Source organism: Salinicola acroporae (assembly GCF_003206615.1).
Classification (GTDB): domain Bacteria; phylum Pseudomonadota; class Gammaproteobacteria; order Pseudomonadales; family Halomonadaceae; genus Salinicola; species Salinicola acroporae.
This window is the reverse complement of the sequence record NZ_PZJW01000005.1, coordinates 57,672-286,810: the sequence shown is the minus strand read 5'-3', so window position 1 is coordinate 286,810 and position 229,139 is coordinate 57,672. Positions and strand designations below refer to the sequence as shown.

At 64.6% G+C, this 229,139-nt stretch carries 201 protein-coding genes, 8 tRNA genes and 2 pseudogenes (2 of these 211 cut by a window edge); 122 read left to right on the top strand and 89 right to left on the bottom strand.

What is annotated here, in order from left to right:
- From DOM54_RS09400 to DOM54_RS09375, 6 genes are all read left to right on the top strand, one after another.
- Nucleotides 1–1,024, top strand: partial view of a branched-chain amino acid ABC transporter substrate-binding protein gene (locus DOM54_RS09400; protein WP_110716070.1) — the 3' portion only. The gene continues 98 nt to the left of window position 1, outside the view; the window shows 1,024 of its 1,122 coding nt (coding positions 99–1,122); its start codon lies off the left edge, out of view; the stop codon is at nt 1,022–1,024.
- 121 nt (nt 1,025–1,145) lie between these two features.
- Nucleotides 1,146–2,060 (top strand): branched-chain amino acid ABC transporter permease, encoded by a 915-nt coding sequence (locus DOM54_RS09395; RefSeq protein ID WP_110716069.1) that lies wholly within the window; start codon nt 1,146–1,148, stop codon nt 2,058–2,060.
- Between the two features lies 1 nt (nt 2,061).
- Entirely contained in the window at nt 2,062–3,075 is a 1,014-nt protein-coding gene (locus DOM54_RS09390) for a branched-chain amino acid ABC transporter permease (RefSeq protein ID WP_240613838.1), read from the top strand.
- A gap of 9 nt (nt 3,076–3,084) precedes the next feature.
- Nucleotides 3,085–3,861, top strand: coding sequence for an ABC transporter ATP-binding protein (locus DOM54_RS09385; protein WP_110716068.1), 777 nt, complete (start codon nt 3,085–3,087; stop codon nt 3,859–3,861).
- Nucleotides 3,858–4,628: an ABC transporter ATP-binding protein gene (locus tag DOM54_RS09380; protein WP_281430327.1), complete on the top strand. Its 771-nt coding sequence runs from the start codon at nt 3,858–3,860 to the stop codon at nt 4,626–4,628. Before DOM54_RS09385 ends, DOM54_RS09380 begins: the two co-directional genes overlap by 4 nt.
- Nucleotides 4,629–4,647: 19 nt before the next feature.
- Nucleotides 4,648–5,685 (top strand): trans-3-hydroxy-L-proline dehydratase, encoded by a 1,038-nt coding sequence (locus DOM54_RS09375; protein ID WP_110716067.1) that lies wholly within the window; start codon nt 4,648–4,650, stop codon nt 5,683–5,685.
- A gap of 22 nt (nt 5,686–5,707) precedes the next feature.
- On the opposite strand, the gene DOM54_RS09370 is transcribed toward DOM54_RS09375, so the two are convergent.
- The 7 genes from DOM54_RS09370 to DOM54_RS09340 all read right to left on the bottom strand — a co-directional run bounded on the left by DOM54_RS09370 (nt 5,708) and on the right by DOM54_RS09340 (nt 12,684).
- On the bottom strand, nt 5,708–7,771 hold the full coding sequence (locus DOM54_RS09370) for an FUSC family protein (protein ID WP_110716066.1): 2,064 nt from the start codon (nt 7,769–7,771) through the stop codon (nt 5,708–5,710).
- A 5-nt stretch (nt 7,772–7,776) separates the two neighbouring features.
- Nucleotides 7,777–8,775 (bottom strand): efflux RND transporter periplasmic adaptor subunit, encoded by a 999-nt coding sequence (locus tag DOM54_RS09365; RefSeq protein WP_110716065.1) that lies wholly within the window; start codon nt 8,773–8,775, stop codon nt 7,777–7,779.
- Nucleotides 8,775–8,993 carry a DUF1656 domain-containing protein gene (locus DOM54_RS09360; RefSeq protein WP_110716064.1) on the bottom strand — a complete coding sequence of 73 codons (219 nt, stop codon included), beginning with the start codon at nt 8,991–8,993 and terminating at the stop codon, nt 8,775–8,777. The genes DOM54_RS09365 and DOM54_RS09360 overlap by 1 nt, the downstream gene beginning before the upstream one ends.
- Before the next feature lie 196 nt (nt 8,994–9,189).
- Nucleotides 9,190–10,737, bottom strand: a complete 1,548-nt coding sequence (locus DOM54_RS09355; RefSeq protein ID WP_162619814.1) for a GGDEF domain-containing protein — start codon at nt 10,735–10,737, stop codon at nt 9,190–9,192.
- 47 nt (nt 10,738–10,784) lie between these two features.
- Nucleotides 10,785–11,279, bottom strand: coding sequence for a putative pterin-binding protein (locus DOM54_RS20005; RefSeq protein WP_162619813.1), 495 nt, complete (start codon nt 11,277–11,279; stop codon nt 10,785–10,787).
- An 80-nt stretch (nt 11,280–11,359) separates the two neighbouring features.
- A complete protein-coding gene (locus DOM54_RS09345; RefSeq protein ID WP_206019063.1) occupies nt 11,360–11,818 on the bottom strand; it encodes a GNAT family N-acetyltransferase in 459 nt (152 codons plus the stop codon).
- Complete coding sequence (locus tag DOM54_RS09340; RefSeq protein WP_110716061.1) at nt 11,815–12,684, bottom strand: DMT family transporter; 870 nt, start codon at nt 12,682–12,684, stop codon at nt 11,815–11,817. Before DOM54_RS09340 ends, DOM54_RS09345 begins: the two co-directional genes overlap by 4 nt.
- Before the next feature lie 215 nt (nt 12,685–12,899).
- Here DOM54_RS09340 and DOM54_RS20000 point away from each other — a divergent pair, with 215 nt between their 5' ends.
- The 8 genes from DOM54_RS20000 to DOM54_RS09305 all read left to right on the top strand — a co-directional run bounded on the left by DOM54_RS20000 (nt 12,900) and on the right by DOM54_RS09305 (nt 22,174).
- Nucleotides 12,900–13,064 carry a hypothetical protein gene (locus DOM54_RS20000; RefSeq protein WP_162619812.1) on the top strand — a complete coding sequence of 55 codons (165 nt, stop codon included), beginning with the start codon at nt 12,900–12,902 and terminating at the stop codon, nt 13,062–13,064.
- A gap of 31 nt (nt 13,065–13,095) precedes the next feature.
- Nucleotides 13,096–13,578 carry a DUF192 domain-containing protein gene (locus DOM54_RS09335; RefSeq protein WP_240613837.1) on the top strand — a complete coding sequence of 161 codons (483 nt, stop codon included), beginning with the start codon at nt 13,096–13,098 and terminating at the stop codon, nt 13,576–13,578.
- 337 nt (nt 13,579–13,915) lie between these two features.
- Entirely contained in the window at nt 13,916–14,890 is a 975-nt protein-coding gene (locus DOM54_RS09330) for a TAXI family TRAP transporter solute-binding subunit (protein WP_110709814.1), read from the top strand.
- Between the two features lie 348 nt (nt 14,891–15,238).
- Nucleotides 15,239–17,830, top strand: a complete 2,592-nt coding sequence (locus tag DOM54_RS09325; protein WP_110716060.1) for a TRAP transporter permease — start codon at nt 15,239–15,241, stop codon at nt 17,828–17,830.
- Between the two features lie 81 nt (nt 17,831–17,911).
- Nucleotides 17,912–18,400 (top strand): DUF4385 family protein, encoded by a 489-nt coding sequence (locus DOM54_RS09320; RefSeq protein ID WP_240613836.1) that lies wholly within the window; start codon nt 17,912–17,914, stop codon nt 18,398–18,400.
- A gap of 53 nt (nt 18,401–18,453) precedes the next feature.
- Nucleotides 18,454–19,254 (top strand): MOSC domain-containing protein, encoded by an 801-nt coding sequence (locus DOM54_RS09315; protein ID WP_110716059.1) that lies wholly within the window; start codon nt 18,454–18,456, stop codon nt 19,252–19,254.
- A 612-nt stretch (nt 19,255–19,866) separates the two neighbouring features.
- Nucleotides 19,867–20,526 (top strand): carbonic anhydrase, encoded by a 660-nt coding sequence (locus tag DOM54_RS09310; RefSeq protein ID WP_162619811.1) that lies wholly within the window; start codon nt 19,867–19,869, stop codon nt 20,524–20,526.
- Between the two features lie 43 nt (nt 20,527–20,569).
- A complete protein-coding gene (locus DOM54_RS09305) occupies nt 20,570–22,174 on the top strand; it encodes a SulP family inorganic anion transporter (RefSeq protein WP_110716057.1) in 1,605 nt (534 codons plus the stop codon).
- 146 nt (nt 22,175–22,320) lie between these two features.
- Here DOM54_RS09305 and DOM54_RS09300 read toward each other — a convergent pair whose 3' ends face one another.
- The 3 genes from DOM54_RS09300 to cra form a co-directional block, all read right to left on the bottom strand.
- Nucleotides 22,321–22,791 carry a GNAT family N-acetyltransferase gene (locus DOM54_RS09300; protein WP_206019062.1) on the bottom strand — a complete coding sequence of 157 codons (471 nt, stop codon included), beginning with the start codon at nt 22,789–22,791 and terminating at the stop codon, nt 22,321–22,323.
- A complete protein-coding gene (locus DOM54_RS09295; protein ID WP_240613835.1) occupies nt 22,788–24,692 on the bottom strand; it encodes a metallophosphoesterase family protein in 1,905 nt (634 codons plus the stop codon). Before DOM54_RS09295 ends, DOM54_RS09300 begins: the two co-directional genes overlap by 4 nt.
- 88 nt (nt 24,693–24,780) lie before the next feature.
- Nucleotides 24,781–25,764, bottom strand: a complete 984-nt coding sequence (cra, locus tag DOM54_RS09290) for a catabolite repressor/activator (RefSeq protein WP_110716056.1) — start codon at nt 25,762–25,764, stop codon at nt 24,781–24,783.
- A 281-nt stretch (nt 25,765–26,045) separates the two neighbouring features.
- Here cra and ptsP point away from each other — a divergent pair, with 281 nt between their 5' ends.
- The 4 genes from ptsP to DOM54_RS09270 all read left to right on the top strand — a co-directional run bounded on the left by ptsP (nt 26,046) and on the right by DOM54_RS09270 (nt 32,432).
- Entirely contained in the window at nt 26,046–28,943 is a 2,898-nt protein-coding gene (ptsP, locus tag DOM54_RS09285) for a phosphoenolpyruvate--protein phosphotransferase (RefSeq protein WP_110716055.1), read from the top strand.
- On the top strand, nt 28,943–29,905 hold the full coding sequence (gene pfkB, locus DOM54_RS09280) for a 1-phosphofructokinase (RefSeq protein ID WP_110716054.1): 963 nt from the start codon (nt 28,943–28,945) through the stop codon (nt 29,903–29,905). Before ptsP ends, pfkB begins: the two co-directional genes overlap by 1 nt.
- 11 nt (nt 29,906–29,916) lie before the next feature.
- On the top strand, nt 29,917–31,707 hold the full coding sequence (locus tag DOM54_RS09275) for a PTS fructose-like transporter subunit IIB (protein ID WP_110716091.1): 1,791 nt from the start codon (nt 29,917–29,919) through the stop codon (nt 31,705–31,707).
- Nucleotides 31,708–31,865: 158 nt separating this feature from the next.
- Nucleotides 31,866–32,432, top strand: a complete 567-nt coding sequence (locus DOM54_RS09270; protein ID WP_110716053.1) for an O-acetyl-ADP-ribose deacetylase — start codon at nt 31,866–31,868, stop codon at nt 32,430–32,432.
- A gap of 304 nt (nt 32,433–32,736) precedes the next feature.
- Here the strand turns inward: DOM54_RS09270 and DOM54_RS09265 are convergent, their stop codons facing one another.
- From DOM54_RS09265 to folB, 4 genes are all read right to left on the bottom strand, one after another.
- Nucleotides 32,737–33,429 carry a response regulator gene (locus tag DOM54_RS09265; RefSeq protein ID WP_110716052.1) on the bottom strand — a complete coding sequence of 231 codons (693 nt, stop codon included), beginning with the start codon at nt 33,427–33,429 and terminating at the stop codon, nt 32,737–32,739.
- A 12-nt stretch (nt 33,430–33,441) separates the two neighbouring features.
- Complete coding sequence (locus tag DOM54_RS09260; RefSeq protein ID WP_110716051.1) at nt 33,442–34,962, bottom strand: ATP-binding protein; 1,521 nt, start codon at nt 34,960–34,962, stop codon at nt 33,442–33,444.
- 185 nt (nt 34,963–35,147) lie between these two features.
- Nucleotides 35,148–35,678 (bottom strand): 2-amino-4-hydroxy-6-hydroxymethyldihydropteridine diphosphokinase, encoded by a 531-nt coding sequence (folK, locus tag DOM54_RS09255; protein WP_110716050.1) that lies wholly within the window; start codon nt 35,676–35,678, stop codon nt 35,148–35,150.
- Nucleotides 35,678–36,031 carry a dihydroneopterin aldolase gene (folB, locus tag DOM54_RS09250; protein WP_110716049.1) on the bottom strand — a complete coding sequence of 118 codons (354 nt, stop codon included), beginning with the start codon at nt 36,029–36,031 and terminating at the stop codon, nt 35,678–35,680. The genes folK and folB overlap by 1 nt, the downstream gene beginning before the upstream one ends.
- Before the next feature lie 189 nt (nt 36,032–36,220).
- Here folB and DOM54_RS09245 point away from each other — a divergent pair, with 189 nt between their 5' ends.
- On the top strand, nt 36,221–36,847 hold the full coding sequence (locus DOM54_RS09245; RefSeq protein ID WP_110709817.1) for a glycerol-3-phosphate acyltransferase: 627 nt from the start codon (nt 36,221–36,223) through the stop codon (nt 36,845–36,847).
- On the opposite strand, the gene tsaD is transcribed toward DOM54_RS09245, so the two are convergent.
- Nucleotides 36,844–37,872: a tRNA (adenosine(37)-N6)-threonylcarbamoyltransferase complex transferase subunit TsaD gene (tsaD, locus tag DOM54_RS09240; RefSeq protein WP_110716048.1), complete on the bottom strand. Its 1,029-nt coding sequence runs from the start codon at nt 37,870–37,872 to the stop codon at nt 36,844–36,846. The genes DOM54_RS09245 and tsaD overlap by 4 nt on opposite strands.
- Before the next feature lie 275 nt (nt 37,873–38,147).
- Between tsaD and rpsU the strand changes: the two genes are divergently transcribed.
- The 3 genes from rpsU (at nt 38,148) to rpoD (ending at nt 42,611) form a co-directional block, all read left to right on the top strand.
- Nucleotides 38,148–38,363: a 30S ribosomal protein S21 gene (gene rpsU, locus DOM54_RS09235; protein ID WP_075560838.1), complete on the top strand. Its 216-nt coding sequence runs from the start codon at nt 38,148–38,150 to the stop codon at nt 38,361–38,363.
- Between the two features lie 194 nt (nt 38,364–38,557).
- Entirely contained in the window at nt 38,558–40,465 is a 1,908-nt protein-coding gene (gene dnaG / locus DOM54_RS09230) for a DNA primase (RefSeq protein ID WP_110716047.1), read from the top strand.
- Nucleotides 40,466–40,763: 298 nt separating this feature from the next.
- Nucleotides 40,764–42,611, top strand: coding sequence for an RNA polymerase sigma factor RpoD (gene rpoD, locus DOM54_RS09225; protein WP_110716046.1), 1,848 nt, complete (start codon nt 40,764–40,766; stop codon nt 42,609–42,611).
- A gap of 455 nt (nt 42,612–43,066) precedes the next feature.
- Here the strand turns inward: rpoD and DOM54_RS09220 are convergent, their stop codons facing one another.
- The 4 genes from DOM54_RS09220 to DOM54_RS09205 form a co-directional block, all read right to left on the bottom strand.
- Nucleotides 43,067–47,032, bottom strand: a complete 3,966-nt coding sequence (locus tag DOM54_RS09220; protein WP_110716045.1) for a hybrid sensor histidine kinase/response regulator — start codon at nt 47,030–47,032, stop codon at nt 43,067–43,069.
- Between the two features lie 96 nt (nt 47,033–47,128).
- Nucleotides 47,129–47,644 carry a hypothetical protein gene (locus DOM54_RS09215; RefSeq protein WP_110716044.1) on the bottom strand — a complete coding sequence of 172 codons (516 nt, stop codon included), beginning with the start codon at nt 47,642–47,644 and terminating at the stop codon, nt 47,129–47,131.
- Nucleotides 47,645–47,736: 92 nt separating this feature from the next.
- Nucleotides 47,737–49,518, bottom strand: a complete 1,782-nt coding sequence (locus tag DOM54_RS09210) for a sodium:solute symporter family protein (protein WP_110716043.1) — start codon at nt 49,516–49,518, stop codon at nt 47,737–47,739.
- A 6-nt stretch (nt 49,519–49,524) separates the two neighbouring features.
- Entirely contained in the window at nt 49,525–49,785 is a 261-nt protein-coding gene (locus DOM54_RS09205) for a DUF4212 domain-containing protein (RefSeq protein ID WP_110716042.1), read from the bottom strand.
- 786 nt (nt 49,786–50,571) lie between these two features.
- On the opposite strand from DOM54_RS09205, the gene DOM54_RS09200 reads away from it, so the two are divergent.
- From DOM54_RS09200 to ttcA, 3 genes are all read left to right on the top strand, one after another.
- Nucleotides 50,572–52,389: a putative nucleotidyltransferase substrate binding domain-containing protein gene (locus DOM54_RS09200; protein WP_110716041.1), complete on the top strand. Its 1,818-nt coding sequence runs from the start codon at nt 50,572–50,574 to the stop codon at nt 52,387–52,389.
- A gap of 12 nt (nt 52,390–52,401) precedes the next feature.
- Nucleotides 52,402–53,019, top strand: a complete 618-nt coding sequence (locus DOM54_RS09195) for a 3'-5' exonuclease (protein ID WP_110716040.1) — start codon at nt 52,402–52,404, stop codon at nt 53,017–53,019.
- Between the two features lie 85 nt (nt 53,020–53,104).
- Complete coding sequence (gene ttcA, locus DOM54_RS09190; RefSeq protein WP_110716039.1) at nt 53,105–53,959, top strand: tRNA 2-thiocytidine(32) synthetase TtcA; 855 nt, start codon at nt 53,105–53,107, stop codon at nt 53,957–53,959.
- Nucleotides 53,960–54,063: 104 nt separating this feature from the next.
- On the opposite strand, the gene hpxO is transcribed toward ttcA, so the two are convergent.
- Nucleotides 54,064–55,236 carry an FAD-dependent urate hydroxylase HpxO gene (gene hpxO / locus DOM54_RS09185; protein ID WP_110716038.1) on the bottom strand — a complete coding sequence of 391 codons (1,173 nt, stop codon included), beginning with the start codon at nt 55,234–55,236 and terminating at the stop codon, nt 54,064–54,066.
- 179 nt (nt 55,237–55,415) lie between these two features.
- Between hpxO and DOM54_RS09180 the strand changes: the two genes are divergently transcribed.
- From DOM54_RS09180 to DOM54_RS09130, 11 genes are all read left to right on the top strand, one after another.
- Nucleotides 55,416–56,120, top strand: coding sequence for an alpha/beta family hydrolase (locus DOM54_RS09180; protein ID WP_110716037.1), 705 nt, complete (start codon nt 55,416–55,418; stop codon nt 56,118–56,120).
- Nucleotides 56,121–56,197: 77 nt separating this feature from the next.
- A tRNA-Val gene (locus DOM54_RS09175) sits at nt 56,198–56,273 on the top strand.
- Between the two features lie 54 nt (nt 56,274–56,327).
- Nucleotides 56,328–56,404, top strand: a tRNA-Asp gene (locus tag DOM54_RS09170).
- Between the two features lie 104 nt (nt 56,405–56,508).
- Nucleotides 56,509–56,585: transfer RNA gene (locus DOM54_RS09165), tRNA-Asp, on the top strand.
- Nucleotides 56,586–56,613: 28 nt separating this feature from the next.
- Nucleotides 56,614–56,690, top strand: a tRNA-Val gene (locus tag DOM54_RS09160).
- A 4-nt stretch (nt 56,691–56,694) separates the two neighbouring features.
- Nucleotides 56,695–56,771, top strand: a tRNA-Asp gene (locus DOM54_RS09155).
- Between the two features lie 265 nt (nt 56,772–57,036).
- On the top strand, nt 57,037–59,049 hold the full coding sequence (locus DOM54_RS09150; RefSeq protein WP_110716036.1) for an NADPH-dependent 2,4-dienoyl-CoA reductase: 2,013 nt from the start codon (nt 57,037–57,039) through the stop codon (nt 59,047–59,049).
- Nucleotides 59,050–59,314: 265 nt separating this feature from the next.
- A complete protein-coding gene (locus tag DOM54_RS09145; RefSeq protein WP_110716035.1) occupies nt 59,315–60,364 on the top strand; it encodes a threonine aldolase family protein in 1,050 nt (349 codons plus the stop codon).
- A gap of 319 nt (nt 60,365–60,683) precedes the next feature.
- A complete protein-coding gene (locus DOM54_RS09140) occupies nt 60,684–62,606 on the top strand; it encodes a PrkA family serine protein kinase (RefSeq protein WP_110716034.1) in 1,923 nt (640 codons plus the stop codon).
- A gap of 109 nt (nt 62,607–62,715) precedes the next feature.
- The gene (locus DOM54_RS09135) at nt 62,716–63,996 is read left to right on the top strand and encodes a YeaH/YhbH family protein (RefSeq protein WP_110716033.1); all 1,281 of its coding nucleotides are present in this window, start codon (nt 62,716–62,718) and stop codon (nt 63,994–63,996) included.
- 44 nt (nt 63,997–64,040) lie between these two features.
- Entirely contained in the window at nt 64,041–65,597 is a 1,557-nt protein-coding gene (locus DOM54_RS09130; RefSeq protein ID WP_110716032.1) for a SpoVR family protein, read from the top strand.
- A gap of 27 nt (nt 65,598–65,624) precedes the next feature.
- Here the strand turns inward: DOM54_RS09130 and DOM54_RS09125 are convergent, their stop codons facing one another.
- A complete protein-coding gene (locus tag DOM54_RS09125; protein WP_110716031.1) occupies nt 65,625–65,981 on the bottom strand; it encodes a high-potential iron-sulfur protein in 357 nt (118 codons plus the stop codon).
- 146 nt (nt 65,982–66,127) lie between these two features.
- Between DOM54_RS09125 and DOM54_RS09120 the strand changes: the two genes are divergently transcribed.
- The 3 genes from DOM54_RS09120 (at nt 66,128) to DOM54_RS09110 (ending at nt 67,807) form a co-directional block, all read left to right on the top strand.
- Nucleotides 66,128–66,604, top strand: a complete 477-nt coding sequence (locus tag DOM54_RS09120) for a methylated-DNA--[protein]-cysteine S-methyltransferase (protein WP_110716030.1) — start codon at nt 66,128–66,130, stop codon at nt 66,602–66,604.
- A 66-nt stretch (nt 66,605–66,670) separates the two neighbouring features.
- On the top strand, nt 66,671–66,946 hold the full coding sequence (locus DOM54_RS09115) for an Lrp/AsnC family transcriptional regulator (protein WP_110602523.1): 276 nt from the start codon (nt 66,671–66,673) through the stop codon (nt 66,944–66,946).
- 6 nt (nt 66,947–66,952) lie between these two features.
- A complete protein-coding gene (locus DOM54_RS09110; protein ID WP_240613834.1) occupies nt 66,953–67,807 on the top strand; it encodes a DNA/RNA non-specific endonuclease in 855 nt (284 codons plus the stop codon).
- Nucleotides 67,808–67,913: 106 nt separating this feature from the next.
- Here DOM54_RS09110 and DOM54_RS09105 read toward each other — a convergent pair.
- From DOM54_RS09105 to DOM54_RS09095, 3 genes are all read right to left on the bottom strand, one after another.
- Nucleotides 67,914–68,000, bottom strand: a tRNA-Leu gene (locus DOM54_RS09105).
- A gap of 47 nt (nt 68,001–68,047) precedes the next feature.
- Nucleotides 68,048–68,134 (bottom strand) — tRNA-Leu (locus DOM54_RS09100).
- A 43-nt stretch (nt 68,135–68,177) separates the two neighbouring features.
- Nucleotides 68,178–68,264, bottom strand: a tRNA-Leu gene (locus tag DOM54_RS09095).
- 269 nt (nt 68,265–68,533) lie between these two features.
- Between DOM54_RS09095 and rnr the strand changes: the two genes are divergently transcribed.
- The 10 genes from rnr to DOM54_RS09045 all read left to right on the top strand — a co-directional run bounded on the left by rnr (nt 68,534) and on the right by DOM54_RS09045 (nt 78,334).
- Complete coding sequence (gene rnr, locus DOM54_RS09090) at nt 68,534–70,969, top strand: ribonuclease R (protein ID WP_110716029.1); 2,436 nt, start codon at nt 68,534–68,536, stop codon at nt 70,967–70,969.
- A gap of 40 nt (nt 70,970–71,009) precedes the next feature.
- Complete coding sequence (gene rlmB, locus DOM54_RS09085) at nt 71,010–71,822, top strand: 23S rRNA (guanosine(2251)-2'-O)-methyltransferase RlmB (protein ID WP_110716089.1); 813 nt, start codon at nt 71,010–71,012, stop codon at nt 71,820–71,822.
- A gap of 232 nt (nt 71,823–72,054) precedes the next feature.
- Nucleotides 72,055–72,474: a 30S ribosomal protein S6 gene (gene rpsF / locus DOM54_RS09080; protein WP_110602534.1), complete on the top strand. Its 420-nt coding sequence runs from the start codon at nt 72,055–72,057 to the stop codon at nt 72,472–72,474.
- Between the two features lie 26 nt (nt 72,475–72,500).
- On the top strand, nt 72,501–72,728 hold the full coding sequence (rpsR, locus tag DOM54_RS09075; RefSeq protein ID WP_035472385.1) for a 30S ribosomal protein S18: 228 nt from the start codon (nt 72,501–72,503) through the stop codon (nt 72,726–72,728).
- Between the two features lie 45 nt (nt 72,729–72,773).
- The gene (locus DOM54_RS09070) at nt 72,774–73,625 is read left to right on the top strand and encodes a hypothetical protein (protein ID WP_110716028.1); all 852 of its coding nucleotides are present in this window, start codon (nt 72,774–72,776) and stop codon (nt 73,623–73,625) included.
- Nucleotides 73,626–73,641: 16 nt separating this feature from the next.
- A complete protein-coding gene (rplI, locus tag DOM54_RS09065; protein WP_071231349.1) occupies nt 73,642–74,088 on the top strand; it encodes a 50S ribosomal protein L9 in 447 nt (148 codons plus the stop codon).
- 169 nt (nt 74,089–74,257) lie between these two features.
- The gene (gene dnaB, locus DOM54_RS09060) at nt 74,258–75,643 is read left to right on the top strand and encodes a replicative DNA helicase (RefSeq protein WP_110716027.1); all 1,386 of its coding nucleotides are present in this window, start codon (nt 74,258–74,260) and stop codon (nt 75,641–75,643) included.
- Between the two features lie 63 nt (nt 75,644–75,706).
- Nucleotides 75,707–76,000: a hypothetical protein gene (locus DOM54_RS09055; protein WP_110602539.1), complete on the top strand. Its 294-nt coding sequence runs from the start codon at nt 75,707–75,709 to the stop codon at nt 75,998–76,000.
- A gap of 66 nt (nt 76,001–76,066) precedes the next feature.
- Nucleotides 76,067–77,848, top strand: coding sequence for a bifunctional diguanylate cyclase/phosphodiesterase (locus DOM54_RS09050; RefSeq protein WP_110716026.1), 1,782 nt, complete (start codon nt 76,067–76,069; stop codon nt 77,846–77,848).
- Nucleotides 77,849–78,031: 183 nt separating this feature from the next.
- Entirely contained in the window at nt 78,032–78,334 is a 303-nt protein-coding gene (locus DOM54_RS09045; protein ID WP_110716025.1) for a DUF6482 family protein, read from the top strand.
- Nucleotides 78,335–78,516: 182 nt separating this feature from the next.
- Here DOM54_RS09045 and DOM54_RS09040 read toward each other — a convergent pair whose 3' ends face one another.
- Entirely contained in the window at nt 78,517–80,079 is a 1,563-nt protein-coding gene (locus DOM54_RS09040) for a cryptochrome/photolyase family protein (RefSeq protein WP_110716024.1), read from the bottom strand.
- Nucleotides 80,080–80,189: 110 nt separating this feature from the next.
- Between DOM54_RS09040 and hemH the strand changes: the two genes are divergently transcribed.
- On the top strand, nt 80,190–81,173 hold the full coding sequence (gene hemH, locus DOM54_RS09035; RefSeq protein WP_110716023.1) for a ferrochelatase: 984 nt from the start codon (nt 80,190–80,192) through the stop codon (nt 81,171–81,173).
- Nucleotides 81,174–81,192: 19 nt separating this feature from the next.
- Here hemH and DOM54_RS09030 read toward each other — a convergent pair whose 3' ends face one another.
- Genes DOM54_RS09030 through DOM54_RS09005 form a run of 6 tightly spaced genes read right to left on the bottom strand, consistent with a single transcriptional unit; the run spans nt 81,193 to nt 87,025 of the window.
- Nucleotides 81,193–81,585, bottom strand: coding sequence for a Na+/H+ antiporter subunit G (locus DOM54_RS09030; RefSeq protein ID WP_206019061.1), 393 nt, complete (start codon nt 81,583–81,585; stop codon nt 81,193–81,195).
- A gap of 11 nt (nt 81,586–81,596) precedes the next feature.
- The gene (locus DOM54_RS09025; RefSeq protein WP_110602547.1) at nt 81,597–81,866 is read right to left on the bottom strand and encodes a K+/H+ antiporter subunit F; all 270 of its coding nucleotides are present in this window, start codon (nt 81,864–81,866) and stop codon (nt 81,597–81,599) included.
- Nucleotides 81,863–82,360 carry a Na+/H+ antiporter subunit E gene (locus tag DOM54_RS09020; protein WP_110716022.1) on the bottom strand — a complete coding sequence of 166 codons (498 nt, stop codon included), beginning with the start codon at nt 82,358–82,360 and terminating at the stop codon, nt 81,863–81,865. The genes DOM54_RS09025 and DOM54_RS09020 overlap by 4 nt, the downstream gene beginning before the upstream one ends.
- Nucleotides 82,357–83,874 carry a monovalent cation/H+ antiporter subunit D gene (locus DOM54_RS09015; RefSeq protein ID WP_110716021.1) on the bottom strand — a complete coding sequence of 506 codons (1,518 nt, stop codon included), beginning with the start codon at nt 83,872–83,874 and terminating at the stop codon, nt 82,357–82,359. The genes DOM54_RS09020 and DOM54_RS09015 overlap by 4 nt, the downstream gene beginning before the upstream one ends.
- The gene (locus tag DOM54_RS09010; protein WP_110716020.1) at nt 83,871–84,221 is read right to left on the bottom strand and encodes a Na+/H+ antiporter subunit C; all 351 of its coding nucleotides are present in this window, start codon (nt 84,219–84,221) and stop codon (nt 83,871–83,873) included. The genes DOM54_RS09015 and DOM54_RS09010 overlap by 4 nt, the downstream gene beginning before the upstream one ends.
- Nucleotides 84,221–87,025, bottom strand: coding sequence for a monovalent cation/H+ antiporter subunit A (locus DOM54_RS09005; RefSeq protein WP_110716019.1), 2,805 nt, complete (start codon nt 87,023–87,025; stop codon nt 84,221–84,223). The genes DOM54_RS09010 and DOM54_RS09005 overlap by 1 nt, the downstream gene beginning before the upstream one ends.
- Before the next feature lie 850 nt (nt 87,026–87,875).
- Here DOM54_RS09005 and DOM54_RS09000 point away from each other — a divergent pair.
- From DOM54_RS09000 to DOM54_RS08990, 3 genes are all read left to right on the top strand, one after another.
- Complete coding sequence (locus tag DOM54_RS09000; protein WP_240613833.1) at nt 87,876–89,234, top strand: lytic murein transglycosylase; 1,359 nt, start codon at nt 87,876–87,878, stop codon at nt 89,232–89,234.
- A 232-nt stretch (nt 89,235–89,466) separates the two neighbouring features.
- Nucleotides 89,467–91,731: a flagellar biosynthesis GTPase FlhF gene (gene flhF / locus DOM54_RS08995; protein WP_110716018.1), complete on the top strand. Its 2,265-nt coding sequence runs from the start codon at nt 89,467–89,469 to the stop codon at nt 91,729–91,731.
- Nucleotides 91,728–92,180 carry a hypothetical protein gene (locus DOM54_RS08990; protein ID WP_110716017.1) on the top strand — a complete coding sequence of 151 codons (453 nt, stop codon included), beginning with the start codon at nt 91,728–91,730 and terminating at the stop codon, nt 92,178–92,180. The genes flhF and DOM54_RS08990 overlap by 4 nt, the downstream gene beginning before the upstream one ends.
- Before the next feature lie 99 nt (nt 92,181–92,279).
- Here the strand turns inward: DOM54_RS08990 and DOM54_RS08985 are convergent, their stop codons facing one another.
- Nucleotides 92,280–92,990 carry a 16S rRNA (uracil(1498)-N(3))-methyltransferase gene (locus tag DOM54_RS08985; RefSeq protein ID WP_110716016.1) on the bottom strand — a complete coding sequence of 237 codons (711 nt, stop codon included), beginning with the start codon at nt 92,988–92,990 and terminating at the stop codon, nt 92,280–92,282.
- 149 nt (nt 92,991–93,139) lie between these two features.
- Here DOM54_RS08985 and purD point away from each other — a divergent pair, with 149 nt between their 5' ends.
- From purD to coq7, 4 genes are all read left to right on the top strand, one after another.
- Nucleotides 93,140–94,435 carry a phosphoribosylamine--glycine ligase gene (gene purD / locus DOM54_RS08980; RefSeq protein ID WP_110716015.1) on the top strand — a complete coding sequence of 432 codons (1,296 nt, stop codon included), beginning with the start codon at nt 93,140–93,142 and terminating at the stop codon, nt 94,433–94,435.
- A 153-nt stretch (nt 94,436–94,588) separates the two neighbouring features.
- Nucleotides 94,589–95,461 (top strand): phosphoribulokinase, encoded by an 873-nt coding sequence (locus DOM54_RS08975; RefSeq protein WP_110602564.1) that lies wholly within the window; start codon nt 94,589–94,591, stop codon nt 95,459–95,461.
- A 44-nt stretch (nt 95,462–95,505) separates the two neighbouring features.
- Nucleotides 95,506–95,850 carry a histidine triad nucleotide-binding protein gene (locus DOM54_RS08970; protein ID WP_110716014.1) on the top strand — a complete coding sequence of 115 codons (345 nt, stop codon included), beginning with the start codon at nt 95,506–95,508 and terminating at the stop codon, nt 95,848–95,850.
- A 43-nt stretch (nt 95,851–95,893) separates the two neighbouring features.
- Nucleotides 95,894–96,535 carry a 2-polyprenyl-3-methyl-6-methoxy-1,4-benzoquinone monooxygenase gene (coq7, locus tag DOM54_RS08965; protein WP_110716013.1) on the top strand — a complete coding sequence of 214 codons (642 nt, stop codon included), beginning with the start codon at nt 95,894–95,896 and terminating at the stop codon, nt 96,533–96,535.
- An 87-nt stretch (nt 96,536–96,622) separates the two neighbouring features.
- On the opposite strand, the gene DOM54_RS08960 is transcribed toward coq7, so the two are convergent.
- From DOM54_RS08960 to DOM54_RS08950, 3 genes are all read right to left on the bottom strand, one after another.
- Complete coding sequence (locus DOM54_RS08960; RefSeq protein ID WP_110602569.1) at nt 96,623–97,042, bottom strand: OsmC family protein; 420 nt, start codon at nt 97,040–97,042, stop codon at nt 96,623–96,625.
- A 96-nt stretch (nt 97,043–97,138) separates the two neighbouring features.
- On the bottom strand, nt 97,139–97,807 hold the full coding sequence (gene murU / locus DOM54_RS08955; protein ID WP_110716012.1) for an N-acetylmuramate alpha-1-phosphate uridylyltransferase MurU: 669 nt from the start codon (nt 97,805–97,807) through the stop codon (nt 97,139–97,141).
- Nucleotides 97,804–98,835 (bottom strand): aminoglycoside phosphotransferase family protein, encoded by a 1,032-nt coding sequence (locus DOM54_RS08950; protein WP_110716011.1) that lies wholly within the window; start codon nt 98,833–98,835, stop codon nt 97,804–97,806. The genes murU and DOM54_RS08950 overlap by 4 nt, the downstream gene beginning before the upstream one ends.
- 339 nt (nt 98,836–99,174) lie before the next feature.
- Here DOM54_RS08950 and DOM54_RS08945 point away from each other — a divergent pair, with 339 nt between their 5' ends.
- The 8 genes from DOM54_RS08945 to DOM54_RS08910 all read left to right on the top strand — a co-directional run bounded on the left by DOM54_RS08945 (nt 99,175) and on the right by DOM54_RS08910 (nt 107,380).
- Nucleotides 99,175–101,640: an LPS-assembly protein LptD gene (locus DOM54_RS08945; protein WP_110716010.1), complete on the top strand. Its 2,466-nt coding sequence runs from the start codon at nt 99,175–99,177 to the stop codon at nt 101,638–101,640.
- Between the two features lie 78 nt (nt 101,641–101,718).
- Nucleotides 101,719–102,678: a peptidylprolyl isomerase gene (locus DOM54_RS08940; RefSeq protein WP_110716009.1), complete on the top strand. Its 960-nt coding sequence runs from the start codon at nt 101,719–101,721 to the stop codon at nt 102,676–102,678.
- Nucleotides 102,678–103,685, top strand: coding sequence for a 4-hydroxythreonine-4-phosphate dehydrogenase PdxA (gene pdxA / locus DOM54_RS08935; RefSeq protein ID WP_110716008.1), 1,008 nt, complete (start codon nt 102,678–102,680; stop codon nt 103,683–103,685). The genes DOM54_RS08940 and pdxA overlap by 1 nt, the downstream gene beginning before the upstream one ends.
- A 15-nt stretch (nt 103,686–103,700) precedes the next feature.
- Entirely contained in the window at nt 103,701–104,549 is an 849-nt protein-coding gene (gene rsmA, locus DOM54_RS08930) for a 16S rRNA (adenine(1518)-N(6)/adenine(1519)-N(6))-dimethyltransferase RsmA (protein WP_110716007.1), read from the top strand.
- Nucleotides 104,546–104,929: a Co2+/Mg2+ efflux protein ApaG gene (gene apaG / locus DOM54_RS08925; protein WP_110716006.1), complete on the top strand. Its 384-nt coding sequence runs from the start codon at nt 104,546–104,548 to the stop codon at nt 104,927–104,929. Before rsmA ends, apaG begins: the two co-directional genes overlap by 4 nt.
- Nucleotides 104,930–105,012: 83 nt before the next feature.
- A complete protein-coding gene (locus DOM54_RS08920; protein ID WP_110716005.1) occupies nt 105,013–105,834 on the top strand; it encodes a symmetrical bis(5'-nucleosyl)-tetraphosphatase in 822 nt (273 codons plus the stop codon).
- 49 nt (nt 105,835–105,883) lie between these two features.
- Nucleotides 105,884–106,210: a thiosulfate sulfurtransferase GlpE gene (glpE, locus tag DOM54_RS08915; RefSeq protein WP_110716004.1), complete on the top strand. Its 327-nt coding sequence runs from the start codon at nt 105,884–105,886 to the stop codon at nt 106,208–106,210.
- Between the two features lie 12 nt (nt 106,211–106,222).
- Complete coding sequence (locus DOM54_RS08910; RefSeq protein ID WP_110716003.1) at nt 106,223–107,380, top strand: tRNA nucleotidyltransferase/poly(A) polymerase-related protein; 1,158 nt, start codon at nt 106,223–106,225, stop codon at nt 107,378–107,380.
- 82 nt (nt 107,381–107,462) lie between these two features.
- On the opposite strand, the gene DOM54_RS08905 is transcribed toward DOM54_RS08910, so the two are convergent.
- Nucleotides 107,463–108,809: a GntT/GntP/DsdX family permease gene (locus DOM54_RS08905; RefSeq protein WP_110716002.1), complete on the bottom strand. Its 1,347-nt coding sequence runs from the start codon at nt 108,807–108,809 to the stop codon at nt 107,463–107,465.
- A 300-nt stretch (nt 108,810–109,109) separates the two neighbouring features.
- On the opposite strand from DOM54_RS08905, the gene DOM54_RS08900 reads away from it, so the two are divergent.
- Nucleotides 109,110–109,631 (top strand): gluconokinase, encoded by a 522-nt coding sequence (locus tag DOM54_RS08900; protein ID WP_240613832.1) that lies wholly within the window; start codon nt 109,110–109,112, stop codon nt 109,629–109,631.
- 48 nt (nt 109,632–109,679) lie between these two features.
- On the opposite strand, the gene DOM54_RS08895 is transcribed toward DOM54_RS08900, so the two are convergent.
- The 6 genes from DOM54_RS08895 to ehuR all read right to left on the bottom strand — a co-directional run bounded on the left by DOM54_RS08895 (nt 109,680) and on the right by ehuR (nt 116,283).
- Nucleotides 109,680–110,687, bottom strand: a complete 1,008-nt coding sequence (locus DOM54_RS08895; protein ID WP_110716000.1) for a LacI family DNA-binding transcriptional regulator — start codon at nt 110,685–110,687, stop codon at nt 109,680–109,682.
- Between the two features lie 130 nt (nt 110,688–110,817).
- Nucleotides 110,818–111,747 carry a LysO family transporter gene (locus DOM54_RS08890; protein ID WP_110715999.1) on the bottom strand — a complete coding sequence of 310 codons (930 nt, stop codon included), beginning with the start codon at nt 111,745–111,747 and terminating at the stop codon, nt 110,818–110,820.
- Nucleotides 111,748–111,882: 135 nt separating this feature from the next.
- The gene (locus DOM54_RS08885; protein ID WP_162619810.1) at nt 111,883–112,602 is read right to left on the bottom strand and encodes a hypothetical protein; all 720 of its coding nucleotides are present in this window, start codon (nt 112,600–112,602) and stop codon (nt 111,883–111,885) included.
- Between the two features lie 80 nt (nt 112,603–112,682).
- On the bottom strand, nt 112,683–113,801 hold the full coding sequence (locus DOM54_RS08880) for a PDDEXK family nuclease (RefSeq protein ID WP_110715997.1): 1,119 nt from the start codon (nt 113,799–113,801) through the stop codon (nt 112,683–112,685).
- Nucleotides 113,802–114,743: a 2-hydroxyacid dehydrogenase gene (locus DOM54_RS08875; RefSeq protein WP_110715996.1), complete on the bottom strand. Its 942-nt coding sequence runs from the start codon at nt 114,741–114,743 to the stop codon at nt 113,802–113,804.
- Nucleotides 114,744–114,876: 133 nt separating this feature from the next.
- Nucleotides 114,877–116,283 (bottom strand): MocR-like ectoine utilization transcription factor EhuR, encoded by a 1,407-nt coding sequence (gene ehuR / locus DOM54_RS08870; protein WP_110715995.1) that lies wholly within the window; start codon nt 116,281–116,283, stop codon nt 114,877–114,879.
- Nucleotides 116,284–116,479: 196 nt separating this feature from the next.
- Between ehuR and doeA the strand changes: the two genes are divergently transcribed.
- From doeA to DOM54_RS08855, 3 genes are all read left to right on the top strand, one after another.
- A complete protein-coding gene (doeA, locus tag DOM54_RS08865) occupies nt 116,480–117,679 on the top strand; it encodes an ectoine hydrolase DoeA (protein ID WP_110715994.1) in 1,200 nt (399 codons plus the stop codon).
- 102 nt (nt 117,680–117,781) lie between these two features.
- Nucleotides 117,782–118,819, top strand: a complete 1,038-nt coding sequence (doeB, locus tag DOM54_RS08860) for a N(2)-acetyl-L-2,4-diaminobutanoate deacetylase DoeB (RefSeq protein ID WP_110715993.1) — start codon at nt 117,782–117,784, stop codon at nt 118,817–118,819.
- Between the two features lie 135 nt (nt 118,820–118,954).
- Nucleotides 118,955–119,428 carry an Lrp/AsnC family transcriptional regulator gene (locus tag DOM54_RS08855; RefSeq protein WP_110715992.1) on the top strand — a complete coding sequence of 158 codons (474 nt, stop codon included), beginning with the start codon at nt 118,955–118,957 and terminating at the stop codon, nt 119,426–119,428.
- Nucleotides 119,429–119,755: 327 nt separating this feature from the next.
- Here the strand turns inward: DOM54_RS08855 and DOM54_RS08850 are convergent, their stop codons facing one another.
- Entirely contained in the window at nt 119,756–120,715 is a 960-nt protein-coding gene (locus tag DOM54_RS08850) for a LysR family transcriptional regulator (protein WP_110715991.1), read from the bottom strand.
- 105 nt (nt 120,716–120,820) lie between these two features.
- On the opposite strand from DOM54_RS08850, the gene DOM54_RS08845 reads away from it, so the two are divergent.
- The 9 genes from DOM54_RS08845 to DOM54_RS08805 all read left to right on the top strand — a co-directional run bounded on the left by DOM54_RS08845 (nt 120,821) and on the right by DOM54_RS08805 (nt 131,219).
- The gene (locus tag DOM54_RS08845) at nt 120,821–121,933 is read left to right on the top strand and encodes an ABC transporter ATP-binding protein (RefSeq protein WP_110715990.1); all 1,113 of its coding nucleotides are present in this window, start codon (nt 120,821–120,823) and stop codon (nt 121,931–121,933) included.
- Between the two features lie 63 nt (nt 121,934–121,996).
- Nucleotides 121,997–122,695 carry an HAD family hydrolase gene (locus DOM54_RS08840; RefSeq protein ID WP_110715989.1) on the top strand — a complete coding sequence of 233 codons (699 nt, stop codon included), beginning with the start codon at nt 121,997–121,999 and terminating at the stop codon, nt 122,693–122,695.
- A complete protein-coding gene (locus DOM54_RS08835; protein ID WP_338067018.1) occupies nt 122,676–124,001 on the top strand; it encodes an NAD(P)/FAD-dependent oxidoreductase in 1,326 nt (441 codons plus the stop codon). Before DOM54_RS08840 ends, DOM54_RS08835 begins: the two co-directional genes overlap by 20 nt.
- Nucleotides 123,926–125,116 (top strand): ABC transporter substrate-binding protein, encoded by a 1,191-nt coding sequence (locus tag DOM54_RS08830; RefSeq protein ID WP_240613831.1) that lies wholly within the window; start codon nt 123,926–123,928, stop codon nt 125,114–125,116. The genes DOM54_RS08835 and DOM54_RS08830 overlap by 76 nt, the downstream gene beginning before the upstream one ends.
- A 67-nt stretch (nt 125,117–125,183) precedes the next feature.
- Nucleotides 125,184–126,086: an ABC transporter permease gene (locus DOM54_RS08825; RefSeq protein WP_240613830.1), complete on the top strand. Its 903-nt coding sequence runs from the start codon at nt 125,184–125,186 to the stop codon at nt 126,084–126,086.
- Entirely contained in the window at nt 126,083–126,871 is a 789-nt protein-coding gene (locus DOM54_RS08820) for an ABC transporter permease (protein WP_110715986.1), read from the top strand. Before DOM54_RS08825 ends, DOM54_RS08820 begins: the two co-directional genes overlap by 4 nt.
- A gap of 61 nt (nt 126,872–126,932) precedes the next feature.
- Nucleotides 126,933–127,865 carry a 2-hydroxyacid dehydrogenase gene (locus DOM54_RS08815; protein WP_110715985.1) on the top strand — a complete coding sequence of 311 codons (933 nt, stop codon included), beginning with the start codon at nt 126,933–126,935 and terminating at the stop codon, nt 127,863–127,865.
- A gap of 174 nt (nt 127,866–128,039) precedes the next feature.
- A complete protein-coding gene (locus DOM54_RS08810; protein WP_110715984.1) occupies nt 128,040–129,503 on the top strand; it encodes an NAD-dependent succinate-semialdehyde dehydrogenase in 1,464 nt (487 codons plus the stop codon).
- 321 nt (nt 129,504–129,824) lie between these two features.
- Nucleotides 129,825–131,219, top strand: coding sequence for an aminotransferase (locus DOM54_RS08805; protein ID WP_110715983.1), 1,395 nt, complete (start codon nt 129,825–129,827; stop codon nt 131,217–131,219).
- Nucleotides 131,220–131,913: 694 nt separating this feature from the next.
- On the opposite strand, the gene DOM54_RS19995 is transcribed toward DOM54_RS08805, so the two are convergent.
- A complete protein-coding gene (locus DOM54_RS19995; protein WP_162619809.1) occupies nt 131,914–132,324 on the bottom strand; it encodes an MFS transporter in 411 nt (136 codons plus the stop codon).
- A 59-nt stretch (nt 132,325–132,383) separates the two neighbouring features.
- On the opposite strand from DOM54_RS19995, the gene eutB reads away from it, so the two are divergent.
- The 3 genes from eutB (at nt 132,384) to DOM54_RS08785 (ending at nt 135,032) form a co-directional block, all read left to right on the top strand.
- Complete coding sequence (gene eutB, locus DOM54_RS08795) at nt 132,384–133,370, top strand: hydroxyectoine utilization dehydratase EutB (protein WP_110715981.1); 987 nt, start codon at nt 132,384–132,386, stop codon at nt 133,368–133,370.
- 133 nt (nt 133,371–133,503) lie between these two features.
- The gene (locus DOM54_RS08790; protein ID WP_110715980.1) at nt 133,504–134,451 is read left to right on the top strand and encodes a cyclodeaminase; all 948 of its coding nucleotides are present in this window, start codon (nt 133,504–133,506) and stop codon (nt 134,449–134,451) included.
- A gap of 2 nt (nt 134,452–134,453) precedes the next feature.
- A complete protein-coding gene (locus tag DOM54_RS08785; protein ID WP_162619808.1) occupies nt 134,454–135,032 on the top strand; it encodes a GNAT family N-acetyltransferase in 579 nt (192 codons plus the stop codon).
- Nucleotides 135,033–135,041: 9 nt separating this feature from the next.
- Here the strand turns inward: DOM54_RS08785 and zwf (DOM54_RS08780) are convergent, their stop codons facing one another.
- Complete coding sequence (gene zwf, locus DOM54_RS08780; protein WP_240613829.1) at nt 135,042–136,634, bottom strand: glucose-6-phosphate dehydrogenase; 1,593 nt, start codon at nt 136,632–136,634, stop codon at nt 135,042–135,044.
- Between the two features lie 188 nt (nt 136,635–136,822).
- On the opposite strand from zwf (DOM54_RS08780), the gene DOM54_RS08775 reads away from it, so the two are divergent.
- The 4 genes from DOM54_RS08775 to DOM54_RS08760 all read left to right on the top strand — a co-directional run bounded on the left by DOM54_RS08775 (nt 136,823) and on the right by DOM54_RS08760 (nt 141,616).
- Entirely contained in the window at nt 136,823–137,182 is a 360-nt protein-coding gene (locus DOM54_RS08775; protein WP_110715978.1) for a YrhK family protein, read from the top strand.
- 113 nt (nt 137,183–137,295) lie between these two features.
- A complete protein-coding gene (locus tag DOM54_RS08770; RefSeq protein WP_276309673.1) occupies nt 137,296–138,723 on the top strand; it encodes an amidase in 1,428 nt (475 codons plus the stop codon).
- A 171-nt stretch (nt 138,724–138,894) separates the two neighbouring features.
- Nucleotides 138,895–140,604 (top strand): thiamine pyrophosphate-dependent enzyme, encoded by a 1,710-nt coding sequence (locus DOM54_RS08765; RefSeq protein ID WP_110715976.1) that lies wholly within the window; start codon nt 138,895–138,897, stop codon nt 140,602–140,604.
- Nucleotides 140,605–140,686: 82 nt separating this feature from the next.
- Nucleotides 140,687–141,616, top strand: a complete 930-nt coding sequence (locus DOM54_RS08760) for a DNA/RNA non-specific endonuclease (protein ID WP_110715975.1) — start codon at nt 140,687–140,689, stop codon at nt 141,614–141,616.
- Between the two features lie 63 nt (nt 141,617–141,679).
- Here the strand turns inward: DOM54_RS08760 and DOM54_RS08755 are convergent, their stop codons facing one another.
- Entirely contained in the window at nt 141,680–142,594 is a 915-nt protein-coding gene (locus DOM54_RS08755) for a LysR substrate-binding domain-containing protein (RefSeq protein WP_110715974.1), read from the bottom strand.
- A 94-nt stretch (nt 142,595–142,688) separates the two neighbouring features.
- Here DOM54_RS08755 and DOM54_RS08750 point away from each other — a divergent pair, with 94 nt between their 5' ends.
- The 3 genes from DOM54_RS08750 to DOM54_RS08740 all read left to right on the top strand — a co-directional run bounded on the left by DOM54_RS08750 (nt 142,689) and on the right by DOM54_RS08740 (nt 145,456).
- Nucleotides 142,689–143,624 (top strand): DMT family transporter, encoded by a 936-nt coding sequence (locus DOM54_RS08750; RefSeq protein ID WP_110715973.1) that lies wholly within the window; start codon nt 142,689–142,691, stop codon nt 143,622–143,624.
- A gap of 57 nt (nt 143,625–143,681) precedes the next feature.
- A complete protein-coding gene (locus tag DOM54_RS08745) occupies nt 143,682–144,515 on the top strand; it encodes an MBL fold metallo-hydrolase (protein WP_110715972.1) in 834 nt (277 codons plus the stop codon).
- A gap of 74 nt (nt 144,516–144,589) precedes the next feature.
- Nucleotides 144,590–145,456: an AraC family transcriptional regulator gene (locus DOM54_RS08740; protein WP_110715971.1), complete on the top strand. Its 867-nt coding sequence runs from the start codon at nt 144,590–144,592 to the stop codon at nt 145,454–145,456.
- Here DOM54_RS08740 and DOM54_RS08735 read toward each other — a convergent pair.
- The 4 genes from DOM54_RS08735 to fucP all read right to left on the bottom strand — a co-directional run bounded on the left by DOM54_RS08735 (nt 145,395) and on the right by fucP (nt 150,548).
- The gene (locus DOM54_RS08735; RefSeq protein WP_110715970.1) at nt 145,395–146,015 is read right to left on the bottom strand and encodes a LysE family translocator; all 621 of its coding nucleotides are present in this window, start codon (nt 146,013–146,015) and stop codon (nt 145,395–145,397) included. The genes DOM54_RS08740 and DOM54_RS08735 overlap by 62 nt on opposite strands.
- A gap of 72 nt (nt 146,016–146,087) precedes the next feature.
- Nucleotides 146,088–147,233, bottom strand: a complete 1,146-nt coding sequence (locus DOM54_RS08730; protein WP_110715969.1) for an HlyD family secretion protein — start codon at nt 147,231–147,233, stop codon at nt 146,088–146,090.
- 37 nt (nt 147,234–147,270) lie between these two features.
- Complete coding sequence (locus DOM54_RS08725) at nt 147,271–148,824, bottom strand: DHA2 family efflux MFS transporter permease subunit (RefSeq protein WP_110715968.1); 1,554 nt, start codon at nt 148,822–148,824, stop codon at nt 147,271–147,273.
- 425 nt (nt 148,825–149,249) lie between these two features.
- On the bottom strand, nt 149,250–150,548 hold the full coding sequence (gene fucP, locus DOM54_RS08720) for an L-fucose:H+ symporter permease (protein ID WP_206019060.1): 1,299 nt from the start codon (nt 150,546–150,548) through the stop codon (nt 149,250–149,252).
- A 471-nt stretch (nt 150,549–151,019) separates the two neighbouring features.
- Between fucP and DOM54_RS08715 the strand changes: the two genes are divergently transcribed.
- The gene (locus DOM54_RS08715; RefSeq protein ID WP_110715967.1) at nt 151,020–151,715 is read left to right on the top strand and encodes a DUF4396 domain-containing protein; all 696 of its coding nucleotides are present in this window, start codon (nt 151,020–151,022) and stop codon (nt 151,713–151,715) included.
- 283 nt (nt 151,716–151,998) lie between these two features.
- Here DOM54_RS08715 and DOM54_RS08710 read toward each other — a convergent pair whose 3' ends face one another.
- Both DOM54_RS08710 and gcvA read right to left on the bottom strand, forming a co-directional pair.
- Nucleotides 151,999–152,865, bottom strand: a complete 867-nt coding sequence (locus DOM54_RS08710) for an NAD(P)-dependent oxidoreductase (protein ID WP_110715966.1) — start codon at nt 152,863–152,865, stop codon at nt 151,999–152,001.
- Nucleotides 152,866–152,965: 100 nt separating this feature from the next.
- Nucleotides 152,966–153,895, bottom strand: a complete 930-nt coding sequence (gcvA, locus tag DOM54_RS08705) for a transcriptional regulator GcvA (RefSeq protein ID WP_162619807.1) — start codon at nt 153,893–153,895, stop codon at nt 152,966–152,968.
- Nucleotides 153,896–154,103: 208 nt separating this feature from the next.
- On the opposite strand from gcvA, the gene DOM54_RS08700 reads away from it, so the two are divergent.
- From DOM54_RS08700 to DOM54_RS08690, 3 genes are all read left to right on the top strand, one after another.
- Nucleotides 154,104–155,345, top strand: a complete 1,242-nt coding sequence (locus DOM54_RS08700; RefSeq protein WP_162619806.1) for an MFS transporter — start codon at nt 154,104–154,106, stop codon at nt 155,343–155,345.
- Between the two features lie 35 nt (nt 155,346–155,380).
- Nucleotides 155,381–155,887 (top strand): cupin domain-containing protein, encoded by a 507-nt coding sequence (locus DOM54_RS08695; RefSeq protein WP_110715964.1) that lies wholly within the window; start codon nt 155,381–155,383, stop codon nt 155,885–155,887.
- A gap of 75 nt (nt 155,888–155,962) precedes the next feature.
- Nucleotides 155,963–156,850, top strand: coding sequence for an NAD(P)-dependent oxidoreductase (locus DOM54_RS08690; RefSeq protein WP_110715963.1), 888 nt, complete (start codon nt 155,963–155,965; stop codon nt 156,848–156,850).
- A 54-nt stretch (nt 156,851–156,904) separates the two neighbouring features.
- On the opposite strand, the gene argC is transcribed toward DOM54_RS08690, so the two are convergent.
- The 5 genes from argC to tmpA form a co-directional block, all read right to left on the bottom strand.
- Entirely contained in the window at nt 156,905–157,876 is a 972-nt protein-coding gene (argC, locus tag DOM54_RS08685; protein WP_110715962.1) for an N-acetyl-gamma-glutamyl-phosphate reductase, read from the bottom strand.
- A gap of 62 nt (nt 157,877–157,938) precedes the next feature.
- Nucleotides 157,939–159,189, bottom strand: coding sequence for a pyridoxal phosphate-dependent aminotransferase (locus DOM54_RS08680; protein WP_110715961.1), 1,251 nt, complete (start codon nt 159,187–159,189; stop codon nt 157,939–157,941).
- 160 nt (nt 159,190–159,349) lie between these two features.
- Nucleotides 159,350–160,306: an ABC transporter substrate-binding protein gene (locus DOM54_RS08675; protein WP_240613828.1), complete on the bottom strand. Its 957-nt coding sequence runs from the start codon at nt 160,304–160,306 to the stop codon at nt 159,350–159,352.
- 56 nt (nt 160,307–160,362) lie between these two features.
- Entirely contained in the window at nt 160,363–160,941 is a 579-nt protein-coding gene (locus DOM54_RS08670; protein WP_110715960.1) for an HD domain-containing protein, read from the bottom strand.
- On the bottom strand, nt 160,938–162,068 hold the full coding sequence (tmpA, locus tag DOM54_RS08665; protein ID WP_110715959.1) for a 2-trimethylaminoethylphosphonate dioxygenase: 1,131 nt from the start codon (nt 162,066–162,068) through the stop codon (nt 160,938–160,940). Before tmpA ends, DOM54_RS08670 begins: the two co-directional genes overlap by 4 nt.
- Nucleotides 162,069–162,163: 95 nt before the next feature.
- On the opposite strand from tmpA, the gene DOM54_RS08660 reads away from it, so the two are divergent.
- From DOM54_RS08660 to DOM54_RS08645, 4 genes are all read left to right on the top strand, one after another.
- A complete protein-coding gene (locus DOM54_RS08660; RefSeq protein ID WP_110715958.1) occupies nt 162,164–163,183 on the top strand; it encodes a GlxA family transcriptional regulator in 1,020 nt (339 codons plus the stop codon).
- 142 nt (nt 163,184–163,325) lie between these two features.
- On the top strand, nt 163,326–164,207 hold the full coding sequence (locus DOM54_RS08655) for a beta-keto acid cleavage family enzyme (protein WP_110715957.1): 882 nt from the start codon (nt 163,326–163,328) through the stop codon (nt 164,205–164,207).
- Between the two features lie 99 nt (nt 164,208–164,306).
- Complete coding sequence (locus tag DOM54_RS08650; RefSeq protein WP_110715956.1) at nt 164,307–165,278, top strand: L-carnitine dehydrogenase; 972 nt, start codon at nt 164,307–164,309, stop codon at nt 165,276–165,278.
- Nucleotides 165,278–165,748 carry a thioesterase family protein gene (locus DOM54_RS08645; RefSeq protein WP_110715955.1) on the top strand — a complete coding sequence of 157 codons (471 nt, stop codon included), beginning with the start codon at nt 165,278–165,280 and terminating at the stop codon, nt 165,746–165,748. The genes DOM54_RS08650 and DOM54_RS08645 overlap by 1 nt, the downstream gene beginning before the upstream one ends.
- Before the next feature lie 17 nt (nt 165,749–165,765).
- Here DOM54_RS08645 and DOM54_RS08640 read toward each other — a convergent pair whose 3' ends face one another.
- Both DOM54_RS08640 and DOM54_RS08635 read right to left on the bottom strand, forming a co-directional pair.
- Nucleotides 165,766–167,025 (bottom strand): TauD/TfdA family dioxygenase, encoded by a 1,260-nt coding sequence (locus tag DOM54_RS08640; protein ID WP_110715954.1) that lies wholly within the window; start codon nt 167,023–167,025, stop codon nt 165,766–165,768.
- Between the two features lie 90 nt (nt 167,026–167,115).
- Nucleotides 167,116–168,114 (bottom strand): GlxA family transcriptional regulator, encoded by a 999-nt coding sequence (locus DOM54_RS08635; RefSeq protein WP_110715953.1) that lies wholly within the window; start codon nt 168,112–168,114, stop codon nt 167,116–167,118.
- Between the two features lie 117 nt (nt 168,115–168,231).
- Here DOM54_RS08635 and DOM54_RS08630 point away from each other — a divergent pair, with 117 nt between their 5' ends.
- From DOM54_RS08630 to DOM54_RS08590, 9 genes are all read left to right on the top strand, one after another.
- Nucleotides 168,232–168,936, top strand: coding sequence for a haloacid dehalogenase type II (locus tag DOM54_RS08630; RefSeq protein ID WP_110715952.1), 705 nt, complete (start codon nt 168,232–168,234; stop codon nt 168,934–168,936).
- A gap of 55 nt (nt 168,937–168,991) precedes the next feature.
- On the top strand, nt 168,992–170,362 hold the full coding sequence (locus tag DOM54_RS08625) for an NfeD family protein (protein ID WP_110715951.1): 1,371 nt from the start codon (nt 168,992–168,994) through the stop codon (nt 170,360–170,362).
- Nucleotides 170,363–170,425: 63 nt separating this feature from the next.
- Entirely contained in the window at nt 170,426–171,205 is a 780-nt protein-coding gene (locus DOM54_RS08620; protein ID WP_110715950.1) for a slipin family protein, read from the top strand.
- Between the two features lie 80 nt (nt 171,206–171,285).
- Nucleotides 171,286–171,990 (top strand): HAD family hydrolase, encoded by a 705-nt coding sequence (locus tag DOM54_RS08615; protein ID WP_162619805.1) that lies wholly within the window; start codon nt 171,286–171,288, stop codon nt 171,988–171,990.
- A 168-nt stretch (nt 171,991–172,158) separates the two neighbouring features.
- Nucleotides 172,159–173,436, top strand: coding sequence for an Nramp family divalent metal transporter (locus DOM54_RS08610; protein ID WP_240613827.1), 1,278 nt, complete (start codon nt 172,159–172,161; stop codon nt 173,434–173,436).
- A 74-nt stretch (nt 173,437–173,510) separates the two neighbouring features.
- The gene (gene mntR / locus DOM54_RS08605; RefSeq protein ID WP_110715948.1) at nt 173,511–173,933 is read left to right on the top strand and encodes a manganese-binding transcriptional regulator MntR; all 423 of its coding nucleotides are present in this window, start codon (nt 173,511–173,513) and stop codon (nt 173,931–173,933) included.
- A 432-nt stretch (nt 173,934–174,365) separates the two neighbouring features.
- A complete protein-coding gene (locus DOM54_RS08600; RefSeq protein ID WP_110715947.1) occupies nt 174,366–175,853 on the top strand; it encodes a SulP family inorganic anion transporter in 1,488 nt (495 codons plus the stop codon).
- Nucleotides 175,854–175,984: 131 nt separating this feature from the next.
- Nucleotides 175,985–176,845 carry a universal stress protein gene (locus DOM54_RS08595; protein ID WP_110715946.1) on the top strand — a complete coding sequence of 287 codons (861 nt, stop codon included), beginning with the start codon at nt 175,985–175,987 and terminating at the stop codon, nt 176,843–176,845.
- Between the two features lie 80 nt (nt 176,846–176,925).
- Nucleotides 176,926–177,282, top strand: coding sequence for a RidA family protein (locus tag DOM54_RS08590; RefSeq protein WP_110715945.1), 357 nt, complete (start codon nt 176,926–176,928; stop codon nt 177,280–177,282).
- An 8-nt stretch (nt 177,283–177,290) separates the two neighbouring features.
- Here the strand turns inward: DOM54_RS08590 and DOM54_RS08585 are convergent, their stop codons facing one another.
- The 14 genes from DOM54_RS08585 to DOM54_RS08520 all read right to left on the bottom strand — a co-directional run bounded on the left by DOM54_RS08585 (nt 177,291) and on the right by DOM54_RS08520 (nt 190,434).
- Nucleotides 177,291–177,896, bottom strand: coding sequence for a hypothetical protein (locus DOM54_RS08585; protein ID WP_162619804.1), 606 nt, complete (start codon nt 177,894–177,896; stop codon nt 177,291–177,293).
- A gap of 99 nt (nt 177,897–177,995) precedes the next feature.
- Nucleotides 177,996–178,733, bottom strand: coding sequence for a 3-oxoacyl-ACP reductase FabG (gene fabG, locus DOM54_RS08580; RefSeq protein WP_110715943.1), 738 nt, complete (start codon nt 178,731–178,733; stop codon nt 177,996–177,998).
- 41 nt (nt 178,734–178,774) lie between these two features.
- A complete protein-coding gene (locus DOM54_RS08575) occupies nt 178,775–179,248 on the bottom strand; it encodes a hotdog family protein (RefSeq protein ID WP_162619803.1) in 474 nt (157 codons plus the stop codon).
- A gap of 31 nt (nt 179,249–179,279) precedes the next feature.
- Nucleotides 179,280–180,467, bottom strand: coding sequence for a beta-ketoacyl-ACP synthase (locus DOM54_RS08570; protein WP_110715941.1), 1,188 nt, complete (start codon nt 180,465–180,467; stop codon nt 179,280–179,282).
- On the bottom strand, nt 180,464–181,027 hold the full coding sequence (locus DOM54_RS08565; RefSeq protein WP_110715940.1) for a DUF3261 domain-containing protein: 564 nt from the start codon (nt 181,025–181,027) through the stop codon (nt 180,464–180,466). Before DOM54_RS08565 ends, DOM54_RS08570 begins: the two co-directional genes overlap by 4 nt.
- Entirely contained in the window at nt 181,024–182,334 is a 1,311-nt protein-coding gene (locus DOM54_RS08560; protein WP_110715939.1) for an NAD(P)/FAD-dependent oxidoreductase, read from the bottom strand. Before DOM54_RS08560 ends, DOM54_RS08565 begins: the two co-directional genes overlap by 4 nt.
- Nucleotides 182,327–184,648, bottom strand: coding sequence for an MMPL family transporter (locus tag DOM54_RS08555; protein WP_110715938.1), 2,322 nt, complete (start codon nt 184,646–184,648; stop codon nt 182,327–182,329). Before DOM54_RS08555 ends, DOM54_RS08560 begins: the two co-directional genes overlap by 8 nt.
- On the bottom strand, nt 184,645–185,196 hold the full coding sequence (locus tag DOM54_RS08550) for a LolA family protein (RefSeq protein WP_162619802.1): 552 nt from the start codon (nt 185,194–185,196) through the stop codon (nt 184,645–184,647). Before DOM54_RS08550 ends, DOM54_RS08555 begins: the two co-directional genes overlap by 4 nt.
- A 40-nt stretch (nt 185,197–185,236) precedes the next feature.
- Nucleotides 185,237–186,229, bottom strand: coding sequence for an LpxL/LpxP family acyltransferase (locus DOM54_RS08545; protein ID WP_110715936.1), 993 nt, complete (start codon nt 186,227–186,229; stop codon nt 185,237–185,239).
- Nucleotides 186,226–186,981 carry a glycosyltransferase family 2 protein gene (locus DOM54_RS08540; RefSeq protein ID WP_110715935.1) on the bottom strand — a complete coding sequence of 252 codons (756 nt, stop codon included), beginning with the start codon at nt 186,979–186,981 and terminating at the stop codon, nt 186,226–186,228. Before DOM54_RS08540 ends, DOM54_RS08545 begins: the two co-directional genes overlap by 4 nt.
- Before the next feature lie 3 nt (nt 186,982–186,984).
- Nucleotides 186,985–188,733: an ApeI family dehydratase gene (locus tag DOM54_RS08535; RefSeq protein ID WP_110715934.1), complete on the bottom strand. Its 1,749-nt coding sequence runs from the start codon at nt 188,731–188,733 to the stop codon at nt 186,985–186,987.
- Nucleotides 188,720–189,325 carry a COG4648 family protein gene (locus DOM54_RS08530; RefSeq protein ID WP_240613826.1) on the bottom strand — a complete coding sequence of 202 codons (606 nt, stop codon included), beginning with the start codon at nt 189,323–189,325 and terminating at the stop codon, nt 188,720–188,722. Before DOM54_RS08530 ends, DOM54_RS08535 begins: the two co-directional genes overlap by 14 nt.
- Before the next feature lie 16 nt (nt 189,326–189,341).
- Nucleotides 189,342–189,608 (bottom strand): phosphopantetheine-binding protein, encoded by a 267-nt coding sequence (locus DOM54_RS08525; RefSeq protein ID WP_110707676.1) that lies wholly within the window; start codon nt 189,606–189,608, stop codon nt 189,342–189,344.
- A gap of 136 nt (nt 189,609–189,744) precedes the next feature.
- Nucleotides 189,745–190,434: a beta-ketoacyl synthase chain length factor gene (locus tag DOM54_RS08520; RefSeq protein WP_110715933.1), complete on the bottom strand. Its 690-nt coding sequence runs from the start codon at nt 190,432–190,434 to the stop codon at nt 189,745–189,747.
- Nucleotides 190,435–191,044: 610 nt separating this feature from the next.
- Here DOM54_RS08520 and DOM54_RS20605 point away from each other — a divergent pair.
- Both DOM54_RS20605 and DOM54_RS08510 read left to right on the top strand, forming a co-directional pair.
- Nucleotides 191,045–191,200: pseudogene (locus DOM54_RS20605) on the top strand (hypervirulence associated TUDOR domain-containing protein); the annotation flags it as partial.
- Between the two features lie 229 nt (nt 191,201–191,429).
- A complete protein-coding gene (locus DOM54_RS08510) occupies nt 191,430–192,191 on the top strand; it encodes a methyltransferase domain-containing protein (RefSeq protein WP_206019059.1) in 762 nt (253 codons plus the stop codon).
- A gap of 11 nt (nt 192,192–192,202) precedes the next feature.
- Here the strand turns inward: DOM54_RS08510 and DOM54_RS08505 are convergent, their stop codons facing one another.
- From DOM54_RS08505 to hexR, 4 genes are all read right to left on the bottom strand, one after another.
- Nucleotides 192,203–193,699, bottom strand: coding sequence for a PhnE/PtxC family ABC transporter permease (locus DOM54_RS08505; RefSeq protein ID WP_110715932.1), 1,497 nt, complete (start codon nt 193,697–193,699; stop codon nt 192,203–192,205).
- Complete coding sequence (locus tag DOM54_RS08500; protein ID WP_110715931.1) at nt 193,696–194,394, bottom strand: ATP-binding cassette domain-containing protein; 699 nt, start codon at nt 194,392–194,394, stop codon at nt 193,696–193,698. Before DOM54_RS08500 ends, DOM54_RS08505 begins: the two co-directional genes overlap by 4 nt.
- Nucleotides 194,395–194,399: 5 nt before the next feature.
- Nucleotides 194,400–195,254, bottom strand: coding sequence for a putative selenate ABC transporter substrate-binding protein (locus DOM54_RS08495; protein WP_110715930.1), 855 nt, complete (start codon nt 195,252–195,254; stop codon nt 194,400–194,402).
- A gap of 118 nt (nt 195,255–195,372) precedes the next feature.
- A complete protein-coding gene (hexR, locus tag DOM54_RS08490) occupies nt 195,373–196,233 on the bottom strand; it encodes a transcriptional regulator HexR (protein WP_110707670.1) in 861 nt (286 codons plus the stop codon).
- A gap of 235 nt (nt 196,234–196,468) precedes the next feature.
- Here hexR and zwf (DOM54_RS08485) point away from each other — a divergent pair, with 235 nt between their 5' ends.
- From zwf (DOM54_RS08485) to DOM54_RS08470, 4 genes are all read left to right on the top strand, one after another.
- Nucleotides 196,469–197,953, top strand: coding sequence for a glucose-6-phosphate dehydrogenase (zwf, locus tag DOM54_RS08485; protein WP_110715929.1), 1,485 nt, complete (start codon nt 196,469–196,471; stop codon nt 197,951–197,953).
- Nucleotides 197,940–198,614, top strand: coding sequence for a 6-phosphogluconolactonase (gene pgl, locus DOM54_RS08480; protein ID WP_110715928.1), 675 nt, complete (start codon nt 197,940–197,942; stop codon nt 198,612–198,614). Before zwf (DOM54_RS08485) ends, pgl begins: the two co-directional genes overlap by 14 nt.
- A gap of 65 nt (nt 198,615–198,679) precedes the next feature.
- On the top strand, nt 198,680–199,342 hold the full coding sequence (locus DOM54_RS08475) for a bifunctional 4-hydroxy-2-oxoglutarate aldolase/2-dehydro-3-deoxy-phosphogluconate aldolase (RefSeq protein WP_110715927.1): 663 nt from the start codon (nt 198,680–198,682) through the stop codon (nt 199,340–199,342).
- A gap of 497 nt (nt 199,343–199,839) precedes the next feature.
- Nucleotides 199,840–200,601 (top strand): 3-hydroxybutyrate dehydrogenase, encoded by a 762-nt coding sequence (locus tag DOM54_RS08470; RefSeq protein WP_110715926.1) that lies wholly within the window; start codon nt 199,840–199,842, stop codon nt 200,599–200,601.
- A 62-nt stretch (nt 200,602–200,663) separates the two neighbouring features.
- Here the strand turns inward: DOM54_RS08470 and DOM54_RS08465 are convergent, their stop codons facing one another.
- Genes DOM54_RS08465 through DOM54_RS08455 form a run of 3 tightly spaced genes read right to left on the bottom strand, consistent with a single transcriptional unit; the run spans nt 200,664 to nt 203,251 of the window.
- Nucleotides 200,664–201,839 (bottom strand): acetyl-CoA C-acetyltransferase, encoded by a 1,176-nt coding sequence (locus DOM54_RS08465; RefSeq protein ID WP_110716078.1) that lies wholly within the window; start codon nt 201,837–201,839, stop codon nt 200,664–200,666.
- A gap of 16 nt (nt 201,840–201,855) precedes the next feature.
- Nucleotides 201,856–202,503, bottom strand: coding sequence for a CoA transferase subunit B (locus DOM54_RS08460; RefSeq protein ID WP_110715925.1), 648 nt, complete (start codon nt 202,501–202,503; stop codon nt 201,856–201,858).
- 1 nt (nt 202,504) lies between these two features.
- A complete protein-coding gene (locus DOM54_RS08455) occupies nt 202,505–203,251 on the bottom strand; it encodes a CoA transferase subunit A (RefSeq protein ID WP_110715924.1) in 747 nt (248 codons plus the stop codon).
- A gap of 110 nt (nt 203,252–203,361) precedes the next feature.
- On the opposite strand from DOM54_RS08455, the gene DOM54_RS08450 reads away from it, so the two are divergent.
- Nucleotides 203,362–204,258 (top strand): LysR family transcriptional regulator, encoded by an 897-nt coding sequence (locus DOM54_RS08450; protein ID WP_110715923.1) that lies wholly within the window; start codon nt 203,362–203,364, stop codon nt 204,256–204,258.
- Here DOM54_RS08450 and DOM54_RS08445 read toward each other — a convergent pair.
- The 5 genes from DOM54_RS08445 to edd all read right to left on the bottom strand — a co-directional run bounded on the left by DOM54_RS08445 (nt 204,232) and on the right by edd (nt 209,847).
- Nucleotides 204,232–205,200: a carbohydrate kinase family protein gene (locus DOM54_RS08445; RefSeq protein ID WP_110715922.1), complete on the bottom strand. Its 969-nt coding sequence runs from the start codon at nt 205,198–205,200 to the stop codon at nt 204,232–204,234. The two genes, DOM54_RS08450 and DOM54_RS08445, sit on opposite strands and share 27 nt — an antisense overlap.
- Nucleotides 205,201–205,263: 63 nt before the next feature.
- On the bottom strand, nt 205,264–206,139 hold the full coding sequence (locus tag DOM54_RS08440; RefSeq protein WP_240613825.1) for an aldo/keto reductase: 876 nt from the start codon (nt 206,137–206,139) through the stop codon (nt 205,264–205,266).
- On the bottom strand, nt 206,136–207,044 hold the full coding sequence (locus DOM54_RS08435; protein WP_110715921.1) for a D-hexose-6-phosphate mutarotase: 909 nt from the start codon (nt 207,042–207,044) through the stop codon (nt 206,136–206,138). The genes DOM54_RS08440 and DOM54_RS08435 overlap by 4 nt, the downstream gene beginning before the upstream one ends.
- Nucleotides 207,041–208,000: a glucokinase gene (glk, locus tag DOM54_RS08430; RefSeq protein WP_110715920.1), complete on the bottom strand. Its 960-nt coding sequence runs from the start codon at nt 207,998–208,000 to the stop codon at nt 207,041–207,043. Before glk ends, DOM54_RS08435 begins: the two co-directional genes overlap by 4 nt.
- Nucleotides 207,997–209,847: a phosphogluconate dehydratase gene (gene edd / locus DOM54_RS08425; RefSeq protein ID WP_110715919.1), complete on the bottom strand. Its 1,851-nt coding sequence runs from the start codon at nt 209,845–209,847 to the stop codon at nt 207,997–207,999. The genes glk and edd overlap by 4 nt, the downstream gene beginning before the upstream one ends.
- A gap of 280 nt (nt 209,848–210,127) precedes the next feature.
- Here edd and gap point away from each other — a divergent pair, with 280 nt between their 5' ends.
- The 3 genes from gap to DOM54_RS08405 all read left to right on the top strand — a co-directional run bounded on the left by gap (nt 210,128) and on the right by DOM54_RS08405 (nt 214,021).
- Nucleotides 210,128–211,129 carry a type I glyceraldehyde-3-phosphate dehydrogenase gene (gene gap, locus DOM54_RS08420; protein ID WP_110715918.1) on the top strand — a complete coding sequence of 334 codons (1,002 nt, stop codon included), beginning with the start codon at nt 210,128–210,130 and terminating at the stop codon, nt 211,127–211,129.
- A 733-nt stretch (nt 211,130–211,862) separates the two neighbouring features.
- On the top strand, nt 211,863–213,167 hold the full coding sequence (locus tag DOM54_RS08410) for a sensor domain-containing diguanylate cyclase (protein WP_162619800.1): 1,305 nt from the start codon (nt 211,863–211,865) through the stop codon (nt 213,165–213,167).
- A 50-nt stretch (nt 213,168–213,217) separates the two neighbouring features.
- A complete protein-coding gene (locus tag DOM54_RS08405; RefSeq protein WP_110715915.1) occupies nt 213,218–214,021 on the top strand; it encodes a dienelactone hydrolase family protein in 804 nt (267 codons plus the stop codon).
- Nucleotides 214,022–214,154: 133 nt separating this feature from the next.
- On the opposite strand, the gene pncB is transcribed toward DOM54_RS08405, so the two are convergent.
- A complete protein-coding gene (gene pncB, locus DOM54_RS08400) occupies nt 214,155–215,327 on the bottom strand; it encodes a nicotinate phosphoribosyltransferase (RefSeq protein ID WP_110715914.1) in 1,173 nt (390 codons plus the stop codon).
- Nucleotides 215,328–215,399: 72 nt separating this feature from the next.
- A complete protein-coding gene (locus DOM54_RS08395) occupies nt 215,400–215,699 on the bottom strand; it encodes a DUF4190 domain-containing protein (protein ID WP_240613824.1) in 300 nt (99 codons plus the stop codon).
- A 100-nt stretch (nt 215,700–215,799) separates the two neighbouring features.
- On the opposite strand from DOM54_RS08395, the gene DOM54_RS08390 reads away from it, so the two are divergent.
- The 3 genes from DOM54_RS08390 to DOM54_RS08380 all read left to right on the top strand — a co-directional run bounded on the left by DOM54_RS08390 (nt 215,800) and on the right by DOM54_RS08380 (nt 219,741).
- Nucleotides 215,800–216,963, top strand: a complete 1,164-nt coding sequence (locus DOM54_RS08390) for a GNAT family N-acetyltransferase (RefSeq protein WP_240613823.1) — start codon at nt 215,800–215,802, stop codon at nt 216,961–216,963.
- Nucleotides 216,964–217,061: 98 nt separating this feature from the next.
- The gene (locus DOM54_RS08385; protein WP_110715911.1) at nt 217,062–218,945 is read left to right on the top strand and encodes a monovalent cation:proton antiporter-2 (CPA2) family protein; all 1,884 of its coding nucleotides are present in this window, start codon (nt 217,062–217,064) and stop codon (nt 218,943–218,945) included.
- Entirely contained in the window at nt 218,896–219,741 is an 846-nt protein-coding gene (locus DOM54_RS08380; protein ID WP_110715910.1) for a fructosamine kinase family protein, read from the top strand. The genes DOM54_RS08385 and DOM54_RS08380 overlap by 50 nt, the downstream gene beginning before the upstream one ends.
- A 13-nt stretch (nt 219,742–219,754) precedes the next feature.
- On the opposite strand, the pseudogene DOM54_RS20405 reads toward DOM54_RS08380, so the two are convergent.
- Both DOM54_RS20405 and DOM54_RS08370 read right to left on the bottom strand, forming a co-directional pair.
- Nucleotides 219,755–220,711 (bottom strand): annotated as a pseudogene (locus tag DOM54_RS20405) (SMP-30/gluconolactonase/LRE family protein).
- Between the two features lie 130 nt (nt 220,712–220,841).
- The gene (locus DOM54_RS08370; protein WP_110715909.1) at nt 220,842–221,492 is read right to left on the bottom strand and encodes a TetR family transcriptional regulator; all 651 of its coding nucleotides are present in this window, start codon (nt 221,490–221,492) and stop codon (nt 220,842–220,844) included.
- Between the two features lie 168 nt (nt 221,493–221,660).
- Between DOM54_RS08370 and DOM54_RS08365 the strand changes: the two genes are divergently transcribed.
- The 4 genes from DOM54_RS08365 to DOM54_RS08350 form a co-directional block, all read left to right on the top strand.
- Entirely contained in the window at nt 221,661–222,950 is a 1,290-nt protein-coding gene (locus tag DOM54_RS08365; RefSeq protein ID WP_240613822.1) for an efflux RND transporter periplasmic adaptor subunit, read from the top strand.
- Entirely contained in the window at nt 222,950–226,138 is a 3,189-nt protein-coding gene (locus DOM54_RS08360; RefSeq protein ID WP_110715907.1) for an efflux RND transporter permease subunit, read from the top strand. The genes DOM54_RS08365 and DOM54_RS08360 overlap by 1 nt, the downstream gene beginning before the upstream one ends.
- A 461-nt stretch (nt 226,139–226,599) precedes the next feature.
- Nucleotides 226,600–228,090: a glycogen synthase GlgA gene (gene glgA / locus DOM54_RS08355; RefSeq protein ID WP_240613821.1), complete on the top strand. Its 1,491-nt coding sequence runs from the start codon at nt 226,600–226,602 to the stop codon at nt 228,088–228,090.
- 185 nt (nt 228,091–228,275) lie between these two features.
- Nucleotides 228,276–229,139, top strand: partial view of an alpha amylase C-terminal domain-containing protein gene (locus DOM54_RS08350; RefSeq protein ID WP_162619799.1) — the 5' portion only. 297 nt of this gene lie beyond the right edge of the window; only the first 864 of its 1,161 coding nucleotides appear in the window; the start codon lies at nt 228,276–228,278; the stop codon falls past the right edge of the window.

Below are 229,139 nucleotides of genomic sequence, written 5' to 3'. Positions count from 1 at the left end.
GCAGGCGCCGACGACCGGTTCCGAGGCGACCTACGGCAAGGACATGTTCAATGCCATATCGCTGGCCGCGGACGAGATCAATGCCGATGGCGGGCTGCTGGACGGTCGCCAGATCGAGCTGATCTCCGGGGACACCGCCTGCGACCCCCAGCAGTCGGTGAACGCAGCCAGTCGACTGGCGTCTCAGGAGGTGGTGGGTGTCGTGGGCGGTTACTGCTCCGGCGCTACCCAGCCGACGCTCAAGACCTACGGCGATGCCAATATTCCGTTCGTGATCGTGGCGGCCAACTCGACGCAATTGATCCCGGCCAACCCTGGCAACGCGGTGATGATCAACTCCACCGGTGACGACCAGGCCAAGACCGCGCTCGATTTCTTCGAGGGCAAGGGCATCGAGAAATTGGCCATCGTCAACCAGGGTGATGCCTATTCGCAGGATCTGGCCAACCTGACTCGCGATGCCTGGACCGGCGCGGGCCATACCGTCTCCGCCTTCGAATATGTCAACAAGGGGGAGCAGGACTTTTCCGCCCTGGTGAACAAGATCCGGGGCTCCGGCGCCGAGGCGGTATTCTGGACGGCCTACTATGCCGATGGCGGCCTGCTGATTCGCCAGCTACGTCAGCGCGGTTTCCAGGGCACCATCGCGGTGGGTGACGGCTCCAACTCGCCGGAGCTGTTCAATATCGCCGGCAAGGCCGCCGAGGGCGTGTTTGCCTTCTCCAACCCGACAGCCGACTTCCTGCCGGCTGCCAAGCAATTCGCCAGTGACTATCAGTCGAAATTCGGCAATGCGCCGGGACCCTACGCGCCGCTCGCCTACGATGGCATGCAACTGATGGCCTGGGCCATCGACAAGGCCGGCTCCACCGATGGCGATGCCATCATCAAGGCGCTCAACAGTGCCGATGGCCAGGAATGGCTGGCCGGTCCGATCTCCTTCACGCCACAACACACTCTGGCGCGAAGCAATTTCGTGGTGCTCGAGGGGCAGGGCGGCAAGTGGACCCGCTACGAAAAATGACGGCTGCATCACCGGTTCGGGCTTCCGCTCGAGCCGGTGGTGTTGGAACGCCTCGTAGAGTGTGACCTCCACGTCGCGTTCGTCTTCCTCATCCGCTGTTCGCTGGCCAGAGACAAACGCCATGACCTGGTACGATTCTTTTTTGCAGCAGCTCGTCGATGGGCTGGTGCTGGGCTCTTTCTATGCCCTGGTGGCGCTCGGTTACACCATGGTGTTCGGCGTCATCAAGCTGCTCAACTTCGCCCATGGCGATCTCTACATGACCGGTGCCTTCGCCGGGTTCGGCGGGTTGTCACTGGTATCCGGCTTTCTCGGGGCCGGCTGGCTCGGCATCTTCGTGGCCATGCTACTGGCGATGCTTGCCGTCGGCTGCCTCGGGGTGGTGATCGAGCGGGTGGCATATCACCCGATGCTTGGCGCGCCGCGGCTGTCGATATTGATTACCGCACTGGCGGTGTCGTTGGTGCTGCAGAACGCGGCGCTGGCGCTGACCGGCGGCCAGTACACGGCCTTCAGTACCGATCTCGGCTTCGGCGGCATCAGTCTCGGCAATCTTTTCCTCTCCTACAACCAGATCGTGCTGGTGGCGGCCGCTGCCGTGCTGATGATCGCGCTCGAACTGTTCGTCTCCAAAACGCTTTACGGACGGGCGATGCGCGCGGTCTCCATCGACAAGGACATGTGCCGGATGATGGGGATCAACGTCTCCGCCGTCATTGCGGTAACCTTCTTCATCGGCTCGGGATTGGCCGCCGCCGCGGGGACGATGGCTGGCGCCTATTACGGCAGTATCTGGTACTTCATGGGGTTCCTGATCGGACTCAAGGCGTTCACCGCCGCAGTGATCGGCGGTATCGGCAGCATCACCGGTGCGATGCTGGGTGGCCTGATCCTGGGGTTGCTGGAGTCGTTCGGTACCCATATTCCGTTCATCGGCAGCGAGTGGAAGGATGTCTTCACCTTCTCGATCCTGATTCTGGTACTGGTGTTCAAACCCACCGGCCTGCTGGGCAAATCCGAAGTGGAGAGGATGTGACATGGACAAGCATTCGCCACCGACGCCCACCGATGTCGACGAGCACGACGCCGGCAGGGCGAAACCGCGCCATCCGCTTCAGAAACTCTATGCTGCCTTCGAATCGCCGGGGCGGCGGCGGGCGCTTCATCTCACGATTCTGGCGATCCTGATCGTCACCCCGTGGATCTCGAGCCAGTACACCACCGTCATCCTGACCAACGCCCTGCTCTATGTCGTGCTGTGTCTTGGACTGAATGTCGTGGTTGGCTACGCCGGGCTGCTCGATCTCGGCTATGCCGCCTTCTTCGCAGTCGGTGCCTACACCGTCGGTATCCTGACCCAGCAGTTCGGCGTCAATTTCTGGGCCGCGATCCCCTTTGCCCTGATGGCAGCGGCGCTCGCTGGCGTCATCATCGGCGGGCCGACCTTGCGCTTGCGCAGCGACTACCTCGCCATCGTGACCCTGGGGTTCGGCGAGATCGTGCGTTTTACCGCGCGCAACCTGGAGATCACCGGCGGCGCCAGCGGGCTGTCGCATATCCCGGAGCCGTCGCTGTTCGGCTGGCACATCGATAGCTCGATCGACTTCTATTACGTGTTCGTGGTACTGGCGGTGCTTGCCTATATCGCCAGCCAGCGGCTGTTCGACTCCCGTCTGGGCCGGGCATGGCTCTACGTGCGCCACGACGAGGATGCCGCCGAGGCGATGGGGATCAACCGGGTGGCGACCAAATTGGCGGCCTATGTGACCGGCGCCATCTTCGGGGCGATCGGGGGAATCTTCTTCTCGGTCAATCTGGGCGCCATCTCGCCGGAGAGCTTCAGCTTCCAGCAATCCGTACTGATTCTGCTGGCGGTGGTATTGGGCGGCATGGGCAAGATACCCGGCGTCATCCTGGGCGCGTTCATCGTCGTACTCGGGCCCGAACTGCTGCGCGATTTCGGCACCCTGCGACTGCTGATCTTCGCGGTCTTGCTGCTGCTGATCATGCTGTTCCGGCCGAGCGGTATCTGGCCCGAGAAACGTTCATAGGGGAACGCGATGCTGCTGCAACTGAAACAGGTGTCGCTGAGCTTCGCCGGCAACACCGTACTGCACGAGGTCGACTTCGGTGTCGCCGCGGGGCGTATCCATAGCCTGATCGGCCCCAATGGCGCCGGCAAGACGTCGATGTTCAACGTCATCACCGGCTTCTATCGACCCCAGCAGGGCGACATCACGCTGGATGGCGAGCGGATCGTCAAGTGCAAGCCTCATGCCGTCACCCGCCTGGGGATCGCCCGGACCTTCCAGAACGTGCGGCTGTTCCGTGAGATGTCGGTGCTCGAGAACGTCATGGCGGGTCAGCACTGTCGCAGCAAAGCCGGTGCCTTGGCGGCCATTCTGCGGCTGCCGAGTCAGCGCGCCGAGGAGCGGCGGATTCTCGAGACCAGCCTCGAGTGCCTCGATTTCGTCGGTCTGATGGGGCACCAGGACCGGCTGGCGACCAATCTTGCCTATGGCCACCAGCGCCGCGTCGAAATCGCCCGCGCCCTGGCCACCGAGCCCAAGCTCCTGTTGCTTGACGAGCCGGCGGCGGGCCTCAACAGCGGCGAGAAGCAGGCACTGATCGAACTGATTCGGCGTATTCGGGACGAGCGCGGCGTCGCCGTGCTGCTGATCGAGCACGACATGAGCCTGGTGATGAATGTCTCCGAGCGTATCAGCGTGCTCGATCACGGCAGCCTGATCACCGAGGGCGACCCCCACTCGGTGCAGAACGATCCCAAGGTGATCGAGGCCTATCTCGGCCAGGACGACGAGGAGCTGGCACTTTGATACAGACCATTGACCAGACCGACGCGCCGGCAGTCGGTTCGCGCCCGGGCAAGGTGCGTCTCGGCATCCGCGATGTCGAAGCCTTCTACGGTCAGATCCAGGCGCTGCGGGGCGTCTCGCTGGACGTCCACGAGGGCGAGATCGTGACCCTGCTGGGCAGCAACGGGGCCGGCAAGTCGACCACGCTCAAGACCATTTCCGGGCTGGTCCGGGTGCAGCGGGGCGAGGTCCAACTGGAGGGCGAGTCGATCGCCAGGCTGGCCGCTCACGAGATCGCCCGGCGTGGCGTGGTTCACGTGCCGGAGGGGAGACGCATTCTGCGTGGGCTGACGGTCAAGGAGAACCTGGAATTAGGCGCGTTTACGGTCAAGGACAGCGGGTTGCGCCGGCAACGACTGGACGAAGTCTACGCACTCTTTCCGATCCTTCACGAGCGTCGCCACCAGGATGGGTCGCTGCTTTCCGGCGGGCAGCAGCAGATGCTAGCGATGGGGCGCGCGTTGATGCATGGCCCCAGCGTGATGCTGCTCGACGAGCCCTCGATGGGGCTGGCGCCCAAGCTCGTGACCGACATCATGCGGATCATCAAGCGGCTCAACGAGGCCGGCACCACGATCCTGCTGGTCGAACAGAACGCGCGGCTGGGATTGCGGCTGGCGCATTACGCCTATGTGATCGAGAACGGCGAGATTCGGATGCAGGGCGCGGCTGCCGAACTTCGTCAGGATGAATCGATCGTGAAGGCCTACCTGGGGGTGGGCGAGTAGCGCAACGCAGGAGGGGGCCATGCAGACGAGCCGCGTGATCCACGTCGTCGGCTGTCACGCCGAGGGCGAGGTGGGGGATGTCATCGTGGGCGGCGTGGCGCCGCCGCCTGGAGAGACACTATGGGCGCAGTCGCGCTGGATTGCCCGCGACCGGACCCTGCGTGACTTCATGCTCAACGAACCGCGCGGTGGTGTCTTCCGCCACGTCAACCTGCTGGTGCCGGCCAAGGATCCCCGCGCGCAGATGGGCTGGATCATCATGGAGCCGGAAGACACGCCGCCGATGTCCGGTTCCAACAGTCTGTGCGTGGTGACTGTGCTGCTCGAGACCGGCATTCTTCCCATGCGGGAGCCGGAGACTCATCTCGTGCTCGAGGCTCCCGGTGGCGTGATAGAAGCCGTGGCCCGCTGCGGGAATGGCCGCGTCCTCGACGTCACCGTGCGCAACCTGCCTGCCTTCGTCGATCAGCGGGATCTGCAACTGGAGGTTCCGGGGCTGGGCACGCTGCGCGTCGACACGGCTTTCGGCGGCGACAGCTTCGTGATCGTCGACGCCGAGGATCTCGGCTTCCGGCTGGTGCCGGACGAGGCGCGGGAACTGGTCGAGGCCGGCATTCGGATCACCAATGCGGTCAACGAGCAGTTCGGATTTCGCCATCCCGCCAATCCCGATTGGCGGCACGTCTCGTTCTGCCAGATCGCTGCACCGCTGATACGGGAGGGTGACGCCTGGCTGGGACGCAATACGGTGGCGATTCAACCCGGCAAGCTCGATCGTTCGCCCACCGGTACCGGCTGTTCGGCGCGCATGGCGTTGCTGCACGCCCAGGGCAAACTCGGCTTGAATGAAACCTTCATCGGTGAATCGATCATCGATTCCCGTTTTGTCTGCCGACTCGACGGGACGACTCGCGTCGGCGACGTCGCGGCGGTAATGCCGCTGATCCGCGGTCGCGCTTTCATCACCGGCACCCACCAGTACACTCTCGATCCGCAGGATCCATGGCCTGGTGGCTACCGGCTTGCCGACACCTGGCCACGAATCGGAGTACGGTGAAACGCCGGTTCGCCGTTCGAGGTCAGGATGTCGCGGGCTCGGCCTGGCGGTCGGGCTTGATACGTGGCCGCTCGGCCATGATGCGTCCCAGCCGTTCCAGCGCCAGTTCGAGACGCTCGATCAGCCCCTCCAGTAGCACCCGCCGATCGGCGGCGACGTCGCCATGCTCGGCAATGGCCTCGTCCAGGCGCTTGCCGGCCTCGCGAATGCCCTGCGGCTGGCGACCATTGGCGCTCTCCTCGAAGCCGCTGGCCAACGCCCGCAGCAGCTGGCGATGGGCACGCCGGATCACGGGATGAGGGGCGTCATCGAGCCGATCCCGCAGCCGCAGTGTCGCCGTTCCCAGGTCCAGCCCCGTCAGGCCGAGGATGAACAGGTGGCGCTGGTCTTCTGGCAGCATGTCGTCGTGCTGCGCCAACTGCAGTATGCGATCGGCCATGTGGCCACTGAAGCGGGTTTCGGCATCGCGTATGGAACGTCGCCGCAGGTGGTGTATATCCCGGGAGATGGCATTGATCAGACGGCGCCGGCGCAGCCGCGTGCCCAGTCCGGGCAGCAGCCGGAAACCCATCACGACGCAGGTCAGGCCGATGATTACCGCCACCGCCCGGTTGGCGAAGCTGTCGAAGGAGAAATCCATGTTGTTGCCCGGCATGGTCAGCAGAATATTGAAAATCGTGAAGGCCAGGCAGTAGCCCATCGTGGCCGGGTTGGTCGCGCCCAGGAGCCCCAGGAACAGCGGCGTGCCGAACAGCATCGCCAACATCGGGAAACCGTTGGCCTGCGACAGCAGCACGTGGCCGAACAGGAACGCACTGGGAATGGCGGCGAGCATGCCCTTGTAGAACATCATGGTGATCGCTACCGGATTGTCGCGGCTGGCGAAGAACGACGAGAACAGTGTCCCCAGCAACATGGCGACCATGGCACTGTTCCAGGCGGTGAGAATCCAGAAAATGGCCAGCGTGCCGAAGACCAGGCCGGAGCGCAGCGCGTTGATGCCAGCGGCGAGATGATCGCGATGCCAGGCCAGAGACGTCGAACGCAGCTTGTGCGTGCCGGGTGACGCAATCGCCTCGCGGGCATCCAGCATCACCATGGCGTGACCGATCGATTCCCGAAGCCCCAGCCGGGCGCGGCGGTCCAGGGGTGCCATGCCCGCTTCGTCGCTCTCATGCACGAGGTGGCGAAGTTCCTGCAATTCCTGCCGCGCCTTGGGAACGCCCTTGACGTGCTCCGCCTCGCGAAAGCCCTGGGCGACCTGCCGAGCGATCTCGATGCTGCGGGGGTCCAGCTTGTCGGCATGATCGTGCAGCATCTGGTGCAGCGCCTGAAGGTTGGCCAGGAAGCGCAGCGTTCGTCGGGTCAACACGTGGGTAGCGCGGATGCGTCCCGGCCCCTCCGGCCCTTCGAAGCGAGCCGCCTGGCTGTCTGTCTCCAGCACCGTCAACGGGCCGAGGCTACCCCGCAATGCCTTCTGCATGGCAGGAATGTCGCCGCTCGCCTCCAGGCGCAGGGCGGCATTCTCGAACGCTTCGTTGATGACGGAGTCGGCCTGCGACGCGAGGTGCTTGCCGACCCGCGACGGCCACAGCAGCGAACTGACCAGGGTGGCGCAGATGGCGCCCAGGCCCAGCTCCGATAGTCGCGCCACCGCGATGTCGAAGATGCCGCCGGGCGTGCTGCCATTGGAGATCACCACGATCAGCATGGCGGTGACGGCCGCCATCAGGCAGCCGTAGGTGTAGTTGTTGCGCCACAGCGAGCCGACGTAGGTGCACAGCATGATCCATAGCGTCAGGGTGATCAGCGCCGGCACCCTGGCCTGGGCGAAAAGCGCCATGATAGCGATGCCCGTCACGGCGCCGATGAAGGTACCGCTGATCTGACAGAACCCCTTTTCGATCACCATGCCGCTCATCGGCCGGATCTGCAGAAAAGCCGCCGAAATCAACGCCCAGTAGGGACGATCGAGATTGAACCAGAGCGCCAGGTAGAGCGCGATCATCATCGCCACCGTGGTCTTGATGGCGAACTTGACTGCCGAGGCGTCGGGCATCAGGTATGTCTTGACGAGCGGTGGCATGGTACTCACTGCGGCGCTTCGGTTGCGTTCCCTGCCGGTGTCTCGGCGGTCGACTGCGACTGCGCCGTCGGCCGGCGATCGGCAGGCAGGCTGCGCGGCGTGGCGGTGCTGGCGGGTTCACCGGCGGGTTCGGACGGATGATCGCCGTCCGTGTGCTGAACTTTGACCGTCGCGGTCATCCCGGCGCTGAGCAAAGTGTCGTCCGGGATATCGTCCAGCGCGATCCGAACCGGAATGCGTTGAGCCAGCCTCACCCAGTTGAAGGTCGGCTGGACCTGCGGCAACAGTTGATTGTTGAGCGTGGTGTTGGTGTCGGCGATGCCGCGGCCGATACCGGCCACATGGCCACGCAGATGGGTGTCGCCGTTCATCAGGATGACTTCCGCCGGATCGCCGACGTCGATGGAGGACATCTTGGTCTCCTCGAAATAGCCCATGACGTAGTAGGAGTTCGACTGCACCAGCGCCATCACCGGGGTTCCACGAGTCACGTAGTTGCCGGCGGCCAGTTGCAGGTTGAGCACGTGGCCGCTGATCGGTGCCACGACGCGGGTGCGCTCGAGGTCGAGCTTGGCACTGGCGAGGTCGGCCTGGGCCTGCTTGAGATTGGCGGCGGCGACGCGGCTGTTGATCTGGGCGATCTGGCGATCTTCCGCGCTGATCGAGCGGCTGCTCAGCTGGTTGCGACGCTGGGCTTCCGTCTGGCGCAATTGGAGGGTGGCCTCGCGGTTCTCGACCGTGGCCTGGGCTTGTTCCAGAGCCGCCTGGTAGCGCGCGGGGTCGATCTCGAACAGGGTGTCGCCCTGAGCGACGAACCCGGTGTCGTTGACATTCAGCGTGCGGACCCAGCCGGAAACGTCGGGGGCGATGGTGACCACCTCCGCGCGCACGCGGGCATCACGCGTCCATGGCGTGAAGAGGTAGTAGTTCCACAGCCAGATGCCGGCGGCCACGGCGATCGCGACGACGACGAGGGTCATGAGGATACGTAGCGAATTGCGCATCAAGTACTCTCGAGCAGGAAGGAGAACAGAAAAGTGATACCGGCAGTGAACAGCACGAACAGCGAGACATCGAACCAGGCTTCGTACCATAGCGCGCGCTGCCCGACCACCCAGTGCAACAACGAGCGAAGGACGATGGTCGCGATGAAGCCGAACAGGGCATAGATCAGCAGAGGACTGATGAAGATCCCGCCGACGGCGATTTCCTGTAAACCCATATTTTCCCTGTGGCGGTGGCGTGACGAACGGACAATATTAGCACGCTATTGAAATCGTTGTCAGAGACATGAGCGTCGCGTCTACCGAGCAGTCTAGCCGGAAACCGAGGACCCGAGCACCAACCGGCGATGTTCGACACCGTTCGGTCGCCCGGGGCGTCGAGCGATACTCGGTGAAGCGATCGTGGCCGGCCTTTCAAGCCTCGTCGAGCGCCGGGGGCGCCAGTTCCACCGCAGGCAGATGGCAACATCGATTGCGACCTTCGGCCTTGGCCTGGTAGAGCGCACGGTCGGCCCGCATCATCAGGCTCTTGAGGCTATCGCTCTCGTGACGCTGGGTCAGGCCGATACTCAGCGTCATCGACAGCGTGACGGCGTCGTTCACCACCAACGGGGTATCGGCGACGGCGGCGCGCAAGCGTTCGGCCACCAGCGCGACGGCTTCGGGGGACATGCCGGATAGCACGACAGCGAACTCCTCGCCACCGATGCGCCCGAGCAGGGCATCGTCCTGCATCAGCTCGTCGAGCTGGCGGGCCAGCGCGCATAGCGCCTGATCTCCCACCGGATGACCATATTCGTCGTTGATCCGCTTGAAGTGGTCGATGTCGATCAGCAGCACGCTCAGCGGGGCGTTCCGGTCCCGGCGCAACTGCTTCACCGCGGCACGCCACAGTGCACGCCGGTTGTGGAGGCCGGTCAGGGCATCGGTGGAGGCCAGTTGCTGCAACTTGTGCTCCATCGCCTTGCGCCGGGTAATGTCGAGGCTCCAGATCATCCACGCGGATTGCGCGTGGATGTGCAGTGGCCTCGCGCTTAGCAGGGCCCAGTAAGGCGCGCGAGGAGCGAGCCTCACCTCCATCTGATGCAAGGTCTCCCCGCGGCTCAGTCGCGCGATGAGTTGTCGATAGTCATCACCATTCTCGAACAGGGTCTCGAGATGAAAGTCCTCGGCTCGCCGGGTATCCGTCTGGGTCAGCAAGTCCTCACTGACGTAGAATACCCGGCGCTGGTCGGCGCTGATCAGGGTGACGTCGCTCGGCGTCGAGTCAAGAATCGTACGCAGTAGCGCCTCGCGTTCGTGCAGCAGGCGCGTGCGGCTCCGGACGCGCCGCTCCAGCGAACTGTTGAGCGCCTGCAGCTCGCCGGCGAGATGACGAGAGCGCCGCTGCGAACTCAGGATGCGCAATGCCAGCACGAGGCAGCCGCAGGCCAGCAGCACCAGCGTGACGGTGAGCCAGTGGAACGTTCGCTGCAGCGATTGGCGTTCCCAGTCGAGTTGCGCCGCGACCGCGATATTGGAGACGACGATCAGGTCGTGCGCCGGACGCAATTGCCCCGGCAACTCGGCCAGCATTTCGGCGGCCACGCCCCTTGCGACGGCCTGGTCGTGCCAGTCCAACCGCTGCATCCAGCCTGCGCTGAGCGAGTCGAGATGGGTGATCGTCCGGTGTACTTCGGGCCTGGGTTGGGGCAGGTAGTCGAAGATACGGGTGTGACAAAAAGGGTCGAGGGTGTTGCGCATGACCCCCAGGCGCAGGATCAATGCGGCGGCACCTGCCTGGCCCTCCTCGACGGCATGGGCGGTGTCGAGCAGGCGCTGGATCTCCGAGCGCAACTGATAGCTCTGCCACACCTCGGTGTGCAGGCCGGGCGAGGCGTAGTCATCGCCTTTCTCCGAGATCAGCTTGAGTCCCGCCAGCGCGGCGACGATCATCGCCCCGGCCAGCGCGATCAGCAACATGACCGGCCAGCGCCGGCTCCTGCCGGCTCTGGTGACGTCTGGTCCGGTCACCGGAGCTGCAGTTCGCTCAGTTGCCATACGGTGCGGCTGTAGTAGGTGCGTTCGTGGAGTTCGGGATAGTCGCTATAGGGGTACATGACAACCAGCGGTCCATAACGGTCGACGGCGAGATAGTGGCCGTTGCGGCGGTAGGCGACGACGGGGTCGTAGTGCTCCAGGTCCGAACGGGGAATGATATCGCTATAGTCGTCGAGGCCCACGGCGAGCATCCTGTCGGGCGCGGCGATCGACTGGCTCTCCAGCAGGACGTTCATCGACACCCCCGACCAGCGAGCTTCGGGATCGCTGGTGTCCGGGATCGAGCCCGTGACTTCGCGGCTGGGCAGCGCCTCCAGGCTCGCCAGCGTGAACGACGCCAGCACATCGCCGTGGGAATCGACGAGCGTCAGCAGCGGCATATCCCTGGGATAGGGCGGCTCGTCCGCTTTCGCCGCCAATGACGATATCGCGATCAGTATGCCGACGATGAGTGGTCGTAACATGAGGGGTCTTCCCGGTTTTTCTTGTGTTATCGGCGTGGCGACGGTTTTCTGGACTGCTCTCGTGCCTTCGCCACCCTGCCTCAGGCGTTGGTGTCTGCGACCAGCACGCGAGAGAACTTGACGATCTCGTCGCGGCGATCGTCCCATCCTAGATGATGCCAGAAGCGGTGGGCCTGGTGATTGTCCGCCAGGGTGTCGAGATGCACCTTCTCGATACCCACCGCCAGCAGTGCCGCCAGACAGCGGTCGACCATCGCTCGCGCCAGTCCCAGGTGGCGATAGTCCGGGTCGACCATGACATGCTGCAGGTAGCCGCGGCGACCGTCGTGTCCCGCCATGGCGCAGCCCACGATGCCGTCCCCGACGGCCGGTCGCGCAACGAAACTCAGGCCGGGGTTGCGCGCAAGATAGCGCTGCGTCGCCGCATAGCCATCGGCGCTTCTGAGCACCACCCCGGGGGTGCGCGACATCATGGCGGCGAAGTCCGGGTGGTCGTCGATGGTCATGGGCAGAATGTCGGGCATGGGGCTGGAGTTCATGGCGTGGGCCTCGGTCTACGGTGGCGGCTGAAGCGAATATTGATGACCGCCAGCCCGGCGACGACCATGGCGCCGCCGGCCATCTTGTTGATACCCAGCGGGTCGTCGAGCAGCCATACGCCGAGGATGACGGCGAACACCGGCATCAGCAGGGTCAGCGGCACGACGCGGCTGACGGGATGCTTTTGCAGGAGCCGATACCAGAGTCCGTAGGCGGCGATCGATGACATAACGGCGGTGTACACGACCGTACCCCAGCCGGCCAGGCCGGCATTCTGCAAGGCGTGCCACTGATCGTCCTCGAATAGCCAACTGCCTGCAGCGACCAATGGTATCGCGAACAGCGAGATCCAGCCGGTCATGGTCAATGGGGCGATCGGCGGGGCAAGCTTGATGATCATGGTCGAGACGGCCCAGAACAGGGCGCTGGCAAGCAGCAGGGCGGTCGAGACCGGCGGCGGCAGTGATGGTCCCCCGGCCAGGACGACGACACCCCCGAAGGCGAGAATCAGGCCGAAGATTCGCCGCGGGCCAAGCTTCTCCTTGAGGAAGATCGCGGCCAGCAGCGTGGCGAAGGGCGTCCCCATCTGCACCAGCAGCGCGCCGGTCCCCGCCTCCGAGTGCTGGAGGCCGAGGAACAGCAGCGGAAAATGCAGGCCGCCGAAGGTGACGGCCAGCATCAGGAGCCAGCCGAGCTGCTGGCGCGAGATTCGAGTGAACGGCACGATCAGTACGGCGACCAGCATGAAGCGGAGTACCGTCACCAGTAGTGGCGGCAGCTCCTCGATACCAAGCTTGATCACGATGATATTGAAAGCCCAGATGGCAATGATACCCAGGCCGATCAGCAAGTCCTTCAGGGGCACGTGTAGCACTCGTCAATGGAAGGCGTCGTCGAAAGTGGCGCCGGACTGCCCATTGTCTCAGCGACTCCCGCGAGAGCAAGATTATTTTGAAGTGTCGTCTTGCCGGGGCTTTGGCGCAATCTGCGTTTCTTCACTCGGGGAATGCGCTACTCTACTTACAGCCGACCGATACTTCGCCGCCACGTCGGGGATCTTTGCACTCGAGAGTCCAATCCATGATCAAGGGAATCATCTTCTGCGTCTGCTTTCTCTTCGCCCAGTTGTTCGTGCTGTCCTATATCGATCACCGCCACGGAAGCGGTGAATCCGCGACGCGCCAGGCGACCACAGCGCAGAATAGCCAGCGTCAGCGCGAGGACGACGAGGAGGAGCAGGCTTGACGGGCGGCCTCGCGATCCGGGAGGGAAGGGCGTGCAGTCCCGAGCGTTGATTCTCGCCGCGTGGCTCGCGTCGGCGCTGGTCACGATGCCGGCCTGGGCGGGAGCGCCGCCTCGCCACGCCCTGGTCCTCGACGATGGCGAGCGCACGCACACGCTTCAGGTCGAGGTCGCCGAGACCCCGCAGCAGCGTTCAAGAGGTCTGATGGAGCGCGACTCGCTTCCTGTCGATGCCGGAATGCTGTTCCTTTACGGCACCGAACAGCCGGCGACGAGCGCCTACTGGATGTATCGGACACGAATTCCTCTGGATATCGCCTTCATCGACGAAGGGGGCGTAATACGCTCGCTGAAGACCATGTCTCCCTGCCATGCCGAATCATCGAGTCGATGCCCCGTCTACCCGGCGGGGGCGCGCTTTCGCGCTGCGTTGGAAACCAATGCCGGCTACTTCGCCGAACGCCGGATCGAGGTCGGCGATCGTGTCGAGCTTGCGCCATGGATTGCGTCACCGTGAAACGCATTCGCTTCCGGCATGAGGCATGCCGATAATGGTGACGACGAGGTGGCCCATCGGCTTGGGGACACGGGAAAAGCGCATGGTGGCGGTGTCCATGGCTTGACCGATAGGTCAAGTTCGCCCCGTATGGGACGGGCTTCCCGCGCCCCGCCGGTTTTGCCGGCCAAAAACTCGCTATATGATGGCGCGCCGTCGGGGATAAGTTATGTTGCAATGGGTAAGTCACGGGCACGGTGCGATCTGAATGACACCCCGACGCACGCCGGCCGGCCTGTTGTCTTCGCGATCGGAACGCCGATCAACACAATAAACGGGAAAAATTCGAGGTATGCGCATGAAACGCCACGCATTAACCGCAGCCGTTCTCTCCTCCGCCCTGATGGGCGCCCTGTCGATCTCCACGCCAGCCATGGCGCAGGATCAGCAATACATCACCATCGGCACCGGCGGTCAAACCGGGGTCTACTACGTCGTCGGTCAGTCCGTCTGCAGGATGGTCAATCGCAGCGCCGAGGAGAGCGGCATTCGGTGTAACGCGCCGTCCACCGGGGGTTCCGTTGCCAATATCAACGGCATCAAGTCCGGCGAACTGAACATGGGGGTGGCGCAGTCGGACGTGCAGTACAACGCCTACAACGGCAAGGCGCAGTTTGATCAGCCGATGGAGAACCTGCGCTCGGTCTTCTCGCTCCACGGCGAGCCGTTGACCATCCTGGCGCGCAAGGATGCCAACATCCAGTCGGTGCAGGATCTGAAGGGCAAGCGGGTCAACATCGGCAACCCGGGTTCCGGTCAGCGTGCCACCATGGAAGTGCTGATGGACGCCGAGGGGTGGGACACCAGCGTCTTCTCGCTCTCTTCCGAGCTCGGTGCCGCCGAGATGGCCTCCGCGCTGGCCGACAACAACATCGATGCCATGGCCTACGTGGTCGGTCACCCCAATGGCGCCATCCAGGAAGCGACCACTACCGTCGCCTCCAACCTGGTCCCGTTGAACGACGATGCCGTCAAAGGGCTGGTCGACGAGTTCCCCTACTACAGCATGTCCACCATTCCGGGCGGCATGTACGAGGGTAACCCGGACGACGTCGAGACCTTCGGCGTCCGCGCGACCTTCGTGACCTCCGCCGACGTCGACGACGAGGTCGTCTACCAGACGGTCAAGGCCGTGTTCGACAACTTCGATCGCTTCAAGCGCCTGCATCCCGCGTTCGCCAACCTGACGCCGGAAGACATGATCAGCCAGGGCCTTTCCGCCCCGCTGCATGAAGGAGCCAAGCGCTACTACAAGGAGCAGGGCTGGCTGTAATGGCTCGACGTCATTCTCGATAGAAGGCGTTGACACTCTGGCGCGGCGGTTGCCTGCAACCGCCGCGCCGTTGGATCGAATCCCCGCGACGGTGATCGTCGCATCGAATCAGGCGTGAACCGATGTCGTGTCGACGTCGGTCCACTCACCGGCCGCCAAGGGCGCCGGGCCCTTTCTCGAGTGAGAGAGTTGGGGGCACTGTTTTGCACAACAGCGAACGGAACACCGAAGGCGAGATATCAGCACGCGGCGGACAAGCCTTGCCGGTCTGGTGCTCCGGGTTTTCGTTGCGCAACGATTCGCTCGCGCAGGCAACGATTCCGTGTTTCCTCATGTCAGGATCTGCTCATGACCGATAACAAGACTTCCGGCCCCGATCAGGCCAAGCTGGAAGAACTGGCCGCGACCGATACCGGTGGTCGCAAGTTGACCGGAGCGCCAAACCGCATCCTGCTCGGAGTGGCGGCGCTGTGGTCGCTGTTCCAGCTCTGGATCGCTTCGCCGCTCCCCTTCATCGTCGGGTTTGGCGTCTTCAGTGCCACCGAGGCACGCTCCATTCACTTGGCTTTTGCCGTTTTCCTGGCCTTCATGGCCTACCCGGCGTTCAAGCGCTCGCCGCGAGAGCGCATGCCGATCCTCGATTGGGTGATGGCCTTGGTCGGGGCGTTCTGCGCGTCCTACCTCTATTTCTTCTACGCCCAGCTATCGCAGCGCCCCGGCGCGCCGATTCTGCAGGATGTGATCGTCGGTGTGGTGGGTATCGTGCTGCTGCTCGAGGCGACACGCCGGGCGCTTGGTCCGCCGCTGATGATCATCGCGCTGGTCTTTCTGGTCTATTTGCTGGCAGGCCCCTACATGCCGGGAATCCTGGCCCATCGTGGCGTCAGCTTCTCCGGGCTGGTCAACCACCAGTGGCTGACCACGCAAGGGGTGTTCGGCATCGCGCTGGGGGTCTCCACCAGCTTCGTGTTCCTGTTCGTGCTGTTTGGTGCGCTGCTCGACAAGGCGGGTGCCGGCAACTACTTCATCAAGGTCGCGTTCTCGCTGCTGGGACACTACCGCGGTGGCCCGGCCAAGGCCGCCGTGGTCTCCTCCGGTCTCACCGGCCTGATTTCCGGTTCCTCCATCGCCAATACCGTGACCACCGGTACCTTTACCATCCCGATGATGAAACGCGTCGGCTTCAGTGCCACCAAGGCGGGTGCCGTGGAGGTCTCCTCGTCCGTCAACGGCCAGATCATGCCGCCGGTGATGGGCGCTGCCGCGTTCCTGATGGTCGAATATGTCGGGATTCCGTATATCGAGGTGATCAAGCACGCCTTCGTACCCGCCGTGATCTCCTATATCGCGCTGCTGTACATCGTCCATCTCGAGGCGCTCAAGGCGGGCATGCAGGGGCTGCCCAGCGGCAACCCGCAGCGGCCCTGGCTCAACAAGATCCTCGGCTTCCTGACCGGGCTGGTCGGCATCATGGCGCTGGCATTCGCCGTCTACTACGGCATCGGCTGGCTCAAGCCGGCGCTGGGCGATTCGGCTTCCTGGGTCATCGCCCTGGGCGTCGGCGCCATCTATATCGCACTGCTGAAGATCGGCTCCCATTACCCGGAGCTGGAAGTGGATGATCCTTCGCAGGAGATCACCCAACTGCCGCGCACCAAACCCACCGTGATGGTGGGGCTTCATTACATCCTGCCGGTGATCGTGCTGGTGTGGTGCCTAATGGTGGAGCGCCTGTCCCCGGGCCTGTCGGCGTTCTGGGCCACCGCCTTCATGATCTTCATCATCCTGACGCAGCGACCGGTCGACGCTTTCTTCCGTGGCAAGAGCGAACTGGCCAGCGACATCAAGCGCGGTGGTATGGATCTGTGGGACGGGCTGATCGATGGCGCCCGCAACATGATCGGCATCGGCATTGCCACCGCGACCGCGGGGATCATCGTCGGCGCCGTCGCGCAGACCGGGGTCGGCCTGGTGCTGGCGGATCTGGTCGAAACGCTGTCGATGGGCAACCTGCTGCTCATGCTGCTGCTCACCGCGGTGCTCAGCCTGATTCTGGGCATGGGCCTGCCGACCACTGCCAACTATATCGTGGTTTCCGCGCTGCTGGCGCCGGTGATCGTGCAATTGGGCGAGCAGAACGGGCTGATCGTGCCGCTGATCGCGGTCCACCTGTTCGTGTTCTACTTCGGCATCATGGCCGACGTCACGCCGCCGGTGGGATTGGCCTCGTTCGCGGCGGCGGCAATTTCCGGCGCGGACCCGATACGAACGGGCTTCCAGGCGTTCTATTACAGCTTGCGGACCGCGGCGCTGCCCTTCCTGTTCATCTTCAACACCGATCTGCTGCTGATCAATGTCGACTGGTTCCACGGGATCGTGATTTTCATCGTGGCGACGGCCGCCATGCTGATCTTCGCGGCGGCGACGCAGGGGTTCATGCTGGTCAGGAGCCGCTGGTACGAAAGCCTGCTGCTGCTGCTGGTCGCCTTTTCCCTGTTCCGCCCCGGTTTCTGGATGGATATGGTCGATGCGCCTTACGAAGAGGTGCCACCGGCACAATTCGAGCAGGCGCTGGGGGAGATCGGCCCTGACGACCATCTGATGACCCGGATCGAGGGGCTCGATGCCTATGGCGCGCCGACCAGCTTCGTGATTCAAGTGCCGGCGACGGAGGGCGAGACCGGGACCGAGCGGCTGCAGAGCCTGGGGCTGCATCTGATGCAAGAAGACGGCAAGGTGCTGGTAGACATGACCGATTTCGGCAGCCAGGCGGAAAAGCTGGGCTTCGACTTCGATCAGCAGATCGTCTCGGTGCGTATTCCCACGTCGCAGATGCCGAAAGAGCTGATGTGGGTTCCGGCGCTGTTGCTGTTCGGGCTGGTCGTGATGCTCCAGCGGCGTCGCCGCAGGCCCAAGTCCGAGCGCCTGGCGACCGCCTGACGCCGGGGCGAGTCCGTGTCAACATGACGGCCGTCTCTCACGAGACGGCCGTTTTCGTGACGAGGTATCATCGCGCCGTCAATGCCTGACGGCATCATGACCGGCAGTGAGGTGATCGTGAGCTTTCCTGATGCATCCATCGATTATCGCCGGCACCCCGAGTGCTACCGGATCGGCCATGGCGAACGCGGTGTCTTTCACGTCCAACCCTACAAGGATGAGCTGCTGCCGTTGTGGGCAATTCGCAACGAAGCCGACGCCAAGCAGGCGATCCAAGACTTGAGCGCCCGATACAAGGCTTATCGCGAGCAGGAAGATTTCGTCGGCATGGACATGGCCCGGAAATATCTGCAGATGGGCTATACCCGTGCCCGGCGCTATGCGCGCTACCCTGGCGGGCGCAAGAAAGACGCCGACGGCAGTCCACGCCAGCCCGGCAATGCCGACCCGGAAAAGGCACGTATCGCCGAGCGCTATCAAGTGGCGCTCGACACGGTGCGCAGCGATGATGCCTATCTGCGTGCCAAGCGTGAATATCAACGCCGCCGCAAGGCGGACAGGCGTCGGTGACAGGCCGTCTATCGGCGGCGTCACCCCGAACGTTTTCTGACAGGAGCCCCTCCGTGCCAACGCTTTCTGCGATCTATCGCTACCCGATCAAGTCGACCGCGGGATCGTCCCTGCAGCATGCGCGGGTCGAGGAGGAGGGCGTTGTCGGCGATCGCCGCTTCATGGTGGTCAAGCCTGACGGCACCTTTCTCACCGCCCGTACCCATCCTGGGCTTCAGCGAGTCCGGGCACAGTTCGACGGCGAGCGGCTGACCTTGACCCATGACGTCCTGCCCCCGGTGGACGTGGCTCGCGAGGAGTTTTCGGGCCACTCCTTCGATACCCAGGTCTGGGCCGATCCCTTCACTGCGACGACCACTCACACCTCGCTCGATGAGTGGTTCAGTGACGTCGCTGGCGAACCGGCGCGGCTGCTATGGCTGGGGGAGCGATCGTCGCGCTATCGAGACACGATCGGGGTGAGAGTCAGTTTCGCCGATGGCTACCCGCTGTTGCTGATCTCCGAGGCCTCGCTGGAGGATCTCAATACCCGTACCGACGGCACGCACGTGATGGCGCAGTTCCGGCCCAATCTGGTCGCCACAGGCGCTGTTCCCTACGCCGAGGATGGCTGGAAACGGATTCGCATCGGCGAAGTGACATTTCGTGTCGATGCGCCCTGCGCCCGCTGCGCCATGGTAACGGTCGATCCGGCCCGGGGCGAAAAGCGTCGTGATAAGGAGCCGCTGAAGACGCTGGCGAGCTATCGACGCGGGGACAAGGGGAAGGTCTATTTCGGCCAGAATCTCGTGGCGGAGAACCGGGGAGAGATCCGTTTGCATGACGCCATCGAAGTGCTGGAGACGATCCGCTGAGATGAACCGATGATGAACCTGTCATGAATTGAAGATGAACGTAGTCGTCCGGTAACGTTCAGATAATCCGAGCTGCCGACCAGATGAGTCACGTTCATTTTCGCGCAAGGTTGTCGATCAAATTGTTACATTAGTTTTTATTAAATATTCGATGTGTCCGACCGCATGACCGATAGGCGTCGACCCCCGTGGTAGCGCCTTTCATCCAGCATGAACTTGCCATTCACCGCCCATTCATCCTTGCCTTCCAAAACCGCGCGAATCGGGATCATGTGCTGAGTCGCGATATGTCTGCTCTCCTTTTTGTCCTGTAACGGCGTGTCATTGGCGATCTCCGGCCGACATCCTTGAATCAACATTCAATCACTTGGCGTTACAAAATTTGCTGCTGGCAAATCACTTTTTGCTTGCCCGCGCCTGCTCGTCCGCTTTACGACTTTAAGCGAAGCCTACGCCTTTGGTCTCATGACAACTTTCAGCCGTCATCGAGTCTCCGGCAAGGCAGGGAAATTACGAGTTTTGGTTCATCCGTCACGCAATGGCGTCAGTCGACTCAAAAGCCATGATGGCGTCGAACGACGACCAGCCATTGGTCATCTAGGGGTGTTGGACATGCAATTCTTCGATCGTCTGCTGCTTGAGAACCGCGCCTGGGCTGCCGGTATGAAAATGGCCGATCCAGGTATCTTCGAACGCCTGCATGAGGGGCAGGCACCCGCCGCGCTGTGGATCGGCTGCTGCGACAGTCGCGTGCCGGCGGAACAAATCTGCAATGCCAAGCCCGGTGAGCTGTTCATCCACCGCAATATCGCCAACCTGGTACACGAAGACGATGCCAATGTCTCGAGTGTCCTCGAATTTGCCATCAACGCGCTGAAGGTGGATCACATCATCGTCTGTGGCCATCGTGGCTGCGGCGGTATCCAGGCGGCCGTGAGCGGTGGCGACGCCCTGCAGGCCCTCCCGTACGTCGACCAGCATCTGGGCCAGGTCAAGCGACTGGTCGCCGAGCGCGGCGAAGAGCTCGAGCGCTTTTCGCAGTTGAGCGAGAAGGTCGATCATGTCGTCGAGCTCAACGTCATCGCGCAGATCGAGCGACTGTCGACCATGTCACTGGTCACCGACAGCTGGCAGACGCGCCAGGCACCGAGCCTGCATGGCTGGGTCTACGACCTGGCGAGTGGCCATCTGGAAGAGGTCTATCGTCGCGAGCCCGATTGGGCGGAAGGCGCCTCCACCGAGCCGACCTGGCAGCGCGCCGCCGCCGGGTGAGCCGACGTTTACCGCTGTGACTCATGGACTCGAGGACACGACAATGACACAAACGACACGATCGGCGCCGTCGACCCACTCGGCATCGAATCGACATGACCGGCCCACCACGCTCTCCCTGCGCCACCTCTCGCGGGACATACCCGCAGGCATTGTGGTCTTTCTGGTAGCGATTCCGCTCTGCCTGGGAATCGCGCTGGCCTCGGGGGCTCCGCCCATCGCCGGGCTAGTGGCCGGCATGGTCGGCGGGCTGGTGGTGACGATGTTCAGCGGTTCGGCGCTCAGCGTCAGCGGTCCGGCGGCTGGCCTGACCGTCATCGTGCTGGATGCGATCGAACAATTGGGCAGCTTCGCCGCTTTCCTGATCGCGGTGGTGCTGGCCGGCGCGCTGCAACTGCTGATGGGGATCTTCAAGCTGGGCCGGATCGGCGCCTTCGTGCCGACCTCGGTGATCAAGGGCATGCTGGCCGGCATCGGTCTGATCCTGGTGCTGGGTCAATTCCCGATGGCGCTGGGACATCCGCTGGAGGACATGCCCTCGATCACCGAACCGGTCGCCCTGTTCAGTGATATCTCACCGCTGGCCACGCTGATCGCGCTGTTCAGCCTGGCGCTGCTGGTGTTGTGGGAACAGCCGATAATCAAGCGCAACCGTGCGCTGGCACTGATTCCCGGGCCACTGCTGGTGGTGCTGGGCAGTATCGCCATCGATCGTCTGGTGGGTGGTGTGATGCCCGGCTGGGCGCTGGGCACGGGGCACCACATCGATCTCGGCGGGCTGTCCGGCCCCTCGGAACTGATCGGCCAGATGACACGTCCCGATCTCGGTGCGCTGGCCAATCCGGCGGTCTACACGGTCGCCATCACCATCGCCATCATCGCTAGCCTCGAGACGCTGTTGAGCCTGGAGGCGATCGACAAGCTCGATCCGCTCAAGCGGCAATCGCCGCCGCACCGCGAATTGAAGGCCCAGGGCCTCGGCAACATGGTGTGCGGGCTGGTCGGGGCGCTGCCGGTCACCGCCGTGATCGTGCGCAGCTCCGCCAACGCCAATGCCGGCGGTCGCACCCGGCTCTCCAGCCTAGTCCACGGTGGACTGCTGCTGGTGAGCGTGGCGTTTCTGGCGGTCTGGCTCGAGTTGATTCCCCTGGCGACGCTGGCGGCGATCCTGCTGCACACCGGCTACAAGCTGGCCAAGCCGGCGCTGTTCATGGAGCAGTATCGCGAAGGCATGCGTCGCTTCATCCCCTTCACCGTGACGGTGATCACGATTCTCGCCACCGACCTGCTGATGGGCGTACTGGTGGGGCTGGTTTGCAGTCTCTATTTCCTGCTCCAATCCGGCTACCGCTCGGCGATCGCCTGTACCCGGCGCGGCGAGCACATGCTGCTGAAGTTCCAGCAGGATGTCTCGTTCCTGAACCGTGAGGAGATGCGCCAGTGTCTCGACGCCGTGCCGGACAACGGCGAACTGATCATCGATGCCAGTGGGGCGAACTACATCGACCCCGATATCCGCGAGGACATCGACCGATTCGTCGACAATGCGGCGGCACGCGGGATCGTGGTGGAACTGCGGGACGTGGAAGGCACCAATGGCACCTTCGGCCATGTCGAATCGCCTTCTGGCGCCGCTCACGCGGTATGATCGACGGCCGATGCGTTCCGCGAGTGACCGCCGCGTCTCTTCAGGGCGCGGCGGTTTGCGTTTCAGCGATCCGGTGTCGCTGGCCTTGCCGCGTCACGTCAACGACCGCGGCTCGCACGGCGCCGTGTGTCGAGCGGCGTCGCGGGTCAGAGCGACTTGCGCAGGTAGACGCGCTTCAGCCCGAGCTCTTCGGCGCGATGCGTCTCCACATAGCCGTAGCGCCGGTAGATCGCCAGATTCTCGTGCATCAGTTCCTGGGTATAGAGCGTGATGTCGCGAAAGCCCAACTGGCGAGCGTGGGCTTCCGCGAACGCTAGCAAGGTCCGGCCGAAGCCGTGGCCCTGAGCGGACGAGCTGACCGCCACGTTGTCCAGCAGCAGCGTGTCGGGCTTGGGGATCAGCACCAGCAAGCCGACGACCTCGTCGCCTGCCTGCAGTAGGTTGACGTAACCGGCATCGATATAGTGCGCATAGCGCTTGTCGTCGATGTCCTGTATCGGCCCCGGCGTCTTGCCGATGCGGGCGTTGTAGTGGCCGTAGGCGTCGCGAACCAGCGCTTCCACCGCGCTCAAGTCTTCGGTGGTGGCCACACGTAGCATGGCGTTGGTCGGGTTCATCGACGCGCCTTGTCAAAACGGGTGTCGCAGTCATCGGCGCCCAGTTGCATGACCTCGGTCGGCGCGCCCTCGGCGTCGAGTTTCACCTGGCCGATGCCGGCACGATTCCACAGTCGTTCGCCTTTCGAACTACGTTCGGGGCAGTAGGGCTCGATCAGCATGCGGCGGCGCTTGGTGAGCCAGTTGAGCGGCGACCAGGGCGCATAGAGCCAACGATTGAGGCGGTCGAACCAGTCGAGCAGGGTGTCGGGAAAGGTGTTCTTGAGCCCGCTGCTGGTGATCTGCCACATCTGTGGACTGTTGCGGCGCTGGCGAATGGTGATCGCATAGACGAAGGAGTAGTGGACATCGCCGGAGAGGATCACGTAGCGCTGCGGGGTGCGACTGTGGCGCAGGATGTTGAGCATGGTACGGGCGGCCCCGGGGTGTGCCATCCAGTTCTCGGCGTCGACCAGCAACGGCTTGCCGAACCAGGTGAACAGGCGTTGGATGCCCTCGATCAGCTTGACGCCGAAGATCGGGGCCGGCGACACGATGATGACCGATGGTTCCCCGAGCAACGCCTGCTGGAACTCGCTCAGCGCCTCCCAGTCCATCAGTCCCGACGGGTGATGCTGGCGGCGTTCGCTTCGCCAGCGCCGGGTGCGCGTATCCAGGACCACCAGGCGTGGCGTCGAATCGATGGTGTAGCCCCAGCCGGTGAAGCGCAGCAGCCGGGTCACCAGCCGATCGTGCCGTTGGCAGTCGAAGCTTCCATCGCCGGCGGCGGAGTCCAGCCATTCGCGGCTGGCGCGCAGCGGCTCGGCCAGCCCATCGGGATCATTGCCCCAGCCCTGGCAGAACAGGTACGCGATCAGGGCATTGCCCACGATCCGGCGCGAGAAGGGGTGGTCGTAGACCGCGGCCTCCCAGGCGGCGGAGAGGTTCCAGTCGTCGGTGACGTCGTGGTCGTCGAAGATCATCAGCGTGGGCAGGTGGGCGAGCAGGCGTGCCACGCCCGGCAGTCCGGTGACGAACACGTCGATATGTCGCTGCTCCTGGCGATAGCGGTCCTGCTCCTCCGCGCTGAGAGGGGGCGGCTCGACCTCGATCACTCGCCATGGCGTCGGTGACCAGACCAGCAGGTACATCGCCATCACCTCGGCGAAGGTGATCAGGTGATTCTCGGCGCTGGCGGTGGTGAAGATCGGCTTGCGCACGCCACCGAAGAACTTCTCGCGCAGTGCCTCGGTGGAGCGGATCGCCGGCAGCAGTTCGTCCCGGTGATAGTAGGTCTCGTCGCGGGCGTAGAGCTCGCTGCCGCTGGCGATATCCGTCCCTTCCAGGCATTCGTCGTAGAGGCCGAGGCGGGCGATCAATGCATGGATGGCGGCCAGCATCGGGCCGGCAACGTCGTCGGCGTAGATCTGGTCACCAGTCAGCAGCAGTGCCGCCGGCCTGGCGGCGGCATCGTCATGGCAGCCGACCAGCCAGCGGTCGGCGCGTGCCAGGCCATCCCCGCTGGCGTGGTGGGGCTTGCGACAGGAGCCATGAAGCAGGTTGTCGTGGCGCGAGCGCAGTACCAGCGTGGGGAGCGGCTCGTTGCCGTAGCACAGCGCCTGCCCCCAGTCGCCGCTCGAGTGCCATTCGGACTCGCCTCGGTAGGCGAGGTCGTAGGCAATGCGGACATCCTGGGGCAGGGCGGAATCCAGTTCGAGGTCGATCAGATGGAGGTGGGCGTGGCTGCCCACTTCGAGCCGGGTCGTTGCCGAGGCCAGCGGGTATGTCCACGACGCAGCGGCGGAGAGCAGGGTCAGCCGAAGCTCGAGCGGGCGTGATGCGGCCAGCCACAGCACCAGCCGCCGGGGCGCCGCCCGGCGGAGTATCGGGCCGGCCAGGATGTCGGGAAGGTCGTCTGACAAGTCGCGGTTCCTGAGAGTCTCGATGGGCCAAGCATACTTCAGTCGTGGCTCTCGGCCACGTGCCCGGAGAGGATCCATCACATCGCGCTCAGCGCCGTCGCTTGAGCGTCCTGTCGATTACGTCCAACCCTGGCGTGTAGTTGCCGCGGGCCGCCTGCAGGGCTCTCGCCAGCGCCTGTTCGGCGACCCGGTCGTGGTCCTGTGGCAGCGAGTTCACCTTGCAGGGCAGGAAGTCGAGCAGTCGATCGTCTCCGAAGGTGGCCAAGCGCAGGTTGGCCGGTGGCGCACCGTCCGCGAGCAGCACGTCGAGCAGGCCCTCCATCAGGGTGTAGGAGGCGGTGACGATGGCGTCCGGCAAGCCGTCGTCATCCAGCAATCGTTGCATCAGCCGGGCCCCGCTATCGCGGTCGTAGCGCTCGCCGCTGAAGCAGTAGGGACGGCAGCGGGGCTCGCTGGCCAGGGCGTCCAGAAACCCGTGCCGCCGCTCGGTGCTGATCGAGAGATCCGGGACGGCGTCCAGCCACACCACGTCGGTCACGTCGTCGGCCAGCACCGACCGGGTCAGCATCTCGCCGGCGGCACGACCGTTGGTCACGATGTTGACGAAACGCTCGGGATCCAGCGGTCGGTCGATGGCGATGACCGGCAGACCCTGGGCCAACAGTTCGACGTAGAACGGGTCCCGGGGGCTCAGGCTGCTGGCGACCAACAGCACGTCGCAGCGCTGGGCACGCAGGGATCTGGCGACTTCGCGCTCGCTCTGCGGGTCATCGTCGGAACCGGCGATCAGCAACTGATAGCCCTGACGGCGCGCGCCATGCTCGAGACGTTTGGCCAGCCGTGCATAGCTGCCGTTCTCCAGGTCCGGCACGATCAGGCCGAGGGTGCGGCTGTCGCCTCCCCGCAGTGCGGCCGCCTGGGCATCGATTCGATAGTCGTGGGCATTGGCGATGGCCAGCACCCGTGTCACCGTGGCATCGCTGATGCGTCTTGCTTTGGCCTGGCCGTTGAGGACATAGCTGGCGGTCGTGCGGGAGACGCCGGCCAGTCGGGCGATATCGGCAAGCTTCATGCAAGGCTCCTGCAAGGCTCGTGGGAGGGGGCGGCGCATTTTTCACGGTCTGAACGATACCGCGTCGGGCCCTGCCGGCCCAGTCTGATTTCGGCGGCTATGGTGCCGGCCGTGGCGTGAGGCGAAGGTCTAGCTTGCCAAACCGGTCGCCAGCGGAGAGCATTGGCCTCATTGAGGTGACACGATTCAGCTAGGGCGCTTGGCCATTTCGTCCGGCCGACCCCGGCGGCGCTGGACGGGCCACGAATCGTGCATCGAACGACCCACTCGGAGAGATCGTTATGTTGACCCTCCAGCCGCAAGACGCGGCGCTCGATTGCCACGCCGACAGTTGGCAGGAGGCGCTGGATCAGGCTGCCGCCTCGTTGCACGAGGCCGGTCTGGTCGAAGCCGGCTATCGCGATGCCCTGCATGCCCGCGAGGCGCAGGGCTCGACCTTCCTCGGCAGCGGTATCGCCATTCCCCACGGTACCCCCGAGAGCCGCGGGCAGATCCACCGAACCGGTGTCCGCCTGTTGCAGTTCCCGGCCGGGGTGACCTGGCACGACGGCAGTCGGGTATTCCTGCTGGTGGCGATCGCCGCCGCCAGCGACGAGCATCTCGACGTGCTGCGCCATCTGACTCACGTCCTCGACGACGAGGGGGTCGCCGATCGTATCGCCAACGCCGACAGCGCCGAAGCGATGGTCGCACTTCTCGCCAGATCGCCGGTCAAGGCACGCCTGGACGCCGGTACGCTGTGCCTGGGCTTCCCGGCGCGGGATCGCTTCGAGCTGGCGTTGGCGGCGGCGGCGCGGCTGCGTCAGGCGGAGTGTGTCGATGCGCGCTTCGTCGCTGCGATCACCGAGCAGGAGCCGGTCGCTCTCGGCCAGGGGCTATGGCTGGTGAGCGCTTCCCTCGGGGTCAGCCAACCGGCGCTGGGGCTGGCGACGCCGGAGCGGTCGTTCAGCGGTCCGAAAGGGGTGGTCAATGGTGTTTTCTGCGTGGCGGCGCAAGGCGATGTTCACCGGACGCTGCTGGAGCGGCTGGCGGATCTGCTGGACAGCGGCGAAGGCGAGGCGCTGATCGATGCCGACGCGGACCACGTCCTGGCGCGGTTGTCCGGCGAGTCGAACCATGCCGAGACCGCTCGGGCGACGCTGCTCAATGCACATGGCCTGCATGCGAGGCCAGCCAAGTTGCTGGTCCAGGCGGCCCGCGAACAGTCGCTGCCGGTCCGGGTACGCTTGATGGAGGGCGCGGCGGAGACGGTTTCCGCCGCCAGCCTGACCAAGGTCATCGGGCTCGGTGCCCGACGCGGTCAGACGCTGATCTTCTCCGCCGAGGGGGAGGGGGCCCAGGCGGCGCTGGCGGCGATGGTTGCCGCCGTCAAGGCCGGGCTCGGTGAATCGGTGCGCCCGCTGGCGGACAGCGGCCTCGCTGATCACGCGTCTCGAGACGAGACCGCGGCGCGAACGGCCGAGGCCGCGCAGGAGCCGATCACCGACGACACCGCGTTGCCGGCCACTGCTGCCTCGCCGGGCCTGGCGATCGCGCCGGTCTTCGTGATGCGCTCGCCCAGTTTCGATTACCCCGAGCGGGCTCGCGATCTGGCGCCGGAGCGGCAAGGAGATGCCGAACGCCAGCGAGAGCGCTTGCGTGCCAGCCTGAGCGAGGCGCGTGAACAGCTGCGCGCGCTGATCGGCACCGCCAAGGGTGGCGACGTGGCCGAGATTCTCTCGATGCATGCCGAGATGCTCGATGACCCGGAACTGCACGAAGCGGCTTTCGAGGGCATGCGCGATGGCTTGAGTGCCGAAGCCGCCTGGTGGCAGGCGATCGATACCGCCGCCCGGGCCCAGGAGGTGCTGGCGGACCGTCTGCTGGCCGAACGGGCAGCGGATCTTCGCGACGTGGGTCGCCGGGTGCTCGGCGTGCTGTGCGGCGTGAAGATGCCAGCCCCGCCGTCGCGCCCCTACATTCTGGTCACCGACGACATCGGGCCCTCCGACGTGGCGCGTCTCGATACCACCCAGGTGCGGGGATTGCTGACCGCCCGTGGCGGCGCCACGTCCCATAGCGCGATCCTGGCGCGGGCGCTGGGTATTCCGGCGGTGGTGGGTGCCGGTCCGCGGGCCCTGACGCTCGCCAACGACGATGAACTGATCCTCGACGGCGACCTCGGTCGGGTGATCGTGCGGCCCAGCGCGGAGCGCCGCGATCGCGCCGAACTACGGCTCAAGGAGCTGGAGCGGCTGCGCCGCGAGGCCCACGGCTCGCGGTTCGAGGAGGGCCGCACGGCGGATGGCCGGCGTGTCGAGGTTGCCGCCAACCTGGGCAACACCGCCCACGCCGCGGACGCCGTCGAGCAGGGTGCCGAGGGTGTCGGGCTGCTGCGCACCGAATTCCTGTTCATGGCGCATCCGGAGGCGCCGGACCTGGAGACCCAGATCGGCGAGTACCGACGCGCCTTCGATGCCCTCGATGGCCGTCCGCTGGTGGCGCGCACACTGGACGTCGGCGGCGACAAGCCGCTGCCCTACTGGCCGGTAGCGGCGGAGGACAACCCGTTCCTCGGTCTGCGCGGCATCCGGCTGGCGCTGACCCGCCCCGACGTGCTCGAGACCCAACTGCGAGCACTGCTGACCGCCGCTGGCGATCGTCCGCTGCGAATCATGTTTCCGATGGTCAAGGATGTCGACGAGTACTGCCAGGCCAGGGCGATCGTCGACCGCCTGCAGGCGGAGATCGGCGCCGGCGACGTCCAGGTCGGGGTGATGATCGAGATCCCTTCGGCGGCACTGCTGGCACCGAGCCTGGCGGCGGAGGTCGACTTCTTCTCCATCGGCACCAACGACCTGACCCAGTACACCCTGGCGATCGATCGTGGCCACCCTGAGCTCTCTTCCCAGGCGGATGGCTTGCATCCGGCGGTATTGCGGCTGATCCAGATGACCGTGGAGGCCGCTCACGCCGAGGGCAAGTGGGTCGGCGTCTGCGGCGAGCTGGGGTCGGATGCCGCCGCCGTACCGGTGCTGGTCGGCTTGGGGGTCGATGAGCTGTCGGTGTCGGTGCGCCAGGTGCCGATGGTCAAGGCGCGGCTGCGCGGTATCACCCAGGCTACGGCGCGACTGCACGCCGAGACGGCGCTGGCCCAGGCCACTAGCCAGGCCGTGCGCGATGCGCTGGAGACACTCTGATGGCGCATGTGCTGGTGGTGACGCTCAATCCGGCGATGGATCTGTCGATCCAATTGCCGCGACTCGAGCCGGGGTCGGTCAATCGCACGCGGTCGTCGCATCTGGCGGCGGCCGGCAAGGGCCTCAACGTGGCCCAGGTGCTGGTGTCGCTGGGCCATCGGGTGACGCTGTCGGGTTTCCTGGGTGCGGACAACGATACCGCATTCGTCCAGGCCTGCCGGCGCGATGGTATCGAGGATGCCAGCCTGCGCCTGCCCGGCGAGACCCGGATCAACGCCAAGCTGGCCGAGGACGACGGCCGGGTGACCGACGTCAACGGCCCGGGGCTCGAGGTCTCCGAGGCCGCACTGGCCGAACTCACCGCTGCGTTGGTCGCATGCTGCGAGACTTCGGCGCCGTCGGCGGTGGTGGTGACCGGCAGCCTGCCTCCGGGCGTGTCTCCCGCGGCACTGGCGAGGCTGGTCGAAACGCTCAAGGCGAGCGGTATCCCGATCTGGGTCGATACCAGCGGGCCGGCGCTGACGGCGGCACTGGCGGTGGCGCCTCACGCAGCCAAGCCCAACGAGCAGGAGCTGGCCGAGTGGGCCGGCGGTTCGCTGGACGAACCGGCCTCACAGCTCGATGCGGCCCGGCGGCTGCATGCGGCCGGCATCGAGGAGTCGATACTGTCGCTCGGCGCAGCGGGTACGCTGTGGGTCAGTCGCCGCGGCGAATGGCGGGCGACCCCGCCCAGCGTCGACGTTAAGAGTACGGTGGGGGCCGGCGACACGCTGCTGGCCGCCTTGCTGCATGGGGTGATCGCGGATCAGGCACCGCAGGACGCCCTGCGCCAGGCAACGGCGCTGGCGGCCGAAGCGGTCCGCCATGTTGGCGTCGGTAACCCGCACGTCGAGGATTTCCAGCAATTACTGCAACAGACGCGTGTCACTCGCTGCGGCGACGCACGTCAGGAGGGGGCATGAACGGTGAACGCATGAACGTCATTCTGATTACGGCCTGCCCCAGCGGCATGGCGACGACCTTTCTGGCCGCGAGGCGTCTGGAGCAGGCCGCGCGGCGTCGCGGCTGGCAACCCCAGGTCGAGATGCACGGCGAGCTCGAGCCGGTAGCGCCGGTATCGGCCCAGGCGATCGCCGAGGCAGATCTGGTCGTGGTGGCCGCCGAGCGGGTGCCGGAACCGTCCCGCTTCGTCGGCAAGCGGCTCTATCGTGCACCGGTCCAGCAGGCGCTGCCCGATCCCGAGGCGTTTCTCGAGCGTGCCGCCCGCGAGGCGACGGCGTTCGACCCCGCCGACGAACTCGCCAATGCCCCGGCGGTGGCCGAGCCAGACCCTTCCCGGGCCAGACGGATCGTCGCGGTGACAGCCTGTCCCACCGGGGTCGCGCATACTTTCATGGCCGCCGAGGCCCTCGAACAGGCCGGCCGGGCGCTGGGCCACCGGATCCATGTCGAGACCCAGGGATCCGTAGGCGCCCAGAACCCGATCGGTGAAGCCGATATCGAGGCGGCGGATATCGTGCTGCTGGCCTGTGACATCGAGGTCGACGATGCTCGCTTCGCTGGCAAGCCGATTTACCGCACCTCCACCGGCAGCGCCCTCAAGCAGCCGCAGCAGACGATCCAGCAGGCCCTCGCAGAGGCGCAGATAGAGTCGGCCGGCAGTGAAAAAAGGGCTGGCGGCGAGCGTAAGAGTGCGAAGGAGCGCGGGTTTTACAAGCACCTGCTGACCGGTGTCTCGTTCATGCTGCCGATGGTGGTGGCGGGCGGGCTCTGCATCGCGCTCTCGTTCGTGTTCGGGATCAAGGCCTACGAGCAGGAAGGGACGCTGGCGGCGGCGCTGATGCAGATCGGCGGTGGTACCGCCTTCGCCTTGATGGTGCCGGTGCTGGCCGGCTACATCGCCTACTCCATCGCCGACCGTCCGGGCATCGCACCGGGAATGATCGGCGGGATGCTGGCCTCCACCCTGGGCGCCGGGTTCATCGGCGGGATCCTCGCGGGCTTCCTGGCCGGCTACTCGGCCAAGGCGGTGACGCGCTACGTCAAGCTGCCGGCCAGCGTGGAGTCGTTGAAGCCGATCCTGATCATCCCGCTGCTGGCGAGCTTGTTCACCGGGCTGGTCATGATCTACGTGGTCGGCACCCCGGTGGCGGCGCTGCTGTCGACATTGACGACCTTCCTCAACAACATGGGCTCGACCAACGCGGTCCTGCTGGGCGTGCTGCTCGGCGCGATGATGTGCTTCGATCTTGGTGGGCCGGTCAACAAGGCGGCCTATACCTTTGGCGTGGGGCTGCTGTCGACCGAGACCTACATGCCGATGGCGGCGATCATGGCCGCGGGCATGGTGCCGCCCATCGGCATGGGGCTGGCCACGTTCCTGCGGCGCAGCCGGTTCGCCCAGGCCGAGCGTGAAGCGGGCAAGGCGTCGTTCGTGCTGGGCCTGTGCTTCATCAGCGAGGGGGCGATCCCCTTTGCCGCCAAGGATCCGTTGCGGGTGATTCCGATCTCGATGCTCGGCGGTGCGGTGACCGGGGCGCTTTCGATGTGGTTCGGCGTCAAGCTGATGGCACCGCATGGTGGTCTGTTCGTGCTGCTGATCCCGAATGCGGTCAATCTGGCGCTGCTCTACCTGCTGGCCATTGCCGCCGGCTCGGTGATCACCGGGGTCGGTTACGCACTGCTCAAGCGTGGCGAGGCGGAGACGGTGCCGGTCGCACCGGCGTCGCCCGATGTCGCCGGGGTGAGTCGCCAGGCCTCCTGACCTGACACGGCTCCGGTTCGCGAGCATCGGCATCGCGTCCTACATTGGGTGGAGACAAGATTGGTAACGACGGGGGATCAAGACCGCTGGCGACGGCCCGTCGCTGTCGGCCTCCGTCTTCGTGCCGATGACCCGACCGCGACCCGCCGAGGTGTGCAATGAAGATTCACTGGCAGGGCGATCGCCTGACCGTTGCCGAGGGTGATATCACCCGGTTCGAGGGCGATGCCATCGTCAATGCCGCCAACAAGAGCCTGCAGGGTGGTGGTGGCGTCGATGGGGCGATTCATCGCGCGGCAGGCCCGCAACTGCTCGAGGCGTGTCGGGAGCTGCGACGCACGACCTGGCCGGACGGCTTGCCCGTCGGTGAAGTGGTGATGACGCCGGGTTTCAAACTGCCGGCGCGTCACGTCATCCATACGGTTGGGCCGGTATTCGCCAAGTCGGAAGATCGTTCCGAACTGCTGGCCGGCTGCTATCGCAACGCCTTGCGCCTTGCCGCCGAGCATCGATTCGAGCGGCTGGCGTTCCCGGCCATCTCGACGGGCATCTACGGCTATCCGGCCGCCGCCGCCGCCAGCATCGTGGCGGCGGTGATGCGCGAGCGGCTACCCGCTCTGCCCAGCCTCGCGGTAACACTGGTGTTCTTCTCGGCGAGAGACGCCGGTGACTTCCTGAAGAGCGCTTCCCTCCAAGGCCTGTTCACATTATCCACACGGTCGTGACGGAGCCCGTTGTTTCGTGAGTCCAGGCGCGACCCTGGGGTTTTAGTGGCGCCAAGCGCCTGGCTCAGCACGATGCCTCGCGAAAAAACGGCCCGACACTTCGGGTTGCGCGTCCAATACGCCCAGGCTTCGTGGCGTGGCTGGGTGAGGAACCCCCCTTGCCGGGGCCCCGCGCCTTGCCTGAATGCATTGACGCAGCAACGCGGCTCGCGGCGTATCGCGTGAACAGGCCCTGGGGCACCACCCGGCAACCACCGCTACCGCAGGGGAAGGGGGGCCTCGCTTCCCAGGCCGGTCGCCGGCCTCACTCCTCCGGCTGGTACTTGTAGCCGACCCCGTAGACAGAGCGGATGATGTCCCGCTCGGGCCAGACGTCGGCGATCTTGCGGCGCAGTTTCTTGACGTGGCTGTCGACGGTGCGCTCCGAGACGATGCGGTGGTCGCGATACATGTGGTCCATCAACTGGTCGCGGGAGAATATTCGGCCCGGGCTGTGCATCATCACCTTGAGCAACTGGAACTCGACGGCGGTCAGGTTGAGGTCCTCGCTTCCCGCCATGGCACGCCAGCCATCCTCGTCCAGGGTCAGGTGATCCCCTTCAGGGGTCGCTTCGTCTGTGCCGGTGATGCCGTGGCTGCGTCGCAGTACGGCCTTGACGCGCGCCACGACTTCCCGGGGGCTGAAAGGTTTGCAGATATAGTCGTCGGCGCCCAGTTCGAGCCCCAGCAACCGATCCACTTCTTCGACCCGTGCGGTCAGCATGATCACAGGGATGGCGGGAAATCGCTCGCGAATCTGGCGGCACAGGGTGAGGCCATCGGTACCGGGCAGCATTAGATCGAGCAGCACCAGCATCGGCTGGTTCTCCTCCAGCCACTCCATGACGGCGTTACCGTGGTCGATGTGGTCGGAGGCATAGCCGCTCTTCGACAGATAATCGGCGACCAGGCGGGCGATCTTGGGTTCATCCTCGACGATCAGAATGGTGTCATTCATCAAACCGGCTCCCTATCGATTGGTATGGCTGCCGCTGCTACTGGCCGGCTCCCCGGCGGGAAGGCAGGGCTCGGCGGAGGATTTGGCGGGCAGGTCCAGCGGAAATGCCAGCGTCCATCGCAACCCGCCTAGTGGCGAAGCGGAGGGTGTCAGTACTCCACCCTGGGCTTCGATCAGCGCCCGGGCGATGGAGAGACCCAGCCCGCTGCCGCCGCTGCGTCGGTTACGTGAGCCCTCGACCCGATATAGCCGCTCGGTCAGGCGAGGCAGTTCGTCGGCCGGCACTCCCGGCGGCGTATCCTCCCAGACTACCTCTGCCTGGTCGTGACGTTGTCGCAGGGTGACGCGCAACGTGCCGGGGCCGTCGGTATAGGCAATGGTGTTGGAGAGCAGGTTGTCCCATAGCTGGCGCAGGCGCTGGCTGTCGGCGCGCACCCAGACGGGGACGGTATCGAGCCGAAGGGTCAGGCCGTGGCTCTCCAACCGCAACTCGCTATCCTCGAGCCGCTGGACCAGCGACTCCTCGAGATCCACCGGAACCAGATGCATGTCCAGTGCGCCAGCGTCGCTCTGGGCGAGCAGCCGCAGATCCTCGACCAGATGCCCAAGCTGGTCGACCTCCTGTTGCAGCGATCCCAGGTTGTCCGGCGACAGCGGCCGCACGCCATCCTGCATGGCCTCGATCTCGCCCCGCAGCACCGCCAGCGGCGTGCGCAGTTCATGAGCGATATCCGCGACCCAGCGCTGCCTGGCGCGGCGGTTGGCCTCGAGCGTCTCGGCCAGTTGGTTGAAATCCGCGGAGAGGCTCGACAATTCGTCGCGGCCGCGTTCGGACAGGCGCACGCTGTAGTCGCCCAGGGTCAGGCGCCGGGTGGCCAGCGTCATGAACCGGGCACGGCGCCCCAACCACCAGGCCAGCCCGCCCGCCAGCAATAGCGAGGTCAGAAACAGCGAGCCGACGATGATCGTGAGATTGCGCTGCTGGCGCTCGAGAAATATCTGGTCCATGCGCGCCATGAGGCGTTCCGGCGGGAGATAGCCGAGTTGCCCCACCAGCTTGTCGCCGCTGCGGATGGGAACGAAGTGCGGCTCCGGCGGCGGCGGGATGTCCAGATCGAGGTCCTGGGGTGGCGGCTTGAGCAGGGGTTCACCGATGACGGGGTTGCTCAACTCGTCGAGCAGCACATAGCCGCGGGCGTCGGAAAGTTGCCGATCGATCCCGGTCGGGGGGTGGCGGTCGCTCGACCATAGCTGGCTGCGGACCAGGCTCTGCCAGGCGCGGGGATTGTCGCGCAGCCACTGCCAGCTGCCGCGCTGCGTCCACTGCTCCCCCAGCGCGTTGGCTAGCGTTTCGGCCCGTGTCGACTGGCTGCGTTCCAGGTAGTTGACGAATCCCTCGTCCAGACTTCTCGAGACGAACACGAATACCAGGCCGCTGATCAGTACATTGGTGACCAGGATGATGGCGAACAGCTTGAAGCTCAGGCGTGACAGCCGCGGCCAGTCACGTCGACTGCTGAGCGATGGAGGCATAGGGGCAGGCTTTTTCACGAATGGCGACGGTTCCTAAGTGTGGCGCAACGCATGGCAGTGACGGTTCAGGCAATCGGCAAAGATTGTGGATATTGCCGCACATGTCACTGCTCTTCGAACTTCCGGCTCCGGACTTCCTGCCCCGATGCGCCGGGTTCGGGGCGCGGTAGTGAGCGGCTTCGACATCAGGTCTCGTCGCTTCGGGATATCCGTCGCTTGCCCCAGGCGAAGTCGATCGGCCGGTGGGGCTGGTGAGTGGCGTCGAAGGACGCCCACAGCGCGGCGAACGTGACGCCACTGACCGGATGCCGGTGCGCCGGCAGCAGCTCCGCCAGCGGATGGAGCACGAAAGCATAGCGGTCGATGTCTTCCCGCGGTAGCCGCCGGGTGCCGTCGCACGTGACGCTGTCGCCCCACAGCAGCAGGTCGATGTCCAGGGTGCGGGCGACGAACTTGGCTGGGCCGGCCGGTCGGCCGTTGTCCCGTTCGATCGCCTTGCAATGACGGTCGATCGTCGCCGGGGAGAGTTCGGTCTCGAAGGCCACTACCATGTTGTAGAACGGGCGCGCGTCGTCGAAGCCGACCGCCGGGCTTTCGAAGACCCGGGAGAGCTGCAGCGGGTGAGGTGCGGCCAGCGATTTCAGTGCCTCCAGCGCCCGGCTCAGATGGTGCTGGCGCCGGATGTTGCTGCCTAGCCCGAGAGCGACCAGCGGCATCAGTCGACGCTGCGCTCGATGCGCACGCCCACGGCGCGTGCCGCGGCCACCGCTCCCGGCTTGCGAACGGTCAGGCGCAGGTGACGGATGCCGAACTCGTCGAGCAGCAGCGCCGCGACGCGCTCCGCAAACGTCTCGACCAGGCCATGGGCGTTGGCGTCGGCGTAGTCGGAGAGGCGCTGGCAGATGGCGGCATAGTCGAGCGTCCGGGAGAGATCGTCGGCACGGGCCGCCGGGCGAATGTCGGTGCGCAGCTCCAGATCCAGCTCGAGGCGTTGGCGCACCTTGCGTTCCCAGTCGTAGACGCCGATCACCGTCTCCAGGCTCAAGCCTTCGATCAATACCTGATCCACGCGACCTCCTCGTCAGCGCTGATGTCCGTCAGCGTTCATCGTGCGGGCGGCTGGTCTAGGCGGACCGCCGTCCAGGGTGGCGTCGATTGTACGCGATGAGAGTGGCAGAATCAGGGCTCTCGATGATGTCCGCGCCGCGCGGTCAAGGGGAATGACGTCTTGCCACCGATCGTTGTCACCGGCCTGCTGATGGCGGCTGGCTATCTCAGTGGTTCGCTGCTCGGCGCGATCTGGGTCTGCCGGGCCTGGGGGCTGCGCGATCCGCGCTGGGCAGGCTCGGGCAATCCGGGATTCTCCAATGTCCTGCGGGCCTTCGGCTGGCGTCCGGCGCTGGTGACGCTGGTCATCGATGCGGTCAAGGGAATGCCGGTGCTGTGGCTGGCGGGTGCGCTGTCGCTCTCGGTCTGGGCCCAGGGACTGGTGGGGTTGAGCGTGCTGGTCGGGCATAGCTGCCCGGTCTGGCATCGGGGACGAGGTGGCAAGGCTGTGGCCAGCGCGTTTGGCGTACTGTTGATGCTGGCGACGCCGGTGGCGTTGGTCTGTGCGCTCTGCTGGTTCCTGCTCGCCTGGCGAGTGCGCACGGCAGCCGTGGCGTCATTGGCATCGGCGCTGCTGGCACCGCTGCTCAGCTACTGGCTGGTGCCGCCGATGACGGGCGTCATCTGCGTGTTCTCGCTGCTGGTGCTGGCACGCCACGCCTGGAACATTCGGCTGTGGCGGGAGCGGCGCCGCGAGGCGCACGAGCCGGCGCTGGCCGATCCTTTCGATGAAGAAGACGCCCTGCGTGACCGGCGCGAGGGCGATGACCGGGATTAGCGCCGGGGAGGCGTCAGCTCCGCCAGCGGCCAGCGTGGCCTCGGCTGTATCGCGTCGCTGCGCTGGCCGGCGATCAGCCGCTGCGCACCGGCGTAGGCGATCATGGCGCCGTTGTCGGTGCAGAAGCGTCCGCGCGGATAGAATGCCCTGGCCCCCAGCCTGGTCAGCGCGATGTCGAGCGTCTCGCGCAGGCGCCGGTTGGCGCTGACCCCTCCGGCGACGACCAGCCTCTCCCGGCCACTCTCCTTGAGGGCGCGCCGGCACTTGATGATCAAGGTGTCGACGACGGCATCCTCGAAGGCTCGGGCGACATCGGCCCGGGCCTGGTTGTCGAGGGCGTCCTGCTCGCGTAGCTGACGCAGCGCGGTCAAGGTGTGGGTCTTGAGCCCGGAAAAACTGAAGTCGAGCCCCGGCCGATCGGTCATCGGGCGGGGGAAGCGAAAGCGTTCGCTGCGGCCCCGCTCTGCTAGTGCGGCGACCTGCGGGCCGCCGGGATAGGGTAGCTCGAGCATCTTGGCGACCTTGTCGAAGGCTTCGCCGGCGGCGTCGTCGACGGATTCGCCCAGCAAGCGATAGTCGCCCAGGCCGCGCACGTCGACCAGTTGGGTGTGACCCCCGGAGACCAGCAGCGCGACGAACGGAAACGCGGGGGCTGTCTCTTCCAGCATCGGTGCCAGCAGGTGGCCTTCCATGTGATGCACGCCGAGCACCGGAATGTCGAGCGCGCGCGCCATGCCGTGAGCGGTGCAGGCGCCGACCATCAGCGCGCCGACCAGTCCGGGCCCGGCGGTATAGGCGATCGCGTCCAGGTCCTGCTTGGTCAGCTGCGCGTCGGCCAGTACCTGATCGATCAGTGGCAGCAGCTTGCGGGTGTGGTCGCGGGAGGCCAGCTCCGGTACGACACCACCGAATTCGGCGTGCAGGGCTACCTGGCTGTAGAGCGCATCGGCCAGCAGCCCGGCGTCGGTGTCATAGAGCGCGACGCCGGTTTCGTCGCACGAAGTTTCGATACCCAGCACGCGCATGGTCGAATCATCCGTCGGAGTCGTTGAAGGAAATGCTGAAGCGGAAGGCGCGCTAGTTTACGCCGTCGAAAAGGTATTTGCATTGGTTCATGGGCAGGACTAGAATGCTCTGCTCTGCAGGACTGGGTCGTGCGCCCTGAAGATCAGGTATGTGGCGTTGCAGACGATCGGCGAGGGAGTGAATCATCCCTCGTAGCGCCGTCTGAAACCGCACGGATCGTCTTCTCGGGCGTGCGTTCAAACCGAACTCAATTCCCAAGGTAGGTGAGTGCTTCATGCCCGCTGTTAAAGTACGTGATAACGAGCCGTTCGACGTCGCGCTGCGTCGCTTCAAACGCTCCTGCGAGAAAGCCGGAGTTCTATCCGAAGTCCGCCGTCGCGAAACTTACGAAAAGCCCACTGCGGTTCGCAAGCGCAAAGCTGCGGCTGCCGTGAAGCGTCACGCCAAGAAGTTGCAGCGTGAGCGTAAGCGTTTCGAACGCTTGTATTGATCCGTACTGCGGTGACCTCGGTCACTCCAGAGGGACGATCAAACGGCCGCCGTCAAGGTGGCCGTTTGTTTTTACCCCGCCGCCTTCACTGATGTCGGCACATGGGCAGCGTTCCCCGGCTGGTCTACCTTCATGGTCAGGCAGCACGGAACCTCCCCAGCCTCCCGTCCGATTCTCCAGAGCGCCTTGACGACATGGCCGGACAGATCTCCCAGCGCTTCATCGATGACCTGTTGGCGCGCACCGATATCGTCGATGTGATCTCCGAGCGGGTGCAGCTCAAGAAAAGTGGGCGCAACCACAGTGGCCTCTGCCCGTTTCACCAGGAAAATTCACCGTCGTTCACGGTAAGCCAGGACAAGCAGTTCTATCACTGCTTCGGGTGTAGTGCTCACGGCAACGCGCTGCGTTTCCTGATGGAGTTCGACAACCTGCGTTTCCCCGAAGCGGTCGAGCAGCTCGCGTCGCGTGCCGGGATGCAGGTCGAGCGGGAAGGTGGCGAGGACCCGGGTGCCCGCCAGCGTCAGCAGAAGCGTGAGGAAGGCGTCAACCTGCTGGAACTGGCGGCCCGCTTCTTTCGTGAGCGGCTCGCCTTGGGGGGGGGGCGTCAAGCGCGGGAGTACCTCGAGCGACGAGGCTTGAGTCAGGAGGTCATCCGGGACTTCGGCATCGGCTACGCCGAGGATGAATGGGAATCGCTCAAGCGATACCTGCTCGAGCAGGGCATTGGCGAGGCGGTTCAGGTCGAGTACGGGCTGCTGGTGCACCGCGAGGAGACCGGGCGCACCTACGACCGTTTTCGCGATCGCGTGATGTTTCCGATCCGGGACTGGAAAGGACGCACCATCGCTTTTGGCGGGCGGGTGCTTGGTGACGCTAAGCCCAAGTACCTCAACTCCCCGGAGACGCCGGTCTTCCACAAGGGGCGCGAACTCTACGGGTTGTTCGAGGCGCGTCAGGCCAACCGACAGCTTGCGCGGGTACTGGTGGTCGAGGGCTACATGGATGTGGTGGCGCTGGCGCAGTTCGGCATTCGCAATGCCTGCGCTACCCTGGGCACGGCGCTGACCGCCGATCACCTGCAGCGGCTGTTCCGGCTGGTGGACGAAGTGGTGTTCTGCTTCGACGGCGATAATGCCGGCCGCCAGGCGGCGCGTCGCTCGTTGCAGACGGCGCTGCCTTCGATGATCGACGGTCGTCAGGTCCGCTTCCTGTTCCTTCCGGAAGGGGAGGACCCCGACACGCTGGTGCGTCAGGAGGGCCAGGCAGCGTTCGAGAACCGCATTACCTGCGCCAGTCCGCTATCGGAGTTCCTGTTCGAGCAGGCGGCGGAAGGGCGCGACCTGAAGCAGGTCGAGGGCCGAGAGCGTTTCGTCACGGCCGTGCTGGAGATGCTCAAGCATCTGCCCGAGGGAGTCCTCAAGTCGTTGCTGGTGAAGGAGCTGTCGACGCGCAGCGGGATCGAGCAGTCGCAGTTCGCCGACTGGTTCGCCAGTCATGCCGTGCCAGCGCCGCGTCAGGGCGCGACGGCAGATGCCGACGGCTATGAGGCGCTGATGATGACGGCGGATGGCGACGTCGAAGCCGCTTCAGACCCGGGGGCGGCGGTCGATAATGGGAATAATCGAGCAAGTCGGCGCGGGCTCCCGGCAACTCGCGCAGGAACTGCTACGCTTTCCCTGACCATTCCGGCTCGGATATTGCATCTGCTGTTGCACGATCCAGGATTGGTCGACGGCTTGCCGGAATCGCTCGATTGGTGCCCCGCCGAGGTGCCTGATGGGCGATTGTGCCGCGAGGTGGTGCAATTGTTGCGCGCCGGGCGTTACCGCAGTCCTCAAGTGCTGCTGGCGCATTTTCATGGCAGTCCGGACGGAGAGCGGCTCGATCAGCTGGTTCGCCGAGAGCTCGCGATCCCCCGTGACGTGCGGGCCAGCGAGCTGGACAATTGGGTTCGCCATCTCGAGCGAGAGAGCGCCAGGTTGACGCCGGTCGAGGAGTACCAGCAACTGCTGGAGAAGAGTCGTCGGCCGGGAGCGCTGAGTTCGGATGAGAAACAGCGGTTGCGGGAGCTGATCGGCAAGTTGGCCGAGGGGTCGTGAGCCGCGTGGGCTCACCGGTGTCAGCGTAGGTGGGTCGGCGCATCCGAAATAAAGATCGAGACTACCGGCAGGGAAGCGTGAAGTGGTCGATCGGTGAGGTTGTCAACCGATAACCCGGTTGGAGAGGTTGAATTGGCGGCGATCGCCACCAAATAGGTAACCAAACACACTAGCACACCTGGTAGACAAGGTAATAGAAGCTGGCAGCAAAAAGCGGGGGCGCGCTATACTAGCCGGCTTTTGGGGCGTCGCGCTGTCACCCCAGGTGCTTCATTCTTCTTCGTCGAGTAGGGTTTCTATGGCTGGAAATGCACAGCAGTCACGTTTGAAGGAGTTGATCGCACGCGGCAAGGAGCAGGGTTTCCTGACTTACGCCGAAGTGAACGATCATCTCCCCGAAGATATCGCTGATCCCGATCAGGTGGAAGACATTATCTCCATGATCAATGACATGGGGATCAATGTCGTCGAGGAGGCGCCTGACGAAGACACGCTGATGATGTCCGACGATTCCACCGACGAATCGGCGGCGGAAGAGGCCGTGGCGGCGTTGGCAGCGGTCGAAAGCGATGTCGGGCGTACCACCGACCCGGTGCGCATGTACATGCGCGAGATGGGAACGGTGGAGCTGCTGACCCGCGAAGGTGAAATCGAGATCGCCAAGCGCATCGAGGAAGGCCTGCGCGAGGTGATGTCTTCGCTGGCCTATCTGCCCGGGGCGGTGGATTCCATCCTCGGTGTCTACGATCAGACCCAGGACGAGGAAGCGCCGGGACGGCTATCGGACTTGTTCTCCGGTTTCATCGATCCCGACGAAGGCATCCCCGGCGTTGCCGAGGTCGAGATGCCCGAAGAAGTCGAAGCCGATATTAGCGGCGACGACGATGAAGACGACGACGAAGACAGCGAAGAAGACGATAACTCCAGCGAAGGCGGTCCCGACCCCGAGGAAGCGCGGGTGCGCTTCGAGCAGATTCGCGAGCAGAACGAATCCGCCAAGGCGGCCATCGAGAAGCACGGGCGGGGCTCCAGCGAAGCCAACGCCGAACAGGCGCGTCTGGCCGAGCTGTTCTCGCCGATCAAGCTCTCGCCCAAGCACTTCGAACGCCTGGTCGGCCAGGTCCGGATCAGCGTCGACCAGATTCGTGGCCAGGAAAAGGCGATCATGCAGGTGTTCGTCAAGCAGGGCAAAGTGCCGCGCAAGACGTTCATCAGCTCCTTTCTGGGTAACGAGGCCTCGGGTAGCTGGTTCGATGAGTTTCTCGCCAAGCACGGCAAGTACGCCGAACGTCTCGAGCCCTTCCGTGGCGACGTGCAACGGGCTCAGCGCAAGATCAGCTTCGAGCAGGAGATGGTGCTGCTTAGCGTGGGCCAACTGAAGGAGGTCAATCGCCGCCTTTCCATCGGCGAAGCCAAGGCACGTCGGGCCAAGAAGGAGATGGTCGAGGCCAACCTGCGCCTGGTCATCTCGATCGCCAAGAAGTACACCAACCGCGGCCTGCAGTTCCTGGACCTGATCCAGGAGGGCAACATCGGCCTGATGAAGGCGGTGGACAAGTTCGAGTATCGTCGTGGCTACAAGTTCTCGACCTACGCCACCTGGTGGATTCGCCAGGCGATCACCCGCTCGATCGCCGACCAGGCGCGCACTATCCGTATTCCGGTGCACATGATCGAGACGATCAACAAGCTCAACCGCGTGTCGCGCCAGATGCTGCAGGAGATGGGCCGCGAGCCGACGCCGGAAGAGCTGGGCGAGCGCCTCGAGATGCCGGAGGACAAGGTTCGCAAGGTGCTTAAGATCGCCAAGGAACCGATCTCCATGGAGACGCCGATCGGCGACGACGAGGATTCGCATCTCGGCGACTTCATCGAGGACAGCACCATGGTGCTGCCGATCGACTCGGCTACCGGCGAAGGTCTGATCGAAGCCACCCGCAACGTGCTGGGCGGCCTGACCGCGAGGGAAGCCAAGGTGCTGCGCATGCGCTTCGGCATCGACATGAACACCGACCACACCCTCGAGGAGGTCGGCAAGCAGTTCGATGTCACCCGCGAGCGAATTCGCCAGATCGAAGCCAAGGCGCTGCGCAAGCTGCGTCACCCGTCGCGCTCCGAGCCGCTGCGCTCGTTCCTCGACGAGTAAGCGCGCGAAGCTCTATCGCGAAGCCCTACCGCGGGCATGAACGACGAGCCCCGCCAACCGAGAGGTTGGCGGGGCTTCGTTTTTGCCGCCGCTCGATTTTGAAAAAGCTGCAGGTGGTCCCTGATCAGAAATGAGCCACCTCGTGACGCCTTCCAAGCTGGCGCTGGGCGCTTGGGCCACGCGCCGGGGCTTGCGACATGGATGTCGCAAGAGGCGCATTGGGCAGGATGCCCTTTTGCGCCGGCCCGAGCGTGGCCCAAGTGATCAGGGGTTCGCAAGCTTGTGGCGTCAAAAAGGGGAGGCGGGGGTTCCCCCTCGCATTAACGTGCACGAGGGAGGTAAAGTCCCGGCAGTGGATGTGTCTTCTCTCGACAATGAGTTGGCGAAATCATTGTCTATGGATTATTGCCAAACCCACGCGGATGCCATGGGCGAGGTCGCCTCGCCAACACCGACTACTCCTCATCTCCAGATAGCCTCGCCGCTCGGCTCGCCTGCAGCGTACGCGTCATCAGCGCGCGCAGGGCGGCCGGGCGTACCGGCTTGAGCAGGATCTGGTAGCCGCCCCGCTTGATCTCCTCGGCGACCTCCTCGGTGCGGTCGGCGGTGATGACGATTCCCGGCACGGCTTGTTCGCAGAGCTCTTCCAGCGCTTCCAGCGCCATCATGCCGGTGACTTCGTTGTCGAGATGATAGTCCGCCAGGATCGCATCCGGGTCGCCGCCCATATTGCGGATCGCCGACTTGGCGCCGCCGATGGACGTGGCGGTATAGACCTCGCACTCCCAGCCTTCCAGCATCGCCTTCATGCCCTCGAGGATCAGGCGTTCGTTGTCGATACAGAGGATACGAGTGCCCACCAGCTTGTTGCTGGCACGCCTGCCAGGCGCCTTCTCCTCCGGGGTGGCGGCGCCGCGGCGGTCGGCCACCAGCGGCACGGAGACCGAGAAGACGGTGCCCATGTCGACCCGGGAGCGGACCAGGATCGGATGATCCAGCACCCGGCTCATGCGTTCGGCGATCGACAGTCCGAGTCCCAGTCCACGCTCGCTCTCCTTGTGACGGGAGGCCTGGTCGAGTCGCCGGAACTCCTGGAAGATCTCGCTCAGCTTGGACTCCGGAATCCCGGGCCCGGTGTCCCAGACCTCGATCAACACACGTTCGGCATGGCGTCGGCAGCCCAGCAGGACGCGGCCGTGCTGAGTGTAACGCAGGGCGTTGGAGAGAAAGTTCTGGACGATACGGCGCAGCATCTGGGCGTCGCTGTCGACCCACAGGCTGGTGGAGACCATGTCGAGATCGAGGCCGCGATCGTCCGCCATGACCTCGAATTCGGCACGCAACGGCCTCAGGATGTCGGCCAGCGGGAACTGGCTGCGACGCGGGGTGAGTGCGCCGGCATCGAGCTTGGAGATATCGAGCAGCGTGCCCAGCAGCTCCTCGGCGGCCTGCAGGGAGTTGTCGATATGACCAATGGTCCGGCTGTGGTCGGGTTGATCGATCTGCTGGCCGAGCGCCGAGGTGAACAGCCTAGCGGCGTTCAGCGGCTGCAGCAGGTCGTGACTGGCGGCGGCGAGGAAGCGGGTCTTGGAAGCGTTGGCATCCTCGGCGGTCTGCTTGGCCTGGCGCAGCGCCTGTTCGGCCTCGGCGCGGACCCGGTTCTCCTGGCGTAGCGCCGCGTTGGCCTCGGACAGCGCCTGGGTACGCTCGCGCACGCGCTCCTCCAGGTTCTCGTTGGTCTCGCGCAGGGCGATCTCGGCCAGGCGGCGCTCGGTGATGTCCTGGTAGAGGGCGAAGAAGCCCAGAATGCGGCCGCCTTCGCCGAAATGAGGTGTGTAGGTCACCAGCATGTAGCGGACGCCGCCGTCGCCATCGTCGAGCGATATCTCGAAAGTGACCCGCTCGCCGCCCAGGGCGCGTTTCATCCACGGCGTGCGCTGCCGTGCCGTCTGGGCCGGCAGCACGTTGTCCGCTCGCTCCCCGATCACGGCGTTGCGGTCGATCCCCATGGCCGCTTCGTAAGCGCGGTTGGTGAAGAGATAGCGGCACTCCTTGTCGAAGTAGGCGATCAGTGCCGGCACGTTGTCGGTGTAGATGCGGATGTTGCTCTCCGAGCGGATCAGCGCTTCCTCGGTGCGCTTCTGCTGGGTGATGTCCTGATAGGTGTAGACGAACCCGCCCCCGGGCATCGGGTTGCCCAGGACCTCTAGCACCGAACCGTCGGGGCGGTAGCGCTCGTAGCGGTGGGGCTGGCCGCTGCGGATGTTGTCGATCAGTTGTTCGACGTGCTCCTCCGGATCGCCCGGGCCGTATTCGCCATTGTGGGCGTTGTAGCGGAACACTTTTTCCATCGGCGTGCCGACCCGGATCAGGTTGTCCGGGAAACGGAAGATCTCCAGATAGCGCTGGTTCCAAACCACCAGGTTGAGGTTCTGGTCGACCACCCCGATGCCCTGGTTGATGTTCTCGATGGTGGCCTGGAGCAGGGCGCGGTTGAACTCCAGCACCTGGGACGCCTCGTCGACGATCGAGATGACGTCGGAGATGCCGATGCCACGGCCCTGGAGCGCCGAGTTGACCACGATTCGCGACGACGAGGCGCCGAGCACCGACGCCAGCAGGCGCTCGGTGAACTGAATGACGTCGATCGAGGCCCGGGTGTTGTTGTCCACCGGCTTGGCGTTGCGCCGGGCGTAGTCTTCGAAGGCCCGCTCGACCTGCGACTTGCCCAGGAACCGTTCGCACAGCACCTTGAGGTCGCCCATGGTGGTCGCCCCAGTCCAGGGACGGTTGACCGTGGTCTGGCGGGTCTCGATGCTGTCGACGAACAGCGAGGCCTGGATGCGCTCGACCACCCGCTGGGGCGTCAACTGCGAGATGAAGATGTAGAAGAACAGATTGAAGCCCAGCGACAGCATGGCGCCGTGGGCGAAACTGTCGGTGACGTTGAGTCCGAACAGGTGCAGCGGCGAAAGCCATTCCACCCCCAGCGGCCCGCCCACCAGCCACGCTTCCGGTAGCAACCCGGCCTGGATCAGCGCTGGCATCAGCAGGGTATAGGCCCAGATGGCGAAACCGACATTGAGACCGGTCACCACGCCCAGGCGATTGCCGCGCTTCCAGTAGAGCCCGCCCAGTACCGCGGGTGCGAACTGCGCGATGGCGGCAAGGGAGAGCAGGCCGGTGGCGGCCAGCGAGCTGTATTCGGCGACCAGCTGGTAGAAGAGATAGGCCAGGGCGAGAATGACGACGATGGTGAGGCGTCGAGCGCGCAGCACCAGACGGCCATAGTCGCGCGGCTTCTTTTCGAACCAGCGCAGCCGGAACAGCGCTGGCAGCAGGATCTCGTTGGAGATCATGATGGCGTTGGAGACGACCGCCATGATCACCATGCCGGTCGCCGCCGAGAGGCCGCCGACGAAGGTCATCATCGCCAGCCACGGCTGGTCGGCGACGATCGGCAGGGCGAGCACATAGCTGTCCGGGGCCAGGTCCTCGCCGGCGAACAGCGAGAGTCCCGCCGCGGCCAGAGGCAGGACGAAGAAACCGATGGCGATCAGGTAGATCGGAAAGAGCCAGCGCGCCCGCTTGGCATCGTCGGTATGGGTGTTCTCGACCACCGTGATGTGAAACTGGCGAGGCAGGCAGAAGACCGCCAGCATCGCCAGCAATGTCTGGGTCCAGAAGCTGGTATCGAAGTTCTGCTCGGTCAACTGCTGCTGCAGTTTCAGGTAGGTGTCGGCGCGCGTCAGCAGCTCGCCGAGTCCGTCGAACATGCCCCAGGTGACATAGGCACCCAAGACCAGAAAGACCAGTAGCTTGACCACCGATTCGAAGGCGATGGCCTGGATCAGCCCTTCGTGGTGCTCGGTGGCGTTGGTATCCCGGGTGCCGAAGAGAATCGCGAACGCCGCCATGAAGATGGTGATGTAGAAGGCGGTGTCGTCGACGATCGGTGCTTTCACCGCGTGGCCGTCGCTGGTCATGACCCGGAACGCGGTGGAGACCGCCTTCAGCTGCAGTGCGATGTACGGCAGGGTGCCGATCAGCGCGATCAGGCTGGCGAACGCCGCCAGTGACTGCGACTTGCCGTAGCGGGACGCGATGAAGTCGGCGATCGAGGTGACGTTCTGGCGCTTGGCGACGCGGATCATCTTGGTGATTACCGGCCAGAACAGCAGGAAGGCGAGCACCGGACCGACGAAGATGCTGGCGAACGACCAGCCGGAAGTCGCGGCCTGCCCCACGCTGCCATAGAAGGTCCAGGAGGTACAGTAGACGGCCAGCGCCAGACTATAGACGATCGGCCGGCGGCTGGCAGGGCCATGCCGCCTGGCATGGCGATCTCCTCGCCAGGCAATCGCGAACAGCGTGGCCACGTAGAGCAGCGCCACGATGATCAACAACCCGCCTTCAAACATGAACTCTCTCCCTTGATCTGAAGCCATCGCCGAGCCACTTCGGTTCCATGGGGCGCCACGACCCGGTGTGGCGTGATAGTGGCGCCGCGTGTTGCATCAACCCTTGGAGCATACCGTTTCGAGTTGCGGGTCGTCGTCCGAGAGATGACGCAGACGGTCGATGTCGGGCCGGCGACCATCGCCGACGAGCGGAACGCGCTCGCGGGTGCTGCAGTTGACCAGGTACGCCTGATGGGTCAGCACGTCGCGATACTGCATTTCGAAACGATAGAGAACGAACTCGACGAGGCGCTCGCCGTCGGCTTGCGATGTCACCAGTTTGTCACGATCCACCACGCTGAACGCCGTGGTCAGCGGATAGAGATAGGTCCAGGGGCGCCACGGCATCCGGCCTTGCTCGGTCGACACCACGGCCGCTGATTGGGGCAGCTGCTGGCGCTTGGCTTCATACCAGCCGTACTCGTAGCTGATCTGGTAGGCCAGCAAGCCCAGCCCCGCACACGCGGGGATGATCCAGCGAGGCAGCCTTCCACCGCTGAGAGAGCGCAACAACAGCGCTACGCCGGCGGCGCCCAGGCCGGCCGAGGCTGCCGCGACCAAATGCCATATCATGGTGATTCCTTGCGCAAAGAATCGGGCTTCCCGCTGGGAAGCCCGATTCGATTGAAACCAGTCAGCCTGGTTGGTCAGGATGGCATTGTCGCCTAGTGATCGATCGCGGCACCAGCCCCCTTGGGATAGCGCACGCTTTCCACCAGATCCTGAATCTCCTGGGGGGGCTCCTCGGTGACGCTGGAGACCAGGTAGGCCACCACGAAGTTGAGGATCGCGCCCACGGCGCCGATCGATAGCGGCGAAATGCCCAGCACCCAGTTGGCCTCGACGTCGGCCAGGTTGTTGGTGTCGGGAATGAAGAACCAGCCCTTGTAGACGAAGATGTAGACCAGGGTGAAGATCAGCCCCGAGAGCATGCCGGCGATCGCTCCCTTGTTGTTGATCCGCTTGGAGAAGATCCCCATCATCAGCGCCGGGAACAGCGAGGCGGCGGCGATACCGAAGGCCAGTGCCACGACCTGGGCGGCGAATCCGGGCGGGTTCACGCCGAGATAGGTCGCCACTACGATCGCCACGGACATCGAGATGCGCGCCGCCCGCAGTTCGCCTTTTTCGGTGATCTTCGGATTGATGGCCCCCTTGATCAGGTCATGACTGATCGCCGAGGAGATCGCCAGCAACAGCCCTGCCGCGGTGGAGAGCGCGGCGGCCAGGCCGCCCGCCGCGATCAGGCCGACCACCCAGCCGGGCAGGTTCGCGATTTCAGGATTGGCCAGTACCAGGATATCGTTGCTGACCTCGAGCTCGTTGCCCTGCCAGCCGCGGTCGGAGAAGGCGGCGGCATTGTTGTAGAGCTGGATCCTGCCGTCGTTGTTCTTGTCGTCGAAGGTGATCAGCCCGGTCTCCTCCCAGGTGCGAATCCAGTCGGGACGGTCTGCATAGGCGATGGGATTGGCGGTGGCATCCTCGTAGTTCTCGACCTGGGCAGCCATGTCCGGGTAGATGGTGGTCACCAGGTTGAGCCGGGCCATCGAGGCTACGGCCGGCGCCGTCAGGTAGAGCAAACCGATGAACACCAGTGCCCAGCCGGCGGACCAGCGTGCGTCGGCGACCTTGGGCACGGTGAAGAACCGCATGATGACGTGCGGCAGCCCCGCGGTACCGATCATCAGCGATAGCGTGAACAGCACCATGTTCAGCTTGTTGTCGACCATCGCCGTGTATTCGTTGAAGCCGAGCGCGGTAACGACCTCGTTGAGCTTGGACAGCAGCGGCTCGCCGGAGGCGCTGTGATCGGAGAACAGGCCGAGCGGCGGTATCGGGTTGTCGGTCAGCTCCAGCGAGATGAACACTGCCGGGATGGTATAGGCGACGATCAGTACGATGTACTGAGCCACCTGGGTATAGGTAATGCCCTTCATGCCCCCCAGGACCGAATAGAAGAACACGACGATGGCGGCGATGATGAGGCCGGTGGTCGCATCGACCTCCAGAAAGCGCGAGAAGGCCACCCCGGCACCGGCCATCTGACCGATGACGTAGGTGAGCGAAGCGACGATCAGGCAGATCACCGCTACCATGCGCGCTGGCTTGCTGTAAAAGCGATCGCCTATGAACTCGGGAACGGTGAACTTACCGAACTTGCGCAGATAGGGGGCCAGCAGCAGGGCCAGCAGGACATAGCCACCGGTCCAGCCCATCAGGAAGGTGGAGGCACCATAACCTGCCGAGGCGATGATGCCCGCCATGGAAATGAACGAGGCGGCGGACATCCAGTCGGCGCCGATCGCCATGCCGTTGGTGATCGGGTGGACGCCGCCGCCGGCGACGTAGAAGTCCCTGGTCGAACCGGCCTTGGCCCAGATCGCAATGCCGATGTAGATGGCAAAGGAGCCGCCGACGAAGAGAACGTTGATCGCGAATTGGCTCATGCCGACTTACTCCCCGAGGCCGAATTTTTTGTCCAGCCGGTTCATCTTCCAGGCATAGAAGAAGATCAAGCCGATGAAGACCAGAATGGATCCTTGCTGGGCGAACCAGAAGCCCAGGTCGGTTCCGCCGACGGAGATGCCGGCCAGCAAGGGACGTAACAGAATGGCGCAGCCATAGGAGGCCAGTGCCCAGACGATCAGGCAGCCGGTTATCAGGCGAAGATTCGCCTTCCAATAGGCAGCAGCTTTGGATTTATCATCTGCCATATTATCGTTCTCCGCGTCGTTGAGGGGGAGGTGGCTCTTCGTTTATGGGTATTCGGCAAAACAATCGCTCGTCTACAAACCACAGTTATTCTGCGTGATTCACAGCTGCATGAATCTTGCGCTGGGCAAAATAGCCCGTCGGCGCTTTTCGATCACACATGGTATAGCGACTAAAGTTGCACTTTGTTTGAGCTATTGGTCTTGTGGCGAGATGGATTGTCGGTATGTGATTCCCTGAATCACTTGATAGCAACATTGATTAATGAAAACAAGACGTTGGTTACCCTACCTTAGTATCGGGCGTGACAGTAAGGGGCATGTATTATTAGCTGGTTAAACATGAGCAAGGGTGAAGTCGCGGTGCCCTTGAAACATGTCAGGCATTCTGGAAAGAAAGTCTGTGTGTTCAGGGCAATAATGGTGTCAAATCCAGGGGAAAGTGATCGACAGAGGAAAGTCGTATTTACCCCTTTACGTATTGCGATGCCAAACCTGATGGTGACTCTCTGAGCGGAATTGGGGCCAAAAGTCAGTCGCGAGATGAAGAGGGTGGGATCGAGTGCCACAACAGCAAACTGATCGTTAACGTTCTCCTGGCGTTCGGTTGGCTACGCCTTTTTCAGGGGAGGGGGTTCACTTGTCCAAGATGGCGACAGCTCGAGCGGGCCATGGCGAGGCATCCCGGCCCGACCGGCAGCGCCTGAAACCGTGCCGTGATCATCACTCGGATCATCCACCGCAGGGCTACCGACCGGGGTATGGCAGCGTTGGCGCGGGGGCCACCTGATGGTCGACATCGATCTTTCCCAGTTGCCTTTTACCCTGCTCGACGACCGCGGACGCGAGCGAGTAGCGCGAGGCGCCGACATGGCCTACTTCGACAGCGACGAGGTCGTTCTCGAAGCCGGTCAGCCCGGCGAGTTCGTCTTCATCATCCACAAGGGCGAGATTGCCGAGTTCGATCCGCACGCGCCGGTCAGTCATTCGCGCATCGCCCACTACACGGCAGGCGACCTGTTCGGGGCCATCAGCATCCTCAACGGCACCAGTCGCTATCGCTTCAAGGCGGAACAGGAGAGCCTCTGCTACGTGATACCCAAGGCGCTGTTCGAGCGCCTCTGCGACGATTACCCGGCTTTTGCCGACTTTTTCCGCCATGGGCTGGTGCAGAAGACCCGGCTGCTGGCCGAGCGGCGTATCGAGAGTGGCGTGAACATGGTGGGGTTCATGCTCGCACGGATCAGCGAATGCATGCGGGCGCCGGTGATCGTCGAAGCCGTCACTACCATTGGCGCGGCGGTCGCCCGACTCAACGAGAGCCACGCGGATAGTCTGCTGGTAGGTGAGGGCCGCCGATTCGGCGTGGTGACCAAAACCGACTTGCTCAACGCGTTGGTGATGGAAGGCGCGACACAGGAGCACCCGGTCGTCACCATCGCCCACTTCGAGCTGGTCTCAGCCCGTCCCGATCAGTACTTATTCGACGCGCTGGTACAGATGACTCGGCATCGGGTGGCCCGAATAGTGGTGGTCGACCAGGGTCGTCCGGTCGGCGTGGTCGAACTGACCGACCTGCTCAGCTATTTCTCGAGCCACTCCTACATGGTCGGACTCGAACTCGAGCAGGCCGACACGGTCGAGAAACTGGCCCGCGCCAGCGCGAGGCTGCCGGGACTGATCCAGACGCTGACGGCCCAAGGGGTCAAGCTCCGCTTCGTCATGGACCTGCTGGCGGCGCTCAACGGACGCATCGTCGAGAAGGCCTTCCTGTTCCTCACCCAGCCGCGCCATCGTGCCCAGAGCTGCCTGGTGGTCATGGGCAGTGAAGGCCGTGGCGAACAGATCCTCAAGACCGATCAGGACAATGCCCTGATCGTCGCCGACGGCATCGATTGGCCGGACTGCGCCGCCGCCATGCAGCGCGTCACCGAAACGCTCTGCACGTTGGGCTATCCGCCGTGTCCGGGCAACATCATGGTCTCCAACCCGGCCTGGGTGAACAGTGAAAGCGGCTGGCGGGCGACGATCACGCGCTGGGCCGAACGTCGCGACGGCGCCTCGCTGATGAACCTCGCCATCATGCTGGATGCTAACGGCGTGGCCGGCGACACCCGCTTGCTGGAGCGCCTGCGCAGACATCTCTTTGACTGCTGTGCCCACGATGAGCTGCTGCTGTCGCACTTTGCCCGGGCCGCGCTGCACTTCTCCGCGCCGTTGACCCTGTTCGGTTCGCTCAAGAAGCCCCGGCACGGTATCGACATCAAGAAGGGCGGCATTTTCCCGATCGTGCACGGGGTCCGTACCTTGGCACTGGAGTGCCGCATCACGGCGACATCGACCCTGGCCCGGCTGGAGGCGCTTTCCGGCCAGGGGCGACTGGAAGCGGACTTCGCCGCAGATCTGGGCGAGGCGCTGGCGCTGTTCATCGAGCTACGCCTCAAGCGGCAGCTGGCGCAACTCGGCGGTCGACAGGGCAGCGACGAACCCAACCTGATCATGGTTCAGAACCTCTCCTCGCTGGAGCGTGACCTGCTGCGTGAGGCGCTGCATATCGTCAAGGACTTCCAGCAGCGCCTGACCCACCGTTTCCATCTCGAGTACTGACCGAGGAGTGCGATGATACGTTCGCTACGCCGCGCCGCCGACCGGCGCCGTCAGGCCGATGGCCGCTACGGCTGGCTGTTCGACGCCTACGCCGGCGACGAGGTGGTGGCCATCGACTGCGAGACCACCGGCCTCGACACCCGGCGCGCCGAACTGGTCTCGATTGCCGCGGTAGCCATCGAGGGCGAGCGAGTGCTGACCAGCGGAGCGCTGGATCTACGCCTCCAGCCGCCGGCCAGCCTGAGCGGCGATTCCATCAAGATCCATCGCTTGCGCGGTGTCGACCTGGACGATGGCGAGGCGCTGGGCGAAGCGCTGGAGACGCTCCTGGACTTCGTCGGCAACCGCCCGCTGCTGGGCTGGTGCATCGATTACGATCTGGCGGTAATCGATCGCCAGCTGCGGCCGCTGTTCGGCTTCGGCCTGCCCAACGCCAGTCTCGACATGGCTCGGATATATCGACGCGAGATGGATCGGACGCGGCCACAGCGGGAGCCGGTGATGAGTTTCGAGGCGGCTGCCGAGGCCCTCGGGGTGCCGGTGATGGGCCGTCATACCGCCCTTGGCGATGCGGTGACCACGGCCCTGATGTACATCCGCCTGAAGCAGGGCGCGCTGGTGGCGCGCTAGAGGCCTGCCAGGCCATGGCATCGCAAGTCGTCGGGCGCGGTGATAGCATGAGCACGCCTTCATATCCCTGCGTGTCATTCGACCCATGCAAGCATCTACCGGTACCCAGAAATACGAGTTCAACAAGCTGCAGAAGCGGCTGCGTCGCCAGGTCGGCAACGCGATCATCGACTACGGGATGATCCATGACGGCGACAAGGTGATGGTCTGCCTGTCCGGCGGCAAGGACTCCTACACCATGCTGGAGATTCTGATGAATCTGCAGCGCAATGCGCCGGTCGACTTCGAACTGGTGGCGGTCAACCTCGATCAGAAGCAGCCCGGCTTCCCCGAGCACGTGCTGCCCGAGTATCTCGATGCCAGGGGCGTGGATTACCACATCCTGGAGCGTGATACCTACTCGGTGGTCAAGGAGAAAACACCCGAAGGCAAGACCACCTGCGCGCTCTGCTCGCGCCTTCGCCGTGGTTCGCTCTACGGTTTCGCCGAGGAGATCGGCGCGACCAAGGTCGCGCTGGGCCACCATCGCGAGGACATCCTCGAGACCCTGTTTCTCAACATGTTCTTCGGTGGTTCGCTCAAGTCGATGCCGCCCAAGCTGCTGTCCGACGATGGCAAGAACATCGTCATCCGACCTCTGGCGTACTGTCGTGAAGCCGATATCGCCGAGTTCTCCCGCCAGATGGCGTTTCCAATCATCCCCTGCAACCTGTGCGGTTCCCAGCCCAACCTGCAGCGTCAGGTGGTCAAGGAGATGCTGGCGGAGTGGGAGGCCAAGCACCCCGGGCGCCTGGAAACCATGTTCAAGGCAGTGACCAACGTTGCGCCCTCGCAGCTGGCCGATCGCAATCTGTTCGACTTCGAGGGTCTGGAAGCCAAGCAGCGCCAGCAGCGTGAAACACGGATCGATGCCTTCGACCTGCTTGCCCGCGAAGCCTGAGAGGGCGGTTACCGTCTACCGGCGCCCGTCGCTCTTGCCAGCGCTCCCAGCGCGAGCCCACGAACGAGGGCGCCAGCGCTTCTGGCCCGCGGGCGATCGGCGTTTCAGCGTAACGGCCCCCCTAGAATCGTCTTGCTCATTCCCGCCATGATGTGACTGCCGTCCTCGCCTGCCAGTTCGGCGTACCACGCCTGCGTGGCGTCAGGGTCGGCGCCGTGAGTGGTTTCGGCGCGCTTGCGGGCACGGCTGACGATCTCCCCGACTCGCTCGACCCGGGCGCTGTCGTAGGCCTTCAATGCCTTCGCCACATCGCCGTCGGCATTGTCCAGCGCTCGCGCCAGCACCCAGGCATCCTCCATCGCCTGGCAGCCGCCCTGGCCCAGGTCCGGGGCCATGCCGTGGGCCGCATCGCCCAGGATCGCTGCGCGTTCGCCGACGACCGTCTCGAGCGGTTCGATGTCGTGAATTTCGACGCGGGCCATGGCTGCGGGGTCGAAACGCGCGATCAACTTCTGCACCGGCTCCGCCCAGCCGGCGAAGTGGCGTGCCAGTTCGTCGCGGTAACGCATCGGGTCGTTCGGTGTGTCGATCGGCAGGGGCACGTCGAAGAAGCAGTAGAACTCCGGGGTGGCAGGGTCGCCGCTCATCGGCATCATCGAGACGCGCTGGTGATCGCCAACGTACTGGACCCAGCTCTCGAGCGGGGCCAGGTCCGACGTTGCCGCCACGCGGACGTTCCAGTTGACGTAGCCGCAGTAGCGCCGCTCGACAGGCCTGCCGAGGGCGCGTTCGCGCAGCGCCGAGTGGGTGCCGTCGGCGATCACGATCAGGTCTGCCTGGCGCGTCGAGCCGTCGGCGAATTCGGCGGTGACGCCGCTCTCGGTGGTTCGGAAGTCGGTACATGCCAGCCCGAGGGTGACGTTGTCCTCGCCGACGGCGTCCAGCAATCGCTGCTGGAGGGTCGCCCGGGCGATGGGGCAGGCACGCTGGCCGACCTGATCATAGAGCGGCTGCAGGCTGAACCGCGTCAGCGGGGCGCCGTCCTTGCCGTGATACGCCATGGTGTCCATCCGGCCGCTGGCCTGCTCGATGGCGTCGCCCACGCCCAAGGCCTTGAGCACCTTGACGCCGTTGGACCACACCGAGATGGCGGCACCTACCGGGCGCAGTTCGGAGACCCGGTCGACCACCTCGACCCGGTGTCCTGATTGCTGCAGGGCCAGCGCTGCGGTGAGCCCGCCCATGCCGGCGCCGATGACGAGAACGTTGAGCGTCATGGTTTATCCTGGTTGTTGTCGTTGGTTCGATAAAATCTGACCGATCGATCAGGTTTTGTCATCCTACGCACAAAACCCGCTTGTTGGGAGTGCTGGCAGTGTCATTGACGGGCCATCAGCCAGGGTAGCGTATTGATTGATCCGATAAGCCAGCAGGGGGCGATACGGTGACAGTGCCGATGCAAGAGATCCAGGACATCGACAGGCTGCGCGAGGCGCTAGCGGTGGGCGATGGTGCACGCCACGCGACGTCCTCGGGAGGATTCATCGTGGAGGGGCAAGCGCCCACGTCTGCGCGCTTCGTCCTCTGTCACGGTGCGGGCGCGGGCCATGATTCCGAGTTCCTGGCGCGGCTGCGCCGACAACTGGCCGAGCGCGGCATCCAGGTCGTGGCAGTGGAGTTCGATTACATGACTGTCATGGGCCGGAGTGGCAGACGGCGTCCTCCGCCCCGAATCGAGACGCTGGTTGATGAGCTTGCCGGGTGGCGTCGGCGGCTGACGGAACTGGACGCGCAAACGCCGCTGTGGTTCGGCGGCAAGTCGATGGGCGGCCGGGTTGCCAGCCTGCTGGCGACCCGGGTCGACTTGGCGGGGCTGGTCCTGTTCGGCTATCCGTTTCATCCCCCCGGCAAGCCTGACCGTTTGCGACTCGAGCACTGGCCGAAGATCGCCTGCCCCGTGCTGCTGTTCCAGGGAACCCGCGACCCGTTCGGGCGGCGTGATGAGGTCGAGGGATATCGGCTGCCGACGCAGGTCGAGTGTCACTTCATGGAGGGTGGAGACCATGACTGGCAGGTGCTCAAACGTGCTGCGCACACGCAGTCGGTACTGATCGACGAAGCTGCCGGCCACGTGGCGCGGAGGCTCGGCGCAAGTGGATGATCCGGATGGAGAAATGCGGGGTGAAAAGCTGTTGACTTTCAACCGGTCACAGGTAGAATGCAGCGCCACGTGACCACGGGTGGTTAGCTCAGCTGGGAGAGCACCAGCCTTACAAGCTGGGGGTCACAGGTTCGAACCCTGTACCACCCACCACTGCGTTTTCGTAGTGCTCGGGTTCACGTGTTGCAAGTCGTAGTTGGAAAATGCGGACCGGTAGTTCAGTTGGTTAGAATGCCGGCCTGTCACGCCGGAGGTCGCGGGTTCGAGTCCCGTCCGGTCCGCCATTTCCGCCGACATGGGTATGCCGCAAGGTTTGCCGTGTCATCCGCTAGTCGCGTAGTTGGTATCGTTGGTCTGCGTTTCGACTCAAACCCCCGATGCATCGAGTGGACCGGTAGTTCAGTTGGTTAGAATGCCGGCCTGTCACGCCGGAGGTCGCGGGTTCGAGTCCCGTCCGGTCCGCCACGCTTCGCACTGGTATAGTTTGACGTCTGGGTGGTTAGCTCAGCTGGTTAGAGCACCAGCCTCACATGCTGGGGGTCACAGGTTCGAGTCCTGTACCACCCACCACAGCGGACCGGTAGTTCAGTTGGTTAGAATGCCGGCCTGTCACGCCGGAGGTCGCGGGTTCGAGTCCCGTCCGGTCCGCCATCGACGTCTTGCTTCCATCATCATCTCTGCGCCGCCCCGTTTCAGATGGCGGCTCCAGGCTACAAGCCTCTCTGCTTGTCTAGCGCCATCCTGTTTCGCCTTCCCCGTTTTTCGTTACGCTCCTGCTCGCTCGTTGTGGTGCCCGGTGGTGGAAATACCGCTTTGGTGCAATGGCTCTCGACGGTGGTTTGGTTACACTGATGTTCATACGCGCGTTTGAAAGCCGCTGCCGGCGGTGCGCGCCCCGACATGAGTGGATCCGATCGTGACGCACTTTCCCAACCTTTTTCGCCCATTGCGGGTAGGTTCGCTGACGCTGCGCAATCGCCTGGTGATGGGGTCGATGCACACCAACCTGGAAGAAGCGCCGGGAGGTTTCGAGCGCCTGGCGGCATTCTATGCCGAGCGGGCTCGCCACGGCGTTGGCCTGATCGTCACTGGCGGCATCGCGCCCAACGCGGAAGGAGCGGTCTTCCAGGGCGCCGCCAGGCTAACCGACGAGACCGAGGCCAACCAGCACCGGCCGGTGGTGGACGCGGTCCACGCGCAAGGGGCCCTCATCTGCCTGCAAATCCTGCACGCGGGCCGCTATGCCTACTCTCCGGATCTGGTGGCGCCTTCGGCGATCGCCGCGCCGATCAACCGGTTCGTGCCGCGGGCACTGAGTGGCGAAGAGGTCGAGCGCCAGATCGGCGACTTTGTGCGCTGTGCCGAGCTGGCACAGCGCGCGGGATACGACGGCGTCGAGGTCATGGGGTCGGAAGGCTACCTGATCAATCAGTTCCTGTGCCGCCGGACCAACCACCGCGACGACGCCTGGGGCGGCGACGCTCGGGAGCGCAGTCGGTTCGCGCTCGAGATCGTGCGCCGGATCCGCGAGGCCTGCGGCGCGGACTTCCTGCTGATCTTCCGGCTGTCGATGATCGATCTGGTCGAGGATGGCAGTACCCATGACGAGATCGTAGCGCTGGCGCTGGCGGTCGAGCGTGCCGGTGCGGATGTGATCAACAGCGGCATCGGCTGGCATGAGGCGCGGGTGCCGACCATCGTGACCAGCGTGCCGCGTGCCGCTTTCGTTCCGGTCAGCCGGGCGGTGCGCGAGGCGGTATCGATACCGTTGATCGCGACCAACCGCATCAACATGCCGGCGGTGGCGGAGACGGTGTTGGCCGAGGGGCATGCCGACCTGGTCTCCATGGCGCGCCCCTTTCTGGCCGACCCGGCATGGGTGGCCAAGGCCGAGCAGGGGCGGGTCGAGGAGATCAATACCTGCATCGCCTGCAACCAGGCCTGTCTCGACCACACCTTCAAGGGCAAGCTGACCTCCTGCCTGGTCAATCCGCGCGCCTGTCACGAGACCGAGCTCACGTTGACGCCGGCGGCGACCTCCAAGCGGATCGCGGTGGTCGGGGCGGGCCCTGCGGGCCTGGCCGCGGCCACGGCCTGCGCCGAACGCGGTCATCGGGTGACGCTGTTCGAGCGTGATCCGGAGATCGGCGGCCAGTTCCGGTTGGCACAGCGCATACCCGGGAAGGAGGAGTTCGCCGAGACACTGCGCTATTTCTCGACGCGGCTCGGGCTGCTTGGCGTGGAGCTGCGTCTCAACGTGGATGCCGATATCCAGCAATTGCAGGATTTCGACGAGGTCGTCGTCGCCACCGGCGTCAGGCCCCGCGAACTCGAACTGGAGGGAAGCGATCACCCCAGCGTGATCTCCTACCCCATGGCAATCCTGCACCCGGAGCGTGTCGGGCGTCGGGTCGCGATCATCGGTGCCGGCGGGATCGGTTTCGATGTCGCGGAGCTACTCTCCCACTCGGACGCGCCTGCCCAGGATATCGATCGGTGGTGCGACGAATGGGGCGTGGATCTATCGGTATCGACCGCGGGCGGACTGAGGTCGAGGGTGCCGCCTGTCGTGGCGCGGCAGATCACGCTGCTACAGCGCAAGACCGCCAAACCGGGAGCCGGTCTGGGAGCCACCACCGGCTGGGTGCATCGGGCAGCGCTGCGGGCGCGTCGGGTCGAGATGCTGTCGGGATGCGCCTACCACCGGGTGGATGACGCCGGACTGCATGTCAGCGTCGATGGCGAGCCCCATTCGCTGGCGGTCGACACCGTCGTGATCTGCGCCGGTCAGGAGTCGCAGCAGGCACTCTACGAGGCGATGCGGGGGAGCGGCATAGGGGTTCACTGCATCGGCGGAGCCGAGCGCGCCATGGAGATCGACGCCAAGCGGGCCATCGACCAGGGAGTACGGCTGGCGGCGAGCTTGTGAGCGCGAGCCGGGTTTGCGTTGAGTCAGCGTGAGAGGGAGGAGGGCTCGTGCTGCCGATAGTCAGGAGCAGATGTTAGACTCGGGTGTTGACCAGTGAGCGCGAGCCGGGCGACGGCTACCCCGTCGCCGACTGGGTCGCGCTTCTTGTTATTCAGGCCGCCGTGGAATCGACCGCCATGCCTGACCCTCAGAAAATGTGGACTTTGCACGCCGTGACCGGCCCGAGCCGCTTTTCTCGATGGAGGGATCGTACAAGGACCCCCAGATGACATCCGATTGTAGCCCTCGCTATCTGGCGAGCGACAACACCTCCGGCATCTGTCCGGAAGCCCTCGACTACCTGATCCGGGCCAACGCCAGCGATGATCTCGCCTACGGCAATGATGCCTGGACCCATCGCGCTGCGGACCGTTTCCGCGAGCTGTTCGATTACGACTGCGACGTCTTCTTCGTCTTCAACGGCACTGCCGCCAACTCGCTCTCGCTAGCGGCGCTGGGCCAGAGTTACCACAGCGTGATCTGTCACGAACTGGCCCATATCGAGACCGACGAGTGCGGTGGGCCGGAGTTTTTCTCCAACGGCTCCAAGTTGCTGACCAGCCCGGGTGAGGACGGCAAGCTGACACCGGAGGGCATCGAGCGCCTCGTGGTCAAGCGCAACGATATCCACTACCCCAAGCCGCGGGTGGTCTCGATCACTCAGGCCACCGAAGTGGGAACGGTCTATTCCCGCGAGGAGCTGCTGGCGATACGCACCGTCGCGGACAAGTACGATCTGCGCGTGCACATGGATGGGGCGCGTTTCGCCAACGCCTGCAGCGCGCTGGATGCCTCCCCGGCCGAGCTGACCTGGCAGGCCGGCGTCGACGTACTCTGCTTTTCCGGCACCAAGAATGGCTTGCCGATGGGCGAGGCGATCCTGTTCTTCAACAAGGAACTGGCCGAGGATTTCGCCTATCGCTGCAAGCAGGCGGGGCAACTGGCGTCCAAGATGCGCTTTATCGCCGCTCCCTGGCTGGGCCTGCTGGAATCCGGCGCCTGGCGGCGCAATGCCGATCACGCCAACGCCATGGCGCGCTATCTCGCCGACGGCCTGGCATCGCTTCCCGGCGCGTCGCTGATGTTTCCGACCCAGGCCAACAGCGTCTTCGTGAGTCTGCCGGAGCCGGTCATCTCCCAATTGCGCGCCCAGGGCTGGACGTTCTATACCTTCATCGGCGCCGGCGGGGCGCGTTTCGTCTGCTCCTGGAACACGACCTCGGAGCTGCTCGACCAGCTGTTGGCCGATGCCCGCGCCGCCTTCGAGGTGCCCTGAGGGACGCCGGCGCCCGACCCCCTCGGGCGCCGGCTGGGCCTCGCCGTCTCCGCGATGATTCGCGAGTGAATTTGTCCCGGATTTTCTATGAGTTACCGATACCTGCGTGAATCGACGCATTTTGTCGATGCAAATTCCCCGTGCATCGAAACCGGATCGTGGTAGCGTGTTCTAAAGCGTGTATTCCGACGCTGCGTTGAAAAGACTCGCAAAAAGAGTCTTCCCGACGCTTCGTGCATCTGTCTATGCTGATAGTCAGCTAGCCCGGCTGGCAGGGCGTTCGCCCTGAGCGGTTGGGGGTCACGACCAGGAGGCTTCCATGAGCATCTTCGATCACGTGCAGAGCCGTTACGAGCAGGTTCAACAGGAAGAGATGAGCCTGCAGGAATATCTAGAGCTGTGCCGGAAGGATCCCCGTGTCTACGCCAATGCCGCCGAACGGATGCTGAACGCCATCGGGGAGCCCGAGACCATCGACACGGCCAAGGACTCCCGCCTGTCGCGTATCTTCTCCAACAAGGTCATTCGCCGCTATCCCGCCTTCGCCGAGTTCTACGGCATGGAAGAGGCGATCGAGCAGATCGTCGCCTACTTTCGCCACGCCGCTCAGGGGCTCGAGGAGCGCAAGCAGATCCTCTACCTGCTGGGCCCTGTGGGCGGCGGCAAGTCGTCGCTGGCCGAACGCCTCAAGCTGCTGATGGAGCGTGTCCCGTTCTACGCAATCAAGGATTCGCCGGTCTACGAATCGCCCCTGGGGCTGTTCTCCCCGGAAGAGGATGGTGAGCTGCTCGAGAAGGAGTACAGCATCCCGCTGCGTCATCTACGCGGGCCGATGTCGCCCTGGGCGGCAAAGCGTCTCAAGGAGTATGGTGGCGACCTGTCGCGGTTCCGGGTGGTGCGCCTGCACCCCTCCCGTCTCAACCAGATTGCGGTCTCCAAGACCGAACCCGGTGACGAGAACAATCAGGACATCTCGTCGCTGGTGGGCAAGGTCGACATCCGCCAGTTGGAGCTCTATTCCCAGGACGACCCGGACGCCTACAGCTTCTCCGGCGGCCTGTGCAAGGCCAATCAGGGGCTGATGGAGTTCGTCGAGATGTTCAAGGCGCCGATCAAGGTGCTGCATCCGCTGCTGACGGCCACCCAGGAAGGTAACTACAACCCTACCGAAGGCATGGGCGCGATCCCCTTCGACGGCATCATCATGGCCCACTCCAACGAGAGCGAATGGCAGCAGTTCCGTAACAACCGCAACAACGAGGCGTTCCTCGACCGCGTCTACATCGTCAAGGTGCCTTACTGCCTGCGCGTCTCCGAGGAGATCAAGATCTACCAGAAGCTGCTCGAGCACTCCTCGCTCGACGAGGCACCCTGCGCGCCGGATACCTTGCGCATGCTGGCGCAGTTCTCGGTACTTTCGCGACTCAAGGAGCCGGATAATTCGAGCATCTATTCCAAGATGCGCGTCTACGACGGCGAGAACCTGAAGGACACCGATCCCAAGGCCAAGTCGATTCAGGAGTATCGTGACGCCGCCGGCGTCGATGAGGGCATGAATGGGCTCTCCACGCGGTTCGCGTTCAAGATCCTGTCCAAGGTGTTCAACTTCGACGCTCATGAGATCGCTGCCAATCCGGTGCATCTGCTCTACGTGCTGGAGCAGGCGCTGGAGCGCGAGCAGTTGCCGAAGGAGACCCACGAGCGCTACCTGCGTTTCATCAAGGAGTACCTGGCGCCGCGCTATGTCGATTTCATCGGCAAGGAGATCCAGACTGCCTACCTCGAGTCCTACACCGAGTACGGCCAGAACATCTTCGACCGCTACGTGACCTATGCCGACTTCTGGATTCAGGATCAGGAGTACCGCGATCCCGAGACCGGCGAGCTGTTCGACCGGCAGTCGCTCAACGAGGATCTCGAGAAGATCGAGAAGCCGGCCGGCATCTCCAATCCCAAGGATTTTCGTCACGAGGTGGTCAACTTCGTGCTGCGGGCGCGAGCGCACAACAACGGCATGAACCCCAGCTGGCAGTCGTACGAGAAACTTCGCGGGGTGATCGAACACAAGATGTTCGCCAACACCGAGGAGCTGCTGCCGGTAATCTCGTTCAACGCCAAGGCGTCGGCCTCCGACCAGCGCAAGCACGAGGATTTCGTCGATCGCATGGTGCAGCGCGGCTATACCGAGAAACAGGTGCGGCTGCTGTCGGAGTGGTATCTGCGGGTGCGCAAGTCGCACTGAACGATCGTGAGTCGATGTCAGCGGCGCGGAGTCGCGGGTCGGATTCCGTGTCTTGGGGCAGGGGCCATAGGCGGGCGGCCGCTGCCGCAGTCAGTCTGCGGGAGGTGCCATGAGCTACTTCATCGATCGACGCCCCAATGCGCGCAACAAGAGTGCCGTGAATCGTCAGCGGTTCCTGCAGCGCTATCGTTCCCACATCAAGCGGGCCGTGGAAGAGTCGGTGAATCGGCGCTCGATCACCGACATGGAGCGCGGCGAGAAAGTTTCCATTCCCGCCAAGGATATTTCCGAACCTTCGTTTGAGCATGGCCCGGGCGGTCGGCGGACGGTCGTGAGCCCTGGCAACAGGGAGTTCGCCGAGGGTGATCGACTGAGGCGACCCAGTGGCGGCGGTGGGCAGGGTAGCGGCGAGGGTCAGGCGGGAAATCAGGGCGAGGGTGTTGACGAGTTCGTGTTCTCGCTGTCCCGGGAGGAGTTTCTCGATTTCGTCTTCGATGGGCTGGAACTGCCGCATCTCGAACGCAAGCAGTTGCAGGTCCTGGAAGAAACGCGACCGGTGCGTGCGGGGATTTCCAAAGAGGGGGTGCCTGCACGGATCAATATCGTGCGCTCGATGCGCGAGGCCCAGGCCCGGCGGATCGGCATGCGGGCGCCGCTGAAGCGCGCCCTGCGCGAGGCCCAGGAAGCGCTCGACGCCGAGGAGCGCAAGGATCCGGTGCTGCGCAATCCGGCGCGCGTCAGCGAGCTGAAATCCGAGATCGAACGCCTGGAAAAGCGGATCGAGGCGATCCCGTTCCTGGACACCTACGACCTGCGCTACAACCATCTCACCCATCAGCCAATGCCGTCGAATCAGGCGGTGATGTTCTGCATCATGGATGTCTCGGGGTCGATGACCCAGGCGCATAAGGACATCGGCAAACGCTTCTTCCTGCTGCTCTACCTGTTCCTCGAGCGCAATTACGAGAAGGTCGAGCTGGTGTTCGTGCGTCACCACACCGTGGCCAAGGAGGTCGACGAGGAAGAGTTCTTCTATTCCCGGGAGACCGGCGGCACCATCGTGTCCAGCGCATTGACCCTGGTCGACAGCATCATCGAGGCGCGCTACGCGCCGGAGCAGTGGAATCTCTACGTGGCGCAGGCCAGCGATGGCGACAACTGGGACGACGACTCGTCCACCTGTCTCGAGTTGCTCGATGAGTCGCTGATGCGCAAGTTGCAGTATTTCACCTACGTGGAGATCACGCCTCACGCCCACCAGGCGCTATGGGAAGCCTACGACTCGGTCAGGGCGGCCTATCCCGAGCGCTTCGCCATGCAGCAAATCGTCCAGGCGGAAGATATCTACCCGGTTTTCCGTGAGCTTTTCCGCCAGCGGGCGAAGGGGTGATCGCAAAGGCCTGGTGACGTAACGCAGCGAGGAGATAGAGAGCGATGACGCGACGCGAGCCCATTGCCACCGGTTCGGACTGGAACTTCGAGGCGCTGGAAGCCTACGAACATGCCATTGGCGCCTTGGCGCGGGAGTATCGGCTGGATACCTATCCCAACCAGATCGAGATCATTACCTCCGAACAGATGATGGATGCCTACGCCAGCGTGGGCATGCCGATCGGCTACCATCACTGGTCGTTCGGCAAGCAGTTCCTGTCGGTGGAGCAGGCCTATCGCCGGGGACAGATGGGGCTGGCCTACGAGCTGGTGATCAACTCCGACCCCTGCATCGCCTACCTGATGGAGGAGAACTCGCTGATGATGCAGGTGCTGGTCATCGCCCATGCCTGCTACGGCCACAACTCGTTCTTCAAGGGCAACTACCTGTTCCGTGCGTGGACGGACGCTTCGGCGATCGTCGATTATCTCGTTTTCGCCCGTAAATACGTTGCCAAGTGCGAAGAGCGGCATGGCGTCGAGGCGGTAGAGCAGCTTCTCGACGCCTGCCATGCGCTGCAGAATTATGGCGTCGACCGCTACAAGCGCCCCTCGCCGGTCTCCGCCGAGGAAGAGGTGCGGCGCCAGGACGAGCGCGAGGCCTATCTCCAGACCCAGGTCAACCGTCTCTGGAGCACGATTCCGGCTCCGGTCAGTGGCCTGGTCCAGCCGCCGTCGCACGACTTCGAGAACGATCCCCTGGGGCTGCACAGACACGATCGCTACCCCAGTGAGCCGCAGGAAAACCTGCTCTATTTCCTGGAGAAGAATGCACCACTGCTGGAGCCCTGGCAGCGCGAGATCGTGCGCATCGTGCGCAAGCTGGCCCAGTACTTCTATCCGCAGCGCCAGACCCAGGTGATGAACGAGGGTTGGGCCACCTTCTGGCACTACACGCTGATGAATCGCCTGTACGACGACGGGCTGATCGATGAAGGCATCATGCTGGAGTTCCTTCAGTCCCACACGTCCGTGGTCAGCCAGCCGGGTTTCGACAGTCCCTATTTCAACGGCATCAATCCCTACGCGCTGGGATTCGCGATGTTCAGTGACATTCAGCGCATCTGTCAGTCGCCCTCCGACGAGGACCGCGAATGGTTCCCGGACATTGCCGGCAGCGACTGGCTGGAGACGCTGCATTTCGCGATGCAGAACTTCAAGGACGAGTCGTTCATCCAGCAGTTCCTGTCACCCAAGGTGATTCGCGATCTCAAGTTGTTCAGCCTGGTCGACGACGATCGTGACGACAGCCTGCAGATCGAGGCGATTCACGATGATCGAGGTTATCGTCGCATCCGCGAGGCGCTGAGCGTGCAGTACGCGTTGTCGGCCCGGGAACCCAATATCCAGGTGTGGGAAGCCGACATCCGCGGCGACCGTTCATTGACGCTTCGTCACGTGCAGGACCGGCGTCGGCCGCTGGGGCAGAGCCTGTTCCCGGTGATGCGTCATCTGCACCAGCTCTGGGGGTTTCCGATCAAGCTCGAGTCGATGGAGGAAGGTGAGGTCGTGCGTCGCTACCAGTGGCCGATTCCGGAGTCGAATCGCGAGTCGGCATGAACTCTGGGCCCGCCGCCGGGGGTGACGTCAGGACGCGCTGGCCGTCCAGCCGCTGCACCAGCCATCGCTGGCGACCCGGTGGTCGGGAAACAGACCGCACGCCTGGCTCGACGCGGTGAAGAAGTCGCAGTTGGCGCAGCGCCGACCCGTCCGATAGGCGGGATTGCCCTCAGCGTTCGCGGCGTCCTCGACATAATCGAGCGCCCTGGCTTGATAGGCATGGGGGTCCAGCATCGGCTTGTCCTGCGCCAGGGCAGGCAGGCCCCGCCAGCCCAGCAACAGCAGGCCGGAGGCGCACATGCCGTGGCGCAGAAAGCGGCGACGCCCTTCGCCGTTCGGCGACCCCCCGGCCTCTCTCGTCCTCTTTTTCGCCGGTTCCTGCATGACCCGTCTCCAGTTCGTTGCCCTGACGCACACCGCTTCTGGATGACTGGAAGTATGCGATGTGTCGTGACATTGTCACAATACATCCGCAGCCGCCATCCGCTGCCGGTCAATTTCGCCATTCACGGTGTCACCAAGGGTCGATTATGCGCTATGTCCAGTTTGTGACCGATCATGGAGAGATGATGCTGGTGGGGGACGAGCAAGGCTTGCGCGAACTGCGCCTGCCCGGGAGTTCCCGTTCCGGGACGCCGGAGTCGAGCTGGCAGGAGGACGCCGGTTTCTTTGCCCAGGCCCGGGCCGAGCTCGACGCTTACCTGGCGGGGCGACGGCGGAGCTTCAATGTCACGCTGGCGCCCGAGGGGAGCGATTTCCAGCTGCAGGTCTGGCAGGGCCTGTTGCGTATCCCATACGGGCGGACCAGCACCTATGGCGAGATGGCGCATCGCCTGGGCAAGGATGGCGCGGCGCAGGCGATCGGCGGTGCGGTGGGAGCCAATCCGCTGCCGTTGTTCATTCCCTGCCACCGAGTCGTCGCCGCCCGGGGAATGGGCGGCTACAGCGGTGGCGAGTCGCTGAAGCGCGCGCTGCTGACGCTGGAAGGCGGTTGGTCCGAGAGCTGATATACTCGCGCCGGATCATTCATTCTTGGGGCCTCGCGAAAGGCCGAACGCCGGTGGGAGAGGGAAATGCAGAACGCCGTCATTCTGATCAATGTCGAAAAGGGCCGGATACGGGGTGTCGCCGAGCGCCTGGCCGACCTCGAGGGCATCAGCGAAGTCTATTCGACCTGCGGTCGCTACGACCTCATTGCCATCGCCCGGACACGGGATTTCGAATCCCTCGCCTCGCTGGTGACCGAACGGCTGATGAGCGTCGAGGGCATCCGTGACACCGAAACGCTCAACGCCATGCAGGTGCACTCGCGCCACGATCTCGACGCCATGTTCTCCGTCGGCCTGTAAGTCGGGGTGGCGCGTCGTCGAAAGCGGGGGCTGCTGGGGCAACTGGCTCGCTCGTCCCGGATTGGCCTGATCTTCGTCGTCGTCATCAGCGGGTTGTGGTACTGGCAGGAGGGAGATGTCCGCGATCAGTTGAGCTGGATGGGCGTACCCGAGTGGCAGTGGAACGACTGGCGGGGCTGGAACCGCGTACTGCGCAACGATGGCTTCCTGTTGGGGTGGTCGGACGTTCGGGCTGGGCCACTCTGGGTTGGCTACGTGTTGAATCGGGTCGACGATCCCCACAGCCTTCCAAGGCCCGACCGGTTCGAATCCGACTGGCGCAGCCTATGGCCGATCAGCAGCAACGACTACACTCGCAGCGGCTATGACCGGGGGCATCTGGCGCCGAACTACGCGATGTCGGTCGTCCATGGGCGGGATGCGCAGATGGCCAGCTTCCTGATGACCAACATCACGCCGCAGCGACCCAAGCTCAATCGGCAGCTATGGCAGCGCCTGGAGGAGGCGGTCATCGACGATTTCGTACCCAGGTTCGGGCGCGTCTGGGTCGTCACCGGGCCGGTCTACGATGACCAGTTGCTGCATCGGGTCGGGTTTTCGCAAATTCCCGTGGGGTTCTACAAGATACTGATCGCGCCCGGGGCGACACCTCGTGCGCTGGCGTTTCTGATGCCACAGAGCGTCGATGGCAACGAGCCTCTCGCCCGTTTTGTGGTCACGATCGACGAGATCGAGGCGCGGACCGGCCTGGATTTCTTCCCTCAATTGGCCGATCCCGTCGAGCGCCAACTGGAAGGCCGGGTAGACAAGGAAGGCTGGGGGCTCGAAGCGGTCTCGACGCGGCCTGGGCGATATCGCTGAGGGCGATGTCATCTCCAACGGATCGCGGAAAATAAGGGACGTGCGGGAGTGATGGTAATACAGCGCTTGCGCGGGGAGAGTCTCAAGAGGAAACGATCATGACACGTGGTGCCCAGGAGAGGACTTGAACCTCCACATCCGTAAGGATACTAGCACCTGAAGCTAGCGCGTCTACCAATTCCGCCACCTGGGCGTGTCATGTATCGGGTGCTGCCTGGAGTTGGGAAAACTCCGCTGGAATGGTGCCCGGAAGAGGACTTGAACCTCCACATCCGTAAGGATACTAGCACCTGAAGCTAGCGCGTCTACCAATTCCGCCATCCGGGCCAAACCGGCCTTGTACATTCAAAATGACCATCGCCGAAAGCGATGGTGCCCAGAAGAGGACTTGAACCTCCACGTCCGTAAGGACACTAGCACCTGAAGCTAGCGCGTCTACCAATTCCGCCATCTGGGCCAAGGCGCGATGCATAATACCGATTTTGCATCCGAATGCAAGCGTCCGGTGACAGCGGTTGGGCTTACGCCCGAACGGGCCCAAGGCGGTTCCCATGTCTGGTCATCGACCCCGATCTTGGCCGTTTGGCAGCGCATGGTTGGGTCGAACAGGCGTGAACGCTATACTTGGAGAATGAATCCAAAAAGATTGAACGGCTCAGGCCGCCCGCCGCGTGAATTCTCTCTACCGCCTAGGCCCAGCAGGCTCAACGCAAGGACGATGGTTGCATGACTCATTGGACGTTGGATGACGATCCGCACGCGGCTCGTGAAACGGAAAAATATGACAACCCCGTGCCCAGTCGCGAGTATCTGCTGGCACGGCTGGAGAGCTACGGCAAGCCGATCACTCATGAAGACATGAGTGCCATGCTGGGGCTCGAGGACGACAACCAGTTGGAAGCCGTGCGCCGCAGGCTGGCGGCGATGGAGCGTGACGGCCAGATTCTCAAGGATCGTCGCGGCGCCTATGCCCTGATCGACAAGCTCGATCTGATCAAGGGACGCGTTCAGGGGCACCGTGACGGCATGGGCTTCCTGATTCGTCACGATGGCGTCAAACCCGACCTGGTACTGCCGCCGCGCCAGATGCGCCGCGTGTTCGATGGCGACGTGGTGCTGGCCCGCGTCAGCGGCAAGGATCGTCGAGGTCGCGCCGAGGGCACCATCGCCGAGGTGCTGGCCCGCAACACCCAGACGCTGGTTGGCGTGTTCCGCCAGAACAGTTCCGAGTTCGCGGTGCTGATCCCCGAGAATTCACGGATCAGCCAGGAAGTGATCATTCCCCACAGCGTCAGCGGTGGGGCGAAGGACGGACAGATCGTTTCCGTCCACATCACCCAGCAGCCGGAGACCCGCAAGCAGCCGGTAGGTGAAGTGGTGGAGGTTCTGGGAGAGCGGATGGATCCCGGGCTCGAGATCGACATCGCGATTCGCTCCCACGATATTCCCGCGGAGTTTCCTCCGGAAGTGGACGAGCAGATCGCCGGCATGTCCGCCGAGGTGAAGGAGGAGGACAAGACGGCGCGAATCGATCTCCGCGAGATGCCGCTGGTGACCATCGACGGCGAGGATGCCAAGGATTTCGACGACGCCGTCTGCGCCTGGAAGACCAAGTCCGGGAGCTGGAAGCTGGTCGTGGCGATCGCCGACGTCTCCCACTACGTTCGCGGCGGCAGTGCACTCGACAACGAGGCCTACATCCGCGGCAACTCCGTCTATTTCCCCGGGCAGGTCGTGCCGATGCTGCCGGAGCTGCTCTCCAACGGGCTCTGCTCCCTCAACCCGCATGTCGACCGCCTGACCATGGTCTGCGAGATGAACATCTCCCAGAACGGCACCATCAGCCGCTACAAGTTCTACGAGGCGGTGATCCAGTCTCATGCCCGGCTGACCTACAACCAGGTCGGCGCAATGCTGGAGGAGCCGGACAGCGACGAAGGGGCGGCACTTCGAGAGCGCTACCGCGAGCTGGTGCCGTCGCTGGAGAACCTGCATGCGCTCTACAAGGTCCTGCGCCAGGCGCGCGAAGTACGTGGCGCCATCGATTTCGAGACCACGGAGACGCAGATCGTCTTCAACGACGAGCGCAAGATCGAGAAGATCGTGCCGCGCACGCGCAACGACGCCCACAAGTTGATCGAGGAGTGCATGCTGGCGGCCAACGTCGCCACGGCGCGCTTCCTCGACAAGCACGACCTACCCGCGCTCTATCGCGTCCACCAGTCGCCGGCTTCTGAGCGGCTGGAAAATCTGCGCGTGTTCCTGGGTGAACTGGGACTAACCCTGGGCGGCGGTGACGAACCGACGCCCAAGGACTACCAGGCACTGCGGGAGGTGATCCAGGGGCGTCCCGACTTCGACATCATCCAGACCGTCATGCTGCGCTCGATGAGCCAGGCGGTCTACTCGCCGCAGAACGACGGGCACTTCGGTCTCGCTTACCAGGCGTACGCGCATTTCACGTCGCCGATCCGGCGCTATCCCGACCTGCTGGTACATCGCGCGATCCGATCGGTCATTCGCGGCCCGCGTCAGACCCAGACCGTGCAGCGGGCGGAGGGGGCGCCGGTCGAGAAGCCCTCGATCTGGTGCCCGTACACCTTCGAGCAGATGGTCGAGCTGGGCGAGCACTGCTCGATGACCGAACGTCGCGCCGACGAGGCGACACGCGATGTCACCGATTGGCTGAAGTGCGAGTTCCTCTCCGACAAGGTCGGCGAGGTCTACGAGGGCACCATCGCCTCGGTCACGCAGTTCGGGATCTTCGTGCGGCTCGACGACGTCTACGTGGAAGGGCTGGTGCACGTGACGTCGCTGCCGTCCGACTACTATCACTACGAAGCGGAAAAACACCGCCTCAAGGGTGAGCGCAGCGGGGTCGCTTATCGTCTGGGAGACGGCGTCACCGTGCGTATCGCTCGGGTCGATCTCGACGACCGCAAGATCGATTTCGATCTTGCCGACGCGGCGCCGCGCCACCGCCGCACGCCGCGTGGTCAGAAGCCCGGTGGCGATGTCCCTGCCGCTGGGGCACCTGCCAAGAAGCCCTCTTCACGCAAGAGTCGTCCGGGCAAGCGCGAGCGCCAGGGAGCAGCGGAGGGCGGCGACGAAGGTGGCAAGCGTCGTTCCCGCGGCCCGCGTCAGCGCGGTGGCAAGCGATGACGGCGGCCATCGGCCAGCCTTCCAGCAGGTGCCAGCCGAGATGAGTCGTCCTACGAATCGCCGCACCTCGGCGAAGCCGCGCGAGCTGCCTCGCATGCCGGACGGGCTGGAGCCCGTCTACGGCGTTCACGCCGTTCGCGCGCTATTCGAACGCGGCCAGCCGCCGAAAGTGCTGTGGGTTCAGCAAGGCCATGCCGAGCAACGTCTGGAGGCTCTCCTGCAGCAGGCCCACGCGGCGGGCTGCGAGCTGAGACGAATGGCGCGCGAGGCGCTCGACAGTGTTTCCCATCAGGCTTCCCACCAGGGCGTGATCGGTTTCTGCGAGCCGCTGGTCGCCGAGAGCGAAACGACCTTGTGGTGGCGGCTCGAGCAATGGCAGGCCAGCCGGCCGCCGCTATTGCTGATACTGGATGGTGTCACCGATCCCCACAATCTGGGAGCCTGCCTGCGCAGCGCCGACGCCGCCGGGGTCAATGGCGTGATCGTGCCCAAGGACAAGTCCGCGCCGCTCAACGCGACGGTGCGCAAGGTGGCTTGCGGGGCGGCGGAACTGGTGCCGGTGTTTCAGGTCACCAATCTCGCTCGCTGCATGGAAAAGCTCAAGCAGCAGGGGGTCTGGATCACCGGTACCGCCGGCGAAGCGGACTCGCTCCTGTACGATGCCGATTTCACCGTGCCCTGTGCCCTGGTGATGGGCGCCGAGGGCAAGGGGATGCGCCGTCTGACTCGCGAGGCCTGCGATGGGCTGGTCAAGCTGCCGATGCAGGGCGGTGTCTCCAGTCTCAATGTCTCGGTCGCCACCGGCATCTGTCTGTTCGAGGCGGTACGCCAGCGGGCCCGGGGCGCCGGTTAAACTTGCGCTGACGGGGCTTGGTCTCTACAATTGCGCGGTTCTGTGGGCAGGCTATGCTCATGGAACGCGACTCCCGCCCAGGCCTGTCCGGGCGAATCGCCAATTGGTCTGAATATCCGGGATCGTGAGCGGGCATAGCGCCGTTCCCCCGGTATCGACTCCTTGCTTCTCGTGGTGGTCATCTCTTCAGGAGCATCACCGCGCGGAAGCTGCCAAACCGCAAGGAGCTAATATGCGTCATTATGAAATCGTGTTTATGGTCCACCCGGACCAGAGCGAGCAGGTTCCGGCCATGGTCGAGCGCTACACCAGCCTCGTGACCGAGAACGGCGGTACCGTACATCGTCTCGAGGATTGGGGCCGTCGCCACCTGGCCTACCCGATCAACAAGATCCACAAGGCACACTACGTGCTGATGAACATCGAGTGCAGCGGCGAGACCCTCGACGAGATCGAGAACATCTTCCGCTTCAACGATGCCATCATCCGCAGCATGATCGTGCGCAACAAAGAGGCTGTTACCGAAGCCTCGCCGATGATGAAGCCGGCCGAAGAGAAGAGCCGTCGCCGTGACGACAAGCCCTCCGAGCGTGGCGATCGTGAGCGTTCAGAGCGCCCCGAGCGTTCCGAAACCACCGCCGAAACCAACTGATTCGATTTCGCTAAGGAGAGACTCTCATGGCACGTTTTTTCCGTCGCCGTAAGTTCTGCCGCTTCACTGCCGAAGGCGTGAAGTACATCGATTACAAAGACATCGATACGCTGAAAGCCTACGTCACCGAAACTGGCAAGATCGTCCCGAGCCGTATTACCGGTACTCAGGCGCGCTACCAGCGTCAACTGTCTACCGCGATCAAGCGGGCACGTTACCTGGCGCTGCTGCCGTACTCCGACAGCCACCAGTAAACCCTGATCCGGTAGTCCACGATCGGTAATCCATAGCGAGGCATCATGCTGGCACTGGCACGTTGGATCATGCGCGGTACGCCACAAGCGATAGCGGCGGCCGCACTGACAGCGTTGGTGCCGTGGCTGTTCTGGTTCAGCGCCGCCGTTGCCGGGTTGGTTACCCTGCGCCGGGGCATGACCACGGCGGCGCCGGTGTTGATGGCCGCCGCTCTCCCCGCCGGTTGGTGGTGGATGCAGGGCGATTCGGTGCCGCTGGCCAGCATCCTGCTGGTGACGTTGATGGCGACAGTGCTGCGGTCACGCATGCGCTGGTCCGAAGCGCTCATCGTTGGCAGCGTGGTCTGCATGGCGCTGGTGCAGCTTGGCATCTTCGTGCCGGCCGGAGGGACCGCGCCATTGCTGGCGGAACTGCGGCAGAGCTCGTCGGAGGTTGCCAGCATGCTCGACCAGCTATCGGCGCAGGGCGTCGATACCGAGTTGATGGCGACGCTGGTGATCGGCGGGGCAACCGGCCTGGTCGTGCTACTCGCCGGGATCGCCTGCCTGGCGCTGGCCCGCAGCTGGCAGGCGGGGCTTTACAACCCCGGCGGGTTTCGCGAGGAGTTTCATTCACTGAGGCTATCGCGCAAACAGCTCCTGCTGCTGGTCGGATTGATGGCGCTGGGCATGGTACTGGCCGTTCCCGCCGCCAGTCTGCTGGCCTGGGTTCCGCTGCTGGTCGCCGGCGTGGCACTGGTTCATGGGTTTATCGGTTTGAAGGGAATGAGCGGGTTCTGGCTGGTAGGCTTTTATGCCTTGCTGTTGACCACCTGGCCCACGATTCTGATTGTACTGCTGTTGGCGTTGGTAGATACCTTCGCGGATTTTCGCGGTCGACTGACACGCAGTGATTGACGAGAGGTTCACGAGAATGGAAGTCATTCTGCTCGATAACATCGGCAAGCTGGGCGACCTGGGTGACAAGGTCACCGTCAAGCCCGGATACGGCCGTAATTACCTGGTTCCCTACGGCTTGGCCGTGCCGGCAACCAAAGACAACGTCGAAGCGTTCGAAGCGCAGCGCGCCGAGCTCGAAGCCCAGGCTGCAGAGCGCAAGGCCCAGGCCGAGACTCGTGCGGCGCAGCTCGCCGAAATCGAACTGTCTCTGGTCGCGAAAGCGGGCGATGAAGGCAAGCTGTTCGGCTCCATCGGCCCGCGCGATCTGGCCGAAGCCATGGCCCAGGCCGGCATCGAAGTCGCCAAGAGCGAAGTGCGCATGCCGGAAGGCCCGCTTCGCCAGACCGGCGAATACGACATCGCGCTGCAGCTGCATGCCGAAGTCACTTCCAGCGTCCGTGTGGTGGTGGTGGCCGAGTAAATCTCGACCGTCGCCGTCGCCGAGACGTCTGGCCGAAGGCACGCAGGGTTTACGCCCTGCGTGCCTTTTTCATGGCCGGGGGGCGTGGCGATGGTGGCTGCCGACTGGGTAGAATGAGCGCCAGACTTTTGCAGTGTGTTCTGCGCGCGACACGGGATGAACGCCAAGCATGAATCAACGCGTCGACAATGATCACGAAACCGCCCAACTGAAGATGCCGCCCCACTCGCTCGAGGCGGAGCAGTCGGTGCTGGGCGGGCTGATGCTCGACAACAGCAGTTGGGACACGGTGTCGGAGCGACTGGTCGCGGACGACTTCTATCGTCACGAGCATCGCCTGGCATTCAATGCGATGGCGGAACTGGCCGAGAGCGCGCACCCACTCGATGTCGTCACGCTGTCGGAAGCGCTGGAGCGCCGCGACCAGCTCGAGAGCGTGGGGGGGCTCGCCTATCTGGCGGAGCTGGCCCGCAATACGCCGTCGGCCAGCAACATCCGCGCCTACGCCGATATCGTCCGCGAGCGGGCGACGCTACGGAAACTGATTCAGGCCTCGCGTCAGATCGCCGACAGTGCCTACTCGCCGGAAGGGCGGCCGCCGGACGAACTGGTCAACGAGGCCGAGCGCCTGGTGTTTCAGATCAGCGAGTCGCGGCCCAAGTTCGGTGGGCCGATCGGCATGAGCGACCTGCTGACCAAGGCGGTCGACCGGATCGACGAGCTGTTCAACATGAAGGGGCAGATGACCGGGATCTCGACCGGTTTTCGCGATCTCGACGACATGACCTCGGGTCTGCAACCCTCGGACCTGGTGATCATCGCGGGCCGCCCCTCCATGGGCAAGACCACCTTCGCCATGAATCTGGTCGAGCACGCGGTGGTTTCCAACGACAAGCCGGTCATCGTGTTCTCGATGGAGATGCCGGCGGAATCGCTGATGCTACGTATGCTCTCTTCGCTGGGGCGAATCGATCAGACGCGGGTGCGTACCGGCCAGCTCGAGGACGAGGATTGGCCGCGCTTGACCTCGGCGGTCAACCTGCTCAAGGATCGGCAGCTGTTCATCGACGATACGCCGGCGCTGTCGCCCAACGAGCTGCGGTCGCGGGTGCGTCGCATCGCCCGCGAGCATGGCAATGTCGGGCTGGTGATGATCGACTATCTACAGCTGATGCAGGTACCGGGGCTGTCCGAGAACCGCACCGCCGAGATTTCGGAGATCTCGCGCTCGCTGAAGGGCGTGGCCAAGGAGTTCAACTGCCCGGTGGTTTCGCTCTCCCAGCTCAACCGCTCGCTGGAGCAGCGGCCCAACAAGCGCCCCGTCATGTCCGACTTGCGCGAATCCGGCGCCATCGAGCAGGATGCCGATGTCATCGCCTTCGTCTACCGCGACGAGGTCTACAATTCCGACAATCCCGACAACAAGGGGCTGGCCGAACTGATCATCGGCAAGCAGCGTAACGGTCCTATCGGCACCGTCCACATGGCTTTCATCGGCAAGTACACGCGATTCGAGGATCTGGCGCCGGACAGCTACGGTCAGCACTACGAGTAAGTCAACGGATAGTGAAGAAGCCGGCGGTGCCGGTGTTTGGGAAAGATATCAAGGAGTCGAATCATGGCAGGTGGATTTCAGCGGGGGCGTCGTCAGCGGGTTCCCAAGATCGAGGTACGTGGCCAGCTGGAAAAGCTGGAACGGGAAGGTCCCTTCAAGGAGTGGCTGGGCATGCCCGATCTCTACCGCCATTGGCTCACGGTCGATGGCGAACTCTACAGTTATCAGACGGAAGATGCCGAGCTGCCGGTTGCCATCGGTGATCGCGTGGTGTTTCGCTACAAGGAGGCGAAGGCGGGCAGGTGGATCGACCGCAACTCTCTGGGCAAGGCGATCGACCCCTCCGCTTATCAGTAGTCGCTGCCATTTCGGGATGTTGTTGTAATTTCATGTGTCATTATTGTGTCATGATGTTGCGCTTTCATGGCATTCATGAACCCACCCTCCGCTTCCCTCGGCAACCCTTGCCTCGATGAGATCGTCGCCCGTCGAGATCTGAGCGTTCATTTCCAGCCGATCGTTTCCGTCACGACCGGCCATATTCTGGCGTACGAGGCGTTGTCCCGCGGCCCGCGGGACTCGCCCTATGCGAATCCGATCCCGATGTTCCGGGCGGCCCGCGAACGCGGCTTGCTTGCCGCACTGGAGCGCGGATGTCGAGAACGGGCGATCGAGAGTTGGGTGAATACCGGCCTCGGCGAGCTGCTGTTCCTCAACGCCAGTCCGGAAGTCCTGATCGATCCCGAGGATCTCGGCGGCCAGACGCTGGCACTTCTTCACCAGCACGGTCTCTCGCCCGAACGCATCGTCCTCGAGATCACCGAGCAGTCGCCGGGGATCGATTCCGACCTGGTGGCCGAGGCTGCCCGTCATTATCAGTCTATGGGGTTCTCCATCGCGCTGGACGACCTGGGAGACGGTTACGCCGGCCTGCGACTCTGGTCCCAGCTCAACCCCGACTACGTCAAGCTGGATCGCCACTTCGTCAGTCGCCTTGACGAGAACCCCGTCAAGCGCCGTTTCGTCCGCTCCATCATCGATATCGCGCACAGCATGGATAGCCGTGTCATTGCGGAGGGGGTGGAGCGGGAGGGGGAACTGGATACCCTGCTCGAGCTGGGGGCGGATTATTGCCAGGGGTGGTTGTTTGCGCGCCCCGATGCCGCTCCTCATCGGGTACGCGAGCCGCTCGAAGCCCGGCTGGCGTCACTGGCTGCCCACCATCGCCCGGCCACTGGCGCGACAGAGATCCGGCGCCTCAGTGTGCCGCTGCCCGCGCTGGACGCCGGTCTCTGCGTGGCGGAGGCGTCCGAGCGCTTCAGCCGTCTGCCGCATGCCAATGCGCTGGCGGTCGTCGATGGCCGGAGCCGACCGATCGGCATTCTGGGGCGTCAGCAACTGATGGCGCTGCTCGGCAAACGCTTCGGTTTCGATCTTCACGGCCGTCAGCCCGTCACCAGGGTGATGCGGACTCAAGCGCTCTGCGTGGAGGCCCACGAGCCGCTGGAGCGAGTCTCGCGCAAGGTGACGGGGCGAGAGGAGGCGTCCCGCGACGAGGATTTCATCATCACCGACGGTGGCCGCTATCTGGGTATGGGGCACGTCATCAACCTGCTGCAACTGTTCACCGAGCAGCAGGTCCAGATGGCGCGCCAGGCCAATCCGTTGACCCAACTGCCTGGCAACCGCCCCATCAGGTTGGCGTTGGAACACTACCAGCGCCAGGCTCGGGGGTTCGTCGCCTGCTATCTGGATCTCGACAACTTCAAGCCCTTCAATGATCGGTTTGGTTACGCCTTGGGGGATCGAGTGATCCTCGCGCTGGCGAATCTGGTGAGAAGCGAGCTGGGGCGGGAAGACTTTCTGGGCCATCTCGGCGGTGACGACTTCATACTGCTACTGAATGATGGGAAGGATCTCCACCGTCGGCTGGCCGGCATACAACGCCGCTTCAGCGTGGAGAGCCACGCGCTGGTTCCCGCCGACGCCAGGGCGGAAGATGGCTTTCATGCCAAGGACCGCTACGATCAATGGCGTTTTTTCCCGCTGGTCCGCCTGTCGATCATTGCGCTTCGCCTCGGTGCCGAGGCCAGGGTCGATAGCTTCGGCGATCTCTGGAGCCACTTCAAGCCGGCGGCCAAGCGCGCCGCCAACGGCCGGGTCGTGGTGGCGCTGGACCACCGTTCGGCGGCTGCCGGGGAGTGAACGATCGGCGTGTCTTGGCGTCTTAGGACCTGTTCACACACTCCACGCGGCTCGCTGGCATATCGTGTGAACAGGCCCTGGTCACAGCTTTGTCACATTTGACTGTCAGGGTATCGCGACGGGACGGCAAGGAGCGTCTCCCGATCCAGAACACGATTCCATACACCACCACAGGAGGGAACCATGGAACTCAAGGAGCTAGCGCACTATCAACGACATCACGAGAACTTCGAGATCCGCGTCATCGCCCATGCTGGCAGCCGCTACTATCAGGTCATGCTGGAGCCGCACGACGGTACCACGCAGGCCTTGACCCGACGCGGCAAGCCGATGCTGTTTCGCGCGCTCGACGATGTCTACGGCGAACTGAAACAGGCCGGTATCCATCGCGCCTATCTGGTCCAGCAGGTAGCCAACGACGAGATCGTCGGTCATGAGCCCCACTACCACGATCCGCTGCTGTCGCGGATGCCGCTGGTTTTCTGATCCCGGACCGATAGTCTCGATGACGCCAGTCTGACGTATTTTCCATTCACCAACCTGATTTCCCTCCGGCGAGTCCTGCAGTGACTTGCCATGTTCTGGAGGGAATGCTGTCTCTCTTCTCTCTTCTCTCTTCTCTCGTTTACACCGATGCCGGTCTGCCAGGCTTCGCGGATCTGCAGACTTCAGCGCCGCCGATAGCCTTCTGCGTGATCACCTTGGCCATAGGGCGCCTCGAAGTGGATCGAATGCAGGAATCGCTCTGCCTGGTCGAGGATGGCCGCTTGCTTGTCTTCCTGCATGCGATCCCAGCTCCCGTAGATCAGTTTCATGCGGTGGTTGCCCCGCAGACGCTCGCGATGACCCTCCAGAAAGTGCCAGTACAAGCTATTGAAGGGGCAAGCGTCCTTGCCGGTGACCTGCTTGACGTCATAGCGGCACTGGCGGCAGTGATCCGACATGCGGTCGATGTATTTTCCCGACGCGCAGTAGGGTTTGGAGCCGAGATAGCCCCCGTCGGCGTAGAGGGTCATGCCCAGCGTGTTGGGCAGCTCGACCCATTCGAAGGCGTCGGCGTAGACCGCCAGATACCAGTCGCAGAGCGCTGCCGGGGCGACTCCGCAAAGCAGCGCGAAGTTGCCGGTGATCATCAGGCGCTGGATATGGTGGGCATAGGCGTTATCCCGAGTCATCTCCAGGGCGCGCCGGACGCAGCGCAGATCCGTGTCGGCGGTCCAGTAGAAGTCGGGCAGCCCACGTCGGGCGTCGAGGCGGTTCTCGCGCTTGTAGTGCGGCATGCGTTGCCAATAAATGCCGCGGACGTACTCGCGCCAGCCCAGAATCTGGCGCACGAATCCCTCCACGGCGTTGATGGGTGCCGCGTCCCGCCGCCAGGCCTCCACGGCGGCATCGCAGACCTCGCGGGGAGAGAGCAGGCCGATGTTCAGCGACGCCGAGAGTCGCGAGTGAAACAGCCAAGGGTCCTCGTCGCTGATAGCGTCCTGGTAGGTGCCGAAGTCGGGTAGCGCGTGGGCGACGAAATGGCGCAGGTCGCTCAGTGCCTGGCGTCGCGTTACCGCCCAGTTGAAGCCATCCAGGGTGCCGAAATGGTCGCCGAACTGCGATTCGACCAGTGCCTGGACCTCGCGGGTGATATCGTCCCGACGATGACGTGGCGGCTCGGGGAACTGGAGGCGTTTATCGACGGGCTGTCGGTTGTCGTGATCGAAGTTCCACTGTCCGCCGGCCGGTTCGTCCTCCTCCATCAGCAATCCGGTACGCTTGCGCATTTGACGATAGAAGTCTTCCATCCGAAAGCGTCTGCGTCCCTCCAGCCACTCGCCGAACTCGGCGATGGAGCAGTAGAAACGGGTATCGTCGTAGAGTCGCCAGCGCGTGCCCCGACCCTGGATACGCTCCAGCAGCCGCCATTCGCCGGGATGTGTCACCCGGATTTCGTCGCAGCCATAGGCGTCGGCGAGTCGCTCGGCTTCCTGTAGCAGATCCTGGCGGTTGTCGTCGTCGTCGAGCCGGCTGTAGTGGACCTGATACCCTTTGTCGCGCAGGGTATCGGCGAAGTGACGCATCGCCGACAATATCAGCACGATCTTCTGAGGATGGTGAGGGACATACTCCCCCTCCGCCTTGACCTCGCAGAGAGCGACAACGGCATTGGCGGGGGCGTTGGCGAGGGGTTCCAGCTCCTCGCACAACTGATCACCCAGAACCAGGATCAGCGGACGCGGCATGAAGTTATCCATAAATTATACACATTGTGTTAATCGTATAAGATGATCGGGTAAGTACAAGCGATGTTGGTAGAATTTCATCAAAGGATGGCAGGGAAAGGAGTGGTGCTATGGCGGCCCGTTATGGAGTGCTGCTGGTCAATCTGGGAACGCCCGAGGCGCCTACGGCCAAGGCCGTGAGGGAATACCTCGGAGAATTCCTCGGCGACCCCCGGGTCATCGATGCGCCACGCTGGCTTTGGTGGCCGATTCTGCACGGCGTCATCCTGCGAATTCGCCCGCCCAAGGTTGCCAAGGCCTATGCCTCGGTCTGGCAGGAGGAGGGGTCACCGTTGCTGGCGATCGGACGGCGCCAGCAGCGCGCGTTGAGGGAATCGCTGGCCACCCGCACCGGCGAAGCCATCCCAGTGGAGCTGGCGATGACCTACGGCAAGCCGAGCATGGAGGAGGCCGGACTCAAGCTGCGCGAAGCCGGCGTGGGGCGCATCCTGGTGGTGCCGCTTTATCCCCAATTCTCGCGTACCACGACCGGCGCGGTATTCCAGCGCTTGGCCAAGGCGTTGGAACCTTGCCCGCATCTGCCGGAGCTGCGCTTCGTACGCGACTATCACGACCACCCGGACTATATCGCGGCGCTGGCAGCCAGCGTCCGCCAGCACTGGGAGACCAATGGCGACCGCGGTCGGCTGCTGATGTCCTATCACGGTATCCCCAAGCGCTATGTCGACAACGGCGACCCCTATGCCAGGCACTGCGAGACCACCAGCCGGCTATTGGCCGAGGCGCTGGGGCTCGGCGAAGGGGAGTGGTTTCAGAGTTATCAGTCGCGATTCGGCCGTGAGGAGTGGCTCAAGCCCTACACCGACGAGACGCTCAAGGCGTGGGGCGCGGACAAGACCGAGTGCGTCGATGTCATCAGCCCGGCCTTTGCGGCGGACTGTCTGGAGACCCTGGAAGAGATCGACGCCGAGAACCGCCACTACTTCCAGCAGGCCGGGGGCGGGCGCTACCGCTATATCCCGGCGCTCAACGAGCGTCCGGAACACGTTGCCCTGCTGGCCCATCTGGTCGAGCAGCACACCGCCGGCTGGTGACGCTGGCGGCGGTGCTCTCCTAGGGCAGAGGCGAGTCGCCCTGGGGGGCTTCCTCGATGGTGTGCCTGGGCTTATCGCTTTCCAGCTCGACCGGGTTGCCGCGGGTGCGGGGATCCGGCTTCAGTTTGTGGTGCAGCGCACTCTTGGCCAGCATGTGGGCCGATACCGGTGCGGTGATGAAGGCGGAGATGGTGATCAGCAGTTCCTGGATGATCGGACCGTCTTCCCGGCTGAAGTAGATCAGCGAGCCGATCAGGGTGCAGCCGACACCCAGTGTCGTCGTCTTGGAAGGGCCGTGGAGACGCATGTAGAAGTCCTTGAGGTGCGTCATCCCCAGCGAGCCGATGAACGCAAACGCGCCACCGGCAATGAGCATGAAGGCGACCGCGCCCTCGATAATCGTATCCAGCATCGTCACGCCTCCTATTCGATGATGTCGCCGCGCAGCAGATACTTGCAGATGGCGATGGTGCTGACGAAGCCCAGCATCGCGATCAGAAGCGCCGCTTCGAAGTAGTCCTTGTTGTTGACCCAGATACCGAACAGGACGATCAGCGCGATCGAGTTCATGTACATGGTGTCCACCGCCAGTACCCGATCCGGCAGGCTGGGTCCGACAACGGCGCGATAGAAATTGAGTACGATGGCGGCGCAGAACAGCGCCAGCGCGATCCACAGGGCCATGTCGATCATGATTCGAAGATCTCCATCAGGGGGCGCTCGTAGCGCTGGTGAATTTCATCGATCAACGCCCTGGTGTCCGCCACGTCCAGCGCGTGGATGAGCAGCGTCCTGCCGTCGAGCCGCAGGTGGGCGGAGACGGTCCCCGGCGTCATGGTAATGGTGCTGGCCAGGATGGTGATCGGAAAATTCTCCCTCAGCGTGAGCGGGTATTCGACGAAGGCCGGTCGCATCTGGCCCCGGGGGTCGAGAATCAACTTCGAGACCTGGATGTTCGCGGTCACGATGTCGCCCAGCACACGTAAGAAGTAGCCCAGCAGTTTCAGAGGACGCTTGATGGTCGGCTGGCGCTCCCAGAAAGGTCGGCAGACCACCGGGATCAGGATCGCCAGCACACCGCCGAGGAGCCACTGCCCCAGCGCGACGCTCTGCTGCAGCAACAGCCAAACCACAAGCAGTAAAAGGGATAGTACCGGCATCGGCAGCCAGCGAGTGGGAGGAATCATGAGTCACCTCCGGCAATGTTGCGGGACAGGATCGCCTCGGCATAGGCGTCGTGATCGAGCAGTTGAGTGGCGCTGGCATCGGTGAATCGCGTGATTGGACCGGCGAGAATCGATAATGCCGGTGACGCGCCGAGCAGCAGGATCAGTCCCGCCAGCATCGCCGGCTTCAACCTGGGGCCGTCGCTGTCGCCGCGCCCCGCCTTCCAGAACACGGTCGAGCCGCTACGCGCCATGGCGACGAGCCCCGCCAGGCTCGACAGCAACAGCAGCGACCACAGCCAAGGTTGCTCGCTCGGCAGCGCGGCATTCAGCAGCAGCGCCTTGCCGATGGCGCCCGACAGTGGCGGCAGGCCGATCACCGTGACCGCACCGATGAAGTAGAACAGCCCCAGCAAGGCCGGTTGGGTCACGCCGCGGCCGGGGACGATCCGTGCGCCAGCCTTGCCGCGCTGCTCGCCGATCGCGTCGGCCAGCAGGAACAGCCCGCCGCTGACCAGGGTGGTATGGATCATGTAGTAGAGCAGGGCGGCGAGAGGCGCCTCGCGATTCATGCTGACCCCGACCAGCAGGGTGCCGACCGAAATCAGGATCAGGTAGGCCACCTGGTTGCGCAGGTCGCGGGCCGACAGTACGCCCAGGCCGCCGAGTGCGAGTGTCGCCAAGGCGAACCACCACAGCCAGGGTTGAACGAAATTCGCCAGCTCGCCGGCACCGCTGCCGAAGATCAGCGTGTAGACCCTCAGAATCGCGTAGATGCCCACCTTGGTCATGATCGCGAACAGTGCCGCTACCGGCGCCGGCGCACTGCTGTAGGCGCGCGGTAGCCAGAAATAGAGCGGCAGGATCGCGGCCTTGAGACCGAACACCACCAGCAGCAGGAACGCGCCCGCCTTGATCAGGCCGAGCCGGTCTGGGTCGAGCGCGGCGACCTTCTGCGACATGTCCGCCATGTTGAGCGTACCGGTGGTGCCGTAGAGCACGCCGAGCGCGATCAGGAACATCGCCGAGCCGGCCAGGTTCAGCGCCACGTAGTGGAAGCCGGCCTGGGTGCGATCCTTGCCGCCGCCATGCATCAGCAGCGAGTAGGAGGCGATCAGCAGGACCTCGAAGAACACGAACAGGTTGAACATGTCGCCGGTCAGGAAAGCACCGTTGATCCCCATCAACTGCAACTGGAACAGGCCATGGAAGTTGCTGCCCTTGCGGTCGTCGCCGGCGCAGGCGTAAGCGACGCTGCCAAGGGCCAGAAAGGCTGTCAGGCAGACCATCAGCGCCGAGAGTCGATCCAGCACCAGCACGATACCGAACGGGGGCTGCCAGTCGCCCAGCGCGTAGTAGGTGATCTCGCCGCTGTCGCTCTGGATGACCAGTACAGCGCTGATCACCAGCAGTGCCGCCGTGCTGGTCAAGGCGATTGCTCGCCGAGGCAGCACGATCGAGTCTCGTTTGACCAGCATCAGCAGTCCGCTCAGGAGCGGCAGGAGGATCGGAAGCACGATCAGATGATGCATCATGACTTCTCCTCCTTCGGCTCTTCGCCGCGCTGATCGTTGACCTGATCGCTACCCTGGTCGCCGCGCACGCGCATCGCCAGGATCACCGAGAACGCGGTCATGGCGAAGCCGATCACGATGGCGGTCAGGACCAGTGCCTGGGGGAGCGGATCGGCGTAGTCGGTGACGCCTTCGCGGATGACCGCCGCGCCGTTGGTGGTGAGCCCGCCGGTGGAGAACAGGAACAGGTTGACCGCATAGGAGAGCAGGGTCAGTCCCACGACCACGGGAAAGGTGCGGCCCCGCAGTGCCAGATAGAGACCGCTGGCGGCCAGGAAACCGGTTACGGTGGCGTAGAGCGCTTCCATCAGACGGTCTCCTTTTCGTTCTCTTTGCTGGGCCGGTGTCGCGTGGTCAGTTTGCCCAGGTTGGCCAGAATCATCAGCGTGGCACCGACGACCGTCAGGTAGACCCCGAGATCGAACAGCATCGCCGTGGCCAGCTCGATCTCGCCGATATAGGGGATCGAGAAATGGCCGAAGGCGGAGGTCAGGAAGTTGTGGCCGAACAGCCAACTGCCGAGGCCGGTCAGCGTGGCGATGGCCACGCCCGTCACGGCGATGGGTTGGTACTGGAAGGAGAGGCGCTGCTGGGCCCAGTCCACGCCACGGGCGATGTAGAGCAGAATCAGCGCGACCGCCGTCACCAGACCGGCGATGAAGCCGCCGCCAGGTTCGTTGTGACCGCGCAGGAAGATGAATACCGAGACCAGCAGCGCCAGCGGCAGCAGGCTCTGTGACACGGTCGCCAGCAGCATGGGATGCAGGTCCTTGGACCAGGGACGACCTTCGCTGTCGCTCGATGGCATGAACAGGCGTAGGCGATTGAGCAGCTTGTAGATGCCGATGGCGGCAATGCAGAGCACGGTGATCTCGCCCAGCGTGTCGAATCCGCGGAAGTCGACCAGGATGACGTTGACCACGTTGTGCCCGCCACCGCCACTGACGCTGTTGTCGAGGAAGAAGCCGGAGATACTGTCCAGCGGCCGGGTCAACAGGGCGAAGTTGAGGCTCGCCACCACGCCGCCGAAACCGGCGGCCAGCAGCACGTCCCTCACCACGCGAGCGCCAGTGGACTCCTTGGGCGTGCGCTGGGGCAGGAAGAACAGTGCCAGCATCAACAGAATGACGGTCACCACTTCGACCGCCAGTTGTGTCAGCGCGAGATCGGGGGCGGAGAAGCGGGCGAACGCCAGCGACACCATCAGCCCGACGACCGACAGCATCATCAGCGAGACCAGCCGGCGGCGGTGGAGAACGGCGGTACCCAGGCCCGCCAGGATCGTGATGGCGGCGCCGGCGAGCAGCAGGCCGTCGAGCGGCTGCGGCTGGCGCGAGCCCTGCAACTGGTCGAGATCCAGCAGTCCGCTGCCGGTGAGGAACAGCACCGCCACGATCAGCCACAGCATGTAGCGCTGCAGCGAGCCGTTCTCGAGCCGGTCGATGGCGACCTGGGTCCATTGCAGCAGGCGGCGCACGCTGTGCTCGAAGATCATCAGCGCGTTGCGTTGCGGGAACTGGCGCTGGAAGCTGAACAGGTTGCGGCGCACGGCGTAGATGCCGACCCCGCCGGCCAGCGCGATGGCGCTCATCAGCAGCGGCAGGTTGAAGCCGTGCCAGATCGACAGATGAAATTCCGGCCTCGGCGCCAGGATCGTGGCCCGGGCGGCGGCATCCAGCACTCCCGATACGATCACTGCCGGGATCAGTCCGATAACGACGCACAGGCCAACCAGCAGCAGCATGGGCAGGCGCATCGGGAGCGGCGCTTCATGGGGCGCCTTGGGCAGTTCCTTCGCTTCCGGGCCGAAGAAGACATTCCGAATCAGACGCAGCGAGTAGGCCACCGACAGCACGCTGCCGAGCGTCGCCAGCACCGGGATCAACCAGGCCAGGCCGCCCAGCAGACTACTCTCCAGTGTCTCGGTCAGCATCATCTCCTTCGAGATGAAACCATTGAGCAGCGGCACTCCCGCCATGGAGGCCGCGGCCAGGCCCGACAGCGCCGCCGTCATCGGCATGCTGCGGCGCAGCCCGCTCAGCTTGCGGATGTCCCGTGTTCCGGTCTCGTGGTCGATGATCCCGGAGGACATGAACAGCGCCGCCTTGAACATCGCGTGATTGATGATGTGGAAGAGCCCCGCGACCACGGCCAGCTTGCTGTCCAGCCCGAACAGCATGGTGATCAGGCCCAGGTGACTCACGGTGGAGAACGCCAGCACGCCCTTGAGATCGTACTTGAGCAGCGCGAAATAGGCGGCGTAGATCATCGTCACCAGCCCGGTGAGGGTGACGATGTAGAGCCATAACTGGGAGCCAGCCAGCGCGGGGTGCAGGCGGGCGAGCAGGAACACGCCCGCCTTGACCATGGTGGCGGAGTGCAGGAACGCCGAGACCGGTGTCGGTGCGGCCATCGCATGCGGAAGCCAGAAGTGGAAAGGGAACTGTGCCGATTTGGTGAACGCGCCGAGCAGCACCAGCAGCAGCGCTGGCAGATAGCGCGGGTCGGCCTGGATCAGCTCGCGGCTGTCGAGCACCGTCTGCAGGTCGAAGGTGCCGACGATATGGCCGATCAGCAGGAAACCGGCCAGCATCGCCAACCCGCCCAGGCCGGTGACCGCCAGCGCCATGCGTGCGCCGCGACGTGCCTCGCTCTGGTGATACCAGTAGCCGATCAGCAAGAACGACGACAGGCTGGTCAACTCCCAGAACACCCACAGCAGCAACAGGTTGTCGGCCATCACGATGCCGATCATGGAGGTCATGAACAGCATCAGGTAGGCGTAGAAGCGCGGCATGCTGTCCTCGGGCGACAGGTAGTAGCGCGAGTAGAGAATGATCAGCAGGCCGATGCCCAGAATCAACAGCAGGAACAGCAGCGAGAGGCCGTCGAGACGGAAGGCCAGGTCGAGGCCCAGTTGCGGCACCCAGCTCATGCTTGAGTGGTAGACCTCACCGGCAATCACGCCCGGGGCATGGGCGATCACGATGCCCAGCGCGATCGCGGGAAGCAGGGCGGTGGACCAGGCATTGAGATTGCGTTGCCGGTTACTGCTCAGCAACGGTACGAGGCTGCCCAGTAGCGGCAGCAGAACGATCAGCGGCAGTGACATGAAGTTGTCGCTCTATTCTTGGATCAGGGAGGCCCGTTTCTCGATCTGCCTCATGGTGGCAGCCGGCCCGCTCGAGCTTCGTTTCTCGCCCGTCGCGATCGATCCGCGCCCCTAGCTCGCCTCAGTGTAAGCGATGTTGCCAGTCGCACGAGGCGTGCGTCTTGGGGATGGTCGACGTCGGGGACGATGATGTCCTTCTCCGCGCGAGACGAGGCGGGTGGCCCTCTGCGGACAAGCAGCGATGGCGGTACCCATGGTCTCATGGCGTACCTGTCGCCAGGTCAGGGTCGCTGGGGCGGATCGGTCAGATAAGGACGACGGACGCCGCGGGGTGCCAGCATCCAGGCAGGGGTCCGGCCCCGAAGTGTGATCGTGGCAGCGATGGATGGCAGCGTCTGGGCACCGATACGAGTCGGGGCACCAATACGACAGGTCGCGCATGTCAGCGAAAGCTGGCTAGGCATGTGGCCCGGCATGGTGTCTCTCCTCCCTTCAGTAAACGCCTGGTCATGATTCGCTGAGCGCGAAATTATTGAAAATATTAGTAAATTATGGGAACCGAATGGTGGCGTTGGTCCGACTTTACCACGCCGATATACACCTAGCCATAGGTGGCGATGGGTGGCGGCTGTCCTGGCGCGGGCAACCTGGGGCCTCCAGCCTGGTCTCGACGGAAGGGCGCAACGCCGGGGGCGGCGCTGCTTTCCGGCCCTCGCGCAGGGCGTGATGCCGTCGGCCGCGAGTCACTCCCCTGCACGGCGGGATACGCTACACTGCGGTGCAATCCGCCAGCACAACCGCTTCGGCGCCCAGCATCTCTTGGAACCACTTCAGCATAAGGATATGTCCCGTGAAGCGTTCACTACCGGTCAAGGCTCCCGCCGCACTCTCGCTCTGCCTCTCGCTGGCGCTACTGGGATGTCAGAGCGTCGCCGATACCCATGCTGCGTCGAAAGGTCGCGCCGACGAAACGGTCGCCTCCAGCGCTCCCCAGGGGACGACGTCAAGCCCGTCCGACTCCCGGACGGCGACCGAGGAGACCGACAACGGTTCCGGTGCCGCCACGGATCCCGGGCGCGTGCAGGATCCGGCCGGATTCGACGCCTGGGTCGAACAGTTCCGACAGCGGGCGGCCGCCGAGGGGATCGATCGGGCGACGCTGGCCGAAGCGTTCGATCGAGCCAGTTACCAGCCCCGCATTCTCGAGCACGATCGCTCCCAGCCCGAGTTCACCCGCCAGATCTGGAGCTATCTCGACAGCGCCGTCTCGGCGTCGCGCGTTTCCAATGGCCGCGAGCGCCTTGCCGCCAACCGGACCACGGCGGATGAGGTCACCCGGCAATACGGCGTCCCCGGGGAAATCATCGTTGCCATCTGGGGGATCGAGAGTAACTACGGCAGCAACTTCGGCGACTTCGAGACCATCGATGCGCTCTCGACGCTGGGTTTCGACGGCCGTCGCCAGTCGTTTGCGCAGGGCGAGCTGATGGCCGCCCTCAAGATATTGCAGAATGGCGATATCGACCGGGATCGCATGCGAGGCTCCTGGGCGGGGGCGATGGGACATACCCAGTTCATCCCGAGCAGCTTCCTGGCCTACGCGGTTGACGAAGACGGTGATGGCCGCCGGGATATCTGGGGCAGCATTCCCGACGTGATGGCGTCGACGGCCAACTACCTGGATGCATCCGGTTGGCAGCGAGGGCAACCCTGGGGTGTCGAGGTCACGTTACCGGACGGCTTCGATTACTCCCAGACCGAGTTGTCGGTGCGTCACCCGAGCCAGGCGTGGCAGGCCCAGGGGGTGAAGCGCCTCGACGGCCAGCCGCTGCCGGACTTCGATCAGGCCTCGGTGATCGCCCCCGCGGGTGCCCAGGGGCCGGCGTTTCTGGTCGGGCCCAACTTTCGCGTGATCATGCGCTACAACGCCTCGACCAGCTACGCGCTGGCCGTCGCCACGCTGTCGGACCGGCTGGCCGGACGACCGGGGATCCAGGGCGAATGGCCGCGGGGCGAACCGGCGCTCTCGCGTGATCGCATTCGTCGCATGCAGCAGGGGCTCAACGCCCACGGCTTCGACGTGGGGACGCCGGATGGTCTGGTTGGCCCCAACACCCGCGCTGGCCTGCGGGCCTACCAGCGCAGCATCGGCGTGGTCCCCGACGGCTACCCGACGCAAGCCCTGATCCAGCGCCTGACCAGCGGCTGACCCCACCCCGGCGCGCGGCGGGGAGCCGTTCCCGCGTCGCGCGTTCGCTGGCGACCCTCCCCCGAGGATCGCGCTCGCGTATCGCCTCGATATCGCCCAGCCTCGGAATTGGCACCGATTTGACCGCCATTCCCGGCCATGCCCGGTGCCCGGCGGCTGGCAGACTGTGACCGCGAATCTTCAGTGGCGGTCGGCGACTTCCGGCGGACTGCCCCGAACCATCGAGGAAGTCATGGGCGTCCAACGTTTCATAGCCAGTACCAGCCGCGAGGCCATGCGTCAGGTGAGATCGGCACTGGGGGATCAGGTGCTGATCCTCTCCAACCGCGCGGTCGAAGGGGGTGTCGAAATCATCGCCATGCCGGAGCAGGCCCATGAGCAGGCGCTGGCCGGTCTCGAGTCGCAGGTGAGTCCCGCGGCGACCGCCCTGCCGGAGCCTGCCGCCACGCCCACGGTGGAGACGCTCGAGGCGCTCAACCGCCGGTTGCTGGATGACGTGCGCGCGCTGCTTCGCGACAACGCCTCGTCTCCGCGAACCGGTTCCCCGTCGCTCACGGCTTCGTTACGCCGACGCCTGATGCAGGCGGGGTTCAGTGCATCGCTGGCCGAGGACATTCTCCAGGACCCGCCGGAGGAGCTGCGCGAGGAGGCGCCCGAATCTCCCGTCGTTGAGGCCTGGCTGCTGCGCCAGCTGCGCTCGCGGCTGGCATGGCTGGAGGACGAGGAGGCGCTGTTCGCCGATGGCGGGGTGTTCGCGCTGGTCGGCCCCACCGGTGTCGGCAAGACCACCACCACGGCCAAGCTGGCCTCTCGTTACGTGATGCGCCACGGACCCAAGGACGTGGCCCTGGTGACCACCGACAGCTACCGCATCGGCGCCGCGGAGCAGTTGCGAATCTACGCCAGGCTACTGGGAACCGAGGTCCACGCGCTCGAGGAGGATGGCGACCTGGGAGAGCTGGTCGCCAGACTGACGCAGCCACGTCGCGCCCTGCTGTCACGCAGCGCGGGGAAAAAACTGACGGTGATCGATACCGTCGGCATGAGTCAGCGTGACCAGCGGCTGGTAGGGGAGATCTCACGCCTGGCCGAGGGGCCCGCGCCGGCAAGACGCGTGCTGGTGCTCAACGCGGCCAGCCATGGCGATACCCTGGCGCAGGTCATCGAAGCCTGGCAGCAGGCGTCGCTGGATGCCGGGGCGCCGCTGTGGGGCTGCATCCTGACCAAGCTCGACGAGGCGGCGCGACTGGGCAGCGTGCTCGACGTGGTCATGCGGCATCGTCTCAAGCTCTGTTACGTCTCCCGCGGTCAACGCGTGCCGGAAGATCTCGAGCGGGTGGAGGCCGATGCGCTGCTCGCCGAAGCGCTGTCGCTGGCGGGAGAGTCACCCTTCGACGAGCTTCGGGAAATGGAGACGCTGCCATTGCCGCGGGCCCGCCAGCAGGCGCTCTCCCGTGGAGTGCTCCGCCAGGGCGGTGCGCTGGAGACGACGCTCGCTACCTTGAGGCAGCACAACCTGGGCATGGCGCTGCTCGAACAGGTCTGGCATCGCGCCAATCGCGTCGGGGCCGCCTCCGGCGATTTTGCGCGGCTCATGGACGACATGACTCAGCAGCGGCTAGTGGCCTCCAGTCGGCATTCCCACGCATTGTTCTGGTCCAAGAGTGGCAATGTCAGCGGTGGCGACCGGGCGATGCCGCTGGTCTCGCTGGACCACCACGGTATGCCGCAGCCGCTGGCCTGGCCGCGCCATCGGCTACCGGCCGGCCAGCGCGGGCAATTGGAGTGGGCACGGCCGCTCGGCGTCGGCTGGCACCTGTTCGCGCAGTTGCCGAATGTCGCCGAGCTCGAGGACCTCGATAGTCAGGGGCAGGGCTGGCTGGCATCGGTCACGGGAAGTCGCCGCTTGCGTCACGCTGGCGAATGGCTGGCGCTATCGCAGGCGATGGCGCTGGGCGAGAAGGTCGGCAAATGGGCGGTGCGCCATCAGGGCCGCGCGGCGGACCTTCATGTGATGCGACTGGAGACGAGCCTTAGCCAGCGTCGCCAGGATCAGCACGCTCTGCCAGTCGTGGCCTGGCATGGCGAAGTCCGCGACCGTGACGACGGCCGCCGATTGGCGAGCCGTTACTGGCTCGGCACGGCACAAGCCGGGTTCGATGCCGCCTCGCGGCTGCCCGCGGCGTTTGCCGGCGATGCCCTGCCCGGCATGACACGGCAGGCGGATCGGATCCTGGTCGATCGCGGCCTGGTGACCCACGACAGCGAGCAGCGCTGGCACCTGGCCGCGATGCTGGCAGCGCTGGCGCTACGGCTGAGCGAAGAGGAGCAGGCCTGGGCGATGGATGTCCGGGCCAGCTTGTCGGGAATTGCCCAGCGTCGCTGTGGACGGCGTCCCAAGGCGCTGCTGGAGGCGCTCATGGATACGCTGAGCGCGCATGCCGCGCTGGCGCGGGCGGGAGTGGTCACGTCTGCCGATGTGGCCGTGGCGGCGTGAGCGACCAGGCGGCCGGCTTGCGCGCCCGGTTGAGCCCCGGTGCGATCTGCCTACGAGTGGTCGGCGAGCCGGGGGACGATGCGCTGAGGCGGGCACTGGCCGCGCTGCCCGCCCCGGAAGGCAGAACCTGGCTGGCGCAGGGGGAGCACGAGACGGGGATGTCTCCGGCCGTGTGGCTGTTGTGGGTGGATACGGTCCGACTCGACGTGGCGGATCTCTATCGGCGGCTCAAGCTGGCGGTTCCCGCCGGTCGTGCCCGGGTCCCCGTGCTGTGCTGGTTGTACGACTCCCGTGACGGCACCTTCTTCCCGACGCTGGACCCGGATAGTGCTCGCCTGCTCGATAATCTCGGCGTCACCGCGGCCCGGTTTCTCGGTATCGAGCTGATTCGCGATCCCGCGAGCTGGCTGGGTCGATATTCATCGAGGGTTCGGGCATCGGCGGGTTGATGCCCTGCGCCACCGAGGCGATGGCGCCGGGACGGCGGCGCCTCAGCTTCCGCCCGTCGCCGCCGTGGGCACGGCTATCCGATGGGGTGGATCGTCGCCTCAGAAGAGTCGCGCGAGCAGCGCGGTAACGGCGGTTTCCACGCGCAGAATGCGCTCTCCCAGATGAATCCCCTCGAAGCCCAGCTCGAGGAACTTTTCGACCTCGTAATCGACGAAGCCGCCTTCCGGGCCGATCGCCAGCAGCGTCGGCTCGGTGATGGCGCGAGGGCAGGCCTGGGCCAGTCCGGGGTGCGCCAGCAGCCCACGCTGGCCCTCGAGCAGGGCTGGCAGTCGATCTTCCACGAACGGCTTGAAACGGGTCTCCAGCGTGATCTCCGGCAGCCGGGTATCGCGGGCCTGTTCCAGCCCGAGCAGCAAGTGCTGGCGGATCTTCTCCGGCTTCAGTTCGGGGGATTGCCAGTAGCTCTTCTCGACACGTCGGGTGTGCATCAAGGTCACGTGTTTGACCCCGAGCGCCGAGACGTGCTCCAGCGTCCTAGCCAGCATCCGCGGGCGGGGCAGCGCCAGCAGCAGATGGACCGGCAGTGGCGCCGGTGGCTCGCGGTCGAGGGTGACCCGGAACCGCGCTTCGGTGTCGCTCAACGCGAGCAGTTCCCCGCGGCCCATCAGGCCATCCAGGGCGCCCACGGTCAGGCTGTCGCCGGGTGCGGCGCGGTGGACGTCGACGAGGTGGCGCAGGCGGCGCGGATCACGAACGGTGGCGTGAGTGTCGTCCAGCCACTCGTCGGGCTGCAGCAGAATCAGGTTCATGAGGTAGCGGATCGGCGCATCGTGGCAGAGGATCGGGCAGGGCGATCATTCTGCCTGAAGCCGGGGAGCCTGAACACAGCGGCGAGCGCCTGGCCTTTCTGACATAATGCGCCCATGCATTCAGTCACAGTTCCAGAAGAAGGCGAGCGATGAAGGTTCTGATCATTGGCGGGGGCGGGCGCGAACATGCGCTGGCATGGAAGGTGGCGCAATCGCCGCAGGTCGAGACGGTGTTCGTGGCGCCGGGCAATGCCGGCACCGCGCGGGAGTCCGGCCTGACCAACGTGGCCATCGACGTCATGGAGAGCGAGGCGCTGATCGCGTTCGCCCGCGACAACGCCGTCGAGTTGACGATCGTCGGGCCGGAAGCCCCTCTCGTCGCCGGCGTCGTCGATGCGTTCCAGGCGGCCGGACTGGCGATCTTCGGCCCGAGCGAGGGCGCCGCCCAGCTCGAGGGCTCCAAGGCGTTCACCAAGGACTTCCTGGCGCGCCATGCGATCCCTTCCGCCGACTATCAAACCTTCAGCGATGTCACGCCCGCCCTGGCCTATCTCGAGCAGATGGGCGCACCGATCGTGATCAAGGCCGATGGCCTGGCGGCGGGCAAGGGTGTGGTCGTGGCGATGACCGAAGCCGAAGCCGAAGCGGCGATTCGCGACATGCTCGAAGACAACGCCTTTGGCGACGCCGGGGCGCGGGTCGTGATCGAGGAGTTTCTCGACGGCGAGGAAGCGAGCTTCATCGTCATGGTCGACGGCGAGCACGTGCTGCCGATGGCCACCAGCCAGGACCACAAGCGGGCGGGCGATGGCGACACCGGCCCCAACACTGGCGGCATGGGTGCCTACTCGCCGGCCCCCGTGGTCACCGAGAGCGTCTACCGGCGCATCATGGACGAGGTGATCCTGCCCACCGTTCGTGGCATGGCCAGCGAGGGGCATCCCTACACCGGTTTTCTCTATGCCGGACTGATGATCGACGCCGAAGGCGCCCCCAGGGTGATCGAGTACAACTGCCGCTTCGGCGACCCGGAGACCCAGCCGATCCTGATGCGCTTGAAAAGCGATCTGGTGGTGCTGTGCCAGGCGGCGCTCGCGCGTCAGCTCGATCAGGTCGAGTGCGAGTGGGATTCACGTGCCGCCGTCGGCGTGGTGCTGGCGGCGGAGGGGTATCCCGGCAGCTACCGCAAGGGTGACGAGATCACCGGACTCGAGGCGGCTGACGCAGCCGGCTGCAAGGTCTTCCACGCCGGTACCCGCATGAGCGACGATGGTCGCGTCGTCACCAGCGGTGGGCGCGTGCTATGTGTTACCGCTCTCGGCGAGACGGTCGGCGCCGCGGCGGCACAGGCTTACGCCGGTCTCGACGTGGTGCGCTGGCCCGGCGCCGAGTACCGGCGCGATATCGCTTATCGCGCCATCGCCCGAGAGCATCAGCCGTCGTGAAAAACCGGTCGCTCTAGAAACAAGGAAAATCCGCCATGCAGCAAGTGAGGCATCGATCAACGGTCGGAGAGCGACTCGAACGCGCGAGTCGCCGCGGCATTGTGGCGGGTTTTCGCGCTAGCCGGTCGAGCATGCTGAATGACGAGGTTCTGCATGTCGCGTGAATTTCCGATCATTGCGGTGACAGGCTCCTCTGGCGCGGGGACGACCACGGTCAAGCGTACCTTCGAGCGGATGTTCGCTCGCGAGGACGTACATGCCGCGTTCATTGACGGTGACGCCTTCCATCGCTACTCGCGGGCGGAACTGGCGCAGATCCTGCAGGTCGAGCCGGAGCGCAAGGCGGAACTGTCCCACTTCTCGGTCAATGCCAACCTGCTCGACCGTCTCGATGCGCTGTTCCAGGAGTACGGCGAAAACGGCAAGGGCACCTATCGCCACTACATTCATGCCGAGGACAAGCGCATGATCGAGGCGGGCTGGCAGGTCGGGACCTTCACCGACTGGCAGCCGATTCCCAGCGGCACGGACCTGATGCTCTACGAGGGGCTGCATGGTGGCCTGGTGACCCACGAGGTCGATATCGCCAGGCACGTCGACATGCTGATCGGGGTGGCACCGACGATCAATCTCGAATGGCTGCAGAAGATCGATCGCGATACCAAGCTGCGCGGCTACTCCCAGGAGGCGGTCATCGACACCATCCTGGGGCGCATGCACGACTACGTGCGCTACATTCAGCCCCAGCTGTCGCGCACGCACATCAATTTCCAGCGCGTACCGACGGTCGATACCTCGAATCCATTCGAGCTGCAGGACGTGCCCAACGATGGCGAATCGTTCGTGGTCATCCGGTTCCGGGATCCGGCGGCCGTCGACTTCCCCTACCTGGTCACCATGATTCATGATGCCTTCATGAGCCGCCCCAACACGCTGGTCGTCCCGGGGGCGCGCCTGTCGCTGGCGATGGACCTGATCCTTGCGCCCCAGGTGCGCCAACTGCTGGCCCAGCGTCGCTTCCGCTGAGCCTGGCCGCCGACCGATCCCTCACGCCGACATCAGGAGCTTTCATGGAACCGACACTCTTCAGCAAGATCATCGATCGCGAGATACCGGCGGATATCGTCTACGAGGATGACGAGGTGCTTGCCTTCAACGATATCGATCCGAAGGCACCCACGCACATCCTGATCATCCCCAAGAAGCCCATCGCCACCTTGAATGACATCGAGGAGGGCGATCTGGCGCTGGTCGGCCGGCTGCAGTACACCGCCGCCAAGCTGGCCAAGGAGCTCGGGTTCGCCGAGGAGGGCTATCGCGTGGTGATGAACTGCAACGAGGCGGGCGGGCAATCGGTCTATCATATCCACATGCACTTGCTGGGCGGGCGTCGCATGCAGTGGCCGCCAGGCTGACAACCGGTCTGCTCGTCCGAGTGGCGTCAACAAGGAGGTTCCGATGACTCGCAAGATTTCCCGCGCCGACAACCTGATCCACCAGTTCGATACGGTGCTGCGCACGCTGGTGCCCAAGGCGGCCCAGCCGAGCCGGCCGTCGCCGGCCAACGTCCAGCCGGCTGGCGCGCTCGACGACGAGCAGCGCCATCATGTGGCCGGGCTGATGCGGATCAACCACACCGGTGAGGTCTGCGCCCAGGCGCTCTACCAGGGCCAGGGGCTGACGGCCAAGCTGACCGAAACCCGCGAGCGCATGGAAGAGGCGGCCGCGGAGGAGATCGATCATCTGGCCTGGTGCGATCAGCGACTGCAGGAGCTCGACAGTCGTACCAGCTATCTCAATCCGGCGTTCTACGCGGCTTCGTTCGGGTTGGGCGCGGTCGCCGGGGCGATCGGCGACCGGCTCAGCCTCGGATTCGTCGCCGCCACGGAAGAGCAGGTGGGGCGGCATCTCGAGTCCCATCTGCGCAAGCTGCCGATCGACGACAAGCGCTCGCGGGCGGTGCTCGAGCAGATGCGTATCGACGAAGCGCAGCACGAACGCTGGGCGCTGGAGTCCGGCGGCAGTCGCTTCCCGCTATCGGTGAAGTGGGGTATGCGGCTGATGTCGAAGGTGATGACCAAGAGCGTCTATCGGATCTGAGCTACGAGCTACGAAGAAAGCCAGCGACAAGGGTCGCTGGCTTTCTTCTTTTACGGCACATCGCGGGCGCGGGCGGATTGTCGTGGCTCAGGCCTCGACGATCTCGTAGTCGTGGGTGATCTCCACCCCGCCTTTGCTCAGCATGAGTGACGCACTGCAGTATTTCTCGGCGGAAAGGTCGACGGCGCGCTTGACCACGGCGTCCTTCAATCCCTTGCCGGTGACGACGAAGTGGACGTGGATCTTGGTGAAGACGCTGGGGGTGCCGTCGAAGCGCTCCGCTTCCAGCGTGGCGACGCAATCGGTGACTTCTGCGCGGGCCTTTTCGAGGATCTGGATCACGTCGAACGAGGTGCAGCCGCCTAGACCCATCAGCACCATCTCCATGGGCCTCGGCCCGGTGTTGCGGCCACCGTGATCCGGGTTGCCGTCGATGACGACGCTGTGGCCGCTGCCGGATTCGGTGACGAACTGGCGGCCGTCGGTCCATTTGACTGTGGCTTTCATGGCAAGGATTCCTTACTGGGATTTGTCGTTGGATCGTTCGGTTGTCGATGGCGGCAGGATAACACTCCGGACAAGTGCTGGTGGTGTCCGGATTCGTCACCCTTGGTTGAGTCGTGCTTCCAGCTCGGCCAGGCGCTGCGGCGTGCCGACATCGACCCAGTCGCCGCGGTGGTGCCAACCACCGACGCGGCCCGCCTGCATCGCGTCGATCAGCAGTGGTGCCAGCTTGATAGCCTCTCCGGCCGGCAGGTCGGCGACCAGTTCGGGGTGAACGACGCCGAGGCCGGCGTAGATCAGCCGCGGCTCGCCATCGACATGCAGCCGGCCCTGGGCGTCGAGATGGAAATCGCCCCGCCGGTGGAAGTCGGTCGTATCCACCATCACCAGCGAGGCGAGGTCGTCAGTGGCGAGCGCGAGGCGTGCGAGCGGGAAATCCGTCCAGACGTCGCCGTTGACCAGGATGAACGGCGCTTCGCCCAGTAGCGGCAATGCCTGACGCAATCCGCCTGCGGTCTCCAGCGGCGTCCGTTCGACGCTGAATTGAAGCGAGACGCCGTAGCGCTCGCCGTCGCCCAGGGCGTCGATGATCTGCTGGCCGCGATAGCTGACGTTGATCACGATGTCGTGGATGCCTGCCGTTGCCAGCCGCTCGAGGTGATGCACGATCAGCGGCTTGCCGGCGACCGTCAGCAGCGGCTTGGGGCAGTGGTCGGTGAGCGGTCGCATCCGGGTGCCTAAGCCGGCGGCGAGAATCATCGCTTTCATGACGAGGCTTCCTGGTCGCGGTTGGCATGGTGCTGGGCCAGGCACGCTGCCATCGCCGGGCGGTAGCTTTCGCGCAGCCAGCGGTGGAACTCGCCGAGGGCGGGCAGTGCCGCCAGCCCCTCGTCGAGATGCCCGTAGAAATGGGGTAGCCAGTCGAGGTAGCGGGGTTTACCGTCGCGCAGAAAGAGGCGACAGAATTGGCCCAGAATCTTGAGCTGACGCTGGGCGCCGATCGCCTCGACAGCGGCTCGAAACGCCTCGGCGTCCAGGTCGGGGCCGACTCGCCCCGCCGCGAGGCAGCGCTGGCGAAAATCCTCGATCCAGCGGTCCATATCCTGGCGTGACCAGCGGTGATAGCGACCCCGCAGCAGGGAAATCAGATCGTAGCCCAGGGGGCCGGCCAGCGCGCCCTGGAAGTCGATGATCCAGAGCCGCTCCCGGTGGATCATCAGGTTCATGGCGTCGAAATCACGGTGTACGGCGACGGTGGGGAGCCTGGCGATATGGGCGAGCAGGTGGCGCTTGACCTCGGGCCACTGCGGTGGCGTCTCGATGCCGAGCCAGCGGGTCAGGCCCCAGTCGGGGAAGCGGTCCATCTCCTCTTCGAGAAAGTCGGTGGCGTAGTGGGGCAGCGAGGCAACCGGCGCGAGTCGTTCGATCTCGTCGAGCAGCGCCAGCGCCTGCGATGTCCCCTGACGTGTGCCGGACTCGGTCTCGAAGTGGTGGTGAAGGCTGTCGTTGCCGAGATCGTCGAGCTCGATGAATCCCGACTCCAGGTCGACGGCGTGCAGTCGAGGTACCGGCAGGCCGGCCTCGCGCCACTCGCGGCCGATGGTCACGAATGGCCGGCTGTCCTCCAGCGCCGGCGGCGCGTCCATGACGATCCGTGTCGCACCGTCCGGTAAGGTGACGCGACAGTAGCCGCGAAGGCTGGCGTCGCCAGCCACCGTTTCCAGCTGGCAGGCTTCCGGTGACAGCCGATGCTGGGCGGCGATCCAGTGGCGAAGAGCATCCAGGCGCAGGGTCATGCAGGCTTCCGCTGATAATGAGAGAGCGTGGCGGCGCACTGCCGATGACAGCGCTTGCCGCGAGTTGACGGGCCGGAACTGGCACCGCATGCTGGGCGCTAATCCGGAATCGCCGCGCCAATTTTCACGGTATCGAGCGGTGCGCCAGGAGCGCGACAGGGTAGCATCCGGCGGCCAGCGATCAATGCCGCGTTCGGACACCATCGCACTCGGCCTGGCCTCCGCCGAGGTTGCGACGCGCCCGCGCGGCGTCCAGACGGCTCAACAAGGAATGGCTTCGCGGCAACTCCCGTCGAGGTCTGTATAATACCGGCTTCACTCGGCAAGGACATAGAGGACATGGGCAAGCGACTGGTCTGGACTGCCCTCACCGGCCTGATTTCATCGACGGCCCAGGCGGCGCCCCCCGCCCCCCTACCGGCGGACCAGCTGGATTGGTCTCCGTGGGGGGATCAGGCCCCGGCTGGCGCGCTTTGCGGTGGTCGCTATATCGAACCTGGCTACCTGCTGCCCGAGGGCAAGACCCCCGAAGAGGTGCTGTCCAACTCGGGATCGGCCGAGTACGGCGATGATGGCGAGACCATACTGGGGGGCAATGTGGTGCTGCGGCGCGGCGAAAGCCAACTGGAGTCGCCACGGGTGCGAGTCAATGCTGCCCGGGACACCGCCTTCGCCGATGGCCCCCTGACGATCCGCTATCCGGGCATGCTGGTGCGCGGTGACGATGGCCAGGTCTCGCTGGACAGCGATGCGGCGCGCATCGATGACGCCCACTACGTCGTCCACGAACAGCGGTTGCGCGGGGATGCCCAGTCGATGCAACGTCTCGACGACGGCCGCTATCGCATGACCGAAGCCAGTTTCACCACCTGTGCCCCGGATAGCCGACTATGGCGGATCGTGGGCAGCGACGTCACCATCGATCGCGAGCAGGGCTTCGGCACGGCTTCCAATGCGCGACTCGAGATGGGTGACGTGCCGGTCTTCTACTGGCCGTGGGTCCGCTTTCCCATCGACGATCGCCGCCAGAGCGGGTTTCTGTGGCCGACCGTGGGGCTCTCCAGCGACGGGCTCGACTACAGCCAGCCGTACTACCTCAATCTGGCGCCCAATTACGATGCGACCCTCACGCCACGGGTCATCTCCGACCACGGCTTCATGCTGGGCGGCGAGTTTCGCTATCTGTTCGGCAGCGACCAGGGGTCCATCGAGGGCGCCTATCTGCCCAATGACAATGGCGGCGAGAACGACAACCCCAACGATCCCAACGATGCCTTCGACGGGGAGGATCGCTGGTACATCGACTACAGCCACTATGGCTACTTCAGCGACCGGCTGGATTACGCCATGCGTTACGGCGCCGCCAGCGATGGGCGCTATTTCGACGACTTCGGGCGTGACTTCGGCGAACAGGATACCGAGTACCTCGAGCGCCTGGCACGACTGAGCTATCAGGGGACCACCTGGCATCTGGATGCCCGTGCCCAGGGCTATCAGCGCATGGATTTTCCTCTCGACGAGGACGATCGGCCGTTCTACAAGTTGCCCAGCCTGACCGCCAATGCCCGCTGGCAGCAGGATAGCGGCTTCTATCAGGAGTGGAATTCCAACGCGACCTACTTCTGGCGCGATCTGCATGGCGTCGACAGCGACGGTTTCTGGGAAGACGAGGAGACCGGCGATACCCTCCAGATCCGGCTGCGCGAGGCGGCCAACGGGTCGCGTATCAACCTGACCCCGGCCATCGGCTGGCGCGCCCAGCCAAGCTGGGGCTTCCTGGAGCCGCGCTTCCAGCTGTGGCAGACCAACTACGAGCTCGACTACGGCAATCGCGACACCGATCGGGACGAGAGCCTGTCGCGCACGGTACCGGTCTACTCGGTCGACTCCGGCCTGATTTTCCAGCGTGATGTCACGCTGTTCGACAGCGATTGGAAGCAGACCTTCGAGCCGCGGCTCTACTACGCCTACGTACCGGAACGGAATCAGTCGGAGTTTCCCGATTTCGACACCGACGAGCTGCCGATCTCGTGGAGCCAGCTCTGGTCGCCCTATCGCTTCACCGGGGCCGACCGGGTGGGTGATGTCAACAAGCTCTCCTACGGCGCCTCGACGCGCTTCCTCGAGGACGATACCGGTCGCGAACGTCTGTCGCTTTCCGTGGGGCAGAGCGCCTACTTCTCGGATCGCAAGATCGATATCGAGGGTGACCCGAACACGCTGCCGAACAAGGAGACCGACTACGAGGACTGGTATCGTGCCACCCGCGACCGTTCACCGGTCATCACCCAGCTCGACTGGCGTATCAACGATCAGTGGCGCTCGCGTTACGAGTGGTTCTACGACCCCGATCGCTCCAAGACCGAAAAGGCGTCGGCCTATCTCCAGTACCTGAGTCCAGCCGGCCATGTCTTGAACCTTGGCTACCGTTGGCAGATCCAAGGGTTCGATCCGTCGGGAGACGAAGAGGATCGTCTTAACTACAGTCGCGAGGATTTCGACGTGTCGTTCGCCTACAAGGCCACCTCATCGTTGGACCTGATAGGCCGTTATCTCTACGACAACACCAATAGCCGCGACCTGGAAACGCTGGCCGGCGTCCAGTTCAACAGCTGCTGCAGCGCGGTCCAGGTGGTATGGCGTGAGTGGGTCGAAGACAACGATACCGCCAACACCATCGATGACGACTACACCGATCGAGGCCTATTCCTGCGCTTCGTGTTCAAGGGGCTGGGCGGCGTCGGCCAGGAAGCCGACAGCTACTTCGCCCAGGCGGTACCGGGCTACGAAGCGACGCAGTTCTGATGACTCGACTGTTCCGATCAATCCATGTTCACGGCGAGCTCGAACGGCTCGCCTTTCCATCAAGCAAGAGAGGTAGGCATGCGTCCTAGAGTATGGATCCCCCTGGCGCTGGTAATGCTGCTGTCGCCGTTGTCCGCGATGGCGGAAGTGGTGCAGCTGGATCGTATCGTCGCCGTGGTCAACGACGATGCCATCATGCATAGCCAGCTCGAACGGCGGGTCGCCCAGGCGCGCGATCAGCTCCAGGCCAACAACATCCAGATGCCGCCGGAACGGGCGCTGGAGCGTCAGGTGTTGGACCGCATGATCACCGAACAGATCGAGTTGCAGATGGCCGAGAATGCGAAGCTGAGCATCGACGAGACCCAACTCAACAGCACCATGCGCGGTATCGCCCAGAACAACGGGATGACCTTGGACGAGTTCGCGAACACGCTGGAGCAACAGGGCCAGACCCTGGCGGAAGTGCGTGAGCAGGTGCGCCGGGAGTTGCTGATACGAAAAGTGCAGCAGGATCGCGTCGCCAGCAGAGTCACGGTCTCCGATCGCGAGGTCGATCGTTTTCTGGCGCAGCGCGGCGAGAACAGCAATGTCGCCTACCACCTCGCCCAGATCCTGATCGCCGTGCCGCAGTCGCCGACGCCGGATCAGGTGACCCAGGCACTGGCCGAGGCGCAGAAGCTCTATCAGCAACTGCAGGAGGGCGCCGACTTCCAGCAGCTGGCCGTGGCCGAGTCCGATGACGCGCAGGCGTTGCAGGGGGGGGATCTCGGTTGGCGCCAGGCGGCGCAGATTCCCTCCATCTTCGCCGACGTGATCCCCGATCTGTCCAAGGGGGAAGTCAGCGAGCCGATTCGCAGCCCCAGCGGTTTCCACCTGGTCAAGCTGATCGACACCCGTGGTGGCGACAGCGGACAGATGACCCGGGACCAGGCCAGCCAGGCGATCTTCCAGCGCAAGGTCAGTGACGAGCTGGAAGCCTGGACGCAGGAGATTCGCGCCAGCGCCTATATCGACAACCGTCTCGACAACGGCTAATGACCTTGCCGGTATTGGCACTGACCACCGGCGAACCGGCTGGCGTCGGCCCCGAACTCGCGCTCGCGGTGGTCCGGGACTGGCGGCAACTGGCGGCGACGGTGGTCGCCGTGGGAGACCCTGACCTGCTGGCCGAGCGTTCCCGGCTGCTCGGCTGGCCGATCGAACTCGAGATCGTCTCTCCAGGGGCGGAGTTGCCGCCGCCCAGCGACGGTCGGCTGCCGGTCTGGCCGGTGTCGCTGGCGAGGCCGTCGACGCCTGGCCGGCTGGACCCCGCCAACGCCGGCTACGTGCTGGAGACGCTCGATCTCGCCATCGAGGCCTGTCGGCGGGGGGCCGCCGACGCCATGGTGACGGCGCCGCTTCACAAGGGAGCGATCATCGAGGGCGGATACCCCGGCTTCACCGGCCATACCGAGTATCTTCGCGACGCCTGCGGTGTCGAGGAGGTGGTGATGATGCTTGCCACCGAACGCACTTCCCGGCCGCTGCGGGTCGCGCTGGCGACCACCCATCTGCCGCTCTCCCGGGTAGCCGAGGCGATCACCGACGCGGGCCTGACTCGTGTCATCCGGGTCCTGGCGGCGGAGCTGACCCGGCGCTTCGGCATCGCGTCGCCCCGGATCCTCGTCTGTGGGCTCAACCCCCACGCCGGGGAGGACGGGCACCTGGGACGCGAGGAGATCGAGGTCATCGCGCCGACGTTGGCGCGGCTGCGCGACGAGGGCCTCGACCTGGTGGGGCCGCTGCCGGCGGATACGCTGTTCACACCCCGTCATCTCGATCATGCCGATGCCGTGCTGGCGATGTATCACGATCAGGGCCTGCCGGTACTCAAGTACGCCGGATTCGGCCAGGCCGCCAATATCACCCTGGGCCTGGGGATGGTCCGCACTTCTGTCGACCACGGTACTGCCTTGGATCTCGCTGGCACCGGCCTGGCCGAAGTGGGTAGCCTCCGGGTCGCGCTGCAGGTGGCTCGGCAGATGACCGCCCGCGCTCACTGAAGGAATCTTGTTGTCATGGCTACACGCTCCTCCGATCGTTCACCGATGCCTCGCGCCCGGAAACGGTTCGGCCAGAACTTTCTCCGCGACGGCGGCGTGATCTCGCGCATCGTCCGGGCCATCGGGCCCCGCAGTGGCGAGCGCCTGGTCGAGATCGGCCCCGGCCAGGGCGCCCTGACCGGCCCGCTACTCGAGGCTACCGGCGCGCTGGAAGTGATCGAGCTGGATCGCGATCTGATCCCCGGCCTGCGGGTGCAGTTCTATGACTACCCCGAGTTCACGATTCACGAGGGGGATGCGCTCAAGTTCGATTTCCATGCGCTATCGCAGCAGGATGGCCGTCCGCTGCGCGTCGTGGGCAATCTGCCTTACAACATCTCGACGCCGCTGATCTTCCATCTGCTGTCGGCCCGCGGCGCCATCCGGGACATGCATTTCATGCTGCAGAAGGAGGTCGTCGAGCGCCTTGCCGCCGAGCCCGGCGGGCCCGATTGGGGTCGGCTGTCGGTGATGACCCAGTATCACTGCGCGGTCGAGTCGCTGTTCGTGGTGCCGCCCGGCGCCTTCGTGCCGCAACCCAAGGTGGATTCGGCGATCGTGCGGCTGACGCCTCATGCCGAGTTGCCTTCACCGGCCCTCGACGAGGCCCACTTTGCCGATGTGGTGAGAGAGGCGTTCGGTCAGCGTCGCAAGACCCTGCGCAACAATCTCAAGGGGATGATCGACGCGGAGGCACTGGCGGCGCTGGGGATCGACCCGGGCCGTCGGCCACAGACGCTGCGGGTCGAGGAGTTCGTCGCCATCAGCAACCATCTCGCGGGTCTCCAGCCCGAGAACCCTGCCGCCACGGAGACGTGTTCATGAGCGAGATCGCACCCGCCGTCACCGTCGACGTCGAGCCGGCGTTTCGCGAGGACGAATCGTCGCCCGGCGACAACCGTTTCGTGTTCAGCTACACGGTGACCGTGCACAATCACTCCGACCGCAGCGTGCAGTTGCTGTCGCGTTACTGGAAGATCACCCAGGGCCACGGCAAGGTGCAGGAAGTGCGGGGCAACGGGGTGGTCGGCAAGCAGCCGACGATCACCGCCGGGCACAGCTTTCGCTATACCAGCCGTGCGGTGATCGAATGTCCCGTCGGCGTCATGCAGGGCAGTTATACCTGTATCGATCTGGCCAGCCAGGCCACCTTTGATGTCGCCATCGCGCCGTTTCGCCTGGCCGGCCCCAATCAGGTCCACTGAGCGGCGGACGATCGCCATTCACGTCCACCGCTGCGCCGGCGCGGATCGCGCAACGGAGCCGCACCACCAACACGAGGAAGCGCATGGCGACCTACGCAATCGGCGACCTGCAGGGCTGTCACGCCGAATTCGAAGCCCTGCTCGAGCAGCTCGACTTCTCGCCCTCACGGGATCGCCTGTGGCTGGCCGGTGACCTGGTCAACCGCGGCCCCGATTCGCTGGGTTGCCTGCGCAGGAGCGTCGCGCTGGACGGTGCCGCCAGCGTAGTGCTGGGCAATCACGATCTGCACCTGCTGGCTGTCGCGCGGGGCCATGGCAAGCTCAAGCGCAACGACACCCTGAGCGATATTCTCGAAGCCCCGGACCGGCACCAGATGCTCGAATGGCTGCGCCATCAGCCGCTGCTGGTCGCCGACCCCGCGCGCCGTTGCGTGATGACCCATGCCGGGCTGCTGCCGCGATGGTCGCTCGCCCGGGCGAGCGAATTGGCGGCGGAGGCGGAAGCGGTCTTGCGATCGGACGACGTGGATGCTTTTCTGAGCGTGATGTACGGCAACCATCCGGCCCGCTTCGAGCCCGACCTGACCGGCACGGATCGTATCCGGGCCATTGTCAACGTCTTCACCCGCATGCGCTTCATCGACGGCGACGGCACCCTGGATTTTGCCGCCAAGGAGGGACTGGACAGCGCGCCGGCGGGTTATGCTCCCTGGTTCACCTATCCCCGCGCCGACGACCTGATGCTGCTGTTCGGCCATTGGGCCGCGCTGGAGGGGCGCACCCCAGGGGCCAGGGTTGACGCGCAAGCGCTGGATACCGGCTGCGTATGGGGCGGGTCCCTGACCGCCCTCGATCTCGATAGCGGCGAGCGGATCTCGGTGCCGTCCCGCTCGGCAGACCGATGAGCGGTTACGCTGCCGGTCGCCTACAGTCAAGCCTTTTCAGGAGTGATTCATGACCCAGTCTTTCGCCCATCTCGATCCGACGACGCTGGCACAGTGGCTGAGCGAAGGACGCTCGTTCAAGCTCGTCGACATTCGCGACCCCATGAGTTTTGCCCAGGGCCACATCCCCGGCAGCTACCACCTCGACAATACCACGGTGGCGGAACTGGTGGACAAGACGCCCGGCGACACGCCCGTGGTGGTGGTCTGCTATCACGGTCACTCCAGTCAACAGGCCGCCTCCTGGCTTGCCGGGCAGGGCTTCGACGAGGTCTACAGCCTGGATGGCGGGTTCGTCGACTGGGCGCATCGCCGGCCCGACCATGTCGAACGCTAGCGGTCTCGCGACATGAGCATGCCCCGCGATCCCCGTCTCGACGGGCTGGAGGTCTACCTGGTGGGTGGCGCCGTTCGCGACGCCCGTTTGGGCTGGCCGGTGGGCGATCGTGACTGGGTGGTGGTCGGCGCCACGCCGGAGGCCCTGCGCCAGCGCGGGTTCAAGCCCGTCGGTCGCGATTTTCCGGTCTTCCTGCATCCCGATACCCACGAGGAGTACGCGCTGGCCCGTACCGAGCGCAAGCAGGGCCACGGCTACACCGGGTTCGAGGTGCACGCCAGCCCCGAGGTGACGCTGGAAGCCGATCTGGCGCGACGGGATTTCACCATCAACGCCATGGCCGAGACCCCGACGGGCGAACTGGTCGACCCCTATGGCGGCGCCGACGATCTTGCGGCCAGGAGGCTCAGGCATGTCTCGGCCGCGTTCATCGAGGACCCGTTGCGGGTGTTGCGTGCGGCGCGCTTCCTGGCGCGTTACCGCAAGCTTGGTTTCACCATCGCCGCGGAGACGATGGCGTTGATGCGCCAGCTCACCGACAGCGGTGAAATGCGGTATCTGGTCGCCGAGCGGGTGTGGACGGAGACGCACAAGGCGCTGGGCGAAGTCGACCCTGCCGCCTATTTCCAGACGCTGGAAGCGTGCGGGGCGCTGGCGGTGCTGATGCCGCCACTGGCGACGCCGTCGCTACCCGAGGCGCTGGCGCGACTCGAGCCGGTCCCCGACGAATCCGCTTCCCACAGCGTGGCGCTATGGCGCTGGGCGCGGCTCGGCGAGCACCTCGTGGATGAAGAGCAGACCCGGCTCAACGATGCCGTCAAGGCGCCCAACGCCTTCCGGGATGCCATGCGGCTGGCGTCCCTGTCTTGCCGATTGCGTCATCGCATCGGTGGCCAGCGGCCCGAAGGCGAAGAGGATCGTGCCGACGCGATCATGACCTGGCTGGACGGGATCGACGCCTGGCGACGGCCCGAGCGCGTCTCGCCGTTGCTGGCCCTGATCGCCCATGACGACGGCGAGCTGGCGGACGATCTGGCACTGGCCTGGCGGCTGGCCTCCCAGATCCTGCCCAAAGCCCTGCTCGATGAAGGGTTTCGTGGACCGGCGCTGGGCGAGGAGTTGTCCCGGCGCCGGGAGGCGACGGTGCGGGAGGCGCTGGCACCCCGCTAGCGAGCCCGTGACAGCGAAACGCCCGCTGCAGGGTTCGGAACCCCGCAGCGGGCGTTTTGCGTTTTGATGGCCTAGGATCGGGTCAGACGAACAGGCCCACGATCAGCGCCATGACCAGCCCGGTCAGACCGATGATCGTCTCCATCACCGTCCAGCTCTTGAGCGTCTGCGCCTCGGTGAGACCGAAGTAACGGTTGACCAGCCAGAAGCCGGAGTCGTTGACGTGGCTCAGCACCGTGGCGCCGGAAGCGATCGCGATGACCAGCAGGCCGAGCACCGGGCCGTCGAGATTCAGCGTGGTGATCACCGGTGCCATCAGGCCGGCGGCGGTGATCATCGCGACGGTGGCCGAGCCCTGGATCACGCGGACCGCGGTGGAGATCAGGAAAGCCAGCAGGATCGGCGGCAGGGCGCTTTCGGCCATGATGTTGCCCATCACTTCACCGACGCCGGAATCGATCAGCACCTGCTTGAACACGCCGCCGGCACCGGTGACCAGAATGATGATGCCGGCCGGTTCCAGCGCCTTGGTGGCGACTTCCATCACCTGCTCCCGCTTCATGCCGCGGCGCGTCCCCAGCAGGGTGAAGGCGAGCAGCGTGGCCAGGGTCAACGCCACGAAGGGGTGACCGAGGAAGGTCAGTGCGGCCAGCACCGGGCTGTCCGCCGGCAGGATCACGCCGGAGACGGTGTTGAGGACGATCAGGGCCAGCGGCAGCAGGATGATCGACAGGATCAGCTTGAAGCTGGGCAGGCCGGCGGTATCGATATCGCTTTTCGGCAGCTCCATGTAATCCGGGATCTGGGCATCGATGCGCTTGGCGATCCAGCGCCCGAACAGCGGGCCGGCAATGATCATGGCCGGCAGGCCGCAGATCGCCCCGAACAGGATCACGTAGCCGAGATCGGCACCGATCAGCTTGGCCACCGCGATCGGCCCCGGCGTCGGCGGAATGAAAGAATGCGTCACCGCGAGCCCGGCCAGCAGCGGAATGCCGTAATAGAGCAACGAGCGGCCGGTGCGGCGGGTGAGGGCATAGATCAGTGGTACCAGGATGATGAAGGCGACATCGAGGAATACCGGAATCGCGACGAGGAAACCTGTGACCCCCATTGCCCACTGCGAGCGGTTCTCGCCGAACTTGTCGAGCAGTGTGCTGGCGAGGCGGTCGACCCCGCCGGAGACCTCCAGCATCTTGCCGAACATCGCGCCCAGGCCGACCACGGTGGCGACGAAGCCAAGCGTACCGCCCATGCCCTTCTCGACCGTATCCAGCAGTTGGTCGACGTTCATGCCGGTGGCCAGCCCGACCAGACCACTGACGACGAGCAGCGCGACGAAGGCGTGCAGGCGCAGCTTCATGACCAGATAAAGCAGCATGATGATGCTGCCCAGCGCGGCGAGTATGAGAGAAGTTGGGCTATCCATGTCGACGACATTCCTTGGTGAAAGCACGCGGCGTCGGAGGCCGGATATACGCCATTGGTGGCGTTGTGCTTCGCGGTGGAGTTGGCGAGAATGGATGTTACCGGTAACAGATCGGTCCCAACAATGCGCCTAAAGGTGTAGAGACAACCTCTATCCAATCGGGATAGGCCATTGCCAGGCCGGCAAGCGCGCACGGCACCAATCACCCTGTACCAGTCACAGAGGTATCGTTTACCGATGTAGTCGCTACCTACGTAGCAACCCTGGTACCAATCGGAAGGCAACGTCATGGACGCAAAGATGAGTCGGCGCATCGTCGTAATGGGCGTATCCAGCTGCGGCAAGACCGAAGTCGGGCAACGGCTGGCAACCGCTCTGGGAGGGCGCTTCCTCGATGGAGATGACTACCACTCGCCGGAAAGCGTCGCCAAGATGTCGCGCGGCGAACCCCTCGACGACGACGATCGGGCCGGTTGGCTGGAGCGACTGGCGGTGTTTCTGGCCGAGGCCCGGGTCGAGGACGAGACGCTGGTCATCGGCTGCTCTGCGCTCAAGAAACGCTATCGCGATACGCTGCGCCAGGGCGATGAAGCGCTGACCTTCGTGCATCTCGCTGGAAGCCGCGAGCTGCTGCTGCAACGGATCCAGTCGCGCCGCGATCACTTCTTCAAGGGTGAGGCGATGCTGGACAGCCAGCTGGCGACTCTCGAGGCGCCCGGCGAGGATGAGGCGGTCACCGTCGATATCGCCGGTACCCTCGAGCAGGTGGTCAACGAGGCGGTGCTGAAACTCGAGAAGCGGTCGTTAGCCGACAGGCGCTGAGGCACCTGCCACCGCCTAGAACAGAGTGGCCGCCATCGGTGGCGACGGTCACAGGCTCCCGCCAACGCGGACCTCGAATCCCAGATTTTCGCTGGTTGGTTGTCGCGGGGCGCCCTGGAGGCGCGCCAGCAGGCGCACGGCAATGATATCCCCGATGCGCCGCCTCGGCGTCACCACCGTCGCCAGCGGCGGCGCGGTCGCCTCTACGATGTCGAGACCGTTGAAGCCGGCCAGCGCCAGCGCCCCGGGGACCTCGAGCCGGCGCCGCTGACACTCGAACAGCGCGCCGGCGGCGAGGTCGTCATTGCAGCAGAACACCGCCTCCATATCCGGCCAGCGCTCCAGCATCGAGCCCAGCATCTCCCCGCCCAGGCGGTAGGATGAGGGATGGGGCGTGGTCAGGCAGCGTTCGGTTGAGAGGCGTGTCCGTCTCATCGCCGCTTCCCATCCCGCCATGCGCAGTTGCGCACGGTAGTCCATGCGCGCACCGAGAAAGCCTATCCTCCGATATCCGCGGTCGAGAAACGCCTGCGTCATCGCCATGCCGGCCTCGTGCTGGTCGAGCCCGACATTGATGTCCAGCGGCGTCTCGGTCAGCTCCAGCGTCTCGACCACCGGCACCCGGGCCCGCGCCAACAGGCGGCAGGCATGATCGGTGTGGCGTGTGCCGGGCAGAACCAGCGCCTCGACGCCGTAGCGCAGGTAGGTCTCTATCAGCCGTTCTTCTTCCAGGATCGAGTAGCCGGTATGACCGATCAGTACCTGATAACCCGCGTCACCCAGGCCCTCCTGGATCCCCCGCTGGATCTCCGAGAATACCGAGTTGGAGAGCGAGGGAATCAACAGCGCCACACTGTGGGATCGGCCGCTGGCCAGGGTGCCGGCGGAGTGGTTAGGGATGTAGCCGAGCTCGTCGATGGCGGATTCGATGCGCAACCGCAACGCGGCCGAAACCCGGTGGGGCTCGCGCAGGGCTCGTGACACCGTGATCTTGGTGACGCCGACACGCTCGGCGATGTGCTGAAGCGTCACCCGTCCAGAGGAACGACGTGGCATGACAATCCCCGGAATCGATTCTTGTGCCCGGTGGTTACCGGTAACTTGACGGTCAGATTAGCACGTTGGCGCTGGCGGACTCTCTGGACCCATGGTCGTAGTGCATTGTGGCAAAAGTGTCGTGAATGGGTCAGAACGATAGCAACAGCAGTATCAGTGGCGGCGAGAGCAGCGAGAGCAGGAACCCGCTGACGATGGCCAGGGGCACGCAGGTGATGCCGCCGTACTGCTGGATCACCGGCAGGCTCACATCCATCGACGTCGCGCCGGCGTAGCCGATCGCCAGCGGCATGGCGCGACGAATGAACAGCGGTACCAGCAGGAAGGCGAGCAGCTCCCGGGCCAGGTCGTTGAAGAAGGCGGCGCCGCCGAGCACCGGGCCGAGCTGGTCGCCGATCAGAATGCCGGAGAGTGAATACCAGCCAAACCCCGCCGCCATCGCCATCCCCTCGTTCCAGGATAACTGGAGCAGCGGTGCCGCAATCAGCCCCGCCAGCATCGAACTCGCGAACACGGTCACCGCGATTGCCAGGCCCAGTCGATTGAGCAGGATCTGGCGCAGTCCGAGTCCGGAGTTGCGAAGCTGGCAGCCGATCAGGAAGAGCAGCGCGTACAGCGTCCAGGTCGCCAGTGTCTCCGCCAGCGAGGCCAGGTGCCATCCCAGTCCCTGAGCAGCCGCACCGACGACCACGCCGAGCAGTACCACGCCTGCGAGCTGCAGCGAGCCCAGTATCGCTTGGAGCTTGCCGGCGGGCGCCGTGTGGTCCTGGCTCTCCACCCGCGATTGACGGCGCGCCAGTCGTCGACGCGACAACCATGCCAGCGCCAGCAGATTGATCGGCGAGATCACCAGGAACAGAATCAGTGCCGTGGATCCGATGCGGGACAACTGCCCGAGCAGGTTCTCCATCCCGCCCAGACTGATGCCCATCAGCAGCAGGATCACGTAGACCGAGGCACTGACGCCGCGATCGATGGCCTGACGAATCCCAGCCTGGCGAACGGGGATCAGGTAGCCCACGATCAATGGCAGCAGTATCCACAACAACCCCAGCAGCATGACCTCTCCCGAAGCGAACCCATGAGTCACCGACAACGATGCGGCACGAAAAAAACGGACGCCGATGAATCGGCGCCCGTGATTGGCAATGAACTCTAGAGGATACGCGCTGAAGAGGGAAGAACGGCTGGCCGGTTATCCGCCGTTGGTGCTTGCCGGGGCTGCGCTGGAGGGGGCGAGCGTCAGATCGGTGAGGGTCAGGTGGCTACGTTCCTCGTCGTCGCGCACGTAGCGCATCTTGAGCAGCAGTCCGGGGATCTCGCGGTGAAAGGTGAAGTAGAGATGTCGGCCCTGTTTGTCGGGGTCCCAGGTGTCCACGGTAACGCCCGGAAACGTGCCGGCGGGCGTCTCGATGTCGCTACGATCGACCACCCGGTAGTAGAGCATCTCCGTCTTGCCCTTGTGATTCTGATAGTCGAGCTGGCAGGGCGAGACCTGAGTGCTGGCACAGCGGGCACCCGGCGCCTTGCGCGAGAGATCGAAAAGGGCGGTCTGGCGGTCCGGTAGCGCCTGCAACTGGGACCGGTCCAGATGATAGTCGTCGCCGATTCCCACCAGCGAGTAGGCACTGGTGTAGTCCAGCGCCTGCACGCGATCGCCATCGAGCTGAAATTGGCCGCGCTCCTCGCCACTGGCGACCTTGATGCTGGCTCGCATGTCACTCTCCCAGACATCGCCGGTTTGCAGGTCATTGCCCCGGTGCGAGAGCTGGTGGGTGATCGTCGCATCCGGCCAGCCGCTGATGTCGAGCCGGTAGTGGGCGGTGAACGGCGTCGGTGCCGCCAGTGCCAAGGAGCTGACGGTCGTCAGGAGCAGAGCGGCAAGGGCCTTGAGAGTCGAAATTCGGTATGACATGAACATCCTCGAAAGCGAATCGGCGATCTATCCCTTTCAGACGCCGAGCCGCCGCCGGTGTTCCCGATCATCAGGCTGGATCAGGCGACGGGCCACACTCTGCCGAGCCGCTCTACCGTGTGTTGCCACTTCGGCGTCGTCGGCTTGCAGACGGTGTTCTGGTTACCGAACAACCCCACCTCGCTGAACGCGTCGTTCCTCGCTACCGTATGGATCCAGCGCACGGGCACGAGATACTCCGCCTCCTCTTCATCGAACCCGGTTTGAAAAAGATGCGGGTACGATTCGTGCGAGAGACCAGTGTCTTGGTCAATGATCTCCGGCAGCGTTCTTCCACCTTCATTCTCGAACCGGTATTCATCGGCCCGGCAGCGCTCGCCGGTGACGATGCCGACACCGACATAACCCGTCTTGGGAATATTCACCCAGACGCGATCCCCCTCGGAAAGCATGGATAACGTCTTCGAGTACCAGGTCGCGCCGCCGCCGGCGATGAAGCCCAGTCGTCTTGCCAGCGACCATGGCCTGTCGTCACCGAACGAGGCGTAGAACTCGCCGTTCCAGGGCTCCTTGCGGCCCTTGGTGATGGCGCGCTCCTGGCTCTCGTCCGGATCGATCATCCAGGCGCGACTCAGGTAGCGGTTGCCGCCATCCTCGAACGCCGCGAAGAACAGGGCGTTGATGGACATCTGCGCGTAGTCGTTGAGATAGGTGATGATGCGCTCGGTACTGGCATCCAGCTTGGTCGCGACGACTACCATCTGATGCTGTTCGTTGACCGAGGCGTCCGACAGCGCGATGCCGAACTTGGCCTGGAACGCCTCGTCCAGCGTCTCGTGCGGGCGTGAGTAGCGTCTGGCGAAGTCGAGATAGATATCGACGATCTCGCTGTCCCCCAGGCCCGCGATCCACGAGGCGTAGTCGATGGTCTGGGCGACGACCTCGCGAGGCGTCTTGTCTCGCTTGAGTTCGATGATGATCACCGTGCCGTTGGCATCGATCGCCAACAGGTCGATCAGCTTGTCGAAGGCCGTGCGCACCTGCCGGCCGATCAGCAGCCAGTCCCGATTGAGAATCGAGACGTCCTGCATGATCTGCGCTTCCAGCAGCCCCTCATCGGCCAGCCCGGCGGGGCGTAGCCGCTGCGGGTGTTCGCCCACGCCGCTGGCCAGCTTCCAGATACCCTGTTCGATCGCCACTCAATACCCCGCTTCGGGATCGACGGTCTCGACCGCCTCGCCTTTCGACATCGCATCCAGTGCATCGCCGACCTGGTCGGCGGCGGCGCCGATCGGCGTGGGGCCTGCCATGTGCGGGGTGATCAGAATGCGCGGATGGCGCCACAGCGGGCTCTCCGCCGCCAGCGGTTCACTCGGGAAGGCATCCAGCAGCGCGCCGCGCAAATGGCCCTCGGATTCGCCGTCGCGCTCTCCACGACCCAAGGCTTCGAGCAGGGCTGGCTCGTCGATCAGCGTGCCGCGACCTGGGTTGATCAGGCTGGCGCCGGCGGGGAGCTTGGCCAGGTTGTCGCGGTCGATGATGTGCCGCGTGGCGGGGGTGTCGGGGAGCAGCGTGATCAGCGTCTTGACCTGGCGCAGCAGCGTGTCGAGTCCCGCGTCGCCGTGGTGGCAAGCGATGCCTTCGATTCGTTTGGGCGAGCGGCTCCAGCCGTGGATGGGGTAGCCATCGGCGGCGAGCATCTGTGCCACCCGCGTGCCGATCGCGCCGAGTCCCAGCACGCCCACCGGCCAGTCGGGCTTGTCGACGACCGGCACCTCGCGCCATTCGCTGTTGGCCTGGTGGCGGCGATAGCGGTCGAAGTCGCGCTGGAAATGCAGTACGCCATAGCGGGCGTAGTCGCCGATCAGTTCGCCCATGCCGGCATCGCGCAGTTTGACGATGGGGATCTCGCGGGGGAGTGCGGGGTTCTGCAGCAGGGCATCGACCCCGGCGCCGAGGTTGACGATGCCCTTGAGTGCCGTCTGTTCCTCGAAGACCGAGGCGGGCGGTTTCCAGGCGACCAGGTAGTCCACCTGCGGGTTGCCGCTGTCCGCCGCGATCAGAATCTCGGCGTCCGGCAGGCGTGCGAGCAGGGTATTGCGCCACTGCTCGGCGTCATCGTGGTAGATCAGAACTCGCATCTTGGCTCCATCGTCGCTGTTGGGTCATGTCTTGTCATCATGGCAGGTTGGCCTCGGCGAAAGAAATCACCGCGTGGCTTGGCGGGTTTGCTAACCAGTTGACACTGTTCGTGTAGCTCGTAGCTCGTAGCCTTTAGTAAGCGATCTCCAGCATTGGCGGCGGCGATTCGCCGAGCAGTTGGCTCAGCACGTCCAGGCCGCTGGCCAAGCGTGCCAGATCCGGTTCGGCCCCCAAACTGATGCGAACGCGCCTTGGCATGGCGGACGGCTCGACCAGGAACGGCTGGGCGGTAGTGATAGCGACGCCTTCCTGGCGGGCCTGCTGCTGCAGCTCTTCCGCCCGCCACGGCTCCGGCAGCGTCAGCCAGATATGCAGGCTGCTGGGGCGCGATTCGATGGCGTGCCCCGCCAGCTTGCGTGAAGCCAGTTGCTGGCGTTCCGCCAGCAACTGGCGCTGTTCGTGGGCGAGCGTGTCGACCATGCCGCTGGCCAGCCAGTAATCCGCCAATTCGAACACCAGCGGGGTGGCCATCCAACTGGTGGCGCGTAACCTCGGCAAGGTGTGGTGCATCTGGCCGCGGGGCACGCTGAGGTAGCCGGCGCGCAGCCCGGGGACGGTGGCCTTGGTCAGACTGGTGACGTGGAAGCTCTGCTGGGGCAGTCTGGCGGTCAGGGAGGTGAGGCCCGCGGGCTCCAGCAGTGCATGGACGTCGTCCTCGATCAGCCACACATCGTGACGCAGCAGGATCTCCGCCACGACGTCGCGGCGGGCGTTCTCCATGGTCGCGCCGGTGGGGTTGAGCTGGGTCGGGGTCAGGCAGACGGCTCGCGGGCGGTATCTCACGATGGCCGCTTCCAGCGCGTCAGGGATGACGCCCTGCTCGTCGATCGCCACGCCGTGCAGTTGGAAGCCGAGGGTGCGCGCCAGCGCGATCAGGCCGTGATCGGTCAGCGTCTCCGTCAGCACGATATCGCCGTGCTGGACGACGGTGGCGATCGCCAGCATCAGCCCATGGGCGGCGCCATTGCAGAGCAGCCGGTCATCGGTCTCGCCGGGGACGCCGAGGCGCTCCTTCAGCCAGACGTTGGCTCGCTCGCGCTGATGCAGCAGGCCGGCAATCGGGCGGCTGGCGCCGATGACGTCGGCGTGGGCGGATCTGGCGAGTCCCGCCAACGCTTCGCGAAAGCGCCGGTGGTGAGAGGGCGGGCAGACCGGATGGGCGATCGACAGGTCGATGGGGGCGTCGTCGCTGACCGCGGCCGGCGCCCGCAGGTATTCGTTCTCGGAATCGCCCTCGGCATCGCGGATCCAGGTGCCGCTGCCGACCCGGGCCTGGACGAGGCCGCTCTTCTCGGCCTGCTCGTAAGCCCGCGACACGGTCTGCACGCTGACCCCCAGCGTCTCGGCGAGTTCGCGATGGGTCGGCAGGCGCATGCCTGGCGAGAGCACGCCATGGCGAACTGCCTCGGCGAGGGCGCGAGCGATGGAAAGGTATTTGGGGCCGTGCCCGCCGAGGAAGGGCGTCAGGTCGATTGTCATGATGCAATAAAGCCTTTGACGGCACGCTGAGCGACGATGCTACTATCATCGTCGATGCATTGACCGATAATTGTCATGAATATTGGTAAATAAATCATGACAATTTCACACCCGGTCGGCAAGCGGCAGGACACTCGGCTCGATCCCCTCGACTGTCGAGGTCCCAACAATTCGGTCCCGTTAGTCGAGTGGCTCCATGTTTCAGGTTTCTTTGCCTTTCTCGCGTGAAGAGTACGCCAGTCGTTTGCACAAAGTGCGCGTTTCCATGGCGAGCCGCGGAATTGATGTTCTCGTTGTCAGCGACCCTTCCAACATGGGCTGGCTGACGGGGTACGACGGATGGTCGTTCTACGTTCACCAGTGCGTGTTGATAGGGCTGGAGAGCGAACCGGTCTGGTACGGTCGGCGTCAGGATGCCAACGGGGCCTGGCGCACCTGCTGGATGGATGCCGAGCGGGTGCGCTACTACCCGGATTACTATGTCCAGAATCCGGACATGCACCCGATGGAGTATCTGGCCCAGTCGGTGCTGCCGGAGTATGGCTGGCACACCGGCAATGTCGGGCTGGAGATGGACAACTATTACTTCTCGGGCAAGGCCTACACCAGCTTGCTCAAGGAGTTGCCACATGCCCGGCTGGTCGATGCCACGGCGCTGGTCAACTGGTGTCGGGCGATCAAGTCGCCGCAGGAGATCGCCTACATGCGCACGGCGGCGAGAATCGTCGAGTGCATGCACACCCGGATCATCGAGATGATCGAGCCCGGCCTGGCCAAGAGCAAGCTGGTCTCGGAGATCTATCGGGTCGGCACCGAAGGCTGGACCGACGAGCATGGCACGGTCCACGGCGGCGACTATCCCGCCATCGTGCCGCTGCTGCCGACCGGCAGCGACGCCGCCGCGCCTCATCTGACCTGGGACGACACTCCGTTTCGCAAGGGCGAAGGGACGTTCTTCGAGATCGCCGGCTGTTACAAGCGCTACCACGCGCCGCTGTCGCGGACCGTCTTCCTCGGCAAGCCGCCGCAGGACTTCATCCGTGGCGAGTCGGCTCTGCTCGAAGGGATCGACAATGGGCTGGCGGTGGCCAAGCCCGGCAATCGCTGCGCCGATATCGCGCTGGCGCTGGGTGCGGCCATGGACAAGTACGGCTTCGACCGTGGCGGGGCGCGCTGCGGCTATCCGATCGGTATCAGCTACCCGCCGGATTGGGGCGAGCGCACCATGAGTCTGCGTCCTTCCGACGAGACGATTCTCGAACCCGGCATGACCTTCCACTTCATGCCGGGCATGTGGATGGACGACTGGGGCCTGGAGATCACCGAGAGTATCCTGATCACCGAGCAAGGTGCCGAGCCGCTATGCCATTTTCCGCGTCAGCTGTTCGTCAAGTAAGCCCGCTTTGACGGGGTCGCCACGTCACTCCGTGTCTTTCAATGACGCGCCAGTCGGCCTTGTGCTCATGGCGCGTCATCCGCTTCATTGAGGAGAGTTCGCATGTCCGCATCCCTGCGTCCCAGCCCGATCAGCGCCACCGTCGACTTCGATGCCCCGGGCGTTCAGCATGGCTTTCTCAAGCTGCCGATCTCCATCGACACTTCCGCATGGGGCGCGGTGATGATCCCGGTTACCGTGGTCGCCAACGGCGAAGGGCCAACGGCGCTGCTGACCGGCGGCAACCACGGCGACGAGTACGAAGGCATCACCTCGCTGCTCAAGCTCGCCAGCACGCTCCGGGCCGAAGACGTGCGGGGCCGCGTCATCATCGTGCCGATGATGAACATGCCGGCGGCGGAAGCAGGCAAGCGGACGTCGCCGCTGGATGGCGGCAACCTCAATCGGAGTTTCCCCGGCGACCCCAATGGCGGGGTCACCTCGCAGATCGCCGATTATTTCAACCGCGTGCTGGTGCCGATGTGCGACGTGGCGCTGGATCTGCACTCCGGCGGCCGCACGCTGGATATCGTCCCCTTCGCCGCCGCACACCGGCTCGACGATATCGGCCAGGAGCGCGCGAGCCTGGCCGGTGCGGTAGCTTTCGGCGCGCCCTACGCGATGATGATGTTCGAGCTCGACGCAACCAAACTCTACGACACGGCGGTGGAGTCCCAGGGCAAGACCTTCGTTACCACCGAGCTGGGCGGCGGCGGCACCTCGACACCGGCAAGCCTGGCCGTGACCGAGCGGGGCGTGCGCAACTTTCTCGTCCACTACGGTCTGGTGGAAGGCGAGGTCGAGACGCCGACCGAACCCATGATCTATGTCGACATGCCGGATGCCAGCTGCTATGTCCAGAGCGAGCACTCCGGCCTGCTGGAATTGACGGTCTCACTGGGGGAAATGGTCAAGCAGGGCGACGTGCTGGCGCGGGTCCATGACATGAGTCGCACCGGCGCGGTGCCGGTCGAATACCGTGCCCAGCGCGACGGTGTGCTGATCGCCCGGCGGTTCCCGGCCAAGGTCGGCATGGGCGATACCATCGCTGTGGTCGCGGAAGTGGTCGAGTCTTTGGAACGTGACCAGGATCGCAGCTAGACCCAACGCCAATGAGTGAGGGCCAGACGAGGCGAGCGCTGTTGAAAAAGCAGAGTTTACGAATGAGGAATGCGCGTTTTGAAACAGCGTTCAACGAGGGATGGCCGAGCGTGATCCGTTTGGATGGTGTCTGGTATGAAGCTTGATCGCTACGACCTCAAGATCCTGGAGATCCTCAGCCGCGACGGCCGGATTACCAAGTCGCGCCTGGCGGAGGCGATCAGCCTCTCCGTCAGCCCCTGCTGGGAGCGGGTCAAGCGGCTGGAAAAGGCTGGGGTCATCGAGGGCTACAGCGCCAGGGTCAACTCCGATGCCATCGTCAAGCGCACTCCGGTATGGGTTCAGATAGAGCTGAAGCAGCACAACGCCGAGAGCTTTGCCCGCTTCGAGCGAATGGTGTCGGAAACCGATGCGGTGGCGGAATGCGTCGCGGTCGGCGGCGGTGTCGACTACCTGGTCAAGATCGCCGCCGACAGCATCGACGCCTACCAGCGGCTGATCGACGCCTGGCTGGTGTCCGACCTCGGCATCGAGCGCTACTTCACCTATATCGTCACCAAGACGGTCAAGCGCGAAGGACCGCCGGCGCTGCCCGATCCCGACGGCTGAGGGGCAGGTTCCCGGGTGTCGATGCCATGTCGGCTTTCCCCGTACGGAGAACCCGGCGCCTGTGGGGTTCTCTGCGACCGAGCGTTAGGCACCGTCGAAAAAGTACTACGCTCGCCCATGCGGCGTTAAAAATCGGCTCATCGACACCCCGTAAGCAGGAGCGCCAGCCCGGTACGTCTTCACCAACTTTTGCCTGACCTAGCCTTCGCGCATCGACTTTTCAGATAGAGCTCAAGATTCGCTTGATGAGTTCTGTTACCGAAGACCAAAGACGCACGGCGAGGGAAACTCTGGCCCTCTCGATACGGGCTGCCTGTCCAACAGACTTCAGAGACAGCCGACGAGATGGCGTTCCAGCGCAAGTTCCGGATAGTGCTGCATGACTTGACGGGTTTCGGAGCGGACCTCCTCGATCAGCCAGTCACGTACTCGCAGCGTTGCGTCGCTCGGCGGCTTTTTGCGGGAGTGGATGAAGTGACATTGCCTCTCGGTCATTATTGCGCGGGAGATGGCCGGAACCAAAGTACCTTTAGTGAACCAATGTGTCGTGACATTGAGCCAACCGATTGCCACCCCTTGGCCTAGCATGGCTGCCTGGAGCACGACGGCATAATCCGAAAAGTTGAGCGCGTGAGGCGGGGTAGGCCCCACCCCGACGAGCTCGGGAAAGAGATCGGACCAACTCGCGCGGCTGTCGCTCAAGCTGATTAGCGTCAGTTCTCTCGGCTTACTTGCCGCCGGGAAGTGCTGGGCGCGATAGGCGTCGCTGCACACCGGGATGAGAATCTCCGGCATGATCAACGCGCTGACGTGCTCTTTATCTGCCTGGGTGATGAACCGAAGACCCAGGTCGACATCCTCGACCGATCCCTTGACCGAACCCGATATCAATTGAAAGCGTAGGTCGACGGTAGGAAATTCCTGTTGCAGACGATGCATCCGCGGCATCAACCAGTGGGTAGTGAACGCAGTCGATACCGAGAGCGTGATCGTCTCCATACCGGTATGGCGAGCGCGAATTTCCTGGATGGCATCCTCGATATGTCGAAAACCGTCCTCGATGCCTCGGTAGAGAGTGTTGCCGTTCTCGGTAAGTGAAATGCCTCCCGACGTCCTAATGAAAAGCTGAACCTCCAAGTGAGCTTCCAGTAACGACAACATGCGACTGACAGCCGGTTGGGTGACGCCTAATTGAGCGGCGGCACGAGTGAAACTGCCGCAACGCGCCGCCGCCTCGAAGACGAAGAGAGCGTTGGCGCTGGGCAGTTTACGACGAAGGGTTGACATAACCCTACGTTATACCGGATGCAAATATTTCGCAATTGAGTCGTCTCCCGCCTTTTGCTCTACTGCTCTCAATAGCATGAAGACAAGAACAAGGAGCTATGCATCATGAGCCAAAATGATAGCGGCAGCGTCGGTGTGTCCATTCGCGCCGTTAGCAAGCGATATGGCCGTAATCTCGTTCTCGATGATGTCAGTCTCGACATTCAACCTGGTGAGTTCGTCTCGCTCCTCGGCCCCTCCGGTTCGGGGAAAACCACGCTTCTCGGTGCACTTGGCGGGTTCGTGATGCCGAGTTCCGGCACGGTCCATATCGGCGATCGCGATGTCACCTGGATGCCACCTCACAAGCGTGATATTGGCGTGGTTTTTCAAAGCTATGCGCTTTTTCCCCATATGAGTGTGGGGGACAACGTCGCCTTTCCTCTGAGGGCTCGCCGTCAGCCGAGATCGGGTTGGGCAGACAAGGTCAAACGGGCCTTGGCGATGGTCGAACTGGACGGCTATCAGGACCGGAGCATCGCCCAGCTCTCCGGTGGCCAACGCCAGCGAGTGGCGCTGGCCAGGGCAATAGTGTTCGAGCCGCGCCTCATTCTGATGGACGAACCTCTCTCTGCGCTCGACAAGCAGTTACGGGAAACCATGCAGATCGAGCTGCGCCAGCTGCACAAGAAACTGGGCGCGACCGTTATCTATGTGACCCACGATCAGCGTGAAGCGCTGACCATGAGTGATCGCATCGCGATCCTCAAAGACGGTCGCCTGGTCCAGGTCGACGCCCCGCGAACGCTCTACGACTCACCACGGGACGCCTTCGTGGCGAGCTTTATTGGCGATTCGACGCTCCTGCCGGTCACACGCCTCGATGATCATCATGTGCAGCTCGGAAGCCAACGGCTGGCCTGCGCTCGAGCCGTGCCGAACGAAGCTCGGCTCTATCTGGCTGTGCAGACCGAAAAATTGCTCATCGACACCGGCAACCAGCTCGACGAGGCGTACAACCGGCTCGAGGCCCGCGTCCGAGAGGTCGTCTATCAGGGCGACAGCCTGAGGCTTTTTCTGGAGCTTGGCGATGGCGCTACCGTCAGCCTGCGCCAGCCCGGTCACCATTTCGGACAGCAACAGATTCCGCCAGTCGGCGCTTCGCTCACCGTGGTCCTGCACTCGGCCGACACCGTCGTCGTGTCCGATCTGCAGAAGCGGACCGCCAACGCCGCCTGACACGCCCCCAGAAACGCTGTTATCACCCTCAATAACGTCATAACAACGGGAGTCATTGACGATATGGAACTCAGCAACTTCAAGGTGCTCACTTTCGATGTTGTCGGCACGCTGATCGATTTCGAATCCGGTGTCCTCGCCGCCGTGCGGCGCATTGGCGGCAGTGCAACGGAGGCGATGAGCGACGACGATATCTTCGAGGTCTACAAGCGCGGTCGCGACAGGTACTACGGGCGCTCCAGCAGCGCGATGGCCGATGTCTATCGATCATTGGCGGCCGAGTCTGGCCTGCCGGCCGACGACGCCTCGGCTGAGTCTTTTCAGCTGTCGGTGCTCAATTGGCCCGCCTTCTCTGATTCGGTCGCGGCACTCAAGCGCTTGCGCAAGCACTACCGTCTTGTCGCGATGACCAATGCCGATCGTACGGCCTTTTCCAATTATGCGATGACGTTGGGTTGCCCTTTCGACGACAGCGTTACCTGCGATGATACCGGGGTGGCCAAACCCGATCCGCTCTTCTTCGCGTACAACCGCGGGCGCCAGGCTGCCTACGGTTACAAGTTCGACGAGATTCTGCATGTGGCGCAGAGTCAGTATCACGATATCGGCGTGGCAAAGTCGCTAGGCTACACGACCTGCTGGATCGAACGGCGCCAGGGGTTGAAGGGATTTGGTGGTACCCCGGATCCAGAGAGCGTCACTCGACCCGACTTCCATTTTTCCACGCTCAAGGCTCTTGCCGATGCAGTGGAAGGCGTCTGAGATGACTTCGTCGGTCATCGCCAATATCCCGTCGCTGTGGCGTGAAATGAGCGGGGGCCGGTCGGAGCTACCGTCGTTGCAGAACGATCGCGATACCGATGTCGTCATCGTCGGTGGTGGCTACACCGGACTCGCGGCGGCGCATCGCCTGATCGAGAGAGGCGTGGCTACGGTCGTGCTCGAAGCCAATCGGATCGGATGGGGCGCCAGTGGTCGCAACGGTGGGGTGGTATCAGCGAAGGTGCGGCAGTCGTTCCCAGCGATCGCCGCCCAGCATGGGCTGGAAACGGCACGGTCGGTCCACCGGCTCTGCCACACGGCGGTGGACGAGCTGGAGGCTCTGATCGAGGCGCTGGGGCTGACCCAGGCGGGATTCCAACGCTGCGGTAATCTGCGCTGCGCTCATCATGAGCGAGCCTTCAAGAGTATTGCCGACGAGGCAGAGTGGCTTCAGCGTGCTTTGGGGGATGGCGACCAGCGCGTGCTCAGTGCCGAGGCGGTGCACGATGAGACGGGCTCTCGCGCCTTCTTTGGAGGGGTGCTCAGCGAAGGCGTGGGGACGCTGCTGCCGCTGGCCTATGTGGAAGGATTGGCCGAGGTGCTGGTCAAGCGTCACGGGCTTGCGCTGTTCGAACAGACACCCGCTACGGGAATTCGACGTACCGACGGCGGTGTCAGCGTCATCACCCCGGGTGGAGAGGTCCGCGCCAGGCAGGTGATTCTGGCTACCAACGCCTACAGCGGGCAGACCGAAGCCGGAGAAAGGATCCGTACCCGGCTGGTGCCCTTTCGCAGCTCGATCATCGCCACGGAGCCGCTGGCCCCGGCGGTCCAGCAGCGACTCCTGGTCAACAATCGCAGTTATGGTGAAACGCGTCGGATGATGCGTTGGTTCCGAAAGGTGGACGGGCGGTTCCTTTTCGGTGGGCGCGGCGCCTTTGGAAAACACGACTCGCGTGTCGCCTTCGATGCCCTGCAGCGCTCCATGATCTCGCTCTTTCCTGATCTCGCGAACGTGAAGGTTGCGTATCGCTGGTCGGGGCATGTCGGGATGACGCTGGACGCGCTTCCCCATGTCGGACGCTTTGATGACCGTATGGTTTTTGCGGCTGGTTACAATGGTGCCGGCGTTTCTTTATCGAACTATATGGGGCGGCTGGCGGCGGATTTTTCCCTGGGAGACAGTCCCGATGTCAGTCTTTTCGGGGCCTCGAATTTCCGCCGCGTGCCGTGCTATCCGTTGCGGGAATTCGGTATCCGACTGACTGCGGGCTGGTATCAACTATTGGACGCAATGGGGCGCTAAACGAAGAAGATTCACAAATTCAAAATGGAAGCGGAGACAACAACATGAACCAGATCCAATGCTTCACGCGAAAAGTGACTACTCAACTGGCAGCCTTCTCGATTTTAGCACTGCCATTGGCAACGACCGCTCAGGTCGCTCATGCCGACCAGATTACCTTCGTTTCGCAGGGAGGCGCCTATCAGGAAGCGCAAACGAAAGCGATTCTTGATCCGGTGGCCCAGTCCCTCGGCATCACCATCAATCAGGAGAGTGCTCCCGATGCCTGGCCGATGATTCGTACCCAGGGAGCCACGGGGCAGCCGATTTGGGACGTTGTTGATACGCCGACGTTCAACTGCATTCGTGGAGGTGAGCAAGGGCTAATCGAACCGCTGGATTTCTCGCGTATCCCCAATGCGGAATCCATGCCGGATGGTTACAAGACGCCCTATTCGGTCGCCTACGAATTCTATTCAAGCGTGCTGGCCTATAATCCGGAAACGTATGGGGATCATCCGCCCCAGACATGGAAGGATTTCTGGGATATCGATAACTTTCCAGGCCCCCGGGCGCTGCGTAACAATCCTCTGGGAACGCTCGAAGCCGCATTGATGGCCGATGGCGTGGCGCCGGATGAGCTTTATCCTCTCGATGTCGATCGTGCCTACGAGAAGCTCGAGGAGATCAAGCCATACGTCGCGACATGGTGGACTTCCGGTGGCCAGTCAGCCCAGCTTCTCCACGACGGAGAGGTCGACATGATCATGATGTGGAACGGTCGCGTCAGCTCGATCATCGATGCGGGAGCTCAGGCCGCGTTCACCTACAACCAGGGCGTGCTGCAGAGTACCCACCTCTGTGTGATCAAGGATGCCCCACATCTCGATACGGCGATGAAGTTCGTCAATGCCGCAATCGCTCCCGACGTTCAGGCCGACTTGCCGAAGTACATCGATTACGGACCGGGCAATCCGGCCGCCTTCCAGACCGATCGCATTTCGAAAGCGCGCGCCGCCGAATTGCCCAGCTCGCCCGAGAATGCCGCCAAACAGGCGTTGATGGCGTACGAGTGGTGGTCCTCGCCGGAGGGCGTGGAAGCTGAACGACGCTGGCTGGAGTTCATGCAGCAGTGAGGTCCTTGCCCGTGCGTTGCGCGCACGGGCAACTCCAAGACCGTCTGACCTGCACGGAGGGAATCCCTTGAAAGAGACGACGCTACCCAATCCGGGGCTGCAAGCGATGCCGAAGGATAATTCGGCGAGGTTTCAGCGACGCGAGCACCACCTGATGCTGGCGCTGCTGATGCCGGCGCTGCTGATCGTTACGCTGTTACTGATCGTGCCGCTGGGCTGGATGATCGCGCAGTCGTTCCAGGTGGACGGCAGCTTCAGCCTGGAGCACTACGAGCGCGTGCTGACCGACGGGGTCTATTGGCGCACGTTCGGGCTGACCTTTCGTATCAGCTTCATCGTGACGTTGGCGGCGTTGTTACTGGGATACCCCCTCGCTTACGCCGCGACGGTGCTGCCGAGACGCTGGTCGCTGATGATTCTGGCGCTGGTCATCGTGCCGTTCTGGACCAGCGTGCTCGTACGCGCCTACGCCTGGCTGATTCTTCTGCAGCGCTCAGGCGTCATCAACCAGACATTGATGGGGCTGGGGCTCACCGACGCGCCGCTGGCGCTGGTACATAACGAGTTCGGTACGATCGTCGCGACGGTCCACATTCTCCTGCCGTTCATGGTGCTCCCCCTCTACGCCACCATGCAGAAAATTCCGCGGGACTTGATGCTGGCAGGGTCCAGCCTTGGCGGCTCACCGATGCACATCTTCTGGCGTGTGTTCTTCCCACTCTCGCTGAGCGGGGTCTTGGCCGGCATGACGCTGGTCTTCGTGCTCTGTCTCGGCTTCTACATCACGCCCGAACTGATGGGGGGTGGACGCACCGTGATGGCGTCGATGCTGGTGAGCCGCAACATCCAGCTCTATGTCGAGTGGGGCGCAGCGAGTGCGGTCAGCGTGGTCCTGCTGCTCATGGTGGTGACGATATTCTATCTGGTCAGCAGGCTGGTCTCGATGGAACGCATCCTGGGGGTCAAATGAATCGATCTAGCCTAAGCCGGGTACTCTTCATCGGCTATGTCACCCTGGTACTTCTGTTCCTGGTGCTGCCGGTGCTGATCGTGATCCCGATGTCGTTCTCGGATAGCCGCTTCCTGTCATTCCCCCCGCCGGGTTACTCGCTGCGTTGGTACGACGCCTTCTTCAGCAGCAACGGATGGATGTCGGCGGCGAAAACCAGCCTTATCGCTGCCATCTCGACCGCATTGATCGCGACACCGGTCGGTGTGGCTGCCGCCTACGGGCTCAACGCCTCGACCCACTGGAGCGTGCGCTATCTCAAGTTACTGCTGCTACTGCCACTGATCGTGCCGATCATCATCGTCGCTGCCGGTGTGTTTCTCAGTTATGCCATGACGGGACTGCTACATAGCTTGCCTGGACTGATCATGGCGGATGTCATGCTGGCGCTGCCTTACGTGATCACGGCTGTCGCCGCTGGATTGCAGGGTTTCGACAACAGTCAGGAGATGGTCGCCAGAAGCCTCGGCATGAATCGTTTCCGCGCATTCATGGTCGTCGTGTTGCCGCAGATCAAGCCCAGTGTCATTACCGGTGCGATCTTCGCGTTCATACAGGCACTCGACGAGACCATGGTGGCACTGTTCATTGCCGGTGGTCAGAATCAGACCCTGACGGTGCGCATGTTCACTGCGCTACGTGACGAGATCGATCCGACCATCGCCGCGATCAGCACGCTATTGACGGCGACCTCGTTCGCCATGGTGATGTTGGTGGCGATGGCGCGACAGCGGGCGACGGCATGATCCTCCTTGCTAGCCCGGCGACTGGCTATCGACGATGTGGGCGAGAAGAGATGACGGGGTCATGACGTCCTTCGCCTACCGCGGTGATCTCCAGCGCGGACGCCTCTGGGCGCGGCTATTCGCCGAGCGCATGCCGGCGATCGATTGCCGAGTTGTGTCAGAGCTCGAGGGGGACGTCGACGCTACCGTGCATTATCTGGGGACTTGGGCACCGTTGGCGGATTACTCGCGCTTCCCCTCCCTGGAGGTGATCTTTGCGCTTGGCGCTGGCGTGGATCAGTTCGATCTCAGTCTGGTGCCGCCCGGCGTTGCGCTGGTGAGGCTGGAAGAGCCCGGCATCGTCGGCATGATGCAGGATTACGCGACGCTGGCCGTCATGGCGCTACATCGGGACCTTCCAATCTATCTCGAACAGCAGCGTCGCGGTGCCTGGTTGCCAGCGGCGGTGCTGCCTGCGGCGCGGCGCAGAGTGGGGATTCTTGGGCTGGGACAGATGGGCGCGGCGGTAGCCGCACGTCTGACTGCCCTGGGATTTCCCTGCAGTGGCTGGAGCCGGACGCCGAAAGCGTTGCCGGACGTGCGCTGTCACGCCGGTAACAGCGCCTTGGGGGCCTTTCTGGCCGAGAGCGAGGTACTGGTCTGCCTGCTGCCACTGACGGCGGCAACGCGAGGCTTCCTCAACGCGGCGCTCTTCGCCGCACTGCCGAGGGGGGCTTCGCTCGTCAACATGGGGCGGGGCGGGCATCTGCGGTTCGACGACCTGGTCGCCGCGCTCGACAGGGGGCAACTCGCGGGCGCGGTGCTGGATGTCTTCGAACCGGAACCGCCGCCGCCAGGTCATCCGGTCTGGTCGCACCAGCGCATCCTGCTGACACCGCATATCGGCAGCGTGACGAATCCCGACAGCGCCATAGAAGCCGTGATTGCCAATATCGCCCGGCATCGCGCCGGCGAGCCGATGCGCGGAGAGATCGATCGGTTCAAGGGCTACTGATGAGATAGCCAACTGGTACCAAAAAAACCGTAACTCCTGGCAGGCCTTTCGAAAGAAAACGTACGGTAAATCGCTTGGGACAAAAAAAGTACGCGCTGCAGAATCGATACCATGGTCGCACTCGCAGGATAGGCAAACCGTTCTGCCCACCGCCGACACCTTGCAGGAGGCGACATGAAACTCAACGATCCCCGGCTTTTCCGTCAGTACGCCTATATCGACGGCAAGTGGACCCATGGCAGCGAGGGGCGCGAGGAAGCGGTCGTCGATCCCGCCACGGGAGAGATCCTCGGCCACTGCGCGTTGCTGGAAGCGGCCCAGATCACCGAGACCGTGACCGCCGCCGAGAGTGCCTTCGCCGATTGGCGGGCGATCAACGTCCACGAACGGGCCGAGAAGCTCAACGCGTGGTATCGCCTGCTGCACGAGCACAAGGAAGACCTGGCGTTGCTGATGACCTACGAGCAGGGCAAGCCGCTCAAGGATGCGCGTGGGGAGGTCGACTACGGTGCCAGCTTCATCCAGTGGTTCGCGGAAGAGGCCAAGCGCGCCTACGGGGTGACCATCCCGAGTCATATCCCCAACGCCGCACTGGGCACGATCAAGGAGCCGGTGGGCGTGTCGGCGATGTTCACGCCGTGGAACTTCCCGCTGGCGATGATCACCCGCAAGGCCGGGGCGGCGCTGGCGGCCGGTTGCACGGTGATCGTCAAGCCGGCCAACGAGACGCCTTATTCGGCCCTGGCGCTGGCTGAGCTGGCCGAGCGGGCGGGCATTCCGGCCGGGGTATTCAACGTCGTTACCGGCGATCCGGCGACGGTTTCCGAGGTGCTGTGCAACGACAACCGCATTCGCAACATCTCGTTCACCGGCTCGACCCGCGTCGGCAAGCTGCTGATGCGCCAGAGTTCGTCGAGCGTCAAGCGCATGTCGCTGGAGCTGGGTGGCAACGCGCCCTTCATCGTCTGCGATGACATGGATCCGGATGTGGCGGCGAAAGAGGCGGTCGCCGCCAAGTTCCAGACCGCCGGCCAGGACTGTCTCGCCGCCAATCGGCTGTTCGTTCATCGCAAGATCTATGATGCCTTCATTGAGCGCTTCCTGGTGCACATGCAGGCGTTGAAGGTCGGCAATGGTCTCGAGGAGAGCGACATCGGTCCACTGATTCACAAGCGCGCGGTCGACATGGCCAAGGGCTTCGTGGAGGACGGTGTCAGCAAGGGCGCCCGCCAGTTGGGCGGAGAGGGGCGACCGCCCGGAGAGAACTTCTTCATGCCAACGCTGCTGGCGGACATTACCCCGGAGATGCGCGTGTTCCGCGAGGAGACCTTCTCGCCGGTCGCCGGTGTCTGCGCGTTCGACGACGACGACGAGGTGATCCGGCTCGCCAACGACACCGAGTACGGGCTCGCGGCCTACGTCTATACCCACGACGTGCGTCGTATCTGGAGGCTGATGCGCGGGCTCGAGTACGGCATGGTCAGCGTCAACAGCGTCAAGATGACCGGCGCGCCGATCCCGTTCGGTGGCGTGAAGCAGTCCGGTCTGGGCCGCGAGGGCGGCGCTGCGGGACTCGACGAATATCTCGATACCAAGTACTACTGCCTCGGCAATATGCCCTCGGCCAGTTCGTCCTGACGACAGCGGCGGCGTGTCGCTGCGAGGGGGTCGCGGCCACTCCGCCATGCTGATTGGCTGGCGCCAATCGCGCTGGCTCGGGCGGGCGCCCCGGATCAGGGGCTAGCTCGCTCGTTGACGTTGCCAAGGGCGACAATGATGCCTCTGCTCGTCTTCCCGAGATCGACAGTTATCGGCTGGAGAGGGCTCTCCAGCCGCAAGATCGCACGCTTCAAGCGGGTATAACACAAGGGTCACGGTGACCGCTGCGCCCGCCGGGAACCGCCATCAAACACCATCGCCAGTCGCAATGGTGGTTCCGCCTTCAATAAGGAAAACGTCATGACCGATACGCGTAGCCTGATCGACAACGATCGCCGCCACGTCTTTCACGCGTCCACCCACCTTCGGGACTACGCCCACGGCGACGCGCCAGGACGTATCATCACCGGCGGCCAGGGAATCTCCATCGTCGATCGTGACGGCCGCGAGATGATCGATGCCTTCGCCGGGCTCTACTGCGTCAATATCGGCTACGGCCGCACCGAGATCGCCGAGGCGATCTACGCCCAGGCCAAGGAACTGGCGTACTACCACACCTATGTCGGCCACTCCAACGAGCCGCTGATCGCCCTCTCCGAGCGGATCGCCAAGCTCGCCGGCAGCGGCTTGAGCAAGGTCTACTACGGGCTCTCCGGCAGTGACGCCAACGAGACCCAGATCAAGCTGGTGCGCTATTACCACAACGTCACCGGCCAGCCGAAGAAGAAAAAGATCATCGCGCGCCAGCGTGGCTACCATGGCTCCAGCATCGCCGCCGGTTCGCTCACCGGCCTGCCCGCTTTCCACCAGCACTTCGATCTGCCCATCGAGGGGATCCTGCATACCAAGGCGCCCTATTATTACCGGAGGGAGCGCGGCGACATGAGCGAGCGCGAGTTCTCGACCTACTGTGCCGAGCAGCTCGAGGCGCTGATCCAACGCGAAGGCCCGGAAACCATCGGCGCCTTCATCGGCGAGCCGGTACTCGGCACCGGCGGCATCATTCCGCCGCCCGAAGGTTACTGGGAGGCGATCCAGGCCGTGCTCAAGCGCCATGACATCCTGCTGATCGCTGACGAAGTCGTTAGCGGATTTGGCCGACTCGGCAGCCAGTTCGGCTTCCAGCACTACGGCATCCAGCCGGATCTGGTCACCATCGCCAAGGGGCTGACCAGCGCCTATCAGCCGCTCTCCGGGGTGATCGTCGGAGAACGCGTGTGGAAGGCGCTGGAAGCCGGCACCGGCGAATATGGCCCGATCGGCCACGGCTGGACCTACTCCGGCCATCCGTTGGGCGCCGCCGCCGCGATGGCGAATCTCGACATCATCGAGCGCGAGAATCTGGTGGGTAATGCCGCCGAGACTGGCGCCTACTTCAACGCGCAGCTGAAGAAGGCCTTCGGCGAGCATCCGCTGGTCGGTGACGTGCGCGGCGAAGGGTTGATGGCCGCACTGGAGTTCGCGCCGGAGAAGGGCGAATACACGCCGTTCGACCCGGCGCTCAAGGTCGGCGCCCGGGTCGCCGCGGCGGCGCTCGAGGAGAACCTGATCGCCCGCGCCATGCCCAACGGGGATATCCTCGGCTTCGCGCCGCCGCTGGTGATCGATCGCGGCCAGGTCGACGAAGTCATCGATCGTGCCAAGCGCGCCATCGATCGCGTGACTGACGAACTGACCCGTGAGCAGGCGCTGTAGATCGCACCGATCTTTGTCTCTCATCAGGGGCCATCGTCGTTGTCGCCATCCGTGATCTGCGGCAGGGTGAAAGCCCTGCCGCTTTATCTGCGGTCAGTCGATCGACGCAATAGCTCAGACGATCTCCTCCTAGGATCAGTTTTCCCGTCCAGCATACGGCGCTAAAAAGTTAGGCTGTTGTCAGTATCGTTTTGGTGGACAATCATTTTTTACGTGAATTATATTTTCTTCAGCTGCGGCGGCGAAGCGTGGCTGATCAAATAAGCAATAAAAAGAAACCAAATGGTAACCTAGTGTTGCCTGTTGAGGCTTTGTTCGAAGGTCTGGTGTTTACCAAGTCAGACGGCGGATAAAGCGTCTATCACGGGATCAAAAAAATGAAATTGTCTTCGATATTGGCAATTATCTCCGTTTTATCGCTGACGGGGTGTGCCAGCAGTGGTCTGATGGGCAGCGAGGATCAATTCAGCGCCAGTTATATTAAGGCGCACGTCGTCGAGGGAAAAACCAACGCCAATGACATCAAGGCACTTTACGGCGCACCGGATGATACGATTTCCTCGGGTGCCTCCTACGCTTGGGAATACGACAAGTCCAGTACGCTGAGCACGTTGCAGTCCATCAGTGGCATGATCCCTGGGGCGAGCTCGGTGTCCGGCGCTTTCAGTAGTGCCAACAGTGCGCAGGATTCGGCTCAGAATGTCTCGCACGCGGCCGATAAGGCTTCTGGCAGTACGGAACGGCGGGGCGATGAAGTCATTTTCTGGTTCGACAGCAACGATGTCGTCAGCCATTGGTCCTTGATGTAGGCGTGAATCGCAGGTTCGAGCGGATCACGACCGAGTCCTAACAACGCCCGCCTGCCGGGCGTTGTCGTTTTCGGGTGATGACAAAGCCTTTTCATGGCAATAGCCAGCGCAGCGATCGGCAACGCCAGGGCGCCGAGCAGGGCAAAGGCATAGTGCAGGCCGATCGGGTGCGAGGCGAAACCAATCGCCGCTGGATCGAGCAACTTCGCGCCGTAACCGGGTGTCGCGACGCTGGCAATTGCCTCGCCGGGAGCGATGCCGAGATCGTTGGCAGCCCGGGTAATCGCCAAGAGCATGATCAGGGCGTAGCCGATACTGAGCAGTGCGAAGCCAATTTATCGATTCGGGAGCCTGTATGTCCGACTCCGTCACGCTGCATGACATTTATCTGGCGAGAAGTCGTATCGCCGGGCAGGCGGCACGCACGCCGCTGGTGCTTTCCCAGAGCCTGTCGACGCGCTTCGAGGCCGAGGTCTATCTCAAACTCGAGACGCTACAGCCAAGCGGCGCGTTCAAGCTGCGCGGCGCGCTCAACAAGCTCGCCTCGCTCAGTGCCGAGCAGCTCGAACGTGGCGTCACCACTGCCTCCACCGGCAATCACGGCCGGGCGGTGGCATGGGCGGCCAAGCGACTCGGTGCGCGGGCGATGATCTGTCTCTCCGAGCTGGTGCCGGCCAATAAGGTCGCTGCCATCGAAGCGCTGGGGGCGCAAGCGCGGGTGATCGGGCGCTCCCAGGACGACGCCTTCATCGAGGCGCGGCGCCTGGTCGCCGAGGAAGGCATGGCATTGATCGAACCCTTCGACGACCCGCTGATCGCAGCCGGCCAGGGCACCATCGGCCTCGAGCTGATGGAGGATCTGCCGGGACTCGACCGCGTGTTGATCGGGCTTTCCGGCGGTGGGCTGCTCGGCGGCATCGGGCGTGCCGTCAAAGGCATCAACCCCAGGGTCCAGGTGACCGGGGTGAGCATGGAGAAGGGCGCGGCGATGATCGACAGCCTGGCGGCGGGCAGGCCGGTGGAGGTCGAGGAGGAAGCGTCGCTGGCCGATTCGCTCGGGGGCGGGATCGGACTCGACAACCGCTGTACCTTCGCGCTGGTGCGCGAGGTGATGGACGACCATCACCGGGTCTCGGAGCCGGCGATTGCCCGTGCCATGCTGCACTTCTTCGAACAGGAGAAGATGTTGGTCGAGGGTGCCGCGGTAGTGGGACTGGCCGCGATCGAGGAGCACGCCCTCGACATCCGCGGTCAGAAGGTGGTGTTGATCGTCTCGGGCAACGGCGTGGATGCTGAGACGCTGATGCGGGCGAGAACCCTGACCGACTATCCGGCGCGCTGAGCGGCTGAAAATGGCCTGCGCTCGGTATGCGGCCTACAAATTGGCCGCGCGCCCCGGACTGGCCGTCGCTCGCCAACTTTTCAGACTCGCTCGATCTCAACCATCGCTATGGAACGGGTTAGAAGGATTGCATATGGAACTCTATAACCGACAGCAGATTCAGGATGTCGTCAAACTCGATCATGCCGCACTGGATGCCGTCGAAGCCGGTTTTCGGGCGCTGGGAGAAGGCAACGTCGTCCAGCCGCCGATCCTGTCGATGGCGATCGAAGAGTCCAACGGCGAGGTCGACGTCAAGACCGCCCATATCCGGGGCAATTCGCGCTTCGCGATCAAGGTCAGCCCCGGCTTTTTCGACAACCCCAAGCTCGGCCTGCCGAGTCTCAACGGGCTGATGATCGTGTTCTCGGCCAAGACCGGGCTGGTCGAGGCGGTGCTGTTCGACGAGGGCTATCTCACCGATATTCGCACCGCGCTGGCCGGCGCCATCGCCGCCAAGCATCTCTCGCGGGCTGACAGCCGGCGCGTCACCGTCCTCGGCGCCGGGCTGCAGGCGGAGCTGCAGGTCGCCGCGCTCAGGCTCGTGCGCGACATCGAGACGCTCGACGTCTGGGCCCGTGACGTCGCCAAGGCCGAGGCCTACGCGGCGCGGATGCAGGAGGCCTACGGTCTGACCGTGGCGGTGCATACCGATCTCGGCGAGGCTTGTCGCGAGGCGGACATCATCGTCACCACCACGCCGTCGCGGTCACCGCTGCTTTCCGGAGAGCACCTGCGCGAGGGCGTGCATATCACCGCGATGGGGTCCGATAGTCCGGACAAGCGCGAGCTCGATTCGTCGGTGATGGAACGGGCCGATCATTTCGTGGCCGATACCCGCGCCCAGAGCGAGCACAACGGCGAGCTCAAGGCCTACGCCGGCCACGCGGCGCCATTCACCATCACCGAGCTGGGTGCGGTGATTGCCAGCGGGAGCCGTCTGCGTACTGCGGGTTCCCAGATTACTGTCTGCGATCTCACCGGGACCGGCGTGCAGGATACCGCCATCGCTGGCTTTGCGCTGGGCCGGCTGGCGGGGTGAACTTGGCGGACGGCGTTAGCGTACGCCGGGCAACTCGGGACGATGCGGCATCGATCGCAGGCATTCATGTCGACGCCTGGCGCCACAACTATCGCGGCTGGATCGCCGAGACCACGCTGGCGGGCCTGGATGTCGCCGCGCGTGCCGCGGCTTGGCGCTCGCAGCTCGAGGCGGGGGCGGTGGTCTTCGCCGGCACTCATGCAGATATCCATGCAGACACGCATACCGATGAGCTGCTCGGCTGGGTGAGTGTCGGACCTTTCCGCCAGAGCGAGAGTGCGCGGCCCGAAGTCCGGACGCTCACTCCCGGCTGGGTCGAACTCTACGGCTTCTACGTCGCCCCGCGGGCGCAGGGCCAGGGCGTCGGCAGCGCCCTGTGGCAGGCCGCCCTGGCGTGGTGTCTCGACCAGGGCTATCGCGAGGTGGGGCTGTGGGTCATCGCCGGCAATGCGCCGGCCGTCCGCTTCTACCAGCGCTGCGGCTTCCGCGACCGCGAACTCGACCAGAACTTCGAGATCGCGGGCCAGCCGCTGGTCGAAAAGCTGATGGCGCGACCGCTTGTCCCTCGACCCCGAGCCTGATGTCGTCCGTCAGCGCTTGCTCTGGGTTGGTACGGGTGCCACGCCCGGCCCCGTTGCTTCTCCTACCTTGTGCCACACGCGGCCGTCACGCTGGATCAGTTCGTGGGCACCAGCCGGCCCATCAGTGCCGGCAGCGTACTCTTCGATATCGGGTTTACCCGCCTTGGACTGCTCGGACCAGGCATCCAGGAACGGCTGCACCGCGCGCCAGCCGTTCTCGATGGTGTCGGCGCGCTGGAACAGCATCTGATCGCCGGTCAGGCAGTCGTAGATCAGGGTCTCGTAGCCGGTGACCGCGGGCAGATCGAAGAAGTCCTTGTAGGCGAACCCCATCTTGACGGTATCCATTTCCAACTCGGGGCCAGGGCGTTTGGCCTGGAAATCGAACCACATGCCTTCGTTGGGCTGGATCTGGATGATCAGCCAGTTGGAGGCCATGCGTTCCACGTCGGTGTTGCGAAACTGGGCGTAGGGCGCCGGCTTGAAGCAGATCGCGATTTCGGTATCCCGTGCGCTCATGCGCTTGCCGGTGCGCAGGTAGAAGGGCACGTCGACCCAGCGCCAGTTGTCGACCATCACCTTCATGGCAACGAAGGTTTCGGTCTCGCTCTCTGCATCGACGCCGTGCTCGTCCAGATAACCGGGCACCTGGCGGTCGCCGAGGGTGCCTTTGGCGTAGCGGCCACGGGCGGAGTAGCGGTTGGCTTCTTCGGTCGTCCAGGGGCGGATGGCGCCCAGTACCTTCGACTTCTCGCTGCGCAGGGAGTCGGCACCGAATGCGGCCGGCGGTTCGATCGCGACCATCGCCAGCAGTTGAAACAGGTGGTTGGGCACCATGTCGCGCATCGCGCCGGCCTTGTCGTAGAAGGCGGCACGCTCCTCGACGCCGACCGTTTCCGCGGCGGTGATCTGGATGTGGTCGATGTAGTGGTTGTTCCAGAACGGCTCGAACAGGACGTTGGCGAAGCGGGCGACGAGGATGTTCTGGACCGTCTCCTTGCCCAGGAAATGATCGATCCGGTAGATCTGCTCTTCCTGCATCACCTCAAGCAGGTCGGCATTCAGTTCCCGAGCGGACTCGAGGTCGTGACCGAACGGCTTCTCGACCACGAGCCGGCGATATCGCCCGTTACGCTCCTCGAGCAATCCGGCGCGCCCGAGCTGTCTGGCGATATCGCTGAAGAAGCGCGATGAGGTGGCGCAGTAGAAGAGCGCGTTGTCGCTGTCCGAGGCGGCGATGACCTCCTCGATCTGGCGGTAGACGGCGTCATCGGTGAAATCGCCCTGTCGATAGTGCAGCCGCTTCTCGAAATCCCGCCAGTGGGACTCGTCCAGGGAGCCTTCACGGCTCTCCGAGTGGTTGTCGGCGGCCTTGTCGGCGATGAAGTCCTTGAGGTGTCGACGGAAGCTCTCGTCGTCGTGCTCGGCGAGATCGATGCCGACGATCCGCATCTCCGGGGCGATCAGGCGGTCCCGGTCCAGATTGTAGAGTGAAGGGATCAGCAATCGCTTCACCAGGTCGCCGCCGGCGCCGAAGATGAACATCGTGGTGTCGTCGGCGGCAGGCGTCTGTTCGTACTTCGCTCGCGTCGAATGGGGCACGGCTCTCACCTCGTCATGTGGGTTGCCGGGAGTCGGTCGCGTGGTCCGACTTCATCATGGAAGACAATCCGACCGGGGGCCAGCGAATGCGGCGTTCGCCGGTACCGCCCGCGCCGACTTTGCGCACCCTGGCGAGCTGAGCCAGACTGAATCGACCGAAACGCTAGCCAAGACAGGGGGAGTATCACATGCGTGGTGACCGTTCGGAGATAGGCAGCACCGGCACGCAGGGTCGCGACCCGGGGCGGTCTGCTCGATCCACCGGCGTCAATCAGCGGCTGATACTGCATTTCGGTCGTGACGAGCTCATCATCCGTCGGCGTTACGAAGTGCTGAGTATCGTCAACGATATTCTCATCGGCATCTGGTTCGTCATCGGTAGCTTCTTCTTTTTCTACGAATCATTGACCTACTACGGTACCTGGCTGTTCTTGATCGGCAGCATCGAGATGCTGATTCGGCCGGTCATTCGCCTGACTCGACGCCTGCATCTCCAGCGAATGAACGCCCATGCGACATCACCGGCCGAGGCGGAACACGATTTTTGAGCGCGCAACGGGCCTCGACGAGGCGCTGCCCATCGACATTGCGCCCCGCCGTGATCACCGACTAGCCTCGGGGCAGCGTGATATTCCATACACCACAGGACGTGGAGCCGATTGTGAACGGCACAGACTCAGAAACGGATCTTGGCAACATGGATGCCGCCAAGCTAGAGCGGCTGTATCGATCCCGCGAAGCCTCCCCGCTGGAGGCGACCCGGGCGTCGCTCGAGCGTATCGAGCGTTTCAACGATGCGGTGAACGCCTACGTCCATGTCGATCACGAGGGCGCGGAGAAGGCCGCCAAGGCATCGGCCAGGCGATGGGGGCAGGGCAAGCCGCTGAGCGCCATCGACGGCATCCCGGTATCGATGAAGGACCTGGCCGAAGTGGCCGGCATGCCAGCTCGCGGCGGTTCGTTGACCTCGTCGGCGGCGGCGTGCGAAGAGGATTGTCCGCCGGCGCGCATGCTTCGGGAAGCGGGCGCCGTGATTCTCGGCAAGACCAATACGCCTGAATTCGGCTGGAAGGCGGTGACCGACAACCGGGTCTTCGGCGCCACCAGCAATCCTTGGGACACGCGCCTGACCCCGGGCGGTTCTTCGGGCGGGGCGGCAGCGGCGGCGGCGCTCAACATGGGGGTGCTGCACCAGGGGGGCGACTCCGGCGGTTCGATACGCATTCCCGCCGCCTTCACCGGCGTGTTCGGCTTCAAGCCGACCTACGGCTGGACGCCCCAGTGGCCGCCGGCCACGGAGCCATCGTTATCTCATATCGGTCCGCTGACCCGTAGTGTCAAGGACGCCGTGCGTATGCTCAACGTCATCGGTCGCTACGATTATCGCGACCCTTACGCCACCCGCGGCCAGCCGGATGATTGGGGGGCGGACATCGATCAGGATCTGAGGGGACTGCGAATCGCCTACTCGCCGACGCTGGGCTACGCCGAGGTCGACGAACAGATTGCGGCACGCGTGCGCGAGGCGGCCCGCAATCTGGAGCAGTTGGGCGCGGAGGTCGAGGAGGTTCACCCCGGCTTCGAGTCGCCGATCGATATCTTTCAGAAGCTCTGGTTCACCGCCTCGCTGGACTTCTGGTCGAAATGCAGCGATCGGAAGCGCGAGCAGCTCGACCCCGGGCTGGTCGACAACGCCCGCGCCGCCCAGCGGTGGAGCGCGCTCGACCTGTTCCAGGCGCTGGGGCGCCGGGCCAATTTCACCGAGTGTCTGGAACGCTTCAACCAGGAGTACCATCTGCTGATGACGCCGACGGTGCCCATCGAGCCGTTCGCCACGGGCCACGAAGTCCCGCCGGGCAGTGGCATGCGCGACTGGGAGGAGTGGGCACCGTTCTCCTACCCGTTCAACTTGAGCCAGCAGCCGGCGGCCTCGGTCCCCTGCGGTTTCACGGAATCCGGCCTGCCGGTCGGTTTCCAACTCGCCGGTGGCAAGCACGACGATGTGCGAGTGCTGCGTGCCTGCCACGCCTACATGCAGGCGCATCCCCCACGCTTCCCGCGAGTGCCGGATCCGGCCCAGGTGGCCTGAATTCGTCGTCGCGGCCGATTGCGGACTATGCTGGGAAGGGCGCCAGGCTTCTGCTGGCGCCGTTGTTCATCGTGATTTCACTGCCCAGTTCATCGGGCCTGTTCATGGCGGATTCGCCGACGCTCTCGATCGGGCCTCGCAGCGATTTTCGCCCGCGAAAGGAGTCGCTTCATGAGTCAGAACGTCGCCGAAATCATCGTCGAAACCCTCTCCAGTGCCGGCGCCAAGCGTTGCTACGGCGTGGTGGGGGATACCATCAACCACTTCACCGATGCCGTCCGCCGCAGCGATCTCGAATGGGTTCATGTCCGCCACGAGGAGGTCGGCGGTTTCGCCGCTGGCGGCGAAGCCTACATGACCCGCGAGCTGGCGCTGTGCGCCGGCACCTGCGGGCCGGGCACGCTGCACTTCGTCAACGGTCTGTTCGAGGCTCACCGCAGCGGTTCGCCGGTGGTGCTGATCGCTTCCCAGGTCGGCACCGCCGATACCGGCATCGGCTTCCCTCAGGATGTCGATCCCAAGCCGATCTATGAACAGTACAGCGTCTTCTGCGAAACGATCATCAACCCCGATCAGGTGCGGCGGCTGACGACATTGGCGGCCCAGGCGGCGCTGGCGAAGAACGGCGTCGCGGTGCTGATCGTGCATGGCGACCTGTTCACCCAGAAGCCGAGCCAGGACCTGCCTTATCGGACGCACCGCTTCGATCCGATCACCCGGCCCAACGCCGAGGAGCTGGTGCCGGCGATCAAGGCACTCAATGCCGGCGGCAAGATATCCATTTTCGCGGGAGCGGGCTGCGAGCACGCGCGCAACGAGGTGATGGTGCTGGCGGCCAAGCTCAATGCGCCGGTGGCCTGGACCTCGCGCGCCAAGGATTTCATCGAACCCGACAATCCCTTCGAAGTCGGCATGACCGGGGTTTTCGGCCTGGCTGGCGGCTACCATGCCGTTGCCGACTGCGACACCTTGCTGCTGCTGGGCTGCAACTTCGCCTGGACGCAGTTCTATCCCGACAAGGCGACGATCATCCAGGTGGATATCGATCCGCAGCAGATCGGCAAGCGTCACCCTGTCGATATCGGGCTGCTCGGCAGCGTGCGCGACACCTGCGCGGCACTGGCCCAGATCGTCGACGAGCAGAGCGACACGTCCTGGCTGGAACGCTGCCGCAAGAGCTATCACAAGGCGCTGGAGCACGACGCCCACGAGTCCGATGACGATGCGCTGATTCACCCGCAGGAGCTGACGCTGGCGCTGAACGAAGCTGCCCACGACGATGCGTTCTTCACCGCCGACGGCGGCAGCCCGATGGTGTGGATGCTGCGTCACATCCGCGCCAACGGCAAGCGACGCACGCTCTCCAGCCTGGTCCACGGCACCATGGCCAACGCCTATCCCCAGGCGATCGGCATCCAGAAGGCGTTCCCTGAGCGTCAGGTCATCGCCATGTGCGGTGACGGCGGCATGACCATGCTGATGGGCGATCTGCTGACCCTGAAACAGGAGAAGATCCCGCTCAAGATCGTCGTCTTCAACAACAGCTCGCTGGGCTTCGTCGAACTGGAACAGAAGGTCGATGGTCTGCTGGACAGCTACACCAACCTCGACAACCCCGATTTCGGGCTGCTGGCGCAATCGATTGGCCTGTGGGGGCGACGTGTCGAGCGCGAGCACGAGCTAAAGCACGCCATTGCCGAATGGCTGGCCCAGCCGGGTCCGGCGATTCTCGACGTCAAGGTCAATCGCATGGAGCTGGTGATGCCGCCCAAGATCGAGCCGGGGCAGGTCACCTCCACCGCGCTCTACTCGGGCAAGGCCGTGCTCGATGGCCGCATGAGCGATGTCGTCGACCTGGTGAAGAGCAACTTCTGGAAATGAGTCGTCGTCGGCCTGTCACGCGGCACTCAAGACCCGTGGCGGGCCGATGGCCGCCCCGATCGGCCCCTCAAGAGCGAATCCCATGTCCCACAAGGAATTTCGTCGTCCCGGCCTGCGCGACCTGCGTCGGCTGGCTGTCCCAGGCACCGCGGGATCGAAGGCGGTGGCGCAGTCGATGGGCATCGTCGATAGCGAGTCGCTGAGCGACCGCCAAGGGTACGACACGGCGTTTCTGGGCGACTTCGTCGTGCCGCTGCCGGCGCCCATCGGTGTGCGCGAGGAGGACGTGACGCCGGTGCCCGGACGTAACGACGGCCGGCTCGACTACACGCATTTCTCGGTCGTGATGTCGCGCTCCCGCAGGCTGGCGATCTTTACTGCCCTCAATCTCGATGGTAGCCGGCTGGAAAGCGTGCCCAGGCGCAACGACAACTGGCGTTTCGATCCCCGGATCGACGAATCGCTTCAGGTCGGCGAATCGCTCTACGCGCGCAACCCGCTGGATCGGGGGCACCTGGTTCGCCGCAGTTCAGCCAACTGGGGACCAGAGGCCGAGCAGGCCAATGCCGATACCTTTCACTTCACCAACTGCACGCCACAGATGGCGGGGTTCAACCAGCAGACCTGGCTGGGGCTGGAAGATTACCTGCTGGAGAACGCTCGCGCCGACGGGCAGCGAATCACGGTCTTCACCGGGCCCGTATTTCGTGAGGACGACCGCCGCTACCGAGGCGTGATAATCCCCGAGGCGTACTGGAAGGTGGTGGCGTTCATGGCAGATGGTCAACCTTCGGCCACGGCTTACATGATCGAGCAGGTCGAGGAGCTCGAAGGGCTCGGCTTCATGTTCGGGCAGTACAGGACCTACCAGCGCAGCGTGGCCCGGATCGGGGAGCTGGCCGGGCTCGACTTCGGCAACCTGGTCGAATTCGACGGGTTCTCCAACGAGGAGCGCGAGACAGGCACACGGATCGAGACGGAGATTCGCGGGCCCTCGGACATTCTCGTCTAGGAGCGGCGTGTCATACCCGCCCGCGCGGAAACGTCAGCAATGCCAGGGCTTCGGTGCCCGCCGCTAGTACTCGTCGCTCTCCAGCGCTTCCTGCAACCAGTCGAGCAGTGCCCGGGTGGCGGGGCGTTCCGGCGAGCCCCGTCTCGTGTAGATGGCGAGAGCCTGCGGTTGCTGCAGGCTCTCGCGCACGGGGCGAACCAGCTCGCCCGAGGTGATCAGCCGCTCGGTCGTGCGCCGCCAGCCCAGCGCCACGCCGTGGCCTTCCAGGGTCGCCTGAAGCATCAGCGGATAGCTATCGAAGGTCTTTCCGGGGAGCGGGGGAGCCAGCGAATGTCCCATCGCCCCGAGCCAGTCGGACCACTCCACCCAGTCCGGCGGCGTGGCATGGTGATGAAGCAGGTCGAACGCCATCAGCGATGCCAGCGAGCGGGGGGCATCGTGTGCCGCGGGATGCGCCGGGCTGCAGACGGGATAGATCTCGTCGCCGGCCGTGAGTGCCAGCGGATGACGACCGCTGGGCCTGCCGCTCGTCTGCAGGGCAATATCGAACGGGTCGCGATGTTCCTCGAGGGGACGCGTGGAGGTGGCCAGTTTCAGGTCGATATCGGGATGACGACGATTGAAGGCGGCCAGGCGCGGCATCAGCCAGTAGAACGCCTCACAGAGTTGGCAGAAGAGGGTGACCTGGGCGCCGCGAGCGGGGCCGCGCATGTCATTGGCTTGATCGGCCATGGCGCGCAGGGAACGAGAGACGGTCGCCGCCAGCTCGCGACCGGCCGGGGTGAGAAAGACCCCGCGATTGCGGCGCTCGAACAGCACCAGCCCGAGATTCTCCTCCAGCGCGCGAACCTGGCGGCTGACGGCAGCCTGGGTGAGGTGCAGCTCGTCCGCCGCGCGCGAGATGCTCTCGAGCCGTGCCGCCGCCTCGAAGGGCAGTAGCGTCGACAGGGGCGGCAACGATTTACCTAGCCAATTCATAACCTGAGCTCATGGATGACGACGCAGAAGTCGTTGGTCGGATGACAGGCTCCGCGGGCATGGTGAGACCCATTGCGAACCCTTGGAGATCATCATGCACCCCGAACGCCATGACAACCGTCGCCAGGGTGTGGCGCTGATCGTCGGGTCGGTCTGCCTGCTGGCGTTATCCGATGCGCTGGTCAAGTCTCTCGGCGCTGGGCCATCGCTCTGGCAGTTGCTGGCATTGGCATCGTCGATATCGATTCCGCTCCTCGCGGGATGCCTGCTTTTGCGCGGCGGCTGGAGGGCGCTGCTCCCCGAGCGACCGGGGTGGGTGATACTGCGCAGTCTGCTGCTACTGGGGATGTGGCTGCTGTTCTATGCGTCGCTGCCCCTGATCCCGCTCGCTACCGCGGCCGTGGGCGTCTATACCACGCCGCTGTTCATCGCGGTTCTCGCGTCGGCCATCGGCGAAGAGCAGCTCACGCGCGGGAGCTGGGCGGCGATCGGGCTCGGCTTCGGTGGTGTGCTGCTGGTGCTGCGACCGGGCCTGGGGGTGTTCTCCCTCGCCATGACATTGCCGGTGGCGGCGGCGTGCTGCTACGCCGGTGCCATGGTACTGACGCGTCGCCACTGCGCCAGAGAGCGTCCGCTGGTGTTGGCCCTGGGACTGAATCTCTGCTTCGCGCTGGCCGGTGTGGCGGGGAGTGGCCTGGTGGCGATGTGGGTCGATGATCAGGCACTGCCCCGGGGTTTCCTGAGTCGCCCGTGGCAACCGCTCGACCTCGCCGAGGCCGCCCTGATCCTGCTTTATGCGCTCCTGATGGTGAGCGTCAACACGGGCGTGGCGCGAGCCTATCAGATCGCTCCCTCCTCGCTGGTGGGAACGTTCGATTACGCCTACCTTCCCTTTGCCGCCGTCTGGGGCGCCCTGTGGTTCGACGAGGTTCCCGACGCGGCGACCTGGCTCGGCATGACGGTGATCCTGATCTCGGGCTGGCTGGTCCTGCGACGTTCAGGTACTCGACCACGCCTGGCAAAGCCTTGACCTCAAGCTAAGTTGAGGAGGCAGGATGATGTTTCGTTCTGGATCGGGGAGGTAGACATGCATAACACCGGTTTCATCTGCGCCACGTGTGGCCTGCAATATCCAAAGAGCGATACGCCACCGGAGCACTGCGATATCTGTGAAGACGAGCGCCAGTTCGTCCCGGTCGAGGGGCAGCGCTGGACAACGCCAACCCAGTTGGCGGCCAGTCACACCAACACCTTTCGCCATATGGCGCCCGGCCTGATGGCAATCGGCACCACGCCCAGTTTCGCCATCGGCCAGCGCGCCTTCCTGTTGCGGACGCCGGCCGGCAACGTGCTTTGGGATTGCCTGACGCTGCTCGACGAGGCGACCATCGAGATCATCGAAGGACTCGGCGGGCTCGACGCCATCGTGCTGTCCCACCCGCATTTCTTTACCACCATGGCCGAGTGGGCGCAGGCGTTCGACTGTCCGGTCCACGTTCACGCCGCGGATCGCGAATGGGTCAGCGTGCCGGACGCACGCATCGAGTTCTGGGAAGGTGCCTCGCGCGAGATACTGCCCGGAGTCACCGTGTTTAGTCTGGGCGGCCATTTCCCCGGCGCCAGCGTGCTGCACTGGGCGGAACACGGGGTCCTGCTGACGGGCGACACGCTGATGGTCACGCCGGATCGGATGGCGTCGTTCATGTGGTCCTATCCCAACAACGTGCCGCTGGACGCGGGGACGGTGGCGGGCATCGCCCGACGCCTGGAACCGCTCGCGTTCGATAGCGCCTACTCCGCCTTCTGGGGTCGCGAGATCCTGGTCGACGCCAAACGCGTCATCGAGGAGTCGGCACAGCGTCACTGCCGGGCGCTGGGGGGAGGAGTGGCGAGTCCGGATGCCGCCGAGGTCGGACGTTAGGGATGGCATACTAGGGAGATCGGGCCGCATCGCGGCCCGCAACCTGTCCCCATCGAGGCATCGGCGATCAGTTCATGAGTGGATATTCACGCCAACGCGGCGAGATGCGCTTCTGGCGCAGCGGCGAACTGCCGTTCGTGGAAGCGAGACTGACCCGGGATGGACGGGATGTGGGCTATGCACGGCACAGCCACGAGGCGTTTTCGATCGGCGCGGTGCTGGCGGGACGCAGTCTCTACGAGTACCAGGTACCCGGCGAATCGTTGCGGGCGCTACCGCTGTCCGAAGGGGCTGTGGTGGTCATGAATCCATTCGAGATCCACGCCTGCAATCCGCTCGACGACACGCCCTGGTCCTACATCATGCTCTACGTCGACGCCCGCTGGCTGGCGGCGCTGCAGCGAGAGGCCGGCATGAGCGATGGAGACTTCCGGCCGTTGGCGCTGCACATGACGCGCGTGCCAGCGCTCTACCGCGATCTGCTGGGGTTGTGCGACAAGCTGTTCGACGCCGACTGCCCGCCGGTCGCCAAGGTCGCGGCGAGCGAGTCGTTCTTCCGGCAGTTGTTGGCACGGCCAGGGGCCTATAGGGCCGAGCCACGGCGGGCCGGCTCCGCGCTGCAGCCGGTGGTCGACTTCATTCGCGACCACTGCACCGAGTGCTTGCCGCTCGAGCGCATCGCCGCCGAAGCCGGGTTATCGCCGAGTCACCTGGTGCGAAGCTTCAAGCGCCAGTATGGAATCACCCCGCATGCCTTCTTGACCGACTGTCGCGTTCGCCATGGCCAGGCCGCCCTGAAAGCGGGAGGTGCCATCGCCGATGTGGCGCTTGCATGCCGGTTCGCCGACCAGTCTCATTTTCAGCGGACCTTCAAGCGCTTCACCGCAGCAACGCCTGACCAGTATCGCCGAGTGGGACGACCGCAAGACTCGAGGCGCTGAGCAGCAGCATCAAAGCCAGGCCACGATTGATCCAGCGCACCTGGCGTGGCGTCGGCAGGCGCCTTCCCAGCCAGGCACCCAGCGCGGCCCAGCTTGCCAGGCTGAGATAGCAGATGACGAAGAAGATCAGCGCGAACAGGGCGACGGAACCGGCGCTGCCGGCGGTCGTGTAGGCGCCGGTACCCGCCGCCGAGGCCATCCATGCCTTGGGGTTCAGCCATTGCATGAGTGCCCCACGGCGAAACGACGCGCGACGAGGGCCGCGGACGCGGAGATGGCCGTCGTCGAGCGCCAGGCCGACGCTCATGTAGAGCAGGAAAAGCACGCCGCCCCAGCGAATCGCGATCATGGCGGGCGGCCAATCCAGAACCGGCTGCAGCGCCCCGCCGATCGACAGCAGCAGCAAGGTAAAGCCGCATGTGGCACCGCCCACGTGGCGAAGGCTGTGGCGAAAGCCGTAGCTCAGCCCGGTGCTCAACGCGACCAGGTTGACCGGGCCGGGAGATAGCGAGGCTGCCAGGGCGAACGCGGCCATGGAGACGACGATAGCGGATGACATGGAGGGCTCCTCTTGGCTGGGAGAAGAGGAGCGTATGTGGCGGTGGGCGGAGAATCTTGAAGAATATTGCCTTCAGCCGGTGCCGCCGACATCGATATCCACTTCCACCATCATGCCGGGACCGATCAGTTCGGTGGGGCCGTCGTCGAAGCGGATGCGCACGGGGATTCGCTGGGTGATCTTGGTGAAGTTGCCGGAAGGGTTGGGGTCCGGCAGCAGCGCGAACTGGCTGGTCGCGGCGCGCCCGATGACGGCGACATGGCCGCTGAAGGTCCGGTCGGGGAAGGCATCGACGCTGATGGCGACGGGCTGGCCGGTTCGCAGCGCGCCAACATCGGTCTCCTTGATATTGGCTTCCACCCACAGCTTCGAGGGGTCGTGCATCATCACGATCGGCTGGCCGGCGCTGACGTACTCACCTTGGTCGATGAGCGTCTTGTCGACCACGCCGTCGACGGGGCTGTCGATCTCGAGGTCGGCGATGCGCAGCTCTTCCTCCTCCAGCGTTGCTCGGGTTTCGGCCAACTGCTGGCGGGCGATCCGCACCTGCTGTCTCAACACATCGGGGTTGGGAAGCGGCATCTGCGAACCGTTGATGAAGCCGACCTCGGCGTTATCGGCCAGTGCCTGGCTGACCCGAACCTCCTGCTGCGCCTGAGCGTGTTCCGCGAGTGCGGCCTGATAGGCGTAGTAGTCCTGATCGCGGCGCTGCTCCGAGACCGAGCGTTTCTGGTAGAGCGTGTCGGAGCGCCGGAAGTCGCGCTCGGCTTCGGTCAGCCGAGCCTGGGAGGCCTTCTCTGCAGCCTTGCTCGCCTCCAGTTGACGCTGCATCAGGCTGATGCCGCCTTTCAACTGCTTCTCGGCCGTCGCCAGCCGTGCCTGCTCGTACGCCAGGCGCGCCTGCTGGGTCGCGACCTTGGCCGTCAGCGCTTCGCGCTGGCGCTGGTCGGGCTTGCTGTAGAGCGCGGCGACGGCATCGCCGCGCTGCAGGGTGGCGCCCTCGATCAGGTCGAACGTCGTCACCCAGCCTTCGAGACGACTGCTGACGGTCACCTCATCGGTCATGACGCGAGCGTCCTGGGCGCTGACATGGGTCAGGCGATGGGCGACGGCCAGGCCGATCCAGAGCAGACACAGCACCACGGCGATGGCGAGTATCAGCAGCTTGGCGCTGCGCGGCAGGTGGCGTTTGCGGGGCGGGGAAGCGTCGGCGGTCATGGTGAGAGCGGATCCTTCGTCGATCGGGTGGGCGGAGTCAGGCGTGTGGCGAACGGCGCCAGCGGCTGAGCAGCAGCGAGGGAATCACCACCAGCAGCAAGCTGGCTATCAGGATCCAGAAGCCATCCTGATAGGCGAGAATCGACGCCCAGATCGCCTCGATGCGGCCCAGCAGATAACCTGCCATGGCCGGCTGGTGAATGTCCGGTACGCCGAGGCGGCCCACCAGGTCGGTCAGCTGTCCCAGGGTCTGGAGGGCGGTGGTGTTGCCGGCGTTGACGCCGGCATTCAGGATCTGGCCGTGATAGGCAGTCTGGCGATCCAGCAGGATGACCAGCCCGGCCGTGCCCAGCGCGCCGCCCAGTTGCAGGGCGAAGTTGATCGCGCCGGAGCCGTGGCCGGTGAGGTGGCCGGGCAGGCCGGCAATGGCGTTGGAGAGCGTCGGTGGCGGGAACGAGGCCATGCCGATGGAGAGAATGCCCATCGCCATGGCGAGGTAGAAAAACGAGGTATTCCAGTCCATCTGCGCCATCAGCCATACCGAGAACAGGGTACAGGCCAGCCCCGGCAGGGTGATCCAGTGGGGCGGATAACGGTCGCTGAGCCAGCCCACCAGCGGTACCAGGATGCCGAGTACGGCAGTGGAGGGCAGGAATATCTGGCCGGCGGTGATCGGACTGTAGTGCAGCACCGCCTGCACGAATTGCGGCAGCAGGTACATGATGCCGTAGAAGGTGCCACCGAACAGGCACATCGCCAGCGTGCCGACGACGAACAGCCGGTTGCGGAAGATCGCCAGGTCGAGCAGCGGGTGGGCGATACGTCTCTGCCAGGCGATGAAGGCGGCACCGCAGAGCACCGAGGTCAGGATCAGCTCGGGCACTCGCGGATCGTACCAGCCCCAGCGCTGGCCGTTGGAGAGCGCCGCCAGCAGCGAGAAGACACCGATGAACAGCAGCACGACACCGGCCCAGTCGAACGGTGGACGAGGGCCCTTTTGCTCCCGGGTCGGCAGAAAGAACAGCCCCATGACGATGGCTGCGAAGCAGATCGGCAGGGTCACGAAGAAGACGTAGCGCCAGGTGAAGTGCTCCACCAGCCAGCCGCCGACCACGGTCGCCAGCGTCAACGGCAGCCCCAGGCACATGCCGTACATCGCGGTGGCCATGCCTCGACCTTCCGGCGGATAGGCGGCAAACAGCGCCTGCATGGCCACCGGGCGGATCAACCCGGTCATGCCGCCCTGGACGATCCTGGCCGCCACCAGCGCCGCCATGCCCTGGCCCAGGCCACCCAGGATCGAAGCCGCGATGAAGGCCAGCAGCAGCCCCACGAAGGTGGCACGCTGGCCGACCGCCGCCACCAGCCAGGGAGCGATCAGCAGCGATACCGTGGTCGAGGCGAGGAATCTGGTGGAGAGCCACTGAACCTGGGAGTCGCTCATGCCGAAGGCTCCCTTGATGTAGGGGATGGCCACGTTGACGATGGTGATCGACATGCCCAGCGCCACCAGCCCCAGCATCACCGTCAGCGTGACCCATAGTCGATAGCGAGGGCCGTAGCGCTCGAACAGCTGCTCGACCTGGGTCATGCGTCGTTGCCCTGGCTGGCGATCGTCCGGGTCATGAGAGGCAATGGAAGTCCTTGTCGGTTGATGGGCACGCCATGGAGCCAGCCCCAGCCGTCGCGAGGGGGCGATCGGTTGCTGGCTCTGGCGGGAGACGACGCCGGGGCTTTCGTGGCTGCGGCGAAAGGGGCGTCGATGAAGGAAGCCGGCGAATCGATAACACGTCTATGTTTTGCTCGCTAAGCGATTATCCCGATGTGGTTGTATGACTTTCAAGGGGGTCACGACTAAGGTCGCGCGCCTCGGGCGATGGGCGGATGGCACGCGATCAGCCAAACCATTGACCAGCCGGACCACGGATCGATGGCCCATGCCTGGTCACTCCGGGCCAGTGGTCCCATCGAAAACGCCCCTCGCGGTAGGGGCGTTTCAGGTGGTCGCCGGGGCGTTCAGGACGAGGCGGCGTGGGCGTCCCGGACCGACGAATGCGGGGCGATGACCCGCGAGCCACGGAAACCGTAGAAGGCGATGAACAGGTAGCAGATCAGCGGCAGTATGAAGGCGTGGTGAATACCAACGGTGTCGGCGATCGCGCCTTGGGCGACCGGCAGAATGGCGCCACCCACGATGGCCATGATCAGCAGGCTCGACGCCTTGCTGGTCAACGGGCCGAGCTTGGCGATGCCCAGCGTGAAGATGGTCGGGAACATGATCGAGTTGAACAGGCCGATGGCGACGATGCTCCACATGGCGGTGTGACCGGACGCCAGCATGGTGGTCACCGTGAGCAGCGCCGCCACGATGGCGAACAGGCCCAGCAGCAGGCTGGGGCGTATCTTCTGCATCAATGCCGACCCGATGAAGCGGCCGATCATCGCGCCGCCCCAGTAGTAGGCGACATAGCTGGCGGCATCGCTCTCGCTCATGTTGCCGATTTCCGGCAGCGAAATGTAGTTGATCAGAAAGCTGCCGATGGATACCTCGGCACCGACGTAGGCGAAGATGCCGATCACACCGAACAGCACGTGAGGATGGCGCAGTGCCTGGGCGGCGGTGACGTTTTCGGTGGGGCTGTCGTCGCGAGCCTGGTCCTTGAAGTTGGGCAGCTTCCAGAGGTAGATCACGACCGCGAGGATGGCGAGCACCGCCGCCAGCAGCAGGTAGGGGAGCTGCACGCTCTGGGCCTGCTGGACCTTGTAGGCCATCCGGTCGGCACTGGACATGTCGGCCAGCTCGCTGGCGCCCAGCACCGCCGCGCCCAGGATCAGCATCCCGCCGAAATAGGGCGCCAGCGTGGTGCCGAGTGAGTTGAACGCCTGGGCCAGGTTGAGCCGGCTGGAAGCGGAGCCTTCCGGCCCCAGCAGGCTGACATAGGGATTGGCCGCGACCTGCAGCATCGTCACCCCGCTGGCGAGCACGAACAGGGCAGTCAGAAACAGCGGATAGGAAGGCGCCCGGGCGGCGGGGTAGAACATCACCGCGCCCACGGCCGCGATCAGCAGGCCCAGGCTGATCGCGTTCTTGTAGCCGATCCTCGCCAGCACCTTGCCCATCGGCAACGACATGATGAAATAGGCGCCGAAGAAGGTGAACTGGATCAGCATGGTCTGGGTGTAGTTGAGCGAGAAGACCGCCTTCAGGTGGGGGATCAGAATGTCATTGAGACAGGTGATGAATCCCCACATGAAGAAGATCGTCGTGACGACGACCAGCGCGCTGCGATAGTTCGGTCTTTGCATGTCGGGCATGAGCGAAATCCTCGTGATGACAAGTCCTGAAATGAGCGTTACCGACCCGACCCCGTCGTGTCAGCGCGTTTGCTGGCGCGAGATGATGCATTAAGCGAGGTGGCTTATAAAGTAGTCGTTCATCATTAGAACGGTAAGGGAATTATTGCCTCCCACGCGCCGGACCATGGTGGTATTGACGCCTGTCGACACCTGTGCTCGAAAGTTTCGTAATCTTTATTCAATATTGCCGGTTATTACGCCGTTTCTGGCAGGATTCTTGTTTATTTAGGTAATTTAACGCCGTGTTGCCAGGCGAGGCTTTGGAAGTCTCGTGGTAAAGCCGTGAGACCATGGCACGTGCCGCCTTTCAACCTGTGTCCGGGATGTCGCTTGTGGACGACGTCGAGCGTTTCTATAACTAGGACACACCTTTGTCATCAGCCGGATCCGGATATCCGGCGCCAGTGAATCGTAAAGGAGGACGATGCCATGTTGACTGTCTGGTCCTGGGGCTTTCTGCTGCTGGGGATCGCCACCGCATTGGCAATTGCCGTTGACGTCTCGAGGCGGCCCCAGCCGATGTCGATCATGAACGTGACCTGGCCGATCACGGGGCTCTACATGCCGCTGATCGGCTGGTGGGCGTATCGCCGGATGGGGCGCGCGCCAACCGGGTCGCAGCAGGCCCGGCAGCACCACGATCACGGCCATGGCTACCAGGGGCATCATCACGGCGGCGACAAACCGAAGTGGCAGAGCGTGTTCGTCTCCGCCACCCACTGCGGCGGCGGCTGCACCCTAGGCGATGTGGTCACCGCACCGATCGCGACGGCGACCGGGTTCGCACTGCTGGGTTCGACGGTGCTGGGGCACTTCGCGCTGGCGTTCGTCGGCGCCTACCTGTTCGGGGTGCTGTTCCAGTATCTGCCGATTCGGGCGATGAGCGATTCAGGCCCGGGCGCGGCGCTGCGAGACGCGATCAAGGCCGACACGCTGTCGCTGATCGCGTTCCAGATCGGCATGTACCTGTGGATGCTGATCGCGCTACACGCCTGGCTGGGGGAGATGGATGCATTCACCGCGCCGTTCTGGTTCATGATGCAGGTCGCGATGCTGGTCGGCTTCATGACCTCCTACCCCGCCAACTGGGTGCTGATCGATCGCGGGATCAAGCACGGCATGTAGCCGCACCGGGTGAACGCGCCCTGTCCTGTCTGAACAATGTCTGTGCTCCAACCATAGGGTCTGGGTTATCCACTGGCGCGCCAGCCCGTGTAGAAGGCGCATTGGCTCGGATAAACGGGAGCGCTGGCCCGGTGCTCTCTTGACGCGGGACATCCTTTTTTGACTTGCGACATCCTTGTCGCTCGCTCTTTGCGCAGTGGCGCTGCCCCAGTCGCCAATCCTTGCGCTCTGTCGCTGATCTCCGCCTTGCCTGGCCGCCGCGCGTCGATCTCCCGGGGAGAGCTTACGCCTTGGCGGGGGACGGCTTGATCAGGCTGTCGAGGAGGCATTTCGTCTCCTGGTTGCGGGCACTGTCCCCGAGCTGTTCGTAGAGTGCCGCGAATCCCTCGAAAGCGTGACGGCCGGCGATGTTTTCGCCGTCCGGGGCGGTGGCATCCAGGAAGTCGGCGATCTCGCGCATTTCCGGGTGCCAGCGCCACGCCTTGGGCAGCATGTCCGGAATGCCATTGTCGATGCGGGCAACGACCTCCGGCAGACTGTGTTCGAGTTCCGCGCGAAGGGCACCGCCGGCGCCACTGCGGCCGGCCGCGATCAGCATCAGCGTGGTCAGTGCCGTCATGCCCTTGTTGATGCCGGCGAAACACATCTTCAGCGCCGAGGCGCTACCGGTCCCGCCTTCGAGGACACGGACATCGAGGCCGAGATCGTTGAGCCTGGCCAGCGCCGCGGCCCGTTCGCCGGCCACGTAGACCCGCGGCATGGCCCTGTCCGACGGCGGCGGGCCGATGATGCCGCCATCCACGAACGCCGCGCCGCTGGCGTGGACGATCCGTTCGACGCGAGCGAGCGTGGCGGGGCTGACGGCATTCAAGTCGCAGTAGATCGGTGGCGCCTCGCTGGCGGCCATCAGTGGTGCCAGTTGCCGCGCCAGCGACTCCGCCTCGGCGGGAGGGACCACCGAGAGCAGCAGGTCGGCGTGCATCAGTTGGGCGAGGTCGACGTCGCGCATCCCCGCGCGCCGCGCACGCTCGATGCTGCCGTCGCTGCGCCCCGCCAGGGTGGTCATGACGTCGGCGCCATGGTCGGTCAGGCGCCGGGCGATGGCGGCGCCCATGGCGCCGGGGGCGATCAATGCAAGGCTCATCGTCATCGGCTGCCGCCTTATCCAGGGTTTGTATGACAACTACTGTCGGTCAAGTCGGGCGCTCGGACCATACGCCTTCCGTCTAGTGCGTCTCCTGGCCGGCTCCTCAACGGTGGGTCGGGCGGCTGGCGTCGAGCAGGCCCTCGTCGGCCAGGCGCTCGAGCAGCCAGTCGCGAAAGGCGACCACCTTGGGCAGCCGGCTGCGCCGATGGGTGCAGACCCAGTAGCAGCTCAGGCCGATCACGTGGCCGGCACCGAAAGGTTCGATCAGGCGGCCGCTGGCGATCAGCGGGTGGGCGATCTCCTGATGCGTGATGGCAACGCCGAGCCCGGTCATCACCGCCTCGAGCGCCAGCGTATCGTTGTCGAAGGTCGGGCCGCTGCCATGGTCCAGGTGGGCGAGGCCTCGGGGAGTGAGCCATGCCCGCCAGCCCTCCGGGCGCAGCCGGGTCTGGATATGGGTCACCCCGGTGAGATCCTCTGGCGTCTGCAGCCTCTCCGCCAGGGCGGGCGAGCAGACCACGGTCAGCCTCTCGTGGAACAGGAACCGTGTCTCGAGACTGGCGGCCGGTGGCCTGGAGAGATAGCGGATCGCCATGTCGACGTCCGCCTGCTCGACATCGACGAGATCGACGGAAGTCTCCAGCCTTACCTGGTAGGCCGGGTAGCGGGACTGGAAATCGGCCAGTCGCGGAATCAGCCACCCGCTGGCGAAGAACGGCACCGTCGAGACTGTCAGCACGGGGTCCTCCGGCCTGGGGGTGACCGCGGCGACGGCTTCGCCGATGCGATCCAGCCCGTCGCGCACGCCTTCGAGCAGACGGCGCCCCGAGTCGGTCAGCACGACCTGGCGGGTGCGGCGCACGAACAGCGTGGTCTGCAGCGCGCTCTCCAAGCCGCGCACCTGATGACTGATCGCCGATGCCGTGACGTGGAGTTCTTCGGCGGCGTGATGGAAGCTTTCGTGTCTGGCCGCGGCCTCGAAGGCGCGCAAGGCGTTGAGTGACGGCAGGTAGCGCATCGGGCGTGGCCCCATGGATGAAAATAACTCATCCATTATGGCAACAAGTCTCTCTTTGTCGTCAGTCGGCCATTTGCCTAGATTGCGAGACAGGTCGGCAGTCGCGAAACCCCGAGTCGGTGATTTTTTCTCATCGACGAACAAGTCGACGGGGGATTCGGCAGCCGGGGCCGCCCCGCACTCGCGAGGCGGCAAGCTCGAGTCGTCGTTCATGGGTGGCATCATGGGATCTCTTTCTCGCAAACGCATCGTGACGCTGTCGGTCGCCCGTGGGGCACTGCCCTGGAGCCCGCTGGCCCTGCTCTGGCTGGTGGGTCTCTACATGCGGCTGCCGATTCTGATCGCGCCGCCGCTGGCCGGGGATATCGCCGAGGCGCTCTCGCTGGGAAGCGCGGCGGTGGGGGCGTTGACCACCGTGCCCTACGTGGTGCTGGCCCTGAGCATGATTCTGGCGGTGCGGTTTGCCCGGGGAATCGGCATGTTGCGAGCGTTGGTGCTGGCGCTGGTCATCGTGACGCTCGGTTCCGGCGCGCGCGGCTTGACGCTCTCCGCTCCCGTGCTGTTCTCCGCCTCGGTGGTGATGGGGCTGGGTCTGGCGCTGATGCAGGTGACCGTACCGGCGCTGTTGCGTGACTGGACACCACGCCACCTGGCGCTGGGCAGCACGGTCTATCTCAACGGCATGACGGTGGGCGAACTGATCGGCGCCGGCGCCACCCGTCCCATCGTGTTGAAACTGGCCGGCGGCGACTGGCAGGTGGCGATGCTGCTGTGGTCGTTGCCGGCGTTGATGATCGTGGCGCTACTGGTCTTGAAGCTGCGCAAGGCGCCGCGAGATACCCGCGAGGCGTCGGGGGCCGAGAGTGGCTCCCGGCGCGGTATCTCGCTGCGCTCGCGCCGTGTCTGGCTGATGGGCGTGCCGTTGGCCGCGTCGGTCGGGCTCTTCATGGCGACCAATGCCTACATGAGCAGCATACTCGATGCCCGCGGCGAGACCGACCTGCTGGCCCTGGCGCTGCTGTTCTACAATGCCAGTCCGCTGGCGGCCTCGCTCGTCATGCTGTGGCGGGGGCGACGCTGGATCGGCCGGCGCTGGCTAGTGGGCATCTTCGCCGCGCTCGGCGTGCTGGGGCTGGTCGGGTTCCTGGCGATGGAGGGTTGGCCCGCCCTGGTCGCGCTGGTGATTTCCGGTTTCGGCATCACCCTCGAGCTCACCCTGATCATGGCCTTGCCGCCTTGCCTGGAGCGCGGTGAGGCGGTGGCCTCGCTGACCGCCGGCATGTCTTTCGTCGGCTACACCCTGGCCTTCGTCATGCCGATGGTCGGCGGCTGGATGGCGGAAGCGTTCGCCCGCGCCAGCCTGTCGCTATGGCCGATGCTGGCGTTCGCGGCAGCGAGTCTGGCCGCCGTCCGGCGGATGCCGATGACGGCACGCGAGGATGACGGAACGGCGGGGTCCACCTAGGCTTCGAGAGGCGTGCCCGTCTAGAGGAGAGAGCGATGCCGGTATCCCGCCCTGAAGCCTTGCTGATCGACGCCGACGAGGCCAGTGGCTTTCCCAATTCGCCACTGCCGGTGCTGATTTATCGACAGCTCATCGATGCCGCAGGAGAGCGCGCGGCGTCGACGTTCGAGGCACTGTTCGCGGCCCATCGGTGGCCGCCCGAGTGGCGTTACGGTCTGTTCGATTTCGACCATTTCCACTCCACCGCCCACGAGGCGCTGGGCGTGTTTCGCGGCCGGGCGCGGATCCGGCTGGGCGGCCCCCACGGCAGCCAGCACGAGATCGCTGCCGGCGACGTGCTGGTGCTGCCGGCGGGCGTCGGCCACGCCAATCTCGCTTCCAGCGACGACTTCGCCATGGTCGGCGCCTATCCCCCGGGGCAGCGCTGGGAAGTCGAACGTGGCGACCCCGCTCGATTCGCCGCCGCCTGCCGGCGGGTTGCCGCTGTCGCGTTGCCGGATGCCGATCCTGTCGGCGGATCGCTGCCGTCGCTATGGCAGTAAAGGTAGCCTCTCGTGCTTGAACAACGGCGGTGTCGTCTATAGTTAGGAGCCTACACTTTATCGAGGATCTTGCTGATGTCCGATTCCCGCTCCGTCGCCGTACTGGGCCTGGGTGCCATGGGCCACGCTTTCGCCGCCAACCTGCTCGAGGCCGGCTTCGATGTCAGTGTCTGGAACCGCTCGCCCGGCAAGGCTGACGATCTGGTCAATGGTGGCGCCAGACTTGCCGATTCCGCCGCCGATGCCGTTGCCGATGCGCAGGCCGTCATCGTCATGCTGCCGGATCTGGCGATAACCCGTGATCTCCTGCTGGGCGACCACGGGGCGTTGGCGGGGATGGCAAAAGGCGCGGTGCTGGTTCAGATGGGGACGCTCGGCGTTGCCGAGACCGATCGGCTGATCGCCGAGGTGGAGGAAGCGCGAGACGACATCGTCTTCATCGACGCGCCGGTTTCCGGCACCAAGGCCCCGGCCGAGCAGGGCTCGGTGGTCATACTGGCCAGTGGCGATCGAGATCGCGCGGCAGGTATCGTCGAGCCGATCTTCGAGGTGCTGGGCAAACAGACCCACTGGCTGGGGGAGGCCGGGCAGGGCGCGCGGATGAAGGTCGTCATCAACGCCTGGCTGATCTCGATGATGCAGGGAATCGCCGAGACCGCCCACCTCGCCGATGCGCTCGGCTTCGCGGCCGACGACCTGTGGCAGGTGCTCGAAGGGGGTCCGCTGGCCACGCCCTACATGAAGCTCAAGCTGGACACGATCGCCAGTGGCGACTTCGATCCGCAGATGGCGCTGCAGTGGGGGCTGAAGGATGCTGGGCTCGCACTGGAAGCGGGAGACGACGAGGCGCTGCCGTCACTGGCCCAGATCCGCAATCTCTGGTTCGACGCGGTCAATGCCGGCCATGGCGAGCAGGATATCGCGGCGATCCACGCGTACCTGGACCGCTATCGTCGCCGATAGCGGTTGTCGAGCCTGCCAGGGCCGGACTGGACGATGGCCCCGGCGGGCGAGGTGTCAGACGCCGAGGCCCGTGGTCTCGTCCACCCCCAGATGCACGTTCATGTTCTGCACGGCGGAGCCCGCGGCACCCTTGCCGAGGTTGTCTAGCCGCGATACCAGGCAGACGCGCTCGTCGTTGCCGAACACGAACAGGTCGACACGGTTGGTCTCGTTGGCGCCCTGGACGTCGAAGAAGCCGTTGTCCAGATTGTCGAGCGCCTCGAACGGCCGTACCCGGACGAACGGTTCGTCGGCGTAGTGCGCGCGATAGGCGCCGAGCAGGTCCTCCACGTCTACGCCCGCCGGCAGCTGCGAGAGCTGCAGCGGTACGCTGACCATCAACCCCTTCAGAAACGGGCCGACGATCGGCGAGAACACCGGTGGCTGCGCCAGTCGGCCATGCTGCTGCATCTCCGGCAGGTGCTTGTGGCCGAGCGCCATGGCATAGGGGCGTGGCGCGTTCAGGCGACCGTCACTGTCATTTTGGTAGTCGGCGATCATCGCCTTGCCGCCACCGCTGTAGCCGGTCAGCGAGAAGGCAGAGAGCGGATAGTCCGCCGGCAGCAGCCCGGCGTCCACCAGTGGCCGAACCAGCAGGATGAAGGCGCTGGCGTGACAGCCGACGTTGGCGATGCGCTTGCTGGCGCGAATCCGATCGCGCTGGCCCTCGTCGAGCTCCGGCAGCCCGTAGACCCAGCTCGGGTCGGTACGAAACGCCGTGCTGGCATCGATCAGGCAGGTTTCCGGGTTCTCGACCATCGCCGCGGCTTCGCGGGAAGCCGCGTCCGGCAGGCACAGAAAGGCGACGTCGGCGGCATTGAGCAGGCGTGCTCGCTCGGCCGGATCCTTGCGCTTGTCACTATCGATGCGCAGCAGCTCGATATCGTCGCGGACCTGGAGATAGTCGAACAGGCGCAAGCCGGTGGTCCCTTCCTGGCCGTCGACGTAGACCTTGAAGGTGCGCTGGGATGAGTCCGGAGATGCCATGGGCGTTGTCCTGCCAGTGATCTTTGACGATATCGTGATCGCGCTATTGTGGGGGTTCGGGGTCAGCTTGTCATGCCGTTGAGCGGTCGGGCCGCCAGTCGGGACTCGCCCTGGCACTCCTGGGCGCAGCGCTCGATTCGCCGACATGCCTCGCGCAGGCGGTCGGCATCCACGGTCAGGCTCAGCCGCACGAAGCCCGCGGCGGAAGCGCCGAACGCCTCGCCTGCGAGCACCGATACGCCATGCTCGTCGAGCAGGCGGTCGGCGAAGGCGTGGGTGCTGAGTCCGGTCGCGCGAATGTCGATCATCATGAACATCCCGGCGGCGGGCGGCAGGGTGGCGACGGTCTCGCTGTCGTGCAGGGTCTCGACCACCGCATCGCGGCGCTGACGATAGGTCTCGCGCATCGCCTCCAGCGCTGCTGGCGGTGCGTCGAGGGCGGCGATGGCCGCGTCCTGGATGAACGGCTGGCAGCCATAGAGCATGCACAGGGCGAGGTTGACCAGATGGGTCATCAGGGGCCGCGGACCGATGACCCAGCCGAGCCGCCAGCCGGTCATGGCGTGGGATTTCGACAGGCTGCTGATCACCACGGTGCGCTCTGCCATGTCCGGCAGGCTGTCGGGGCTAAGGTGCTCGCCGTCGAAGACCAGGTCGGCGTAGACGGCATCGACGATCAGCCACAGGTCGTGATCGCGGCAGAGCGTGGCGATCGATTGCCACAGCGCCGGTGTCAGGCACTGGCCGGTTGGGTTGTGCGGGCTGTTGATCAGGATCGCCTTGGTGCGGGAGGTGATCGCCGCCTCGATGTCGGCCGATCGGGGCTGGAAGCCTTCGTCGGCCGGCAGCGGGACCCACACCGGCACCGCGCCGGTGGACTGTACTACCGCCTCGTAGGTGACGTAGGCCGGTTCGGGGATGATCACCTCGTTGCCTGGATCGAGCAGGCACTGCGCCGTGGCGTAGAGACCGCACTGTGCGCCGGCGAGAACGGCGACGTGGTCCGCGCTCGTCCCGGGCTGGCCGCCATGGGCGCGATGAAAGGCCGCGATGCGCTCGCGCAGGACCGGCTTGCCCTGAACGTCGGCGTAATGGGTCACGCCGCGCCGCAGACTGTCGACAGCGGCATCGACGATCGAGGGCGGGGTGTCGAAATCGGGATCGCCCACCGAGAGGACGATCACGTCGTCGCCTCGGGCCTGGCGTGCCTTGGCACGGAAGTGGATGTTCCAGGCGCTGGCGCCCTCGCCGGCGATGCGTCGGGTCAATTGGGCAAAGCGGGGCGACGGGGAGTGTGGATCGGTTGAACGCATGGTGGTCCCGTGGTGGCGAGTCGCGGAGTGGAAGCAGGCTGATAGTGACAGACTAACGATTCCGCGTTGCCACGAACAGCCGCCGAGCGGGGCGTGCCTGCTCGGCGGCTGTTCGCCGCCTTGTCGGCGCCCGCAGAGCGGTGCCGGCCGGGCCGAGACGTTACTGCAGGCTGGCTTTTACCGCGTCGAGTGCCGGTCGGCCGTCGCGGGTGGTGATGCCATCGAGGAACTCGGCAACGCGGTCGGGGTGATCCTGCAACCACTCCCGGGCGACCGCCTCGGCCGAGCGTTCCTGGCGGCCATAGCCGTCGATGAATTCGCTCTGCTCGTCGGCGGTCAGGGTGAACTGCCCGAGCAGTGCCATCAGGTTGGGGTTGGCCTCGGCGAACGCCTTGTTGACGATGGTTCGAACCTCGCTCTTGCCGTTGTCGGGGCCGTAGACCGACTCCGGGTCGTCGAGAATGTGCATGTCGTAGGCCGGCGCCATCCAGTGCGGGGTCCAGCCGTACCAGACGATCCAGCGCTTGTCGTTGAACGCGGTATCGACCTCCGACAGCATGCCCGGCGTCGAGGATTCGAGAATCTGCCAGTCGCCCAGCCCGTAGAGGTCTCGGTCCTGGGCGTCGTGGATGAACGTGCTGACCGTCGAGCCGGACTCGATCGAGTAGAAACGACCGCCGAACCGGTCGCGATGCGCAGCCAGGTCCTCGGCGCTGTGAATGCCGGCGTCGTAGACGTAACCGGGCACCGCGAAGCCCATCCTCGCACCGGTGACGTTGGTGCCGAGATCCTCGATCTTGCCGCTGGCCATCGCCTGATCGTGGCTCTCCTGCTGGGCCGGCATCCAGCCGGCCAGGAACACGTCACTGTCACCGGTCTGCAGCGTCTGGTAGCCGACCGTGCTGCTGACCTCCTGGGTCTCGCTGTCATAGCCGAGCGGTTCGATCAGTTGGCTGAAGACCTCGGTCTTGACCGTGACCCCGGGCCAGGGGGGGACGACGAAATTGACGCTCTCGGCCTCGTCCGGTTGCGGGCTTTGAGCGAAGGCCGCGACCGATGCGGTCATCAGCGAGAGTGGCAGCAGCTTGGCGGCCAAGAGTGCGGGGCGTAGTGTCATGATGACTCCTCGTTGTTATGTCAATGTCGGGTGCCGGTTCCGGGGCCGGGCTCCGCTCATTCGTCCCGGACCTCTGGCAGCCCGGCGCCGTCGAACGGCGGACGCCCCAGAACCCGTTCGAGTGCCGGGCGGAAATGCGCGAGCGTCAGCGTGTCGTAGTCGGGGTCGAACGAGGTCTGGTCCCATTCGTCACAGAAGCGGACCGTGCGCGCGTAGGCAGGGTGATCGCGATAGTCGTCACGGGCGTGGCGGTCCAGGCCGTAGAAGTGGCGGTAATGATAGCCTTGGAACAGCTCGTGATGACGGATCATCCACAGGTTCAGCGGGTCGACGAACGGCTCCAGGATCGCGGCGGCGATCTCGGCGTGGTTGTCCGGGGCCAGGTCGTCGCCGATATCGTGAAGCAAGGCACAGACGACGGTCTCTTCGTCGGCACCGGCGCGCTCGGCGCGCGTCGCCGTCTGCAGGCAGTGGGTATAACGGTCGACGGGGTAGCCGTGCGTGTCGCCCTCGAGACGCAGGAGATGCGCGATCACACGCTCGACCACGCCTTCGCGGTAGTCGCGAAAGTGGGCGTCGATCTCTTGCCAGTCATCCGCCTGGCTATGATCGAACCGGGTAAACGTGGCGTTCATGCGGACTCCTGCAGCGAGTGGAGTGGGGCACCGGCCTGGCGACGCAACGTCAGTCGTCGGCTGGCGGTGGTGTCGCGATCGACGTACCCCTGGCGCAGATGGCGAACGCCCTGGCTGAGCTGGAAGGCAGTGCGTCCGTGCAGCAGCCGGTAGTTGTCCATGATCAGCATCTCGCCGGGTGCCAACTTGGGCGTCAGGGTCAGTTCCGGCGCCGTGATCAGCGCGAAGAAGGCGCGCCGGGCCGCGTAGTAGCGCTCCAGTTGCTCTGGCGGCAACGGCGGGATGCGCTCGGTGCGATTGTTGTAGCGTACCCGGATCACCTTGCCACGGGCGTCGAGCTCGATCAGCGGGCCCTCGCTTTCCAGGTGGGCGTCATCGTCGACATAGCGAAATCGTGTCGAGGTCCGGGTCAAGCAGTCGAAGGCGTCGGGATCGTCCTTGCGCAGGCGCTCCGCGGCCATGAAGCCATCGGTCAGAGTGCTGTCACCGCCGCTGTCGGCGTTGCTCAGGCAGTGCAGCCAGATATAGCCGGGTATCGGGTCGCGATAGGGGTTATCGGTGTGCGGTTCGAGTCCGCGCTGCGTCATGGTCAGATCAAAGGCATCGGCGATCGACTTGACGTCGGCGATGCCGCCCCAGTTGGTTCGGCGCAACGGCCCCAGGCGCTCCACCAGCGGCATCATGCCATCGCGCGTCAGCGGCACGCCGCCGACCTTGACGAAACCGTAGCGCTCGAGCGCCTCGAGCATCTCCGACAGGGCATCGTCGCGCTCCAGCGCCTGGCTGAAATCGGCACTCGGCATGATCGCCAGTGACGCATCCCAGTGCTCATGGACGGCGCCGGCCGGCGGTTCCGGATGCAAGTCGCGCAAGGTGAAACGGGCACGATGTCCGTCGCTGAACGTCAAATCGACCGTCTCGCCGTCGCAGCCTGCGTCGGTCAGCGCCAGATCCAGCGGCAAGGTGGCCGCCTCGATCAGCCGCTGGCCGGTGCGAGGATCGAGCGTTTCCGCATCGGGGGAGCGCTCGCGTAGCCACAGCGCGTGGAAGCGCGTTTCCCGATTGCCCTCGACCACTCTCAGCTGGCGAGCGTGGTTGCCGGGAATGATCTCGACGAAAACATCCATGGCGACATCTCTCGGTGGATCAGTGTCCTGATACCCTAGGCGGTGTCGCGTGAAGGCAATTGATATTTTTGGCCGTATCGGCGACGCTTTTCGCCATGTCCGATCATTCGACGCCGGAATGGCTCTATCCCCGCCCCGATCTGCCGCCCGTGCTGTCGCCCGAGGAGGCTGATGTCACGGTCAATCTCTGGTTGCTGCCGAAGTTCTCGATGCTGACGCTTTATTGTCTGCTCGAGCCGCTGCGCGTCGCCAATCGATTCGGCCGCCCGCTGTTCGCGTGGCGGCTGTTTTCCAACGATGGTCGGCCGGTGACCGCCAGCAACGGCGTGACCGTCGATGTCGACGCGGCGCTGGGGCGAACGCCGATCTTCGACAATCTGTTCGTCGTGGCCTCGTATGAGGCCGAAGCGACGGTGGCCTCGTCGCACTGGGCGGCGTTGCGCCAGGTCGCGGCCCATGGCGGACTACTCGCGGCGCTGGAGACGGGGGCGTTCATTCTGGCTCGGGCCGGGTTGCTCGACGGCTTCGAAGTGGCCCTCCACTGGGAGAGCGCACCGGCCTTCGCGGAAGAGTTCCCCGGTCTCGCCCTGAGCGACGCCCGCTACCGGTTCGATCGGCAGCGTCTGACGGGCGGCGGCGGCGCGGCCAGTCTCGATCTGATGATGGCTTTCATCGAGCGGGAGCACGGGACCAATCTGGTCGCGGCACTGAGCCGACAGCTGGTGCACTCGCGTCTGGACCCTCGCGTCCAGGGGGATGGCGAGGGGCGAGCCGGCTCGGAGTATCGACCCCGCAGCGTGCGTCGGGCGGAGGCGATCATGGAAGCCAATCTGGCGCAGCCGCTGACGATCCCGGATATCTGCCAACGGGTTGGCCAGTCCCAGCGCCAGCTCAACCGGCTCTTTCAGCGTTATCGCGGCGAAACGGCGAAGGGCCGCTATCTATCACTGCGACTCGATCGGGCCCGGCAGATCCTTGCCGATAGCCGAACCAGCGTGACTCAGGCCGCGCTGGCGGCGGGGTTCACCCAGCCAGCGCATTTCTCCCGGGTCTATCGGGCACGGTTCGGCGAGTCGCCGCGAACCACGGCACAGCGGGGAAAAGGGCTGTCGTGAAGCGTCAATTTCATGGCGCCTAACGACAATTTTCGAGGCCCAGCGACACCCACAATGGATGACATCGACAGGCACCCGCCGGGTGCACTCATGCACTGCCGCGAACGGCCAACGAGTCGCGGCCGGACCAAGAGAGGATTCCATGAATCGCGACGTCATCCTGACCTGTGCCGTGACCGGCGCCGGCGACACCGCCGGCAAGCACCCTGACCTGCCGATCACCCCGCGCCAGATCGCCGACAGCGCACTGGACGCCGCCCGTGCGGGTGCCAGCATCGTCCATCTTCACGTACGCGACCCGGAAACCGGCGGCGTCAGCCACTCGACCGATCACTTCCGCGAGGTGGTCGAGCGCATCCGCGAGTCCGACGTGGACGCGGTGATCAACATCACCGCCGGTGGCGGCGGCGACCTGTTTCCCGAGATTCGCGACGGGGTGATCCACGGGCTCGAGGGCACTGACCTGCAGACGGCGGCGGAGCGCCACCATCCGGTAGGCGAACTGCTGCCGGAGCTGTGCACGCTGGACTGCGGCAGCCTCAACTTCGGCGATATGGTCTATCTCAACAGCGCCGATTGGCTGCGTGAACACGCGCGGCTGATCCAGCAGGCCGGGGTCAAGCCGGAGCTCGAATGCTTCGATCTCGGCCACGTCTGGTTCGCCCGTCAGCTGGTCGAAGAAGGGTTGATCGACGGCGACCCGCTGTTCCAGCTCTGCCTGGGGATTCCCTGGGGCGCCGAGGCCGACACCGAGACCATGCTGGCGATGCGCAACAAGCTGCCGGATAACGCGATCTGGTCGGCGTTCGGCATTGGTCGCCAGCAGTTCCCGATGGCGGCGCAGTCGATGATCATGGGCGGGCACATGCGGGTCGGCCTGGAAGACAATCTCTACCTGAGCAAGGGCGTCTTCGCCACCAACGCCCAATTGGTCGAGCGTGCCGCCACCATCGCCGAGAACCTTGGCGGCAAGGTGCAGACGCCGGCGCAGACCCGCGAGTCGCTGGGACTGCGCAAGCCCTGATTTCGCCTGAACTCTCCCGTTTTCCGTGAACGCGCCCGGGCTATCTCCCGAGGGCGCGTTCGCTGTCAATCCTGTTTCGCATCGTCATGGAGTGCCCTGATGACCGCTTCTGAACTTCCCCGCAACGTTGCCGTGATCGGCACCGGCGTGATCGGCAACGGCTGGATCGCCCGCGCCCTGGCGGCGGGCTGCCGGGTCACCGCTTTCGATCCTGACGCCACCGCTCCCGAACGCACTCGCGCTTTCGTCGCGCGTGCCTGGCCGGCGCTGGAGCGACTGGGGCTTGCCGAGGGCGCCGATCCCGCGGCGCTGACCTTTGTCGATTCCCTCGAAGCCGCCGTCGAGGGCGCTGAGCTGATCCAGGAGAACGTGCCCGAGCGGCTGGCGCTCAAGCACGACGTGTTGCGCCAGCTCGACGCCCTGGCCGCGCCTGGCGTGGTGATCGGCTCGTCGACCTCCGGGATCAAGCCGAGCGATCTGCAGTCGGCCTGCACCCGCGAGCCCGGCCGCGTGATCGTGGCGCACCCGTTCAATCCGGTCTATCTGCTGCCGCTGGTGGAACTGGTCGGTGGCGAGCACACCGCACCCAAGGTGATCGAACGTGCCCGGGTGCACTACGCCGCACTGGGCATGCGTCCGCTGGTGGTGCGTCGCGAGATCGAAGGCCACGTCGCCGACCGGCTGATGGAGGCGCTGTGGCGCGAAGCGCTGCATCTGGTCAATGACGGTGTCGCCACCACCGAGGAGATCGATGCTGCGGTGGTCTACGGCGCCGGCCTGCGCTGGTCGCTGATGGGCACCTTCCTGACCTTCCATCTCGCCGGCGGCGAGGGCGGCATGCGCCACATGCTGCACCAGTTCGGCCCGGCGCTGAAACTGCCGTGGACCAAACTGGAAGCCCCTGAGTTGACGGAAGCGCTGATCGATAAAGTGGCCGATGGCTGCGAGCATCAGGCCGCCGGGCGCAGCGTTGCCGAGCTCGAGACACGCCGCGATGCGTTTCTCACCGAGCTGCTCGCGCTGACCCAGAAATACTGGCCGGAAGCCGAAGGGCTCGAGGGGCGGATCTGATGGCGGCTCAGGCGGAGACCCTCTACCAGACCCGGGTGGCGGATGCCTGGGTCGACTATAACGGGCATATGAACGACGCCGAGTACGCGCGGGTGTTTTCGCTGGCGGTGGAGGCGCTGATGGATCGTATCGGTCTCGACGCGGCCGGCCGCCGCGAGCACGGCTATACGCTCTATACCCTCGAGACCCACCTCTGCTACTGCCGCGAGGCGCACCGGGGCGAACCGTTGCGGGTGGCGCTGAGCCTGCTCGATAGCGATGCCAAGCGGCTGCACGTGCTGTTCACGCTGAACAACGTGGATGGGGACGTGCTCGCCACCAGCGAGCAGATGCTGATGGGGATCGAGGTGGCCAGCGGACGCCCGGCACCGCTCCCCGAGCCGGTGGCATCGGCGGTTGCCGCGCTGCCGGCCGCGGGTGACGAATGGCCGAGCGCTGCCGGGCGGCGCATCGGTATCAGAAGAGGCTAGCCATCGACGAACCGGCGTCAGCCTCCTGACGCCACCGACGAGGCGACCCGCTCCCGGCGGCGGGCACGCTGCAGCATGCGCAGGCGGGAGCGGGCTTCGTCGCGCTCCAGATAGCAGCCCTGCAGCCAGCGACGGCCGCCCTGGCTGACATCGAAGGCGTCGCGAGCATGCAGCAGACGCCGATTGTCGAAGATCACCAGGTCACCGGGCGCGTAGCTGAAGCGCAGTGCGAATTCCGGCTCGCGCAGCAACCGCTGCAGTGTCATCAGCGCCGCATAGGCGGGCTCGACGTCGTCGAACGGCGCCATCAGCGGGCCGCGCAGGAAATCCGCGATGCGGACCTCATTGTAATCGCCTTGGGCGTCGAGCTTGATCATCGGGTCGAACCAGACGTAGTCGCTGGTCCTGGCGGTATTGGCGTAGCACCAGCGCACCCGGGTGAGCGTCGCGAAATGCTCGGGATGGCGCTCGCGCAGGGCCTCGGCCACGGCGAAGCCGTCCATCATCACCGCCTCGCCGCCAACGGTATCGTTCTCCAGGCAGTGCAGCAGCTGCAGGCCCGGCTGGTACTCCCGTGTCGGCAGGTCGACGTGCGGCGGCAGGGCGATCGAGGTGTAGGCGTTGGAGTCCGGGTCCGGCTTGGCGCGAACGTCGAACAGGTGGCCGAAGTTGGTCGGTCGCGGCGGGCCGATGCGCCGGGCGATGAGATCCAGGCTGCCCGGTTCGACGGGCAGGTTGCGCAGCCTGACCAACCCCTCGCCGATGACCGCCTCCAGCGCCTTTTCCAACAGCGGGTCGGTGCCGGTGACGGCGAGCTCGACGTCCATCCAGCCGCTGGCGTCGAGCGTGGTCGGCTCGCTGCGTTCGGCGCCACGCCAGGGTGTCGTTGCCACCAGCGGGGCTTCGGCGGCGGTCTCGTTGTCATAGTCGTGGGCGCGCAGCCAGCCGGGATGGAACGCCAGGCGGCGCCGCTCGGGCAGAAACTCGAGTGTGACCGCGCCGCAGGTTTCCAGGCGGGCTTCGCCGATGGTCGGCCACGCTCCCAACCGGGAGAGATCGAGGATGCGTTCCCGGGTCGCCGGGTTGACCGTGCTGTCGTCGGCGGCGTTCTCGCGCAACCAGATGCTGTGATAACGGCTCCTGCGGCCGTCCTGCCAGGTGATCGTCAGTTGCCGGTCGTCATGGGAGAGACCGGTGATGGCATGATCGACCGGCCAGGCGTCGAAGTCGGGCGTGGCAGGGAGGGCGTGTGACCGTGGATCCGAGGCGGCTGACATGGGGACTCCGAAGGCATCGCTGCTGGGGATCGACTCAGCGTGGCGGATGACCCGGCGCCGGGATTGCGTTTAACCGCCATTTTATTGAGGTTATTGGCCGTGATTGGCGGGTGGCGCTGAAAGCCCGTGGGGGCGCCGCGATGCGCTGGGAGGCGCCCCGTATTGCTGGCGATAGGCCCGGGAGAAGCTCGACGCCGAGCCGAAGCCGCACGCCAGACCGATACTGAGGATATCGCGGTCGGTCTCCTCTAGCAGATGACGCGCGCGATCCAGGCGCAGTTCGAGGTAGTAGTCCCGCGGCCGCCGTCCCAGCTCGTCGAGAAACAGGCGTTGGAGCTGGCGCATGGAGAGCCCGATCCGTTCGCTCACCGTGGTCATCGACAGCGGCTGTTCCAGATGGCGTTCCATCAACGCGACGGCGTCGACCAGCGGTCGGCGGTGCGTGCCGAGGCGTTTCGCCAGCGGCAGGCGCTGGTGCTCCTGGCGCGGGCGCAGGCGAGCGTGAATCAACTGTTCGGAAATGTCGTCGGCCAGCGCCTGGCCGTGGCGACCGGCGATCATGCTCAGGGTCATGTCCATGGCCGCGGCACCACCGGCGCAGGTGAAGCGGCGGGCGTCGATCTCGAACAGCGACTCGACCGCTTCCAGCGTCGGGAACCGCTCGCGAAACGCCGGCAGGCTCTCCCAGTGCAGCGTCAGGCGGTGACCGTTGAGCAAGCCCATTTCCGCCAGCAGCAGCGGGCCGGTGTCGATGCCGCCCAGCAGGCAGCCTTCACTGGCCCGGCGGTGCAGCCACTGGGTGAGTCGGCGCGGCAGATCGCGTTCGGGTTCGAAACCCGCGCACACCGCCAGCGTCGGCAGGGAGGGGGCCTCGGCCAGGCCGCAGTCGACGAGCAGGGTCATGTCGTTGCTGGCGGTCACCGGGCGGCCGTCCTCGCTGATCAGCGACCACCGGTAGAGCTCACGACCGGCAAGCCGGTTGGCGATGCGCAGCGGCTCTACTGCGGAGAAGAACGCCATCATCGAGAAACGCGGGATAAGCACAAAACCCACGGGCTCGGGAAACGGTCCCATGTAGTCCAGGCGCATGAAATGTCACTCGCTGATTACAAAATAGAACAATGATTTTGTTCGGGTTTTTTCGATTCCGTGAGCTCATGGTGACAAAAAAAGCGACATGAAGCACTTTGACCAAGGATCCGATACATGCAGACACCGGTACTGGCTTTCGATGTCTACGGGACGCTGGTGGATACCCAGGGCGTGGTTTCCACGCTTCGCGCCCGGCTCGGCGAGGAGGCGTCCCGCTTCGCCGATCGCTGGCGCGACAAACAGCTCGAATTCGCTTTCCGTCGGGGGCTGATGGGCGCGTATGCCGACTTCTCCCAGTGTAAACGAGAAGCGCTGGATCTGGTCGATCAGGAGTGGGGCACCCGCTTCGGCGAGGAGTTCAAGCAGAGCCTGATGGCCGCCTATCGCCGGCTGCCCGCTTTCAGTGAAGTTCCCGCTGCGCTCGAGCGCATCCGCAAGCTGGGCGTGCGCTGCGTGGCGTTCTCCAACGGCAGCCGCCAGAGCGTCGAACTGCTGTTCGACAACGCCGGCCTGCGGGCAATGTTCGATGATGTCATCAGCGTCGAGGAGGTGCGACGGTTCAAGCCCGATGCCGTCGTCTACGCGCACCTGCGCCGGCGTACCCACAGTCGCCCCGACAATACCTGGCTGGTCTCCGCCAATCCTTTCGATATCATCGGCGCGCGCTACGCCGGACTGCGCGCCGCCTGGGTCCAGCGCAATCCCAAGTTGCCGTTCGAGCCCTGGGGCGATCCTCCCGACATGATGGCTCCCGACATGGAGGCGCTGGCGGACCAGTTCGAGGTGATGCTCAGGCGCGAGGGAAAGCTGCAGCCCTGAGTCTCGCGACCACTGGTTAACGGCATCGACGCGGGAAACTGACTACGCTGCGGGTATGTTCCATTCGACGGGTGGTACTCGCGGATTCCCGACGCGTCGTCAGCGCCGCGCTGGTTGGCTCGTCTGCCTGCTGGTGGGCGGGCTGATGGCCATGGCGGCGCTGGTGCAGGCTTCCTCCGCCTCGCGGGCGCTGGTACTCACCCTCGATGACAGCATCAATCCGGCAACCCGGGACTACGTCGAGCGCGGTATTCGCCAGGCCGAGTCGATGGGGGCCGCGCTCCTGGTCGTGGAACTCGATACGCCCGGCGGCCAGGTCGAGTCGATGCGCCGGCTGGCCCAGTCCATACTCGTCTCCGAGGTGCCGGTCGCGATCTACGTCACGCCGAGCGGGGCTCGCGCGGCCAGTGCGGGTACCTATCTGCTATATGCGAGCCCGATAGCAGCGATGGCGCCGGGTACCCATCTCGGCTCCGCCACGCCGGTGATGCTGGGAGACACGGCTAGCGACAATGCCAACGGCGAGGCGATGCGTCGCAAGGTGGTCGAGGGTGCCGTGGCCACGATTCGCGGCTACGCGCAACGCCATGGACGCAACGCGGACTGGGCCGAACAGGCGGTGCGCGAGGCGGCCAATCTGGGGGCGCGGGAGGCGCTCGATCGCAACGTCATCGATCTGGTAGCCACGGATCTCGACGACCTGCTGGCGCAACTGGACGGCCGCCGGGTGACGCTGGAAAACGGCACGCGCACGCTCTCCACCGAGGGTATCGAGGTCGTTCGGAAACTGCCGGACTGGCGCACCTCGCTGCTGTCGTTCATCGCCAACCCCACCATCGCCTACGGGCTGCTGCTGATCGGCTTCTACGGGCTGGTGTTCGAACTCGCCAGTCCCGGCACGATCGTTCCGGGCGTGGTCGGCGCCATCAGCCTGCTGCTGGGGCTGTTCGCCTTTCAGGTGTTGTCGATCGATCTGGCGGGGCTGGGACTGGTCCTGCTCGGCCTGGTGATGATCGTCGGCGAAGCCTTTCTGCCCAGCTTCGGGGCGCTCGGCGTGGGCGGTATCGCCGCCTTCGTGATCGGTTCCATCCTGTTGATGGAGGAGGCCAACAGCGCCGTGGCATGGCCGTTGATCGGCGGCACCGCGCTGGTGGCGGCCGGTTTCCTGCTGTGGGGCGTGATACGCCTGATGGGCGTGCGCCGGCGGATCCCGTTGACCGGTCGCGAGGAGCTGATCGGTGCCGAGGCGGTGGCGCTGGAGGACTTTGCTGCCGGGCGCGGCAAGGTGCTGCTGCATGGCGAGCGCTGGCGGGCCCGCGGAGAGGCCCGAATTCACAAGGGTGACAAGTTGCGGGTGACGGCGCTGGACGGGTTGACCGTCAGCGTCGAACCGACCGGCGTCGCGTGTCCGCCGACATCGAACTGAAACCGAGGCCCCCACGCCCGTCGCCAGGATGGGCGGAAGGCTGTCCTGCAGGAAGGAGACGAGATGATGTTCGCCTATCTGGTACCCGTGGTACTGCTGATTCTGCTGCTGCTGGCGTCGGTCCGGATCTTGCCGGAATATCGCCGTGGGGTGGTGTTCTTCCTGGGGCGCTTCCAGGACGTCAAGGGACCGGGACTGTTCTTTTTGATCCCGGTGGTCCAGAAGATGCAGGTGGTCGACCTGCGCGTGATCACCATGGACGTGCCGGAGCAGGACGTCATCTCGCAGGATAACGTCACTGTGCGTGTCAATGCCGTGCTCTATTTCCGCGTCGTCGATCCGCAGAAGGCGATCATCCAGGTCGAGAACTACGTCAACGCCACCAGCCAGCTGGCGCAGACCACGCTGCGCTCGGTGCTGGGCAAGCACGATCTCGACGAGATGCTCTCCGAACGCGACAAGCTCAACGACGACATTCAGGAGATCATCGATACCCAGACCGAAGCCTGGGGGATCAAGGTCGCCAACGTCGAGATCAAGCATGTCGATCTCGACGAAAGCATGATTCGGGCGATCGCCCGTCAGGCCGAGGCCGAACGCGAGCGCCGCGCCAAGGTGATCCACGCGGAGGGCGAGCAGCAGGCGGCCGAGAAGCTGGTCGAGGCGGCCGACATCATGTCGCGCAATCCGGCGGCGCTGCAGCTGCGTTACCTCCAGACCATGAGTGACATGAGCAACAAGAACGCCTCTACCATCGTTTTTCCGCTGCCGATGGACATCATGGAAGCGTTCAAGACGATGAGAGGATTCTCCGGCGCGGTCGCCCCGAAGGAGGACGATTGATCGACGCTGGCGAACGCTGTCCGTCGCGGCGCCAGCGTGTATCCTGACGTCATCCTCAGCCGATTGAACCGGAGTCACGCTTGGCTACGTCACGACCTCTTCCGTCACGCCCGCCGTCCGCCCTGGCCATCTTCGATCTCGACGACACCCTGCTCGACGGTGACTGCACGCATCTGTGGCTCGAGTGGATCATCGAGTGCGGTTGGGTCGAGGACGGCGAAGCCCTGTTGAACCAGATGCGCGAACACGACGAGCAGTACCACGCCGGCACGCTGAACATGACCGATCATCTGCGTTTCACGCTGGCGCCGCTCGTTGGCCGCTCGCGCCAGAGCGTTCGCGAGCAGGTCGAGGCGTTCGTCGAGTCTTCGGTCCGCCCGCGGCTGATGCAGCCCGGGGTAGAGCGTCTGCAGCAGCATAGCCGGGAGGGCCATGCCACCCTGGTGATCTCCGCCTCGATGCATCACCTGGTCGGACCCATCGCCGACGCCGTCGGGGCCGACGGGGCGCTGGCCACGCTGCCCGAGCTGGATGGCCGCGACCGTTTCACCGGTGAGCCCACCGGCATCCAGACCTACCAGCGCGGCAAGCTCGACGCCTTCGCCCAGTGGCTCGACGCCCACGACACCGGCTTTGCCGAAGGCTGGGAGACCTGGGGCTACAGCGACTCCTACAACGACCTGCCGCTGCTCGAATTCGTCGATCACCCCCACGCCACCCAACCGGATGCCCGCCTGCGCGAGACCGCCGAGGCGCGTGGCTGGCCGGTCCTGCAGTGGCGCTAGCCGTGCTTGGGCATCGAGATTCGGTCCCCTCAATCGGCGCGATTGAAATAACTCATGGCTACTTACCATTGCGACAGCGGTAACTCGGGTATATCTTGTCAACCAAGGTTTAAATTGATAACCGGGGCATAATCGCGCCGGTTCGTTGACGAATTCCAGGGTTCCATCGTGTCCGACAGCGTTATCGAGTCCCGCCACGGGAGCGAGGCAGCGCAAGTTGGCGGCCGCCGTCGATCGGCGCTGTCGCGCTTTCTGCCGTTCTTCGGCCCCGCCATGATCGCGGCGGTGGCCTACATCGATCCGGGCAACTTCGCCACCAACATCGAAGCCGGTTCCCGCTACGGCTACGTCCTGCTGTGGGTCGTGCTGTGGGCCAACCTGATGGCGATGCTGATCCAGACGCTGTCGGTTCGCCTCGGCCTGGCGACGGGCAAGAATCTGGCGGAGATGATTCGCGAGCGCTACCCGCGGCCGCTGGTCTGGTTCTACTGGGTCCAGGCCGAGCTGGTGGCGATCGCCACCGACCTGGCGGAATTCCTCGGTGCCGCATTGGCCTTCAATCTACTGTTCGGCATGTCGATGCTCGAGGGGGCGCTGCTCACCGGGGCGATCACCTATGCGGCGCTCTACATGCAGCGATTCGGTTTCCGCCTGCTCGAGATCATCATCGGCAGCATGCTGATGGCGGTGGCGGCAGGGTTCGTGATCCAGATCGTCATGGGGCGGCCCGACGCCGCGCCGGCGCTGCAGGGCCTGCTGTTGCCACAGTTCCCGGACGGCTACGCGGTGTTCCTGGCCGCAGGCATTCTCGGCGCGACCGTGATGCCCCATGTCATCTATCTGCACTCGTCGCTTTCCCAGCGCCGGGTGGTGACCTACAGCGACGAACAGCGCCGCCGCGCGATGCGCTACTACCGCTGGGACGTGATCATCGGCATGGGGGTCGCCGGGATCATCAACCTGTCGATGCTGGCACTGGCGGCGGCGGTCTTCTTCGATAACGGCCGGACCAGCATCGCGTCGATCGAGCAGAGCTACCAATTGCTGGCGCCGCTGATGAACCGGGATCTGGCCAGCACCCTGTTCGGTTTCACCTTGCTGATGGCGGGGCTCTCCTCGTCGATCGTCGGCACCATGGCAGGGCAGGTGGTGATGCAGGGGTTCGTCGGCTTCACCATCCCGATGTGGCTGCGGCGTCTGTTGACCATGCTGCCGGCGATCGCGGTGATCATGCTGGGATTCCCGGAGCAGCAGGTGCTCGTCGCCAGCCAGGTCGTGCTGAGTTTCGGGATACCCTTCGCGTTGGTTCCCCTGATCCACTTCACCGCACAGCACCGGGTGATGGGGAATCTGACCAGTCGTGGCTGGGTGACCGCGCTGGGATGCGTGATCGCCGCGATCATCATCTTGCTGAATGGTTATGTGTTGGCCTTCGAGTTGCTGTAGGCTCTCAGGGATGCGCGCACAAGCGCCCGACAGACTCTCGCCGCCCATCACTTCAGCCCGTCGATGAGAACATCATGCCAGCAACGCCACGTCCACGTTATGCCCGTTTCGAGCGCACGCGCCTCGACCATCAGCAGGAGCTGGTGGAAGACTACGTGGAGGAGATCGCCCAGCTTCATCGCGATCACGGCGAGGCCCGGGCCAGCGACCTGGCCGAGCGTTTCGGGGTCAGTGCCGCTGCCGTTTCCAAGGTGATCGCCAGGCTCAAGCGTGACGGGCTCGCCGAGGCGCGCCCTTATCGTGGCGTCTTCCTCACCGCGAAGGGGAGTGAACTGGCCGAGAAGGTCGAGGCCCGCCATCAACTGGTCTTGTCGACCCTGCTGGCACTCGGGGTGCCTCCCCACGTGGCCGAGGCCGATTCCGAGGGGATCGAGCACCACTGCAGCGATGCCACCGTCGAGGCAATGCAGCGGTTTCTGGAAGCGCACAACCGCTGAGGGCTCGAAACCGACAGTGGCGCCCCCCTCGGGTGATCGCGGCTGGGAACTTTTCGACGCCAGTGGTAGACTCCTGCGCCTCGAGACAATCGATCATTCAACGACGCGTCTGCCGCGCTCGACAGGGTCCGACTCCATGCAAGCCCCTTTTGCCAACACCATCGCCGGTATGACGCCACCCTAGCGTAACGCCCCCGTCCCGGCGTGCCTCAGGCACCCGTCTGGCTGTCCCGACCCTCACGGTCGGCGGATGGCATCGTTTCGTTGCTCCTATCCCATTCAAAGATTCGCCGCGAATGCGTGGCGGTCGGCCGACAACGCCCTGTGTCCGATGTCCCCGACGATGGATGTCGACCACTGAAGTTTCGTCTTGTCGAGACGCACAGGCGAGGTCCCTGGCCGCCCGGCGTGGCTCATGACAGAGAACTGCCCATGCTTGAGCTGATCAGAAAACACTGGCTATCCAACGTCCGTGCCGACGTGCTCGCCGGCACCGTGGTCGCCATGGCGTTGATACCGGAGGCGATCGCGTTCTCGATCATCGCTGGCGTCGATCCCAAGATCGGCCTCTACGCCTCGTTCTCGATCGCCGTGGTGATCGCCTTCACCGGCGGCCGGCCGGGGATGATCTCCGCCGCCACCGGTGCCACCGCGCTGCTGATGGTGACCCTGGTTCGCGATCACGGCCTCGAATACCTGCTGGCGGCGACGCTGCTGACCGGGGTGATCCAGATCGTGTTCGGCTACCTGCGCCTGGGCGAGTTGATGCGCTTCGTGTCGCGTTCGGTGGTGACGGGGTTCGTCAACGCGCTGGCCATCCTGATCTTCATGGCACAGTTGCCGGAACTGACCGACGTGACCTGGCACGTGTATGCCATGACCGCCGCCGGGCTCGGCATTATCTATCTGTTTCCCTACCTGCCGGTCATCGGCAGAATGCTACCGTCGCCGCTGGTCTGCATCGTGGTGCTGACGATCGTCTACATGGTCAGCGGCATGGACATCCGTACCGTGGGCGACATGGGCGAGCTGCCCGACTCCCTCCCGGTCTTCCTGTGGCCCGATGTGCCGCTCAATCTCGACACCCTGATGATCATCCTGCCGTATTCGCTGGGCATTGCCGTGGTCGGCCTGCTGGAGTCGATGATGACCGCGACGATCGTCGACGAACTGACCGATACCTCCAGTGACAAGAATCGGGAGTGCAAGGGCCAGGGCGTCGCCAACATCTTCTCCGGCCTGCTCGGCGGCATGGCCGGCTGCGCGATGATTGGCCAGTCGGTGATCAACGTGAAGTCCGGCGGGCGCACGCGGCTGTCGACGCTGATCGCCGGCGCTTTCCTGTTGATCCTGGTGGTCTTCCTCGGCGACTGGGTCTCGCAGATCCCCATGGCGGCCCTGGTGGCGGTAATGATCATGGTCTCGATCGGCACGTTCAGTTGGGAGTCGGTGGTCAATCTGCGCCGTCATCCGATGTCGACCAACATCGTCATGCTGGCCACCGTGGCCGTGGTGGTCACGACCCACAACCTGGCGATCGGCGTCCTGGTCGGCGTGCTGCTGGCGTCACTGTTCTTCGCCAACAAGGTGGGGCAGATCCTCTACATCGGGAGTCGCATGGACGACGACGGCAAGACACGCAACTATGATGTCGTCGGCCAGGTGTTCTTCGCTTCCTCGACCCGCTTCAATGCCGGATTCGATTTCAAGGAGGCGGTCGAGCGCGTGACGATCGATGTCTCCCGCGCCCACTTCTGGGATATCACGGCGGTCGAGGCCCTGGACAACGTGGTGATCAAGTTCCGTCGCGAGGGCGCCGAGGTCGAAGTGGTGGGCATGAACCAGGCCAGCGCCACCCTGGTCGATCGCTTCGGAGTACACGACAAGCCGGATGCGGTGGAAAAGCTGATGGGTCACTAGACTTTAGCCACGAGCCACGAGCCACGAGCCACGAGCCACGAGCCACGAGCCACGAGCCACGAATACGGACGTCAATCGATCTCGAATCGTGCGATGCCTGTCCAGCAGACGATAGTGCAGAGGAGAACGCCATGAGTGAACGTCAGGTTCTAGCCTGCATCGACGACTCCCGCCACGCTTTCGCGGTCTGTGCCGCGGCTGCCTGGGCCGCCCAGCGTATCGGCGCGCCGCTCGAGTTGATGCACGTGCTGAGCAGGGCGCCAAGTCCTGGCGTCACCGATGCCAGTGGGCAGATCGGTCTCGGTAGCCGTGAGCATCTGCGCGAGCAGCTCACCGAACTCGACGAGCAGCGTGCCAAGATTGCCCAGCAGCATGGCCGCGAGTTGCTCGAGTCGGCACGGGCCCAAGCCGAGCGCCTGGCGCCGGGGACCACGGTTGCGACCGCGTTGCGACACGGCGAACTGATCGAATCGCTGGTCGAGCGTGAGTCCCAGACACGCCTGATCGTGCTGGGCAAGCGTGGCGAATCCGCCAACGAAGCCCTCGAGCACCTGGGCAGCAATCTCGAACGGGTCGTGCGCACGCTGCACACTCCGATTCTGGTGACCCCGCCCGAATTCCAGCCGCCCTCGAGGCTGTTGCTGGCGTTCGATGGCGGCCGGACGACCCGCAAGGGGGTCGAGATGATCGCCGCCAGCCCGCTGCTCAATGGCTTGGTCTGCCATGTCGTCATGATCGGTGCCGGCACCGACGACCAGCGAGCCCAGCTCGAGTGGGCGCTGGAGCGGCTGCGGCAGGGGCAGGTCGATGCCCAGGGCGCTATCCTGGCGGGGGACGTGGACGAAGTCCTCGCCGACTACGCGGATCGGCAAGGGGTCGACCTGACGATCATGGGTGCCTACGGTCACTCGCGGATTCGTCATCTGCTGGTCGGCAGCACCACCACCGCCATGCTGCGACACGCGCGGACCGCAACGCTTATACTGCGCTGACCGACCGCCACGGCGCATCACCGTCGCCGTGGCTCATTCATCGCCACCGGCGCTACCCGCCGCCCGACAGGAGTGATTCCATGACCATCCAGCGCCACGATCCGCAGACCCGCATGAGCCGAGCGGTGATCCACAACGGCGTCGCCTATCTCTGCGGCCAGGTGGCGGGCCCCGAAGCCCGTGATGGAGATATCACCGCCCAGACGTTGAGCATGCTCTCCCGAGTCGAGGCTCTACTGGAAGAGGTCGGTTCGGATCGGGAGCATCTCCTGTCCGCCACCATCTATCTGGCTGACGGGGACGACTTCGCGGCGATGAATGCGGTCTGGGATGCCTGGGTCCCCGAGGGGCATGCACCAGCGCGTACCTGCATCACGGCACCGATGCCGGCCCAGGCGTTGCGGGTGGAGATCACCCTGACGGTCGCGATCAAGTAGCGCGTCGATCAGGCGTCGTCGCGGGATGGCGGTGCCGGCTGGTGTTGGAGAAAGCGCGACAGCCGGTCCGCCTGGCTCTCGCCGACCTGGCACAGTTGCCAGGCGATCTCGGCGTACTGCATCAGCGTGGGCAGCATCAGCTGTAGCCGGTGAGTGTCTTTCTGGTGTCGTTCGGCCTCGGCATCGAGCCATTCGAAGAGCCTTGCCAGGCGGGTGTAATTGACGTCGCCGCGGCCACTGTTGCCGCGCAGCGCATCGATCGCCAGACAGCGCATCACGCTGCGTTTGTTGGGGTCCAGGCTCTCCTTGTCTAGCAGCGCTTCGGCGTGCTGCACGAACTGCCCCATCAACTGCGACAGCTCCGCCGCTTCCAACTGGCGACGGACCGCGTCCTGGCTTTCGATCAGCGCCTGCTGCTGGCGGGTCAGTCCTCTGACCAGAACCACCAACTGCACGCAGAGCCAACCCGCCAGCACCAGGGTCAGCAGATAGATGCCCAGCGGCGCCAGCGCTTCGGCCGGCAGTGGCCAGCGAAGTTCGCTGGCCAGCACGCCGCCAGCGGCCAGCGCCAGTAGCACGATGATGATCAGGGCGATGGAAATGCCGGATTTCATGCCGATGTCCAATCAGGGGGAGTCATTGCCGCCACGACGTTTTATCGGCACTGGACGGCTGTTTCTTGAGCATGCGCTAAAGTAGTGGTCCAGGCGCGCTTAGATCATGCCGCCATTCACCGGGATCACCTGGCGGGTAATGTAGCCGGCATCCCGCGAGCACAGGAAGCTGACGGTGCCGGCGACCTCTTCGACCGATCCGGTGCGCTGCATGGGGATCAGCTTGCGAACTTCCTCCTTCGGTAGCGCTTCGGTCATCTCGGTCTCGATCCAGCCCGGTGCAACGCAATTGACCGTGATCCGGCGCTTGGCCAGCTCGACGGCGAGCGCCTTGCTGGCGCCGATGATCCCCGCCTTGGCGGCGCTGTAGTTGACCTGGCCTCGATTGCCCGTCAATCCCGACATTGAAGAGAGCGCCACGATACGACCGGGTTGGCGACGCTGGATCATCGGCATGACCAGCGGATGCAGGACATTGTAGAAACCGTCGAGGTTGGTCCGCAGCACGCTGTCCCAGTCCTCGCCCGCCAGTGCCGGGAAAGGCCGATCCGCGGTGATGCCAGCGTTGCAGATCACGCCGTAATAGCAGCCGTGCTCGGTGATGTCCGCCTCCAGCACGGCCTGGACCGTCTCCCGCGCGGTCACGTCGAAATGGATCACGCGGGCGCGGCGGCCCTCGGCTTCGATGCCGGCCCGGACCCCCTCGATATCGTCGCCTGGGCGGCGGCAGTGCAGAACCAGGTCGAATCCGTCGCGAGCCAGGCGCATGGCGATCGCCTTGCCGATGCCGCGATTGGCGCCGGTGACCAGAATCGTCTCGGGATGTTGTTGTTCCATGAAACCTCGGTAGCAAAGCGGCAAATGAGGGAGTCGGGAGATCAGGCGTCGCCCAGTGTCGGCATCGAATCGGGCCGGTAGAGCGTCAGGCTGCCGTGAGCCAGCGGCAGTTCGCCGGTCTCGGTCCGGCGCAATTCGCCGCTGACCTGGGTAACGCCGTTGTCGGCGACGAAGTCGACGGTGATCGTTACCTGAATTCGCTGATCGAAGGCGAAGACAGGGACCCGGGCCCGGTAACGCTTGGCCCCGAGCAGCAGCCCGGGTGCCGCGGCCTCGGTCGAACCGAATGCCCGGAAGCCGGCCCAGGCGGCAACGGTCTGGGCCAGCCATTCGACCCCGACCCAGGCGGGGATGCCGTCGGTCTCGGCGAACAGGTCGTCGTGCCGCGTCCACGTCTCGGCGGTGGCGCCATCGTCGCTGGCGGCGATCAGCCGGGTCAGCAGGCACATGCGCCTGGCGTGCGGTATCAAGGGCTCGACGGCGCAGGGCAGGCTAGCCGCAATGGATGGATTCAAGATGGCAATCGCTCTCCGTCTTCGCGTCTCGTCATTCGGTTGGATGGTCCAGCGTCAGTAGCAGGCTGGCATTGTTGCCGCCGAAGGCGAAGCTGTTGCTCAGTGCCCGGCGCAGCCGGTGTTCTGGTGCTACACCGGTCGTCACCAGGGGGAGCGGAGGAAGCTCCGGATCGTAGGTGCCGTCGAAACGATGTTCCGGTAACCGTCCCTGGGTGAGTGCCAGCCAGCAGAAAGCGGCTTCCAGGGCCCCTGCGGCGCCAAGCGTGTGTCCCGTCAACCCCTTGGTCGAACTGCAGGCCGGCGGGGAGGGAAACAGCGTCGTCACGGCCGCGGCCTCCATGCTGTCGTTGAGCGCCGTGCCGGTGCCGTGCAGGTTGAGATAGTCGATCTCGGACGCGTCGAGCCCGGCCATCGCCAGTGCCTGGCGCATCGCTTCCGCTGCGCCACTGCCATCCGGGCGAGGTGCGGAGATGTGGTGAGCGTCGACGCTCTCGCCAACGCCGGCGAGCTGGACGCCGCCGCTCTCGGGCGTCACCACGAAAAGAGCCGCCGCTTCGCCGAGATTGATCCCGTCGCGATGCCGGGAGAAGGGCTGACAGGGATTGTCGCTGACGGCTTCCAGGCTCAGGAATCCATTGACCGTGAGACGACACAGGCTATCGGCACCGCCGGCGATCACCGCATCGCACTGGCCACTCTTGAGCAGGCGCCTGGCGCTGGCCAGTGCTCTGGCGCTGGAGCTGCAGGCCGTCGACAGGGTGTAGCAGGGGCCGGTGATGCCCAGACGCTCCGCGAGGAAGCGCGCCGGCGCTCCCAGCTCCTGACGCGCATAGGCGAAATCCTCCGGCAGAGGCCCCTCTCGGCCGCTCTTCGCCAATGCCAATTCGGTTTCACCGATGCCCGACGTGCTGCTGCCGACGACCACCCCGATCCGGTCGCCCGGCACCGTGGATAACAGGGCTTCCAGTTCGTCGCCCAGGCGAGCCAGGGCGAGCGCCAGCAGCCGGTTGTTGCGGCTGCGATGGTCCTTGGGCCAGTGGCTGTCGTCGGGGAGTTCACAGGCGACCTGTCCCAACGCCAGCGGACGGCCAGGGGTGTAGGTATCGCTGGTGGTCAGGCCGCGCTGGCCCGAGAACAGGGCGCGGCCGATCGTGTCCAGATCGTCGCCCAGCGAGCAGACCACGCCGGGTCGGGACAAGCGGCAAGAAGAAGCACTCATGAATCATCGTTCTCCTGCATCGGGGCGATCGTCAAGCGGTAGTGGCCCTGGCGGTCGTCCAGCATCATTGTCTCGGCGCGATCGCGCGCCGGCACCGGCGTGATGCGGGCGATCAATCGCCCCCGATAGGTGATGTCGCGACTCGCCGCGCCGTCGACGACCTGCCATGCGCTTCCCGCGAAGGCCTCGTGCAAGGCATCGAGAGGCCACAGGCTCCACTCCAGACGGGACGCCAGCCATTCTGGCGGTATCGGCAGCGGGGGTTCGCCCGGCGCATCGCCAGCCTCGAAGCGGGCGCCGTCGGCGTCGCGAACCAGCGTCGTCAGGCGCTGGCCGTAGGGCGTCACCAGCACCGCACGCAGCCGCTCCGGCTCGATCCGGATGAACGCGATCAAGGTCCGGGCTTCGCCTTCATCCGGTTCGAAGGTGAGCCGGCTCTTCAGCGTGTCGGTCGTGGTGGCGGCGGCCAGCGGTGGCGGCGGCGACACCGGCGGACTCAAGCTGCAGGCGGACAGGGCGAACGCCAGGCACAGTGGCAGCAGGGGAAAAACGCGCCTCATCGTTCGGTCTCCGGCGACGGGCCAGGATCCGGCTGACGCGCATTGGCCGTCCCTGGTCCCGGCGCCCTCGATGCTGCCTGGCTCTCGCAGATGGCGGCCAGCGTATCGATATGCCGGGCCGAGTCGGTGGCGAACGGGTTGCGACGGTCCCAGGCGTAGCCGGCCAGAATGGCGCTGATGCGCTCCTTGATGTCGCGGGGCGCGTCGGCGTGGAAGATGATCGTCTGGAGTCGGCCGTCGTACCACGCATCGACGAAGGCGCGAAATGTCTCGACGCCCGCGCGCAGCGGCTGCTCGAACTGGCCCTGCCAGTCGATCGTCTCGCCGGCCAGTTGGCGATCCACCAGCGGTGCCGCCAGGCTCGCGGATTTCAGCGCAATGGTGACACCGGAAGAGAACACCGGGTCAAGGAACTCGCCAGCGTTGCCCAGCAGCACATGACCGGCGCCATGCAGGCGGGTGACATCGGCGGAATACCCGCGGAGCTCGCCGACCGGACGGGTCGACCGCGCACCCTCCAGGAGCTGGCGGAAACGGGGTTCGGCGTCGATCAGCGCCTGCCAGCGTGTCTCGGGCGAGTGGCCGTAGGCATCTATTCTCGCCGTCTGGCCGACCACGCCCACCGAAGCGCGCTGGTCGCGGAAGGGGATCAGCCAGTACCAGATACCGGCATCGTCGGGATGAACGCCGATGAGGATCTTCTCGCGATCATGGCTCGGCTCGACCGGGCAGGCTTCGACATGGGTGAACAGCGCGGTGCGGGGAATCTGGCGGGCATCGCGCTCGAGATCCTCGAGCCGTGCCAGTACACGCCCGTAGCCGCTGGCGTCGACGACGAAGCGGGCGGTCAGCGTGCTGGCGTTGCCGGATTCATCGACGACATCGACCTCGGGTCGATCGGGGTCGGCGCGGAAGGCGGTGACGGTGGCGCCGAATTCGACCTTCGCGCCTTTCGCGCGGGCAGCCTCGATCAGCCGGTGGTCGAAGTCGGCGCGCTCGACCTGGAAGGTCGTGCCCCAGCCCGGCGTGAACTTCTCGCGGAAGTCGATCGCCGTGCTCTCGCCGCCGCGGGTAAACGCGGCGCCGTTCTTGGGTTGATAGCCGGCTGCCTGGACGGCCTCGAGGAGGCCGGCCTCTTCGAGATGGCTCATGCACTGCGGCAGCAGACTCTCGCCGATGGAAAAGCGCGGAAAATGGCTGCGCTCGACCACCAGGACGCGATGGCCGCGGGCGGCCAGCTGTGCCGCGATCGCGGCACCGGCGGGGCCGGCGCCAATCACGATGACCTCGTGGTCGGCTTCAGACATGTTCGCTCTCCCGTGGTGATGTCGTTGAATGGCCAGGTCCCGGGCGTACCCACGGGACCAGTGCCCAAACGCTGGCCAGGCCGATCAGGCAGGTCAGGCCGAGATAGTGCAGCGCGGGTGTGGCGCTGAAGGCCAGCATGCCGAAAGCCAGCAGGCTGGTGAGCGTCGATAGCGTGATCGCCAGCCATGCAGCCGGCTTGCGAGCATGCTCCACGTTGAAGATACCGGCATCCAGCCCGATTCCCAAGATCAGCAGCAGGCCCAATTGGTTGAAGATATTGAGTGGGACGCCGCCAACGGCGAAGGCGGTCAACACGATGAGCGTAGCGCCGAAGGGCGGTACCACGACACGCCAGGCGTGACGTCGATAACGCCAAAGGAGTGCCAGCGTCATCAACGCCATGGCCGTTATCACCCAGATGGCGGTGTGGCGGCGGAGCTCGCCGAGCAGGCCGCCGATGCGACTGACGCGATCGACATACTTCACTTTCGGCAACGTGTCGGCGAGGGTTGCCAGGGCCGCGCTGGTGCGGTCATCACGCTCGCCGGAGATCACCACGGTGGCGGCCACCTCGCCGTCACCCGTCTCGCCCAGCCACAGTCGCTGCTGGAGCGAGCCGATAGGGGTCTCGAGCCATTCGGTCAGGGTCAATGGTGGCGCCTGGTCCAGGCGTGCTCGCGCCTGGTCGGCGACGTTCGCCGGCAAGCCGGCCCGCTCGACCAGTGCGTCCAGCGGGGGGCCATAAAGCTTGCGTACCCGGGCCAGGTTGGCCTGCTGTTCGGTCATCGTCGGGACCGAGCCGGCCAGCGACTGGTACTCGATCCGGAGCCCGTCGGCGATGGCTCGGTCGAGAGCTCCGTCCAATGTTTCGAGCCGGGCCAGCAGCGCCTGGGTATCCGAGGCCTGAACGAGGAAATAGCGGCTGCCGGTGTCGCGGTCGAGCAGCTGTTGGACGCGCTGCTCGTCGTGCATCAGTGCCGCCGGTGAGGGATTGAGCAGTTCCAGACTGTCATCGCTGGTCAGGCGCAGGGCGCAGATGGTCACCAGCACCAGTGCGCCGGCCAGGGCGAGCCACGGCGACAGTCGCCAGCGCGGCTGGCATAGCCGCCACCAGCGTGTCGCCAGGCTGGCGGTGAAAGGGCTGGCGTGGAGCGTGAAGCGGGGCAGCCACAGTACCACGGTGAGCCAGGCGCCAATCAGCCCGAAGGCGGCGAACGCTGCCATTTGGCGTAATCCCGGCATCGGGGTCAGGGCCTGGGCCACATAGGCGATGACACTCGAGACCAGGCCAAGGGTCAGGCTCGGCATCAGCCGACGAAGCCGGAATTGCCTGCCGTCGATGACGCGATCGCACTGCAGGTGCAGCACATAGTCGACGGCGATACCGATCAGGCTGGCACCGAACGCCAGGGTCAGCAGGTGCAGGCGGCCGAAAATGCCCAGTGTCAACGTCAGCGCGAACAGCGAACCGGCCACCAGGGGCACCATCAGTTGCAGCAGCACCCGGGGAGAGCGAAATACGAAACCGATGATCAGCACGACCCCGAGCAGGGAGGCGGCGCCGATGGTGGACATCTCCCGCTTTGCCTGACGGGCGCCGGCGGCGGCGTGGAACACCAGGCCGGAGCGCAACAGTTCGGCATCGGGATGCCGCTGTTGAAACCGTTCGAGCGTGGCATGCAGGGCATTCTGCATCGGCAGCTCATAGGGGGACCCCGTCAACTCACCGATCAGCACGCTCCATTGCCGGCCCTCGGCATCCAGCGTCAACAGACCGTCGGCGGCACCGATCGGGCTGCGTGGCAGGCGTGACAGCCAGGCATCGAGCAGTCCGAAGGGGTCGGCGACGGGCTCTGGTCGCGCCGTCGGCGAGAACAGTCGGCGCAGCGCCGGTTCGACCAAAGCGCTGCCGCCGTCGGTATCGATGGCCCGTTGCCACTGCGGCGTCAGCAGGCGATAGCGCCACTGCCCCATCCAGCCATGCGGATCGGCGTCGGCCAGATCGAGCTCGCGCCAGTCGATGCCGGCCAGTTGGCCCTCGTCGACCAGCCGCTGCAACGACTGGCCCAGCGCCTGCGTCGTCGCTACGCGGTCGTCATCAGCGAGCAGCAGCAGGAAGCGATTCTCGAAACCGCGCCCCAACTCGCGGTCCGCCTTCTCAATCAGCGGCGCCTGCCGGTCGGCCGGCAGCAGGGCGGTGAGATCGGTATCGGCAGGCAGACCCTGACGCAGCATCCAGCCCAGCCAGATCGCGCAGAGCGCCAGCACTGCGAGCCAGAGCCAGCCGAGCCGACGGTAGTGCCTGCCGGTCATGAATCGTTCAGCGGGTGCTGGTCGAATAGCCGGACCTTCAGCCGGTCGCCGTCGGGGGTGCGCATGTCGAGATGATCGATGGTATCGGAACCCCGCAGCGTGATCTCGGCGATGCGCTCGCGCAGCGCGGCCTCTCTCGGGGTCAGGGCGACCTGCCAGTCATCCTGGTCTCCGGATAGCGCCAGCGTGAAGCGGGACTCCAGCGCCTGCCAGTCGCCTTCCAGCAACTGCAGGAACAGCTGGGCGACCTGCTCGCCACCGGGGGGGGCGTTCTCGCCGCTGCCATCGGTTATTGCCTGCGGTGTCAGTTCGATCCGCTCCTCGACCGGTTTCTCGAGTTGCCAGACGACGCGCTTGCCGCGCTCGAACAGGAACGTGCCCTGGCTGGAGAGCGAGCTGTCGAGGTCCGCCAGTTCGCGCTGCTGCTCGAAACTGCCCGCCAGCGAGGGCGTGGCGGCGAGCCGCCGTTGCAGGTCGCCCAGATCGAAGGCCTGGGCGCTCAGCGGCACCAGCAGCAGCAGTGTGATCCACCATCGACGAAACGGCATGGTCGGGTCCTCAGGATATCGCGTGTCTGGAATCGCCCGGTCAGGTGACGGGGCGCTCGTCCTCATGATCGGGCTTTGCGGCGTGGGCGTCTTCGCAGTCGAGCCAGAAGGGGAAGAAGTTGAACCACTGCAATGGGGTCTTTTCGCACTGTCGTGTCAGCCAGTCGACGTAGCGCCCCATGGCTCCCTCTATCCATGCCGCCCGATCTCGCCGCCTCAACGCGCTGGTATCGTCGAAGTGGTCGAAGTCGATGCGGTAGCTGGTGGCTTCGCGAAAGCAGCCGATGGTGTAGACCGGGCAGCGCAGTAGGCTCGCCAGCCAGAACGGGCCCTCTGGGAAACGCGCCGGATGGCCCAGAAAGGGGAGCGTGCGGGCGCGTCCGCTATCGCTGATCGGGACACGATCCGCGGCGATCACCACGAACCCGCCTTCCGCGATCCGGCGCCCCAGCTTCATCGCCGTCGACGGCGTGATCTCGCTGACCTCGATGATCTCGGGCGGGTTCTCGCGGTGGGTCGAGCGCGCCAGGACCTCGTCGAACTGCTGCGCGTTGCGTGTGTGCATCAGCAGGGTCGCGCGGAAGTCTTCCTGCATGTCGCTCATGGCGGTGCAGATCTCCATGTTGCCGACATGGGAGACGAGCATGATGCCGCCACGGCCACTTTCGACCGCCCGGCGAAATCGCTCCCGCGTATCGCCCTCGAAGCTGAGCGCCGGTGGGATGCCGCTCCAGGCATCGATCTTGTCCATCAGGCTCTGCCCGAAACTGCGGAAGTGGCGCAGACTCAACCAGGTCGGATGGCTGGGCGGCTGGCCGTAGCGGTGACGCCACAGCCGGGTAAGGTAGGTATGGGAGGCGCGCCGATGAAGGCCGTGGGCAATATAGTAGTAGACGATCACCAGCAGCAGCATGAACTGGAACGGTAGCCGTCCCAGCTTGCGTCGGATCCAGACCATGGCGCGGACCCCGCCGGCAGTACCGGTCTCGCGAATTCTCGACCAGTGATTGGGATTGCTGCTGATCGGTGTCATGAGAGTCGTTCCTGGCGGCGGCTCAAGAGAGCGGGAAGGCGCCTGAGCATGCCGAGTACCAGGCGCAGATGCATGCGGGCGAGCAGTACGTTGTCCCGCCACAGCTGGAAATGGGAGACGCCGTCGAGAGGGTAGCGGACACGGACGGGCAGGTTGGCGACGCGCCCGCCCTGCCAGTACCAGCGTACCGGAAGCTCGCTGTCGAACTCCATGCGATCGCCGCAGGCGTGCTCGGCAACCAGCCGGTTGACGGCGGCGACGGGGTAGAGCTTGACCCCGCACATGGTGTCGCGAAGCTCGAACGACAGCGTCGCCAGCCAAACCAGCGAATGGGTGATGTAGCGGGAGTAGAAGCGGTGCCGGGGCACGCTGGCATCGAATCGCGGGTAGCCGAGCCGCAGGACCTCGTCGTCGGCACGAAGTCCGTCGACGAAGGGCGGCAGGTCTGCTGCTTCGTGCTGGCCATCCGCGTCCACCTGCAGCACGTGGGTGAATTCGCGCTCGACAGCTCTCGCCAGGCCCGCCCGAATCGCCGCGCCCTTGCCCCGGTTGGCGGGCAGTCTGACCAGGTCTACCGTCTCGGCTTCGGCCAGGGCGTCCAGCACCCCCGCACAGTGCGCGTCGCTGCCGTCATCGACCAGGATGACAGGCAACTGCAGCAGCTCCAGTCGCGCCAGCGTCTGGCCGACCGCCTGGGCGTGATTGTAGACCGGCACCAGGACCGCGATGCGGGCGCTGTTCTCTTGCGACATTCTTCAACTCTCCCGCGCTTGCCGATGGATCAGGGCGACCCGTCCCGTCACATGTTTCCCGCGCTGGCTCTCGCATTCGAGGCGCAAGCTCTCGGTCCCGTCGCCCCGACGGTAGTCGAGGGTCATTTCGAAGCGGTCGCCGGGCAGTAGCGGCTGGGGGAATCGCAGCCGCTCGAGGCTCTCGAACTCGCCACTCAACGTGAACAGGCGGCGCGCCTGCTGCATTGCCCAGTGCACCAGGGCAATGCCGGGCAGTACCGGCTGGCCGTCGAAGTGGCCGTCTACGTAGGCACAATGCTCCGGGACCTCCAGCGTGACCTGCCAGCCGTTCTCGTGAAGTCGTTCACCCAGCCAGCGCGGCGCGCGTCGGTCCTCGAGATCGAGAAACAGGTGCTGCCGGATCTCCGCGCTCAACTTGCCCTGACTATTGGTCGGCCAGGGGGCGACGAAGCGCCAGTAGCGAGGTAACACCGGCGTTTCGAAATGGGCGGCGAGTTCCCGGCGCAGCCGCTTCACCGTGTCGCGATGGTGGCGATGATCGTGGGGGATCTCGTTCGGCGAGAGCTGGACGATGGCGGCGAGGCGAAGGTCGCGGCGTTGCAACGTCAGGGTCTGTGCCCGCTCGACGCCGGGGAGCGCGCTCAGGGCCTGGTCCATGGCCGTCAGCGAGATCCGTTTGCCACCGATCTTGACGATCCGGTCGGCGCGCCCCAGCAGTTCGAAGCCCTGCGGCGTCCGCGCGATAAGGTCGGCCTGACGTTGCCACTGGTCCGGGATCTCCAGGTGACGCGAGCGCAGCCATAGACGATGGTCTTCGTCGTGGCTCACCTCGACGCCGGGCAGCGCGGACCAGTCGGCGGCGTGCTGCTGGACGCGCCAAGCGATGCCGCCGGTCTCGGAACTGCCGTAAACCTCGTGAACGGGATGGCCGAGACGTTCGTGGACCCGGTCACTGGCGTCCTTGGACAGCGGTGCCCCCGAGCTATAGATCGTTGCCAGCGCCGCGCTGACCGGCTCCCAGTCGAGCGCTTCCGGGAGTCGGGATAGCGCCGGTGGCGCACTGACGAGAATCATCCGCTTGCCGGTCGCCTGGCAGTGCTGCAACCAGGTGTAGAGGGTTTCCGGATAACGACAGGCCCGGGCCGAGAAGGGGCTGTTCTCGCATAGCGGGCGCAGGATCGAGAACAGCAGGCCGTAAATGTGCTGGTGACTGACCTGGCTGACGACCAGTCGGCCCGACAGCGGCCAGAGCGAGGCTTGGGTGGCGAGTTCGGCATCCAACTGGTCGAAACGTTTGTCCAGCCGCTGTGGCTCGCCGCTGGAGCCGGACGTGTAGAGCGAGACGGCGATATCGGGTAGCGGGCGTGAGTGCCACTGGGGTGGGTGGTCAGGGGGGCTTCCCGCCCGGTCGCTCTCGGACCCCGGCTCGGTCGGCCCCAGCGCCACGCCCGCCTCATCCAGCGCCGACAGCGTCATGGGTTGATTGTCCGCCGGAAGCACGACGCGATCGCCGCGTTCCCAGATCGCGATCATGGCGGCACTGAATTCGATCGGGTCCGGCTCGAACAGGCGCCAGCATCCACTGGTGTTGGGCGTCTCAAGCAGGCGCTGTTGCCATGCCCCGATACGCGCATGCCATTCGGTCGCGGTCAACCAGCGCGATGGCGTATCCGCTTCCGGCGGAAGCCAGGCGATGGTGTCCGTTGTCGCGCGGTCACGCCATGGCCGGTCGGCGAGTCTACGAAACGTCATGGGACGCCTTGTGTTGCGATTGCAGGGTCGCTTCCGCTCGCCTTTTGACCCGCTGGCGCAAGCACCACTCCCCCAAAAACATGGCCAGCATCAGGCCGTAGACGATGCCGCCGTTGTACCAGGCCCAGACCTCGAAGTTGGCGAAAATCGCGGTGAACAGGGCAACGGCACCGTTGAGGGAGAAAAAGACACACCAGGCCTGGGTCACCCGCCGGGTGTAGCGCACGGCGTGGGGCGGCAGATCGGGCTCCTGGCGGCGAGCGAACCGTTCGATCAGCGTCGGCGGATGACGCAGGCCATGGGAAAAGACCAGCAGCAGGGCGACATTGACCACGACCGGCCATAGTCGCAGGCCGAGCTCTGCGCTACCGGTCGCCATCAGCAGGACAACCAGCGGCACGAGACCCCATCCCCAGCGCCGTTGCGTCGGCGGCAGTCGCCACCAGGCAGCGGCGGCCAGCACCATCAGCAGTGGCCAGGCACCGTAGTGCGGCAATAGCCAGTGCACCACCAGGGGCCAGACAAGGCCGATGATGCCTACTGCCAGCCAGAGAAGCCGGCTGCGACCGTGGGTGGGAATCGACGAGATCACGAGGGCGCCGCCACTGTCATTTCTGGCGACGCGATTCGACCAGAGCCGCCAAACTCTTCAGGTTGGCGAAATGCTGGCGGGAGGACTCCGCCTCGGATTCCAGCGTGATGCCATAGCGCTTCTGTAGCGCAAGGCCTAGTTCCAGGGCGTCGATGGAGTCGAGGCCCAGGCCTTCGACGAACAGCGGTTCGTTGGGATCGATGTCTTCCGGTGTGACGTCCTCGAGCTCCAGGGTCTCGATGATCATCTCCTTGAGTTCTTGTTCCAGCGCCGTCGTGGTCATCGGTCTTGATCGTCCTTGTGACTCGTTCGTTATCGATTACTGGCGCCCGGCCGTGATGTCGGGCGCGTTGCCGGTAGCTTGCCGGCCGGTTGCGGCGGTCATCCCGTCGCCAAAACTGGTTGTCGCGGGGGGCGGATCATGACCGAACCGGCTCGAGTTGCCAACCGCGTCGGCTGATGGGGCACGCGATTCGTCGGCGATTGCCCATCAGCCAGTCGATGATGTCCAGGGGCTGCAAGGGGGAGTCGCCTGCCGGATTCATCGTCTCGACCAGGCGCTGGGCGTCTCCAACTGGCTGGCTGCCGACCTGAAGGGTGACGGCAGCGGAGAGCGACGCGGGGGCGTACGCGGCGAATCGCTGGGGAACGGGCTGGTCGCTGAAGACGAGCAGCAGGCTCGACTGGCCATCGGCGAGGTAGCCGTGGGCCTCCGCGATCAGTGCTGCCCACTCGCTGCCGCTGGCAGCTATCGCCTGCTGGCTGCACCGGTTGCCACTGGCGATGGAGTAGACGCCGGCCGTAGCGTTGTGAACCGACAGGCCAAACCGCGCCGGGGAAAGGGGGTCGCCTTCATTGAGGCCGTACAGCATTTCCAGCGTGCGCTCACCATCGCCATGGCGCGAGGCGTGCAGCACGATGCGGTTCGTCTCGGGGTCCAGCGCGGCGAGCATGTCGCAGACGGCTCGCCCGATCAGGTTGAGGCGACGACGTAGCATCGCGGGAACGGCCTTGCCGGCAGGTTTGTCCTGGGTATCGAGTCGAGACTCCCCGTCGGCCTCGCGGTGAGGCGTCCAGGCTCGCCAATCCTGTAGGTAAAGATCCGTCATGACGTTCTTCTAACGGTCCGTATCGTAACAATTCTACGCATCATAACGGAAAACCGGGCCTGCGCAGTGCAAGCTTTGTGGATTCCGAGGAGGGTGGTCGCCATCCCGGTGGGAGCGTCGAAGCGCCGAACCGGAGTCCGGCGCACCCTCGGGAGGACGATCCCTCAGGCTCGACAAGCCTACCGCCGCGCTCTGATGAAAGACTTGATGCAGGTTAAGTCTCGACGTGTGCGGGAGGTAAAAAGCGCGCCGCGTTAACCTGGCCGCTATCGGAAGCGCCTGCCTCGATCATGATGTTCCGGGGTTTACCGGGTAGCGCTTCGACTCGATTGCGGGATCGACGAATCATCCGGGAACTTCGCCATTGCCTTCCTTGGTCTCGCCGTCCGGCAATCCTGGCCGGACGGCGATCATAGGAGCACTCCATGCCGGGGTGGCCTCAACAATCCCTGCTGATTCCATGTCGGCTATCCATGCCGACAAACGGAGATTGGCATAAACCTAAATCTTGTACAAGAGTTGTATTTTATGCGGACTCAGGGAGGTTCCCCTGTCGGATTTCAGGTGACGCGAGTGTGTGAAATTGACGTAGGACCGCCACTGGGCCAGAGGGCAGGTGACGGGGAAATGTCGTGAATCGGTGACACGCGGGCCCCTGGGCGGCAAGGTAGCCCACAAGGCAAGTGAGCGGAATCCGGCATATCCGATCAAGCAGGAAGACGGCAGTCGGATATTGAACCTTCACAGCGAAATCGAGAAGGGCTGAGCCAAGAGTTGGACGTGACGTTGGACGAATTTTGACAACTTGCCATGATTCGAGGATCGAGACCTTTCGCACCGAACCCCTGAAGGGCGATATCATCCTCTGCCGCGCCCACGTCCGCGCCGGGAAACCCGTGTCGAGGGGTAATCGCAGTGTCCTGTGCCAGACTCGATCGCCAGGATGGGGGCGTGCGCTCGCGCCATGAGCATCCCGCTCGGTCGTGGAAGAAGAGGTGAGTGAGAAGATGTTGTCTTTCGATGCGCTCGTGACAGAGGCGGAGGCTGCCGACACTGCGGGCTGGGGCTTTGAATGGTTGAGTGGGCGTGCGAGCGAGGAGCGTCCACCGTGGGGATACGCTGGGATGATGGCCCTGCGGCTGGCGGCGGTTCGCTCTGCGCTGGATCTCGATACCGGAGGTGGCGAGGTGCTGGACGAGGCGAAAGTCTTGCCGCCGGTCATGGTCGCCACCGAATCCTGGCGCCCCAACGCGCTGAAAGCACATGCCCGCCTTGCCAGGCGTGGGGTTCAAGTGGTGGAGGTCTCGGACGAGGCTGGATTGCCATTTCGTGATGGGGTGTTCGAGTTGGTGACATCGCGTCATCCGGTGGCCCCGAAGTGGGAGGAAATCTATCGGGTGCTCCGGCCTGGCGGATACTACTTTGCCCAACACGTTGGCCCGGCGTCCGCTTTCGAACTCATCGAATATTTTCTGGGTCCCCTCCCGCTCGAGCGACGCAAGCGGGATCCTGGGCAGGAGGCGAGGAGTGCCGAGGCGGCGGGTTTGACCGTGACCGATCTGCGCACGGCGCGCTGCCGCATGGTATTTCACGACGTGGGCGCGGTCATCTGGATCCTGCGGAAATGCGTCTGGTGGGTGCCGGATTTCTCCGTGAGCCGATACAGGCATCTCTTGCGCCAGCTGGACTCGGATATGCGCCAAGGCAAACCCTTCGTGGCGCATTCCACGCGTCACCTGATCGAAGCTCGTCGTTGAGCCTGGATAGACTAGCGGCTACACGGATCGTCCAGCGGCACCTCGCGAGGCCGGAAGCGGCGGGAGATGGCGTCGATGGCGATGTTGAGCGCGGCGGTGACCAGCAGCAGGAAAAAGGCCTGATCGAACATCAGGTACTGAAAGGCGGAGTCGATGTAGAAACCCTGGGTCGCGACGCCCAGCATCCCGAGCAAGGCGGTCTCCCGCATGATGACCTCCGCGCGGTAGCAGACCAGTGCCAGCAAATTGGGGTAGAGGCGGGGCAGCAGTTCGTAGGCGTAACGCCCGGATGCCGGCAGGTTGGGCATGCCAAGGGTCAGGCCGTCGGCGTGGCGCGCGACCAGGAACGCGATCAGGGCTCCGTTGTGCAGGGCGAGTGCCAGCCATGCCGGCAGCATCGATGGCCCCAGCATCAGCAGCAGGATAAAGGCCAGCATCAGTTCCGGCGTCGAACGCATGACGACCAGCAACATCCGACCGCCGAATCCCTGCCAGGGACGACCGAAATGTCGGCTGGCCAGCGGCCACAGCGCCAGCGCCAGTAGCAGGCTGCCGACGGTGCCCATGAGCGCCAGCAGCAGCGTGTTGCCGATCGCTGGCAGCAGTTCAGGTAGCCCGGCCAGCCAGGCGCCCAGCCCCGGCAGGTTTCCCTCCAGCAACGGAGACGGCCACAGGTCGTGGCTGACGAAACGCCACAGCAGCTCGCCATCCACATCCGGCCACGGGCCGAGGAAGAACAAGGCGCCGACCAGCAGTGGCACCAGCAGGCGGCGATGCCCCCACCAGTGCAAGGTGGCGACGAGCGCGTAGAAGATCCAGAGTAGCGCGCCAGCCTCGCCGAACCGTCCCTCGCGGAAGGCGCTCTCCAGATAGAACCCGAGCGTCGGCAGGCCGACGAAACCGAGCAGCACGCTGGCGCGCATGGCGCACTCGAACCGGTAGCGGGTGTAGCTGGCGAGTCGCTCCCAGACCAGCGGGAGTTCGGCATAGAGGAAGCGCGACAACCGATCGACCCCGCTGGGCAGGGCGTCACCCGGCGCTCTAGGCGTAAGCTCCAGAATCTCCGCGTAGACCTTGGCGAAGATGCCGGCATAGGGAATGGCCAGCGCGGCAAGAGCGGTGACCGCAGACAGGCCGAAGACCTGGAGAAACAGCAGTGCCCAGAACAGCTCGTGAATGGCGCGAACGAACGCGCAGAAGCTCCGCACCAGTCTCGAGCGATGAAACAGCAGCGCCAGCGGGAAGCCGAGTATCGCGCCGATGAAGGTGCCCCACAGTGCAACACTGACGGTCAGGGCGATGGCGCGCAGCGGGCTCTCCAGCGACATGAAATCGGGCCAGGCGAAACCCACGGCCATCCGCCACAGCTCGCCCCACGGGTCGACCGCAATGATCCGCAGGTCGGCGAGGGGCAGCAGTAGCAGGCACAGGAGTATCAGCGCCAGCGAGCGACGCGCCAGCGTCAGGCCGGGGCTGCGTCCCCGCAGCAGGCCGGGGGCTGGCGTCATGTCGATGCGGCGACTCCGGCCTCGTGGTGCGGTGGCCCGGCATCCGGGTAGAGGGCGTCGAGGCGCGCCAGTGTCAGCTCGCGGGTGGGGGCATCCAGCACCACCTGACCGTCCCGCAGCCCAATGACTCGATCGAAGTGATCGAGCGCCAGCCGGTGCTGATGCAGTGCGATGATGCAGGTTGCATGGCGCGCCTGGATACACTCCAGCAGCCGTCGCGCCTGGTGGGGGTCGACGCTGGCCAGCGGCTCGTCACCGAGAAAGACGTTGCGCTGCTGGTACAAGGCCCTGGCGATCGCCACTCGCTGGCGCTGGCCGCCGGAAAGCTGCGCCACCGGGCGTCGAAGCAGGCCTTCCAGGCCCAGCTCACGAACCAGGTGCTCGATCTCCTTCCAGGCCTCGCGCCGGGGCTTCAGAAGATTGATCAGGTTGGTCAGTGCCCCGTGCCGCTCCAGACGTCCCATATAGACGTTGTGATAGACCGCAAGCAGCGGCACCAGGCCGTGACCCTGCGGGCACCAGGCGGCAGCGCTGTCCAGCCGGCGCCGGATCTCGGCCAGCAGCGTGGATTTGCCGGCACCGCTCTGGCCCAGCAGGGCCACGCGCTCGCCGGATTCAAAGGTCAACGACAGACCGGGCAGCACGACTTGCGTTCCGTGGCCCAGGTCGACCCTGTCCAGCTCCAGTAACGACATCGTTGTCAGCGCAGCAGGCCGATGGATTTCCCTACCGCTTCGATCGGGGCGTAATCGTCGTTGCTGGCCGGAATGAAGCCCGAACGAGGAAAGCTCTCCAGCAGGGCCGGGTCGGTCATGTCGAGCAGTGCCTGCTGCACCTTCTGGGTGAATCCCTCGCCGTAACGCTCGTCGGCGTCGCCACGCAGGGTCCATTGGTAGTCCGGGTAGGTCGGTGATTCCCAGATCACTTCGACCTTGCTGGTGTCGACGCGGCCATCCTCGACGGCGGCTTCCCATACGGTGAAGTTCACGGCGCCGATGTCGTAGGTGCCGGACTCGACCAGCGCGATGGTACGGGTGTGGTCGCCGGAGAAACCGACGCGGGAGAAGAGCTGGTCGGGGGCTTCGTCGAAGCGCTGGCGGAGGAAGTGCTCCGGCATCAAGCGGCCCGACGTCGATGTCTTGGCGCCGAAGGTGAACGAGTGCCCGGCGACCGAGTCGGGAAGCTTCTCCTGGTTCGGCTCGATACCGGTTGCGGTGTTGGCGATGAAATAGCTGCGGAATTCCGCGTCCTCCGCGCCCTGGGCGATGGCTTTCGAGCCCGGTACCAGTTGCCGGGCCTGCACGCCCGACAGTCCCCCGAACCACGCCAGCTGCACCTGGTCGTTGCGAAAGGCGGTGACCGCGGCGCCGTAGGAGGTGACGGGAACGTACTCGACCTCGACCCCGAGCTTGTCCGAGAGATAGTCGGCGACCTTGGAGAAGCGCTCGACCAGGCGTGACTGGTCCTCGTCCGGAATGGCGGTGAAGCGGAAGGTGTCGGCGGCATTGGCGGCCGAGCAGACCATTGTCAGGACCAGGGCGAACATCCAGCGCATGAGCAGCGACCTCGGGTGAGTGAGAAGACGCACATGATAACCGCATTGCGGCACCGGGATTAAACCGCCGTGGTCGTAGGAAATGACCGATCCTTCGAGGTCGCAACAGTGGCTGGCGTCATCCCTCCTTCGGCGGGAACTTGGTTGGACGCAGGCTTTCCTTGATGGTCCTGAGGTGTGGCAGGAAGGACTCGCCTCGGCGCAGCGTCACGCCCGTCGCCAGCACGTCGATCAGCGCCATGTGAATCATGCGCGAACTCATCGGCATGTAGACTTCGGTGTCCTCCGGCAGGTCGACCGGGAGGATGTCGGTGCAGACGCTGGCCAGTGGCGATCCGTCGCGAGTGATGCCGATGACCAGGGCACCGCTTTCGCGGGCCACCTGAGCGACCTCGACCAGGTCGCGGGTCCGGCCCGTGTAGGAGATGACGACGATGACGTCGCCGGTGTGCGACGCCGCGGCGATCATCCGCTGCATCAGCACGTCGTTGTAGGCGCCGACCGGCAGATTGAAGCGGAAGAACTTGTTCTGGGCATCGAATGCCGCCGGCGCCGATGCGCCCAGCGCGAAGAAATGAATCTGACGCGCCTGGGAGAGATGGTCGACGACGCGTTCGATGCGCTTGGGATCGACGCCGCGACGGATCTCGTCCAGCGCCGCGATGGTTGCGCCGATGATCTTGTCGGTATAGGCGGCGGCGTCGTCGTCGCTTTCGACGCTGCGGCTGACGTAAGGGGTGCCGCCGGCCAGGCTTTGCGCCAACTGGATCTTGAAGTCCGGGTAGCCCTTGGTCTCGAAATTGCGACAGAAGCGGTTGACCGTGGGTTCGCTCACCGTGGCAGCCTGTGCCAGAGTGGCTATGCTCATGCCAATCGCCGCATTGGGGTCCTGGAGGATGACGTCGGCGACCTTGCGTTCCGAGCGATTCAGGTCGTCGACCCGCGAACGAATGCGGGCGATGAGATCGTGCATTGCCATGGTTGCGGGGCATCTCCTAACGGCGGAATGATGATTGATTCGTCATACAGGCCCTGCATCCTAGCCTCTGGCGACATCAGCGCCAAGCGGCGAGCGTCGAGGTCGCAGGCGCTCGCTGAAGGCTGGGCACGATATAATGGTCTGGCGGAGGTATTTTAGTTACGAAGTTGCATGTCAAAAGCCAGTCGCATGGCGTATTTTATTCGTAAATTAACGACTCTGGTGGAGGGAGGCAATGACTCGAGAGGCAACGCCCAACGTGGATTTGGCTCTGTTCGGTGCGCTCGGCGACCTGGCGCTACGCAAGCTTTACCCGGCGCTCTATCATCTGGATCGCGATGGCCTGTTGGGGGCCGAGACCCGGATTCTGGGGCTGGCCCGGCGTGAGCACGACGCCGACAGTTTCCGCAGCGTGGTGCTGGGAATGCTCAAGAAGCGGGTCAAGGCCAAGGAGCTCGAGCAGACCTGTCTGGACCGGTTCCTGGCTCGGCTCGATTACACCCAACTCGATTTCGACACCGTCGACGGCTACGAGAAGATTCGGGACTGGCACGCCGAGAGCCCGGACTCCCAGTGCCCGCTGACCATCTATCTGGCGGTCCCCGCCAGCATCTACGGGGCGATCTGTGCCAATCTCCAGGAGAGCGGCAGCCTCGATAGCGAGTCGCGGGTCGTGGTCGAGAAGCCGATCGGCTACGATCTCCACTCCTCCCACGAGATCAACGACGCCATCGGCGCGGTCTTCCCCGAGTCGCGGATCTACCGCATGGACCACTACCTGGGCAAGGAGACGGTCCAGAACCTGATCGCACTGCGTTTCGCCAACCCGATGTTCGGCAACCAGTGGAAGCAGAGCCAGATCTCCCACGTCGAGATCACCGTGGCCGAACAGGTCGGTATCGAAGGTCGCTGGGGCTATTTCGACAAGGCTGGCCAACTGCGCGACATGGTTCAAAACCATCTCCTGCAATTGCTGACCATGCTCGCCATGGACCCGCCTGCCAATCTCGATGCGGACGCCATCCGTGACGAGAAGGTCAAGGTGCTCAAGGCGCTCAAGCCGCTGGAGGGCGAGGATCTCAACCGGCACGTGGTCCGTGGGCAGTATGTTGCCGGCACCATGGAAGGCGAGAGCGTCCCGGGGTACCTGGAGGAGGAGGACGCCAACACCTCCAGCACCACCGAAACCTTCGTCGCCATGCGTCTGGAGGTCGCCAACTGGCGCTGGGCCGGCGTGCCGTTCTATCTGCGAACCGGCAAGCGCATGCCGGAAAAGCTGTCGCAGATCGTCATCCACTTCCGCCAGCAGCCGCACTACATCTTCGATCCGGATCAGCGCAACCTTGCCGCCAACAAGCTGGTGATCCGTCTCCAGCCGGAGGAAGGCATCGCGCTGCAGGTGTTGACCAAGGATGGCGGCCTCGACAAGGGCATGCGACTGCGCCCCGGTCCGCTACACCTGGACTTCAACCACGCCTTTCCCAAGGAGCGGATTCCGGATGCCTACGAGCGTCTGCTGCTCGAGGTGATGAAAGGGCAGCAGTACCTGTTCGTCCGTCGCGACGAGGTCGAGTACGCCTGGAAGTGGGTCGATCAGTTGATCGCCGGCTGGGAGAAGCGGGATATCCCGCCGCGTCGCTATCCGGCCGGATCCTGGGGGCCCGTGGCCTCCATTGCGATGATCACGCAGGATGGTCGTTCCTGGTATGAAGATTACTGAGAACGCCCGCGAGCAGATCGGCGCGCAACTGGCCGCCGCCGCCGCCCAGGCATTGACCGAGGACCTGGCCAGCCAGCCGCGCGCGCTGCTGGTCGTCTCCGGCGGTTCCACCCCGCTGCCGTTCCTGCGACGGCTGGCCGAACAGCCGGTGGCGTGGTCGCGGGTCGATGTCACCCTCGCCGACGAGCGCTGGGTGCACGAGGATCACGTCGACAGCAACGCGCGGCTGGTCCGGGAGACGCTGCTGACCGGGCGGGCCGCGGCGGCGACCTTTCACTCGCTGATCACCTCCGATCCTACGCCGGAGCAGGGCGCGGCGACGGTCGCCGCCCGTCTGGCCACGCTACCATGGCCGGCCAGCCTGGTGGTGCTCGGCATGGGCAACGACGGTCACACCGCCTCGCTGTTTCCGGACAGCGGCGAGCTCTCGCTGGCATTGAGCACGGATGACAGCGTCGTGGCCGTGCGGGCGCCCAGCGTCTCGCAGCCTCGCATCACCCTGAGCGCGGCCCGGCTTCATGATGCGCGTCGCCACGCGCTGCATCTGGTCGGCGACGCCAAGAAGGCGGTGCTGGCCCAGGCACTCAGCGGTGACGATGTTCGCGAACTGCCGATCCGTGCCTTCCTGACCTGCCCGCTTACCCTCTACTGGGCGCCCTGACGCGCCGCCCCCGCCCGCCCCCGCCCGCCCGAGGGCCGGGTACCCATCAAAGGAGCCATTCCAATATGCGATCCGAATCACAACTGCCGATTTCCCAGACCGATCGCCTCGATGCGATCTGCCGGTCCACGGCGATCATTCCGGTGCTGGTCATCGAGCGCCTCGAACATGCCGTACCGCTGGCGCAGGCGCTGGTCGACGGCGGGCTCGACGTGCTCGAGATCACCTTGCGCACCGACTGTGCGGTCGACGCCATCAAGCGCATTCGCCAGCAACTGCCCGACGTGACGGTGGGTGCCGGCACGGTACTGAGCATCGATCAATATCGCATCTGCGAGGAGCTCGGTGTCGATTTCGTCGTCACGCCCGGCACGACGCCAGCCCTGTTCGAGCACGGCACTACCAGCAGCATACCGCTGTTGCCCGGTGTGGCCACGGTTTCCGAGGTCGTCACGGGGTGGGAATACGGCTATCGCCGCTTCAAGTTCTTCCCGGCGGAAGCCAACGGTGGCGCCAAGGCGCTCAAATCCTTTGGCGGCCCGTTGCCTGAGGCGCTGTTCTGTCCGACCGGTGGGGTGACGGTGGACAACGCCGGCGACTATCTCGCGCTGCCCAACGTGATGTGCATCGGCGGTTCCTGGATGGCGCCGAAGTCGCTCATCGACCGGGAGGACTGGGCTGGCATCACGCGCCTGACCCGGGAGGCCACGCAGCGCTATCCGCGTTGAGACACGGGGCGGCGCTGATGATCAGGCAGTGTCTGAAAGCTGTCTGCGCTCGCCCACGGCGTTAGAGTCGGCTCGCTGAACGACGTCGAGAACGGCCGTGGGACGCCCCGAAAAGCGAGCGGAGCGAGTCACATGCTCGTTGACACCGCGTAAACTCCGCCTGGGACCCGCGATATCCCGGTCACTCGCGCTTCGCGTAGCTGGAACTGCCCAAATCGTCAATCCCGACGATTTGTCACCGATCCCGCCTTGCGATCCCCAAGGATGTGGGAATTGCGTTGGCCCGTCGGGAACGGGCCTGACTCTGGCCTTCGCTCGTCGACTTTCCAGACAGCGCTTAGCGCCTGGGGCGGCGATTGCCGGTTCGGGCGCGCCTCGACAGCCTGGTGACCTCATGCTGCTCGACTGGCTCAAGGCTTTCGACGGATACCCCTCGTCCTCTGACTGTTCCAGACTGCGTCTTCAGGGAATCCCTCTTCCAAGACAGGAGCGACGGCATGAGTGAACGTTCTCGAGTGGCGGTAGTGACCGGCACGACCAGCGGTATCGGGCGTGCGGTAGTGGAAAATCTTGCGGCCCAGGGCATTCGCGTGATGGCCGTTGACGCCAATCCCGCAGGCAAGGCCGTGGCGGAAGCCGTGGGTGCCACCTTTCTCGAAGCCGATCTCACCGAGGGTGAGCAGTGCGCCCGGGTGATCGATGTGGCGGTAGAACGTCTCGGCGGCGTCGATATCCTCGTCAACAACGCCGGCATCCAGCATGTCGCCGATATCGAGCACTTTCCGCCGGACAAGTGGCGCAAGATCATCGATCTGATGTTGACCGCGCCATTTCTGCTGACCCAGGCCGCGTGGCCGCATATGCGCGAAAAGGCGTGGGGGCGGATCATCAATATCGCCTCCATCCATGCCAACGTGGCATCCCCGGGAAAATCGGCCTATGTCAGCGCCAAGCATGGGCTCATTGGCCTGACACGAACTGCCGCGCTGGAAGGCGGCGAGCATGGCATCACTGCCAATGCGATCTGCCCGGCCTACGTGCGCACGCCGCTGGTGGAGCGCCAGATCGCAGATCAGGCGACGCTCAATCGGATGGATGAGTCGGAGGTCATCGAGAAGATCATGCTGAGTGGGGCCGCCATCAAGCGACTCATCGAGCCGCAGGAAGTCGCCAGCGTCGTGGCCTACCTCGTCTCAGATCAGGCCTCTGCCGTCACCGGTGCGGATTGGGCCATCGACCTGGGGTGGACGGCGCGCTGAGAGGCAGTCGTCGCAAGCGGCCAGGCGCCCCATGGGCACCCGGCCGCGCGTCGAATGGGCGTTCAGTTCCGTTCGATGGCGGTGGCCACCCCCTGGCCACCGCCAATGCAGAGCGTCGCCAAGCCGCGCTTGGCATCGCGACGTTGCATTTCGTGCAGTAGCGTCACCAGAATTCGAGCGCCGGAAGCGCCAATAGGATGGCCCAGCGCGATGGCGCCACCATTGACGTTGACCTTGTCCTGGCTCCACCCCAGATCCTTGGCCACGGCCAGCGTCTGAGCGGCGAATGCCTCATTGGCCTCGATCAGGTCCAGATCGTCGATCGTCCAGCCGGCTCGCCGCAGGCAGCGTCGAGTCGCCGGGACCGGGCCGATACCCATGGTCGCCGGGTCGACGGCGGCGTTGGCGTAGGCGCGGATGGTGGCAAGGACCGGAAGCCCAAGCTTGGCGGCACGGTCTGCACTCATGATCAGCAGGGCAGCGGCGCCATCGTTGAGCGACGACGCATTGCCGGCGGTAACGCTGCCGCTCTTGGAGAAGGCCGGCTTGAGCTTGCCCAGCGACTCGACGGTGACACCGTCGCGCGGCTGCTCGTCACGTTCGATCACGATGGGATCGCCGCGTCGCTGAGGCACGCTGACCGGGGTGATCTCGGCATCGAAGCGGCCGGATTCCCGCGCCGCCGAGGCACGCCGCTGGGATTCCGCGGCGTAGGCGTCCTGATCGTGGCGGGAGATATCCCACTGCTCGGCCACGTTCTCTGCGGTGATGCCCATGTGGTAGTCGTTGAAGGCGTCCCACAGGCCGTCATGAATCATGCTGTCGAGAAGCTCGGCGTGGCCCATGCGCAGTCCGGTACGCGCCTTGGGCAACACGTAGGGCGCCAGGCTCATGCTCTCCATGCCGCCAGCCACGATGGTTTCGGCATCGCCGCAGCGGATCGCCTGGACGGCCAGATGCACGGCCTTGAGGCCTGAGCCGCAGACCTTGTCGACCGTCATCGCTGGCACGTTGTCCGGCAAGCCGGCTTCGATGGAAGCCTGGCGCGCGGTGTTCTGGCCAAGGCCCGCGCGCAGCACATGGCCCATGATCACTTCATCGACGCCGGCGGGGTCGATGCCCTCGAGGACGCGACGGATGGCAGTCGCGCCCAGGGTCACCGCGGGAACGCTGGCAAGCCCCCCCTGGAAGGTGCCGATCGGCGTGCGCGTGGCCGCGACGATGACCACGTCGCGCAGGGTGGTCGCGTTGACATCAGCCATGGGAGGCCTCCCGCTGATCGATCAGCTCGCAGCCGGTGGCGTCGCGAATCTCCTCGATCGTGACATCGGGCGCCAGCTCGACCAGTGCCAGCCCCTTGTCGGTGATGTCCATCACGCCGAGATCGGTGATGATGCGATCTACCACCCCGACTCCGGTCAGTGGCAGATTGCATGCTTCCAGGATCTTGTGCTCGCCCTTGGCGGTATGGCTCATCAATACCACCACGCGCTGCACGCCGGCGACCAGGTCCATGGCGCCACCCATGCCCTTGACCATCTTGCCGGGGATCATCCAGTTGGCGAGGTCTCCCTGCTCGGAGACCTGCATGGCGCCCAGGATCGCCAGATTGATCTTGCCACCGCGGATCATCGCGAACGACTCGGCGTTGTCGAAGTAGCTCGAGCCGGGCAGGGCGGTGACCGTCTGCTTGCCGGCGTTGATCAGGTCGGGGTCGAGGGTTTCCTCGGTAGGGAAAGGGCCGATGCCGAGCAGACCGTTCTCTGACTGCAGCCAGACTTCCATGCCGTCGGGTATGTAGTTCGCCACCAGTGTCGGCTGGCCGATGCCCAGGTTGACGTAGAAGCCGTCCCGAAGCTCGCCGGCGGCGCGTTGCGCCATCTGTTCCTTGTTCCAGGGCATCTCAGTTTCCCTCCCTGAGCGTGCGTTTCTCGATGCGTTTTTCCGGTGTCGGGTTATGCACGATGCGGTGCACGAAGATGCCCGGCAGGTGGATGTCGTCAGGGTCGATGGCGCCGGTCTCGACGATCTCCTCCACCTCGGCCACACAGATCCTGCCGGCCATGGCGGCCAGCGGATTGAAGTTGCGCGCGGTCTTGTTGAAGCGCAGGTTGCCAGCCTTGTCGGCGACCTGGGCCTTGACCAGCGCTACGTCGACCGGCAGGCCGCGCTCCATGACGTAATGCTCGCCGTCGAACTCGCGCACTTCCTTGCCTTCGGCGATCTTGGTGCCGTAGCCGGTCTTGGTGAAGAAGGCCGCGATGCCGGCGCCACCTGCGCGCAGTCGCTCGGCCAGGGTGCCCTGGGGGCAGAACTCCAGCTCGAGTTCGCCGGAGAGGTATTGGCGCTCGAACTCCTTGTTTTCGCCCACGTAGGAGGAGAGCATCTTGCGGATCTGGCGCGACTCGAGCAGCAACCCGAGGCCGAAGCCGTCGACGCCGGCATTGTTGCTGGCCACCGTCAGGTTCTTCTTGCCGGTGTCGCGCAGGGCCGCGATCAGCGATTCGGGGATGCCGCACAGGCCGAAGCCGCCGACGGCCAGGGTCATACCATCCTCGATCAGGTCATCGAGGGCGGCCTGGGCGCTCTCGTAGCATTTTCCGTCGCGCGTCCCGGCGGGGCGCGTCTGGGTACTGGCATGCTGGGTCATGGCGAGCCTCGGTTGTTGTGTCCTGAGTAGACTATGACCGCTCGCCGCGCTGTTATTAAATTTATTTTCGCCGATAATTGTCGAGTTTTTCTCATCAATGAGGCGTTTTGATGACCATCAAGCAACTCCGCGCCTTCCTTGCCGTGGCGCAGACACTGAGTTTCGCGCAGGCCTGCGAGCGGCTGCACGTGACCCAGTCGGCGCTGAGTCTGGCGGTGAAGTCGCTGGAGTCGCAGCTCGGCGGGGCGCTGTTCTCGCGCACCACTCGCCAGGTGCGACTCACCCCCGAAGGCGAGGCGCTGCTGCCGTTGGCGCGTCGGCTGCTGGCCGAGTGGGATGATGCCGAGGATGCCATGAGGCGGCGTTTTCATCTGCAGCAGGGGCATCTGGCGATTGCCGCCATGCCATCCTTTGCCTCGAACTGCCTGCCGCCATTGATCGCAGACTTTCGCCAGCGCTACCCGCGCATCAGCGTCACCATCCACGATGTGATCAATGAGCAGGTGGTGGAGATGGTGCTGGCCCAGCGCGTGGAGTTCGGGATCGCCTTCGAGCCGCCGCGCCAGCCGGCACTTTCATTCACTCCGCTCCATCACGATCGCTTCGTGGCGGCGGTGCCGCCGACATCGCCGCTCGCCGCGCGGGCGTCGACGACCTGGTCGGCGCTGCTGGCATACCCGTTCATCACCCTGCAGCGGCCATCTCAGGTGCGGGTGATGCTGGAGCAGCAGCTGTCGCGGCACGGCATGACGCTACCGGTGGAGTTGGAGAGCCATCAATTGGCCACGGTCGGCCAACTGGTCGGCAAGGGCTTGGGCGTGAGCGCGGTGCCGGCCCTGTGCCGCGCCCAGATGGAGGCGCTTGGCGTGCGCTGTCTGGCGCTTTCCGAGCCGGCGATCGAGCGGCCGGTCGGCGTCGTGAAGCGCGCCGACCAGCAGCTTTCCTCGACCGCGAGCGCTTTTCACGCCCTGATGGAGGATTCAGCTCGGGAGATCGTGGAGGTCTGAGGTGCCCGGCAGCGAGACGAATGCGCCGGGTCGCGTCGCCGCGAAGGCGCCGCAGCGGCAGGCGAAGGCCAGGGCGTCGTTCAGCTTGGTGTCGTCGGCCAGCCAGTCGCCCAGGGTCTCGCAGGCCACCTCGGCTCGGGACAGGGACGCCAGCAGGCCACCGATGAAGGCGTCGCCAGCGGCGGTGGTGTCGACCGCCTGGACGCTGGGAGGCACCGATTGAAGCTGACGGTCCGCCAGATGGGCGGTCACTGGCCCCGGGCCGTCGGTGATCACGATCAGTCGGGCACCCTTGGCCAGCCTGGCGCTGATCCACTCCTCGGCACTGCGATCACCGCGAAGCGCATCCAGTTCTTCGGTGGAGAGCTTGATGAGATGGGCCCGTTCGAGCAACTGTTCGACCAGCGCGATATCGACATTGCCCTGGGGCCACAACATCGCGCGCAGATTGACATCGACGCTGATCAGGCAGCCGCCGCGGCGGGCGATGCTGGCGAGGTCGAGGGTGGTGCGGGCGATGGCGGCATCGGTCAGGCTGTTGCTGCACAGGTGGACCAGGGCCGGTTCGGTGAAAATGCCGGGCGGCAGGTGTTCCCGGCGATAGAGCAGGTCAGCGGCGGGAGGGCGATAGAAATCGAACCGGCGCTCTCCCTGGCCATCGCGGGAGACGAATGCCAGGGCAGTGCGGGCTTCGCGGGTTCGCACCACGTGCTGGGTGTCGACCCCGTAGCGGGTCAGTTCGTCGACCAGGAAGTCGCCGAAACGGTCGTCACCGATCATGCCCAGGAAGAGGCTGGGAATGCCCTGGCGGGCGCAGGCCACGGCGGCATTGGCTGGCGCACCGCCGGCATAGGGCGTGAAGGTCTCGGGACCGCTGTCGTCGCCCAGACGGCTGGACAACATGTCGACGAGGGCTTCGCCGAACGCGATGATGGGGGTCATGGGTTACCGACTCTCTTGTCTAACGGGAATCTGGGATGCGGGCATTGCACACATCGAACGTCATCACGGCACTCGGTGACTGCGTGCTTCCTCGAGCAGCGCGAACCACGTTGGGCGATCGAGTTCGAGATTACCGCTCAGCAGCAAATTGTCGATACGCCTTTCATTCAACGTTCCGGTCACCGGCACCGGTTTGCCGGGTAGCCGCCTCAGCCAGGCGAGCGCCAGTCCCGCCGTGGTCGAGTTGAGCTGCTCCGCGAGGCGCGAGAGCGCGGTACCGAGAACGTCCTCGAAGACCGATCCGCCGCCCAGCGGAGACCAGGCCATGGGCGCCAGGCCGTCGGCCAGAATGGCGTCGTAGAAGCCGTCGAACAGGGCATCCGGATGCGCCAGCGAGAGCTCGAGCTGGTGGACGCCGAGCCGATTGTGCATGGCGGCCTGCAGGCGACGCCACTGCTCCGGGAGGAAGTTGGAGACTCCCACGGCACCGACCTTGCCGGCGGCGATGGCGTCGTCCAGGGCTCGGGCCGTCGCTTCGGTATCCATCAATGGGTCCGGGCGGTGGAGCAGGAAGTGATCGAGCCGGTCGACACCGAGGCGCGAGAGTGAGCCATCGATGACCTGGGTGAGATGGCGTTCGGAGGTATCGTAATGCTTGACCCCGAACGGCGAGGTGTCGCGATGCGGCAGGATGATATTGCCCTTGGTCACCACCCGGACCCTCGACTTGAGCGACGGTCGACGGGACAGTGCCTCGCCGAAGCGCTGCTCGCCCAGGTGGTTGCCGTAGCTGTCGGCGTGATCGAACCAGTGCAGACCCTGATCCACCCGGGCTTCCAGCCAATCCGCGAACTTGTCGACGTCGTCGAACTCGGGCCGTTCGTGGAGGCGCATCATGCCCAGGATGAAGGGCGAGTCGAAAACCAGATCGTCACTCACGTCGATGTCGCCTCCCGCGCGATCGTGGTGGAGAGCAGATGCTGACCGTCCGGTACCAGCCAGACCGGGTCGACCCGCGTGCAGGCGGCCTCGACGCACAGAAAATGCATTCCGGCGGCGGCCGGGGTGTCGCCGGGGAGGTCGTCGCCGGGATGCCAGACCACGGTGGAATCGCTGCCCTGCTTGGTGATCGCGAGCCGGCGCTGCCCGTCATCGAGGATCACCGGACGGTTCGATTGATAGATGCGGTCGAGCGAACCGCGAATACCGAGTTCGCCCTGCTGGTGGTGCTCGGCGAAGTGTTCGAGCTTGTCCAGATAGCGTGCGCCGGCCAGTCCTTCGACACGGCACCGGTGGGTGTCGGCGACGGCGAAGTACGTATGCAGCGCGCCCGTCAGCTTGACCGGGGTGGTGCCGGTGTGGCGCGTCATCAGCTCGACGCTCAGGCGCTGGTCGTTGGCATGCACCACGGCACTGGGAACGAGCTGGTCGTGCAGTCGCTCCTCGGGGGAGAGATGGATCTCGACGCCGCTACCGGAGACGCTGTCGTCGACGGCATCGACCCGCCACGCCGCCGTGCGGGCAGGGCCATGCATGGGCCCCTTGCCATCGGGCGACTCGTCGGCGAACCACGGCCAGCACAGCGGAATCCCGCCGCGGATGGCGCCGGGCATTGGTTGCGGCGTCGGCGTGACCCACAGCCAGCCATCCTCCGTGCCGGGTGCCGGTGGGGCGCCTGCGGCTTCGGGGCCGAAAGGTAGAAAGTGGAGCACCTGGGCGCCCTGCAGCGAGATCGCCAGTTCGCCCCAGGCGGCATTGATCAGCAACAGGCGCCGGCCTTGCCACTCGGCTTCCCGCTGGCCGTCGGTCGCGTCGACCAATTGCCGCAGCGTATCGGGAATCATGTCACCTCCTCGTTGTGCAGGGCTTCCGCCGCCCCCAGCAGCCCGGTCCAGGGCGCGGTCACTACCCAAGTGGGAATGCCGGCATTGTAGGCGCTCAGGCGGCCCTTGTCGGCAAAGGCGCGGCGGAAGTCGCTGCGCGGCAGCCATTCGACGAGGCGCGGCGTGATGCCGCCGCAGAGATAAACACCGCCCAATGCACCGAGGGTGAGGGCGGCATCTCCAGCGCAGGAGCCGAGTATCTTGATGAAGCGCAGCAGCGCCTCGCGGGCGACGCGATCGCCGGCCCGTGCTGCACCGGTCACTTCCGCCGGGGTGTTGTAGCTGGCGGTGACATTGAGCAGGGCGGCGTGGGCGAGATAGAGATCGAGCAGGCCCTGGCCGCAAAGCAGGCGTTCGATCGAGACGCGTCCGTAGCGGGCGCGAAAGTAGTCGAGCAACTGCCGCTCGCGCTGATCGGTGGGGGCGAAGGTGGCGTGACCGCCCTCCGTGGTGAGCGGGATCCAGTGGCGCTGGCTGGGGATCAGTCCGGCCACGCCGAGTCCGGTTCCGGGGCCGATGATAAGGCGGGGGCGGCGGACCTCGGCCTCGCCGTCACCGATCTTGACCAGATCCTTGGTGTCGATATGGGGGATGCCCAGCGCCTGGGCGGTGAAGTCGTTGATGACCTTGAAGTTCGACAACCCCAGTTCGTGAGCGACCGCCTTCTTGGAGAAGGCCCAGTCGTTGTTGGTCATCTTGACCCAGTCCTCGTGGACCGGGCAGGCGAAGGCCAGGCACGCCTCGCGGGGCGCTTCGGCACCGACCTGCTCGAGATAGGCCCGGATGGCTTCGACCAGTCCGGCGTAGCGTGCGCAGGGCAGCGTCTCGATCGATTGAAGCTCGACGCTGCCGGGCATGACCAGCGCAAAGCGCGCGTTGGTTCCGCCAATGTCGCCGATCAGGGCGGGTGTCGTCATGTGTGCCCTCCGGGCAAGTCGGCGGCGTCGAAGCCGCCAAAGGTTGCCGCGCCTTCCTCGGCACCGCCGACCAACTGGCGGAAACCGGCGAACAGTTCGCGGCCCATTCCCTGATGATAGTGGTCCAGGTCGCAGGACGCCGGTTCGCGTTGCGCCCAGGTTGCGGCGTCGACCCGCGCCTCCAGCACGCCATTGTCGGGGTCGAGCAGCACCCGGTCGCCGTCGCGCAGATAGGCGATGGGCCCGGCGTCGACCGCCTCCGGGGTGATGTGGATCGCGGCGGGTACCTTACCAGAGGCACCTGACATTCGCCCATCGGTGACCAGCGCGACCTTGTGCCCGCGATCCTGAAGCACGCCCAGGAAAGGGGTCAACTGATGCAGCTCCGGCATGCCGTTGGCGCGGGGACCCTGAAAGCGCACCACGACGATGACATCGCGATCCAGCTCGCCGCTCTCGAACGCCGCCTTGACCTGAATCTGGTCGTCGAAGATACGCGCCGGCGCCTCGACCCGGCGAAACTCGGGCTTGACCGCGGAAACCTTGATCACGCCACGTCCCAGATTGCCGTCGAGCACGGCTAGCCCGCCGGTGGCCGAGAATGGGCGGGTTATCGGCCGCAGCACCTCTTCATCGAGACTCTGCTGTGTGCCTTCGCGCCAGACCAGCCGATCCCCCTCCAGGAATGGCTCCTGGGTGTAGGCGGTCATGTCGGTGCCGAAGGCGGTGCGCACGTCGGCATGCATCAGGCCCGCCGAGAGCAGTTGTCTTACCAGAAAGCTGACGCCGCCAGCGGCGTGGAAGTGGTTCACGTCGGCCTGACCGTTGGGGTAGATCCGGGTCAGCCCGGGTACGACCGTCGATAGCTCGGCAAAATCGTCCCAGGTGATGGTCAGGCCCACGGAGGCGGCCATCGCCACCAGGTGCAGGGTATGGTTGGTCGATCCACCCGAGGTGAGAAGTCCGACCATGGCGTTGACGATGGCGTGGGCGTCGATCTGTTTGTAGAACGGGTGGTAATCGCCGCCCTGGTCACTATTGCGGATCACCTGCTCGGTGCTGAAACGGGTGATGGCGTCGCGCAGCGGTGTACCGGGGTTGACGAACGAGGTGCCCGGCATGTGCAACCCCATCATCTCGAGCATGAGCTGGTTGGAGTTGGCGGTACCATAGAAGGTGCAGGTGCCAGCGCTATGGTAGGAGTCGGACTCCGCCTCCAGCAGCGCGTCGCGGCCCACCTTGCCCTCGGCGTAGAGCTGGCGGATTCGCGACTTCTCGGCATTGGGCAGCCCGCTCGGCATCGGGCCGGCCGGCACGAACACCGCGGGCAGATGGCCAAAGCGCGCGGCACCAATGAAGAGTCCCGGCACGATCTTGTCACATACACCGAGATAGAGTGCGCCATCGAACATGTTGTGCGACATCGCCACCGCCGTCGACATGGCGATCACATCGCGGGAGAACAGCGATAGCTCCATGCCGGGTTGACCCTGGGTGACGCCGTCGCACATGGCTGGCACGCCGCCGGCGAACTGCGCCGTACTGCCCATGCCGCGAGCGGCCTCCTTGATCAGTTCGGGAAAGTGCTCGAGCGGCTGGTGAGCGGACAGCATGTCGTTGTAGGAAGAGACGATGCCGATATTGGCGCTGTTCATCAGCTTCAGGCTGTTCTTGTCGCCAGCGTTGCAGGCGGCGAAGCCGTGAGCCAGGTTGCCGCAGGAGAGCTCCGCGCGATGGACGCCACGGCGGTGCTGCTGCTGCATCCGCTCTTCATAGAGACGGCGGCGGTCGGCAGAGCGCTCTTCGATGCGCCTCGTTACACGGTCCAGGGTAGGGTCGAGCGTCATGGGGTGCCTCATCGAGCTGTCAGGTTTATTTGGTAAACTTACCAAAAAATACCCCGTATGTTCGTGAATGCGTCTTTGGTATTAGCCTTTTGGGGTAATATTTTTTCATGCGACGATGTTCTAGACTACGTACTAGGCTATTCACAACTGCGCGGCGATCTAATCCTTTCGTTCGATCTGCTGCCGCGCCGGGTAGAGCGCAGGTGCGTCACCCGGTCGACTCAACGTTTCGATTACGCCAGCTTCAGCGTTCCAGTCACGCCATCAAGAGGAGAGCATCATGACATTGCGTGTCGCCATCAACGGATTCGGCCGCATTGGCCGTAACGTACTCCGAGCCATGTACGAGAACGGTTATCGGGACCGGATCGAAGTCGTCGCCATCAACGATCTCGGCGATCCGGCGCTCAACGCCCATCTGCTGCGCCATGACAGCGTCCACGGCCGCTTCGGGTTCGACGTCTCCCACGACAGCGATACCCTCAGCGTAGACGGGGATAGCATTCGTATCCTCTCCGAGCGCGATCCGGCCCAGCTGCCGTGGAAGTCGCTGAATGTCGATCTGGTGATGGAGTGCACCGGGCTGTTCACCGGCCGCGACGCCGCCGCCAAGCACATCGAGGCGGGCGCGGGGCGGGTGCTGATCTCCGCTCCCAGCGGTGATGCCGATGCGACGATCGTGTTCGGCGTCAACGAGGGAACGCTGAAGGCCGAGCATCGGGTGGTCTCCAACGCCTCGTGCACCACCAATTGCCTGGCACCGGTGGCGCAGGCGCTGCAGGACACCGTCGGGATCGAGAATGGTCTGATGACCACGGTCCACGCCTATACCAACGACCAGAATCTTTCCGACGTCTATCACAAGGATCCGTACCGCGCCCGCAGCGCCACGCAGTCGATGATCCCGACCAAGACCGGGGCGGCGGCTGCCGTCGGGCTGGTCCTGCCGGAATTGAACGGCAAGCTCGACGGTCTCGCGGTGCGCGTGCCGGTGATCAATGTGTCGCTGGTCGACCTGACTTTCACCGCCGGGCGTGATACCACCAAGGAAGAGATCAACGAGATCGTCACCAAGGCGGCAGCCAGCTCGCCGGTACTGGCAGTCAACTCGCAGCCGCTGGTCTCGATCGATTTCAACCACGACCCCAACTCGTCCACCTTCGATGCCAATCACACCCGCGTGAATGGCCGTCTGGTCAAGGTCATGGCCTGGTATGACAACGAGTGGGGTTTCTCCAACCGCATGCTGGACACGGCGCTGGCGATGCAGGCGGCAAGCTGAGGCATGCGCCGGGTGGTAGCGGGGCGACCGGGTTCCCGAGCGATCGAGCCCATATAGTTCCAGGGCCTTGGTAGACCGGTCCTGCCCACGATGACGACGAGGGGCGGCAGATTTTCTGCCGCCCCTCGTCTTTTGGGTATGGTATATCTCTCGGCATCGGCGGGCTCGGCCGGTCGCTTATGGATGAAGTGCTACCTATTTCGTACTCAAGTCGTTCGATCCAGCGTCGATAGAAGGCTGTATGCTACGCATCATGTTGATGGTCTTGGACTTACCCGCCCTTCGCTTCTAGTGTAAGTCTGAAGATGTCCATCTTTCACCAAGCACCGAGGTTGGCGGCGTCATGCAGGACACCATCATCAACGCACATCGCCTGATTGGCGAAACGATACAAGAGCCCGGGGAGCCGCGCCGCGGACGAATCGTTGGCGTCGACCAGTCGCGCCCCGTGCCGGTGATTTTCGTGATCTGGCAGGAGCAGTCAGGAATACACCGTTTCGAATTGACCCGCGATGAGCTGAGCCAGCTCGCCAGTGCCTGCCAGCGTCGCCAATCGGGTTGGTCGAGCAAGCCCGAGGCTGATACCCGTGATGACGGGAAGCGCAGATCCGAGGAGAGTTCCACGTTCGACTCTCACGCTTCTCCCCGGCGTCGCGTTGGTTCCCGCTAGCGCCATCCCGTATACCACCCAGCCGCACGGAAACGTCTCTGCGGCTCAATGAGGCCGGAGTGCATGGATCCAGTGGATGCCTTCGTGCATGACGACGGAAGTCCGGGCGCGGAAACGCAGAATTGGCTACAGATGCTGCCAGGTACGGTCTATGTCACCGACTCGGCGTGGTGGTTGGGTGAGCTACGCTTTGTCGGTGACTCCATCGCTACCTTGAGTCATCGGCCGGTGGAAGACCATCGTTCCCGGCCGGAGCTGTGGCTGGCGCAAATTCCGGAGCCCGAGCGATTGGTGGTGCTGGAGCAGCTTCAGCAGGCCCTGACCCAGGGAAGCCCTGCCATCCGGCTTTCCTACGTCATCGATCGGCCGGATGGCTCCCGCTGCACGATCGACGACAGCGTCAACATCCAGCGTGACGCGAGTGGCGCGGCCGTTACACTGGTTGGCCTGTTGCAGCCACGAGTCGTGGCCGTGGCCGAGAACGATGGCCCATCGCTGCCGTCTCTCCTCGACCACTGCGGTGACGTGTTCATGGCGCTCGACGAGGATCTCGATTGCCACTATGCCGCTGGTGATACCCAAGGAGCGCTTGGCGTGGCCAGCGAGTCGTTGCTCTCATCGTCGTTATTCGCGTTGATGGCGCCCGAGGATGGCTCCCGAATACGCCGCTTGCTGGTAGAGATGGCCGCCAGCGCGAGCTCTTCACTCGTGGAGTTGCGGTTAAGGCACAGGGATGGTGACTACCGCTGGTTCGAGATTCACTTTTCGCCTTACCCACTGCCGCTGACGCCGACATCCGAGCCCTCTGCCATGCCGGGTTGGATCGCCGTTGCCAGGAATATTACCCAGCGACGGCAGCAGTCGTTGCAGTGGGATGCCTATACCGCGACCGACGAGCTCACCTCGGCGCTCAATCGGGAGCCGTTCATGGGGCTGTTGCGACACGCGCTCTCCAACGGGGAGGTCGGAGCCCGATTCACGCTGATCGTGTTCGATGTCGATCGCTTCGAGGATATCAATCAGGCGTGGGGTAGAGAGGGTGGGGATCTCGTCCTCAGTTGCATCGGCGAGATGTGTCGGGCGATGTTGAGAGAACGATTCAGTTTCGGCCGGCTCGGAGAGGATACCTTCGCACTGTTGATGAGTGGTAAGTCCCTGCAGGAGACGGCCACCATCGCGGAGAGGTTGCGTGGCCGTTTCGCCTCGACCCGGGTGGAGTTCCATGGCCATTGGCTGTCGTTCTCGGTTAGTCTTGGTGTCGCCGAGCGACGCGATGGCGAGTCCGCGGAAACCATGTTGGTGCGTGCCGAAGCGGGCATGCGCGATGCCAAGCGGCGTGGCCGGGATCGCGTCCAGCAGGCGCCATGAAAGGAGCCGGCCGCGCCAGGCGTCAAGCCAGTCATAGAAGGAGAGAGAGGATGGGACGACTACTGCTGGCCTCGCTGCTCAGCCTGATGTGCGTGTCGGCCTGGGCCGATGAGGTCGAAGGCCCCCATGTTCAGGGAGAGACCTTCGAGTACACCACGGGCGGGCAGACGTACCAAGGCTATCTCGCCTACAACGCCAGCGACGATGAGCCTCGCCCCGGTGTCCTGCTGGTCCATGAGTGGTGGGGGCTGAACGACTACATCAAGCACAAGGCCGACCAACTGGCGGCGCTCGGGTTCGTGGCGCTGGCTGTCGACATGTACGGCGACGGCAAGGTGGCCCAGCATCCCAAGGATGCCAAGGCATTCTCCAGTCAGGTGATGCAGGACTGGCCCTCCGCCAGGGCGCGTCTGGAAGCGGCCATGTCGGCGCTGCGTCAGCACCCGGCGGTGCGAGAGAATCGCATGGCTGCGATTGGCTACTGCTTCGGTGGCGGTGTCGTGATGAACATGGCGTTGGCCGGCATGCCGCTGGACGCGGCGATCAGCTTTCACGGCAGTCCCACACAGGTCGTCACCAATCCGCAACCGTTCGACGGGTTGGTGCGCATCTACAACGGTCAGGACGACCCGCTGGTGGACCCGGAAGCGCTCGACAGCATGGCTGACGCGCTGAAGAAGGATGGGGCCGACGTTCGCGTGGTCCAGTACCCCGGCGCCAAGCATGCGTTCACCAATCCGGATGCCGACGCGCTGGCGAAGGAGTACGACCTGCCGCTGGGTTACAACGCGGCGGCCGATGCCGCCTCCTGGCAGGCTGCGCTGCTGACGCTGGACGAGGCATTGAACCAGTGATCGGGCTGCGTCCCTAGCCTCGAGCCACCGGTCCGAAGCCGGAAGAACGGTCAAAAGCCAGGGAGGCAGACCTTGTCCATGAGCGACGCGGTGGCCTGATTCTGGCTTCCGGCCCGGCCCGGCCCGGCCCGGCTCAGCTTGGCCGGCTGAGCGCCAGAACGCGCTTGGCCAACGCGATCATCTCGGGATCGCCAGTATGCTTGTCGGGGACGTCGGATAGTTTGATCACGGGCAGCCAGTGCTGGCCTTCCGGTCGTGCCTCGACCATCTTGACGACCATGTTCATGGGTTCGACGCCGACATCGTTGGTGAAATTGGTGCCGATGCCGAACGCCATGCCGATACGGTCCTGGCAGAAGGCCTGGATCCGCTCGACCTTCTCCGGCGTCAGGGCGTCGGAGAAGATGATCGTCTTGCTGCGTGGATCGATGCCCAGCTTTTCGTAGTGGGCGATGGTCGAGGCCGCGAAATCGATCGGGTCGGCGCTATCGTGCCTGACGCCGTCGAAGAGTTTGGCGAACTTCTTGTCGAAGCTCTCGAAAAAGGCCGGGCTGGTAAACGTGTCGGTCAGAGCGATGCCTAGATCGCCACGGTAGACATCGACCCAGTGCTCCAGGGCGAGGCTGTTGGCCATCTTGAAGCCGAACCGGGCGCCGTGGAACATGAACCACTCATGCGCATGGGTGCCGATGGGCTTGACGCCATGGCGCATCGCCAGCAGCACATTGCTGCTGCCACTGAACGCCTCCCCGCCGTGGTGGCGCAGCGCGCCGACCACTCGGTCGTGCACATCGAATGAAAAACGTCGCCGGGTACCGAATTCGGCGATTTTCAGCCCCAGCTTCTGGTACTGCTCTATCTTGGCCCGGGTGCGAGCCTCCACCGTCTCGTCGGCATCCCGCTCGACATCGCGCAAGCGGTACCAGAGTTCGCTGATCAGCGCCATCAGCGGGACTTCCCACAGAATGGTGCGATACCACAGCCCCTCGATCGTCACCGAGAGGTCGGCACCCTGCTGGCGGATGGTCACTTCCGCCGGGTCGTAGCGAAAGCCTGCCAGAAAGTCGAGGTAAGTCGGATCGAGATAGGGGCAGGTGGCTTCGAGATAGCGCTTTTCGGCGTCGCTCAGGACCAGGTTGGCCATCGCATCCACCTCGCGTCGTAGCGCGTCGCCAAACCCGTCCGGAAACTCATGCTCGCCACGATTGATGAAGGCGTAGCGGGCCTGGGCGTAGGGGAAGCGCTTGATCACGGCATTCTGCATCGTGATCTTGTAGAAGTCGTTGTCGAGAAGCGAAGTCAGCATGGGAACTCGTCATCAGCGTAGGCAGAACCCGCGGTCGTTGTTTGCCGGCGAGCGTTTCTTCAATGAAATCGGCTACAGGAAAGCCATGACACCGAACATTGTCACGATGAAGCCGCCAAACAGCAAAAGTCCCGCCAGCGACAACAGGATCAACAAATAGCCTAGTATCAAACCGGCCAGGGCCCAGCTATCGCCGGATTCCTGCTGTTGGCGAATCTGGCGTCGAGCGAGATGGCCGCACACGACGCCGCCCAGCGCTGCAGGGGGGACGAAGGTGCCCAGCACGCTCAACGCGAACGCCGCCAGTGCCATGGTATTGGTGGGGCCTGGTGGCGGTGTCGGCTGGCCGGGAGGGGAGGCGGCGGGTGTCATCGTGCTGTACATCTCGCGAGCTGGAACTGTCGGTAGAGTATCGCACGCTTGTCCGCGGCTCTCGAAGTTTTCAACATGAGCAGCGGGCGACGGGAGTTGAATGAACGATGGGAGGAAGGGAATGGCATTGCGGGTCGAGAATATCGGCAGCCTGGCTGCCGTCAGTGCGTCGCGCTGGAATGCCGTGGTCGGTGCCCGCTATCCGTTTCTTCGCTACGAGTTTCTGGCCGCGCTGGAAGCTTGCGGATGCGCCCACACCGAGACCGGTTGGGAACCGGACCATCTGATGGTTTTCGAGGGCGAGCGAGCGGTGGGGGCGCTGCCGCGCTACGCCAAGTATCACTCGCGGGGAGAGTACGTGTTCGACTGGTCCTGGGCGGATGCCTGGGAGCGCGCGGGCGGCGATTACTACCCCAAGTCGCTGTCGGCGATTCCGTTCACGCCTGCGATCGGGCCGCGACTGGCGGTGGTCGAGGATGTCGACCGGCGTGCCGTCATCGCCGCACTGGCGCCGCTGATTCGCGACACCGGTCTGCAGAGCTGGCACTTGCTGTTTGCCGATAGCGACGAGGTTGACGACTGGCAGGCCGCGATCGGCGCGCCACTGCTGGAACGCCAGGCGGTGCAGTTCGCCTGGCAGGACGACGGCTTCGGCGACTTCGACGGCTTCCTGGCGCGCATGAGTTCGCGCAAGCGCAAGGAGATACGTCGAGAGCGGCGCAAGCTGTCCGATCAGGGATTCGTGTTCGAGCGCCTGACAGGAGACCGGATCGATGACCAGGTGCTGGCGCAGTTCTATCGCTGCTACTGCATGACCTACCTCGAACGAGGGCAGCGACCCTATCTGTCGCTCGAATTCTTCACCCGGCTGCGCGACGGCATGCCTGACTGCCTGATGCTGGTGCGTGCCAGTCTGGCGGGCCGGGCGGTGGCCGCCGCGCTCTGCCTCCAGGGGGGCGACGCCCTCTATGGCCGATACTGGGGCAGTGAGGTCGAGGCTGACTTTCTGCATTTCGAGACGTGCTACTACCAGGGAATAGAGCACTGCCTCGAGCGCGGCCTGGCAAGGTTCGATCCGGGGACCCAGGGGGAACACAAGCTGACCCGAGGGTTCGCACCGGTCATCAGCCGATCGCTTCACTATCTCGAACATGAGGGGTTTCGCGAGGCGGTCGCCGAGTTCTGTCGCGAGGAGCGGGCCTACGTCCACGCCTATCTCGAGCAGTGTCGGCTACGCCTGCCGTTCAAGGACCCGCCGTCATAGCTTGGTGATGGCGGTGCCCGGTCGCATCCCCGGTTGGTGATACTCTGCACTTGGACCCACTTGGGCGGCACTCTGCCGCGACGAGGTATAGAAAGTAGATGGACTTTCTCAATGAGGCGGCCGTTCTGCTCGGGGCGGCCATCATCGCGGTACCCCTGTTTCAGCGCCTGGGACTGGGGTCGATTCTGGGCTATCTCTGCATCGGCCTGCTGACCGGCCCGTCGGTGACCGGGTTCGTATCCGAGCCTGAGTCCGTGCTGCATTTCTCCGAGTTCGGCGTGGTGATGTTGCTGTTCATCATCGGTCTGGAGCTGGAACCCAAGCGGTTGTGGTCGATGCGCAAGCGGCTGCTGGGATTGGGATCGTTGCAGATGGCCGGCTGCGCAGCCCTGCTGATGCCGATCGGGCTGCTGCTCGATCTACCGCCGAGTATCGCCATCTTCCTCGGCTTGACGCTGGCGCTATCGTCGACCGCCTTCGCGCTGCAGGTACTCAATGAGCGCCGGCAACTGGCCACGCCACATGGCCAGAGCGCCTTCGCCATGCTGCTGTTCCAGGATCTGGCAGTGATACCCCTGCTGGCGCTGCTGCCGTTCCTGGCCGGACGTGCGGATGCGGCACCGGACGATGGCTGGGTCATTGCGCGCAGCATCGGTGTGGTGATTGCCGCCATCGTTTTCGGCCGCCTGGTCTTCCCCCGCGTGCTGGCGTTGATTGCGCGAAGCGACGTGCATGAGATCTTTACCGCCGCCGCATTGTTCCTGGTGCTGGCGATGGCCCTGGTCATGCAGTGGGCGGGCTTGTCGATGGCGCTGGGCGCCTTTCTGGGCGGTGTCATGTTGGCCGATACCCCATACCGGCATGAGCTCGAGGCCAACATCGAGCCATTCAAGGGGTTGCTGCTGGGGCTTTTCTTCATCGCCGTCGGGATGTCGGTCGATCTCTCGCTGGTGTTGGGCAATCTCTGGCTGGTCATGGGGCTCGCCGTGGCCATGACCGTGGCCAAGACCGTGGTGCTGGCGATCATCGGCTGGGTGACCCGGCTGCCGCGCACGGAAATTCCCAGGCTGGCGACGATCATCGCCCAAGGCGGAGAGTTCGACTTCGTGCTGCTGACCGCGGCCGTGGCTGCCGGTGTCATCGATCAGCGCATCGCTAGCCTCTGCATCGCCGCGGTGACCCTCAGCATGGCCGCGACGCCGTTTCTCTACCAGTTGGGCGAGAAGCTTGGCAACCGACTCAAGGAGAGTCGCCCTTACGACACCGACTTTGGCGATGACACGCCGCCGGTGATCATTGCCGGTCTCGGGCGATTCGGGCAGATGGTGGGGCGCATGCTGAAAATGCAGGGCATCAACTTCACCGCACTGGACCCCAACATCACCCAGGTCGAATTCATTCGCCGCTTCGGCTCCCGCATCTTCTACGCCGACGCCACGCGTCTCGACCTGCTGCGTGCCGCGGGTATCGACAAGGCCCGGCTCCTGGTGATCGCGGTCGATAGCGAGAGCGCCGCGCTGACCATTGCCCGCCTGGCCAAGACCCATTTCCCGGAGCTTTCCGTCTATGCCCGCGCCCGCAACCGCCACCACGCCTGGCAACTGATGGAGATCGGTGTCGACGGCGTGGTGCGGGAAACGTTCGCCTCGAGCATGGAAATGAGCGTCGAAGTGCTCAAGGGGCTTGGCTATCCCAGTTCGAACGCCATCAATGCGGTACGAACTTTCCGCGACTTCGACAACCAGTTGCTCAAGGATACCTATGCCCACCGCAACGACACGGAACGGTTGATGGCGACCGAAAAGGCGGCGATGGCGGAGCTGAGGTCCTTGTTCCAGCAGGAGCTCAACCGGGGCCGTGGCAGCAAGGAGAGCGCACGCGAGGAGGCCGCTGCTGCCAATGATAGCGACGACGTGAACGAGGAGGTACGTGATGACACGGGTGCTGAGACAGCGGCTGGCGGCCCTGGAAATGCCCGTTGATGGCGCCGCGATCACACCACTCTCCGGTGGCGACAGTGGGGCGGGGCTGTGGCGGGTCGACGGCGCGACGCCCTTTATCGTCAAGCGCGATACGCCTGAGCGTGTCGCCGGCGAGGCCGACGGCCTGCGAGCGTTGGGTGCCGTCTGTCGTAAGCTCATCGTGCCGGAAGTGCTGGCCGAAGACGGCGACCTGCTGATCATGCAGGCTCTGGAAAGCACGGGGAAGCGGGACGGCGCGGCGCTGGGTGAAGGCTTGCGCCAATTGCACCGGGATTCCCGCGACGCTGATGCCGGACATGGCTGGTCGCGGGACAACGCCTGTGGCTTGACCCCGCAGCCCAACGCCCCGCTGGCCGACGGACGTGCCTTTCAGCGCGACCGTCGTCTGCTGCCATTAATGAGAGGCTGTCACGAGCGGGACGTGCTGGATGCCGCGCTCGCCGGGCGTGTCGAGCGGGCCGCCGACTCGCTGGAGCGCTGGCTCGAACAGGCACCGTCGTCGCTGGTGCACGGTGACCTGTGGTCCGGCAACGTGCTGTTCACGCCGCAGGGGCCGGCAATCATCGATCCCGCCGTCTACCGGCACTATCCCGACGTGGACGTGGCCATGCTGACGCTCTTCGGCGGGCCTGGCGACGCCTTCTTCGAAGCCTACTGGGACGGCGACCGACCCGCGGACTGGGAGCGGCGGGAAGCGCTGTTCCAGCTCTACCCGCTGCTCAACCATCTCTACCTGTTCGGTGGCACCTATCGCCATGGCGTGGCGAGGGCGGCCGATCGCATTCTGGCCGGCTGACGGAGCTCTCCGGTCAGGCGCGTGCCGGAGCGCGAATATCGGCAGGGGCGACGGCCTCGCCGATGACGTGATGCCCTCGGGTATTGAGGGGCAGTGCGTAGAGCGACGTGGTGGCGCAGACGTAGAGTCGATTGCGGCTGATGCCGCCGAAGCAGACGTTGGCCACGGTCTCCGGGATCAGGATGCGACCGAGGCGAGTGCCATCCGGGGCGTAGCAGTGAACACCGTCGCCGGCGCTGGTCCACAGGTTGCCGGCGATATCCAGGCGGAAACCGTCGAAGAGCCCGCAGTCCGACACGGCAAACACCTCGCCGCCCTGCAGGCGATGGTCCTGCTCGACGCGGAATCTCCGGATATGCCGGGGCCCGTCGGCGCGATGCGTCGCGCCGGTATCTGATACGTAGAGCCAGGTTTCGTCGGGGGAGAAGGCAAGGCCGTTGGGTTTCTCGAAATCATCGGCCACGCGACGCAGTTCGCCGCCGGGGGTAAGGCAGTAGACGTGGCAATCGAGCTCGGAGCGTCGTTTGCCACCTTCGTAATCGCTGTCGATGCCCTAGCTGGGATCGGTGAACCAGATCGAGCCATCGGACTTGACCACGACATCGTTGGGCGAGTTGAGCCGGCGGCCTTCGAAGGCATCCGCCAAGGTCGCGATACGCCCGTTGTGCTCGGTGCGAGTGACGCTGCGGCTGCCGTGCTCGCAGGTGATGAGGCGGCCGTCACGGTCCAGCGTCTGGCCGTTGCTGAAGGCAGCGGGTTGGCGAAAGACGGAGACGTGCCCGTCGTTTTCGTCGTAGCGCAGAATACGGTCGTTGGGAATGTCCGACCAGAGCAGATAGCGCCCGGCGGCGAAGTAGGCTGGCCCCTCGCACCAGCGGCCGGCTTGCCAGAGTCGCTCGAGCTGGCCATTGGGCAAGACCAGTGAGGAAAAGCGGTCGTCCTCGACGACTAGCCAGTCTGGATAGGACATGATCGAAATCCTCCGGCACAAAGACCACCCAGTGTCGAGGGTCACAACGGTGGTGTCTTTGCGACGAAAGTCTTGTTTCCGCCGCCGGACGGACTGATCGATGGCGCTGTCCGCCCGTGCGGGCCGGAGTTCAGGAAGAAGACTGGGGCGACGAGGGGCAATGGGTCGCGCATGGCGAGATGCGCTCGAAGAAGGTGTCGATCATACGTGGGCCGATATCGCCAATATCGTAGCGTGTCGGATCGCGCAGCCAGTCGTGCATCAGGCCGCCGAACATCGACATCAGCATGCGGCAGGCGATTTCGGGTTCGATGCTCGCTATCATCGTGCCGGTGCGATTTGCCTCCTCGAAGCGTTCCAGCATGGTCTCGTGGCAGTCGTCGGCGAGCCGTTGATGCAGCTCGAGAATGTTGACGTCGCTGGATGCCTCGCAGCAGTGAAACAGGATCGTGTGCACTCGCCGGGACCGAGGACCCTGCAGTCTCTCCAAGGCGTGCAGGGCGGCCAACCGTAGACTCTCCAGCGGTGCGCGCGGACGTTCGGGGTCCTCGACATCATCCAGTAACTGGCGAAGCGGCATCTTGACGCGATCCAGCATGGCGTGGAACAGGTCGGACTTGTTCTTGAAATGCCAGTAGACGGCGCCGCGGGTCATGCCCGCCTGGCGAGCGATCTGCTCGAGCGAGGTTCTCGAAACGCCGCGCTCGAGAAAGATGACCTCGGCGGCGTCGAGCAGGGCCTCTCGGGTGGCTTCGGCTTCAGCCTTGGTGCGTTTGGGCATGATGATGTCGTCGCTGGCGTGAGTGAGTCATGGCGAATGGCTTTTCTTATGGACGGGTTAAAGTCGGCAAGATGCAGCATAACGAATTATCGGCAAGTTTACATTCATGTATGTATGCCTGTAAGCTCGCTACATTCATTTAGGCACCCCTTTCCAGGACGGAGACTCATGCGCCCTAATTTCATGAATGGCACCCTCGGTTTCGGTGGGGCGATGTTGCTGTCGTTGGCCTTGGCCGCCTGCGGTGGAGACGATCAGCAAAACGCTCAGCAAGGGGGGGGGCAACAGCAGAAGCCGCCCACCAAGGCTGAAGTGATGAAGGTCGAGGCCCACGACGTCTCGCTCTCCAAGGAGTATCCCGCCCAGATTCGCAGCAACCGCGAAGTCACGGTGATGGGACGCGTGGAAGGGATCCTCGAAGCCCGCCACTATCGCGAGGGGAGCATGGTCGAGAAGGGGGACAAGCTCTTCACCATCGAGCAGGCACCCTACGAGGCGACGGTTGCGCAGAATCGGGCCGACGTGCAGAGCGCGCAGGCAGAGGTGTACCGCGCCCAGCGCGACGCCGAGCGCTACCAGCGTCTTTACAACCAGAACTCCGTCAGTCAACAGCAGCGCGATCAGGCCCAGGCGGATCTGCGGACCGCGCAAGCCGCGCAGGCCCAGGCCCAGGCGGCGCTGGACAGTGCCCAGATCGATCTCAGCTACACCCAAGTCAATGCGCCGGTCAGCGGCATGATCAGTCTAAGCGAGGTCAATGTCGGTAACCTGGTACAGCCGCCTCAGGAACTGGCGACCATCACGCCGCTGAATCCGATCGAGGTGCGTTTTTCACTGCCCGCCGATGACGCGTTCTCCCTCCGTCACCAGCGCCAGCAGGGCAATGCCGAACAAGCCGATGTCGCCGTTTTGACCGCGCCGGGTACCGAAAGTGCCAGTCACGAGGCGCTTCAGTTGCGGGGCAAGCTCGACTTCCTCGGCTCGAGAGTCGACGAGTCCACCAGCACGGTCCAGGCCGAAGCGGTGTTCCAGAACGATGACCAGCTCTTCCTGCCGGGTCAGTTCGTGCGGGTCAAGTTGCCCAACGTGATGCGTTACGACGTCTACGCCGTACCGGCCATTGCGGTGACCGAGGGACTCAAGGGACCCCAGGTCTTCGTCGTCAACGGTGAGGGCAAGGCCGAGTCACGTTTCGTGTCGCTGGGCGAGATCGCGGGAGACTGGCAGATCATCACCGAGGGGTTGAATCCGGGCGACCGAGTCGTCGTGTCGGGCATCGGTAGCGTCTCCGCCGGCGACGAGATCGACGCGCAAGCCTTCAACGGCCAAGTGCCGCAACCGCAAAACAACGCCGGCGAGAATCCTTCCCAGGAGGCCGATGCCCAGGGTGGTGAGGGTGTCGAGGGCGCTCACCTCGATGCGCAAGAGGCGAAAGACGGACAGAACGGGGCCAATTGATGAACTTTTCCAGCGTTTTCATCAGACGCCCGATCTTCGCTACCGTCCTCTCGGTCATCATCACGCTGATCGGGTTGATGGCGATGCGGACGCTGCCCATCGAGCAGTATCCGCCTGTCGTACCGCCAACGATCAGCGTCTCCGCGACCTATCCCGGTGCCAGCGCCCAGACGGTCTCCGACACGGTCGCCTCGGTGATCGCCCAGGAGATCAACGGCACTCAGGACATGATCTATCTGACCTCGAGCAGTTCGGATAGCGGTCAGATGTCCATGAGCGTCTATTTCAATATTGGCACCGACCCGCAGACGGCAACGATCAACGTCAATAACCGGGTCCAGCGAGCGCTGTCGCAGCTTCCCAGCGAGGTGCAGTCCCAGGGGGTCACGGTCGAGCAGCGGTCGTCGAGCATCCTCCTGTTCGTGGGCATTACCTCGGACTCCGATGCCTACGACTCGCTGTATCTGACCAACTACGCCAACATCAACGTGACCGATGAGCTCTCACGCCTTCCTGGCGTGGGGCAGGCGGAAGTGCTGGGTAGCCAGGAGTTCGCGATGCGTGTCTGGCTCAACCCGGACAAGCTGGCCCAGTACGATCTGACCCCGGCCGAAGTCTCCTCGGCGATACAGGCGCAGAACGCGGTGGTGGCGGGCGGCAAGCTCGGAGCCGAGCCGCAGAGCGACCCCACGCCCTACACCTATACCATTACCACTCAGGGCCGTTACGAGAGCGTCGACCAGTTTCGCGAGATCGTGCTGCGAACCAATCCGGACGGTTCTTCGCTGCGTTTGAGCGATGTGGCGCGTATCGAATTGGGCAAAAACAGCTACGGCATTCAGGCCTACGTCAACAACAAACCGATCGCGCCGATCGCCATCTACTTGCAGCCGGGGGCCAACGCGCTGGACGTGGCCAACGAAGTCAAGCAGTCGATGGCGGACCTCAAGACGCGTTTCCCGCCGGGACTGGATTTCGATATCCCCTACGACACGACGCTGTTCATCGACGCCTCCGTGCAGTCGGTAGAGCACACCTTCATCGAGGCCTTATTGCTCGTGGCGGTGATCGTGTTCCTGTTCCTGCAGAGCTGGCGCTCCACTCTGGTGGCGATGTCGGTGGTGCCGATTTCGGTGGTGGGGACGTTTGCCGGGATGTACCTGCTCGATTTCTCGATCAACCTGTTGTCGCTGTTCGGCATGATACTGGCAATCGGAATCGTGGTGGATGACGCCATCGTGGTCATCGAGAACGTCGAACGCATCATGGAAGAGGATGAGGAGGCGACCCCGTTCAGTGCTGCGCTCGAGGCAATGAAAGAGGTGTCGGGCGCGGTCATTGCGACCGCCTTCATCATGGCCGCGGTGTTCGTGCCGGTCGGTTTCATGAGCGGCCTGACCGGGCAGATGTACCAGCAGTTCGCGATCACCATCGCGATCTCGGTAGCGATTTCGGCCATCGTGGCACTGTCGTTCACCCCGGCCATGAGTGCGATCTTCCTGAAGAACCAGGATCGCCTCCAACAGTCCGGTTTCATCCGCGCCATCCGCAAGCCGTTCGACTGGTTCAACAAGATCTTCGACAAGATCACCGATTTCTTCATGGCGATCACCAACTTCCTCATCCACCAGCTGTGGCTGGTGATCGTCGGTTTGGCTGCCGCGGGCATCGTTTCCTGGCTGATCTTTGCCCAGTTGCCGGCGGCGCTGCTCCCTTCCGAGGATCAGGGCGTCGCGCTGGCTGCCGTCAATCTGCCCGCAGGATCCTCGGTGGCGCGAACCGATGCCTACGTGCAGGAGCTTAGCCAGCGCCTGCGAGACGAGGTGCCCGGGATCAATTTCGTCACCGGCATACCTGGCTTCGATATCCTGTCGAGTTCGCCCAATACCGCCAAGGCCACGGTCTTCGTGACGATGAAACCCTGGCAGGATCGTGATATCACCGTCGACCAGTTGACCCAGAAGATCATGCAGATCGGGGCCCAGATCCAGGGAGGGCAGACCGTGGCGTTCAACCTGCCCCCGATTCAGGGCCTGTCGCCCACCGGCGGCTTCACCGGCTATCTGCAATCCTTCGGCGGTGACACGTCGCAGCAGTTGTCGGAGGCTGCCGGCAAGGTGATGCAAGCCGCCGCCAAGCGTCCGGAACTCGCAGGTGTATTCACGTCGCTCGATGTCAATGTGCCGTCCTACAAGGCTGACGTCGACACGGAGAAGGCGCGCAGCCTGGGGGTCGATATTGCCGACCTGAACACCACCATGGCGAGCACCTTCGGCAGCTCGTTCGTCAACTACTTCACCAGCTCGGGCCGTAACTTCCAGGTTTACCTGCAGTCGGAAGACGACTTCCGCCGCAACCCGGATGACCTGAGCAAGGTCTACGTGCGAGGTGGCGAGGGCCAGCGTATCCCGCTTTCCGAGCTGGTCACGCTCACGCGCGACAAGGCACCCACGGTATTGCAGCGTTACAATACCTATGCGGCCGCCCAGTTCTCGGGTGGGCCGGCACCGGGCTACAGTTCCGGACAGGCGGTACAGGCGATGCAGGAGGTCGTCACCGATACGTTAGGCTCCAATTACGGGATGGGATGGAGCGGCGAGGCCTACCAGCAGGTCAACGTGGGCACGGCGGCGACACTGGCGCTCTCCTTCGGCGTGGTCATGATGTTCCTGATCCTGGCGGCCCAGTACGAGAGCTGGACCCTGCCGCTGGCCGTCGTCTCCGCCGTCCCGTTTGCGTTCATCGGTGCGATTCTGGCCGTTTACCTGGCCGGGTTGAGCACGAGTGTCTACCTGCAGGTGGGGCTGTTGGTGGTGGTCGGCCTGGCCGCCAAGAACGCCATCCTGATCGTCGAATTCGCCGAGCAGCAGCGCAAGCACGCCGGGTTGTCGGTGGTCGACGCGGCCAAGGTGGCGGCGCGCCAGCGATTCCGGCCCATCGTGATGACATCGCTGGCCTTTATCGGTGGCACCCTGCCGTTGGCGTTGGCATCTGGTGCCAGCGCGGCCAGCCGCAACCAGATCGGAACGCCGGTCGTGGGAGGCATGATCTCCATCACCTTGCTGGCCACGGTGTTCGTGCCGGCGACCTACGTATTGATCATGAAGGTCACCCATGGGTTGCAGTCGAAACTAGGCCGCGGCAAGCGACGCAACGATCGCCAGTCGATGCCGGACGAAAGTCACTAGCAAGCTGTGTCGATGTTGCCGAGAAATCGGCTTTTCAAAGGCAATCTCCCACGGAGGTTGCCTTTTTTAATGGCCGTCGCTTCGCTGGCTACGGCGGCGAGCCAAACAGGCTTTGACGCTATCCGGCCGGTGGCATATATCTGTAAGAGGGGGCAGCGTCACCAAGCGACGCTCGCCACCCGATCACGCCCGCGAATCATTACCCGGCATTTCGGCACGAGTGACCAACCGTCGGTCTTTTCTATTAACGTCGGTTATGGCCGTCACGGGCTCCCGAGGCGCAGGATGATGTGTCGACGCTGGTTAAACTTGACTGGTGGACTCAATGTTCAGGGAGGCTGAACATGACGCAGGCCGCAGTTCGTGGGAGGCAAAGTCATACGGCTGCGAGATATGGGGAGGACCCCCTTTGGCTCGCGTCGCTGTCTGGTCGAACCTCGTCCAGGGCCCCGGCGGGGGCATTGTCACGCCCGCTTCCCTCTCCGCCGATCCGTAATCGCCGTGTACTGTTCGTCACCACCGAGATCGCCGATTTCATCAAGGCGGGCGGTCTGGGCGACGTGTCCGCGGCACTGCCCCGGGCGCTGAAGCCCAACTATGACGTGCGGGTGCTGATGCCCGGCTATCGCCAACTCCTGACCGCCGGGCATCCCATCGCTCACGTGGCCAGTCTTCCCGCCCGGCACGACTTGCCGGCCTGCGAGATCGGGCGTCTGCTCTGTGAAGACGGCTTGATCATCTACGTCGTGCTGTGCCCCGAACTCTACGATCGGGTCGGCAATGCCTACGGCGACGAGCTGGGGGTGGGCTGGCCGGACAACGATATTCGTTTCGCCCGGCTGGCGATGGCGGCGGCCGAGATCGTCAATGACGCGACGCTGCTCGACTGGCAGGTGGAACTACTCCATCTCAACGACTGGGCGACTGGTTTGACGGCGGGCTATGTCCGCTGGCTTGGCAAGCGCTATGTACCTTCGGTCTACACCATTCACAATCTTGCCTATCAAGGGGTGTTTCCGCTGGAGCGCATGCCTGCGCTGGGCATCCCGGCATCCGCCTTCCACATTGATGGCGTCGAGTTTCACGGCCAGATCTCGTTCATGAAAGCGGCACTCTCGTACGCCTCCCACGTGACCACGGTCAGCAGCAATTACGCGCAGGAGATCACCACGCCCGCCCTGGGATGCGGGCTCGAGGGGCTGCTCAAGAAACGGGCCCTGGAGGGTCGGCTCAGCGGCCTGCTCAACGGCATCGATGACCGCTGGGATCCTCGTACCGATCCTCATCTGGCGCCGAATTTCGGCATCAACGACTGGCATGGCAAGCGCGCCAACATTCAGCGCGTGCGCCGCATGTTCGGGCTGGAGCCGAGCAGCGGCCCGCTGTTCGCCGTCGTCTCGCGGCTGGTGGCGCAGAAGGGGCTGGATCTCACCATACAGGTGGCGGACTCGATCGTGCGGGCCGGCGGGCAACTGGTGGTGATCGGTCGCGGCGAGTACGCCATCGAGCAGTCGCTGGTGGAGATGGCGTCGCGCTATCCCGGCCAGGTGGGCGTCAACATCGGATTCGACGAAGGCGAGGCGCGTCAGATCTATGCGGGCAGCGATTTCCTGCTGATGCCGTCCCGTTTCGAGCCTTGCGGTCTGAGCCAGCTCTATGCCCAACGCTTCGGTTCGTTGCCGATCGCGCATCGAACCGGAGGTCTGGCGGATACGATCCAGGACGGGATCAACGGCTTGCTATTCGACGACATGAGCCTGGATAGCTATCGCGCCACGGTGCTACGTGCCTTCGATCTTTTCCGGGCCACCGACCTGTTCTACGCCATGCGGCGCGCGGCGATGGCCGGGCGTCTGCACTGGCGACAGGCCGTGATTCCCTATCGACGGCTCTACGCCGACCTGCTGACCGAAACGGTCGTCCACTCCAACGAGCAGGTGCCTAGCCGATGAAGTACTCCGCAGGAACCAACGGGGCCGTCGCTGGCATGAACTCGATGCCACGAGCGAGCCTCGGGGGCGTAGGCGCTCGCATGAACGATCAGGACGGGACGCCGCCCCCCCCATCGCCAAGGGCCGGAGGCTCTGTCGGTGATGGTGAGGGTGAGGACGCGTGGTCCTGGGACGACGGAGACTGGATGCGATCGAGAGCGGGGCGTCATGGCGGCGACATGCCGTTGTCGCTCTACCGACTGTGTGGGGCTGATTGGTACGCCTCCCGCTTCCCTCCGCCCTTGAGCTGGAATCATCTCGCCCAGGAATTGGTGCCCTATGTCGCCGACCTGGGATTTACCCATGTCGTGCTCGACGAGGGGCTGATCGCGGTGCCTTACGCGGTGGTTTGCCAGTTCGTCGAGACCTGTCATGTCGCCGGCGTGGGCGTCGTGGTTCAGCGTCCTGCGTCGTTGCCGATGTCCGAGGCCGAGTTTCTCGAATGGTGTGAGCGCTGCCATCTCGATGGTATCGACGAGCGCGGCCGCGACGCCGATGGCGGCTGTCGGTTGTTCGGCAGCGACACCGTCGGGACGGCGCTGACGTTGCATCGTCGACCGCGATGGCGGGTTGCCAGCGCCGACTATCTATCTCTGGGGCCCACCGGACGGCATCGACGACACCGCGACTGGGTTGAGGCGTTGACTCCGCGCGAGAGCTCGCGTGGGTTGCTGGAGCAGGTGCCGGATGAAGGCTCGGCGCTCGGCCAGTGGCGGCAGACAGTCCATGGAGATGACTGGCAGCGTTTCGCGGCGTTCCGGGCATGTCTGGCGTTGATGTGGGCGCTGCCCGGTGACAAGCAGTTGGCGATGGGCGTGGAGCTGGGCCAGGTGCTGGCCGGCCCGTGGGAGGCGCCGCTGCATTGGCCGCTCCTGTTCGAAACCCGGCACGCAGGGATGCTGCGTCTCGTCGCCGATCTCAACCGGCTGTACGTCAACGAGCCGGCGCTGCAGATCCGTGCCGACGAGTCGCTGGGATTCGAGTGGCTGGTCGACGATGACAGCGACAAT

Coding starts and splice junctions, on each gene's coding strand:
- DOM54_RS09395 (WP_110716069.1), top strand. CDS start 1,146: ATGACCTGGTACGATTCTTTTTTGCAGCAGCTCGTCGATGGGCTGGTG.
- DOM54_RS09390 (WP_240613838.1), top strand. CDS start 2,062: ATGGACAAGCATTCGCCACCGACGCCCACCGATGTCGACGAGCACGAC.
- DOM54_RS09385 (WP_110716068.1), top strand. CDS start 3,085: ATGCTGCTGCAACTGAAACAGGTGTCGCTGAGCTTCGCCGGCAACACC.
- DOM54_RS09375 (WP_110716067.1), top strand. CDS start 4,648: ATGCAGACGAGCCGCGTGATCCACGTCGTCGGCTGTCACGCCGAGGGC.
- DOM54_RS09370 (WP_110716066.1), bottom strand. CDS start 7,771: ATGCCACCGCTCGTCAAGACATACCTGATGCCCGACGCCTCGGCAGTC.
- DOM54_RS09365 (WP_110716065.1), bottom strand. CDS start 8,775: ATGCGCAATTCGCTACGTATCCTCATGACCCTCGTCGTCGTCGCGATC.
- DOM54_RS09360 (WP_110716064.1), bottom strand. CDS start 8,993: ATGGGTTTACAGGAAATCGCCGTCGGCGGGATCTTCATCAGTCCTCTG.
- DOM54_RS09355 (WP_162619814.1), bottom strand. CDS start 10,737: ATGTTGCTGATCGCGCTGGCCGGGGCGATGATCGTCGCCGCGCTGGCG.
- DOM54_RS20005 (WP_162619813.1), bottom strand. CDS start 11,279: ATGTTACGACCACTCATCGTCGGCATACTGATCGCGATATCGTCATTG.
- DOM54_RS09345 (WP_206019063.1), bottom strand. CDS start 11,818: ATGAACTCCAGCCCCATGCCCGACATTCTGCCCATGACCATCGACGAC.
- DOM54_RS20000 (WP_162619812.1), top strand. CDS start 12,900: ATGATCAAGGGAATCATCTTCTGCGTCTGCTTTCTCTTCGCCCAGTTG.
- DOM54_RS09330 (WP_110709814.1), top strand. CDS start 13,916: ATGAAACGCCACGCATTAACCGCAGCCGTTCTCTCCTCCGCCCTGATG.
- DOM54_RS09325 (WP_110716060.1), top strand. CDS start 15,239: ATGACCGATAACAAGACTTCCGGCCCCGATCAGGCCAAGCTGGAAGAA.
- DOM54_RS09320 (WP_240613836.1), top strand. CDS start 17,912: ATGCCTGACGGCATCATGACCGGCAGTGAGGTGATCGTGAGCTTTCCT.
- DOM54_RS09310 (WP_162619811.1), top strand. CDS start 19,867: ATGCAATTCTTCGATCGTCTGCTGCTTGAGAACCGCGCCTGGGCTGCC.
- DOM54_RS09305 (WP_110716057.1), top strand. CDS start 20,570: ATGACACAAACGACACGATCGGCGCCGTCGACCCACTCGGCATCGAAT.
- DOM54_RS09300 (WP_206019062.1), bottom strand. CDS start 22,791: ATGAACCCGACCAACGCCATGCTACGTGTGGCCACCACCGAAGACTTG.
- cra (WP_110716056.1), bottom strand. CDS start 25,764: ATGAAGCTTGCCGATATCGCCCGACTGGCCGGCGTCTCCCGCACGACC.
- ptsP (WP_110716055.1), top strand. CDS start 26,046: ATGTTGACCCTCCAGCCGCAAGACGCGGCGCTCGATTGCCACGCCGAC.
- pfkB (WP_110716054.1), top strand. CDS start 28,943: ATGGCGCATGTGCTGGTGGTGACGCTCAATCCGGCGATGGATCTGTCG.
- DOM54_RS09275 (WP_110716091.1), top strand. CDS start 29,917: ATGAACGTCATTCTGATTACGGCCTGCCCCAGCGGCATGGCGACGACC.
- DOM54_RS09270 (WP_110716053.1), top strand. CDS start 31,866: ATGAAGATTCACTGGCAGGGCGATCGCCTGACCGTTGCCGAGGGTGAT.
- DOM54_RS09265 (WP_110716052.1), bottom strand. CDS start 33,429: ATGAATGACACCATTCTGATCGTCGAGGATGAACCCAAGATCGCCCGC.
- DOM54_RS09260 (WP_110716051.1), bottom strand. CDS start 34,962: ATGCCTCCATCGCTCAGCAGTCGACGTGACTGGCCGCGGCTGTCACGC.
- folK (WP_110716050.1), bottom strand. CDS start 35,678: ATGCCGCTGGTCGCTCTCGGGCTAGGCAGCAACATCCGGCGCCAGCAC.
- DOM54_RS09245 (WP_110709817.1), top strand. CDS start 36,221: ATGGCGGCTGGCTATCTCAGTGGTTCGCTGCTCGGCGCGATCTGGGTC.
- tsaD (WP_110716048.1), bottom strand. CDS start 37,872: ATGCGCGTGCTGGGTATCGAAACTTCGTGCGACGAAACCGGCGTCGCG.
- rpsU (WP_075560838.1), top strand. CDS start 38,148: ATGCCCGCTGTTAAAGTACGTGATAACGAGCCGTTCGACGTCGCGCTG.
- dnaG (WP_110716047.1), top strand. CDS start 38,558: ATGGCCGGACAGATCTCCCAGCGCTTCATCGATGACCTGTTGGCGCGC.
- rpoD (WP_110716046.1), top strand. CDS start 40,764: ATGGCTGGAAATGCACAGCAGTCACGTTTGAAGGAGTTGATCGCACGC.
- DOM54_RS09220 (WP_110716045.1), bottom strand. CDS start 47,032: ATGTTTGAAGGCGGGTTGTTGATCATCGTGGCGCTGCTCTACGTGGCC.
- DOM54_RS09215 (WP_110716044.1), bottom strand. CDS start 47,644: ATGATATGGCATTTGGTCGCGGCAGCCTCGGCCGGCCTGGGCGCCGCC.
- DOM54_RS09210 (WP_110716043.1), bottom strand. CDS start 49,518: ATGAGCCAATTCGCGATCAACGTTCTCTTCGTCGGCGGCTCCTTTGCC.
- DOM54_RS09205 (WP_110716042.1), bottom strand. CDS start 49,785: ATGGCAGATGATAAATCCAAAGCTGCTGCCTATTGGAAGGCGAATCTT.
- DOM54_RS09200 (WP_110716041.1), top strand. CDS start 50,572: ATGGTCGACATCGATCTTTCCCAGTTGCCTTTTACCCTGCTCGACGAC.
- DOM54_RS09195 (WP_110716040.1), top strand. CDS start 52,402: ATGATACGTTCGCTACGCCGCGCCGCCGACCGGCGCCGTCAGGCCGAT.
- ttcA (WP_110716039.1), top strand. CDS start 53,105: ATGCAAGCATCTACCGGTACCCAGAAATACGAGTTCAACAAGCTGCAG.
- hpxO (WP_110716038.1), bottom strand. CDS start 55,236: ATGACGCTCAACGTTCTCGTCATCGGCGCCGGCATGGGCGGGCTCACC.
- DOM54_RS09180 (WP_110716037.1), top strand. CDS start 55,416: ATGCAAGAGATCCAGGACATCGACAGGCTGCGCGAGGCGCTAGCGGTG.
- DOM54_RS09145 (WP_110716035.1), top strand. CDS start 59,315: ATGACATCCGATTGTAGCCCTCGCTATCTGGCGAGCGACAACACCTCC.
- DOM54_RS09140 (WP_110716034.1), top strand. CDS start 60,684: ATGAGCATCTTCGATCACGTGCAGAGCCGTTACGAGCAGGTTCAACAG.
- DOM54_RS09135 (WP_110716033.1), top strand. CDS start 62,716: ATGAGCTACTTCATCGATCGACGCCCCAATGCGCGCAACAAGAGTGCC.
- DOM54_RS09130 (WP_110716032.1), top strand. CDS start 64,041: ATGACGCGACGCGAGCCCATTGCCACCGGTTCGGACTGGAACTTCGAG.
- DOM54_RS09125 (WP_110716031.1), bottom strand. CDS start 65,981: ATGCAGGAACCGGCGAAAAAGAGGACGAGAGAGGCCGGGGGGTCGCCG.
- DOM54_RS09120 (WP_110716030.1), top strand. CDS start 66,128: ATGCGCTATGTCCAGTTTGTGACCGATCATGGAGAGATGATGCTGGTG.
- DOM54_RS09115 (WP_110602523.1), top strand. CDS start 66,671: ATGCAGAACGCCGTCATTCTGATCAATGTCGAAAAGGGCCGGATACGG.
- rnr (WP_110716029.1), top strand. CDS start 68,534: ATGACTCATTGGACGTTGGATGACGATCCGCACGCGGCTCGTGAAACG.
- rlmB (WP_110716089.1), top strand. CDS start 71,010: ATGAGTCGTCCTACGAATCGCCGCACCTCGGCGAAGCCGCGCGAGCTG.
- rpsF (WP_110602534.1), top strand. CDS start 72,055: ATGCGTCATTATGAAATCGTGTTTATGGTCCACCCGGACCAGAGCGAG.
- rpsR (WP_035472385.1), top strand. CDS start 72,501: ATGGCACGTTTTTTCCGTCGCCGTAAGTTCTGCCGCTTCACTGCCGAA.
- DOM54_RS09070 (WP_110716028.1), top strand. CDS start 72,774: ATGCTGGCACTGGCACGTTGGATCATGCGCGGTACGCCACAAGCGATA.
- rplI (WP_071231349.1), top strand. CDS start 73,642: ATGGAAGTCATTCTGCTCGATAACATCGGCAAGCTGGGCGACCTGGGT.
- dnaB (WP_110716027.1), top strand. CDS start 74,258: ATGAATCAACGCGTCGACAATGATCACGAAACCGCCCAACTGAAGATG.
- DOM54_RS09055 (WP_110602539.1), top strand. CDS start 75,707: ATGGCAGGTGGATTTCAGCGGGGGCGTCGTCAGCGGGTTCCCAAGATC.
- DOM54_RS09050 (WP_110716026.1), top strand. CDS start 76,067: ATGGCATTCATGAACCCACCCTCCGCTTCCCTCGGCAACCCTTGCCTC.
- DOM54_RS09045 (WP_110716025.1), top strand. CDS start 78,032: ATGGAACTCAAGGAGCTAGCGCACTATCAACGACATCACGAGAACTTC.
- DOM54_RS09040 (WP_110716024.1), bottom strand. CDS start 80,079: ATGCCGCGTCCGCTGATCCTGGTTCTGGGTGATCAGTTGTGCGAGGAG.
- hemH (WP_110716023.1), top strand. CDS start 80,190: ATGGCGGCCCGTTATGGAGTGCTGCTGGTCAATCTGGGAACGCCCGAG.
- DOM54_RS09030 (WP_206019061.1), bottom strand. CDS start 81,585: ATGCTGGATACGATTATCGAGGGCGCGGTCGCCTTCATGCTCATTGCC.
- DOM54_RS09025 (WP_110602547.1), bottom strand. CDS start 81,866: ATGATCGACATGGCCCTGTGGATCGCGCTGGCGCTGTTCTGCGCCGCC.
- DOM54_RS09020 (WP_110716022.1), bottom strand. CDS start 82,360: ATGATTCCTCCCACTCGCTGGCTGCCGATGCCGGTACTATCCCTTTTA.
- DOM54_RS09015 (WP_110716021.1), bottom strand. CDS start 83,874: ATGATGCATCATCTGATCGTGCTTCCGATCCTCCTGCCGCTCCTGAGC.
- DOM54_RS09010 (WP_110716020.1), bottom strand. CDS start 84,221: ATGGAAGCGCTCTACGCCACCGTAACCGGTTTCCTGGCCGCCAGCGGT.
- DOM54_RS09005 (WP_110716019.1), bottom strand. CDS start 87,025: ATGTCACTGCCGCTGATCGTTCTGCTGCCGCTACTGGGCAGCCTCGTA.
- flhF (WP_110716018.1), top strand. CDS start 89,467: ATGGGCGTCCAACGTTTCATAGCCAGTACCAGCCGCGAGGCCATGCGT.
- DOM54_RS08985 (WP_110716016.1), bottom strand. CDS start 92,990: ATGAACCTGATTCTGCTGCAGCCCGACGAGTGGCTGGACGACACTCAC.
- purD (WP_110716015.1), top strand. CDS start 93,140: ATGAAGGTTCTGATCATTGGCGGGGGCGGGCGCGAACATGCGCTGGCA.
- DOM54_RS08975 (WP_110602564.1), top strand. CDS start 94,589: ATGTCGCGTGAATTTCCGATCATTGCGGTGACAGGCTCCTCTGGCGCG.
- DOM54_RS08970 (WP_110716014.1), top strand. CDS start 95,506: ATGGAACCGACACTCTTCAGCAAGATCATCGATCGCGAGATACCGGCG.
- coq7 (WP_110716013.1), top strand. CDS start 95,894: ATGACTCGCAAGATTTCCCGCGCCGACAACCTGATCCACCAGTTCGAT.
- DOM54_RS08960 (WP_110602569.1), bottom strand. CDS start 97,042: ATGAAAGCCACAGTCAAATGGACCGACGGCCGCCAGTTCGTCACCGAA.
- murU (WP_110716012.1), bottom strand. CDS start 97,807: ATGAAAGCGATGATTCTCGCCGCCGGCTTAGGCACCCGGATGCGACCG.
- DOM54_RS08950 (WP_110716011.1), bottom strand. CDS start 98,835: ATGACCCTGCGCCTGGATGCTCTTCGCCACTGGATCGCCGCCCAGCAT.
- DOM54_RS08945 (WP_110716010.1), top strand. CDS start 99,175: ATGGGCAAGCGACTGGTCTGGACTGCCCTCACCGGCCTGATTTCATCG.
- DOM54_RS08940 (WP_110716009.1), top strand. CDS start 101,719: ATGCGTCCTAGAGTATGGATCCCCCTGGCGCTGGTAATGCTGCTGTCG.
- pdxA (WP_110716008.1), top strand. CDS start 102,678: ATGACCTTGCCGGTATTGGCACTGACCACCGGCGAACCGGCTGGCGTC.
- rsmA (WP_110716007.1), top strand. CDS start 103,701: ATGGCTACACGCTCCTCCGATCGTTCACCGATGCCTCGCGCCCGGAAA.
- apaG (WP_110716006.1), top strand. CDS start 104,546: ATGAGCGAGATCGCACCCGCCGTCACCGTCGACGTCGAGCCGGCGTTT.
- DOM54_RS08920 (WP_110716005.1), top strand. CDS start 105,013: ATGGCGACCTACGCAATCGGCGACCTGCAGGGCTGTCACGCCGAATTC.
- glpE (WP_110716004.1), top strand. CDS start 105,884: ATGACCCAGTCTTTCGCCCATCTCGATCCGACGACGCTGGCACAGTGG.
- DOM54_RS08910 (WP_110716003.1), top strand. CDS start 106,223: ATGAGCATGCCCCGCGATCCCCGTCTCGACGGGCTGGAGGTCTACCTG.
- DOM54_RS08905 (WP_110716002.1), bottom strand. CDS start 108,809: ATGGATAGCCCAACTTCTCTCATACTCGCCGCGCTGGGCAGCATCATC.
- DOM54_RS08900 (WP_240613832.1), top strand. CDS start 109,110: ATGAGTCGGCGCATCGTCGTAATGGGCGTATCCAGCTGCGGCAAGACC.
- DOM54_RS08895 (WP_110716000.1), bottom strand. CDS start 110,687: ATGCCACGTCGTTCCTCTGGACGGGTGACGCTTCAGCACATCGCCGAG.
- DOM54_RS08890 (WP_110715999.1), bottom strand. CDS start 111,747: ATGCTGCTGGGGTTGTTGTGGATACTGCTGCCATTGATCGTGGGCTAC.
- DOM54_RS08885 (WP_162619810.1), bottom strand. CDS start 112,602: ATGTCATACCGAATTTCGACTCTCAAGGCCCTTGCCGCTCTGCTCCTG.
- DOM54_RS08875 (WP_110715996.1), bottom strand. CDS start 114,743: ATGCGAGTTCTGATCTACCACGATGACGCCGAGCAGTGGCGCAATACC.
- ehuR (WP_110715995.1), bottom strand. CDS start 116,283: ATGACAATCGACCTGACGCCCTTCCTCGGCGGGCACGGCCCCAAATAC.
- doeA (WP_110715994.1), top strand. CDS start 116,480: ATGTTTCAGGTTTCTTTGCCTTTCTCGCGTGAAGAGTACGCCAGTCGT.
- doeB (WP_110715993.1), top strand. CDS start 117,782: ATGTCCGCATCCCTGCGTCCCAGCCCGATCAGCGCCACCGTCGACTTC.
- DOM54_RS08855 (WP_110715992.1), top strand. CDS start 118,955: ATGAAGCTTGATCGCTACGACCTCAAGATCCTGGAGATCCTCAGCCGC.
- DOM54_RS08850 (WP_110715991.1), bottom strand. CDS start 120,715: ATGTCAACCCTTCGTCGTAAACTGCCCAGCGCCAACGCTCTCTTCGTC.
- DOM54_RS08845 (WP_110715990.1), top strand. CDS start 120,821: ATGAGCCAAAATGATAGCGGCAGCGTCGGTGTGTCCATTCGCGCCGTT.
- DOM54_RS08840 (WP_110715989.1), top strand. CDS start 121,997: ATGGAACTCAGCAACTTCAAGGTGCTCACTTTCGATGTTGTCGGCACG.
- DOM54_RS08835 (WP_338067018.1), top strand. CDS start 122,676: ATGCAGTGGAAGGCGTCTGAGATGACTTCGTCGGTCATCGCCAATATC.
- DOM54_RS08820 (WP_110715986.1), top strand. CDS start 126,083: ATGAATCGATCTAGCCTAAGCCGGGTACTCTTCATCGGCTATGTCACC.
- DOM54_RS08815 (WP_110715985.1), top strand. CDS start 126,933: ATGACGTCCTTCGCCTACCGCGGTGATCTCCAGCGCGGACGCCTCTGG.
- DOM54_RS08810 (WP_110715984.1), top strand. CDS start 128,040: ATGAAACTCAACGATCCCCGGCTTTTCCGTCAGTACGCCTATATCGAC.
- DOM54_RS08805 (WP_110715983.1), top strand. CDS start 129,825: ATGACCGATACGCGTAGCCTGATCGACAACGATCGCCGCCACGTCTTT.
- DOM54_RS19995 (WP_162619809.1), bottom strand. CDS start 132,324: ATGCTCTTGGCGATTACCCGGGCTGCCAACGATCTCGGCATCGCTCCC.
- eutB (WP_110715981.1), top strand. CDS start 132,384: ATGTCCGACTCCGTCACGCTGCATGACATTTATCTGGCGAGAAGTCGT.
- DOM54_RS08790 (WP_110715980.1), top strand. CDS start 133,504: ATGGAACTCTATAACCGACAGCAGATTCAGGATGTCGTCAAACTCGAT.
- DOM54_RS08775 (WP_110715978.1), top strand. CDS start 136,823: ATGCGTGGTGACCGTTCGGAGATAGGCAGCACCGGCACGCAGGGTCGC.
- DOM54_RS08765 (WP_110715976.1), top strand. CDS start 138,895: ATGAGTCAGAACGTCGCCGAAATCATCGTCGAAACCCTCTCCAGTGCC.
- DOM54_RS08760 (WP_110715975.1), top strand. CDS start 140,687: ATGTCCCACAAGGAATTTCGTCGTCCCGGCCTGCGCGACCTGCGTCGG.
- DOM54_RS08755 (WP_110715974.1), bottom strand. CDS start 142,594: ATGAATTGGCTAGGTAAATCGTTGCCGCCCCTGTCGACGCTACTGCCC.
- DOM54_RS08750 (WP_110715973.1), top strand. CDS start 142,689: ATGCACCCCGAACGCCATGACAACCGTCGCCAGGGTGTGGCGCTGATC.
- DOM54_RS08745 (WP_110715972.1), top strand. CDS start 143,682: ATGCATAACACCGGTTTCATCTGCGCCACGTGTGGCCTGCAATATCCA.
- DOM54_RS08740 (WP_110715971.1), top strand. CDS start 144,590: ATGAGTGGATATTCACGCCAACGCGGCGAGATGCGCTTCTGGCGCAGC.
- DOM54_RS08735 (WP_110715970.1), bottom strand. CDS start 146,015: ATGTCATCCGCTATCGTCGTCTCCATGGCCGCGTTCGCCCTGGCAGCC.
- DOM54_RS08730 (WP_110715969.1), bottom strand. CDS start 147,233: ATGACCGCCGACGCTTCCCCGCCCCGCAAACGCCACCTGCCGCGCAGC.
- DOM54_RS08725 (WP_110715968.1), bottom strand. CDS start 148,824: ATGACCCAGGTCGAGCAGCTGTTCGAGCGCTACGGCCCTCGCTATCGA.
- fucP (WP_206019060.1), bottom strand. CDS start 150,548: ATGCCCGACATGCAAAGACCGAACTATCGCAGCGCGCTGGTCGTCGTC.
- DOM54_RS08715 (WP_110715967.1), top strand. CDS start 151,020: ATGTTGACTGTCTGGTCCTGGGGCTTTCTGCTGCTGGGGATCGCCACC.
- DOM54_RS08710 (WP_110715966.1), bottom strand. CDS start 152,865: ATGACGATGAGCCTTGCATTGATCGCCCCCGGCGCCATGGGCGCCGCC.
- gcvA (WP_162619807.1), bottom strand. CDS start 153,895: ATGGGGCCACGCCCGATGCGCTACCTGCCGTCACTCAACGCCTTGCGC.
- DOM54_RS08700 (WP_162619806.1), top strand. CDS start 154,104: ATGGGATCTCTTTCTCGCAAACGCATCGTGACGCTGTCGGTCGCCCGT.
- DOM54_RS08695 (WP_110715964.1), top strand. CDS start 155,381: ATGCCGGTATCCCGCCCTGAAGCCTTGCTGATCGACGCCGACGAGGCC.
- DOM54_RS08690 (WP_110715963.1), top strand. CDS start 155,963: ATGTCCGATTCCCGCTCCGTCGCCGTACTGGGCCTGGGTGCCATGGGC.
- argC (WP_110715962.1), bottom strand. CDS start 157,876: ATGGCATCTCCGGACTCATCCCAGCGCACCTTCAAGGTCTACGTCGAC.
- DOM54_RS08680 (WP_110715961.1), bottom strand. CDS start 159,189: ATGCGTTCAACCGATCCACACTCCCCGTCGCCCCGCTTTGCCCAATTG.
- DOM54_RS08675 (WP_240613828.1), bottom strand. CDS start 160,306: ATGACACTACGCCCCGCACTCTTGGCCGCCAAGCTGCTGCCACTCTCG.
- DOM54_RS08670 (WP_110715960.1), bottom strand. CDS start 160,941: ATGAACGCCACGTTTACCCGGTTCGATCATAGCCAGGCGGATGACTGG.
- tmpA (WP_110715959.1), bottom strand. CDS start 162,068: ATGGATGTTTTCGTCGAGATCATTCCCGGCAACCACGCTCGCCAGCTG.
- DOM54_RS08660 (WP_110715958.1), top strand. CDS start 162,164: ATGTCCGATCATTCGACGCCGGAATGGCTCTATCCCCGCCCCGATCTG.
- DOM54_RS08655 (WP_110715957.1), top strand. CDS start 163,326: ATGAATCGCGACGTCATCCTGACCTGTGCCGTGACCGGCGCCGGCGAC.
- DOM54_RS08650 (WP_110715956.1), top strand. CDS start 164,307: ATGACCGCTTCTGAACTTCCCCGCAACGTTGCCGTGATCGGCACCGGC.
- DOM54_RS08645 (WP_110715955.1), top strand. CDS start 165,278: ATGGCGGCTCAGGCGGAGACCCTCTACCAGACCCGGGTGGCGGATGCC.
- DOM54_RS08640 (WP_110715954.1), bottom strand. CDS start 167,025: ATGTCAGCCGCCTCGGATCCACGGTCACACGCCCTCCCTGCCACGCCC.
- DOM54_RS08635 (WP_110715953.1), bottom strand. CDS start 168,114: ATGCGCCTGGACTACATGGGACCGTTTCCCGAGCCCGTGGGTTTTGTG.
- DOM54_RS08630 (WP_110715952.1), top strand. CDS start 168,232: ATGCAGACACCGGTACTGGCTTTCGATGTCTACGGGACGCTGGTGGAT.
- DOM54_RS08625 (WP_110715951.1), top strand. CDS start 168,992: ATGTTCCATTCGACGGGTGGTACTCGCGGATTCCCGACGCGTCGTCAG.
- DOM54_RS08620 (WP_110715950.1), top strand. CDS start 170,426: ATGATGTTCGCCTATCTGGTACCCGTGGTACTGCTGATTCTGCTGCTG.
- mntR (WP_110715948.1), top strand. CDS start 173,511: ATGCCAGCAACGCCACGTCCACGTTATGCCCGTTTCGAGCGCACGCGC.
- DOM54_RS08600 (WP_110715947.1), top strand. CDS start 174,366: ATGCTTGAGCTGATCAGAAAACACTGGCTATCCAACGTCCGTGCCGAC.
- DOM54_RS08595 (WP_110715946.1), top strand. CDS start 175,985: ATGAGTGAACGTCAGGTTCTAGCCTGCATCGACGACTCCCGCCACGCT.
- DOM54_RS08590 (WP_110715945.1), top strand. CDS start 176,926: ATGACCATCCAGCGCCACGATCCGCAGACCCGCATGAGCCGAGCGGTG.
- DOM54_RS08585 (WP_162619804.1), bottom strand. CDS start 177,896: ATGAAATCCGGCATTTCCATCGCCCTGATCATCATCGTGCTACTGGCG.
- fabG (WP_110715943.1), bottom strand. CDS start 178,733: ATGGAACAACAACATCCCGAGACGATTCTGGTCACCGGCGCCAATCGC.
- DOM54_RS08570 (WP_110715941.1), bottom strand. CDS start 180,467: ATGAGTGCTTCTTCTTGCCGCTTGTCCCGACCCGGCGTGGTCTGCTCG.
- DOM54_RS08565 (WP_110715940.1), bottom strand. CDS start 181,027: ATGAGGCGCGTTTTTCCCCTGCTGCCACTGTGCCTGGCGTTCGCCCTG.
- DOM54_RS08560 (WP_110715939.1), bottom strand. CDS start 182,334: ATGTCTGAAGCCGACCACGAGGTCATCGTGATTGGCGCCGGCCCCGCC.
- DOM54_RS08555 (WP_110715938.1), bottom strand. CDS start 184,648: ATGACCGGCAGGCACTACCGTCGGCTCGGCTGGCTCTGGCTCGCAGTG.
- DOM54_RS08550 (WP_162619802.1), bottom strand. CDS start 185,196: ATGCCGTTTCGTCGATGGTGGATCACACTGCTGCTGCTGGTGCCGCTG.
- DOM54_RS08545 (WP_110715936.1), bottom strand. CDS start 186,229: ATGACACCGATCAGCAGCAATCCCAATCACTGGTCGAGAATTCGCGAG.
- DOM54_RS08540 (WP_110715935.1), bottom strand. CDS start 186,981: ATGTCGCAAGAGAACAGCGCCCGCATCGCGGTCCTGGTGCCGGTCTAC.
- DOM54_RS08535 (WP_110715934.1), bottom strand. CDS start 188,733: ATGACGTTTCGTAGACTCGCCGACCGGCCATGGCGTGACCGCGCGACA.
- DOM54_RS08525 (WP_110707676.1), bottom strand. CDS start 189,608: ATGACCACGACGGCGCTGGAACAAGAACTCAAGGAGATGATCATCGAG.
- DOM54_RS08520 (WP_110715933.1), bottom strand. CDS start 190,434: ATGACGGATCTTTACCTACAGGATTGGCGAGCCTGGACGCCTCACCGC.
- DOM54_RS08505 (WP_110715932.1), bottom strand. CDS start 193,699: ATGACGCCAGCCCCCGGCCTGCTGCGGGGACGCAGCCCCGGCCTGACG.
- DOM54_RS08500 (WP_110715931.1), bottom strand. CDS start 194,394: ATGTCGTTACTGGAGCTGGACAGGGTCGACCTGGGCCACGGAACGCAA.
- DOM54_RS08495 (WP_110715930.1), bottom strand. CDS start 195,254: ATGCGCTGGATGTTCGCCCTGGTCCTGACAATGGTCTGCTCGGCCGCC.
- hexR (WP_110707670.1), bottom strand. CDS start 196,233: ATGGCAATGCACGATCTCATCGCCCGCATTCGTTCGCGGGTCGACGAC.
- zwf (WP_110715929.1), top strand. CDS start 196,469: ATGACTCGAGAGGCAACGCCCAACGTGGATTTGGCTCTGTTCGGTGCG.
- pgl (WP_110715928.1), top strand. CDS start 197,940: ATGAAGATTACTGAGAACGCCCGCGAGCAGATCGGCGCGCAACTGGCC.
- DOM54_RS08475 (WP_110715927.1), top strand. CDS start 198,680: ATGCGATCCGAATCACAACTGCCGATTTCCCAGACCGATCGCCTCGAT.
- DOM54_RS08470 (WP_110715926.1), top strand. CDS start 199,840: ATGAGTGAACGTTCTCGAGTGGCGGTAGTGACCGGCACGACCAGCGGT.
- DOM54_RS08460 (WP_110715925.1), bottom strand. CDS start 202,503: ATGCCCTGGAACAAGGAACAGATGGCGCAACGCGCCGCCGGCGAGCTT.
- DOM54_RS08455 (WP_110715924.1), bottom strand. CDS start 203,251: ATGACCCAGCATGCCAGTACCCAGACGCGCCCCGCCGGGACGCGCGAC.
- DOM54_RS08450 (WP_110715923.1), top strand. CDS start 203,362: ATGACCATCAAGCAACTCCGCGCCTTCCTTGCCGTGGCGCAGACACTG.
- DOM54_RS08445 (WP_110715922.1), bottom strand. CDS start 205,200: ATGACCCCCATCATCGCGTTCGGCGAAGCCCTCGTCGACATGTTGTCC.
- DOM54_RS08435 (WP_110715921.1), bottom strand. CDS start 207,044: ATGATTCCCGATACGCTGCGGCAATTGGTCGACGCGACCGACGGCCAG.
- glk (WP_110715920.1), bottom strand. CDS start 208,000: ATGACGACACCCGCCCTGATCGGCGACATTGGCGGAACCAACGCGCGC.
- edd (WP_110715919.1), bottom strand. CDS start 209,847: ATGACGCTCGACCCTACCCTGGACCGTGTAACGAGGCGCATCGAAGAG.
- gap (WP_110715918.1), top strand. CDS start 210,128: ATGACATTGCGTGTCGCCATCAACGGATTCGGCCGCATTGGCCGTAAC.
- DOM54_RS08410 (WP_162619800.1), top strand. CDS start 211,863: ATGGATCCAGTGGATGCCTTCGTGCATGACGACGGAAGTCCGGGCGCG.
- DOM54_RS08405 (WP_110715915.1), top strand. CDS start 213,218: ATGGGACGACTACTGCTGGCCTCGCTGCTCAGCCTGATGTGCGTGTCG.
- pncB (WP_110715914.1), bottom strand. CDS start 215,327: ATGCTGACTTCGCTTCTCGACAACGACTTCTACAAGATCACGATGCAG.
- DOM54_RS08395 (WP_240613824.1), bottom strand. CDS start 215,699: ATGACACCCGCCGCCTCCCCTCCCGGCCAGCCGACACCGCCACCAGGC.
- DOM54_RS08390 (WP_240613823.1), top strand. CDS start 215,800: ATGAACGATGGGAGGAAGGGAATGGCATTGCGGGTCGAGAATATCGGC.
- DOM54_RS08385 (WP_110715911.1), top strand. CDS start 217,062: ATGGACTTTCTCAATGAGGCGGCCGTTCTGCTCGGGGCGGCCATCATC.
- DOM54_RS08380 (WP_110715910.1), top strand. CDS start 218,896: ATGACACGGGTGCTGAGACAGCGGCTGGCGGCCCTGGAAATGCCCGTT.
- DOM54_RS08370 (WP_110715909.1), bottom strand. CDS start 221,492: ATGCCCAAACGCACCAAGGCTGAAGCCGAAGCCACCCGAGAGGCCCTG.
- DOM54_RS08365 (WP_240613822.1), top strand. CDS start 221,661: ATGCGCCCTAATTTCATGAATGGCACCCTCGGTTTCGGTGGGGCGATG.
- DOM54_RS08360 (WP_110715907.1), top strand. CDS start 222,950: ATGAACTTTTCCAGCGTTTTCATCAGACGCCCGATCTTCGCTACCGTC.